The 224324-nt window shown below is 71.5% G+C and carries 207 protein-coding genes, 2 tRNA genes, 7 pseudogenes and 1 riboswitch (2 of these 217 cut by a window edge); of the genes and pseudogenes, 98 read left to right on the top strand and 118 right to left on the bottom strand.

The window, feature by feature from the left end:
- Positions 1-425 carry the final stretch of a UDP-glucose 4-epimerase GalE gene (galE, locus tag ACH4G3_RS05800; RefSeq protein ID WP_397623252.1) on the top strand. The gene continues 676 nt to the left of window position 1, outside the view, so only the last 425 of its 1101 coding nucleotides appear in the window; its start codon lies off the left edge, out of view; its stop codon occupies positions 423-425.
- On the opposite strand, the gene ACH4G3_RS05795 is transcribed toward galE (ACH4G3_RS05800), so the two are convergent.
- Complete coding sequence (locus ACH4G3_RS05795) at positions 373-2238, bottom strand: glycoside hydrolase family 15 protein (protein WP_397623251.1); 1866 nt, start codon at positions 2236-2238, stop codon at positions 373-375. The genes galE (ACH4G3_RS05800) and ACH4G3_RS05795 overlap by 53 nt on opposite strands.
- A gap of 188 nt (positions 2239-2426) precedes the next feature.
- On the opposite strand from ACH4G3_RS05795, the gene ACH4G3_RS05790 reads away from it, so the two are divergent.
- The 6 genes from ACH4G3_RS05790 to ACH4G3_RS05765 are packed head-to-tail and all read left to right on the top strand — an operon-like array spanning position 2427 to position 8539.
- Positions 2427-3221 carry a glycosyltransferase family 2 protein gene (locus tag ACH4G3_RS05790; protein ID WP_397623250.1) on the top strand — a complete coding sequence of 265 codons (795 nt, stop codon included), beginning with the start codon at positions 2427-2429 and terminating at the stop codon, positions 3219-3221.
- Entirely contained in the window at positions 3218-4471 is a 1254-nt protein-coding gene (locus ACH4G3_RS05785; protein ID WP_397623249.1) for a glycosyltransferase family 2 protein, read from the top strand. Before ACH4G3_RS05790 ends, ACH4G3_RS05785 begins: the two co-directional genes overlap by 4 nt.
- Positions 4455-5840: a lipopolysaccharide biosynthesis protein gene (locus ACH4G3_RS05780; protein WP_397623248.1), complete on the top strand. Its 1386-nt coding sequence runs from the start codon at positions 4455-4457 to the stop codon at positions 5838-5840. The genes ACH4G3_RS05785 and ACH4G3_RS05780 overlap by 17 nt, the downstream gene beginning before the upstream one ends.
- A 32-nt stretch (positions 5841-5872) precedes the next feature.
- Positions 5873-6916 (top strand): glycosyltransferase family 2 protein, encoded by a 1044-nt coding sequence (locus tag ACH4G3_RS05775; protein WP_397623392.1) that lies wholly within the window; start codon positions 5873-5875, stop codon positions 6914-6916.
- Entirely contained in the window at positions 6894-7688 is a 795-nt protein-coding gene (locus ACH4G3_RS05770) for a polysaccharide deacetylase family protein (RefSeq protein ID WP_397623247.1), read from the top strand. Before ACH4G3_RS05775 ends, ACH4G3_RS05770 begins: the two co-directional genes overlap by 23 nt.
- Positions 7685-8539, top strand: coding sequence for a glycoside hydrolase family 16 protein (locus tag ACH4G3_RS05765; RefSeq protein ID WP_397623246.1), 855 nt, complete (start codon positions 7685-7687; stop codon positions 8537-8539). The genes ACH4G3_RS05770 and ACH4G3_RS05765 overlap by 4 nt, the downstream gene beginning before the upstream one ends.
- Here ACH4G3_RS05765 and ACH4G3_RS05760 read toward each other — a convergent pair whose 3' ends face one another.
- The 4 genes from ACH4G3_RS05760 to ACH4G3_RS05745 form a co-directional block, all read right to left on the bottom strand.
- Entirely contained in the window at positions 8540-8821 is a 282-nt protein-coding gene (locus tag ACH4G3_RS05760) for a hypothetical protein (RefSeq protein ID WP_397623245.1), read from the bottom strand.
- A gap of 98 nt (positions 8822-8919) precedes the next feature.
- Complete coding sequence (locus tag ACH4G3_RS05755) at positions 8920-10740, bottom strand: glycosyltransferase (RefSeq protein ID WP_397623244.1); 1821 nt, start codon at positions 10738-10740, stop codon at positions 8920-8922.
- Positions 10741-10809: 69 nt separating this feature from the next.
- Entirely contained in the window at positions 10810-11907 is a 1098-nt protein-coding gene (locus ACH4G3_RS05750) for a GNAT family N-acetyltransferase (protein ID WP_397623243.1), read from the bottom strand.
- Positions 11904-12752, bottom strand: a complete 849-nt coding sequence (locus ACH4G3_RS05745; protein ID WP_397623242.1) for a polysaccharide deacetylase family protein — start codon at positions 12750-12752, stop codon at positions 11904-11906. The genes ACH4G3_RS05750 and ACH4G3_RS05745 overlap by 4 nt, the downstream gene beginning before the upstream one ends.
- A 205-nt stretch (positions 12753-12957) precedes the next feature.
- On the opposite strand from ACH4G3_RS05745, the gene ACH4G3_RS05740 reads away from it, so the two are divergent.
- Positions 12958-13698: a TetR/AcrR family transcriptional regulator gene (locus ACH4G3_RS05740; RefSeq protein WP_397623241.1), complete on the top strand. Its 741-nt coding sequence runs from the start codon at positions 12958-12960 to the stop codon at positions 13696-13698.
- Here the strand turns inward: ACH4G3_RS05740 and ACH4G3_RS05735 are convergent.
- From ACH4G3_RS05735 to ACH4G3_RS05725, 3 genes are all read right to left on the bottom strand, one after another.
- Positions 13664-14488, bottom strand: a complete 825-nt coding sequence (locus tag ACH4G3_RS05735) for a DUF427 domain-containing protein (RefSeq protein WP_397623240.1) — start codon at positions 14486-14488, stop codon at positions 13664-13666. The two genes, ACH4G3_RS05740 and ACH4G3_RS05735, sit on opposite strands and share 35 nt — an antisense overlap.
- A 56-nt stretch (positions 14489-14544) precedes the next feature.
- Complete coding sequence (locus ACH4G3_RS05730) at positions 14545-15528, bottom strand: aldo/keto reductase (protein WP_397623239.1); 984 nt, start codon at positions 15526-15528, stop codon at positions 14545-14547.
- A 154-nt stretch (positions 15529-15682) separates the two neighbouring features.
- A tRNA-Pro gene (locus ACH4G3_RS05725) sits at positions 15683-15756 on the bottom strand.
- Between the two features lie 103 nt (positions 15757-15859).
- Here ACH4G3_RS05725 and ACH4G3_RS05720 point away from each other — a divergent pair.
- From ACH4G3_RS05720 to ACH4G3_RS05705, 4 genes are all read left to right on the top strand, one after another.
- Entirely contained in the window at positions 15860-16426 is a 567-nt protein-coding gene (locus ACH4G3_RS05720) for a DUF309 domain-containing protein (RefSeq protein WP_397623238.1), read from the top strand.
- Between the two features lie 368 nt (positions 16427-16794).
- Positions 16795-17568: a precorrin-6A synthase (deacetylating) gene (cobF, locus tag ACH4G3_RS05715; protein ID WP_397623237.1), complete on the top strand. Its 774-nt coding sequence runs from the start codon at positions 16795-16797 to the stop codon at positions 17566-17568.
- Between the two features lie 81 nt (positions 17569-17649).
- On the top strand, positions 17650-19725 hold the full coding sequence (locus ACH4G3_RS05710; protein WP_397623236.1) for an MDR family MFS transporter: 2076 nt from the start codon (positions 17650-17652) through the stop codon (positions 19723-19725).
- A gap of 66 nt (positions 19726-19791) precedes the next feature.
- On the top strand, positions 19792-20592 hold the full coding sequence (locus ACH4G3_RS05705; RefSeq protein ID WP_397623235.1) for an HAD-IIA family hydrolase: 801 nt from the start codon (positions 19792-19794) through the stop codon (positions 20590-20592).
- A gap of 9 nt (positions 20593-20601) precedes the next feature.
- Here ACH4G3_RS05705 and ACH4G3_RS05700 read toward each other — a convergent pair whose 3' ends face one another.
- Complete coding sequence (locus tag ACH4G3_RS05700) at positions 20602-21375, bottom strand: sulfite exporter TauE/SafE family protein (RefSeq protein WP_397623234.1); 774 nt, start codon at positions 21373-21375, stop codon at positions 20602-20604.
- 73 nt (positions 21376-21448) lie between these two features.
- Here ACH4G3_RS05700 and ACH4G3_RS05695 point away from each other — a divergent pair, with 73 nt between their 5' ends.
- Complete coding sequence (locus ACH4G3_RS05695) at positions 21449-22189, top strand: DUF6193 family natural product biosynthesis protein (protein ID WP_397623233.1); 741 nt, start codon at positions 21449-21451, stop codon at positions 22187-22189.
- Between the two features lie 13 nt (positions 22190-22202).
- Here ACH4G3_RS05695 and ACH4G3_RS05690 read toward each other — a convergent pair whose 3' ends face one another.
- The gene (locus tag ACH4G3_RS05690; protein WP_397623232.1) at positions 22203-23390 is read right to left on the bottom strand and encodes a thiolase family protein; all 1188 of its coding nucleotides are present in this window, start codon (positions 23388-23390) and stop codon (positions 22203-22205) included.
- Positions 23391-23600: 210 nt separating this feature from the next.
- Between ACH4G3_RS05690 and ACH4G3_RS05685 the strand changes: the two genes are divergently transcribed.
- The 4 genes from ACH4G3_RS05685 to ACH4G3_RS05670 are packed head-to-tail and all read left to right on the top strand — an operon-like array spanning position 23601 to position 25339.
- Positions 23601-23831 carry a WhiB family transcriptional regulator gene (locus ACH4G3_RS05685; protein WP_397623231.1) on the top strand — a complete coding sequence of 77 codons (231 nt, stop codon included), beginning with the start codon at positions 23601-23603 and terminating at the stop codon, positions 23829-23831.
- Complete coding sequence (locus tag ACH4G3_RS05680) at positions 23828-24310, top strand: Dps family protein (RefSeq protein WP_037666874.1); 483 nt, start codon at positions 23828-23830, stop codon at positions 24308-24310. Before ACH4G3_RS05685 ends, ACH4G3_RS05680 begins: the two co-directional genes overlap by 4 nt.
- A 34-nt stretch (positions 24311-24344) precedes the next feature.
- Entirely contained in the window at positions 24345-24689 is a 345-nt protein-coding gene (locus ACH4G3_RS05675) for a DUF3140 domain-containing protein (RefSeq protein WP_010044727.1), read from the top strand.
- Between the two features lie 2 nt (positions 24690-24691).
- Positions 24692-25339 (top strand): endonuclease, encoded by a 648-nt coding sequence (locus ACH4G3_RS05670; protein WP_397623230.1) that lies wholly within the window; start codon positions 24692-24694, stop codon positions 25337-25339.
- 55 nt (positions 25340-25394) lie between these two features.
- Here the strand turns inward: ACH4G3_RS05670 and ACH4G3_RS05665 are convergent, their stop codons facing one another.
- The 9 genes from ACH4G3_RS05665 to ACH4G3_RS05625 form a co-directional block, all read right to left on the bottom strand.
- On the bottom strand, positions 25395-26084 hold the full coding sequence (locus tag ACH4G3_RS05665; RefSeq protein WP_397623229.1) for an SDR family oxidoreductase: 690 nt from the start codon (positions 26082-26084) through the stop codon (positions 25395-25397).
- Positions 26081-26962, bottom strand: coding sequence for a cupin domain-containing protein (locus ACH4G3_RS05660; RefSeq protein WP_397623228.1), 882 nt, complete (start codon positions 26960-26962; stop codon positions 26081-26083). The genes ACH4G3_RS05665 and ACH4G3_RS05660 overlap by 4 nt, the downstream gene beginning before the upstream one ends.
- Complete coding sequence (locus tag ACH4G3_RS05655) at positions 26959-28338, bottom strand: amidohydrolase family protein (RefSeq protein WP_397623227.1); 1380 nt, start codon at positions 28336-28338, stop codon at positions 26959-26961. Before ACH4G3_RS05655 ends, ACH4G3_RS05660 begins: the two co-directional genes overlap by 4 nt.
- A gap of 54 nt (positions 28339-28392) precedes the next feature.
- Positions 28393-29373, bottom strand: coding sequence for an alpha-ketoacid dehydrogenase subunit beta (locus ACH4G3_RS05650; RefSeq protein ID WP_397623226.1), 981 nt, complete (start codon positions 29371-29373; stop codon positions 28393-28395).
- A complete protein-coding gene (locus ACH4G3_RS05645; protein WP_397623225.1) occupies positions 29361-30338 on the bottom strand; it encodes a thiamine pyrophosphate-dependent dehydrogenase E1 component subunit alpha in 978 nt (325 codons plus the stop codon). Before ACH4G3_RS05645 ends, ACH4G3_RS05650 begins: the two co-directional genes overlap by 13 nt.
- Positions 30338-31675 (bottom strand): M24 family metallopeptidase, encoded by a 1338-nt coding sequence (locus ACH4G3_RS05640; protein WP_397623224.1) that lies wholly within the window; start codon positions 31673-31675, stop codon positions 30338-30340. Before ACH4G3_RS05640 ends, ACH4G3_RS05645 begins: the two co-directional genes overlap by 1 nt.
- Positions 31676-31727: 52 nt before the next feature.
- On the bottom strand, positions 31728-32366 hold the full coding sequence (locus tag ACH4G3_RS05635) for a helix-turn-helix domain-containing protein (RefSeq protein ID WP_397623223.1): 639 nt from the start codon (positions 32364-32366) through the stop codon (positions 31728-31730).
- 177 nt (positions 32367-32543) lie between these two features.
- Positions 32544-32711, bottom strand: coding sequence for an ATP-binding protein (locus ACH4G3_RS05630; RefSeq protein ID WP_397623222.1), 168 nt, complete (start codon positions 32709-32711; stop codon positions 32544-32546).
- Entirely contained in the window at positions 32699-33175 is a 477-nt protein-coding gene (locus tag ACH4G3_RS05625; protein ID WP_397623221.1) for a hypothetical protein, read from the bottom strand. Before ACH4G3_RS05625 ends, ACH4G3_RS05630 begins: the two co-directional genes overlap by 13 nt.
- Before the next feature lie 34 nt (positions 33176-33209).
- Here ACH4G3_RS05625 and ACH4G3_RS05620 point away from each other — a divergent pair, with 34 nt between their 5' ends.
- The 7 genes from ACH4G3_RS05620 (at position 33210) to ACH4G3_RS05590 (ending at position 40038) form a co-directional block, all read left to right on the top strand.
- Positions 33210-33950 (top strand): response regulator transcription factor, encoded by a 741-nt coding sequence (locus ACH4G3_RS05620; RefSeq protein WP_397623220.1) that lies wholly within the window; start codon positions 33210-33212, stop codon positions 33948-33950.
- A 107-nt stretch (positions 33951-34057) separates the two neighbouring features.
- Positions 34058-34885: a hypothetical protein gene (locus ACH4G3_RS05615; RefSeq protein WP_397623219.1), complete on the top strand. Its 828-nt coding sequence runs from the start codon at positions 34058-34060 to the stop codon at positions 34883-34885.
- A gap of 140 nt (positions 34886-35025) precedes the next feature.
- Positions 35026-35838 carry an SAM-dependent methyltransferase gene (locus ACH4G3_RS05610; protein WP_397623218.1) on the top strand — a complete coding sequence of 271 codons (813 nt, stop codon included), beginning with the start codon at positions 35026-35028 and terminating at the stop codon, positions 35836-35838.
- A gap of 10 nt (positions 35839-35848) precedes the next feature.
- Positions 35849-37252: a type I glutamate--ammonia ligase gene (locus ACH4G3_RS05605; RefSeq protein WP_397623217.1), complete on the top strand. Its 1404-nt coding sequence runs from the start codon at positions 35849-35851 to the stop codon at positions 37250-37252.
- Position 37253: 1 nt separating this feature from the next.
- Complete coding sequence (locus ACH4G3_RS05600) at positions 37254-38393, top strand: amidohydrolase family protein (protein ID WP_397623216.1); 1140 nt, start codon at positions 37254-37256, stop codon at positions 38391-38393.
- 84 nt (positions 38394-38477) lie between these two features.
- Positions 38478-39005 (top strand): NUDIX hydrolase family protein, encoded by a 528-nt coding sequence (locus tag ACH4G3_RS05595; RefSeq protein WP_167409651.1) that lies wholly within the window; start codon positions 38478-38480, stop codon positions 39003-39005.
- A 31-nt stretch (positions 39006-39036) separates the two neighbouring features.
- Positions 39037-40038: a glycoside hydrolase family 43 protein gene (locus tag ACH4G3_RS05590; RefSeq protein ID WP_397623215.1), complete on the top strand. Its 1002-nt coding sequence runs from the start codon at positions 39037-39039 to the stop codon at positions 40036-40038.
- Between the two features lie 71 nt (positions 40039-40109).
- Here the strand turns inward: ACH4G3_RS05590 and ACH4G3_RS05585 are convergent.
- Positions 40110-40183, bottom strand: a tRNA-Pro gene (locus ACH4G3_RS05585).
- 136 nt (positions 40184-40319) lie between these two features.
- Here ACH4G3_RS05585 and ACH4G3_RS05580 point away from each other — a divergent pair.
- Together ACH4G3_RS05580 and ACH4G3_RS05575 are read left to right on the top strand one after the other, a co-directional pair.
- Positions 40320-41021, top strand: coding sequence for a transketolase (locus ACH4G3_RS05580; RefSeq protein WP_397623214.1), 702 nt, complete (start codon positions 40320-40322; stop codon positions 41019-41021).
- 30 nt (positions 41022-41051) lie between these two features.
- Positions 41052-41963 carry a transketolase family protein gene (locus ACH4G3_RS05575; RefSeq protein ID WP_397623213.1) on the top strand — a complete coding sequence of 304 codons (912 nt, stop codon included), beginning with the start codon at positions 41052-41054 and terminating at the stop codon, positions 41961-41963.
- A 10-nt stretch (positions 41964-41973) separates the two neighbouring features.
- On the opposite strand, the gene ACH4G3_RS05570 is transcribed toward ACH4G3_RS05575, so the two are convergent.
- The 12 genes from ACH4G3_RS05570 to ACH4G3_RS05515 all read right to left on the bottom strand — a co-directional run bounded on the left by ACH4G3_RS05570 (position 41974) and on the right by ACH4G3_RS05515 (position 52948).
- Positions 41974-42333 carry an MmcQ/YjbR family DNA-binding protein gene (locus ACH4G3_RS05570; protein WP_354747091.1) on the bottom strand — a complete coding sequence of 120 codons (360 nt, stop codon included), beginning with the start codon at positions 42331-42333 and terminating at the stop codon, positions 41974-41976.
- 30 nt (positions 42334-42363) lie between these two features.
- Complete coding sequence (locus tag ACH4G3_RS05565; protein ID WP_397623212.1) at positions 42364-42897, bottom strand: GNAT family N-acetyltransferase; 534 nt, start codon at positions 42895-42897, stop codon at positions 42364-42366.
- Positions 42894-43466, bottom strand: a complete 573-nt coding sequence (locus tag ACH4G3_RS05560; RefSeq protein WP_397623211.1) for a helix-turn-helix domain-containing protein — start codon at positions 43464-43466, stop codon at positions 42894-42896. Before ACH4G3_RS05560 ends, ACH4G3_RS05565 begins: the two co-directional genes overlap by 4 nt.
- A gap of 46 nt (positions 43467-43512) precedes the next feature.
- Positions 43513-44415 (bottom strand): LysR family transcriptional regulator, encoded by a 903-nt coding sequence (locus ACH4G3_RS05555; protein WP_397623210.1) that lies wholly within the window; start codon positions 44413-44415, stop codon positions 43513-43515.
- 31 nt (positions 44416-44446) lie between these two features.
- Positions 44447-45640: a glycine C-acetyltransferase gene (locus ACH4G3_RS05550; protein ID WP_397623209.1), complete on the bottom strand. Its 1194-nt coding sequence runs from the start codon at positions 45638-45640 to the stop codon at positions 44447-44449.
- Positions 45641-45674: 34 nt separating this feature from the next.
- Positions 45675-46703 carry an L-threonine 3-dehydrogenase gene (tdh, locus tag ACH4G3_RS05545; protein ID WP_397623208.1) on the bottom strand — a complete coding sequence of 343 codons (1029 nt, stop codon included), beginning with the start codon at positions 46701-46703 and terminating at the stop codon, positions 45675-45677.
- A gap of 185 nt (positions 46704-46888) precedes the next feature.
- The gene (locus tag ACH4G3_RS05540; RefSeq protein WP_397623207.1) at positions 46889-47461 is read right to left on the bottom strand and encodes a GAF domain-containing protein; all 573 of its coding nucleotides are present in this window, start codon (positions 47459-47461) and stop codon (positions 46889-46891) included.
- Positions 47462-47547: 86 nt separating this feature from the next.
- Complete coding sequence (locus tag ACH4G3_RS05535) at positions 47548-48177, bottom strand: GTP-binding protein (protein ID WP_020270913.1); 630 nt, start codon at positions 48175-48177, stop codon at positions 47548-47550.
- A complete protein-coding gene (locus ACH4G3_RS05530) occupies positions 48155-48526 on the bottom strand; it encodes a DUF742 domain-containing protein (RefSeq protein WP_010044672.1) in 372 nt (123 codons plus the stop codon). Before ACH4G3_RS05530 ends, ACH4G3_RS05535 begins: the two co-directional genes overlap by 23 nt.
- A gap of 2 nt (positions 48527-48528) precedes the next feature.
- On the bottom strand, positions 48529-48963 hold the full coding sequence (locus ACH4G3_RS05525; protein ID WP_082319778.1) for a roadblock/LC7 domain-containing protein: 435 nt from the start codon (positions 48961-48963) through the stop codon (positions 48529-48531).
- Between the two features lie 68 nt (positions 48964-49031).
- Complete coding sequence (locus ACH4G3_RS05520; RefSeq protein ID WP_397623206.1) at positions 49032-51146, bottom strand: ATP-binding protein; 2115 nt, start codon at positions 51144-51146, stop codon at positions 49032-49034.
- 536 nt (positions 51147-51682) lie between these two features.
- Positions 51683-52948, bottom strand: coding sequence for an MBL fold metallo-hydrolase (locus tag ACH4G3_RS05515; protein ID WP_397623205.1), 1266 nt, complete (start codon positions 52946-52948; stop codon positions 51683-51685).
- Positions 52949-53074: 126 nt separating this feature from the next.
- Here ACH4G3_RS05515 and ACH4G3_RS05510 point away from each other — a divergent pair, with 126 nt between their 5' ends.
- Both ACH4G3_RS05510 and ACH4G3_RS05505 read left to right on the top strand, forming a co-directional pair.
- Positions 53075-54253: a glutamate dehydrogenase gene (locus ACH4G3_RS05510; protein ID WP_397623204.1), complete on the top strand. Its 1179-nt coding sequence runs from the start codon at positions 53075-53077 to the stop codon at positions 54251-54253.
- An 86-nt stretch (positions 54254-54339) separates the two neighbouring features.
- Positions 54340-54993, top strand: coding sequence for a TetR/AcrR family transcriptional regulator (locus tag ACH4G3_RS05505; RefSeq protein WP_397623203.1), 654 nt, complete (start codon positions 54340-54342; stop codon positions 54991-54993).
- On the opposite strand, the gene ACH4G3_RS05500 is transcribed toward ACH4G3_RS05505, so the two are convergent.
- A complete protein-coding gene (locus tag ACH4G3_RS05500) occupies positions 54967-55704 on the bottom strand; it encodes a helix-turn-helix domain-containing protein (RefSeq protein ID WP_397623202.1) in 738 nt (245 codons plus the stop codon). The two genes, ACH4G3_RS05505 and ACH4G3_RS05500, sit on opposite strands and share 27 nt — an antisense overlap.
- 221 nt (positions 55705-55925) lie before the next feature.
- Here ACH4G3_RS05500 and ACH4G3_RS05495 point away from each other — a divergent pair, with 221 nt between their 5' ends.
- A complete protein-coding gene (locus tag ACH4G3_RS05495) occupies positions 55926-57017 on the top strand; it encodes a serine hydrolase domain-containing protein (protein ID WP_397623201.1) in 1092 nt (363 codons plus the stop codon).
- 238 nt (positions 57018-57255) lie between these two features.
- Here ACH4G3_RS05495 and ACH4G3_RS05490 read toward each other — a convergent pair whose 3' ends face one another.
- The 4 genes from ACH4G3_RS05490 to ACH4G3_RS05475 form a co-directional block, all read right to left on the bottom strand.
- Positions 57256-58041, bottom strand: coding sequence for a GDSL-type esterase/lipase family protein (locus ACH4G3_RS05490; protein ID WP_086853658.1), 786 nt, complete (start codon positions 58039-58041; stop codon positions 57256-57258).
- 145 nt (positions 58042-58186) lie between these two features.
- The gene (locus ACH4G3_RS05485; RefSeq protein ID WP_397623200.1) at positions 58187-58915 is read right to left on the bottom strand and encodes a DUF6250 domain-containing protein; all 729 of its coding nucleotides are present in this window, start codon (positions 58913-58915) and stop codon (positions 58187-58189) included.
- 190 nt (positions 58916-59105) lie between these two features.
- On the bottom strand, positions 59106-60020 hold the full coding sequence (locus tag ACH4G3_RS05480) for a M23 family metallopeptidase (protein ID WP_397623199.1): 915 nt from the start codon (positions 60018-60020) through the stop codon (positions 59106-59108).
- A 2-nt stretch (positions 60021-60022) separates the two neighbouring features.
- A riboswitch (cyclic di-AMP (ydaO/yuaA leader) is annotated at positions 60023-60186 on the bottom strand.
- A gap of 311 nt (positions 60187-60497) precedes the next feature.
- Positions 60498-62573 carry an alpha-galactosidase gene (locus ACH4G3_RS05475; RefSeq protein ID WP_397623198.1) on the bottom strand — a complete coding sequence of 692 codons (2076 nt, stop codon included), beginning with the start codon at positions 62571-62573 and terminating at the stop codon, positions 60498-60500.
- A gap of 179 nt (positions 62574-62752) precedes the next feature.
- Between ACH4G3_RS05475 and ACH4G3_RS05470 the strand changes: the two genes are divergently transcribed.
- Positions 62753-63550: a tyrosine-protein phosphatase gene (locus tag ACH4G3_RS05470; protein ID WP_397623197.1), complete on the top strand. Its 798-nt coding sequence runs from the start codon at positions 62753-62755 to the stop codon at positions 63548-63550.
- 21 nt (positions 63551-63571) lie between these two features.
- Here the strand turns inward: ACH4G3_RS05470 and ACH4G3_RS05465 are convergent, their stop codons facing one another.
- The 20 genes from ACH4G3_RS05465 to ACH4G3_RS05370 form a co-directional block, all read right to left on the bottom strand.
- Complete coding sequence (locus ACH4G3_RS05465; RefSeq protein WP_040903800.1) at positions 63572-63691, bottom strand: DUF6126 family protein; 120 nt, start codon at positions 63689-63691, stop codon at positions 63572-63574.
- Entirely contained in the window at positions 63688-64332 is a 645-nt protein-coding gene (locus ACH4G3_RS05460) for a helix-turn-helix domain-containing protein (protein WP_397623196.1), read from the bottom strand. Before ACH4G3_RS05460 ends, ACH4G3_RS05465 begins: the two co-directional genes overlap by 4 nt.
- A gap of 61 nt (positions 64333-64393) precedes the next feature.
- On the bottom strand, positions 64394-65809 hold the full coding sequence (locus tag ACH4G3_RS05455) for an aspartate aminotransferase family protein (RefSeq protein ID WP_397623195.1): 1416 nt from the start codon (positions 65807-65809) through the stop codon (positions 64394-64396).
- Complete coding sequence (gene dxs, locus ACH4G3_RS05450) at positions 65806-67701, bottom strand: 1-deoxy-D-xylulose-5-phosphate synthase (protein ID WP_397623194.1); 1896 nt, start codon at positions 67699-67701, stop codon at positions 65806-65808. Before dxs ends, ACH4G3_RS05455 begins: the two co-directional genes overlap by 4 nt.
- A 29-nt stretch (positions 67702-67730) precedes the next feature.
- Entirely contained in the window at positions 67731-68888 is a 1158-nt protein-coding gene (ispG, locus tag ACH4G3_RS05445) for a flavodoxin-dependent (E)-4-hydroxy-3-methylbut-2-enyl-diphosphate synthase (RefSeq protein WP_397623193.1), read from the bottom strand.
- Positions 68889-68892: 4 nt separating this feature from the next.
- The gene (gene hpnH, locus ACH4G3_RS05440) at positions 68893-69915 is read right to left on the bottom strand and encodes an adenosyl-hopene transferase HpnH (RefSeq protein WP_397615953.1); all 1023 of its coding nucleotides are present in this window, start codon (positions 69913-69915) and stop codon (positions 68893-68895) included.
- Between the two features lie 5 nt (positions 69916-69920).
- A complete protein-coding gene (locus ACH4G3_RS05435; RefSeq protein WP_354747045.1) occupies positions 69921-70562 on the bottom strand; it encodes a phosphorylase family protein in 642 nt (213 codons plus the stop codon).
- Positions 70562-72640 carry a squalene--hopene cyclase gene (gene shc / locus ACH4G3_RS05430; RefSeq protein ID WP_397623192.1) on the bottom strand — a complete coding sequence of 693 codons (2079 nt, stop codon included), beginning with the start codon at positions 72638-72640 and terminating at the stop codon, positions 70562-70564. Before shc ends, ACH4G3_RS05435 begins: the two co-directional genes overlap by 1 nt.
- A gap of 122 nt (positions 72641-72762) precedes the next feature.
- The gene (locus ACH4G3_RS05425) at positions 72763-73896 is read right to left on the bottom strand and encodes a polyprenyl synthetase family protein (RefSeq protein ID WP_397623391.1); all 1134 of its coding nucleotides are present in this window, start codon (positions 73894-73896) and stop codon (positions 72763-72765) included.
- A complete protein-coding gene (gene hpnE, locus ACH4G3_RS05420; protein ID WP_397623191.1) occupies positions 73896-75308 on the bottom strand; it encodes a hydroxysqualene dehydroxylase HpnE in 1413 nt (470 codons plus the stop codon). Before hpnE ends, ACH4G3_RS05425 begins: the two co-directional genes overlap by 1 nt.
- A complete protein-coding gene (locus ACH4G3_RS05415; RefSeq protein ID WP_397623390.1) occupies positions 75305-75472 on the bottom strand; it encodes a DUF6380 family protein in 168 nt (55 codons plus the stop codon). Before ACH4G3_RS05415 ends, hpnE begins: the two co-directional genes overlap by 4 nt.
- A 161-nt stretch (positions 75473-75633) precedes the next feature.
- Complete coding sequence (hpnD, locus tag ACH4G3_RS05410) at positions 75634-76584, bottom strand: presqualene diphosphate synthase HpnD (protein WP_397623190.1); 951 nt, start codon at positions 76582-76584, stop codon at positions 75634-75636.
- Positions 76581-77483, bottom strand: a complete 903-nt coding sequence (gene hpnC / locus ACH4G3_RS05405) for a squalene synthase HpnC (RefSeq protein WP_397623189.1) — start codon at positions 77481-77483, stop codon at positions 76581-76583. Before hpnC ends, hpnD begins: the two co-directional genes overlap by 4 nt.
- 359 nt (positions 77484-77842) lie before the next feature.
- The gene (locus ACH4G3_RS05400) at positions 77843-78622 is read right to left on the bottom strand and encodes an ABC transporter ATP-binding protein (protein ID WP_355847640.1); all 780 of its coding nucleotides are present in this window, start codon (positions 78620-78622) and stop codon (positions 77843-77845) included.
- Positions 78615-79544, bottom strand: a complete 930-nt coding sequence (locus ACH4G3_RS05395; RefSeq protein WP_397623188.1) for an ABC transporter permease — start codon at positions 79542-79544, stop codon at positions 78615-78617. Before ACH4G3_RS05395 ends, ACH4G3_RS05400 begins: the two co-directional genes overlap by 8 nt.
- 105 nt (positions 79545-79649) lie before the next feature.
- Complete coding sequence (locus ACH4G3_RS05390; protein WP_397623389.1) at positions 79650-80522, bottom strand: glycosyltransferase family 2 protein; 873 nt, start codon at positions 80520-80522, stop codon at positions 79650-79652.
- A 5-nt stretch (positions 80523-80527) separates the two neighbouring features.
- Entirely contained in the window at positions 80528-81307 is a 780-nt protein-coding gene (locus tag ACH4G3_RS05385) for a CDP-alcohol phosphatidyltransferase family protein (RefSeq protein ID WP_397623187.1), read from the bottom strand.
- Entirely contained in the window at positions 81285-82346 is a 1062-nt protein-coding gene (locus ACH4G3_RS05380) for an iron-containing alcohol dehydrogenase family protein (protein WP_397623186.1), read from the bottom strand. Before ACH4G3_RS05380 ends, ACH4G3_RS05385 begins: the two co-directional genes overlap by 23 nt.
- Positions 82334-83086: a phosphocholine cytidylyltransferase family protein gene (locus ACH4G3_RS05375; protein WP_397623185.1), complete on the bottom strand. Its 753-nt coding sequence runs from the start codon at positions 83084-83086 to the stop codon at positions 82334-82336. The genes ACH4G3_RS05380 and ACH4G3_RS05375 overlap by 13 nt, the downstream gene beginning before the upstream one ends.
- The gene (locus tag ACH4G3_RS05370) at positions 83083-84888 is read right to left on the bottom strand and encodes a DUF5941 domain-containing protein (RefSeq protein ID WP_397623184.1); all 1806 of its coding nucleotides are present in this window, start codon (positions 84886-84888) and stop codon (positions 83083-83085) included. The genes ACH4G3_RS05375 and ACH4G3_RS05370 overlap by 4 nt, the downstream gene beginning before the upstream one ends.
- 280 nt (positions 84889-85168) lie before the next feature.
- Between ACH4G3_RS05370 and galE (ACH4G3_RS05365) the strand changes: the two genes are divergently transcribed.
- The 3 genes from galE (ACH4G3_RS05365) (at position 85169) to idi (ending at position 88131) form a co-directional block, all read left to right on the top strand.
- A complete protein-coding gene (gene galE / locus ACH4G3_RS05365) occupies positions 85169-86140 on the top strand; it encodes a UDP-glucose 4-epimerase GalE (RefSeq protein WP_397623183.1) in 972 nt (323 codons plus the stop codon).
- A gap of 158 nt (positions 86141-86298) precedes the next feature.
- Positions 86299-87237 (top strand): cation diffusion facilitator family transporter, encoded by a 939-nt coding sequence (locus tag ACH4G3_RS05360; RefSeq protein WP_397623182.1) that lies wholly within the window; start codon positions 86299-86301, stop codon positions 87235-87237.
- A 300-nt stretch (positions 87238-87537) separates the two neighbouring features.
- A complete protein-coding gene (gene idi, locus ACH4G3_RS05355; protein ID WP_397623181.1) occupies positions 87538-88131 on the top strand; it encodes an isopentenyl-diphosphate Delta-isomerase in 594 nt (197 codons plus the stop codon).
- 22 nt (positions 88132-88153) lie between these two features.
- Here the strand turns inward: idi and ACH4G3_RS05350 are convergent, their stop codons facing one another.
- The gene (locus ACH4G3_RS05350; RefSeq protein ID WP_020272200.1) at positions 88154-88660 is read right to left on the bottom strand and encodes an ATP-binding protein; all 507 of its coding nucleotides are present in this window, start codon (positions 88658-88660) and stop codon (positions 88154-88156) included.
- 218 nt (positions 88661-88878) lie between these two features.
- Here ACH4G3_RS05350 and ACH4G3_RS05345 point away from each other — a divergent pair, with 218 nt between their 5' ends.
- The gene (locus ACH4G3_RS05345) at positions 88879-89634 is read left to right on the top strand and encodes an enoyl-CoA hydratase/isomerase family protein (protein WP_397623180.1); all 756 of its coding nucleotides are present in this window, start codon (positions 88879-88881) and stop codon (positions 89632-89634) included.
- Here ACH4G3_RS05345 and ACH4G3_RS05340 read toward each other — a convergent pair.
- Positions 89621-90256: a DJ-1/PfpI family protein gene (locus ACH4G3_RS05340; protein WP_397623179.1), complete on the bottom strand. Its 636-nt coding sequence runs from the start codon at positions 90254-90256 to the stop codon at positions 89621-89623. The two genes, ACH4G3_RS05345 and ACH4G3_RS05340, sit on opposite strands and share 14 nt — an antisense overlap.
- Positions 90257-90283: 27 nt before the next feature.
- Positions 90284-91243 carry a GlxA family transcriptional regulator gene (locus ACH4G3_RS05335; RefSeq protein WP_397623178.1) on the bottom strand — a complete coding sequence of 320 codons (960 nt, stop codon included), beginning with the start codon at positions 91241-91243 and terminating at the stop codon, positions 90284-90286.
- Positions 91244-91424: 181 nt separating this feature from the next.
- Here ACH4G3_RS05335 and ACH4G3_RS05330 point away from each other — a divergent pair, with 181 nt between their 5' ends.
- Positions 91425-91766 carry a hypothetical protein gene (locus ACH4G3_RS05330; protein WP_397623177.1) on the top strand — a complete coding sequence of 114 codons (342 nt, stop codon included), beginning with the start codon at positions 91425-91427 and terminating at the stop codon, positions 91764-91766.
- A 37-nt stretch (positions 91767-91803) separates the two neighbouring features.
- Here ACH4G3_RS05330 and ACH4G3_RS05325 read toward each other — a convergent pair whose 3' ends face one another.
- The 8 genes from ACH4G3_RS05325 to ACH4G3_RS05290 all read right to left on the bottom strand — a co-directional run bounded on the left by ACH4G3_RS05325 (position 91804) and on the right by ACH4G3_RS05290 (position 100003).
- Complete coding sequence (locus tag ACH4G3_RS05325) at positions 91804-92811, bottom strand: NmrA family NAD(P)-binding protein (protein WP_397623176.1); 1008 nt, start codon at positions 92809-92811, stop codon at positions 91804-91806.
- Between the two features lie 187 nt (positions 92812-92998).
- Positions 92999-94015 carry an NAD(P)/FAD-dependent oxidoreductase gene (locus tag ACH4G3_RS05320; RefSeq protein WP_397623175.1) on the bottom strand — a complete coding sequence of 339 codons (1017 nt, stop codon included), beginning with the start codon at positions 94013-94015 and terminating at the stop codon, positions 92999-93001.
- Positions 94016-94248: 233 nt separating this feature from the next.
- Positions 94249-94725, bottom strand: a complete 477-nt coding sequence (locus tag ACH4G3_RS05315; protein WP_397623174.1) for a hypothetical protein — start codon at positions 94723-94725, stop codon at positions 94249-94251.
- A 73-nt stretch (positions 94726-94798) separates the two neighbouring features.
- Entirely contained in the window at positions 94799-96268 is a 1470-nt protein-coding gene (locus ACH4G3_RS05310) for an ATP-binding protein (RefSeq protein ID WP_397623388.1), read from the bottom strand.
- A gap of 11 nt (positions 96269-96279) precedes the next feature.
- Complete coding sequence (locus tag ACH4G3_RS05305) at positions 96280-97956, bottom strand: NAD(P)/FAD-dependent oxidoreductase (RefSeq protein WP_397623173.1); 1677 nt, start codon at positions 97954-97956, stop codon at positions 96280-96282.
- 99 nt (positions 97957-98055) lie between these two features.
- Positions 98056-98241, bottom strand: coding sequence for a VOC family protein (locus ACH4G3_RS05300; protein ID WP_397623387.1), 186 nt, complete (start codon positions 98239-98241; stop codon positions 98056-98058).
- Between the two features lie 3 nt (positions 98242-98244).
- Complete coding sequence (locus ACH4G3_RS05295; RefSeq protein ID WP_397623172.1) at positions 98245-99153, bottom strand: alpha/beta fold hydrolase; 909 nt, start codon at positions 99151-99153, stop codon at positions 98245-98247.
- 34 nt (positions 99154-99187) lie between these two features.
- Positions 99188-100003, bottom strand: a complete 816-nt coding sequence (locus tag ACH4G3_RS05290; protein WP_397623171.1) for an oxidoreductase — start codon at positions 100001-100003, stop codon at positions 99188-99190.
- 203 nt (positions 100004-100206) lie between these two features.
- On the opposite strand from ACH4G3_RS05290, the gene ACH4G3_RS05285 reads away from it, so the two are divergent.
- Entirely contained in the window at positions 100207-100830 is a 624-nt protein-coding gene (locus ACH4G3_RS05285; protein WP_397623170.1) for a TetR/AcrR family transcriptional regulator, read from the top strand.
- Positions 100831-101248: 418 nt separating this feature from the next.
- On the opposite strand, the gene ACH4G3_RS05280 is transcribed toward ACH4G3_RS05285, so the two are convergent.
- Both ACH4G3_RS05280 and ACH4G3_RS05275 read right to left on the bottom strand, forming a co-directional pair.
- The gene (locus ACH4G3_RS05280) at positions 101249-101422 is read right to left on the bottom strand and encodes a hypothetical protein (RefSeq protein WP_397623169.1); all 174 of its coding nucleotides are present in this window, start codon (positions 101420-101422) and stop codon (positions 101249-101251) included.
- Between the two features lie 677 nt (positions 101423-102099).
- Positions 102100-103731: an MFS transporter gene (locus tag ACH4G3_RS05275; protein WP_397623168.1), complete on the bottom strand. Its 1632-nt coding sequence runs from the start codon at positions 103729-103731 to the stop codon at positions 102100-102102.
- Positions 103732-104031: 300 nt separating this feature from the next.
- On the opposite strand from ACH4G3_RS05275, the gene ACH4G3_RS05270 reads away from it, so the two are divergent.
- Complete coding sequence (locus ACH4G3_RS05270) at positions 104032-104640, top strand: TetR/AcrR family transcriptional regulator (RefSeq protein ID WP_397623386.1); 609 nt, start codon at positions 104032-104034, stop codon at positions 104638-104640.
- A gap of 202 nt (positions 104641-104842) precedes the next feature.
- Here ACH4G3_RS05270 and ACH4G3_RS05265 read toward each other — a convergent pair whose 3' ends face one another.
- The gene (locus ACH4G3_RS05265; protein ID WP_397623167.1) at positions 104843-105493 is read right to left on the bottom strand and encodes a TetR/AcrR family transcriptional regulator; all 651 of its coding nucleotides are present in this window, start codon (positions 105491-105493) and stop codon (positions 104843-104845) included.
- Positions 105494-105588: 95 nt separating this feature from the next.
- On the opposite strand from ACH4G3_RS05265, the pseudogene ACH4G3_RS42370 reads away from it, so the two are divergent.
- From ACH4G3_RS42370 to ACH4G3_RS05245, 4 genes and pseudogenes are all read left to right on the top strand, one after another.
- A pseudogene (locus ACH4G3_RS42370) lies at positions 105589-105776 on the top strand (hypothetical protein); the annotation flags it as partial.
- A gap of 129 nt (positions 105777-105905) precedes the next feature.
- Positions 105906-106037, top strand: a complete 132-nt coding sequence (locus ACH4G3_RS05255) for an LPFR motif small protein (RefSeq protein WP_010042827.1) — start codon at positions 105906-105908, stop codon at positions 106035-106037.
- A 100-nt stretch (positions 106038-106137) separates the two neighbouring features.
- Complete coding sequence (locus ACH4G3_RS05250; protein ID WP_397623165.1) at positions 106138-108522, top strand: Tex family protein; 2385 nt, start codon at positions 106138-106140, stop codon at positions 108520-108522.
- 130 nt (positions 108523-108652) lie between these two features.
- Positions 108653-109210 (top strand): putative glycolipid-binding domain-containing protein, encoded by a 558-nt coding sequence (locus ACH4G3_RS05245; protein WP_397623164.1) that lies wholly within the window; start codon positions 108653-108655, stop codon positions 109208-109210.
- On the opposite strand, the gene ACH4G3_RS05240 is transcribed toward ACH4G3_RS05245, so the two are convergent.
- Both ACH4G3_RS05240 and ACH4G3_RS05235 read right to left on the bottom strand, forming a co-directional pair.
- Positions 109207-110847 carry an ABC-F family ATP-binding cassette domain-containing protein gene (locus ACH4G3_RS05240; RefSeq protein WP_397623163.1) on the bottom strand — a complete coding sequence of 547 codons (1641 nt, stop codon included), beginning with the start codon at positions 110845-110847 and terminating at the stop codon, positions 109207-109209. The two genes, ACH4G3_RS05245 and ACH4G3_RS05240, sit on opposite strands and share 4 nt — an antisense overlap.
- A gap of 25 nt (positions 110848-110872) precedes the next feature.
- Positions 110873-111895 (bottom strand): oxidoreductase, encoded by a 1023-nt coding sequence (locus ACH4G3_RS05235; RefSeq protein ID WP_397623162.1) that lies wholly within the window; start codon positions 111893-111895, stop codon positions 110873-110875.
- Positions 111896-111961: 66 nt separating this feature from the next.
- Between ACH4G3_RS05235 and ACH4G3_RS05230 the strand changes: the two genes are divergently transcribed.
- Positions 111962-112909, top strand: a complete 948-nt coding sequence (locus ACH4G3_RS05230) for an NAD(P)/FAD-dependent oxidoreductase (protein ID WP_397623161.1) — start codon at positions 111962-111964, stop codon at positions 112907-112909.
- A gap of 85 nt (positions 112910-112994) precedes the next feature.
- Here ACH4G3_RS05230 and ACH4G3_RS05225 read toward each other — a convergent pair whose 3' ends face one another.
- The 3 genes from ACH4G3_RS05225 to ACH4G3_RS05215 all read right to left on the bottom strand — a co-directional run bounded on the left by ACH4G3_RS05225 (position 112995) and on the right by ACH4G3_RS05215 (position 118052).
- Positions 112995-114719, bottom strand: coding sequence for a BCCT family transporter (locus ACH4G3_RS05225; protein ID WP_397623160.1), 1725 nt, complete (start codon positions 114717-114719; stop codon positions 112995-112997).
- Positions 114720-114801: 82 nt separating this feature from the next.
- On the bottom strand, positions 114802-116088 hold the full coding sequence (locus ACH4G3_RS05220; protein ID WP_397623159.1) for a M14 family metallopeptidase: 1287 nt from the start codon (positions 116086-116088) through the stop codon (positions 114802-114804).
- Positions 116085-118052, bottom strand: coding sequence for a Xaa-Pro dipeptidyl-peptidase (locus ACH4G3_RS05215; protein WP_397623158.1), 1968 nt, complete (start codon positions 118050-118052; stop codon positions 116085-116087). Before ACH4G3_RS05215 ends, ACH4G3_RS05220 begins: the two co-directional genes overlap by 4 nt.
- 57 nt (positions 118053-118109) lie before the next feature.
- On the opposite strand from ACH4G3_RS05215, the pseudogene ACH4G3_RS05210 reads away from it, so the two are divergent.
- The 5 genes and pseudogenes from ACH4G3_RS05210 to ACH4G3_RS05190 form a co-directional block, all read left to right on the top strand.
- Positions 118110-118265 (top strand): annotated as a pseudogene (locus tag ACH4G3_RS05210) (M1 family peptidase); the annotation flags it as partial.
- 223 nt (positions 118266-118488) lie between these two features.
- Positions 118489-119379, top strand: a complete 891-nt coding sequence (locus ACH4G3_RS05205) for an arginase family protein (RefSeq protein WP_397623157.1) — start codon at positions 118489-118491, stop codon at positions 119377-119379.
- Between the two features lie 98 nt (positions 119380-119477).
- Entirely contained in the window at positions 119478-120152 is a 675-nt protein-coding gene (locus ACH4G3_RS05200) for a DUF6338 family protein (protein ID WP_397623156.1), read from the top strand.
- Positions 120119-120325, top strand: a complete 207-nt coding sequence (locus ACH4G3_RS05195; protein WP_397623155.1) for a hypothetical protein — start codon at positions 120119-120121, stop codon at positions 120323-120325. Before ACH4G3_RS05200 ends, ACH4G3_RS05195 begins: the two co-directional genes overlap by 34 nt.
- 112 nt (positions 120326-120437) lie before the next feature.
- Positions 120438-123599, top strand: a complete 3162-nt coding sequence (locus ACH4G3_RS05190; protein ID WP_397623154.1) for a CHAT domain-containing protein — start codon at positions 120438-120440, stop codon at positions 123597-123599.
- 28 nt (positions 123600-123627) lie between these two features.
- On the opposite strand, the gene ACH4G3_RS05185 is transcribed toward ACH4G3_RS05190, so the two are convergent.
- Complete coding sequence (locus ACH4G3_RS05185) at positions 123628-125094, bottom strand: amino acid permease (protein ID WP_397623153.1); 1467 nt, start codon at positions 125092-125094, stop codon at positions 123628-123630.
- Positions 125095-125321: 227 nt separating this feature from the next.
- Here ACH4G3_RS05185 and ACH4G3_RS05180 point away from each other — a divergent pair, with 227 nt between their 5' ends.
- On the top strand, positions 125322-126032 hold the full coding sequence (locus ACH4G3_RS05180; RefSeq protein WP_397623152.1) for a MerR family transcriptional regulator: 711 nt from the start codon (positions 125322-125324) through the stop codon (positions 126030-126032).
- Here the strand turns inward: ACH4G3_RS05180 and ACH4G3_RS05175 are convergent.
- From ACH4G3_RS05175 to ACH4G3_RS05160, 4 genes are all read right to left on the bottom strand, one after another.
- Positions 126024-128204, bottom strand: coding sequence for a 3-hydroxyacyl-CoA dehydrogenase NAD-binding domain-containing protein (locus ACH4G3_RS05175; RefSeq protein WP_397623151.1), 2181 nt, complete (start codon positions 128202-128204; stop codon positions 126024-126026). The two genes, ACH4G3_RS05180 and ACH4G3_RS05175, sit on opposite strands and share 9 nt — an antisense overlap.
- 34 nt (positions 128205-128238) lie before the next feature.
- Positions 128239-129456 carry an acetyl-CoA C-acetyltransferase gene (locus ACH4G3_RS05170; protein WP_397623150.1) on the bottom strand — a complete coding sequence of 406 codons (1218 nt, stop codon included), beginning with the start codon at positions 129454-129456 and terminating at the stop codon, positions 128239-128241.
- Positions 129453-130613 carry a CaiB/BaiF CoA transferase family protein gene (locus ACH4G3_RS05165; RefSeq protein WP_397623149.1) on the bottom strand — a complete coding sequence of 387 codons (1161 nt, stop codon included), beginning with the start codon at positions 130611-130613 and terminating at the stop codon, positions 129453-129455. Before ACH4G3_RS05165 ends, ACH4G3_RS05170 begins: the two co-directional genes overlap by 4 nt.
- 108 nt (positions 130614-130721) lie before the next feature.
- A complete protein-coding gene (locus ACH4G3_RS05160) occupies positions 130722-131102 on the bottom strand; it encodes an MmcQ/YjbR family DNA-binding protein (RefSeq protein WP_397623148.1) in 381 nt (126 codons plus the stop codon).
- A gap of 91 nt (positions 131103-131193) precedes the next feature.
- Here ACH4G3_RS05160 and ACH4G3_RS05155 point away from each other — a divergent pair, with 91 nt between their 5' ends.
- Positions 131194-132372 carry a saccharopine dehydrogenase family protein gene (locus ACH4G3_RS05155; protein WP_397623147.1) on the top strand — a complete coding sequence of 393 codons (1179 nt, stop codon included), beginning with the start codon at positions 131194-131196 and terminating at the stop codon, positions 132370-132372.
- 5 nt (positions 132373-132377) lie between these two features.
- On the opposite strand, the gene mmpA is transcribed toward ACH4G3_RS05155, so the two are convergent.
- On the bottom strand, positions 132378-132524 hold the full coding sequence (mmpA, locus tag ACH4G3_RS05150; protein WP_010042861.1) for a morphogenic membrane protein MmpA: 147 nt from the start codon (positions 132522-132524) through the stop codon (positions 132378-132380).
- A 180-nt stretch (positions 132525-132704) separates the two neighbouring features.
- Between mmpA and ACH4G3_RS05145 the strand changes: the two genes are divergently transcribed.
- Positions 132705-132899: a hypothetical protein gene (locus ACH4G3_RS05145; RefSeq protein WP_397623146.1), complete on the top strand. Its 195-nt coding sequence runs from the start codon at positions 132705-132707 to the stop codon at positions 132897-132899.
- Here ACH4G3_RS05145 and ACH4G3_RS05140 read toward each other — a convergent pair.
- From ACH4G3_RS05140 to ACH4G3_RS05130, 3 genes are all read right to left on the bottom strand, one after another.
- Positions 132887-133579, bottom strand: a complete 693-nt coding sequence (locus tag ACH4G3_RS05140; protein ID WP_397623145.1) for an endonuclease V — start codon at positions 133577-133579, stop codon at positions 132887-132889. The two genes, ACH4G3_RS05145 and ACH4G3_RS05140, sit on opposite strands and share 13 nt — an antisense overlap.
- Before the next feature lie 101 nt (positions 133580-133680).
- Positions 133681-134004, bottom strand: a complete 324-nt coding sequence (locus ACH4G3_RS05135; protein ID WP_279541052.1) for a plasmid stabilization protein — start codon at positions 134002-134004, stop codon at positions 133681-133683.
- A gap of 70 nt (positions 134005-134074) precedes the next feature.
- Positions 134075-135187, bottom strand: coding sequence for a WD40/YVTN/BNR-like repeat-containing protein (locus ACH4G3_RS05130; RefSeq protein ID WP_449657595.1), 1113 nt, complete (start codon positions 135185-135187; stop codon positions 134075-134077).
- Positions 135188-135424: 237 nt separating this feature from the next.
- Between ACH4G3_RS05130 and ACH4G3_RS05125 the strand changes: the two genes are divergently transcribed.
- A complete protein-coding gene (locus ACH4G3_RS05125) occupies positions 135425-135841 on the top strand; it encodes a spore wall synthesis regulator SsgD (RefSeq protein ID WP_020271762.1) in 417 nt (138 codons plus the stop codon).
- Positions 135842-135857: 16 nt separating this feature from the next.
- Here the strand turns inward: ACH4G3_RS05125 and ACH4G3_RS05120 are convergent, their stop codons facing one another.
- Together ACH4G3_RS05120 and ACH4G3_RS05115 are read right to left on the bottom strand one after the other, a co-directional pair.
- A complete protein-coding gene (locus tag ACH4G3_RS05120) occupies positions 135858-136688 on the bottom strand; it encodes an isocitrate lyase/PEP mutase family protein (RefSeq protein ID WP_397623143.1) in 831 nt (276 codons plus the stop codon).
- A 61-nt stretch (positions 136689-136749) separates the two neighbouring features.
- The gene (locus ACH4G3_RS05115; protein WP_397623142.1) at positions 136750-137397 is read right to left on the bottom strand and encodes a GOLPH3/VPS74 family protein; all 648 of its coding nucleotides are present in this window, start codon (positions 137395-137397) and stop codon (positions 136750-136752) included.
- 297 nt (positions 137398-137694) lie between these two features.
- Here ACH4G3_RS05115 and ACH4G3_RS42365 point away from each other — a divergent pair.
- From ACH4G3_RS42365 to ACH4G3_RS05105, 3 genes and pseudogenes are all read left to right on the top strand, one after another.
- Positions 137695-138192: pseudogene (locus tag ACH4G3_RS42365) on the top strand (ATP-binding cassette domain-containing protein); the annotation flags it as partial.
- A gap of 588 nt (positions 138193-138780) precedes the next feature.
- Positions 138781-139320 (top strand): annotated as a pseudogene (locus ACH4G3_RS42360) (ATP-binding cassette domain-containing protein); the annotation flags it as partial.
- A gap of 10 nt (positions 139321-139330) precedes the next feature.
- On the top strand, positions 139331-141622 hold the full coding sequence (locus tag ACH4G3_RS05105) for an ATP-binding cassette domain-containing protein (protein ID WP_397623140.1): 2292 nt from the start codon (positions 139331-139333) through the stop codon (positions 141620-141622).
- Here the strand turns inward: ACH4G3_RS05105 and ACH4G3_RS05100 are convergent.
- Together ACH4G3_RS05100 and ACH4G3_RS05095 are read right to left on the bottom strand one after the other, a co-directional pair.
- A complete protein-coding gene (locus ACH4G3_RS05100; RefSeq protein WP_397623139.1) occupies positions 141606-142802 on the bottom strand; it encodes an ABC transporter substrate-binding protein in 1197 nt (398 codons plus the stop codon). The two genes, ACH4G3_RS05105 and ACH4G3_RS05100, sit on opposite strands and share 17 nt — an antisense overlap.
- A 32-nt stretch (positions 142803-142834) precedes the next feature.
- Entirely contained in the window at positions 142835-143212 is a 378-nt protein-coding gene (locus ACH4G3_RS05095) for a hypothetical protein (protein WP_397623138.1), read from the bottom strand.
- A gap of 283 nt (positions 143213-143495) precedes the next feature.
- Between ACH4G3_RS05095 and ACH4G3_RS05090 the strand changes: the two genes are divergently transcribed.
- The 3 genes from ACH4G3_RS05090 (at position 143496) to ACH4G3_RS05080 (ending at position 148257) form a co-directional block, all read left to right on the top strand.
- On the top strand, positions 143496-145880 hold the full coding sequence (locus ACH4G3_RS05090) for an Orn/Lys/Arg family decarboxylase (protein ID WP_397623137.1): 2385 nt from the start codon (positions 143496-143498) through the stop codon (positions 145878-145880).
- Positions 145881-146303: 423 nt separating this feature from the next.
- Entirely contained in the window at positions 146304-147080 is a 777-nt protein-coding gene (gene ddaH / locus ACH4G3_RS05085) for a dimethylargininase (RefSeq protein WP_397623136.1), read from the top strand.
- Between the two features lie 190 nt (positions 147081-147270).
- Entirely contained in the window at positions 147271-148257 is a 987-nt protein-coding gene (locus tag ACH4G3_RS05080; protein WP_397623135.1) for an acyl-ACP desaturase, read from the top strand.
- A gap of 115 nt (positions 148258-148372) precedes the next feature.
- On the opposite strand, the gene ACH4G3_RS05075 is transcribed toward ACH4G3_RS05080, so the two are convergent.
- The gene (locus tag ACH4G3_RS05075) at positions 148373-148618 is read right to left on the bottom strand and encodes a WhiB family transcriptional regulator (protein WP_397623134.1); all 246 of its coding nucleotides are present in this window, start codon (positions 148616-148618) and stop codon (positions 148373-148375) included.
- Positions 148619-148839: 221 nt separating this feature from the next.
- On the opposite strand from ACH4G3_RS05075, the gene ACH4G3_RS05070 reads away from it, so the two are divergent.
- Positions 148840-149622 carry a VOC family protein gene (locus ACH4G3_RS05070; RefSeq protein WP_397623133.1) on the top strand — a complete coding sequence of 261 codons (783 nt, stop codon included), beginning with the start codon at positions 148840-148842 and terminating at the stop codon, positions 149620-149622.
- A gap of 16 nt (positions 149623-149638) precedes the next feature.
- Here ACH4G3_RS05070 and ACH4G3_RS05065 read toward each other — a convergent pair whose 3' ends face one another.
- Together ACH4G3_RS05065 and ACH4G3_RS05060 are read right to left on the bottom strand one after the other, a co-directional pair.
- On the bottom strand, positions 149639-150676 hold the full coding sequence (locus ACH4G3_RS05065; protein ID WP_397623132.1) for a LacI family DNA-binding transcriptional regulator: 1038 nt from the start codon (positions 150674-150676) through the stop codon (positions 149639-149641).
- Between the two features lie 105 nt (positions 150677-150781).
- On the bottom strand, positions 150782-151759 hold the full coding sequence (locus tag ACH4G3_RS05060) for a multicopper oxidase domain-containing protein (protein WP_397623131.1): 978 nt from the start codon (positions 151757-151759) through the stop codon (positions 150782-150784).
- A 189-nt stretch (positions 151760-151948) separates the two neighbouring features.
- Here ACH4G3_RS05060 and ACH4G3_RS05055 point away from each other — a divergent pair, with 189 nt between their 5' ends.
- Positions 151949-154423, top strand: coding sequence for a ThuA domain-containing protein (locus tag ACH4G3_RS05055; RefSeq protein WP_397623130.1), 2475 nt, complete (start codon positions 151949-151951; stop codon positions 154421-154423).
- Positions 154424-154470: 47 nt separating this feature from the next.
- Positions 154471-156612, top strand: coding sequence for an OmpL47-type beta-barrel domain-containing protein (locus tag ACH4G3_RS05050; protein WP_397623385.1), 2142 nt, complete (start codon positions 154471-154473; stop codon positions 156610-156612).
- Here ACH4G3_RS05050 and ligD read toward each other — a convergent pair.
- On the bottom strand, positions 156599-157630 hold the full coding sequence (gene ligD, locus ACH4G3_RS05045) for a non-homologous end-joining DNA ligase (protein ID WP_397623129.1): 1032 nt from the start codon (positions 157628-157630) through the stop codon (positions 156599-156601). The genes ACH4G3_RS05050 and ligD overlap by 14 nt on opposite strands.
- A 74-nt stretch (positions 157631-157704) precedes the next feature.
- Between ligD and ACH4G3_RS05040 the strand changes: the two genes are divergently transcribed.
- A complete protein-coding gene (locus ACH4G3_RS05040) occupies positions 157705-158769 on the top strand; it encodes an ATP-dependent DNA ligase (protein ID WP_397623128.1) in 1065 nt (354 codons plus the stop codon).
- 6 nt (positions 158770-158775) lie between these two features.
- Here the strand turns inward: ACH4G3_RS05040 and ACH4G3_RS05035 are convergent, their stop codons facing one another.
- Complete coding sequence (locus tag ACH4G3_RS05035; RefSeq protein WP_397623127.1) at positions 158776-159966, bottom strand: zinc-dependent alcohol dehydrogenase; 1191 nt, start codon at positions 159964-159966, stop codon at positions 158776-158778.
- A 184-nt stretch (positions 159967-160150) separates the two neighbouring features.
- Between ACH4G3_RS05035 and ACH4G3_RS05030 the strand changes: the two genes are divergently transcribed.
- Entirely contained in the window at positions 160151-161158 is a 1008-nt protein-coding gene (locus ACH4G3_RS05030) for a DUF3048 domain-containing protein (protein ID WP_397623126.1), read from the top strand.
- A 17-nt stretch (positions 161159-161175) separates the two neighbouring features.
- On the opposite strand, the gene ACH4G3_RS05025 is transcribed toward ACH4G3_RS05030, so the two are convergent.
- Positions 161176-161640: a MarR family winged helix-turn-helix transcriptional regulator gene (locus tag ACH4G3_RS05025; RefSeq protein ID WP_397623125.1), complete on the bottom strand. Its 465-nt coding sequence runs from the start codon at positions 161638-161640 to the stop codon at positions 161176-161178.
- Between the two features lie 207 nt (positions 161641-161847).
- On the opposite strand from ACH4G3_RS05025, the gene ACH4G3_RS05020 reads away from it, so the two are divergent.
- The 8 genes from ACH4G3_RS05020 to ACH4G3_RS04985 all read left to right on the top strand — a co-directional run bounded on the left by ACH4G3_RS05020 (position 161848) and on the right by ACH4G3_RS04985 (position 169115).
- On the top strand, positions 161848-162603 hold the full coding sequence (locus ACH4G3_RS05020) for a CoA transferase subunit A (protein ID WP_397623124.1): 756 nt from the start codon (positions 161848-161850) through the stop codon (positions 162601-162603).
- On the top strand, positions 162603-163247 hold the full coding sequence (locus tag ACH4G3_RS05015; RefSeq protein WP_354744833.1) for a CoA transferase subunit B: 645 nt from the start codon (positions 162603-162605) through the stop codon (positions 163245-163247). Before ACH4G3_RS05020 ends, ACH4G3_RS05015 begins: the two co-directional genes overlap by 1 nt.
- Positions 163244-164446 carry a thiolase family protein gene (locus ACH4G3_RS05010; protein ID WP_397623123.1) on the top strand — a complete coding sequence of 401 codons (1203 nt, stop codon included), beginning with the start codon at positions 163244-163246 and terminating at the stop codon, positions 164444-164446. The genes ACH4G3_RS05015 and ACH4G3_RS05010 overlap by 4 nt, the downstream gene beginning before the upstream one ends.
- Before the next feature lie 17 nt (positions 164447-164463).
- Positions 164464-165237 (top strand): protocatechuate 3,4-dioxygenase subunit beta, encoded by a 774-nt coding sequence (pcaH, locus tag ACH4G3_RS05005; protein WP_397623122.1) that lies wholly within the window; start codon positions 164464-164466, stop codon positions 165235-165237.
- A gap of 6 nt (positions 165238-165243) precedes the next feature.
- Positions 165244-165849 carry a protocatechuate 3,4-dioxygenase subunit alpha gene (gene pcaG, locus ACH4G3_RS05000; RefSeq protein WP_397623121.1) on the top strand — a complete coding sequence of 202 codons (606 nt, stop codon included), beginning with the start codon at positions 165244-165246 and terminating at the stop codon, positions 165847-165849.
- Positions 165846-167141: a 3-carboxy-cis,cis-muconate cycloisomerase gene (pcaB, locus tag ACH4G3_RS04995; RefSeq protein WP_397623120.1), complete on the top strand. Its 1296-nt coding sequence runs from the start codon at positions 165846-165848 to the stop codon at positions 167139-167141. The genes pcaG and pcaB overlap by 4 nt, the downstream gene beginning before the upstream one ends.
- Entirely contained in the window at positions 167138-168259 is a 1122-nt protein-coding gene (pcaDC, locus tag ACH4G3_RS04990) for a bifunctional 3-oxoadipate enol-lactonase/4-carboxymuconolactone decarboxylase PcaDC (RefSeq protein WP_397623119.1), read from the top strand. The genes pcaB and pcaDC overlap by 4 nt, the downstream gene beginning before the upstream one ends.
- A gap of 64 nt (positions 168260-168323) precedes the next feature.
- Positions 168324-169115: an SDR family NAD(P)-dependent oxidoreductase gene (locus tag ACH4G3_RS04985; RefSeq protein WP_397623118.1), complete on the top strand. Its 792-nt coding sequence runs from the start codon at positions 168324-168326 to the stop codon at positions 169113-169115.
- Between the two features lies 1 nt (position 169116).
- Here the strand turns inward: ACH4G3_RS04985 and ACH4G3_RS04980 are convergent, their stop codons facing one another.
- Positions 169117-171801: an ATP-binding protein gene (locus ACH4G3_RS04980; RefSeq protein ID WP_397623117.1), complete on the bottom strand. Its 2685-nt coding sequence runs from the start codon at positions 171799-171801 to the stop codon at positions 169117-169119.
- Positions 171802-171981: 180 nt separating this feature from the next.
- Here ACH4G3_RS04980 and ACH4G3_RS04975 point away from each other — a divergent pair, with 180 nt between their 5' ends.
- The 3 genes and pseudogenes from ACH4G3_RS04975 to ACH4G3_RS04965 form a co-directional block, all read left to right on the top strand.
- Entirely contained in the window at positions 171982-173298 is a 1317-nt protein-coding gene (locus tag ACH4G3_RS04975; RefSeq protein ID WP_397623116.1) for an MFS transporter, read from the top strand.
- Between the two features lie 32 nt (positions 173299-173330).
- Positions 173331-174485 carry an anhydro-N-acetylmuramic acid kinase gene (locus ACH4G3_RS04970; RefSeq protein WP_397623115.1) on the top strand — a complete coding sequence of 385 codons (1155 nt, stop codon included), beginning with the start codon at positions 173331-173333 and terminating at the stop codon, positions 174483-174485.
- A 57-nt stretch (positions 174486-174542) separates the two neighbouring features.
- Positions 174543-174656: pseudogene (locus tag ACH4G3_RS04965) on the top strand (DUF2510 domain-containing protein); the annotation flags it as partial.
- A gap of 75 nt (positions 174657-174731) precedes the next feature.
- On the opposite strand, the gene ACH4G3_RS04960 reads toward ACH4G3_RS04965, so the two are convergent.
- Positions 174732-174956, bottom strand: a complete 225-nt coding sequence (locus ACH4G3_RS04960; protein ID WP_397623397.1) for a hypothetical protein — start codon at positions 174954-174956, stop codon at positions 174732-174734.
- A 279-nt stretch (positions 174957-175235) separates the two neighbouring features.
- Between ACH4G3_RS04960 and ACH4G3_RS04955 the strand changes: the two are divergent.
- Positions 175236-176171: pseudogene (locus ACH4G3_RS04955) on the top strand (hypothetical protein); the annotation flags it as partial.
- Positions 176172-176355: 184 nt separating this feature from the next.
- On the opposite strand, the gene ACH4G3_RS04950 reads toward ACH4G3_RS04955, so the two are convergent.
- Complete coding sequence (locus ACH4G3_RS04950; RefSeq protein ID WP_397623114.1) at positions 176356-176964, bottom strand: TetR/AcrR family transcriptional regulator; 609 nt, start codon at positions 176962-176964, stop codon at positions 176356-176358.
- Positions 176965-177131: 167 nt separating this feature from the next.
- On the opposite strand from ACH4G3_RS04950, the gene ACH4G3_RS04945 reads away from it, so the two are divergent.
- Complete coding sequence (locus tag ACH4G3_RS04945; protein ID WP_397623113.1) at positions 177132-177947, top strand: phosphatase PAP2 family protein; 816 nt, start codon at positions 177132-177134, stop codon at positions 177945-177947.
- Positions 177944-178891: a DMT family protein gene (locus tag ACH4G3_RS04940; RefSeq protein WP_397623112.1), complete on the top strand. Its 948-nt coding sequence runs from the start codon at positions 177944-177946 to the stop codon at positions 178889-178891. The genes ACH4G3_RS04945 and ACH4G3_RS04940 overlap by 4 nt, the downstream gene beginning before the upstream one ends.
- On the opposite strand, the gene ACH4G3_RS04935 is transcribed toward ACH4G3_RS04940, so the two are convergent.
- The gene (locus ACH4G3_RS04935; RefSeq protein ID WP_397623111.1) at positions 178881-180932 is read right to left on the bottom strand and encodes a phosphocholine-specific phospholipase C; all 2052 of its coding nucleotides are present in this window, start codon (positions 180930-180932) and stop codon (positions 178881-178883) included. The two genes, ACH4G3_RS04940 and ACH4G3_RS04935, sit on opposite strands and share 11 nt — an antisense overlap.
- A 163-nt stretch (positions 180933-181095) precedes the next feature.
- Here ACH4G3_RS04935 and ACH4G3_RS04930 point away from each other — a divergent pair, with 163 nt between their 5' ends.
- On the top strand, positions 181096-182385 hold the full coding sequence (locus ACH4G3_RS04930) for an MFS transporter (protein ID WP_397623110.1): 1290 nt from the start codon (positions 181096-181098) through the stop codon (positions 182383-182385).
- 25 nt (positions 182386-182410) lie between these two features.
- Here ACH4G3_RS04930 and ACH4G3_RS04925 read toward each other — a convergent pair whose 3' ends face one another.
- The 4 genes from ACH4G3_RS04925 to ACH4G3_RS04910 all read right to left on the bottom strand — a co-directional run bounded on the left by ACH4G3_RS04925 (position 182411) and on the right by ACH4G3_RS04910 (position 186066).
- Positions 182411-183496: a hypothetical protein gene (locus tag ACH4G3_RS04925; RefSeq protein WP_356041454.1), complete on the bottom strand. Its 1086-nt coding sequence runs from the start codon at positions 183494-183496 to the stop codon at positions 182411-182413.
- 119 nt (positions 183497-183615) lie between these two features.
- On the bottom strand, positions 183616-184044 hold the full coding sequence (locus ACH4G3_RS04920) for a peptidoglycan-binding protein (protein ID WP_397623109.1): 429 nt from the start codon (positions 184042-184044) through the stop codon (positions 183616-183618).
- Positions 184045-184139: 95 nt separating this feature from the next.
- Positions 184140-185378, bottom strand: a complete 1239-nt coding sequence (locus ACH4G3_RS04915; protein WP_397623108.1) for a PP2C family protein-serine/threonine phosphatase — start codon at positions 185376-185378, stop codon at positions 184140-184142.
- Between the two features lie 481 nt (positions 185379-185859).
- Positions 185860-186066 carry a LysM peptidoglycan-binding domain-containing protein gene (locus ACH4G3_RS04910; RefSeq protein WP_397623107.1) on the bottom strand — a complete coding sequence of 69 codons (207 nt, stop codon included), beginning with the start codon at positions 186064-186066 and terminating at the stop codon, positions 185860-185862.
- A 178-nt stretch (positions 186067-186244) separates the two neighbouring features.
- On the opposite strand from ACH4G3_RS04910, the gene ACH4G3_RS04905 reads away from it, so the two are divergent.
- The 3 genes from ACH4G3_RS04905 to ACH4G3_RS04895 are packed head-to-tail and all read left to right on the top strand — an operon-like array spanning position 186245 to position 188423.
- Entirely contained in the window at positions 186245-187315 is a 1071-nt protein-coding gene (locus ACH4G3_RS04905) for an aromatic ring-hydroxylating dioxygenase subunit alpha (RefSeq protein WP_346137646.1), read from the top strand.
- The gene (locus tag ACH4G3_RS04900) at positions 187312-187491 is read left to right on the top strand and encodes a hypothetical protein (protein WP_020273480.1); all 180 of its coding nucleotides are present in this window, start codon (positions 187312-187314) and stop codon (positions 187489-187491) included. Before ACH4G3_RS04905 ends, ACH4G3_RS04900 begins: the two co-directional genes overlap by 4 nt.
- Positions 187488-188423 carry a PDR/VanB family oxidoreductase gene (locus ACH4G3_RS04895; protein ID WP_397623106.1) on the top strand — a complete coding sequence of 312 codons (936 nt, stop codon included), beginning with the start codon at positions 187488-187490 and terminating at the stop codon, positions 188421-188423. The genes ACH4G3_RS04900 and ACH4G3_RS04895 overlap by 4 nt, the downstream gene beginning before the upstream one ends.
- On the opposite strand, the gene ACH4G3_RS04890 is transcribed toward ACH4G3_RS04895, so the two are convergent.
- A complete protein-coding gene (locus ACH4G3_RS04890) occupies positions 188338-189189 on the bottom strand; it encodes an IclR family transcriptional regulator domain-containing protein (RefSeq protein WP_397623105.1) in 852 nt (283 codons plus the stop codon). The two genes, ACH4G3_RS04895 and ACH4G3_RS04890, sit on opposite strands and share 86 nt — an antisense overlap.
- Before the next feature lie 192 nt (positions 189190-189381).
- On the opposite strand from ACH4G3_RS04890, the gene ACH4G3_RS04885 reads away from it, so the two are divergent.
- The 4 genes from ACH4G3_RS04885 to ACH4G3_RS04870 are packed head-to-tail and all read left to right on the top strand — an operon-like array spanning position 189382 to position 192719.
- Positions 189382-190356 (top strand): ABC transporter substrate-binding protein, encoded by a 975-nt coding sequence (locus ACH4G3_RS04885; protein ID WP_397623104.1) that lies wholly within the window; start codon positions 189382-189384, stop codon positions 190354-190356.
- Between the two features lie 13 nt (positions 190357-190369).
- Complete coding sequence (locus ACH4G3_RS04880) at positions 190370-191143, top strand: ABC transporter permease (RefSeq protein ID WP_397623103.1); 774 nt, start codon at positions 190370-190372, stop codon at positions 191141-191143.
- Positions 191140-191919 carry an ABC transporter permease gene (locus ACH4G3_RS04875; protein ID WP_397623102.1) on the top strand — a complete coding sequence of 260 codons (780 nt, stop codon included), beginning with the start codon at positions 191140-191142 and terminating at the stop codon, positions 191917-191919. The genes ACH4G3_RS04880 and ACH4G3_RS04875 overlap by 4 nt, the downstream gene beginning before the upstream one ends.
- A gap of 20 nt (positions 191920-191939) precedes the next feature.
- On the top strand, positions 191940-192719 hold the full coding sequence (locus ACH4G3_RS04870; RefSeq protein WP_397623101.1) for an ABC transporter ATP-binding protein: 780 nt from the start codon (positions 191940-191942) through the stop codon (positions 192717-192719).
- Here the strand turns inward: ACH4G3_RS04870 and ACH4G3_RS04865 are convergent.
- The 7 genes and pseudogenes from ACH4G3_RS04865 to ACH4G3_RS04835 form a co-directional block, all read right to left on the bottom strand.
- A complete protein-coding gene (locus ACH4G3_RS04865) occupies positions 192716-193456 on the bottom strand; it encodes a GntR family transcriptional regulator (protein WP_397623100.1) in 741 nt (246 codons plus the stop codon). The genes ACH4G3_RS04870 and ACH4G3_RS04865 overlap by 4 nt on opposite strands.
- The gene (locus tag ACH4G3_RS04860) at positions 193453-194454 is read right to left on the bottom strand and encodes a proline racemase family protein (RefSeq protein ID WP_397623099.1); all 1002 of its coding nucleotides are present in this window, start codon (positions 194452-194454) and stop codon (positions 193453-193455) included. The genes ACH4G3_RS04865 and ACH4G3_RS04860 overlap by 4 nt, the downstream gene beginning before the upstream one ends.
- Positions 194455-194468: 14 nt before the next feature.
- Positions 194469-195359, bottom strand: coding sequence for a dihydrodipicolinate synthase family protein (locus ACH4G3_RS04855; RefSeq protein ID WP_397623098.1), 891 nt, complete (start codon positions 195357-195359; stop codon positions 194469-194471).
- Positions 195356-196720 (bottom strand): FAD-dependent oxidoreductase, encoded by a 1365-nt coding sequence (locus ACH4G3_RS04850; RefSeq protein WP_397623097.1) that lies wholly within the window; start codon positions 196718-196720, stop codon positions 195356-195358. The genes ACH4G3_RS04855 and ACH4G3_RS04850 overlap by 4 nt, the downstream gene beginning before the upstream one ends.
- 163 nt (positions 196721-196883) lie before the next feature.
- Positions 196884-197174, bottom strand: a pseudogene (locus ACH4G3_RS04845) ((2Fe-2S)-binding protein); the annotation flags it as partial.
- Entirely contained in the window at positions 197171-198325 is a 1155-nt protein-coding gene (locus tag ACH4G3_RS04840) for an NAD(P)/FAD-dependent oxidoreductase (RefSeq protein WP_397623096.1), read from the bottom strand. The pseudogene ACH4G3_RS04845 and the gene ACH4G3_RS04840, both read right to left, overlap by 4 nt.
- Before the next feature lie 86 nt (positions 198326-198411).
- Positions 198412-199071: an MmyB family transcriptional regulator gene (locus tag ACH4G3_RS04835; RefSeq protein ID WP_397623095.1), complete on the bottom strand. Its 660-nt coding sequence runs from the start codon at positions 199069-199071 to the stop codon at positions 198412-198414.
- Between the two features lie 238 nt (positions 199072-199309).
- Between ACH4G3_RS04835 and ACH4G3_RS04830 the strand changes: the two genes are divergently transcribed.
- From ACH4G3_RS04830 to ACH4G3_RS04820, 3 genes are all read left to right on the top strand, one after another.
- The gene (locus ACH4G3_RS04830; protein ID WP_397623094.1) at positions 199310-199969 is read left to right on the top strand and encodes a helix-turn-helix domain-containing protein; all 660 of its coding nucleotides are present in this window, start codon (positions 199310-199312) and stop codon (positions 199967-199969) included.
- Between the two features lie 32 nt (positions 199970-200001).
- Positions 200002-200532, top strand: coding sequence for a toxin-antitoxin system, toxin component (locus ACH4G3_RS04825; RefSeq protein WP_397623384.1), 531 nt, complete (start codon positions 200002-200004; stop codon positions 200530-200532).
- Between the two features lie 175 nt (positions 200533-200707).
- Positions 200708-200950 carry a hypothetical protein gene (locus ACH4G3_RS04820; protein ID WP_397623093.1) on the top strand — a complete coding sequence of 81 codons (243 nt, stop codon included), beginning with the start codon at positions 200708-200710 and terminating at the stop codon, positions 200948-200950.
- Between the two features lie 47 nt (positions 200951-200997).
- On the opposite strand, the gene ACH4G3_RS04815 is transcribed toward ACH4G3_RS04820, so the two are convergent.
- A complete protein-coding gene (locus ACH4G3_RS04815) occupies positions 200998-201675 on the bottom strand; it encodes a 4'-phosphopantetheinyl transferase family protein (RefSeq protein WP_397623092.1) in 678 nt (225 codons plus the stop codon).
- Entirely contained in the window at positions 201672-202532 is an 861-nt protein-coding gene (locus tag ACH4G3_RS04810; RefSeq protein WP_397623091.1) for a metallophosphoesterase family protein, read from the bottom strand. The genes ACH4G3_RS04815 and ACH4G3_RS04810 overlap by 4 nt, the downstream gene beginning before the upstream one ends.
- 260 nt (positions 202533-202792) lie before the next feature.
- On the opposite strand from ACH4G3_RS04810, the gene ACH4G3_RS04805 reads away from it, so the two are divergent.
- Entirely contained in the window at positions 202793-203929 is a 1137-nt protein-coding gene (locus ACH4G3_RS04805) for an ATP-grasp domain-containing protein (RefSeq protein ID WP_397623090.1), read from the top strand.
- A 12-nt stretch (positions 203930-203941) separates the two neighbouring features.
- Here ACH4G3_RS04805 and ACH4G3_RS04800 read toward each other — a convergent pair whose 3' ends face one another.
- From ACH4G3_RS04800 to ACH4G3_RS04780, 5 genes are all read right to left on the bottom strand, one after another.
- A complete protein-coding gene (locus ACH4G3_RS04800; protein WP_397623383.1) occupies positions 203942-204796 on the bottom strand; it encodes a sulfotransferase family protein in 855 nt (284 codons plus the stop codon).
- A gap of 158 nt (positions 204797-204954) precedes the next feature.
- Complete coding sequence (locus tag ACH4G3_RS04795; RefSeq protein WP_397623089.1) at positions 204955-206205, bottom strand: alpha-L-fucosidase; 1251 nt, start codon at positions 206203-206205, stop codon at positions 204955-204957.
- Between the two features lie 3 nt (positions 206206-206208).
- Positions 206209-209253: an alpha-mannosidase gene (locus ACH4G3_RS04790; RefSeq protein WP_397623088.1), complete on the bottom strand. Its 3045-nt coding sequence runs from the start codon at positions 209251-209253 to the stop codon at positions 206209-206211.
- Between the two features lie 71 nt (positions 209254-209324).
- Positions 209325-210662 (bottom strand): 6-phospho-beta-glucosidase, encoded by a 1338-nt coding sequence (locus tag ACH4G3_RS04785; RefSeq protein ID WP_397623087.1) that lies wholly within the window; start codon positions 210660-210662, stop codon positions 209325-209327.
- Entirely contained in the window at positions 210659-211423 is a 765-nt protein-coding gene (locus ACH4G3_RS04780) for a DeoR/GlpR family DNA-binding transcription regulator (RefSeq protein WP_020272704.1), read from the bottom strand. The genes ACH4G3_RS04785 and ACH4G3_RS04780 overlap by 4 nt, the downstream gene beginning before the upstream one ends.
- Positions 211424-211585: 162 nt before the next feature.
- On the opposite strand from ACH4G3_RS04780, the gene ACH4G3_RS04775 reads away from it, so the two are divergent.
- The 10 genes from ACH4G3_RS04775 to ACH4G3_RS04730 all read left to right on the top strand — a co-directional run.
- Positions 211586-212605, top strand: coding sequence for a carbohydrate kinase family protein (locus ACH4G3_RS04775; protein ID WP_397623086.1), 1020 nt, complete (start codon positions 211586-211588; stop codon positions 212603-212605).
- Between the two features lie 48 nt (positions 212606-212653).
- Positions 212654-213931, top strand: a complete 1278-nt coding sequence (locus tag ACH4G3_RS04770; protein WP_397623085.1) for an extracellular solute-binding protein — start codon at positions 212654-212656, stop codon at positions 213929-213931.
- Positions 213932-214055: 124 nt separating this feature from the next.
- Positions 214056-214940 carry a carbohydrate ABC transporter permease gene (locus tag ACH4G3_RS04765; protein WP_397623382.1) on the top strand — a complete coding sequence of 295 codons (885 nt, stop codon included), beginning with the start codon at positions 214056-214058 and terminating at the stop codon, positions 214938-214940.
- Positions 214937-215806, top strand: coding sequence for a carbohydrate ABC transporter permease (locus ACH4G3_RS04760; protein WP_397623084.1), 870 nt, complete (start codon positions 214937-214939; stop codon positions 215804-215806). Before ACH4G3_RS04765 ends, ACH4G3_RS04760 begins: the two co-directional genes overlap by 4 nt.
- Before the next feature lie 87 nt (positions 215807-215893).
- Complete coding sequence (locus ACH4G3_RS04755) at positions 215894-216814, top strand: alkaline phosphatase family protein (RefSeq protein ID WP_397623083.1); 921 nt, start codon at positions 215894-215896, stop codon at positions 216812-216814.
- Positions 216811-219744, top strand: coding sequence for a glycoside hydrolase family 2 TIM barrel-domain containing protein (locus ACH4G3_RS04750; protein ID WP_397623082.1), 2934 nt, complete (start codon positions 216811-216813; stop codon positions 219742-219744). The genes ACH4G3_RS04755 and ACH4G3_RS04750 overlap by 4 nt, the downstream gene beginning before the upstream one ends.
- 70 nt (positions 219745-219814) lie before the next feature.
- Positions 219815-221650, top strand: a complete 1836-nt coding sequence (locus ACH4G3_RS04745) for a LamG-like jellyroll fold domain-containing protein (protein ID WP_397623081.1) — start codon at positions 219815-219817, stop codon at positions 221648-221650.
- Positions 221651-221667: 17 nt separating this feature from the next.
- Positions 221668-223344, top strand: coding sequence for a PHP domain-containing protein (locus tag ACH4G3_RS04740; protein WP_397623080.1), 1677 nt, complete (start codon positions 221668-221670; stop codon positions 223342-223344).
- Positions 223345-223348: 4 nt separating this feature from the next.
- Positions 223349-224197, top strand: a complete 849-nt coding sequence (locus ACH4G3_RS04735) for a hypothetical protein (protein WP_397623079.1) — start codon at positions 223349-223351, stop codon at positions 224195-224197.
- A gap of 24 nt (positions 224198-224221) precedes the next feature.
- Positions 224222-224324 carry the 5' portion of a PaaX family transcriptional regulator gene (locus ACH4G3_RS04730; protein ID WP_397623078.1) on the top strand. 725 nt of this gene lie beyond the right edge of the window, so the window shows 103 of its 828 coding nt (coding positions 1-103); the start codon lies at positions 224222-224224; its stop codon lies beyond the right edge, outside the window.

Raw genomic sequence — 224324 nt, 5'->3', positions numbered from 1 at the left:
TGGCCGTCGGCCGGCGCGAGCGGCTCTCCGTGTTCGGCGACGACTACCCGACCCGCGACGGGACCGGGGTCCGGGACTACCTGCACGTCATGGACGCCGTCGAGGCGCACCGCGTGGCACTCGACCACCTGGGCGGCGCACCGGGCATGCACGTGTACAACCTGGGAGGGGGCTCGGGGAGTTCGGTCCTCGACGTCGTCGACGCGTTCTCCAGGGCGTGCGGCAGACCCCTGCCGTACGACATCGCGCCCCGCCGCCCCGGGGACGTCGCCGAGCTGGTCGCCGACACCACGGCGGTGACGCGGGCCTGGGGCTGGCACCCCACGAGGGACCTGTCCGACGTGTGCCGGGACGCCTGGCGCTTCCAGCGGCTCAACCCGGACGGCTACGTGGACTCCGCACGGCGCCCGGAGACGACGGACTAGGCGCGGTCCCCCGGGTCGGCGACGGCGGCGGTGGCCGTGACAGGCCGAACGCCGTCTCCACCAGCGCGATGTGGCTGAACGCCTTGGGCGCGTTGCCCAGTTGACGGCCCGTGTCCGGGTCCCACTGCTCGGCCAGCAGACCGACGTCGTTACGGATGGCGAGCACCCGTTCGAAGGCCTCGCGGGCCTCCCGGCGACGCCCCGTCGCAGCGAGGGCGTCGGCGTACCAGAGGGAGCAGGAGACGAAAGCGCCCTCGGCGTCTTCGATCCCGTCCGCCTCCCCGGGTCCGGCGCCGCCCTGCGCGTATCGGCGTACGAACCCCCCGTGCCCGAGCCGGCCCAGGGCCCGCACGGTGCCGCGTACCCGCTCGTCGCCGGCGGGCAGGAAACCGACCCGGGGTATGAGCAGGGCCGAGGCGTCCAGGCGGGGCTCGCCGTAGGACTGCACGAAGGACCGCTGGGCGGTGTCCCAGCCCTCCCTGCAGACCTGCCGGTGCACCTCCTCGCGCATGGCCCGCCACTCGCCGGCCGAACCGTTGCGCCCGAGCAGTTCGCCCATGCGCACGGCTCGGTCCGCGGCCACCCACGTCATGACCTTGGAGTGCGTGAACTGCCGCCGCGGGCCGCCCGTCTGCCACAGCCCCTGGTCCGGTTCGCGCCAGTGCCGGAGCAGGAATCCCATGAGCGCCTCGACCAGGTCCCACACATGGGCCGGCATGGGAATGCCGGCGCGCAGCGACAGCCACAGCGTGTCCATGACCTCGCCGTACACGTCCAGTTGGAAGGTGTCCACCGCCGAGGTGCCGAACCGCACGGGCCGGGAGCCCTCGTAGCCGGACAGCCAGGGCGCCTCGGTCTCGGGCAGCAGCCGCTGGCCCTTGACGCCGTAGACGGACTGGAGGTCGGCGGGGTCGCCGGCGAGGGCACGCACCAGCCAGCCCAGCCAGGCGGTGGCCTCGTCCCGGTATCCGCTGCGCAGCAGGCAGGACAGGGCGCTGGTGGAGTCCCGCAGCCAGCAGAACCGGTAATCCCAGTTGCGCTCGCCCCCGAGGCGTCCGGGCAGCGAGGTGGTGGGGGCGGCGACGATGCCGCCCGTGGGTGCGTAGGTGAGCGCTTTGAGGGTGATGAGGGAACGCAGCACGGCCTCGCGCCACGGCCCCTGGTAGCGGCATTGCGCTGCCCAGCGTCGCCAGAAGTCGACGGTCTCCTTCAGGGCGGTCTCCGCCGGGACGGACAGGGGCGCGGGCGGCGCGGGCCGGCAGGACGGGGTCCATGCCAGGGTCAGGGCCAGGCGGCGCCCCGCGGTGACGGTGAAGTCCCAGACCGTGGCGTCCGGGTCAGCCATGCCCCGCACGTGGCCGTCGCCGCCGAGCCAGACGGCGTCCGGCCCGGCGACCGCGACGGTGCAGTGGCCGACCTCCCGTACCCACGGCACGACGCGGCCCTGGTGGAACCGGAGCCGCAGTTCGCTGCGCATGTCGATCGTGCCGGACAGTCCCTCGACGAGGCGGACGATGGACGGCACTCCGGTACGCGGACGCATCAGATCCGTGACCCGCACCGTGCCTGTCGGGGTCTCCCACACGGAGTCCAGGACCAGCGTGTCGGTCCGGTAGGAGCGGCGCGTGCAGGACCCGCCGGACAGCGGGGCGACGCGCCAGCGTCCGTTCTCCTCGGTGCCCAGCAGGGCCGCCAGGCAGGCCGGGGAGTCGAAGCGGGGCAGGCAGAGCCAGTCGACCGACCCGTCCCGGCCGACCATGGCGGCCGTCTCCAGATCGCTGATGAGGGCGTAATCCTCAATGGGTGCGTTCATGATCCGGATTACGCCGTCGTGCGCTTCGCCGCTTTCCACCCTACGCCGGACACGGTGCCGCGCCCAGGACTCCTGACCACGAGAAACGCCCCTCTCTTGACCTCGGTGACAAAAGGGGCAAGATGTATGTATACGCCGTAAATGTATGGCGTTCGACCGAGGATCTTTCGCTCGGAGGCGACGGCACCATGAACCACACGCCTCACCTGACCGGGCAGCCCGTCTTCTTCCCGGACCACCCCGCGCACCCCTTGCGCCGGGCCGGGGACCGCCCCCCGCCCCGGGCCACCGTCACCCTGGTCGTGCCCGCCCGGAACGAGGCTCGCAACATCCCCTGGGTCTTCGAGCAGATCCCGGACTGCGTCGACGAGGTCATCCTGGTCGACGGAGACTCCGCGGACGCCACGGTGCACATGGCGACCCGGTGCCTGCCGACCGTCCGCCCCGTCGCACAGCGCGGCCCCGGCAAGGGGAACGCCCTGCGCACCGGCTTCCTCTCCGCGACCGGCGATTACATCGTGATGATGGACGCGGACGGCAGCATGCTGCCCGGGGAGATCCCGCACTACCTGCACTTCCTCGACAACGGCTTCGACTTCGTCAAGGGCTCGCGGTTCATCGCGGGCGGCGGATCGCTCGACATCACGCGCTTCCGCCGGTTCGGCAACCGCGTGCTGCTGACCGCCGTGAACCACCTGTACGACGCCCAGCTGACGGACCTGTGCTACGGGTTCTGCGCCTTCCGCCGGGACTTCCTGGACGACCTCGACCTGCACTCCTCCGGATTCGAGATCGAGACCGAGATGATCGCGCACGCCCTGCGTTCGGGGCTGCGCATCGCCGAGGTCCCGAGCCTCGAACTGCCCCGGCGCAGCGGGCGTTCCAACCTGCACGCGATATCCGACGGCCGGCGGGTGCTGCGCACGCTGCTCTCGGAGCGGCCCGGGTCACGGTCGACGCCGACCGGACGGAACGGCCCATGACCGCGGCCGGCCGGCGCCTGCTCGCCCCCCGTGACGCCCCGATCAGGATCGTCGACATCGACCTGGCCGAACCGGGCAGGTTCAGCCCTCCGGGAAGTCGCGCGCGCATCCATCCGCAGGGCCGTGTCCTGGCCCTCGTGCGCCGGCGGGGCCATCCTCTGGGAATGGTCGTGAGCAACGGCGCCGGCCCCGCGGAACTGTGGCAGTCGCTGGCCGAATCGACCCGGCGGGAACTCGATGTGCACGTGGCCCCGCCCGCAGCGGGACGGACCGGCGGCACGCCCGACATCAGCGTGGTGGTCCCCACCCACAACCGCTGCGAGCTGCTGCGTCAGTGCCTGGACTCCTTGCTGAGAATGGACTACCCGAGGTCACGTTTCGAGATCACGGTGGTGGACAACGCCCCCGCGAACGCGGCGGCCGAGCAACTGGTCCACGAGGCATACAGCCACCAGGTCCGCTATGTGAGGGAACCCGTCGCAGGCGGCGCCAGAGCACGGAATCGGGGACTGGCAGCTTCTCACGGCACCCTCGTGGCGTACTCGGACGACGACACCCTCGTCGACGCCCGGTGGCTGTCCGCACTCGCCGAAGCGTTCTCGGGGGACCGGCAGATCGGCTGCGTGACAGGGCTCATCGTCCCGGCCGAACTCCAGACCGAAGCTCAGGCCGCGCTGGAACGGCACGGTGCGTTCGGCAAGGGGTACAGTCCCCGCGCCTGGTCCCTGCACGATCCCCCTGAAGATCCGCTCTTTCCCTTCACCGCCGGACACTTCGGCTCCGGGGCCAACATGGCCTTCCGCACGGATCTGCTGAGAGCCCTCGGCGGCTTCGACCCGGCCACCGGCCCGGGCACGCCCGCGCGCGGCGGGGAAGACCTGCTCGCCTTCTTCCAGGTGGTCGTCAGCGGCCACACCCTCGTGTACCAGCCCGACGCGATCGTCTGGCATCGCCACCGGCGCACAGCAGACGCCCTGTCGGCACAGGCGTTCGGATACGGCGCAGGCTTCGGGGCCTACCTGACCGGAGCGCTCGCCCACCACCCCGGCATGCTGCCCGCCCTGCTGCGCAGGCTGCCCGGCGGCATCCGGTACGCGACTGCCAGGGCACACGTGCGGACCAGCGGCCAGGACACCGAATGGTCCCGGCGGCTCGCCCTGCTGGAGCTTCAGGGCCTGCTGTACGGACCAGTGGGTTACCTCCGCAGTCGCAGCCACTGCCTCAGGAGCGGCCGTGCGAACCAGACCTGACCCGGGTATCGCCGGCAGCGCTACGGAAGCAACCAGTACGCCCGGAGCGGCGACCGGTCCCCCCACGCGTGCTGCGGGGCGCCCCTGGGCCGCGACGATGCGAGCCGGGATCACCGCCGTCCTGCCACGCGATCCACTGCTGCGCAACGGACATCTCCTGGCCGTCAGCTCCCTCGCCAACGCCGCGCTGGGGGCTGTCTTCTGGATATGCGCCTCACGCTGGTACGACGACAGGGTGGTGGGCCTCAGTTACTCGGCTCTCTCCGCCGTCACGCTGCTCGCCAGCATCGGTCAGCTGAACCTGTCCGATTTCCTTGTCCGGTTCGTGCCGTCCGCGGGGCGGCACACCCGCGGACTGATACTCACCTGCTACGCGGCAGGCACCGCCTGCAGTGTGGCGGCCGCCGTCGTCTTCCTGCTGCTGGTGCCCCACATCACGCCCGACCTCGACTTCCTGCTGACTCCGGCGAACGGAATCTGCTTCGTGGCGGCCACGGTCGGCTACGCCATGTTCATCCTGCAGGACGGCGCCCTGACCGGAGTGCGGCGCCCGAGGTGGGTCATGGCGGAGAACCTGATCTTCGCCGTGGTACGGAACGTGCTGCTGGCCATCGGCGCGGCCCTGTCCCTGTTCACGGGCATCCTGATCTCCTGGGGCGGGGCCTTCGTCGCCTCCTTCCTCCTGATCAACCTCTACCTGCTCCGGCGTGCGGTGCCCCAGCACGAGCGGACGGCCCCGGAGGCCGTGCGCCCGACCCGCATGGTCGGATACGCGGCCGCGGATTACGCAGGCTCGCTGTTCCGCATGGCCGCGTACACCTTCGCTCCACTGCTGGTGCTGAACAGCCTGGGCGCGGAGCAGAGCGCCTACTTCTCGCTGGCGTGGGTCGTCGGGTTCATGCTCTACCTCGTGACGACGAACATGGGCAGTTCACTGATCGTGGAGGCCGTACGCAGCCCCGGTCAACTGTCCACGCACACGGGCAGGATGCTTCGCCATTCGGCTCTGCTGCTGGCCCTGGCAGCGGGCGGGACGATCGTGTTGGCCCCGCAGTTGCTGTCGTTCTTCGGTCCGGACTACGCCGAACACGGTGCGACCCTGCTGCGGCTCGTGGCGCTCTCCGCGCTGCCGAATCTCGTGGTCAGCCTGGCCGTGGATGTGGCGCGCGCACGCAGGAAGATGCGCATGGTGGTGGGGCTCCAACTCGCCCTGTGCGTCCTCGTCGTCGGCCTCGCCGCGATGCTTCTCCCCTTGCTCGGTCTGAGCGGTGCAGGCGTCGCCTGGCTCATGGCCCAGTGTCTGCTGGCGCTGTACCTGCTGATCTGGCGGTCACACTGGCTGCCCAGGGGCTCGGAGCCCACCCCATGAACACCACACCCGACCACACCGCGAGAGGCGTCCTGAGCCGTACGGACATCTCCGTGGTGATCTGCGTGTACACCGAGGAACGGTGGGAGGACATCCTGGCGGCGGTGTCATCGGTGCGGCGGCAGTCGCACCCGGCGCTGGAGACACTGCTGGTGGTCGACCACAACGCGATGCTGCTCGACCGGTTGGACAAGCAGTACCAGCAGGCCGGGTCAGCGGTGCGGGTGATGGCGAATGCCGGTCCCCCGGGCCTCTCCGCCGGTCGCAACACCGGCATCGCCGCCGCCCGGGGGTCGGTCGTCGCGTTCCTCGACGACGACGCGGTAGCGGAGCGGGACTGGCTGCGGCACTTCGCCGCGCGGTACACGGACCCGCGGGTGATGGCGGTCGGCGGGCGCACCGTACCGGCGTGGGCCTCCGGACGGCGTCCGTCCTGGTTCCCGGCCGAGTTCGACTGGGTGGTGGGCTGCACCTACAAGGGGTGTCCGCAAGGCACGGTCCGGGTGCGCAACGTGTTCGGGGGCAACGCCTCCTTCCGCCGCACGGCCTTCGATGTCGCAGGCGGCTTCGCCACCGGGATCGGCAGGGACGGCGACAGACACCCGCTGGGATGCGAGGAGACAGAGCTGTGCATCCGGCTGACCCGCGCGGATCCCGACGCGGTGCTCCTGATCGACGACCGGGCGGTGATCCACCACAAGGTCCCCGCGCCCCGGGAGCGCTTCGCCTATTTCCGGGCCCGCGCCTACGCCGAGGGCCTGTCCAAGGCACGGGTGGCCCGCAGCGTCGGTACGGACAAGGGCCTGGAGTCCGAACGCCGCTACACCACCCGGGTACTGCCCGCGGGTGCCGCGGCCGGCCTGCGCGATGCGCTGTTCGGGCACCTGGGCGGCGTGGGCAGGGCGTGCGCCATCGTGGCCGGCCTGGTCGCGGCGGCGAGCGGATATCTGGTCGGCACGGTGGCCGCCCTGCGCCACGGCCCGGTGTCCATGGAAGCGGAACTACCCGCCCTCGCCGAGGGAGGTCCCGGTGACTCAGCCCGTCCCCATCCTGATGTACCACGCGGTGACTCGTGATCCCAGGCCGACGACCCATGCCCTGTCCGTCTCACCAAGGGCATTCACCGACCAGATGCGGTTGCTCGCCGACCGCGGCTTCACCCCCGTGACCACGGCTCGGCTGGCAGCGGCCTGGCGGGGTGGCTCACCGCTGCCCCTTCACCCCGTGCTGATCACGTTCGACGACGGCTACGAGGGCGTACACCGCCACGCCCTCCCCGTCCTGGCCGAGCACGGCTTCCCGGCAACGCTCTTCGTCTCGACCGGGTGGCTGCTGGGCCCGTACGAGACGGGTGGCGCCCCGGACACCATGCTCGACTGGCGACAGGTACGAGAACTCGCGGAGTCCGGCATGGAGATCGGCGGCCATAGCCATACCCATCCGCAACTGGATCAGCTCACCGACGAGCAGCTCTGGTTCGAGGTGCTGTGCTGCCGGGAGATCATCGGCGAACAGCTCGGCCGGGCGCCGGTCTCGTTCGCCTACCCGTACGGCTATTCCAGCCGTCGGGTCCGCCGGACGGTCCACCAGGCAGGATTCGCGCAGTCACTCGCCGTGGGCAACGCACTGGCCCGGCCGGCGCAAGGGCCTTACGCTCTGGAAAGAGTCACAGTGCGGCGCAGCACAGGTCTCCGGGAATTCGAGCGGCTTGTGGACGGACGGGAAGTCGCCTGGAATTTCGCCAGGGACCATGTGCTCACGAAAGGATATGCGCTGCTCCGCAGATCTCGCCGGCTGGTACGGATGGTGAAGCAGGATCTCCTCCCCTCCGCCGCCTCGGTTCCTTGAACAACCCGCTGGAGAACGATGCCGCCATGCCCCACTCCCTCTCCGAGAGCCGCATGAGGCCACACCGGGGCCTCGCAGCGTTCCTGGTCGGTGTCACCGCGGCCTTCGCCACCGCCGACTGCGCGGGTTCAGAGGGGGCGGCGTCACCGAGCCCGAAAGGCATTTCGGGCGACTGGCACCCGGTTTTCAGTGACGAGTTCGACGGGACCGAGCTCGACAAGAACAAGTGGACGGCCGGGAGCCCCTACGGCACCGGCGATTCGCACATCACGGAGCCTGTCAACACGGATGAGCTGCAATGCTACGACGCCGGTCTCGTCACGGTGTCCGACGGAGTCCTGAACATTGAGGCCGTCAGAAAGCGCGTGACCTGCGGGGGGAAGACCATGGACTACGCCTCCGGAATGGTCAATACGAAGGATCACTTCCAGCAGACGTACGGAGCCGTGGAGGCGCGCATCCACCTGCCGGCCGCCGCTCCCGGAGTGATCGCGAACTGGCCGGCGTTCTGGCAGGTGGGCGCGGGCTGGCCGGAGGACGGGGAGAACGATGTGATGGAGGGACTCCTGGGGCGTGCCTGCTTCCATTTCCGCTCGGCGGCGGGCGAGAGGGGCGAGCGGGGCGGGTGCGCCGACGGCGATTACACGGGCTGGCACACCTTCGGGGCGAACTGGCAGCCCGGGCGGGTGGAGTACTACTACGACGGACAGCTTGTCGGCACCGTCACAGAAGGGGTTACCGGCGCCCCGCAGTGGTTCATGCTGAATTACTCGGTCCAGGGCAAAGTCGGCGGGCCGACAAGGCTTCCAGCAGACATGCGGGTGGATTACGTTCGCGCCTGGCAGCGCTGATCACCTGGCCTCTGCGCCGGCCCGACCGGTCCAGCGTCCGGCCGGAGCCAGAATCGCCAACGTCGACACCACGGCCAGGCTCACGAGAGCCCGTTCAGCCGTGAGGGCTCCGGCCAGCATCAGCGCCAGCGTCACCAGAATCGCGCTGGACAGACTCACAGCACCCGCCGGCACGGCGACGCGCTGCACCGTCCTGAGTGAGAAGCCTTCGAGTGCGTATCGTCCGGGCGACAATCGAAGGACCAGCGGAAGGCCCGGGAAAACAAGCAGATCCACGATCACGACAGCGATACGCAAGGCGTTCCCGGCAGGCAGCAGCGTTGCGGCCGGTGCGCACCACGCGGCCAGAACGAAAATCCAAGAATACACACCGAATCTCATCAGTCGGCCCGGCTTTTCATCGGCGTGAAGAGGTAGACCTTGGCATCCTTGTTCTGAAACACGACACGGAAGTCGGGATGACCGGCGAGAACGTTGTCGATCTTCTTCAGACTCGTGGAGATCAACCCCGTCGCACGGATTCTGCCCTCTTGCGCCCTGTTGAGCATCAGATACACGGGGCCTTTCCGGCCGGCGACAAGTGAGCCGAGCGTGCCCGCCGGGTCGGCCGCGAACCGCTTCTTGACGGGCTCTTCCTGGAGTTCGATCCACACGCTCGGATGCCGGTCGTAATCGGTGTAACCGGCAGGAACGTCTTCTGTGACGGCAGTCACAACGGCCCCCCGGGGCGCGTGGTCGAACAACCAGCGGCTCGCCGCCACCTCCGAGCGCGTGAAATAGAGGGCAGTCGCCCCGTCGGGATTGCAGAAGTAACAGATCGTGAAGCCCGCGAACAGTGCGGGCAGCACCAGCGGCAGCACCAACTTGCGCGCCCAGTTGCGGGGCCGTGGCGCCACCAGCAGTGCGGTGGCACCGAAAGCCATGGCGGGCAGGGAGAACATGTAAGCGCGGAAGAGCATCTCCCCGTCGTAGCTGTTGAGTGCGAGCAGGACCAGCGGAGCGCCGGCGAGCAGCGGGAGCGGCGTGCGCCGCAAGGACGGCCGGAACAGCAGGGCGAGAGCCGCGAGCAACCACACGCCGGCCGACAGCGCGCGGTCGGTCCAGGCGACCAGTACGTGGGCGTCGGTCGCGCTGGCGAGGTCCAGCAGACCAGCACTGGCATTCGATTCCGGCTGTGTGAGCCCTTGGACCATCTCCCTCGCGTTCGCCGAGAAGAAGGGCCGGGCCACCGTGAGGTCCCATGCCAGGTTCAGAACGACGGTGCCCAGCAGGATCGGCAGCACCGTTCGCCGGTTCCGCCTCGGCACGACGAGTGCGGCCAGGGTGATGATCAGCATCACCGGCGTCAGGGGATGCGAGCACGTGATCGCCGCAACGACGGACAACACCAGCAGCGTCCAGCCGATCGGCGGATATCGAGCGGCTTTCCCACGAGCCGCACCCGGCGTTCCCCGAGCCCGGGGAAGGAGTCGTACGACGACGGCCAGGACCGTCACATACAGCAGGAAGGTCAGCGTCTGCGGGGCGAAGTAGTCCTGAGTCACCCACAAACACGTGTAGAACACCCACGCGGCAGCCCAGGACAATCTTCTGCTGCGGGAAAACGAACGGTAGATAATGATGAGGGGCCCGAGCAACAGGGCATCGGCCACAGCGGGTCCCCACGCGGCATAAGAGAGCGCGGAATCGATTCCTGTCGCCTCGATGACCGCAGCGTTCAGCGTGAAGAAACCGGGCCACTGGTTATACAGGTCCAGCCCTCGATCGTGGACGATCGGCAATTCTCCGACGCGCAGCAGCACGTCGATCATGGACACATGCTTCCATGCCCAGTTGTCACTCAGGTGGCCGTAAACGATCGGGGCCGTGGCGTGCAGCATCGCGATCAGCGCCAGGACATACCCCATGTAAAGCCGGTCCCGAGTACGCCGGTCAAGGAGTGCCGCGCAGAAACCGAACGTCAGCAAGGCCGCTGCCGCCCAGAAGGCGACAGGCAGGACCTCGACCAGGCCGAATACGCCCATGCCGAGCACATTCACATCGCGAAGGGAAAGCAGCCACACGATCAGTGCGACAGGAAGGGCGGCACGAGCGAACAGACGGACGAGACGGATCGGGTGCGACACGTCCAGCACGGTCGGGGAGGAAAACGCCTTCCCTCTGTCGGAGGGCAGCAGCCGCTGGTCGTCCTGGGGTTCCATATGCGGTCTATCTATCACGGCATGCCGCATACTCACCGCATTTGGCGCTTTACAGGCGATGCCCTGCGATCAGTGCGCCGGAGACTCGGTCCAGCGCGTCCGTACGGCCCCGAGGCCGTTCAGCGTCTGCCGGGCCGCCTGTCGGAGGTACGGCCTCTTGAGCACGGCGTCGTAGGCGAGCCCGACGGGCACCCGACGCAGCCAGTGGGTCACGGCGCCGGCGGACGGCAGTGCGGCCCACCCCTCCGCAACGGTCAGATCCCGCGTCTTCAGCGTTTCCTTGTATTGCCCCGCGCCACGCGCGAGGTCCAGGTACGCCACGCCTGCCTCAGCGGCCGCCTCCGCCATCCGCAGGTAGAGCATCATCCCCGGCGAATATCTGGCGAAGCGGGTGTCATAGGCAGGGAACCAGGTCGCGAAAACCCGTTCGGACCACAGTCCGAAATGGGTGGCCACGGGTTGATCGCCGGCATACAGCACAGACAGCAGGCCGACCGGTGATCCGGCGCCGGCTGTGTGCAGTCGCCTCAGCAACTCGGTGATCCAGGGTTGGGCGAAGCGGTCCCGACGACCTGTCCTCCGGTATTGCGCGGATTTCCACCGCATCAGAGTGCGCAACTGCTTCGGATCCCTCTCGTCGAAGACGAAGCGGATATCACCGAAATCCCGTGCGAGCTTTCGATTGAACCTCCGCATGTCCCCCAGAAAACGTCGCGAATTCTCCGACACCCGTGCTTTGTAGTGTTCATAGCCGTCGCTCACGTCCATCACTGCCGAGGCGTGGAGCCTGCGCGCGAAGGGAGAGAAGGGCGGTGTGTCACCCACCAGGTTGTCGAATTCCCACACTGTGAGTCCGCAGGCCTGCAGGAGCGGCTCCGCTTCGCTCACGGCCCCAGGACGCTGCACCACGGCCTGACAGTCGCAGACGCCCATTCCCACCGCATGACCAATCCCCAGAGGCCCACGTTCGAAGGGGAAGAACGCCACGGGGTCCCCGGCCTCCATCGCGACCGCGACGCAGACCCGCGGTCGCACGGCGGAGACGGCTTGAGTGAAATCGGGCCCCAGGAACGGGTTGGCGTACTCCGGAGAGTCTGCCTGGATGGCGCGCCAGGCAGCCACTTCACCGGGGCGCAGATCAGCCGGGGACACCACCTTGAACCTCATGACGGCCCTCCTGGTTCCTGATGCCTCCGCCCAGGCGCGGACGGCGGGCCCCCGACCGGGCTGCCCAGCCGGGACCGCGCACGGCGATAGAGGCGCCATGCCGTGGTCCGGGGACGCTCATGGAAGGGTGCGATCCGGGCGCCCCGGCCGCCGACCCAGTCCTGGAAGACGCCGATCGGTGTGTCGGCCCGGACCGTCAGCCGGGAGATCCGGAACGGGTCGTCTTCCGGCGAACTGAACGCATTGCCGACCGCGCAGGCGGAGCTCCAGCCGGTCCGGCGTACGGTGCGCCGGACTCGGCTGTCCGAGTATCCGTGCGGATAGGCGTACGTACGGACCTCGTGGCCGAGCTCGTCCTCCAGCATGCGTCTGCAGCCGTCGATCTCGTTGCTCAGCCTGCGCCGCGGAAGCGTGTCGAGCTGCGGATGCGTGCGGGAATGGCCCCCGATTTCCACTCCGGAGTCATCCAGTGTTCTGATCTGCCCCCAGGTCAGCATGTCGGCCGGCGGAAGCAGACTTTCCCCGCTCCCCGTGCCGGACGTGAGCACCGCTCCCGTCGTGATGTACAGGGTCGCCTGAAGACCTCGTTCGGTGAGTTCAGGGGCCACCGCACGGCAGAAGTCGGCGAAGCCGTCATCGAAAGTGAGAACCGCGGGACGAGGTGGCAGTGCCCCGCCGCCCTGCTGAGCTTCGACGAGCCGCGCCAGAGGGATCACAGTGCGTCCCCCGGCCTCGAGCCGGTCGAGCTGTTCGGCGAACACCGCCGGTCCCACGGTGAACGGCGCTATCCAGGCCGGTGGATCGTCCGCGACCGCGTGGTACAGAAAGACGGGCACGGGAGTCATGGGTTCTCCCCAGTCACGCCACAGAGTCCCGGGGCTCTATCGCGTATATTTACGGCGTATACCTACTACTTCCAGGCTGCTACGAGAGGTCTGTGCCGTCAAGGCAAGACGCAGCGAGGAAATCATCACCCAACGAGTGTTTTACAACGTATACATATACTGTCACCCATGGGATCCGCGCGATCGCACTGCGAGGAGACACGGAATGGCGAACGGCTCCAGGAACGGCCCGGCGCGCCGTGCCAGTGACCGGGGGCGCTACGGGCGGCTGAGTCGCGAACTGGTGCTGGCCTCGGCGCTGGAACTGGTCGACCAGGAGGGGTTGTCGGCACTGAGCATGCGGCGGCTGGGGGCCGAACTCGGTGTCGAGGCCATGGCGCTGTACCGGTACGCGGAGAGCAAGGACGCCCTCCTGGACGGCCTGGTCGAGGCCCTGTATCTCGAACTTGAGGCGCGCCTGGACGCGGAGGACGAGCCCGTGCCCGTGGCCGGGTCCACGTGGCGGGCCGGACTCCACCGCGTCGCGCGGGCGACCTACGACGTGTGTCTCGCACACCCGCAGGCGGTGCCGCTGCTCGCCACGCGACTGCTGGCGGTCCCGCTGGCCCGGCGGCCCGCCGCGGTGCTGCGGGATCACGAGCGGGTGCTCGCGCTGCTGCGGCAGAGCGGGTTCGACGAGGCCACCTCCTCCGCGGTGTTCCGGGCCTTCACGGCCTGGCTGCTCGGCTATGTGTCCGTGGAGCTGCGCCCCGTGGTGGACAACCCGGACGAGACCGATCCCGCTTTCCGGCTCGGCCTGCACCGCCTGTCCGCCAAGGAGCTGCCGACGCTGCGGGAGACGGCGACGGCGCTAGCGGAGCGGGGCGGCCCCGAGGGGCTCGCGGCCGGGCTCGACGCCCTGCTCGACGGCTTCACGAGCGGCTCCCCTTCCGCAGCATCCGGCTGAACGGCGTGTCCGGGCGTTCCAGGCGCTCGCCGTCCAGGGTGATGTCCACGGCCTCGTTGAAGAAGGCGACGCGCCCCTGGACCGCCGCCACGGCGGGCAGCGGGTCGGGGTAGCTCCAGAGGATGTTGGGCGGCACATCGCCCCCGCCGCGCCAGGACCAGTACTCGGCGGTGCCCTTGTAAGGGCATCCGGTGCTGTGGTCCGTGGCGTCGAACAGGTCCAGGCTGACGTCCTCGCGGGGGAAGTAGTACCGGGTCGGCAGGGCGGTCTCGAAGAGCAGCACGGGCGCATGGGTGTCCGCGACCGGCTGCCCGTCGATCTCGACCCGGACATGGCGGCTGCTCGGCAGCGCGTCGACGCGTTTGTGCGGGTCACGGGGGTGGATGAAGATCTCTTCCTCTTCCTCGTACCAGTGGTCCAGTCCCGTGTCGGTGCGCAGGAACCACTCGAAGGCGATGTGGCCGGCCAGATCGTCGGCGGGGAACGTCCAGGCCGCGTTCGCGCGCACCTCGCCGTCGGCGTCGAGGTCGTAGAAGACCCGGGAGCCGGTGTGCTTTCCGGCGGGCGGGTTCTGCGCCGGCCGGAGGAGGTCGGTGCGGACGTCGTCGTGCGGGAAGGCGTACTGCGGCACGGGCAGGTGCGGTTCCCAGACGAGGACCGGGTGCCGGCTGTCGACGACGGTGATGTCGCCCTTGCGGCCGCGCACCCAGCGCTCGCTGGGCTCCCACATGAGTCCTTCGGGGGTGGTCCTGATCGACCGGGCGGCGGGGTGGGCCGGGTGGGTGGTCATGGCCGGTGCTCCTTCCGGAGGTCCGGATGTCCGGTTCCCTCCACGGTCCCACGAACTCAATGCGCCGCGTCGAGCCTGGTCCGCTGCTCGGCGGTCAGTTCCAGGTCCACCGCGGCGAGGTTCTCCTCCAGCTGGGCCACCGAGGAGACGCCGGCCAGCGGGACGATCGGCAGTTCGCCGCCGATCTGCCAGGCCAGCACCACCTGGTTGACGGTCGCCCCGGTCTCGCGGGCCACGTCCCGCAGCACCGCCAGCCTGGCCGGGGTGCCGGGGTGGTCGAAGTCGGCGGGCAGCCGGTCCGGGTTTGTGTAGGCGCCCTTCAGCAGGGGCGAGTAGGCGACGAGGGTCAGGCCGGGCTCGGCCCTCAGGTAGCCGAGCAGGTCGGGGCCTGCGTGGCCGAGGCTGCCGTCCGGGAAGAGGGCCTCGGGTACGTCCGTACGGGGGCGCAGGTGGCTGTGCGCGTATTGGAGCACTTCGTAGCCGGGCAGTCCGGCCGCGGCGGCGAGGGCGCGGGCCCGCTCGACCCGCCAGGTCGCGTGGTTGCTGACGCCGAGGAGTCCTGCGGTGCCTTCGGCGACCAGTTCGGCGAAGCCCTCGACGGTCTCCCGGAGGGGGACGGTGTGGTCCTCGATGTGGGCGTACAGCAGGTCCAGCTTCGCCACGCCGAGCCGCTCGCGGCTCCGCTCCGCGGACTCCCGGATCACCTTCGCCGACAGGCCCTCGGCGTTGTCGACGTAGCTGGTGCCGGGGGCCAGGGGGCGGGCGCCGAGCTTGGTCGCGATGACGATCTCGTCGCCGATGCCGCGGCTGCGCCGCCAGCGGCCGAGGAGTTCCTCGCTCTGGCCGCCCTGGCCGCCGTCGGCCCAGAAGGCGTAGTTGTCGGACGTGTCGATGAAGTTCCCGCCGGCTTCGACGTAGCGGTCGAGGACGGCGAAGGACGTCTTCTCGTCCGTCACCGAGCCGAACAGCATCGCACCGAGCGCGAGCACGCTCACCTCGCGGCGGGTGCGCGGGTCCGTGCCGATCGTGCGGTAGCGCATGGCTGTTGCTCCCTCCCTTGCCGCCCCGGATCTCGGGGCACGAAGGGGAGTCTTCAGCTTGGAGCGCACTTGAGGTCAAGGCCTGCGGCGGGGCAAGAAGGCCACACAACGAAAAGGGTCCCGCAGGCATCGGCCTGCGGGACCCTTCGCACCGTCGGGACGACAGGATTTGAACCTGCGACCCCTTGACCCCCAGTCAAGTGCGCTACCAAGCTGCGCCACGTCCCGGTGTGCGCCCACCGCGGTGAACCGCGTGATCGCGCGAACAGCACTTTACCCCACACCCCGGGCCCCGCCGAAAGTCGGCCCCCGGGCGCGGGACAATCGCCGTATGGGCAGCACAGACAGCAGGGGAAGCTCGGAGAACACCGGAAACACGTCCGCGGGTCGGCCGGGTGACGCCCGGGACCGCGACAGCGAGGGGCGGGCGCGCAACGCCCGGCCGCGGGACGGGCTCGGCCGGCCCCTGCCGTACGACGCGCCGGGTGTGCCACGGCAGCCCGAGGGCGTCGTCCGCACCCCGGAGGAGACCGTCACCGAGGCGCAGCGGCTGCTGGACGAGGGGAAACCGTTCCACGCGCACGAGGTCTTCGAGGACGCCTGGAAGTCCGGCCCCGACAGGGAACGGGAACTGTGGCGCGGCCTCGCCCAGCTCGCGGTCGGCCTGACACACACCGCCCGCGGCAACCTCACGGGCGGGGCGCGCCTGCTGCGGCGCGGCGCGGGGGCGGCCGAGGAGTGGGCATCCGCCTACGGGGAGGCGACGCCGCACGGGATCGACATCGGCAGCGTCGCCACCTGGGCACGGGAGCTGGCCGAGGAGGTGGAACGGGAGGGCAGCCCGGTGGACGCGGGGGCTCGGGCGCCCCGCTTGCGGGGTGCGGACGTGGGGCGCTGACGGGGCAGGCGGGGGGCGCGCACCTCGCACGGGAACGAGCGCGAGCAACCCGGTCCCGAATACGGACGCGGCGCGCCGGGCACCAGCCCGCAAGCCCTGCTCCAGGACGCCGGCGCGGAGCGCAGTCACTGTCCGGGGCGCTGAGCACGAGCCCCCGTCACGAGCGAGCACGGTCACGGTGCACCGCCCGACCCCCGCGGCACAGCTCTCGGGGAGGCGGCCACTGACCGCCTTGCCCCGGCCCACGACACCGCGCTCCGGCGCGAAGCGACGCCCGAGGCGCTGGGCAGCAGGGGCCGACCGGTGCGAGGCGGGGCTGGAGTGGGGCCCGCCGGGCGTTGTCAGTCGGGTGCGGGAGACTCGTCGGTGTGCGGAAGATTCATGTCATCGGTATCGGCGCGGGCGACCCCGAGCAGCTCACCCTCCAGGCGGTCCGGGCGCTGCGGAGCACGGACGTGTTCTTCGTCCTGGACAAGGGTGAGGTGAAGTCCGACCTCACCCGGCTGCGGCGGGACATGCTCGACGCACACATACCGGACGCGGCGTCGTACCGGGTCGTCGAGGCCCGTGACCCGGAGCGGGACCGGGCCGCCGGCGGCGCGGGCTACTCCCCCGCCGTCGGGGACTGGCGCAGCGCCCGCGCCGGGATCTACGAGCGGCTGATCGGCGAGGAGCTCGGAGCGGAGGAGACCGGCGCGTTCCTGGTGTGGGGTGACCCCGCGCTGTACGACAGCACCCTGGGGATCCTGGAGGAGGTGCTGGAGCGGGGCGCGGTGGAGTTCGAGTACGACGTCGTGCCGGGCGTATCCAGCGTCTGCGCGCTCGCCGCCCGGCATCGGACGGGGCTCAACCGGGTCGCCCGGCCCGTGCAGATCACCACCGGCCGGCGGCTCGCGGAGGGCTTCCCGGAGGGCGTGGACGACGTGGTCGTGATGCTCGACGCGCACCAGGCCTTCCGGCGGTACGCGGACGACGACATCGACATCTACTGGGGCGCCTATATCGGCACGCCGGACGAGATCCTCGTCTCCGGCCCGATCGCCGAGGCCGCGCCCCGGATCGAGCGGCTGCGCGCCGAGGCTCGCGAGCGCAAGGGCTGGATCATGGACACGTATCTGCTGCGCCGGCATCCCCGCGACTGACACGACTGGGGCGCGCATCACCGGGCACCCGTGCGGACGTTCTGGCATGCGCACGTAGCTCGCAGGTGTGAAGGTGACGTCGTGACCGTCGTGGAGGAAACCGCACTGCCCGCCTCCCAGCCCCCGGTGCTGGACACCCGTCGACGCAACGTCGTCTTCGTGACGATCATGCTGGGGATGCTGCTCGCGGCCCTCGACCAGACCATCGTCGGCACCGCTCTGCCGACCATCGTCTCGGACCTGGGCGGGGCGGACCACATGTCGTGGGTGGTCACCTCCTACCTGCTCGCGGAGACCGTCGCGACCGTGCTGGTCGGCAAGTTCGGCGACCTGTTCGGCCGCAAGGTGGTCTTCCAGGTCTCGGCGATCGTGTTCATCACGGGCTCGTTCCTGTGCGGTCTGGCCACCAACATGTCGCTGCTGATCGCCTGGCGGGCGATGCAGGGCATCGGCGCGGGCGGGCTGATGGTCACGTCGATGGCGCTGATCGCCGACGTCATCCCGCTGCGCGAGCGTGGCAAGTACCAGGGCGCGATCGGCGCGGTCTTCGGTGTGTCCACCGTCATCGGGCCGCTGCTCGGCGGGCTGTTCACCGACCATCTGACGTGGCGGTGGGCTTTCTACGTCAACGTGCCCATCGCGGTTGTCGTCGTCCTGGCGGCGGCCCGGACCATCCCGGTGGTGAAGTCGGTCTCCCGGCCGGTCATCGACTACCTCGGCATCGCGCTCGTCGCGGTCGGCGCCAGCGCCCTGATCCTGGCGACGAGTTGGGGCGGCAACGAGTACGCGTGGGGCTCGGGCCTGATCATCGCCCTGTTCGTCGGCGGGGTGATCGCACTCGGCCTGTTCTGCTGGGTGGAGACCCGGGCACGGGAACCGATGCTGCCCATGCGGCTGTTCGCCAACCCGGTGTTCACCGTCTGCTCGGTACTGAGCTTCATCGTCGGCTTCGCGATGCTCGGCGCGCTGACGTACCTGCCGACGTATCTCCAGTACGTCGACGGCGACTCGGCCACGGTGTCCGGCGTGCGGACGCTGCCGATGGTGGCGGGGCTGCTCATCGCGTCGGTCTTCAGCGGCAGCGTCGTCAGCCGGACCGGGCGGTACCGGATCTTCCCGATCGTCGGCGCACTGGTGATGGGCGCCGGTCTGTTCCTGATGTCGCTGATGGGGCCGGACACCGGCGCGGGGCTGGAGTCGCTGTACATGTTCGTCATGGGCAGCGGCATCGGCCTGTGCATGCAGGTGCTGACGATCGCGGTGCAGAACACCGTCGACTACGCCGACCTGGGCACGGCGACCTCCGGGGTGACCTTCTTCCGTACGCTGGGCAGTTCGTTCGGCACGGCCGTGTTCGGGACGATCTACACCAACGCGCTGGCGCCCAACCTCCGTGAGGGCGTGGCGCAGGCGGCGCGGACCGGTGGCGTGGAGCCGGGCATGGTCGCCAGGGCGGCTACCAGCCCGGACGGCGTGCACGAACTGCCGCCGGCCACGGCCGGCCCGATCATCGACGCCTACGCCGACACCCTCCAGACCGTGTTCCTGTGGACGGTGCCGGTCGCCGCACTGGGCTTTGTCGTCGCCCTGTTCCTCAAGCAGGTCCGGCTGCGCGACACCGCCCGGACGGTGTCGACCGACATGGGCGAGGGTTTCGCCTCACCGAGCGGCGCGGACTCGCAGCGGGTGCTGGAGGCCGCCGTGGGGAAGATCATCGGCAGTACGGACCTGGACACCGCGCGCCGGATCATCCTGGAGTCGGACACCCGGCTCGACGTGGCGGGTGCCTGGGCGGTGATGCAGGTCGAGCTGTTCACGCGGATGGTGGGTCATGCCAGCCTCGGGCTGATCGCCGCGCGGCGCCGGATGCCGCCCGAGGTACTGTTGCCGGTCTTCGAGCGGATGGTCGACGAGGGATTCCTGACCCGCGACGGCTCCCTCCTCTCCCACACGGAGGCCGGCGCCCGCGAGGCCGCGGTCATCAGCAGGGCATGGGCCTCCTGGCTGGAGGACCGGCTGGGGCAGGACATCGACCGCCCCTCGGACGGCGACCTGCGGATCGCGGTCGACGCGATCGCGAAACGGCTGCTGGTGGAGGACCTGAGCCACGGACTGCCGGGCGGGCCGGCGAAGGCCATGGCGACCAGCGCGGCGTGACGGGCGCTGCCGTCCTGCCCCGGTCGCCGACCGGCGGGCCCGGCTCACGGTGGTTATCGTCCAGGCATGGAGTCCGTGCGTGCCGTGCTCGTCGACATCGACGGGGTGCTGACCGTCTCGTGGCGGCCCCTGCCGGGGGCCGTGGAGGCGTTGCGGGAGATCCGGGCAGCCGGGCTCGCGGTGCTGCTGGTCACGAACACGACGTCACGGACGCGGGGGTCGATCGCCGGGACGCTCGCGGACGCGGGGTTCCCGGTGTCGGCCGAGGACATCCTGACCGCGCCCGCCGCCACCGCCGCCCACCTCGCCGAGCACTCTCCGGGCGCCCGGTGCGCCCTGCTGAACAGCGGCGACATCGCGGAGGACCTCGACGGTGTGACCGTCGTCGACGCGGCGGACTCCTCCGCCGTGCCCGATGTGGTGCTGATCGGCGGGGCCGGTCCGGAGTTCGGCTACGCCGCGCTGGACCGGGCCTTCGGGCATCTCCAGCGCGGGGCCCGGCTGGTGGCGATGCACCGCAACCTGTACTGGCGTACGGCCGAGCGGCTGCGGCTGGACTCGGGGGCGTTCCTGGCCGGGCTGGAGCAGGCCGCCCGGGTGGAGGCCGAGATCACCGGCAAACCGGCCCGGGCGTTCTTCGAGGCGGCGCTCGCCCGGCTGGGCGCCGGCGCGGGCGAGGCCCTGATGGTCGGGGACGACATCGAATCCGACGTGCTCGCGGCGCAGCGGGCCGGGATCACCGGAGTCCTCGTGCGGACCGGCAAGTTCCAGCCGGAGGACCTCCGGGCCGCCGACGGCACGCCCGACCACGTGATCGACTCCTTCGCGGAGCTTCCGGCGCTGCTGCGGGGTTCGGCGCAGCGGTAGTCTGCCGGGTCAGCGCAGCAGGAGTTGCAGGCCGCCCACGACCGTCGCCGCGATGACCAGCTGTTCGAACAGCCGCTGGTTGATCTTGTTGACCGCCCACTTGCCGAAGAGCGCGCCGGGCACGACGAACACCACGAGAGCCAGGTCGAGGAGCAGGGAGCGGCCGTCGATCAGGCCGAGACCTGCGCTGAAGGGCAGTTTGGAGACGTTGACGATCAGGAAGAAGAAGGCCGACGTGCCGAGGAAGCCGAGCTTGCGGAAGCCCGCGGACAGCAGGTACATCGACATCACCGGGCCGCCCGCGTTGGCCACCATGGTGGTGAAGCCGCCGAGGACGCCGTAGGAGCGGGCCTTCACCCGGCCCGCCCGGCCGGTGACCGACTCCGGCTCCTGTTCCGCGTCGGCCGTACGCCTGCGCCAGACCGTCACCCCGGCCATCAGCAGCAGGATCGCGCCGATCGAGGTGCGCACGATCCCGTCGTCCGCCCACATCAGGAACACCGTGCCGACGACGACGCCCGCGGCGACCGCCGGGAACAGCCGCCACAGTGTGGGCCAGTGGGCGTGCCGCCGGTAGGTCGCGACGGCGAGCAGGTCACCGGCGATCAGAACCGGCAGCAGCACGCCGGTGGAGGCACGGGCGGGCAGCACCGCGGCGAAGATGGCGAGGCTGACCGTGTTGGCCCCGCTCACGGCGGTCTTCGAGAAACCGACGAGCAGGGCCGCGAAGGCGAGCGCGGCGAACTCCCAGCCGGTGATGTGCCAGAGTGTCATCGTGTTCATGCGAGCACTGATGCTATGTGCAACGAACCGGGGCTCGCAGGGCCGTCTCGCCCGTCGGGCACAATCAGACGCCGTGGCCACCCCTCCTGATCCCGCCGTGCTGTACCCCGATGTCGCCGCCCGCGGCAGCCTCGCCGCAGCGCTCCGGGCCGAAGCGGGAGGCTGCCCGGGCGCCGTCCCCGTCACCTCTGCGGATTCCGCTCCGCTGCTCCACGCGACGGTGGCCGGCACTCTCCCGTACCGCGAGCCGCTGCGGATCAGCGCGTGGACGCACGAACGGCGGTGGTCGGTCCGGGGCGCGGATCGGTTCCAGGGCCTGCCGCTCGTCGACGGCAGGACGGACGACCTGGCGGAGGTGGCCAGGGCAGCCCGGGCGTGGCACGCCGGCGCGGCCCTGGAAGACATCCGCCGGGCGGCGCCTTTCGTGCACCTGAGCGGCCGGTTCGAGGTGCCGGACAACGATCCGGTGCGCCTGACGGAATCCGAGTGGCAGGGCATGCTCCAGGAGGCGAGCGAACTGGAGTACGCCTGGCAGGAGGCATACCAGGCCCTGATCGAGGCGGCGTACGCCGAGCCGGCGCTGCGCGCGCTGTACCCGTTCACGAGTCACTGGGCACTGCGCTTCTCGACCACCACCCGGCCGGGCCTGACCTTCACGGGGCCGTGCCTGACCGCGGGCAGCGACGGCATGTACGGAGTGGGCCGGGGCTTCGTCACTCCGGACCTCGGCCTCTTCACCACGGCGCGCGAGGCCGTGGCGCTGGCCGTGCGCCGGCTGCCCACCGGCCTCGGCCCGGTCGCGCTCGGCGGCTGACCCGCCCGGGCGGCTACGCCCGCTCGACCAGCACCGCACTCCCCTGCCCCACCCCGACACACATCGTCGCCAGGCCCCGCCCCGCCCCGGTCCGCCGCATCCGGTGGAGCAGCGTGGTCAGGATGCGGGCGCCCGAGCAGCCCAGCGGGTGGCCGAGGGCGATGGCCCCGCCGCTCGGGTTGACCAGCTCGGGGTCGACACCGAGCTGGTCCACGCAGGCCAGGGCCTGGGCGGCGAAGGCCTCGTTGAACTCGGCCTCCTCCAGGTCGCCGATGTTCCAGCCGGCTCGGGTCAGTACCTTGCGGGTGGCGGGGACCGGGCCGATGCCCATGACGTCGGGGTGTACGCCCGCGGAGGCTCCGGCGACATAGCGGCCCAGGGACTCCAGGCCCAGTTCGCGCAGGGCGTCCTCGCTGACCAGGAGGAGGCCCGCGGCGCCGTCGTTCATCGGGGAGGCGTTGCCCGCGGTGACCGTACCGCCGTTCCGGAAGACCGGCTTCAGCCGGGACAGCTTCTCGTACGAGGTGTCCTCGCGGACGCACTCGTCGGTGTCGACGACGACCCCGTCGGGGCGTTCCACGGGCAGGAGTTCGTCGTCGAAGTGGCCGTTCTTGCGGGCCAGGGCGGCGCGCTGGTGGCTGCGCAGGGCGAACTCGTCCTGGCGTTCGCGCGGGATGCCGTACCGCGCGGCGACCTCCTCGGCCGTCTCGCCCATGGGGAGCAGGCCGTGCAGGTCCCGCATCGCGGGGTTGACCAGGCGCCAACCGAGGCGGGTGTCGGCGGTCTCGATACGGTGCGGCAGGGCCTCGTCGGGACGGGGCAGGACGAAGGGGGCGCGGCTCATCGACTCGGAGCCGCCCGCGATCACGATGTCGGCCTCGCCGGCGGCGATGGTGCGGGCCGCCGTGGTCACGGCCTCCAGGCCGGACGCGCAGAGGCGGTTGACGGTGGCGCCGGGTACGGACTCGGGGAGGCCGGCGAGCAGCGCGGCCATGCGGGCGACGTTGCGGTTGTCTTCACCGGCCTGGTTGGCGGCGCCCCAGTAGACGTCGTCGATCCGGGCCGGGTCGAGTGCCGGCAGATTGGCGACCAGGGCGCGGACGACGGTCGCGGCGAGGTCGTCGGGCCGTACCGAGGAGAGGGATCCCCGCAGCTTGCCGATGGGGGTGCGGCGGGCGGCCGCGAAGTGGACGGGACGCACGAGAGGACTCCTCACACCACTTAATTAGCACTGCTAGTTTCGGACTATAGACCCTCGGTCCGCCCCCTGTGAAGATTCCGGGGCAGAGCTGCTCTCGGAGGGCGTTATCGCAGGCCGGAACAACCGGCCTGTGTGCTTCCGCATCGGGGTTTGCCCCAGGGGGGCCGGGGCACCCGCGCGTTCATGGAGTGGTTGCGGAGCGCCGCCTGTGTGGATGAGGACCCCGAGTTGTTCTTCCCCGTGGGCACGACAGGCCCGGCCCTGCGGGACGTCGACGCCGCGAAGCGGATCTGTGCGCGCTGCCCGGTGACCGACCAGTGCCTGAGCTTCGCGCTGAGCAGCGGCCAGGCCGCGGGCGTGTGGGGCGGGACCTGCGAGGAGGAGCGCGACGCACTGCTCCGGACCACGAGGAACGACGCGAGGAGGAGAAGCGCCCTATGACGGCTGTGCGGAGCACACTGCCCGACGAGGCCCGCCGGGTCTCGTGCGAGGCACTCCAGGACACTCTGGTGGATCTGCTGGGACTCTCGCTGATCGGGAAGCAGGCGCACTGGAACATCGTCGGACCTCGGTTCCGGTCGATCCACCTCCAGCTCGATGAAGTGGTCTCGGCCGCGCGGAGCTTCGCCGACACGGTGGCGGAGCGGTCCGCGGCGCTCGGCGTCCCGCCGGACGGCCGGCCCGAGACCATCGCCAAGGCCTTCACACTGCCCGCCCCCAAGGAGGGCTGGGTGCGCGACTCGGACGCCGTGCAGGTCATGGTGGAGTCCCTCCAGGACGCCATCGGCCGGCTGCGCGAGCGCATCGACGCGACCGAGAAGGCCGACCTGGTCACCCAGGACCTGCTGATCAGCATCACCGCCGAGCTGGAGAAGCAGCGGTGGATGTTCGACGCCGAGAACGTCCCCCGCGAGGGCTGACCGGCGCGCACGTACGCACGGAAAGGGGCATGTGATGACCGACGCCCTTGAACTCGACGCGCTGTGGGAGGACTTCCACCGCGTGGTGAACATGACCTCGCAGGAGCTCGCGGCCTGGTTGCGGATGCGGGACGCCGACGAGGACGCCGAGCCGCTTCCCGACCAGGCGGGTACGCAGACCGGGCAGCACGTCCTGGCGATCCTGCAGAAGCGGCGCACCGACCTCACCGAGGACGACCTGCGGGTGATGCGGAAGGTCGTGGACACGGTCACGTCGCAGGTGGACGTGGAGAACGAGCCGGAGCCCGAGGTGACGGCCGAGGACACGCGCCGCCGGCGCCGGCTGATGACGGTCGGCCACGATCCCCTCAAGGGGTAGTCGTGGACCGGCAGGAGCGCGTCGTGCGCGAACTGCTCGACGCGCACGGCCGGACGTACGCGGACGAGGCGGGAATCCGGCTGAAGGACACCCCGCAGCCGCTGTACCGGCTGCTGGTGCTGGCCCATCTGCTCAGCGCCCGCATCCGCGGCTCGATCGCGCTGGCCACCGCCCGTGCCCTGCACGAGGCGGGGCTGCGCGACCCGCGCCGCATGGCCGAGGCCGACTGGCAGGAGCGGGTGGACGCGCTCGGCCGGGGCGGCTACCGGCGCTACGACGAGCGTACGGCCACCCAACTCGGTGACGGAGCCGAGCTGTTGAACGAGCGGTGGGGCGGGGATCTGCGGCGCCTGCGCCGGGAGGCGGACGGCAAGGTGTCCGCACTGCGCCATCTGCTGCAGGAGTTCCCCGGGATGGGGCCGGCCGGTGCCGACATCTTCCTGCGCGAGGTACAGGGTGTGTGGCCGGAGGCCGCCCCGTACCTCGACGCCAAGGCGCTTCAGGGCGCCGAGCGGCTGAAGCTGCCGAAGGACCCGGGCCGCCTCGTCGAACTGGCCGGGCGGACCGACCCGGCCGTCCTCGCCGCGGCGCTGGTCCGGGCGGCGGTGGACAAGGACGTCGCCGAGGACACGCTGCGGCGGGCCGCCTGACCGACCGGGCCGCCGCCCGGGCCGGCTCACCCCGGGCGGACTCGGGCCCGGCCACTCACCCCAGCAACCAGCCCCCGTCCACGGGCAGTTCCACCGCGTTGACCGACCGGTTGCGCAGCAGGAAGTCGACCGCGTCCACCACGTCCGCCATGGAGGCCAGCCGCCCGGTGGGCGTCTCGGTACGCAGCACGTCGAGAACCTTCTCCGGTTTGGCCTGCCAGTACGGGCTGTCGCCCACGACGCCGGGGTGCACCGCGTTGACCCGGACGGGAGCGAGTTCGACGGCCAGGGAGTTCATCAGGCCCCGGACGCCCGCGTTGACCGTCGCCACCGTCGTCGCCCCCGGGTAGGGGCGTTCCTTGGCCTGTCCGCCGAAGAGCACGATGGCGCTGTCGTCGTGCAGCCGGGCCCGCAGCGTGTGCACGACCTCCGTGTAGCCGACGAGCTTGAGGGTGACCAGCCGCAGCGCGGCGTCGATGTCGTACTCGTTCACCTTGTTGTCGTCCCGGGAGACACCCGCGACCACCAGATGGTCGACGCGTCCCACGTCGGCCAGCGCCGCCGCGATCTCCAGCGGCCGCGCCAGGTCGAGGGCGATGCCCCGGGCGCCGAACTCCTTGGCGATCAGGTCGGATCGGTGGGCGTCACGGCTGGTCAGGACGACTTCGTCGCCGCGCTCGGCTCGGGCCCGGGCGAACGCGAGGCCGATGCCCGACGTGCCGCCGACGACAAGGACATTGCTCATGACCCCTCCTCAAGCACGTGGCGCAGATAGTCCCAGTCCCTGGTGAACCGGTACGAGTGCCGCGACGGTGGCTGCGGCGCCTGGGTCTCCAGCCACCGCAGGGGCCCCTGCCCGGCATTGACGAACCCATGCACGCAGCCGGCGCCCGCCCACGCGAGGTCCCCGGGCTCCAGCCGGTACCGCTCGCCGTCGAGGGTGGTCTCGGCGACGCCCTCCAGGATCAGATACGTCTCCTCGAAGGGGTGGTCGTGGGTGCCGATGACGCCGTCGGACGCGTACTGCACCATGAACATCGTCGAGCCGACCGCGCCCAGGTCGCTGTCGACCATCATCTTCACGGTGATGCCGCTGTAGACCAGCAGCGCGGTGCGCATGCTCGCCGTGACGGCCAGCAGGTCCTGGGACTGCTTGCCGGGGTCCATCTGGGCGGGCTCGAAGTGACCGAAGGAGCGGGTGCGCGGGTCGCGGACGTCGACCCGGACGGGGTCGCGAACGGGCAGGTCGGGCACCGTCTGGGTGTCGTGGCCGTAGCGGGCCCGCGGCACGGGGGCGAGCATGTCCGCCCAGCGGCCGCCGGTGTCGCCTGCGCCGCGCCAGGCGTGCGGGACGCCGATCGGCAGCAGGCCGTAGTCACCCTCCTCCAGCAGGTACGAGCCCTCGGGCAGGTCGAGGACCACGGCCCCGTCGAGGATGTGGAAGCTCTCCTCGTACGAGTGCACGTGGGCGGGCACACGGCCGTCCGGCCGTAGTTCGCACAGGCCGAAGCCGGTGTGCACACTGCCGTCGCCCTCGCCGACCAGTGTCCGCCGCCGGTGGCCGAGGGCGTCGTACGGCGGCTCGGGCAGTTCGGCCGCCCGGCGCACCAGATGGTTCGTCATGCCGGGGCCCTCTCGCCCGTCCCGTCCTTCGCCTCCTTCGTCTCCTTCGCCGCGAGGAGCCGGTCCCGGGCCTCCGCGACGAGCCGCAGCGCGCGCCCGGTGTCGGCGACCAGCCTGCCGTCGCGCTTGTGGATCACGCCGTCTACGAGGACGGTGTCCACGTTGGACACGTCCGCGCACAGGGTCACCGCGGCCGCCGCGTCGTGCACGGGCGCGACGTTCAGCGCGGTGGCGTCGATCGCGACGATGTCGGCGCGCTTTCCGGGGGTGAGGGAGCCGGTACGGTCCTCCAGTCCTGCGACATGGGCGCCGTTGACGGTGGCGATCTCCAGCATCTGACGCGCTGTCAGCATGGTGCTCGGGACGGGCATGTTGGCCTGCCAGCAGTCGGCGTTGACGCGGGCGCGCTCGGCACCGAAGGCCGCGCGGATCTGGGTGAACATGTCGCCGGGCACGGTGGTGACGACGTCGATGCTGAGCGACGGCCGCAGCCCGTGCTCGATCGCCTGCATCACCGGCGGCCAGCCGTGCCCCATCTGGAGCTCCACCTGCGGTGCGACGGACACCGTGCCCCCGCTGTCGGCGACCATCCGCCACTCCTCCTCGCTGAAGTAGCAGCAGTGGACGTAGGTGGTGTCCGGGCCGAGGAGCCCCATGCCGTGGAGCTGCCTGACCATGCCGAAGCGGCCGGCCAGCCGCCCCATGGCCACGTGCACGGTGATCGGGATGCCCAGTTCGCGGGCGAGCGCCCACTCGGCGGCGACGACCTCGTTGACGCAGAAGCCGGGTCCGCGGGTGGCGAGCCCCATGGTCAGCAGGCCGTCGTCCGACGCGAAGTGCGTCGACCGGATCCGCCGGACGTCGTCGGCCGGTATCGCGATCTTGCTCTCGAACCAGTAGTCGGCGAGGGAGGTGTTGGCGCTGCCGTACGCGTACTGCGCCCGGATGCCTGACTCCGCCAGGCCCTGGATCGCGGCGTCCGGGTGGTCCGGGGTGTTGTTGATGTGCGACCAGTCGACGAGCGTGGTGATGCCGGCGTTGAGGCATTCCAGCGCGCCCGCGAGGTTGGCCGCGTAGACGTCCTCCGGGGTGTACAGGGGTGCGAAGGTGTCGAGGATGTCGACGAAGTAGTCGTCGAGGGTGGCGTCGGGTGCGACGCCCCGGATCGGCGCCTCCCAGGTGTGGCGGTGGGTGTCGACGAAGCCGGGGATCACGATGTGGCCGCTCATGTCCAGGACTTCGGCGTCGGCGCTGATCTCGGGCTCGACGGCCACGATCCTGCCGTCCTCGACGAGGACGTCCCCCTGGGGCAGATCACCGACGGCGGGGTCCATCGAGATCACATGACCGGAGCGCAGCAGTGTTCTTGTGGTCATCGCGCTTCCTCCAGGATGTCGGTGCGGGGTCGGTGGGCAGCGTCGACGGGCAGCTCAGTAGGCGGCGAGTCCGCGGACCGCCGTGACGACCTTGTCGGCGGTGGGGATGACCTGTTCCTCCAGCGCGTCGGCGAACGGCAGCGGGACGCACTCCCCCGCCACCCGCCGCACGGGCGCGTCCAGCAGGCCGAAACCCTCGTCGGCGACGATCGAGACGACGGTGCCGCCCCAGCCGCCCTGGTACGGGTTCTCCTCCACGGTGACGAGCCGCGAGGTCTTGTTCAGCGAGGCGAGGACGGTCGCGGCGTCCAGCGGGACCAGGCAGCGCAGGTCGATCACCTCCGCCTCGATCCCCTCCCCCGACAGCACGTCGGCGGCCTTCAGCGCCAGGGGCACCGTCGAGGCGAGCGCGACGAGCGTGACGTCGGCGCCTTCGCGGACGACGGCGGCCCGGCCCAGCTCGACGACATGATCAGGCGGTGGCGGCGGCCCCTTGGTGGCCAGCAGGGCCTTGTGCTCGAAGAAGACCACGGGGTCGTCGCTGCGGATCGCCGCCGCCATCATGCCGATGACGTCGGCGGGGGTGGCCGGTGCCGCGATCTTCAGGCCGGGGACGGCCAGGGCCCAGTTCTCGGTGGCCTGGGAGTGCTGGGCGCCGAATCCGAGCCCGCCGCCGTTGGCGGTGCGCACGACCAGCGGCACCGTCACCTGGCCGCCGGTCATGTAGCGGACCTTGGGGATCTCGTTGGCGAGGTAGTCCCAGCAGCAGGCCAGGAAGTCGGAGAACATGATCTCCGCGACGGGCCGCATCCCGGTCATCGCGGCGCCCATCGCCGCACCCACGATGGCCTGTTCGGATATGGGCGTGTCCCATACCCGCTCGGGCCCGAACTCCTTCAACAGGCCCATGGTCGTCTTGAACACGCCGCCGGCCGCGGCGATGTCCTCCCCGAGGCACACGACCGACGTGTCCCGGCGCATCTCGCGCGCGATGCCCTCGGCGACGGCTTCCCGGTAGGTGATCACGTCCGCCATGCGGCACCTCCGTCCGCCCACACGTCGGTCAGCGCCTCCCGCGGATCGGGCGGGGGCCCGGCCTTCGCCGCCTCGACGGCCCGCTCGACAAGGGCCCGGGCCCGCTCGTCGGCCTCCGCGACCGTCTCCGTCCCGACCCCCGACTCGGCGAGCCGCCCCCGGGCGAGATCCAACGGGTCGTGCTTGAGCCACCGTTCGACCTCCTCGGCCGGACGGTAGGCAGCCGGGTCGGAGCGGCTGTGCCCGAAGTGCCGGTAGGTCTCGGCCTCCAGTACGGCGGGCCCGTCCCCTGCCCGGGCCCGCCGCGCGAGCCGCGCCACCGCCTCCTCGACGGCCACGACGTCGTTGCCGTCCACGACCTCGCCCGGGATGCCGTGGGCGGGCGCCCGGTCGGCGGCGGGCCGGGCCACCGCCGTGACGTCGGCGATCGGCGTGTACTCCATGTACAGGTTGTTCTCGCACACGAACAGCACCGGCAGCTTCCACACGGCGGCCAGGTTGAGCGACTCGTGGAAGGCGCCGATGTTGGTCGCGCCGTCACCGAAGAAGGCGACCGCGAGCTGGTCCGTGCCGCGCAGCCGGGCCGACCAGGCCGCGCCGACCGCCATCGGGAGATGGGAACCGACGATGGCGTACGAGCCGAGCATGCCGGTGGCCGCCTTGGTCAGGTGCATGGAGCCGCCCTTTGCCTTGCACAGCCCGGTCGCCCGGCTCATCAGCTCGGCGAGGCACTCCTCGGGCGTGGCGCCCCGGGCGAGGGCATGGTGGTGGCCCCTATAGGTGGCGAACACATAGTCGTCCGGGCGCAGGGCGGCGCTCGCCCCCACGGCGATCGCCTCCTGCCCGGCGGCCAGATGCGTGGTGCCCTTCACCAGGCCCTGGAGGAACAGGTCGTGGGCGGCCTTCTCCGTACGGCGGATGACGGCCATCCGCTCGTAGCAGGCGAGGAGTCCGGCGGCGTCCATCAGTCCGCTCCGTCGCCACGAGGGGTGTTGAGATGGGACTGCGACTCCCGGCGGGTGTTCAGCTCACCGCCCACCGTCCAGTACTTGCGCCCGGCCACCAGCAGTTCCTCGGCGGGGAACTTGGTGATCACCTCGCAGCCGTCGGCGGTGACGACGAGCTCCTCCTCGATCCGGGCGGCGGACCAGCCGTCGGCGGCCGGCCAGTACGTCTCCAGGGCGAACACCATGCCCTCTTCGAGGACTTCGGGGTGGTCGAGGGAGACCAGGCGGCTGAAGATCGGCTTCTCCCAGATCGACAGGCCGACGCCATGGCCGTACTGGAGGGCGAACGCGGCGGTCTCGTCGGCGAAGCCGAACTCCTCCGCGCGCGGCCAGACCCGCACGATGTCGGCGGTGGTCGCACCGGGCCGGACGAGCGCGATCGCCTGGTCCATGTACGCGCGGCAGCGCACATAGGCGTCCCGCTGCGCACGGGAGGCGCTGCCCACGGCGAAGGTGCGGTAGTAGCAGGTGCGGTAGCCGAGGTGGCTGTGCAGGATGTCGAAGAAGGCCGGGTCACCGGGGCGGATCAGGCGGTCGCTGTAGACGTGCGGATGCGGCGAACACCGCTCGCCCGAGATGGCGTTGACGCCCTCGACGTACTCGCTGCCGAGGTCGTACAGGACCTTGGCCACGACCCCGACGCACTCGTTCTCGCGCACGCCCGGGCGCAGATACCCGTAGAGCTCCTCGTAGGCCGCGTCGACCATCGCACAGGCCTGGGTGAGCAGGGCGATCTCGTCACCGGTCTTGATCCGGCGGGCCTCCAGGAAGACCTGCTGTCCGTCGACGACGTCGATGCCTTCGGCGCGCAGGGCGGCGAGCACGGGCATCTCGGCCACATCGACGCCGAGCGGTTCGTTCGCCAGCCCGTGGTCGCGCAGCTCGGCGGCGATCTTGGCGGCCACGTCCTCAGCGATACCCGCGTCCGGGTGGAAGGCGCCGCGCAGGGTGGAGATGCCGGCCCGGGCGCCGGTGGGCGGACCGCCCTTGCCGTCGCTGTAGTCGAGCCACGGGTTGTACAGCTGGTGGTGGCGGGCGGCGGAGCCGAAGTCCCAGACGACGGGTTCGCCGTCGCGCACCAGCAGGGCGAAGCGGATCAGCTTGTCCATCGCCCAGGTGCCGATGTGTGTGGCGGTCATGTAGCGGATGTTGGCGAAGTCGAAGCTGAGCACCGCGCCGAGTTCGGAGCGGTTCAGAGATTCGTGCAGCCGGGCCAGGCGCTGTCCGCGCAGCCGGTCCAGGTCGATGCGCTCTTCCCAGTCGACGGCGTTGGGGCCGTATGTGCGGATCGCCATGGCGACCACCCCCACTTCGGAGTGAACGCCCGGGTCCTGCGGGTGTCAAGTGTCACTGAACATCGCCGGAGACGAACCAGACACCGACAGCCGGTACCTCTCCATCGTTGCGGTAGCGGTGGGGGGTCGTCGACTCGAAGGAGACGGCGTCGCCCGGGCGCACGGTGTACTCGTCGAAACCGAGGGTGAGGATCAGTTCGCCGGAGATCAGATAGCCGTACTCGGTGCCGGAGTGCCGCATCAGGGCGCCGGAGCCGGAGGAGGCGCCGCCGGGCCGGTAGGTCACCAGCAGGAAGTCGACATCCGCGCCCGGCACCCGGCCCAGGCGCTCCCACACGACGCCCGAGTCCAGCTCCAGCGTCTCGCGCTCACCCGCACCGACCAGGGGGCCGATCCGCCGCCCCGGATCGGCGGCGAAGGCGGCCAGGGCGTGCAGGACAGCGCCGGGCGGGTTCACGCCGGCCATCGGCGAGGAGGCCCGGGCGTCGAAGAGGGACTCGACGGATATTCCCAGGACGGTCGTGATCGCATAGAGGGTGCTGACGGACGGCTGGCTCTTCCCGGTCTCGATCTGCGACACGAGACTCGCCGACACACCGACTTCTCGTGCGAGCGCACGCAGGCTCGTCCCACGCTCCAGACGCGCCTGCCGGATACGCGCCCCGACGGGCGGCACGACGGCGGCTGACACGGGCGGCTCCTCTCGGGTCCCAGGCCGTGTGTGCAGTCTCATTGAACAGCGCGCGGGAGCCCCGGCGCCACTACTTCCCTGCCGGGAACACCGCCGTCACCTGCCGGCCCGCTCCCCCGTCCACACAGCCGCGAGGTCCCGCGTGCAGCTCGCCGCCCAGCGCCGTCACACGTTCGGTCAGGCCGACCAGGCCGAAGCCGCCGCCGTGGGCGGCCTCCGGGAGCTGGGTGCCGCCGTGCCGTCGTCCGTCACCGTGACCTCCAGCCGGTCGCCGGGGCAGGCCGGCCGGACGGCGACCTCTGTGGCGTCGCCCCCGTGGCGCCGTTCGTTGGTCAGCGTTTGCACGACCCGGAAGGCAGCCGCCTGCACCTCGTGCGGCAGGTCGTCGGACACGGCCGGGTCGCGGTGCAGGACGGTTCTCCGAACCGGGCCCGCAAAGCCTTCGACAGGTCCGCGACGGCGGCCAGGTCGCCGACGGGCCGGCGGTCGGCGAACGCCGGGCCGGAGTCGCGCAGCACGCCCACCGTGCGCCGCATGGACGCCGGCACCTCGCCCTGCAACGACCGGTAGTGCCGCATCGGCAGCAGGAGCACGGCGACCGCGTCGAGCACCCCGCACACCAGGGCCCACGGCCACGGGCAGTGGCGTACGGCGACGAACAGCAGGCTCAGCAGGACCGCCACCTCGCCCGGCCCGGAGGGCGCCTCCGCACGGTCCGCCGACAGCACGCCCGCCGTGTGGAGCGCGGAGACCACGGCGGGCGCTGCGGTGCGCAGCTCCTCCGCAGCCCTGCCCCGGACCCTGTCCAAAGCCCGGTCCCAAGCCCTGAGGCATGATCGACCCATGACGACTCCCGGCCAACCCGGCCCGCCCGGCGGCCCCGGTCGCCGCGGCGCTCCCATCCGGGTGCTCATCGCGGACGACCAGGACATGATCCGTACCGGATTCCGGTTCTTCCTCGACGCCCAGCCGGACATCACCGTGGTCGCCGAGGCCCGCGACGGCGAGGAGGCCGTGGCGCTGGCCCGGCGCGAACGGCCGGACGTGTGCCTGCTGGACATCCGGATGCCGAAGCTGGACGGGCTGGAGGCGACGCGCCTGCTGGCCGGGCCGGACGTCGCCGACCCCGTGCGGGTGGTCGTGGTCACCACCTTCGACCTCGACGAGTACGTGTACGGCGCGCTGCGCGGCGGCGCCTGCGGATTCCTGCTCAAGGACTCCGGGCCGACCCTCCTCGCGGAGGCCGTCCGGGCCGCCGCCGCGGGCGACTCGCTGGTCTCCCCCTCGGTCACGGTCCGGCTGCTCAAGCACGTCACCGCGCCGGCGGCCGCCGACATCGCGCCACGGCCGGCGCCTGCGGCCCCCTCCGCTCCGCTCCGGGAGCCGCTGACCGAGCGCGAGCTGGACGTGGTCCGCCTGGTCGCCCTCGGCCGTACCAACGCCGAGATCGCGGCCGAACTGTACGTCTCCCTCTCCACGGTCAAGACGCACCTGTCCAGCGTCCAGCTCAAGCTGGCCGCCCGGAACCGCGTCGAGATCGCGGCCTGGGCCTGGCAGAACGGCTGGGTCCGGGCCGGAGCGTGAGGCGTCCGTGCCGCGGGCGGCGCTCACCCGAACAGTCCGGTGCCGGTGGTGGGCCGTCGGTACCGGTGGTGCGCTGAGGACATCCACGTTCTCAGGAGGCGCTCCCGATGACCCGTCGTCCGTACCGGCTCGTCCGCGTTCTCTCCTGCGCCCTGGCGGCAGGCACGCTGCTGGGCACCGCCGCGTGCTCGGACGGCGACGGCGGCGACGACGGTTCACGCGTCCCGGGCGTCACCGCGTCACAGGTCGCAGGCAAGCGGCAGACCCCCTCTCCCACCGCCACCCTCACCACGGACGGCGCACGGACCGCGCTGATCACCGAGGCGGACATCGAGGACGACTGGACCCAGGTCAAGGACACGGAGGCCGACAACTGGCACGACAGCCTGCTCATCGGCACGGTCGACGTCTCCGACTTCCTCACCGCCAAGGCCCAGGCCGCCGACTGCCAGCGGCTCCTCGACTCCCTCTTCGACGACGATCTGCTGGGCAGGCCGTCCGGGGCGTCCGAGCTGCGCGGCTTCGAGCAGGGCGACTCACGCCTGCTGTACCAGGTCGCCTCCTACGAACGGACCGACCCGCAGGACTCGTTGAACTGGATGGCGAACCTGCCGGAGAAGTGCGACCAGTTCACCGTCACCGACGACGGCGAACAGCGCACCGTCCAGGTCGTCGAGACCTCGCTGCCCGGCGTGGGCGACGCCCGTGAGGGCCTGCGCGTGACGGTGCGGGGCCGGACCGGGGGCGCGCAGGCCACGCTGACCCTGGACGTCGCCGCCGTACGCGTCGGTGACGACGCGATCACCGTCACGGCGGGCGGGCTCGACGGGGACGAGAGCGACTCCGTCCAGCAGGCGGTGCGGCTCGGTACCCAGCGCTTGAAGGATGTACTGGCCGGCAAGACGCCCTCCCCGAACCCCGGCGAGGTCGACTGACCCGGTCCGCGGCTCTCCCCCGCAGCGCGCACCGCCGACGGCCCGGCCGGCTCTGCCGATTCCCGGGACAGGTGATCATCAAAGCGGCACAATGGCGGCGATGACCGGTACCGGTCGCTCGTGCGAGGAGAGGAAGAGACGTGAGTGAGAGCCACACCCCGCCGAGCGGCTCGGCGAGGCTGAACACCGGTGTGGCGCACAACGCGCGCGTGTGGAACTACTGGATCGGCGGCAAGGACAACTACGAGGTCGACCAGCAGGTCGGCGAGCAGGTGGCCGGCATGTTCCCGATCATCCGGGACATCGCCCGGGCGGACCGGGACTTCCTGGGCCGGGCCGTGTCGTTCCTGGCCGGCGAGCGCGGGGTGCGGCAGTTCCTCGACATCGGCACGGGCCTGCCGACGGCGGCCAACACCCACGAGATCGCCCAGCGGCTCGCGCCCGACTCACGGATCGTCTACGTCGACAACGACCCGATCGTGCTGGTGCACGCCCGCACCCTGCTGACCGGCACCCCCGACGGCGTGACCGCCTACATCGACGCCGACGTGCACGACCCGGACGCCATCCTCGAAAGGGCCGGGCACACCCTCGACCTCACCCGGCCCGTCGCCGTCATGATGCTGGGCATCCTCAACTTCGTCCTGGACACGGAGCAGGCCCGGGACATCGTGCGCCGTGTGATGGCCGCCGTCCCCGCCGGCAGCTACCTGGTGCTCACCCACCCCACGTTCGACGACGAGCTCGGGGGCGCGGGGCAGATCCCGGCCATGAAGTTCTGGAACGAGAACGCCACTCCCCCGATCACCGCCCGCAGCGGCGCGGACATCGCCGCGTTCTTCGAAGGTCTGGAGCTGCTCGAGCCGGGCATGGTGTCGTGCGGGCGGTGGCGTGCCGACGCCGGCTCGGCCGTGCTGGTACCGCAGTACGGCGCGGTGGCCGTCAAGGCCTGACGGAGGACGTATGACGACCCTGGCCGATCCGGTGCCCGGCGGCCGTCCCGGCGATGTGGAGCGGGCCACCGCGCTGAGCGGCGAGCTGTCCGGGCGGGGTGTGCACGGCGTCGTGCTGTCCTACGTCGACACCGCGGGCATCGGCAGGGTGAAGACGATCCCGACGGCCCGGCTCGCCTCCGCCGCGGCCTGGGGCGTCGGCATGTCCCCGGTGTTCGACACGTTCCTGGCGAACGACTCCATCGTCACCACCGACGTCCTCGGCTCCCCCGACGGCGATCTGCGCCTCTACCCGGACCTCGACCAGCTCGTGGTGCTGGCCGGGCAGCCCGGCTGGGCGTGGGCGCCGGTCGACCGGGTCACACAGGACGGGGATCGGCATCCCGGCTGCGGTCGTACGTTCCTGCGCCGGGTCGTCGCCGAGGCGGCCGAGCGGCACGGCCTGACGTTCAAGGCGGCCGTGGAGGTCGAGTGGACCCTGGCCCGCGGGGACGCGCCCGGCGACGCGTTCGTGCCCGCGACGACGGGCCCGGCGTACGGGGCGGCGCGGCAGGTCGAACTCGGTGACTGCACCGCCGACCTGCTGGCGGCGTGCGCGGCCCAGGGCCTCGACGTGGAACAGGTCCATCCCGAGTACGCGGCCGGGCAGTTCGAGATCTCGGTGGGTGCCGTCGACCCGGTGGCGGCGGCGGACCGCAGCGTGCTGGTGCGCCAGACGGTTCGCGCGGTGGCCCAGCGGCACGGGCTGCGCGTCTCGTTCGCTCCGGCCGTCGTGGGGCAGGGCGTCGGCAACGGCGGGCACATCCATCTGTCGGCCTGGCGCGGCGGGGTGAATCTGCACTCCGGGGGCGAGGGCCGCTACGGCATGACGGCCGAGGCGGAGTCGTTCACGGCCGGCCTCCTCGCCCACCTGCCCGGTCTCACGGCCGTGACCGCGCCGAGCCCCGCCAGCTATCTGCGGCTTCGGCCCTCCCAGTGGGCCGGGGTGTTCACCGCGTGGGGCCACGAGACCCGGGAGACCGCCCTGCGCGTCGTCACGGGCACCGCGGGCCTGCGCGACCAGGCGGCGAACCTCGAGATCAAGCCCGTCGACCTGGCCGCCAACCCCTACCTCGCGATCGGCTCCCTGATCGCCGCCGGGCTGGACGGCCTCACGTCGTCCGCCGTCCTGCCCGAGGAGACCACCGGTGACCCGGCACGGCTGGCCGAGGCCGACGCGGCGGCCCGGGGCGTGCGGCGGCTGCCGGTCTCGCTGGAGCGGGCCGTCAAGGAGTTCCGCGAGGACGATGTGCTGCGGGCGGCCCTCGGCCCGGTCCTGGCCGACGCGGTGATCGCCGTACGGCGCGGAGAGCTGGCGTCCGTCGCCGGTCTCGACGACGACCAGGTGGCGGCGGCGTACCGGTGGAAGTACTGACGTGGGCGCGGTCCGCGAGGCGCTCGACGCCCTGAGCCTGGTCGACCACCACTGCCACGGCACGGTGGCCGCCGATCTCGGCCGGGAGGCCTTCGAGCCGCTCCTCACGGAGGGCGACGCGTGGCCGGGCGTCTCGCCCTTCGACAGTCCCGCGGGCGTGGCCGTGCGCCGCCACTGCGCTCCCGTGCTGGACCTGCCGCGGCACGCTCCCGTCGAGCAGTACCTGGCGCGGCGCTCGGAGCTCGGCTGGCGCGAGGTGCAGCGGCGCTTCCTGACCGCCTCGGGCACGGACGTCTTCTGCGTCGACACCGGTTTCGCCCCCGACCGGCTCACCACCCCACGCCAGGTCGCCGAGGCCGCGGGCGGGTCGGCGTACGAGGTCGTGCGGCTGGAGAGCGTCGCCGAGTCGGTGCGGGCCGCGGGGGTCGAGCCGGACGCCTACGCCGACGCCTTCCGCGCGGCGGCGCTGGCCGCCGTACAGCGGCCGGGCGTGGTGGCCGTGAAGTCGGTGGCGGCCTACCGCACCGGCTTCGGCCTGGACCCGGCCCGCCCCTCGGACGCGGAGGTCACCGGCGCCGCCCGGCACTGGTCGGCCCGCGGCGGTCGCCTGGACGACCCGGTCCTGGTCCGGCACCTGCTGTGGACCGCCGTCGACCTCGGCCTGCCGCTCCAGCTGCACACCGGGTTCGGCGACAGCGACATCCGGCTGCACCGGGCCGACCCGGCCCGTCTCACGGACTGGCTGCACCTGACCGCCGGGACCGTCCCGGTCCTGCTGCTGCACTGCTGGCCCTACCAACGGCAGGCCGCGTACCTCGCGGCGGTCTTCGAGCAGGTGCATCTCGATGTCGGCCTCACGCTCCACCACGTCGGCCCGGCCCGGGCCGGTGCGGTCCTCGCGGAGGCCCTGGAGATCACACCGTTCCGCAAACTGCTGTACAGCTCCGACGCGTACGGTGTGCCGGAGTTCTTCCACCTGGGGGCCCTCGCCTTCCGGCAGGGCCTGGCGGAACTGCTCCAGGAGCGGGTGGACGCCGACGAGCTGTCCCTGCCGGACGCGCTGCGGATCGCCCGGTGGGCCGGGCGGGACAACGCCCGCCGGGTCTACGGGCTCCCGAACGGCTTCCGGGAAGGCGGTTGAACGGCGTGTGGCCGGTCACAGTTCCTCCCGAGCGGCTACCCAGGAAGTCCGAACGGCTGAAAGTATGATCAAGCGATGTCTGACATGACCGAAACCACGCCCGGCTGGCTGTCCTCCGACGAACTGGAGATGACGCGCGCCCGCATGCCGATCCTGTACGTCGATGCCGTCCCGGTCCGCGTCGACGACAGCGGCGAAGTCACGAGTGTCGGTGTGCTGCTGCGCATGGGACCCGACGGAACGGTCAGCCGGACGCTGGTGTCCGGCCGCGTGCTGCACCACGAACGCGTCCGGGACGCCCTCCTGCGCCACCTGGAGAAGGACCTCGGCCCGGTCGCGCTGCCCCGGGTCCCGACGTCGCTCCAGCCGTTCACGGTCGCGGAGTACTTCCCGACGCAGGGCATCACGCCGTACCACGACCCCCGCCAGCACGCGGTCTCCCTCGCCTACATCGTGCCGGTGACGGGTGACTGCCGGCCCCGGCAGGACGCCCTCGACCTGGTGTGGTTCAGCCCGCAGGAGGCCGTCTCGGAGGCGGTGCAGAGCGAGATGCCGGGCGGTCACGGGGTGCTGCTCAAGCAGGCGCTGGCCCATGCGGGCTGCGTGATCTGACGGGTGCGGGCCATCACCGAGGGGTGAGCTGATGCGGCTTCCCGACATGCCGCTGCACGACCCGTTCGTCGTCGCCGACGAACCGACGGGCACCTACCATCTCTACACGTCCAACGACCCCTCCGTGTCGGGCGTGGACGGCACCGGCACGATGGTGTACCGCAGCCGCGACCTGCGCGACTGGACGCGCCCCGTCGTGGTGTTCCTGACCGCCGAGCAGGAGGGCATCTGGGCGACCGACGGCGCCTGGGCCCCGGAGGTGCACGCCTGGGACGGCAGGTACTTCCTCTTCACCACGCTGCACGACGCGGACAAGCCGCTCCCGGTCCCGCCGCCCAACCAGTGGGGTGTCCCGTTCCGGACCCCGACCCATATGCGCGGCACGATCACGGCCGTCTCCGACTCGCTGCTCGGACCGTTCACCGTGATCGACCCGGCACGACCCGTCCCGCCCGAGCACCTCATGACCCTCGACGGCACCCTGTACGTCGACCCGTCCGGGCAGCCCTGGATGGTGTACGCGCACGAGTGGCTCCAGACGATCGACGGCACGATGGAGGCGATCCGGCTGGCTCCCGACCTGTCCCGGACGGTCGGCGACCCGGTGTACCTCTTCAAGGCCTCGGACGCGCCCTGGACCGCCGAGCAGATCCCCGCGGGCGTACCCCACCAGCTGCCGCCGTACATCACCGACGGCCCCCAGCTGTACCGCACCCCTGACGGGTCCCTGCTGATGCTGTGGTCGACGTACGAGAAGAACACGGCGGGCCGGGACGGCACGATCAGCGGCGGCTACGTGCAGACGTACGCCGTGTCGAGATCCGGGGACGTCCGGGGCCCGTGGCAGCAGCACCGGCCCCTGGTCCGTGACGACAGCGGCCACGGCATGCTGTTCCACACCTTCGACGGCCACCTGATGATGATCCTCCACCGGCCCTTCGAGAACGCGCGCGGGAAGCTCTACGAGATGGAGCTCCGCGGTCACGAGCTGAGGGTGCTGCGCCGCCGCGACGACCTCGACGGGGGCGGCTGACCCAGCCCGGCGGCTGCCCCGAACGCAATCAGCGGATCTGCCGATATCGGCAGACCCGCTGGTCGACTCTGTCGGGACGACAGGATTTGAACCTGCGACCCCTTGACCCCCAGTCAAGTGCGCTACCAAGCTGCGCCACGTCCCGTTGCCCATCTGACCTGGGGATTCCCCCGGCCGAACGCGCAGGGAAACAATACCGCACTCGCGCCGGTGATCGCGCATCCGTTTCCGGACGCCCGCCGCTTGACCTCAACGTTGGTTGAGGTTGCACGCTCGTCCGCATGACGAATGCGACGGACATGACACACAGCTACGCCGATCTGCCGGGGCTCATGGGCCTGATGACCGGCGACGAGAAGCACGGCCCGGCCGCGACGTCCACGCTGGACGTGCTGTGGGTGCTGTACGACCGGGTGCTGCGGGTGAGCCCGGAGGGGATGGCCGACCCGGAGCGGGACCGGTTCCTGCTGTCGAAGGGGCACGGGCCGATGGCGTACTACGCCGTGCTGGCCGCCAAGGGCTTCATCCCGGTGGAGTGGCTGCCCGGCTTCGGCGCGTACGACTCCCCCCTCGGTCACCATCCCGACCGCACACTCGTGCCGGGGGCCGAGATCGGCAGCGGATCGCTCGGGCACGGGCTGCCGATCGCCGTCGGTACGGCACTGGGGCTGCGCGCCCAGGGGCTCGACGAGCCGCGGGTGTGGGCGCTGATCGGGGACGCCGAGCTGGACGAGGGCAGCAACCACGAGGCGATCGCCTTCGCCGGGCCCGCCGGGCTCGACCCGCTGCACACCGTCGTCGTCGACAACTCCTCCGCGTCGTACGCGCGGCCCGGCGGGATCGCCGCCCGCTTCGAGGCGGCGGGCTGGTCCACGCTGACCGTCGACGGCCGTGACCACGAGGCGCTGTACGCCGCCTTCACCGCCCCGCACCCGGGCCGCCCGCACGCGGTCGTGGCCCGGGTCGAGCCCAAGTCCGCCTGACCTCCCCCTCCGGAAAGGAACCAGAACTCCATGGACACCATGCGCGACCGTTTCGCCCCTGTCGTCTCCCGGCTGCTCGACGAGGATCCCCGGGTCGCCGTCGTCCTCGCCGAGATCGGCAGGGACGGCTTCACCGAGGCCGCCCGGCGCCATCCCGACCGGGTCGTCAACGTGGGCATCCGCGAGCAGCTCCTGGTCGGGGCGGCCGCGGGGCTCGCGCTGACCGGGCTGCGGCCCGTCGTGCACACCTTCGCCAGCTTCCTCGTCGAGCGGCCCTTCGAGCAGGTCAAGCTGGATCTCGGGCACCAGGACCTGGGCGCGGTGCTGGTGAGCGCCGCCGCCTCCTTCGACTGGCCGGCGGGCGGCTACACCCACATGGCGCCGGGCGATGTGGCGCTGCTCGACACCCTGGACGGCTGGACCGTCCATGTGCCGGGACACCCGGACGAGGCCGAGACGCTGCTGCGGCACGCGGTCGCCGCGGGCGACGACAAGGTCTACGTGCGGCTGTCCGTGCAGTCCAACGGGCGGGCGCTGCCCGTCGACGGGCAGCATGTCCGCACGGTCCGCGAGGGGCGCTCCGGGGTCGTGGTCGCCGTCGGGCCGATGCTCGACACGGTGCTCGCCGCCACCGAGGGCCTCGACGTCACGGTCCTGTACGCGACCACCGTCCGCCCCTTCGACGGGGCCGCCCTGCGCCGGGCCACCCGGGCGGCCGGGACGGACGTCGTCCTCGTCGAGCCCTACCTGGCGGGCACCTCGACGGCCGCCGCGAACGACGCGCTGTCCGAGGTGCCGCACCGGGTGCTGGGGCTGGGCGTGGACCGTCGCGAACTACGGCGGTACGGGCAGGTGGCGGAGCATGTCGCCGCCCATGGCCTCGACGCCCGGTCGCTGCGGGAGCGCATCGGGGGGTTCGTCGGGGCGACGGCACCCGTGTGAGACCCGGAGGTCACTCCCCCGCCGCCAGACCCAGCCGTGGGTGTGCCTCAAGGAGCCGGGTCGGGGCCGCCTGACGCCAGGAGTCGGCCAGGATGTCCCGCAGCTCGTCCTCGTCCTCCAGCGCGTCGAGCCGGGCCCGCACCCAGGCGAACTGCGCCTCGTGGTCGGCGATCCAGAACTTCTCCGGCTCGGCGAGCACCAGTTCGTCCCGCTCCTCCTTGGGGCAGCGCACGGCGATGGACGTCTCGTCCTCCGGCAGCGTGGCGAACATCTTTCCCGCGACCCGGAACGTGGGCATGCTCCAGGCGATCTTCTCCGTCGTGTCCGGCAGGGACAGAGCGATACGTCGTACGTCTTCGGCATCCGGCATGGCAGGCACCGTACCGGCTGCCACTGACAATCACCTGGTGAGAGCGGTTGCGGCTACGTGCTTGTAGTAGATCGTCGTCGGCCGCAGCTCCCCGTCGGGGCTCGCCGCGTAGTCGGGGATCGCGCCGATCGCGGTCCAGCCTGCGGAGCGGTACAGGTGCTCGGCGGGGCTGCCGGTCTCGGTGTCCAGATGCAGGAGGGTGACGCCGGCCTCGGCGGCGGCGCCCTCCGCCGTGGTCAGGAGCCCGCGTCCGAGGCCACGGCCGCGGGCGTCCGGGTGCACCATGAGTTTGACGAGTTCGGCGCGGTGACGGCTGTTCGCCTTGGCGGGGAAGGCCAGGCTCACGCTGCCCAGCACCCGGTCCCCGTCGTGCGCCGCCCAGACGGTGAGCCGTCCCGCTGCCACGTCGCCCGCCCGCTCCTCCCACCAGGCGAGCGCCTCCGCACGGTCGAGCGGGGCGAGGAAGCCGACCGAGGCACCGCCGTTCACGGTGTCGGCCAGCAGATCCGCCAACCCGGCCTGGTGGCCGGCGAGCCGGGCTGCGTCCAGACGCTCGACGATCACGGCCGCACCACCGCCAGCAGATACCGGACGCCCTCGGGAGCGGCGCACCGGAACCGGGTCGGGCCCCACACGCGCATGCGCAGGCAGTCCCCGGTGCCGAGGTGGTGCTCGGTGTCCTGCGCGGTCACGTCGAGGGCCCCTTCCAGGATCCAGATGTGCTGTTCCAGGCCGGTGACGGGCGGACGGTCGTAGGCGATGTCGGCTCCGGCGGTGAGGTGTCCTTCGACGAGTTCGCCGCGCAGCGCGGCGTGTGGTGGTGACACGGATCGCCGTACGAAGCCGGAGGCCTGGTCCTTCCAGACGGGCTGGTCGGCGGCCCGCAGCACGGGTGCAGGCTCGGCCTCGACCTCGCTGAGCAGTTGGGACATGGTCCGCCCGTAGACGGCACACAGGCGGTTCAGGAGGGAGGCCGTGGGGCTGATCTCCGCCCGTTCGGCCCGGGACAGGGTGGAGCGGCTCGCTCCGCTGCGGTCCGCCAACTCGCCGAGAGAGTAGCCATGTTCGGTCCGCAGCTCGGCCAGGCGGGCGCCCAGCCGGGTGTCGACCGCGTCGGCGTCATCACTTCTCATATCCGGGACGCTATCCCGGATATGAGACGGCCGCGTTAACGAGTCCTCACACCCCGGCCGCCGCGCCGAGCGCGTCCAGCACCGGGCGGATCAGCGGATGCTCCTCGGCTCCCCGGCGCACGGCGGCGAAGACCCGCCGGGTGGGCGCCGTGCCGTCGACGGGGCGGACGATCACCCCGGCGAGGTCCATGCCGCGCAGCGCCGAGCGCGGCACGAGGGCGACGCCCGCGCCGGCGGAGGCGAGGGCGACGACCGCGCGGAAGTCGTCCGAGGAGTGCTCCATGCTCGGCTGGAAGCCGGCTTTCTCGCAGGCCAGGACCACCACGTCGTGGCAGGGGTTGCCAGGGTACGGGCCGATCCACGCGTCCTTGGCCAGTTCGGCCAGCGGGACCTCCGCCGCGTCGGCCAGACGGTGCGTGACCGGCACGACCGCGTCGAAGGGCTCGGCGTACAGCGGCACATGGGTCAGCCGGGGGTCGTCGGCGGCGGGGGCGCCCCGGTACTCGACGGCGACGGCGACATCGACCTGCCGGTCCAGCACCATCGGCAGACTGGCGTCGCCCTCGGCGTCCTGGACACGGATGCGGATCCCGGGCGCCGACTCGGCGAGGCGGGCCACCGCGGGCGCGACGACCAGCGCGATGCCGGTCGCGAAGGAGGCGACCGTGACGGTGCCGGCCGAGCCCGAGCTGTAGGCGGCCAACTCGGCCTCGGCCCGCTCCAGTTGGGCGAGGACCACGTTGGTGTGGCCGAGCAGGATCTCGCCGGCGGGGGTGAGGCGTACACCCTTGGCGCCGCGCTCGACGAGCCGGTGCCCGGTCTCCTGCTCCAGGGCGGCGAGCTGCTGGGACACCGCCGACGGGGTCAGATACAGCGCGGCGGCAGCCGCCGTCACCGTACGGTGGTCGGCCACCGCACGGAGGATGTGGAGCCGCCGCGCTTCGATCATGCGATCGATTCTCTCAGGTCGCCGGTGTTTTTCAGCCGGCCAGCTCCGCCCGTGCCGCCACGAAGGCCTCGACCGCGCGACGGACGTCCTCGGTCGAGTGCGCGGCCGACAGCTGGACGCGGATGCGGGCCTGGCCCTGCGGCACCACCGGGTAGGAGAAGCCGATCACGTACACGCCGCGCTCCAGCAGCAGCTCCGCCATGCGCCCGGCGACCGTCGCGTCACCGATCATCACCGGGGCGATGGGGTGGTCACCGGGCAGGACGTCGAAGCCCTCCTCGGTCATCCTGCCGCGGAAGAGAGCCGTGTTCTCGGAGAGGCGGACGCGCAGGTCGTCCGCCGACTCCAGCAGGTCGAGCACCTTCAGGGAGGCCGCCGCGATCACCGGGGCGAGCGTGTTCGAGAAGAGGTACGGCCGGGAGCGCTGGCGCAGCAGCGCGACGATCTCCGCGCGGGCGGCGACATAGCCGCCCGAGGCGCCGCCGAGCGCCTTGCCGAGCGTGCCGGTGATGATGTCGACGCGGTCCATGACGCCGTGCAGCTCGGGCGTGCCACGGCCGCCGGGGCCGACGAAGCCGACGGCGTGCGAGTCGTCGACCATGACCATCGCGTCGTAGCGGTCGGCGAGGTCGCAGATCTCGCGCAGCGGGGCCACGTAACCGTCCATGGAGAAGACGCCGTCGGTGACGATCAGGCGGCGGCGCGCGTCGGAGGCCTCCTTCAGGCGGGCCTCCAGCTCGGCCAGATCACGGTTGGCGTACCGCAGGCGGCGGGCCTTGGACAGCCGGATGCCGTCGATGATCGACGCGTGGTTGAGCGCGTCGGAGATGACCGCGTCCTGCGGACCGAGCAGCGTCTCGAACACGCCGCCGTTGGCGTCGAAGCAGGAGGAGTACAGGATCGTGTCCTCCTGGCCGAGGAACGCCGACAGCCGCGCCTCCAGCTCCTTGTGCACCTCCTGCGTGCCGCAGATGAAGCGGACGGAAGCCATGCCGTAGCCCCAGCGGTCCAGGGCCTCGTGCGCGGCGGCGACGACCTCGGGGTGGTCGGCGAGTCCGAGGTAGTTGTTGGCGCAGAAGTTGAGGACCTCGCCGGGGCGGCCACCGGCCGTGACGTTCACGGTGGCGGACTGCGGGCTGCCGATCACGCGCTCGGGCTTGTGCAGTCCGGCGGCGCGGATCTCGTCGAGGGTGGCGCGCAGGTCGTCGCGCACGGAGTCGAACATGAGGGCTCCTGAAATGCTTGGCGGTGAGGGGGAGTTACGCGGTCCAGTCGAGGATGACCTTGCCGCCGCGGCCGCTCGCCGCGTCGGCGAACGCCGCCTCGAAGTCGCGGAAGCCGTACCGGCCGGTGATCACGGGCGCGAGGTCGAGGCCGCCTTCCAGCAGCACGGACATCGCGTACCAGGTCTCGAACATCTCGCGGCCGTAGATGCCCTTGACGGTGATCATCGAGGTGACGATCCGGGCCCAGTCGACGGGGAACTCCTGAGCGGGCAGGCCAAGCATCGCGATCCGGCCGCCGTGCGTCATGTTGGCGATCATGTCCCGCATGGCCTCGGGGCGGCCGGACATCTCCAGGCCGATGTCGAAGCCCTCGCGCAGGCCGAGCGTGCGCTGCCCGTCGGCGATGGTGGCGCCCGCGACATTGAGCGCGAGGCTGACCCCGACCTTGCGGGCCAGTTCCAGCCGCTCCTCGCTGACATCGGTGATCATGACGTTGCGGGCTCCGGCGTGCCGGGCCACGGCGGCGGCCATCAGCCCGATCGGGCCCGCACCGGTGATCAGCACGTCCTCACCGACGAGCGGGAACGACAGCGCGGTGTGCACGGCGTTGCCGAACGGGTCGAAGATCGCGGCCACTTCGAGGTCGACGGGCACCCGGTGCACCCAGACGTTGGCGGCGGGCAGGACGACGTACTCGGCGAAGGCCCCGTCCCGGCCCACACCCAGCCCGATGGTGGCCCGGCACAGGTGGCGGCGCCCGGCCTGGCAGTTGCGGCACTTGCCGCACACCAGGTGGCCCTCGCCGCTCACCCGGTCGCCGACGGCGATGTCGGTGACGTCCCGCCCGGTCTCCACGACCTCGCCGACGAACTCGTGCCCGACCACGAGCGGGGTGCGGATCGCCTGCCGCGCCCAGCCGTCCCAGGCCCTGATGTGCAGGTCGGTGCCGCAGATACCGGTGCGCAGCACCTTGATCAGTACGTCGCCGGGCCCGACGGCGGGCTCCGGGACGTCCGCGAGCCACAGCCCGGGCTCCGCCTTCTGTTTGACCAGCGCCTTCACCGCTACGGCTCCAGGGGGTGAGTCCCGGGTCCGGGCACGCCGAAGGTGCCCCCGGGCCGGGAGAGGAGTGGGATCGCACAGCAATCTGCCGTACGGCGGCCGCACCGGTCCATCGAGGTTTTCTTAAGCGGCGCCTCAGCTTTCCTTCACGCCCGCCCGGGTGCGCCGTGGAAACCCGGGGCGTGTCAGTAGGGCAGCCTGCCGTCCCAGCCCTCCAGCTGTACGACCAGCTGCGCGGCGTGTTCCTTGATCGCCGTCAGGCCCGGCTTCCCCCACGGCCGGGGCCCGACGTCGGCGACGCTGACCGTGCCCAACACCAGGCCCGTGCCGTCGATGAGCGGTGCTCCCAGATAGGAGCGGATACCGAACTCGTCGACCACCGGATTGCCCGCGAACCGCGGATAGTCGTGGACGTCCTCCAGGACCAGGGCCTTGCGTCGCGCCACCACATGGGGGCAGAAGCCATAGTCGCGGGGCAGGGTACGGCCCACCCGGGGGCTGGTGCCGTCGCTGCGCACCACCGGCGCGACGGCCGGGACGTACAGGCCGGCGTAGAACTGGCCCCGCTCGTCCGGGAAGTTGACCATGGCGTACGGCGCCCCGGTGAGCTCGGCGAGGCCGTGCGCGAAGGCGTCGAGTGCGGGTTCGGGGCGCTCCCCCAGACCCAGCAGGCGCAGTCGGCCGGCGCGGGCGGGGGCCTCCTTGTCCTCGGGTGTGAGCAGCAGACGACCGGCCGGGCGCGGCGGGTCGTAGCTCATGGGCGTCCTCCCGGACTGTGGGCATGTGTCATATACGGGCTCCCTGGCGGGTGTTGGGGAATCACATGTGGGATCACTTGTGGCGTTCACATGTGGGCGCCATACCCCGTGGTGGTGGCGGGCGCATGGGCGATGAGGTGACGCACGAGGGTCAGCAGGGTCTGGACCCCGGAGCTGGAGATCCTGGCGTCGCAGCACACGACGGGGATCTCCTCGGAGAGATCGAGGGCCGCGCGCACCTCCTCGGGGTCGTAGCGGTAGGCGCCGTCGAACTCGTTCACGGCGACGATGAAGCCGAGGCCGCGCTGCTCGAAGAAGTCGACGGCCGCGAAACACTCCTCGAGCCGGCGGGTGTCGGCGAGGATGACCGCGCCGAGCGCGCCCTCGCACAACTCGTCCCACATGAACCAGAACCGCTCCTGTCCGGGGGTGCCGAACAGGTACAGCACGTGTTTCGGGTCGAGCGTGATGCGGCCGAAGTCCATGGCCACGGTCGTCTCGACCTTGTTCTCGATGCCGTCGAGGTTGTCGGTCGCGGCACTGACGGTGGTGAGCAGCTCCTCCGTGCTGAGCGGCGCGATCTCGCTGACCGCGCCGACGAAGGTCGTCTTGCCCACGCCGAACCCGCCCGCCACCAGGATCTTGAGGGCGGTGGGGAACGGATCGCCGCCGTGGCCGGAAGCGTCGGCGTAGTCAGAGCTGTCGTCGTAGTCCATCGAGCACTGCCTCCAGAAGGGCCCGGTCCGTCGGGTTGTGGTGGAACGCGGGGGGCTTGGTGGTCAGCGCCCCGCAGTCGACGAGGTCCGCCAGCAGCACCTTGGTGACGGCCACCGGCAGCTTCAGATGGGCGGCGACCTCCGCGACGGCGACGGGCACACTGCACCGTTCGAGTGCTTGCGCGTGCTCGGGGCCGAGGTAGCCGAGGGGGGTCGCCCCGGTGGCCATCACCTGCGACATCAGGTCGAGCGCGACGGTGGGACGGGTGCGGCCGTTGCTGACCGTGAACGGGCGCACCAGCCGCCCGGCCGCGTCGTCGAGCCAGGGCCCGTCACCGGCCGCCGCCACGCTCAAGGCCTCATCGCCGGGGATTCGACGGACTGCTGGCGGGGAGCGGTGACCAGGTACGGGCGGACGCTCTTGACCAGCATCGCCATCTCGTAGCCGAGGACGGCCGCGTCGGCCTCGCGGCCGGCGAGCACGGCCAGGCAGGTGCCGGAGCCGGCGGTGGTGACGAACAGCAGGCTCGAGTCGAGTTCGACCACGACCTGCCGGACGTCACCGCCGTCGCCGAAGCGGACGCCGGCGCTGCGGCCGAGGGAGTACAGGCCGGAGGCCAGGGCGGCCATGTGGTCGGCGCTGTCCGGGTCGAGGCCGTGCACGGATTTCACGAGCCCGTCGCAGGACAGGAGCACCGCGGCGCTGGTGTGCGGTACGCGCTGCACGAGGCCGCTCATCAGCCAGTCGAGATCGGATACATGGGCGGTCGGCGCATCGCTCGCCATGGTGGATCGACTCCTTGGGGTACGAAGGTCTGCGGGAGCGCTGGGGGTGGGGGTGGAAACGGGGGTGGTCATCCGGCGGGTGCGCTCCCGTCGTGCCGGGTGGTGGTGTGGTCGGGGCGGGACGCGGTCGCACCGTCCCGTGCGCCGCGCGCCTCGGTTATGCGGGCCGCGTCCACGGTGGAGCGGGACTCGGTGTGCACCGGCTCCATGGGGATCGGGTCCCGGTGTGTGGAGTCCCGGTGTGTGGAGTCCCGGTGTGTGGGCTCCCCGTGTGCGGGCTCCCTGTGGAGCGGCGTCACGTGTGCCGACTCCGTGTGCGTCGACGACTCCGTGTCGCCCCACTCCATGTTTCCGGCCTCTATGTGCTGTTGGGCCTCGGCGAGGCTGATGCCGCGCTGGAAGGCCGCCATCAGGCCGGGATCGTGGCCGACGAGGAACTCGGGGTCCTGGCGCGGCGTGGGACCGTCGCGGAGCTGGGGTGCGATGTGTTCCTGGGCACGGCGGCGGGGCAGTTGGGGCTTGCCCATGGTGCCGCGCACCGTGCCGTTGCGCGGGGTGGGCGGGGCGGTCACGTTCTCCGCGAGGATGCGCCGGTCGTCGGGGCTGATCCCGGGCCTCGCCTCGGCCGGGTTGGGCCGCTCCCGATGGGCTCCGCGCACGGGCAGGGGCGCGGGTCGGCCGCTCTGCGGGCTTCCGCCCGAGGGCCGTTCGGGCTCCTGCTGATGCGCCCGGGACGCGGCGCCCGCAGACTGCGGGACGGACGGCAGCGCTTCGGACGCGGTACCCGGCCCTGAGGGGAACCGGTACACGACCGAGGTCCCTGACGCGGCCTCCTCGGCTCGGGACGACCCCCTCCCGGACGCCGCTCCGGCTCCGGACTCGGGCCCGCCCCCGGCTGAATCTCCGGCCCCGACCGCAGGCTGACCGTGCTGGCCCTGCTGGCCGGTGCCCCCGGGTGCGCCCGCCTCCGCCCCCAGCAGCGCCTGCGGCACGACGAGCACCGCCTGCACTCCGCCGTAGATGTTGCTCTGGAGGCGGACGGTGATGCCGTGCCGCCGGGCCAGCTGCGAGACGACGAACAACCCGATGCGGCCGTCCGCGAGAAGCCGGGCGACGTTCACCTGGTCCGGGTCGGCGAGCAGGGCGTTCATCCGCGCCTGCTCCTCCAGGGGCATGCCCAGTCCACGGTCCTCGACCTCGACGGCGAGCCCGGAGGTGACGAGGTTGGCGCGCAGCAGCACCTGGGTGTGCGGGGCGGAGAACACCGTGGCGTTCTCGACGAGTTCGGCCAGCAGGTGGATGACGTCGGCCACGGCGTGTCCGCGCAGGGTGCCGTCGATCGGCGGCACGAGCTTGACCCGCGAGTACTGCTCGACCTCGGCGATGGCCGAGCGCAGCACCTCGGTCATGGAGACCGGGTTGCTCCACTGGCGGCGCGAGACGGCCCCGCCGAGCACGGCGAGGTTCTCGGCGTGGCGGCGGATGCGGGTGGCGAGGTGATCGACGTGGAAGAGCCCCTTGAGCAGGTCGGGGTCCTCCATCTCGTTCTCGAGCTCGTCGAGGATGGAGATCTCGCGGTGCACGAGCGACTGCAGGCGCCGGGCGAGGTTGACGAACACCTCGAGCTTCTGTTCGCTGCCCGCCTGGCTGGAGAGCTGGGAGGCCTGGACGACGGCGGTGACGGCGCCGTCGTGCGCACGGTTCAGGTCGGCGGCGAGGAGTTCGAAGTCGTCGGCGCCCTCGGCGGGGCCGCCGCGTGGACTGCTCTGCGGGCCGGGCTGCGGCGGTCCGTCGCCGCGGCGCAGCGTCTCGACCAGGGCGCGCAGGTCGGCCTCGCGCCGCGTGGTGGTGCGGCGCAGGACGCCGATGCGGTCGTGCACGGACCGGGCGACCCGGTTGGCGGCCACCGCGGCGACGACGATGCCGACGAGGGTCACCGAGACCGCCCCGGCGAGCACGGCCCACAGCATCAGCCCCGGCCGCGCGCCGGTGGACCGGACGGTGAAGAGGACGGCGGCACAGCCGCTGAGGGCGACGGCGATGGGCGGCAGCACGGCGATACGCAGCAGCTGGGGCCGTATGTGGGTCTCGGGCAGCGCGGGTGCGGTGCGGGCGGCCGGCCGCCCGTGCCGCCCGCCCTCACGGCGGTCTGCGCGTGCGGCCGGGGCGCGGAGGTGAGACATCGGTGTCCTCGTACTGGTCCGTCGGTCCTGGGTGCCAGGTGGGCTTGCGGCGGCACGACCGGGCTCACGCGGCCGCTTCCGCGCGCCGCGAGCCGCCCGCCCGGCCTCGGCCGGCACCCGCCCGGCGCCGCCGCGTCCGGAGTCCGTGTGCTGCCCGGAACCGGAGGAGGCCACCACGGCGGCCCCCGTCCCGGCGTCGGTCGTGCGCGGGCAGCGGGAATCCCCCTCGCGTCGACTCCCTCGTCCGCCATGCGCCTGCACGTGCCGGTCCCCACTCCCTGGTCCGCCTGCTTTCCGACGGACACTGACAGTAGTCGTCAGCGCATCATGTGCGGTGGGCAGTTGACAAACTCATACGGAAAGCGTCCCGCTCTGGTATGAGGTCTCGCACGACAGAGCGATAACCCCCTGACACCTCCGGAAGCGAACGACAACAGTCCGATCCGACCTGGTCAGAAGCGGTCACGCAGATACGGCGAGGGCCGGGGAGCCTCTCGCTCCCCGGCCCTCGCCGTCGACCCTCCGCTCACTCCGGCTCAGCCCGCCGGAAGCGTTTCGGGGTCCTCCGTGTCCTTGTCCGCCTTGCCACCATCGTCACTCAACGTATCGGCCTGGGCCACGGCTGCCGCGCCCGACGTGGTCTTGATCGCGGCGTCGGCGAGGGCTTCGCCGACCGGGAAACCACCCGCCGGGGCGAGCGCCACCCCGCGCCACCACGGCTCGGACGGGACGTCCTCGGCCGTGGGCTCGAAGGGCTCACCGGGATGGGGCAATGCGACCCGCGCGCCCACGGCACGGGCTGCCGCGACCGTCCCCTCGCCGGGATCCGCCCACGGGTGTGTCGCCAGGTTGAACGTGGCCCAGTGGATCGGCAGCATCGGGCCGTGCTCCGGTCCGCCCTGGAGGTCGAGGTGAGCGCGCATGCCCTCGTCGGGGGTCATGTGGATGTCGGGCCAGAAGTCGGAGTACGCGCCGATCTGGATCATCGTGGCGTCGAACGGTCCGTGCTCGGCGCCGATCTCCTTGAAGCCGTCGAAGTAGCCGGTGTCTCCGCTGTGGTAGATCCGGTGCGCCTCGCCGGCGACGACCCAGGAGGCCCACAGGGTGTGCTGGGTGTTGCGCAGCCCTCGGCCGCAGAAGTGCCGGGCCGGAGTGGCGGTCAGGGTGAGGCCGCCGATCTTCGTCGACTCGTGCCAGTCCAGTTCGTGCAGCCGGCCGGCGGACACACCCCAGTGCTCCAGGTGCGCCCCGACGCCGAGCGGCACGGCGAACAGCGTGTCCGTGCCGGCCAGGGCCTTGATGGTGGGCATGTCCAGATGGTCGTAGTGGTCGTGCGAGATGACCACGACGTCGACCGGGCCGAGCGCGGCCAGCGGCACGGGCACCGGGTGCAGCCGCTTCGGCCCGGCGAACGGGAACGGGGAGCAGCGCTCGCCCCACACCGGGTCGAACAGCACACGCCGGCCGTCGATCTCGGCGAGCACGCTGGAGTGCCCCATCCAGGTCAGCCGCAGCCCGGTGGCCGGGGGCCGGGCGATGTCGGCGAGGGTGGTGGCGTGCACCGGCACGGCGCCCTTCGGGGCACGGCGGGGCCGGGTCTCCTTGTCGAAGAAGACCTTGGCGAAGTCGAGGGTGGAGCCCGAGGGCCGGGTTCGCGCGGGACCTCCGGGGTTCTGGAAGACCCCGTCCTTGAAGTGGGGCGATCTGCGGATGCGCGCCATGCGCTCACCGCTCGGGTCCGCGCCGAACGCCCCGGGCCGGAGCGCGCGGAGCCCGGGGCTCAGGGAACGGAAACCGGCCACGCTACCTCCAAGTGGAGTCGGTCAGGCTTTCCATTATGGTCGGCCCCTCCGACAACACCGGGGCCCAGGGGTCCCGACGACGGTGATACTGAACGCAGATTCAGTAATCACGGCGAAGGAGTCCGCATGGCCGGCCCCCTGCTGTCCCTCACCTGGACCGACCACATCACCGGTCGCCAGGGCTTCCTGGTCGTCGACCGGCTGGTGCGCGGTGTCGCCAGCGGCGGTCTGCGGATGCGCGCGGGCTGCACCCTGGACGAGGTCACCGGCCTGGCCCGCGGCATGACCATGAAGGAGGCCCTCCACTACGACCCCGCGAGCCGCTACGTCCCGCTCGGTGGCGCCAAGGGCGGCATCGACTGCGACCCGCACGACCCGGAGGCCTACCCGCTGCTGGTGCGGTACCTGCGCGCCATGCGGCCGCACATCGAGAGCTTCTGGACGACCGGCGAGGACCTCGGACTCACCCAGGACCTGGTGGACCGGGCCGCGGCCGAGGCGGGCCTGGTCTCCTCCATCCAGGCCGTGTACCCGTTGCTGGACGACGAGGCCGAGGCCCGGCGGCGGCTGAGTGCCGCGTTCGCGGTCGAGGTGGACGGCATCGGCCTGGACGAGCTGGTCGGCGGCTGCGGTGTCGCCGAGGCGGCCCTCACGGCGCTGGACCGCGCCGGGGTGCCCCACGCGGGGACACGGGTCGCACTCCAGGGGCTGGGCACCATGGGCGGGGCCACCGCGCGCTTCCTCACGCGCGCGGGACTCACGGTCGTGGCCGTCGCCGACATCAAGGGCACGATCGCCAACCCGGCGGGGCTCGACGTCGAGGCGCTGCTCGCCGCGCGGGATGCCCACGGCACCGTGGACCGATCCGCGCTGCGCCCCGGCGACCGCGAACTGCCGGGCGACGCCTGGCTGTCGGCCGACACGGACGTCCTGGTGCCGGCGGCAGTCTCGTACGCGATCGATGCCGGGAACCAGGAGCGGATCACCGCCCGCTGGGTCGTCGAGGCGGCCAACATGCCCGTACGACCGGAGGCGGAGCTGCTGCTCGCCGCGCGCGGGGTGACCGTGCTGCCGGACGTCGTGGTCAACTCCGGGACGAACGCCTGGTGGTGGTGGACGCTGTTCGGGGACATCGGCGCCGACGCCGAGGAGGCGTTCGCGCACACGCGCCGCTCGATGCGGTCCCTGGTCGAGCGGATGCTGGCCCGCGCACGGGCCGACGGCACCACACCGCGGGCCGCCGCCCACGCGCTCGTGGCGGACCGGCTGCCGGTCATAGCGGAACGGTTCGGCTGGTACCGCTGACGGACCGCGGGACGGGCCCCGGACCCCTTTCCGGACGGCCGAATACACCGGTCAAGAGGGTGCAGGCGCGTGTGTAGGGTGACGGCGTGACGAGAGTCCGGTTGAGCGTGGCGGAACGGCGCGGGGAGCTGCTGCGGGCCGCCATCGAGCAGATCGAGGCCCGGGGTGTGGCGGCGGTCAGGATCGCCGACGTGGCCTCGGCGCTCGGTGTGAGCAACGCGCTGGTGCTCTACCACTTCTCCACGAAGGAGAAGCTGGTCGCGGCCGCGTTCCGGCACGCGGCCGAGGCCGACCTCGCCCATCTGCGCAGGCTGCTCGGCCGCCGTACGTCGGCGCTGCGCCGGCTGCGGTCGGCCGTACGGTGGTACGCCCCGACCGGCCAGGCCAAGGGCTGGCGGTTGTGGATCGAGGGCTGGGCGGCGGCGCTGCGCGAGCCCGCGCTGCGGGAGGTCACCCAGGACCTCGACCGGCAGTGGAAGGCGGCCCTCGCCGAGGTCATCACGGAGGGCATGGCGGCCGGCGAGTTCCACTGCCCCGACCCGCACGGCACGGCCCTGCGCCTCACCGCCCTCCTCGACGGCCTCGCCGTCCAGCTGACGTCCTACCCGGGCGCGGTGCCGCGGGCACGGGCCCAGGAGTGGGCCGAGGAAGCACTGGCCCGCGAACTGGGCCTGGAGCCGACGGCCTTGACCCGCCCCGCCCGAAACGGCCGCCTATCCGCGACCGACGGTGCCGCCTGAGCTCGCTTTGCTGTGGAGGACCTCGCGGGCCTGCTCCGCGGCACGGATGAGGCTCTCCGCTACGAAGTCGACGAAGCGGGCGATGTTCTCGAGGCGGGTGGCGGCCGGGGTTTCGGGACCGAGAACGCCGACGCCCTGCCGTGCGGCCGCGGCCAGTTGAGCGCTGGACCGGGCGCTGGCGATCATCGACTGGTAGAAGACGTCGTCGTCGACGGCGTAGCGCTCGCGGCGGCCCTCGCCGCGCTCCCGGCGGATGAGGCCCTGACTTTCCAGGAACGCGACCGCTTTCGACACGGACGCCGGGCTGACCTGAAGGTGCCGGACGAGTTCGGACGCGGTGAGGCTGCCCGCGTCGGTGGTGTAGAGGCAGGTCAGCACACGGGACATCATCTTGGGCAGGCCCTGCTGCATGAGGAGGGTGGTGAACATCTCCTCGTACTCGCGCACGGCCTCGACGTCACGCCCATGAGCCGGCGCAGGTACCCGTGCCCCCCGGGGAGCGGCCTGCCTGCGCCGATGGGTCCGGCGTTCGGTGGCGCGGTGGGCCAGGTCGGCGCGGTAGGCGGTCGGGCCGCCGTTACGCATCACCTCACGCGTGATCGTCGAGGTCGGACGACCAAGACGCCTGGCGATCTCCGCGTAGGCGAGGCCATCACCCACCCCCTGCGCGATCTGCTGACGTTCCTGCTGGGTGAGCCTGCCGCCCGGCATAGTGAACTCCTTCGTGCTCCTCGATGCCGGCAGCATAGCGTTAATTCTTCATCCATTGCAACGATCACCACCCCTCCGTTGCATTGATTCCACTCCCCATTGCAACGATCTCCAAGTCTCTACCTGCCCAAACACCACGTACACGCAACGACGATATTGCCGCATCCGCGAAGGCAACGTAGCTTTCTTTCTGCCGAAACAACGAGCGGAAGGACAGCACGATGGCGGATCGCCCGGAGTTGCAGAAGGCCATTCAGGAGATCGTCGATTCCGGTTTCACCGGGGTGCAGTTACGCGTGAACGACGAGCGGGGCGAGTGGGTCGGCAGCGCCGGCGTGCGCGAGCTGGGCGAGAGCGCCGAGCCGCCGGCCGACGGACACTGCCGGATCGGCAGCAACACCAAGACCTTCATCGCGACCCTGGTGCTGCAACTGGTGGCCGATGGCAGGATCGGGCTGGACACACCGGCGGGCGACTACCTGCCCGAGTTCGGGCTGGACCGGCGGATCACGGTCCGGATGCTGCTCCAGCACACCAGCGGGGTGTTCAACTTCACCGGCGAGTTCTACGACGACGGGACGTTCGCGCCGGGCATCCCCGTCTCGGGCAAGGAGTGGGTGGACAACCGGTTCAAGACCTACCGGCCGGAAGAACTGGTACGGCTGGCGTTGTCCAAGCCTGCGCGCTTCGAGCCGGGGACGGACTGGAGTTACTCCAACACCAACTACGTGCTGGCCAAGCTGTTGGTCGAGAAGGTCGCGGGCTGCGCGCTGGCCGATGAGATGCAGCGGCGGATCCTGGGGCCGCTCGGACTGTCGGGCACCGTGGCGCCGTACACGCAGCAGGAGGTTCCCGCGCCGCACGCCCACGCCTACTACCGGTACGAGGAGGACGGCCGGCAGAAGACGGTGGACGTCACCCGCCAGAACCCCTCCTGGATCTCCGGCGGCGGCGACATGATCTCGACCACCGAGGACCTGCACACGTTCATCTCCGCCCTCCTGGGCAGCAAGCTCCTGCCGGCTCCACTGCTCGCCGAGATGTGCACGCCGCACCCCAAGGCGGGTTACGGCCTGGGGGTGTTCGTCCAGGACACGGACGACGGTGGCACGATCATCACCCACAACGGCGGCATCACGGGCCACGCGGCGCTGATGTACAGCACGCCCGACGGCGGCAGGACCCTGACCGCCGCGCTGAACTACGTGGACGACGCGGCGATGTCCCTGGCCGAGCCGTTCCAGAAGGCGACACAGAGGCTCGTCAAGGAGGTGTTCGGCGGTCGGACCGAGCGGATCGCGTCGACGGACTGATCCAGAACGCGGTGGGCCGAGGAGCAGCCGAGACGCGCCCGCACCCGCCGACGGCGAGAAGGGGCCGTGTCGGGGGGTGTCCGCCCGCAACGGTTGGCGCGTCAACGGACGGTGAGTCGGTACGCAACCCCATCGCGCCGTTCCGAGGACGGACACCCCCCGGCGCGGCCCCGACCCACACCACCGCGAAGGCGCCGGCACGCACCCCACGCAGCCGCAGGTACCGCGCCCGCTGCCCTCACGCCACCGAAGCGATCCGCATCCTGATGTCCTCCGGCGACAGCGCCCCCTTCGCCGTCACATGATCCCCCGACGACTCCCCACGCAGCCGCCGCCCGATCCACGGCACCAGAAACTCCCGCGCCCAGTGCACATCGTCGCGCCGAACCTCGAGCGGCCCCCGCGCCGGCAGCGGCGGCCAAGGCTGCTCGGGGTCCGCCGGAACCTCCAGTCCGAGCACCTGCCCCGCACGGAGCGCCACCCGCGTGTGCCCCTCGGGCGACAGGTGCAGCCGGTCGGCGTCCCAGGCCCTGCGGTCCTGGACACTGCGCAGGGACCACAGGTCGAGCACCGGGCAGCCGTACCGGTCGGCGATGGCCCGGACATGCCCGTTGTACGTCGCGATCTTGCCCCGCAGGTGCTTGAGCACGGGCATCCCCCGGGTGTCGAACCCGGTCGTCACCATCACCGTGCCGGCCACGGCGGTGAGCCGCACGAGGGCCCGCTCGAAGCGCTCGGCCACCTCGTCCGGGTCGGTACCCGGCCGGAGGATGTCGTTGCCCCCGGCGCAGAACGAGACCAGGTCCGGGGCCATTTCGACAGCCCGCGGAACCTGGTCCGCCACGATCTGGTCGAGGAGCTTCCCTCGCACGGCGAGGTTCGTGTACTGGAAGTCGCCTTCGGGCCGGCGGTCGGCGAGCAGGACGGCGAACCGGTCGGCCCAGCCGACGAACGCCCCGTCGGGGCCGGGATCACCGACGCCCTCGGTGAAGCTGTCCCCCACCGCCACGTACGACCCGATCACTGCTCTGCTGTCACTCTTCGAATCGTCTGCCACAGCAGCTCATGATTCACCTTCGAATGTGACTTACGCGACCGTAGGAAAGGGTTGACGGGCGGTGAGATAAGCCACTCCTAAAGTGTTCGCCAACTCCGGAATAGGCCACCCGTCAGCGATGTTGCGGGGTCAGTCGCCACACCCGGAACCCTGTGATCCGGAAGTGACTCCACACGGTCCGGAAGCCGAAGTGCCCACTTGTGTACGGCTCGGGGTCGCTGTAGTCGAACACGAGCCTCCCGTTGTTCCACCACCGCACCGTCGAACCGTCGGAGACGACCCGCACCTTGTTCGGCTCACCCGGCACCAGCAGCGGCTCGGTGTAGTCGTAGATCAGGGGCCGGACACCGGGCTCACCGACGTACCGACGCAACCGGGTCGTGGTGTTGTAGTTGGCACCGAAACCGGCGTAGTACGTCGTCAGGTGGTCGTACTCCTCCAGCGCCCCGCCACGCGGCGTGGCGAAGAGATCGCCCGGGGAGCGGACGTCGGTCGCGTTCCAGAAGTTGTTGAGGTCCGAGACCCGGTCGTTGACCCCGCCCTCGGACACGGGCGTGGCGGTGTACTCGAGGACGTACGGGCCTTCGAGCCGCCGCCTGAACCAGACGGTCGCGCCGCTCGGTACGTCGATCTCGAGGACACCGCGAGAGGCGGTGACGGTGCCGCCGCCCTGGAGTTCGGTCGCCCACTGGCCGAGGCCGTGGCGGAAGTCGTCGCGGGCGATGAGGCGGCGCTGACGGGACGCGGCGTTCGCGCTCGCCGTCGCTGTCGCCGTCGGGGCGAGCGCCGCCAGGGCGGCTCCGGCGGCCAGGGCCCCCAGCGCTCTGCGGGTGGTCGGCATGGGACACAGCTCCTCGGGGATCCGTCTGGAAGGCTCCAGAAAGCGCTTGCACTCCGGTCGGGATCACTCTGTCCCAACTGCCGCCCCCTGTCGATCCCTTGGCCTGTCGGCCCCGGCACACACCGAAGGCCGGACCCGGGGATCGGGTCCGGCCTTCGGTCGCGTGTCAGGCAGGTGGTCGTGCGGTCGGTCAGCCGACGGAGACGCCGTGCGAGCGCAGGAAGGCGACCGGGTCCACGTCCGAGCCGTAGTCAGGCGTGGTGCGGATCTCGAAGTGCAGGTGCGGTCCGGTCACGTTGCCGGTGGCGCCCGACAGTCCGACCTGCTGGCCCGCCGTCACGGTCTGGCCGGCCGAGACGGAGAGCTGGGACAGGTGGGCGTACTGGGCGTAGTAGCCGTCGGCGAGCTTGATGACGACCTGGTTGCCGTAGGCGCCGCCCCAGCCGGCGGAGACGACCGTGCCCGCGCCGACGGCCTTGAGCGAGGTGCCGGTCGGAACGACGAAGTCGACACCGGTGTGGTAACCGCTGGACCACATGCTGCCGGACATGTGGTACGGGGTGCCGACAGTGGCGCCGGCCACCGGGAGGGTGAAACCACTGGAGTTGCTCTCGGCGGCGGGCTTGGCGGCGGCCGGCTTGGCGGCGGTCTCCGCCTTCGGGGCCGACTCGGCGGCGGACGGCTTCGGGGCCGAGGCCTTCGGCGCGGACGGGGCGGAGGCCTTCGGGGCGCTCGCCGCCTTCTTGCCGATCGACAGCTTCAGGCCGGGGTGGATCAGCGACGGGTCGTCGCCGACGGCGTCGCGGTTGTCCGAGTAGAGCTTCTTCCAGCCGCCGTCGACGTGGTGCTCGTCGGCGATCTTCGCGAGATAGTCACCGGCCCGCACGGTGTACGAGCGAGCGCCCGTGGCCTTTTCGGCGGCCTTCTTCTCGGCGGCCGGAGCCGACTGGACGGCCTTTTCCGGAGCCGACTGCGGGGTGGCGGCGTGGGCGCCGGCGGCCCCCATGAGCGGAAGGGCGAGAGCGGCCCCGCCGGTTCCGGCGACGGCGATGGAACGGGTGAAACGCTGGGTCTTCGGGCGGCGGTGCTTACCCTTCGCGGGCATGGCGAATTCCTCTCCGTCGCCTGCGAGGTGAGCTGTCGGGTTCGGACTGGAGATGCCCGGCCACGCCGAGGCGCGGCTTAACCCCAAGCCGTTCCGGGAACCGGAACAGGCGTCTTACCTGTGGGTCCCCCGCTCCTGCCGTACGTCGGGTCAGTGTGTGCGGGATCCGGGCGGCGGCAGGATTAGGCGTCCGTCCGGATGGGTGTGGAACGTAAGCGACCAGGACGCAAACGGACAAGCTTGCGGTTGCCCGTGACGGCGTTTTTCTTGACGCGCCGACAATTTTTCCGTCACGGAGCGTGGATTACCGATCTCCCGCATTCCGCAATACCCCTGATTGACGCCAGAATTACGTGCACATGGCAACAACACATCGTCACGAATATGACGATGCTCACGCACCCCGACCTCATCTCCTTTACAGTCGGGGCACGTTATGCCTAAACAACCGAAGCACTCCCTATTCGGACAGAACGGCTACTTGCGCCGAAGCCGGACGACGGTGGCGTCCAGGTCCCCGCGCAGACCGACCCGCAGTCCGTGGTGGAGCAGCACGGCACCTCGGTGAACTTCGCCCGTTTCGAGGCATTCGTACGATGCTGAGGGGTCAAGACCCCTCAGCCGGAGCGCCGGAACGGGCTCGCCGTACCGCTGCGCCTGGAGCCAGGCGAGGACGACGGTCTCGTCGCCGAGGGCGTACTGCACGGCACTCAGACCGCCCTCCGGCGGGCGCAGCCGGTACAGGTCGCCGTGCTGCACCACGGGCCGGATCTCCTTGTAGAGCTCCACCCAGTCCCGCGCCTCGGCGAGTTCCCGCTCCGTCCACTTCGTGAGGTCGCCGCCGACCCCGAGCACCCCGGCCATGGCGCTGACGAACCGGAACCGCAGGGAGCTGGCCCGCTGGTTGAGCATGGCGTTCGGGCTGTCGGTGACCCAGGCGGCCATGACGCGGGCCGGATGGATCTGGCTGAAGCCGTGCTGGATGGCGAGCCGGTCGAGCGGGTCGGTGTTGTCCGAGGTCCACACCTGGTCCGTGCGGCCGAGCACACCGAGGTCGATCCGGCCGCCGCCGCCCGAGCAGGACTCGAAGGCCACTCCGGGATGGGCGGCCCGCAGCCGGTCCAGCAGGCCGTACAGGGCGTGTACGTGGTCGACCCACAGCCGCTGCGGGTAGGGGTCGTCCGGCCAGCCGGCGTCGGTGAAGCAGCGGTTGAAGTCCCACTTGACGTAGTCGACCGGCGCGCTGGAGAGGAGCCCGTCGAGCCGCTCCCAGAGGTACTCCTGGACGTCCTCACGAGCCAGGTTCAGTACGAGCTGATTACGGAACTCCGTCCGCTTTCGTCCCGGTTGGTACTGCACCCAGTCCGGATGCGCGCGGTACAGATCGCTGTCCGGGTTGACCATCTCCGGCTCGACCCAGATCCCGAACTGCATACCGAGGCCGTGCACGTGCTCGGCGAGCGGCTTGAGCCCGCCCGGGAAGCGGTCGGGGTTGGGGGTCCAGTCACCGAGCCCGGCCCGGTCACTGGTACGCGCCCCGAACCAGCCGTCGTCGACCACGAACAGCTCGACGCCCATGGCGGCGGCCCGCTCGGCGAGCGCCCGCTGCTGCTCCTCGGAGATGTCGAACTCCGTGGCCTCCCAGGAGTTGAACAGCACCGGCCGGTCCTGGTCGGCGTCCGGGATCACGTACGTCCGCTGGTAGGCGTGCCAGGCGCGGCTGGCCCCGCCGTGGCCGCCGTCGCTGAAGAGCCCGGCGAAGACGGGGGTCGTGTACGACTCCCCCGTGCCCAGCATCAGCAGGCCCGAGTCGTCGTACCCGGCCCCGCCGGTGATCTGCACGCGCGCGTCCGGGAGCTGGGCCACGGCGATCCGCCAGGACCCGGACCAGCCCAGGGCGCATCCGTAGACCTCGCCGTGCTCCTCGGTCGCGTCGGTGTCGAGCGCGACCCACGGCAGGTGCTGGTGACCGGTGTGGCCGCGGCGGCTGCCGATGACCTTCTCGCCGTGGGTGAGGGCGGAGCGCTCCAGCCGGGACTCGGCGCCCCAGCGGCCGTGCAGCTGGGACAGCCGCCAGGCGTCGCGGTCGGGCAGGGTCCAGGTGGCGGAGTCGGCGCGCAGCACCTCGACGGCGGGTCCGTGGTTGTCGAGGGTCACCCAGCGCTCGACGACGTCCGTCGCGGAGCGCATCCGGTAGTGCAGCGTGATGGCCAGGTCGCCGTCGCGGAAGCGCAGCCGCAGCTCACCGTCCTCGGTGTCGTGCCCCTCGTAGGTCCACTCCGTGCCGCGCCGCTCGCCGGTGCGTACGGACAGGGCGGGCCGGGTGAAACGGGGGCCGCCCTCGACCGGATACTCCTCGCGTCCGTCGAGCGGTGACTCGAAGGGCCAGTAGTCCGGCAGGGGCCGGACGGCGAGGGCCTCGGCGTCGGCCAGGCCGATCCGGGCCCCCCAGTGCAGGTGCAGCAGCTCGTCCCGGTCGGTGACATGGACGGCGTAGCTGCTGGCCGGCCCGGAGAGCACCCATGTACGACCGTCTTCGGAGATGTCCAGCATCAAGGCCTCACAGATTCGAACAAGCCCGACCAGGTGCGACCAGGCCCCAACATCATCAAGTGCCGCTGGGGCTTCCGGCAACGCCTGTGGACAACTCATTGCCCCAGGCAGGCATGTCGTATCGTCGAGTGGTGCCCGTCGACGAGCCGCGCCGACGGCGCCGAAGGGGAGGAGCCCTCGTGACACAGCAGGTCCCGTCGACCGAGCCGGAGCTGGCCGGAGTGCGCAACTTCCGCGACGTGGGCGGACTGCCGACGGTGGACGGACGGCGGGTGCGGCAGGGCGTGCTGTTCCGAAGCGGCCACCTCGCGCACGCGACCGGGGAGGACGCCGCCTTCCTGAGCTCCCTGGGCCTGCACACGATCTTCGACTTCCGCAACGCGGCCGACCAGAAGCTCGAAGGGCCGGACGTCGAGCTGCCGGGCGTGCGCAATGTGAACCTGCCGCTGAGCGACCCCGCCGACGGCGCCGAGTTCTGGAAGATGGTGCGCGACGGCGACCTGGACCAGCTGCGCGCGATCCTCTCGGACGGCAAGGGCGTGGACCGCATGATCGCCTCGTACCGCATGATCATCGGGACCCGCACGACCGAGCACTCCCAGGTGCTGCACGCGCTCGCCGAGGACAGCGTCCCCGCCCTGATGCACTGCGCGGCGGGCAAGGACCGGGCGGGTCTGTCCATCGCGGTGACGCTCCTCGCGCTGGGTGTCGAGCGCGAGGCGATCGTCGACGACTACCTGAAGTCCAACGCCAAGCACCGCCGCTACAAGGTGCACCGCAGCAGCTCCGCCGCCTCGGCCTACTCTCCCGAGGTCATGGAGCTGCTCAGCCCCCTGTTCGACGCGCGCGCCGAGTATCTGTCGGCGGCCTTCGACACCATCGAGGAGACCTGGGGCGGCGTCGACCCCTATCTGGAGAAGGGGCTGGGGCTCACCCCCCGGACCCGTGAGCGGCTGCGCGAGCGGTTGCTCGACTGACGTACGGCGCCCGCCCCGCGGCTACTTGGCCCCCACCTCGAACAGCAAGTACACGAAGGCCGCGAAGACATGGCCCACGACGAGGTAGATGAACAGCCGCACCCACAGGGCGCGGGGGAACTTCTCCTCCATGTCCTTCACGGCGTGTCTCCCGGGGTCGGGCCCAGGCACAGGGCGGCCGTGGGGCTCTGCAAGAGGGTGTGGACGAAGAGCAGTTCGACGCCGTCCGGGTCCTGGGCGGCGATCCGGTGCGGGGTCAGCGAGTCGAAGTGGGCGCTGTCGCCGGGCGCGAGCTGGTGCGTGGTGTCGCCGAGGCGCAGTCGCAGCCGTCCCCGCAGCACGTGCAGCCACTCCTCACCGGGATGGACGCGCACGATGTCGCCCTGGGAGCCGTACGGGACGTGGACGCGCAGGGCCTGCATCCCGCGCGCCGGCGCGCCGGCCTGCCAGTACGTCCAGCCACCCGCCGCGGTCGGCTCCATGTCGGCGGCGCGGATGACGGCGTCCCGGGCGGCGGCCGTCTCGCCGAGCAGCTCGGCGACCGTCGTACCGTAGATGCGGGCGAGCGCGAGCAGCATCGGCAGGGAGGGCTGGCGCTGCCCGGTCTCCAGGCGGGAGAGGTGGGCGGGCGACAGCCCGGCGGCGCGGGCCGCGGCCTCCAGGGTCAGGGAGGCCTGGCGCCGCAGCGACCGCAGCTGCGGCGCGACGGCGGGCAGCGCATCCGCTGCCTGGTCGGGCGACGGGGCGGCCCCGGAGGACCGCTCGGGCTCGGAGGAGCTCATGCCTCCATTCAGCCGGAGCCTTGCCCGTGTGGCAAATTTCTTGTCTCAGAGGCAAAAGGCCTCACCGGTTCGCCACCGCCTGTTTGACGAGCGTCTTGCCGAAGTCCCACATCAAGCCGCCGTCGTGCGCGTCGTCCATCACGGCCGTGAAGGCATCGACGAACCGGTCCACCTCCCGCTCGCCGATGATCAGCGGCGGGATCAGCTTGATCACCTCCATGTGGTCGCCGGAGACCTGGGTGAGGATCCGGTGCTTGCGGAGCAGCGGTACGACGACCATCTGCGCGAACAGTCCCTTGCGCGCGGCCTGGAGCATGGCCCAGCGGCTGCGCAGCTTCAGCGACTTCGGCCGGCCGAACTCGATGCCGATCATCAGGCCCCGGCCGCGGACGTCGGCGAGCATCTCGTACTTGTCCGTCAGCGCCTCGAGCCGGGATCTGAGCAGTTCCCCGGTGGCGCGGACGCCGGCGACGATCTGCTCGTTCTCCATCACCGACAGCACCGCCAGGCCGGCCGCCATGGCCTGCGCGTTGGACCCGAAGCTCGCCGAGTGGACCAGCACCCGGTCCATCGACGAGTAGACCTTCTTGAAGATCCAGTCCTTGCCGAGCGTGGCGCCCACCGGCACATAGCCGCCGGAGAGCGCCTTGGCCACGCACACCAGGTCGGGTTCCACCCCCTCCTCGTGCTGGTAGGCGTAGAAGTCGCCGGTGCGGCCGAGGCCCGTCTGCACCTCGTCGGCGATGAGCAGCGCCTTGTGCCGGTGCAGCAGTTCCTGGGCGGCCCGGAGATAGCCGGGCGGGGCTTCCAGCACGCCCTTGCCCTGGATCGGCTCGACGATCAGGGCGGCGACGTCGCCCTTCCTCAACTCCCTTTCCAGCGCGTCGAGATCGCCGAGCGGTACGGCCGTGTCGGGCAGCAGCGGGGCGAAGCCGTCCCGGAAGCCGGACTCGCCGTTGACGGAGAGGGAGCCGGTGGTCAGGCCGTGGAAGGCGTGCGCGCAATACAGGACCCTGGGCCTGCCGGTGACGAAGCGGGCGAACTTCAGCGCTCCCTCAACCGCTTCCGTGCCGCTGTTGCCGAAGAACACCCGGTCCAGGTGCGGACTGTGCGCGAGCAGCTTCTCGGCCAGCAGGCCGGGCAGCGGCTGGCAGTCGAACCGGGTGAGGTCGGCGAGCCGGGCGTCCAGGACGTCGTGCAGCGCCTTGCGCACCACGGGGTGGTGGCGGCCCAGGCCCATCACCCCGAACCCGGCGAGCATGTCCAGGTAGTCGTTGCCGTCCGCGTCGTAGAAGTAGGCGCCCTCGGCGCGCTCGTAGACCTTGTCGAAGCCGATGGTGTGCAGCATGCGCGGGAGCTGGTGGTTGAGGTACCGGGTGTGCAGCTCGTAGCGCTCGGCTCCGCGTTCGGCCAGCAATGCGCCGAGGTCGAACTCCCCGGCCTGTGACGGCTCCGACGCGGATTCGGCGGTGGTCATTCCTGTGGCTCCTCGGACAGCTCTTTCTTCACGGTCAGGCTCGCGCTGATCCGTCCGGCGACCTCGACGGGTGTCAGGCCGATGTCGGCGAGCACCTCGCCGCGCTTGGCGTGCGCGAGGAACTGCTCCGGGATCCCGAAGCGCCGTACGGGCACGTCGACGTCGGCGTCTCCCAGGGCCAGCGCCACGGCCGAGCCGACTCCGGCCGCCCGGCTGTTGTCCTCGACGACGGCGACCAGGCGATGCTCGGCGGCGAGAGGGGGCAGCGCCGGGTCGACGGGCTTGACCCAGCGGGGGTCGACGACGGTGCAGCCGATGCCGCGGGCTTCGAGCAGCTCGGCGGCCTGGAGGCACACCGGCGCCATGACACCGACGGCGACCAGAAGCACCTCCGCCCGGTCGGCGCGGTGCAGCACGTCGAGTCCGCCCACCCGGTCGACCGCCGGGATCGACGGGCCGACGGACTCCTTCGGGAAACGCAGCAGCGTCGGCGCGTCGTCGACGGCGACCGCCTCGCGCAGCTGGGCGCGCAGCTGGTCGGCGTCGCGGGGCGCGGCGATCCTGAGGCCGGGGACGACCTGGAGGACGGACATGTCCCACATGCCGTTGTGGGAGGGCCCGTCGACGCCGGTGACACCTGCCCGGTCCAGCACGAAGGTCACCCCGCACCGGTGCAGGGCCACGTCCATCAGCACCTGGTCGAAGGCACGGTTGAGGAAGGTGGCGTAGACGGCGACGACCGGGTGCAGGCCGCCCGTGGCCAGGCCCGCGGCGGACACGGCCGCGTGCTGCTCGGCGATGCCGACGTCCCACACCCGGTCCGGGAACCGCTCGGCGAACCTGCCCAGGCCGACCGGATGCAGCATGGCGGCGGTCATCGCGACGACGTCGTCCCGTTCCTCGCCGATCCGGACGATCTCGTCGCCGAACACCGAGGTCCACGAGGGGCCGCCGGCTGGGGAGAGCGGCGCGCAGGTCAGCGGGTCCATGACGCCGACGGTGTGGAAGTGGTCCTCCTCGTGGGCGAGGGCGGGTTCGTAGCCGCGGCCCTTCTCCGTGAGGCAGTGGACGAGGACCGGTCCGTGGAAGCGTTTCGCGCGGCGCAGGGCGGACTCCACGGCCCCGATGTCGTGCCCGTCGATCGGGCCGACGTACTTCAGGCCCAGGTCCTCGAACAGGCCCTGCGGGGCGAACGCGTCCTTGAAGCCCTTCTTCGCGCCGTGCAGGGCCTCGTAGAGGGTGTTGCCGACCAGGGGCGTCGCCTGGAGCATGTCCTTGCCCCAGGCGAGGACCCGCTCGTAGCCGTCGGTCGTGCGCAGCGTCGCGAGGTGGTTGGCGAGGCCGCCGATGGTCGGGGCGTAGGAGCGTTCGTTGTCGTTGACGACGATGATCAGCGGGCGGTTCTTGGCGGCCGCGATGTTGTTCAGCGCCTCCCAGGCCATGCCGCCGGTGAGCGCCCCGTCGCCGATCACCGCGACGACATGGCCCTTCTCCCCCTGCACCTGGCGGGCCTTGGCGAGCCCGTCGGCCCAGCCGAGCGCCGTGGAGGCGTGGCTGTTCTCGATGACGTCGTGCTCGGACTCCTCGCGCGAGGGATAGCCGGACAGGCCGCCCTTGCCGCGCAGCTTGGAGAAGTCCTGGCGTCCGGTCAGCAGTTTGTGGACGTAGCTCTGGTGGCCGGTGTCCCACAGGATGCGGTCGACCGGCGACTCGAAGACCCGGTGCAGGGCGACGGTGAGCTCCACCACCCCCAGGTTGGGTCCCAGATGCCCCCCGGTCCTGGCGACCGCGTGCACCAGGAACTCCCTGATCTCGTCGGACAGTTCGCCGAGTTCCGGCTCGGACAGCGCCTTCAGGTCGCGTGGTCCCCGGATGCTCTCCAGAATCGTCACGCTCGGGCCCCCTTCGAATTCCGTGCTGTTCAGCTCACGGTGACGGCCGGCTCCCCCGACCCCACGCCGTCCTGCTCCATCTGCTCGGCGAGCTTCATCGCCTCTTCGATCAGCGTCTCGACGATCTTCGACTCGGGGACGGTCTTGATGACCTCGCCCTTGACGAAGATCTGTCCCTTGCCGTTGCCGGAGGCCACCCCCAGGTCGGCCTCCCGTGCCTCGCCGGGTCCGTTGACCACACACCCCATGACGGCGACCCGCAACGGCACTTCCATGCCCTCGAGTCCGGCCGTGACCTCGTCGGCGAGCTTGTAGACGTCGACCTGGGCGCGGCCGCAGGACGGGCAGGAGACGGTCTCCAGCCTGCGCTGCCGCAGCCCCAGTGACTCCAGGATCTGGATGCCGACCTTGACCTCCTCGGCCGGCGGCGCGGACAGCGACACCCGGATCGTGTCGCCGATGCCCCGCGACAGCAGCGCGCCGAAGGCCACCGCCGACTTGATCGTGCCCTGGAACGCCGGGCCTGCCTCCGTCACGCCCAGGTGCAGCGGGTAGTCGCAACTCCCGGCGAGCTGCCGGTACGCCTCGATCATCACGACCGGGTCGTTGTGCTTGACGGAGATCTTGATGTCCCGGAAGTCGTGCTCCTCGAACAGGGACGCCTCCCACAGCGCGCTCTCCACGAGCGCCTCCGGAGTCGCCTTGCCGTACTTCTGGAGCAGCCGCCGGTCCAGCGATCCCGCGTTGACGCCGATCCGGACCGGGGTGCCGTGGTCCTTCGCTGCCTGCGCGATCTCCTTGACCCGGTCGTCGAACTGCTTGATGTTGCCGGGGTTGACGCGGACCGCCGCGCAGCCCGCCTCGATCGCGGCGAAGACGTACTTCGGCTGGAAGTGGATGTCGGCGATCACCGGGATCTGCGACTTCCGGGCGATGGTCGCGAGCGCGTCCGCGTCGTCCTGCGTGGGGCAGGCGACCCGGACGATCTGGCAGCCGGACGCGGTGAGTTCGGCGATCTGCTGCAAGGTGGCGCCGATGTCGGACGTACGGGTCGTCGTCATCGACTGCACCGACACCGGGGCCCCGCCCCCGACCGCCACCGGACCGACCTGGATCCGGCGCGAGACGCGCCGCTCGGCGATCGGCCGGACCGGTACCTCGGGAACGCCCAGCGGGATGGCGGTCATGGCATCACTCCCGGTTTCCGGAGACCGTCTCGCGCATGGCGCGCAGGGACTCCTTCAGCGATCCCATGGTGGCGAGGACGGCGGTGGGCTCGTAGCCGCAGTGCGCCATGCAGTTGGCGCAGCGCGGGTCCTTGCCGCGGCCGTACTTGTCCCAGTCGGTGTCCTCGACCAGCTCCCGGTACGTCGGCACATAGCCGTCGGCCATCAGGTAGCAGGGGCGCTGCCAGCCGAACAGCGAGTAGTTCGGGATCGCCCAGGCCGTGCACGGGAAGTCGACCTTGCCCTCCAGGAAGTCCAGGAAGAGCGGGGAGTGGTTGAGCCGCCAGCGCCGCCGGTTGCCGCCCGCGAAGGCCTTCTTGAACAGCTCGCGGGTCTGCTCCACGCCGAGGAAGTGCTCCTGGTCGGGGGCCTTCTCGTAGGCATAGGCGGGCGAGATCATCATCTCGTCGACCTTGAGGTCGTCGTTGAGGAAGTTCAGCACCTCGATGATGGTCTGCGGGGTGTCGGTGTTGAAGAAGGTCGAGTTGGTGGTCACCCGGAAGCCGCGCCGCTTGGCCTCCTTGATGGCCTCCACCGCCTCGTCGAACACGCCCTCCTTCGCCACCGACTCGTCGTGCCGCTCACGCAGCCCGTCGATGTGCACCGCGAAGGCGAAGTAGGGGGAGGGCTTGAACTTGTCCATCTTCTTGCGCAGCAGCATCGCGTTGGTGCACAGGAAAACGTACTTCCGCCTGGCCACCAGCTGACGCACGATCTCGTCGATCTGCGGGTGCATCAGCGGCTCGCCGCCGGCGATGGACACCATGGGAGCACCGGACTCCAGTACGGCCCCCACGGCCTGGGCGACCGGCATCCGCTGCTTCAGCACCCCGGCCGGGTGCTGGATCTTGCCGCAGCCCTCGCATTTGAGGTTGCAGGCGTACAGCGGCTCCAGCTCGACGATGAGCGGGAACTTGTCCCGCCGGCGCAGCTTCTGTTCAGCCAAGTATGTAGCGACCTTGATGGACTGTCGGAGCGGCATGGCCATCTGGCTCACCTCCTGGGGAGCAGCAAGGAACGGTGCCATTCGAAGAAAGCGGGAAGGACGGAACGAAGGACACGGAAAGCCGATATTCCACCGCGCACCGTGCCGATCCGGACGAGTTCATGTTCAGGAGCGTCCACGACCACCCGGACGGCCGCAACCGGGCGCTCGCCCGCACGGACCGCGCTCAGGAGCGTGGCCGCCGACTCCATGTCGACCGCGATCGCGCCGGTCGCACGCAGATCCGACCGTTCGTGACCTCGGACGACGTGGTCGGAGCCGGTGAGCGGCCCGGTGTGCACGGTCCGCCCGGGCACCGCGCGGCCCAGCTCCTTGACCAGCAGTTCGGTCCCGACGCAGGCGGTCGTACCGCGCGGGTCGCGGGTCTCCTCGGCGACGACCAGGTCACCGGGGTGCATGCCGGGCGCGAGCCCCGCGCAGAAACCGGTGGCCAGAACGGCGGCGTCGCGCAGGGCCGGGTCGGCGAGCATCCGGGTGACGGACCGCTCGGCCGCCGCCGGCCCCATCCCGGTCCGCAGCACGGTGACCGGCCCGCCCGCGCCGCCACGGTCCCCCGCGCGCAGGGCGAACTGCTCGATGCCGAGCGCGCAGGCGATCAGCAGCGGGGCCGGAGCGGGCTGGGTGCTCATCAGCTCCCCTCGGCCTCGACGAGCGGCTTCCCGGTCTCTGCGCTCCCCTTGGCCTCGGTGAGCGGCTTCCCGGCCGCCCCGCCGCCCTGGTGCCGGCCGGCGAAGGGCTCCCCGTGCAGGTACCGGCCGAGCGCGGTGAGCGGGAACACCTGCCGGTAGAGGTGGTAGTTGATCGAGAAGTCCCAGGGGAAGCCCGTCCCCGTGAAGTACGGCTCGTCCCAGGACCCGTCCTCCCGCTGGGTGGCGGCGAGCCACTCGATGCCGCGTTCGACGGCCTTGGAGTCCCGCTCCCCCGCCGCGAGCAGGGCCATCAGGGCCCACGCCGTCTGGGAGGCGGTCGAGGCGCCCCTGCCGCTCCACTCCCTGACGTACTTGTAGGAGCGCAGGTCCTCGCCCCAGCCGCCGTCGTCGTTCTGGACCGACTCCAGCCAGGTCACGGCCCGGCGGATCGCCGGGTGCGCCGCGGGGATGCCCGCGGCCACCAGCGCGGGTACGACGGACCCGGTGCCGTAGACGTAGTTGACGCCCCAGCGCCCGAACCACGAGCCGTCGGGCTCCTGTTCGGCCAGCAGCCACTCGATGCCGCGCCGGGTGCGCGGGTCGTGGGCGAGGCCCTCCACCGCGAGCATCTCGACGACGTGCGCCGTGACGTCGGCGGAGGGCGGGTCGATGACCTCGCCGAAGTCGCAGAACGGCAGCCGGTTCGGGAACGGGCTGGTGTTGTCGACGTCGAAGGCGGCCCACGCGCCGTTCTTCGACTGCATGCCGAGCGTCCAGCGCACGCCGCGCCCGACGGCCTTGTCGACCCGCACCGGGTCGTGATGGGCGATCCGGCGCAGCGCGAGGACCACCTCGGCGGTGTCGTCGATGTCGGGGTAGTTGTCGTTGTGGAACTCGAACGCCCAGCCCCCGGGCGGCAGTCCGGGCCGCTGCACCGACCAGTCACCGGGCCGGACGATCTCCTCGCCCAGCATCCAGTCCGCGGCCTTCACCAACTGCGGGTGGTCGGCGGGCAGTCCGGCGTCGACGAGCGCGATCGCGGCCAGGCAGGTGTCCCACACCGGCGACTGGCAGGCCTCGATCATCCGGGCCCCGTCCTCGCGCCACACGGCGAACCGGTCCAGGGACGCCAGCCCCTCCCGCATCACCGGGTGCTCCAGGTCGTAGCCGAGCAGGTGCAGGGCGATGACCGAGTACACGGCCGGGGGCTGGATGCCGCCCCAGCAGCCGTCGTTCTCCTGCCGCTCGATGATCCAGCGGGCGGCGCTGTTCATCGCGGCTCTGCGCAGCCGGCGCGGCGCGACCTTCCGCAGGGCGTGCAGCCCCTTGTCCATCCGCTGGAAGGCGCCGTCCCAACTGAACGCCGGGGCGAGCGGCTTGGCCGGGTTCGGGTGGGCCGGGTCGGTGTGCAGCTCGTCCAGCGGGAAGGGCGCCGGGCGTACCGGCCGCTTCGCGGAGACGATCGTCAGCGGGACGATGGTCTGCCGCGCCCAGCAGCCGAAGTCGTAGATGTTGAGCGGCACCCACTTCGGGAAGAAGATGAGCTCCGGAGGCAGTTCGGGCAGGTCCTCCCACTTCCACCAGCCGAACAGGGCCAGCCAGATCCGGGTGAAGACCCGGGCGGCGGCGATGCCGCCCTGCTCGCGGATCCAGGCGGAGGCCTTCGCCATGTGCGGTGCGCCGGGCTCGTCGCCGGCCAGGCGGAGGGCGACGTAGGCCTCGATCGTGGCGGAGAGTTCGCCGGGGCCGCCGTAGAAGGTGGCCCAGGTGCCGTCCTCGCGCTGCTCGCCGCGGATGAAGAGCGCGGCGGCCCGCGTGGTCTTCTCGTCGAGGATACCGAGGAACTGCCGGAGCATCAGGTCCTCGGCGTCCATCGTGACGTTGGTCTCGAGGTCGCCCTTCCACCAGCCCTGGGCGTCCTGGAGGGAGAGCAGGAAGTCGGTGGCGCGTTGTGCGGCGCGGGCGGCGGCTTGCGGTACCCCGGCCGCCGCGGGGGTGGTGTTGTCGATGGCGGTGTCGCTGGCCGCGGCAGCGCGGGGTGGCAGGGCCCCGGTGCTTCCGTCGGTCGTCGCTGTCATGGCTTCCCCTTCGTGCAGTGGTGCAAGGTGTGCAGCTGCTGTGGGTCCGCCGTCGGCCGGTGCTCCGTGGTGTCTCGCGGCACCGGCCGGCGACTACGCGAGGGCTATTCGACCGATAGTGATCATCTCTTTCGTACGACGACGAAGTCCGCGAGGGCCGTGAACTGCTCCCGCACCCGGTCGGGCATGTCGACGGCGTCGAGGGCCTCGATGGCGATGGTGTGCTGACGGCGTGCCTCGTCGGCGGTCCACTCGCGGCCGCCCGCCTCCTCGATGAGGGCGGCGCGGGCCGCGAACTCCTCCTCGGAGAAGTTCTCGAAGTCGCTGATCTTGGCGTCGGCGGCGAGGATCTCGCCGAGCCGCTCGGAGGCGGGTCCGCCGGCCGCGAGGGCGGCCACGACGGGCAGTGACTTCTTGCGCTGGCGCAGGTCGCTCCAGGTCTGCTTGCCGGTGGAGACCGGGTCGCCCCAGATGCCGAGGAGGTCGTCGACGGCCTGGAAGGCGAGGCCCAGGTGGTAGCCGTACTTCTCCAGCGTGTCGGCGGTGCGGTCGTCGGCGCCGCCGAGGACGGCACCGATGGAGCTGGCGCAGGCGAGCAGGGCGCCGGTCTTGTTGCCCTCCATCTCCAGGCACTCCTCGACGGTGACACGGTCGCGGTGCTCGTAGGAGATGTCCTGGGCCTGACCGTCGATCAGGGCACGGGTGGCGGTGGTCAGGCGGCGGGTGGCGCGGCCGGCCTCGACGGTGCCGAGTTCGAGGAGCACCTCGTTGGCGAGGGCGAACAGGGCGTCACCGACCAGGATGGCCTGGGCGGGACCGTGCACCTTCCAGACCGTGTCGCGGTGGCGGCGCTGTTCGTCGCCGTCCATCAGGTCGTCGTGGAGGAGGGAGAAGTTGTGGACGAGTTCCACGGCGACGGCGCCGGGGATGCCGGTCTCGGGGGCGGCTGACATGACCTCGGCGGACAGCACCGCGAGGGCGGGGCGTACGGCCTTGCCTCCGTCACCCGCCGCGGGCCGGCCCTGGGCGTCGATCCAGCCGAAGTGGTAGGCGGCAACAGTGTCCATGGGAGGTGCCAGGCGGTCGATGGCCGCCCGCAGTACCGGAGTGGCCAGGGTCCGGCCGCGCTCCAGGAGCGCGGTCACGTCCACCGCCTCGGCAGTCTTCGAGGCCGGGGGCACAGTGGGCACAGTCTCTCCTCTTGTTGCGGTACCGGGGGTGCGGGGGCCGTCTGCCGCGCTGTCCTGAGCGAGCATCACGCCGCCTCCTCGAACTCGAAGAGGTGCTGCGGGCGGGGCCGGCCCAGGGCGCCCAGCACGGCGTCCGCCGCGCCGACTCCACTGCGGACCGCACTCTCCATGGTCGCGGGCCACCCGGTGGCGGTCCACGCTCCGGCCAGGTACAGGCCGGATGCCTTGGTGCGGGCGCCGGGCCTGAGGCGGCCGACGCCGGGGGTGGGAGCGAACGTCGCGGTGCGCTCCCGGGTGACGAAGAAGTCCTTGACCGCGGCGCCGCGGGCCGGCGGAAGCAGCCGCTCCAGCTCGGGCAGGTACCGCTCGCGCAGCACGGCCACGGGTTCGTCGATCTCGTCCTGGGCCACCGACTGCGACAGCGCGAGGTACTGTCCCTCGCGCAGCCCGGACGCCTCGGTCCGGTCGAACACCCACTGCACCGGGGTGCCGAGGGCGGCGAAGAACGGCCGGGCGAGCACCTTGCGGTCGTAGACGACATGGACGTTGAGGATCGGTGCGGTGCCGATCTCCAGGAGCCGCTCCGGCGCGTCGAGGGCACCCGCGGGCAGCAGGTCGTGCGCCTCGCGCTGCGGCACGGCGAGCACGACGGCGTCGGCCTGGAGCGTCTCGCCGGGAACCTGGACGCTCCACCCTCCGTTCACGTCCTCACAGACGGAGGTGACGCGGGTACGGACCTCGGTGCGGACGCCCGCTGAGTCGAGCGCCTTGCGGGCCAGCCGGTCGTGCAGGTCGCCGAGCGGGACCCGCGCCCAGCCGATGTCGGCGGCGCCCGGGTCGGACAGCAGACCCGTCTTGAACACCATCGCCGCGAGCCCCAGGGAGGCGTCACCCGCGACGGCGTTGAGGGTGGCGACCCCGACCAGGTCCCACAGGGCCTCGATGGCCCGCTCCGACTGGCCGTGCGCGGCCAGCCAGCTGCCGAAGTCCTGCGTGTCCAGGGCCGGATCGGCGAGGTCGAGCCCCTTGAGCGCGAGTGCGGCCCGGCCCACCTTGGCGCGGTCGGCGAGCGACAGGTGCGGATAGGTGGCGAGGCTGCGGCCCAGGTGCAGGGGCACGGGCAGCGCGTCGCGCCGCAGCCTGCCGAGCCGCCGCCCCGCGGGCCGGGCGGCGTCCAGGACGGGCACGTCGAGCCGGTCCTGGAGCGGAGCCAGCGCCGCGCCCTCGATGCGGTCGAGGAACCAGCGGTAGGCGGTGCAGCAGCGCAGGTACACGTGCTGTCCGTTGTCGACCGTCAGCTCGCCGCGCTGGAAGGAGAAGGCCAGGCCCCCGAGTCTCGGCCTGCCCTCCAGCAGGGTGACGCGCACGCCGGCGTCGGCGAGCGCGAGCGCGGTGGTGATGCCGGCGAGCCCGCCGCCCACCACGACGGTGTGCCGCCCGTCGGCGACCGGTCCCTGGGACCCCGTGCCGTGGGTCATCGTGCACCCTCCCCTGCGCGCCGGCCGCACTGCTCGAACGGCGCGCGACCGACCGTCTCCGTCAGGGACGCGGCCCCACGCCGGAGGGTTGCCCGCCGCTTGTCTCCGACGGTGTGGCCGGGAGGGTGGTCGTGCCGCAGGACGTCGTACCCACGCTCGCCCACCGGGGCCACACGGGCAGGACAGCCCCGCCCGGCACCCGCGCTCCCCCGCCGAAGGGCCAGGAAGGGCACCGGCTCGGCCCCTGCCCGGATGCGCAGGGCCGTAGCCGCGCGGCGGGTGTGAGGCCGGTCGCCGGTGGCGTCCGCATGGACCGGTTCGTTCGTCACGCACGCCTCCTGACGGCCCGTCGGGTCACGTGGCGGGCGTCGAGGCCGGACAGGCCGCGCACGGCGACATAGGCCTTCTCCCGGCCGGGCAGGGAGACGCGGCCGCGCAGCACGGCCTCCGGGTCGCGTTCGATGCGGTCGAGGAGGCGGCGGTAGATGCCGGCCATGGCGGCGACACACGCGCCGCTGCGCCGGTCGAGCATGGGGAGCAGCCGGTAGCCCTCGGCGAAAAGAGCGCGGGCCCGTCGCACTTCGAAGTGCACGAGGCCCGCGAAGTCGGAGCCCTCCGGTGGCCGTGGCCCGGTGAAGCCGGCCGAGCAGCCGAATTTGGCGAGGTCGTCGGCGGGCAGATAGGTACGCCCGCCCACGGCGTCCTCGCGGACGTCCCGCAGGATGTTGGTGAGCTGGAGCGCGAGGCCGAGCGTGTCGGCATACTCCGGCGCGCGCTCGACACCGCGCGCCCCCGGTTCCGTGCCGAACACGCCGAGCGAGAGCCGCCCGATGGCGCCCGCCACACAGCGGCAGTAGACCTTCAGGTCGTCCCAGGTCTCGTACGTCTCGCCGCGTACGTCCATCTGGACGCCGTCGATGAGTTCGTCCAGGCCGCCGAGCGGGATCGGGAAGTGCCCGGCGGCGTGCGTGAGGGCGACGGCGACCGGGTCGGTGTCGTCCTCCGCCACCTCGCCCTCCCGGATCCGGGTGAGCAGCGACCGGGTCTCCTCCAGCCTGGCCACCTTGACGTCGTCGGCGAGCGCACCGTCACCGATGTCGTCGACCCGCCGCGAGAACGCGTACAGCGCCGACATCGCACGGCGCTGGGGCGTCGGCAGCAGCCGGATGCCGTAGGCGAAGTTGCGCGCCTGCCGCCCGGTGACGGCCTCGCAGTAGCTGTAGGCGGCGAGTACCGGCGGGGATGCGTGTGGTTCCGACTCCACGGTCCGGATCACCCCTCTCCTCGCAGAGTCACGCCCACCTCACGCAGCAGCCGGACCTTGCCGGGCTTGGGCGGGCCGGGAAGTACGTCGTAATCGGCGGCGGCGATCGCGTGCAGAGCCGCCCTTCCTCCCGCCACGAACCCTGCGAGCAGCAGCTTCAACCTGCCGTGGACGCTACCCACCAGGGGGGCGCCTTCATTCAGGAGATCCCGGGCCCTTTGCGCTTCGTACGCAATCAACGCACGGACCGACGCTCCGGCGGATTTCGTGGCGAGGTCCGCCTCCTCGACGTGAAAGCGCTTCATGTCGGCGGCGGGCAGGTAGATACGGTCGCGGCCGAGGTCCTCGGCCACGTCCTGGAGGTGCTCGACGATCTGGAGAGCCGTGCAGATCATGTCGGAGCGGCGGATCCGCTCGGGCGTCGAGGTGCCGGTGACGGCGAGGACCAGACGGCCGACGGGGTTGGCGGAGAGCTCGCAGTAGGCGAGGAGGTCGTCGTAGGTCTCGTACCGGCCGACCAGCTGGTCCTGGCGGTTGGCGGCGATCAGGCCGAGGAACGGCTCGGGGGTCAGACTGCGGCGGCGCACGGTCGGCTGCAGGCGGCGCAGCAGGGGGTGACGCGGGGTCGAGTCGAACACCCTGCGCAGGTCGGCCTCGAAGGCGTCCAGCAGGACCAGCCGGTCCTCGGCCTCCTGCGGGGAGACACCGAGCAGGCGGGCGTCGGCGCCGCCGGGGGCCAGGTCGCCGTCGCCGATGTCGTCGACCAGGCGGGCGAATCCGTAGACGGCCATGAGGTCCGTGCGCCAGTTCCGGGGCAGGAAGAACGGGGCCACCGGGAAGTTCTCGCCCGTGGCCTTGGCGAGGGTGCCCCGCTCCGGATCGAGGGCGCGTGCCGTGCCGGTTCCCGTCACCGCCGGCTGCCCGGCGCGAGGACGGCGCGTGCTGCGTGGAGCTGGGGAGTTTCCGTAGCCATTGCCGTCACATCTCCCGTTCTACACTGCCGACCCAATACACACTATTTCGGACACGCCGCCCAGCCGTCCGCACGACCGTCCGACGAGCGATGTCGCGCATTATCGCCCTGATTGCCGTGTTTCGGGACCGGTACAGCTTACGTTGTACAACGCATCGAGGTTCGCCAGGGTGTCCCGCACATCACGAGAACACACCGATTGGCCCCAAGATTCCTAAGAAGGGCCGGAGTTGACCTTTCTTTTGCAGACGCAGGGCCCCGCCGGAACAGTTCCGGCGGGGCCCTGACCGGGCCGGGCTACTTGCCGGTGAACTTCTCGTACTCCTTGAGCACCTCGTCGGTCGGGCCGTCCATGCGCAGCTCGCCGCGCTCCAGCCACAGGACGCGGTTGCAGGTGTCGCGGATGGATTTGTTGTTGTGGCTCACCAGAAACACGGTGCCGGCTTCCTTGCGCAGCTCCCGGATGCGGTCCTCGGAGCGCTTCTGGAACTTGCGGTCACCGGTGGCCAGGGCCTCGTCGATCATCAGGACGTCGTGGTCCTTGGCCGCGGCGATGGAGAACCGGAGGCGGGCCGCCATGCCGGAGGAGTAGGTGCGCATGGGCAGGGTGATGAAGTCGCCCTTCTCGTTGATGCCGGAGAAGTCGACGATGTCCTGGTAGCGCTCCTTGATCTCCTCCCGGGACATGCCCATGGCGAGCCCGCCCAATATGACGTTGCGTTCGCCGGTGAGGTCGTTCATCAGGGCCGCGTTGACGCCGAGCAGCGAGGGCTGGCCGTCGGTGTAGACCTTGCCCTGCTCGGCGGGGAGCAGCCCGGCGATGGCGCGCAGCAGGGTCGACTTGCCGGAGCCGTTGGAGCCGATCAGGCCGATGGCCTCGCCGCGGTAGGCGACGAAGGAGACGCCGCGCACCGCGTGCACCTTGCGCACCCCGCGCTCCTCGCCGCGCTTGAGGATGCGGCTGAGGGCGGCGGTGGCGCTGCCCTTGCCGCTCTTGGCGCCGTTGACGCGGTAGACGATGTGCAGATCGTCCGCGATGACCGTGGGGATCCGCGCGTCCTGCTTCTGCTCAGCCACGGCCGTACCTCTCCTCCGCCTTCCAGAAGTACACGAAGCCGCCCAGGGCGAACAGCACGGCCCAGCCGCCCGCGGCAGCCCACACGTGGTCGGGGAGGTACTTCGAGTCGTATGCGTCGATGAGGGCGAAGCGCATCAGGTCCATGTAGATCGCGGCCGGGTTCCACTGGAGGACGTTCGCGATCCAGGCCGGCTTGTCCGCCAGGAAGATCGGAATGGAGAACATCACACCGGACGCGTACATCCAGGTCCGCATCACGAACGGCATCAGCTGCGCGAGGTCCGGGGTCTTGGAGCCCGCCCGGGCCATGATCAGCGCGAGGCCGGTGTTGAAGCAGAACTGCAGCACGAGCACCGGCACGATCAGCAGCCAGGACAGGTCCGGGTAATGACCGAAGCCGACCGCGACGGCGAACAGCACGATCATCGAGAACAGCAGCTGCTGGAGCTGCTGGAGCGCGAAGGAGACCGGCAGCGAGGCGCGCGGGAAGTGCAGGGCGCGGACCAGGCCGAGGTTGCCGGAGATGGCGCGCACGCCCGCCATGACCGAACTCTGCGTGAACGTGAACACGAACACGCCCGTGACCAGGAACGGGATGTACACCTCGCGGGGCAGGCCCCGGTCGGCCTCCAGGAGCAGGCCGAAGATGAAGAAGTACACGGCCGCGTTCAGCAGCGGTGTGGCCACCTGCCACAGCTGGCCGAGCTTGGCCTGGCTGTACTGGGCGGTCAGCTTCGCGCGGGAGAAGGCGAGGATGAAGTGCCGCCGGTCCCAGAGCTGACGGACGTACTCGATGAGGGACGGCCGGGCGCCGCTCACGCTCAGCCCGTACTTGGCGGCGAGCTCCCTCGCCGTGAGTCCCTCGTCGGGCGCCGCGGGCGCGCTCACCGCGACCGAGGCGTCGTGCGTTGTCTCACTCACTAGTGGAAACTTTCGTCTTCGAGATGCGCGGCCTGTCCGGGCCCGCATGAGCCGGGGGCCAGGGTACGGCCCGGGTGCTCCCGGATGCTCACGGGTACGAGCTTGTCAGATGACGGGGGGCCGGCCCAGCCGGGTCAGCCGCCACACCGTACGCCACTTCATGGGACGGCGGGGCCCGCACGGGGTGGTCCAGCCCTCGCGGAATCCGCCGAACCAGGCCCGCAGGGCGGAGCCGGAGGGACGGCGTACGAGGGTGAGCAGCAGCCACACCCCGAGGTAGACCGGGACGAGCGGCGCGGGGAGGTTGCGGCGGGCGAGCCAGACGCGGTTGCGGGCGACCATGCGGTGGTAGACCGCGTGCCGCGAGGGAGCGGTCGTCGGGTGGTACAGCACCATGTCGGACCGGTAGTCGATCATCCAGCCCGCGTCGAGGGCCCGCCATGCCAGGTCGGTTTCCTCGTGGGCGTAGAAGAATTCGTCGGGGAGTCCGCCGACGTCGGCGAAGACCCGGGTGCGCACGGCGTTGGCGCCGCCGAGGAAGGTGGTGACCCGGGAGGAACGCATCGGGTCGGCGGCGCGCAGCCGGGGCACGTGGCGGCGCTGGGTGACGCCGGTGTCCGGGTCGGCTATGCGGAAGCTGATGATGCCGAGCTTCGGGTCGGCCTCGAAGGCCTTGCGGCAGAGCTGGGCCGTGTCGTGGCCGGCCAGCAGTCCGTCGTCGTCGAGGAAGAGCAGGATGTCGACGTCCCGGCCGGCCGGGCCGAAGGCCTCGATGCCGACGTTGCGGCCGCCGGGGATGCCGAGGTTCTCGGGCAGCTCGATGGTGCGGACGCCCTCGGGGACGTCCGGGACGGGCGAGCCGTTGCCGACGACGACCACCTCGACCGGGTCGCCGTCCTGCTTGGCGACCGAGTCGAGCAGGGCGCGCAGCTCGTCGGGGCGGTTGCCCATGGTGATGATGACGGCGCCGACCTTCATACCGCTCACTTCAGCCTGCTCGAAGCGAGGATGGACACGAGGTGCAGCAGGGTCTGGACCAGCGCGATACCGGCCAGCACGGCGACACCGAGCCGGGAGAAGAACAGGTCGCCGCGGGCCTGGTCGGCGATGGCCAGGACCAGGATCAGCAGGGACGCCTCGATGCCGAGGATCAGGCGGTGGAACTTGAGCGCGGCGGCGGCCTTGCGGGCCAGCGCCATGCCGGAGGAGCGCATCTCCGCGGCGGTCTCCTGGACCGGCGGCTTTCCGGCCTGGTGCCGGGCGACGCCGACGAGGTCGGTCTCGGCCTTGATCAGGATGGCGCCGAGGGCGGCCAGGGTGCCGAGGAAGGCCCACAGCCAGTCGATGCGGCCGGTGCCCCACAGGTCGGCGGCGCGCAGGCCGAAGCCGGTGAGGACGGCGGCGTCGGTGAGGTAGGCGCCGACGCGGTCCAGGTAGACGCCGTTGAGGGAGTACTGCTTCTTCCAGCGCGCGATCTCGCCGTCGACGCAGTCCAGCAGCAGGTACATCTGGACGCACACCACGCCGAGGACGGCGCCCGGGATCCCCGGCACGAGCAGTGCCGGGGCCGCGAGCACACCGAAGACGGTCATCAGGTAGGTGAGCTGGTTGGGCGTGACCCGGGTGTTGACCAGGTAACGGTCGACCCGCAGGGACACCTCACGCATGTAGAGGCGTCCCATCCAGTGCTCACCGCTGCGCCGGTCCTTCACCCCCGCGGGGTGAACGACGGGACGTAGTTCAGCTACCGATGGCCTTGACATAGTCGGTGTAGGTGTCCTTGATCTGTTCGGTGTTCAGGTCGAGGTGTTCGAGGATGGTGTAGCGGCCGGGCCGGGTCTCCGGGGCGAACTCGACGGCCTTGACGAACTCGTCCGTCGTGAAGCCGATCTCGTCCGGCAGCACGGGCAGCCCGTGCCGGCGCAGCACCTCGGCCATGTAGGCCGACTGCTCGTGCGCCCCGCGCAGCCACATCGCGAAGGCCGCGCCGAGACCGCACTGCTCGCCGTGGGCGGCGGCCCGCTTGGGGTAGAGCAGGTCGAAGGCGTGGTTGATCTCGTGGCACGCCCCGGAGGACGGCCGCGAGTCGCCCGACACCGACATGGCGATGCCGCTGAGGACCAGCGCCTCGGCGAGCACCTGGAGGAAGTCGTTGTCCCCGATGCCGCCCGGGTGCCGCAGTACGGCCTCGCCGGCCTGGCGGGCCATGGCCGCGGCGAGGCCGTCGATCCGCTCGCCCTTGACGCGGTTGGCCAGTTCCCAGTCGGCGATCGCCGAGATGTTGGAGACGGCGTCGCCGATGCCGGCGCGGACGAAACGGACCGGGGCCTCGCGGATGACGTCCAGGTCGATGACGACCGCGATCGGGTTCGGCACGCCGTAGGAGCCGCGTCCCGCGTCGTTGTCGAGGGTGGCGACCGGCGAGCACAGGCCGTCGTGCGCCAGGTTCGTGGGCACGGCGACCAGGGGCAGGCCGACGCGTGCCGCGGCGAACTTGGCGCAGTCGATGATCTTGCCGCCGCCGAGGCCGACGACCGCGTCGTAGTGGCCGGCCTTTATGTCGCTCGCCAGCCGCACCGCGTCGTCGAGGGTGCCGCCGCCCACCTCGTACCAGGTGGCGCCGGGCATGCTCGGCGCGATGCGCTCGCGCAGCTTGGCGCCGGAGCCGCCGCTGACGGCGACGGCGAGGCGGCCGGAGTGCGAGATGCGCTCGTCTGCGAGGACGCACGCCAGGTCGTCGAGGGCACCCGGGCGGATGTCCACGACCAGCGGCGAGGGGATGAGCCGGGTCAGTACTGGCATGCGATCTCCCGTCCACGGGCGAGATCGTCGTGGTTGTCGATCTCCACCCACTTGACGTCGCCGATCGGCGCCACGTCGATACGGAAGCCGCGGTTCACCAGCTCCTGGTAGCCGTGCTCGTAGAACTGCTGCGGGTCGGTCTCCCACACGGTCTTGAGCGCGTCGGCCAGTTCGGGGGCCGCGTCGCCCTCGATGAGGGTGACGCCGATGTACTCGCCGGTGGCCTCGGCGGGGTCCATCAGCTTGGTGATCTTCGTCATGCCCTTCTCGGGGTCGACGACGACCTTCATCTCCTCGTCGGCGAGCTGCTTGACCGTGTCCAGGGCGAGAATGATCTTCTTGCCGTCGCCGCGGGCGGCGAGCAGCGTCTTCTCGACGGAGACGGGGTGGACGGTGTCGCCGTTGGCGAGGATCACACCGTCCTTGAGGGCGTCACGACCGCACCACAGGGAGTAGGCGTTGTTCCACTCCTCGGCCTTGTCGTTGTCGATGAGGGTGAGCTTGAGGCCGTACTTCTGCTCCAGCGCTTCCTTGCGCTCGTACACGGCTTCCTTGCGGTAACCCACGATGATCGCGACCTCGGTGAGACCGATCTCGGCGAAGTTGCCGAGTGTCAGGTCGAGAACCGTGGGTTCGCCCTCTATGCCCGCGGGCCCCACCGGCACCAGCGCCTTGGGAAGGCTGTCGGTGTAGGGGCGCAGACGCCGTCCGGCGCCGGCCGCCAGCACGAGGCCGATCATGCGGGTTCTCCTTCATCGTGTACGGCGGGCGCCCCAGCGGACACCCAGAAGCGGATGCTCTCGACGAGCACCACCAGGGCCACGGCCACGGCGAGCACCGTGAGCGCGACCTTGAACTGCGAGGCGGTGAGCAGCGCGGCGAGGACGGTGACGAGCAGCGTCCGGCCTTCGTGCCCCCCGATGGAACGCACCAGCCAGGCCGGGGGCGCTCCGGCGTTGCCGCGGATGCGGTACACCGTGTCGTAGTGATGGTAGGCGACCGCGGCCACCAGCCCGAAAGCCGCAGGAAGGGCTCCGTTCACGTCCGCTCGGGCCGCCAGGACCAGGACGGTGCCGTACTCGGCGGCGCGCAGGAACGGGGGGACCAGCCAGTCGAGGGCGCCCTTGAGGGGGCGGGCGACGGCCAGGCCCGAGGTCAGGGCGTACGCGAGGGCGGCGACGACCGGCCAGGGTCCGCCGAAGCCGGTCAGCGCGGCCACGGCGACGACGGCGGCACCGCCGAGGAGGGCGAGGGCGGGGGCCGTGAAGCCCGGCAGCCTGCGGGCAGGGCTCTTGAGCGCCTCCGCGAAGCCCTGGGCGAGCGGACCGCTGTCCGCGAGGTCGGCGAGCGCCCCGGCCGCCCGGTCGGTCCGCTTGGCCCTGCGGGTCAGGGAGCGCAGCACGCGGCCCGCCGTGGTGTACGTCGCCGCGAAGGCGCAGCCGATGAGCAGCGCGTAGAAGGTGATGCGGGGCGTGGTGACCGCCGTGAGCACCGCGATCATCGCCCAGCGCTCCCCGATGGGCAGGACGATCATGCGGCGCACCCAGACCGTCCAGCCGACGCTGTCGAGCTTGTCGGAGAGCGCGGCGGTGGGGCTGGTGTTGGCGGTGGCGTCGTGGTTGGCCTCGTTGAAGGAGAAGTCCACGACGTGCCGGCAGGTCTGCAGGACCATGGCGCCGAGGGCGAGGGCCCAGACGTCGTCTCCGCCGCGGGCGGCTCCCAGGGCGAGACCGGCGTAGTAGGCGTACTCCTTGGCCCGGTCGAAGGTGGCGTCCAGCCAGGCGCCGAGCGTGGAGTACTGAAGGGAGTAGCGGGCGAGCTGGCCGTCGGTGCAGTCCAGCACGAAGGACGCGATCAGCAGGACGCCTGCCGCGACGAAGCCGCCGCGGGTGCCGGTGGCCGCGCAGGCCGCCGCTATGAGGGCGGTGAGCAGCGAGGCGGTGGTGACCTGGTTCGGCGTCAGGCCGCGGCGGGCGCACCAGCGGGCGATGTAGCGGGAGTACGGGCTGATGCAGTAGGTGGTGAAGAAGCCGTCGCGGGACTTCACGGCCGACTTCAGGCGTACGGCCTCGTCGTCGACGTCCGTCACGGCCTGCCGCGCCTCGTTGCGGGCCTGCGGGTCGGCGGGGACGGCGGCGACGAGGCTGCCCAGCTCGGGGCGGTGCACGTCGGCGCCGTCGGCGTCCAGGGCGGTGAGGACGCGGTCGGCGAGGCTGTCGACCAGGGTGGTGCCGCCGCCGGCGGAGTTCTCGCGGGCCATCGCCCGGGTCAGGGCCTGGCGGCCGGCGGGCTGGGCCGTCACGGCGCCGGGGATCGCGGCGAGCGGGAAGCGGGGGTCGGTGAGGCCGAGGCGCAGCGCGTGCACGTGCCCCACGAACCGGGCGTCGACCAGGGCCACTCGCTCGTCGCCCGGCACCCCGGCGAGCAGGGTCTCGGCCTCGGCTGCGTCGGCCGCGACCCGCACGTCGAAGCCGAGGGACCGCAGATCGCCCTCGATCGACGATCCGGGGACCGGATGACCGGTGAGGATGGCGGTCGACAACCGAATTCACTCCCTGGGTACCGACGCGTCCGCGCCAGTGCTGTACATGGTGGGGGCGCCCGCGCCGGAAAGCTCCCGGGCGGCGTGTCGGCAGAGGCTATCGGATGCCGGGAGGGCCGCGTTCACCGCCTGTTTGGCAGATCGATCAACGTGGTTCGCACAGGCCTTTGCCGCGATCATCATCGTGGATCCGGGGCCCGCCCCACAAACCGCGCCCCCCAGAGGCGGACATCGAGGACATCGGGCCGGGTCCGGCCGGGTCCGCATAGGGTGGGCGACCATGACTTGGCTGATCACCGGCGGGGCCGGCTACATCGGGGCCCACGTGGCCAGGGCCATGAACGAGGCCGGCGAGCGCGTCCTCGCCCTGGACGACCTCTCGGCCGGGGTGCCCGCGCGGCTCCCGGCGGACGTACCGCTCGTCGAGGGCTCGTCGCTCGACGGTGGCCTGCTGAAACGGGTGTTCGCCGAGCACGGCGTGACGGGTGTGGTGCATCTCGCGGCGCGCAAGCAGGTCGCCGAGTCCGTCGCGCAGCCGACGCGGTACTACCGGGAGAACGTCGGCGGCCTGGTGACTCTCCTGGACGCGGTCGCCGGGGCCGGGATCGAGCGCTTCGTGTTCTCGTCGTCGGCGGCGGTGTACGGCGACCCGGGTGTGGACCTCATCACGGAGGACACGCCCTGCGCTCCGGTGAACCCGTACGGCGAGACCAAGCTCGCCGGGGAGTGGCTGGTGCGGGCGGCGGGCCGGGCGCACGGGATCTCCACCGTATGTCTGCGCTATTTCAACGTGGCGGGCGCTGCCGCGCCGGAGCTGGCCGACACCGGTGTCTTCAACATCGTCCCGATGGTCTTCGACCGGCTGACGCGCGACGAGGCGCCCAGGATCTTCGGTGACGACTACCCGACCCCGGACGGCACCTGCATCCGTGACTACATTCACGTCGCCGATCTGGCCGAGGCGCATCTCGCGGCGGCCCGGCGGCTCGCCGACGGGGGCGTCACGGGTGATCTGACGGTCAACATCGGCCGGGGCGAGGGCGTCTCCGTGCGCGAACTCATCACGGTCATCGGCGAGGTCACCGGGGACCGCCGGCCACCGCTCGTCGAGGGCCGCCGCCCCGGGGACGCGCCGAGGGCGGTCGCCTCGGCGGCGCGGGCGGCCGGGGAACTCGGGTGGACCGCGCGGCGCGGGGTGCGCGAGATGGCCGAGTCGGCCTGGCGGGGCTGGCTTCTGCACCACGGCTCCTGACCCGCCCTGCATGCCCTGACCTGCATATCGTTTCCGCAGGTCAGGGCACATGACAACGGTGTTCAGTGCCGCGTTGCGCATACCCCCTCCCCGTAGTTCACTGGGGTGCCCGAACACGATCAGACGGATACTCGAACGGACACCGGAGGGCGGCTTTCATGGGGGCTGGGCACGATCACGGGCACGCGCACGGCGCGGCGGGTGGCGGTACGGCGACCTCGGCGTACCGCGGCAGGCTGCGGGTCGCGCTGGCGATCACGCTCGGCATCGTGGTCGTCCAGGTCGTCGGCGGGCTGCTCGCCGACTCGCTCGCGCTGGTCGCGGACTCGGCGCACATGGCGACGGACGCGCTGGGCCTGGGCATGGCGCTGCTCGCGATCCACTTCGCGAACCGCCCGCCCAGCGACCGGGCCACCTTCGGCTACGCCCGCGCCGAGATACTCGCCGCCCTGGCCAACTGTCTGCTGCTGCTCGGGGTCGGCGGGTACGTCCTGTACGAGTCGGTCCAGCGCTTCGTCACTCCGGCGGACACCGAGGGCCACCTCGCTGTCGTGTTCGGTGTCATCGGCCTGGTCGCCAACATGGTGTCGCTGGCGCTGCTGATGCGCGGCCAGAAGGAGAGCCTGAACGTGCGCGGCGCGTTCCTGGAGGTGGCGGCGGACGCCCTGGGTTCGGTCACGGTGATCATCTCGTCCCTGGTGATCATGTTCACCGGCTGGCAGGCCGCCGACCCGATCGCCTCGCTCGTCATCGCGCTGATGATCGTGCCCCGCACGGTGAAGCTCCTGCGCGACACTCTGAACGTCCTGCTGGAGGCAGCGCCCAAGGGCGTCGACATGGCGGAGGTGCGGGCCCACATCCTGGCGACCGACGGGGTGGAGGACGTCCACGACCTGCACGCCTGGACGATCACCTCCGGCATGCCGGTGCTGTCGGCGCACGTGGTCGTCAGCTCGGACGTGCTGAGCGCGATCGGCCACGAGAAGATGCTCCACGAGCTCCAGGACTGCCTCGGCGGCCACTTCGACGTGGAGCACTGCACCTTCCAGCTGGAGCCGGGCGGGCACGCGGAGCACGAGGCGCGCCTCTGTCACTGAGGCGCCCGCCTCTGAGACGTCTGGGACTGATGGCGCTGGTGGGGCGCGTTGTGCCCTGAGTGCGCCGGGGTACGCAGCCCTCCGGCGCGCGCCCGCGCCCTGGCTCTCACCGCACCCGCGGGGACGATTTTCGGCCCACCGCGCCGGGCACGATCCCCTACTGGGTCCCTCTCCCGGTTCCGAGCGGCGCCGTCCGCGCTCCGCGCCACCGCGCGGGACATGCGGGCGCGTCGCGAAGTGCCGGGAGTGCCGGATTCGTACGGCAGACTTGGGGCGCGAAGACCGATGTGAAGGATGGGTATGCCGATCACACCTGCCACCGCGACGCACAACCCGTCGAACGGCACCGCAGACGCGATTTTGCTGGAACTGGTCGACGAGGACGGCGTGACGATCGGCACCGCGGAGAAGCTCGCCGCCCATCAGCCACCCGGGCAACTGCACCGAGCGTTCTCCGTTTTCCTCTTCGACGAGTACGGCCGGCTGCTGCTCCAGCAGCGGGCGCTGGGCAAGTACCACTCCCCCGGTGTCTGGTCGAACACCTGCTGCGGCCATCCCTACCCCGGTGAGGCGCCCTTCGCGGCGGCGGCCCGGCGGACCTTCGAGGAGCTCGGCGCCTCCCCGTCCCTGCTGGCCGAGGCGGGCACGGTCCGCTACAACCACCCTGACCCGGAGTCCGGTCTGGTGGAGCAGGAGTACAACCATCTGTTCGTCGGGATGGTGCAGGCCGTGCTGCGGCCGGATCCTCAGGAGGTGGCGTCGACGGCGTTCGTGACCCCGCCCGAGCTGGCGGAGCGGCACGCCAAGGACGCCTTCTCGTCCTGGTTCATGACCGTCCTGGACGCGGCCCGGCCGGCGATCAGGGAGCTGACCGGCACGTCGGCCGGCTGGTGACGTCGGCCCTCGCGGGCACCCCCTAGGGGTAGCGCGCGGGTTTGAGCGGCAGGGTGGCCCAGATCACCTTGCCGCCGCTCGCGGTGTGGTCGACCTCGCACACACCGCCCGCCTCCCGTGTGATCTCGCGCACCAGCAGCAGTCCGCGGCCGCCGGTCCGGCCGTGGTCGGTCTCCAGTGCGGTCGGCCGGTACGGGTGGTTGTCCTCCACGGACACGCGCAGCCACTCGGCACCGACGGCCAGCTCGACGGCGATGGTCGGTGAGAGCACCGCCGCGTGCTTCACGGCGTTCGTCACCAGCTCCGAGACGATCAGCAACAGCCCTTGGGCCAGGTCGTCCGAGGCCGGCACCCCCTGACGCAGCAGCAGGTCCCGTACGGCGTGCCGCGCCTGCGGCACCGAGGCGTCGACCGCAGGAGCGGTGAACCGCCAGACCCCTTCGTACGGCAGCGGATCCGCGGGCCCGGGGCCGAGGGGCGCCGCGCCGCTCTCTGGACGTGGGCCGAACCCACGCCCGTCGTTGTCCATCGTCCGGTCGCCACCCTCGCGCTCGATTGTCGCCACACCCCGAGTGTTGGTAACGATGCGCTCCCCACCCCAGGGCTGAACAGAAGTCAGCAACTATCGAGCACTTATGACCGTTGGCGTATGACACGGTCAGTTGTTGGACTGGTCCTGTCCATGTTGTGCCGTCTCGGCGAACTATTCGGGTTGTACGGGTTTGGCATCCGGATAACATCCGGCGCATGGAGCCGCAGCTGCTGTACAGCGTGACCGACTCGGTCGCGACGGTCGTCATCCGCCACCCCGAGAAGCGCAACGCCATGACGGCCGCGATGTGGCGCTCCCTGCCGCCGCTGCTGGAGGGGCTCGCGGGCGATCCGGCCGTGCGGGCGCTGGTGCTCACCGGCGAGGGCGGGACGTTCTGCGCCGGGGCCGACATCTCGACGCTGCGGGGCTCGCCGGAGGAGGCGCAGCGGCTGGCCGTGGCGGCCGAGGAGGCACTCGCCGCGTTCCCCAAGCCGACGCTGGCGGCGGTGCGCGGGCACTGTGTGGGCGGCGGGGCGCAGTTGGCGGCGGCCTGCGATCTGCGGTTCGCCGAGGAGGGGTCGCTGTTCGGCGTGACGCCGTCGAAGCTCGGCATCGTGTACCCGGCGTCCTCGACCAGGCGGCTGGTGTCCCTGGTCGGTCCCGCCACCGCCAAGTACCTGCTGTTCTCCGGCGAACTGATCGACGCGGAGCGGGCGCTGCGCACCGGGCTGGCCGACGAGGTGCTTCCCGAGGGCGAACTGGGCAAGCGGGTCGTCGAGTTCACCCGGGTGCTGGCGTCCCGTTCGCAGTTGACGCAGGCCGCGGCCAAGGAGTTCGCGAACGGGCGCACGGACCGCGACGCCCACTGGGCCGCGCGGGCACGCGAGAGCGGCGACACCGCGGAGGGTGTCGCCGCGTTCCTGGAGCGCAGGCAGCCGCGGTTCGGCTGGAGCGTGCCTACGTCAGGGTGAGGCCGGCGTGTGACCGGAGCAGTTCGACCACGTGCGCGGGGGCCTTCCCCGGTGATCCGGCGTCGTAGGGCGGCTGCGGGTCGTACTCGGTGGCGAGTTGGACGATCTGCGCGTGGGTGTCGCCCGCGATCCGGCCGAGCAGGGCCAGTCCCATGTCGATGCCGGCGGAGACGCCGGCCGCGGTGACGTACTTGCCGTCGGTGACTACCCGCTCCCCCGTCGGCTCGGCGCCGTGGCGCTTCAGCTCCTCCAGGGCCAGCCAGTGGGAGGTCGCGCGGCGGCCCCGGAGGAGTCCGGCGGCGGCGAGCAGCAGGGAGCCGGTGCACACGGACGTCGTCCAGGTGCTGGTCTCGTCGGCGGCGCGCAGCCAGGTGAGCAGGGGGCCGTCCGCCGCGAGCGGGAGCGGGCCCGGGCCGCCGGGGATCACGATGATGTCGGGGTGCGGCACGTCGGCCAGGGTCCGGTCGGCGACGAGGGCGAGGTTGCCGGAGTCGTTCCGTACGGGGCCGGGCTCCTCGGCGACGAAGACGGTCTCCGCGTCCGGGAGCCGGCCGAGGGTCTCGTAGGGGCCCACGGCGTCGAGGGCGGTGAAGCGGTCGTAGAGGACGATGGCGATCTGCATGTGACCCTTCCGGTCGGTGTGCAGGAGTCAGGACGTCGTCGCGGTGCGGAAGCGGCGGCGGTACTCCGCCGGGGGCGTGCCCAGAGCCTTGACGAAGGCGCGGCGCATGGCCTCGGGGGTGCCGTAGCCGCTGGTGCGGGAGATCTCCTCGATGCCGTCGGCGGTGTCCTCCAGCAGGCGGCGGGCGTGTTCCAGGCGGACCCGGTCGACGTACCGGCCCGGCGTCATACCGGTCTCGGACCGGAAGGCGCGGGCGAAGTGGCGGGGCGACAGACGGGCGCGGGCGGCGAGGGCTTCGACGGAGAGGTCGGCGTCGGGGCGTTCGGTGATGAAGCGCTGGACTTCTTTCAGGGGTTCGCGGTGTGCGGTCTGGGCCGCGAGCTGGGCGCTGAACTGGGCCTGGTTCCCGGGCCGGCGCAGGAACACGACCAGGTGGCGGGCGATGGTGAGCGCGGCGTCCCGGCCCAGGTCCTCCTCCACCAGGGCGAGGGCGAGGTCGATGCCGGCGGTGACGCCGGCCGAGGTGGCGATGTGTCCGTCGCGTACGTAGACGGGGTCGGGGTCGATCTCGACGGCCGGGTGGTCGCGGGCGAGCCGGTCGCAGTACGCCCAGTGGGTCGTGGCCCGGCGGCCATCCAGCAGGCCGGCCGCGGCGAGCACGGACGCACCGGTGCACACGGAGACCAGTCGGGCGGCGCGCGGCCCGTGCTCGCGCACCCAGTCGACCAGGCGCGGGTCGGGGCGCAGGCTGCCCGTGCCGCCGGGGACGAGGAGGATGTCCGGGTCGGGCGCGGTGGCCAGGGACACGTCGGGCACGAGGGTCAGACCGCTGGTGGTCCGCACGGGCGCGCCGTCCAGGGACGCCGTGCGGATCCGGTACGCGCCCGGCGAGAGCAGGTCCGCGCCCGCGAAGACCTCCACGGGCCCGGTGACGTCGAGGCTCTGCACGCCTTCGAAGAGGACGGCGAGAACGGTGCGCTGGGCCATGCGGTCGATTCTTCGCGGGCCCGGAGTGTGGCCGCAATGACGAGTTCCCCACCTTTTCTGCCATGAGGGCCGCGGCCGTAGAGGGCATACCAAGCGGTTGGTGACGTGCCGGGCATGACGACTGCCGCCCTTGAGCCGCGCGCCGGCCGACGCCGCCACAGGGGCAGGAGGCGTCCGTTCGGTGGAGGCCGGCCACCACCCGGTGGACCCAGGCTCAGTGGGCCATCACGGGCTCCTGCGCATCACCCGCAAGACCCTCCTCACCCTCCCGCTGCCCTCACCCGCCACCGGCCCGGACCGCCCCGATATCCCGGACCACCCCGCCTACCAGCAGATCCTCACCGCCCTGGCAGACGCAGGCCGACCGATGCGCGCCCGCGACCTCTGCCAGGCCCTCGGCCTGCCGATCCTCCCGAAGCACACCGAAGGCATCCGCTCCAAACTGAAACGCCTGCTCAGCCGGGGCATCCTCATCGAAGCCGAACGCGGCTTGTTCGCCCGCTGTTCCGCACTCTCAGGCTGAGGACTCCGGTGTGGCGTCATGTTCTGCTCCGGAGCGCTCAGTGGCTCGGGGCAACCGCCAGTTCGCCCAGGCGCGTATTGTTCTGCAGCGCCCACCGCATGGTCCGCGGCGGGCGCCCGAGCAGGGTTTCCAGTTGGTCGGAGAGGACGTCGTACCGCCCGCTGGCGATCAGACTGGTCTGGATCCTCAGGTGCGCCGCCACGTGCCGGGCCGTAGCCGGATCGCCCAGGGTCTCCTGCAGGACGGTCTCGTCAAGGAAGGCCTCGTGCCAGGCCTCCAATTCCTCAGGGATGTAGGTGACCTGGCGTCCCAGCACGGCTGCGTAATCCTCAGCGAACCCGTACATGTCCTTCAGCTCCGGGCCGGTGAGCGCGTAGGACTTCGAGATGTGCGGTGCGGGGTCGACCAGCACCTTCACGCACACCTCTGCCAGGTCGTGAACGGCGATGGGCGCGAGCCGCTGGTTGCCGAAGGGCAGGCGCAGTTCACCGTTGCTCAGCGGGCCCGCCAGCATCCAGGTCAGATGGGGGTTCTCGGCGAACAGGGTCGCACGCACGTTGACGGTCGGGAGGCCGGACCAGTCCAGCACCCGCTCGCAGACCCAGTGCGCCCGCTGCTGCGGTGACCAGTCCGTGACCAGTCCGCCGAGCCAAGAAAGCCGCTCCTCATCCGGTGTGGTCATCTTCTCGAGCGTCATGTACGACTGCTCGTAGTTGGACAGGTGCACGAAGGCCTCGATGTCGCCCTGGGCTCGCGCCGCCGCGGCCATCAAGGTGAGGGCGTCGGCGTAGTACGGCTGCGGGGTCATGCTGAAGTAGATGCGCTTGACACCCTTCAGCGCGGCGGCCACGTCCGCGAGTCTGAACAGGTCGCCGACGAAGACCTCGGCCCCGGCCTCGCGCAGCGACTGCGCGCGTTCGTCGTCCCGTCGCACGAACGCGCGCACCGGATGGCCCTGTTCGAGCAGCATGTCGACCATCACCCTGCTCACGCCACCGACTTGGCCGCCGGCACCGGTGATCAGAATGGGATTGCGCTCCGACATTGTTGTGCCCTCCATCTGGTTGGGGTGGGTCGGCCGTTCAGGAAGCCGAGGATGTGAAGTCGTCGAGGCGGGCATGGCCGAAAACCGTCTGGAAACTGATCAGTTTCCAGACGGGAATACAGGTCGGTTTTCTCACCGATGAAGGTGAGGCGAGCGGGTGACGGGCTGAGATCTCAGGGCTTCGAGATCATCGTGTGGCCGCTTGTGGGCTTGCCTCGGCGATCCTCTGGAGGGCCGCGTCGGTGTCCGCGGTGGCCAGCGTGCTGTTGATGTCGGCGCCGGCCAGTGCACCGGCCGCAGCGGAGGCCCCGACCTGGGCGACCAGATCGGTGACGTTGCCGGCCACCCACACACCCGCCACCTCGGTGCTGCCGGCCGTGCCGGAGGCGAAACCGCGGCCTTTCGGCAGGTCCTGCACCGGCAGGCCCAGACCTTCCAGGCCCTGGGTGCGCGCCTGCATCGGCGCGGCGACCGCGAGGACGCGGCGGGCCACGACCTGGCCGTCGGCCAGGCGCACCCCGGCGAGGGCACCGTCCTCGTCGTCGACGACCTCGGTGACCGGGGTGTCGATGACGCGGATGCCGCGGGCGGCGAAGCGGGCGCGGCTGTCCTCGTCCAGGTCAGTGCCGTGGGTGAAGTAGGTCAGGTCCTCGGTCAGCTGACGGAACAGATACGCGTGGCCGATGGAGGCGGGGCCGGTGGCGAGGATGCCGATGGGCTCATCGCGCACCTCCCAGCCGTGGCAGTACGGGCAGTGCACCACACTGTGCCCCCAGTGCTCGGCGAGCCCGGGCACCTGTGGCAGCACATCCGTGAGGCCGGTGGCCACCAGGATGCGGCGGGCGGTGATGCTGCGGCCGTCGGCCAGGGTGACGGTGAACCGCAGGTCCCCGTCCGCCGACGGGGCGGCGGACTCGGCCGAGACCACCTCGCCGAACACGACGCGTCCGCCGTACTGGCGCACCTGCTCCCGGCCCCGTCGAAGGATCTCGGACGGCGGGGTGCCGTCCAGGACGATGAAGCCGTGCACGGCCTCCGCGGGCGCATTGCGCGGGGAGCCACTGTCGATCACGACGACCGAGCGGCGGGAGCGGGCGAGGATCAGTGCACCGTTCAGCCCCGCGGCGCCCCCGCCGATCACCACCGCGTCGACGGTCCCGTCGGCCAGTGCGTCGCTCGCGTACGGAGGAGTCGTCACAGCCATGGCCTCCTGCCTTTCCTTATCAGTCATGGTTCGGTCAACCCTTCGAGTTCTGGGTGATTGGAGGGGGTCAGCTGTTCAGAAAGCTGGAAGGCGTCGCAACGCCGGGCGGCGCGGAGGAGTTCAGAGGCATGGGTTGCTCTCAATCGCACCAGGCGTGCACGCGGCCTGTCCGGTGAGCTCAGGACCATTGTGTACTGAACAGTCAGAAACCTAAGCGGTTCTGTACCGAGTTGTCAAGTACGGCAGGTCGGCCCTCGCTCACTCGCAGCCGCACGGGTGGTCTGGGTGCGGGTGCCGTAAGAAGACGACGTGCGTGCCTTGGACTCGGTCCATATACGCGGCGGCGTCTCGATGGTGTGTGGCCACCGGTGGTGGCCGAGGACGAGGAACCTGTCCGGGCAAAGGGCGTCGTCGTTCGGAGCGCCGATGCCGAAGACGTACAGCCCGCTCAGGCGATGAATCCGTTGTCGGCCGCATCCTCGCTGCTCCAGCAGGGTGTTGAGGCGTTCCACGTCGTGGGAGGCGAGCCAGGTCTGGGTGTACGCGCCCATGCGGAGCAGGATGCGGCCGGAGTTGTCCGTCCGGCGGGCTTCGACGTGGACGGCGTAGTGCGCGGGTTTCATGCCGACGTCGTTCGCCGCGGCGTGGGTGAGCGGCGTGAGGGCCGGGTTCCGCACTCCGAGGGCGGCGGCCTGGGCGACGTTGGACACACCGGCGAGACGGGTCAGCTCGTCGTCCCGGCACCGCTGGGCGGGACGCTGGGGTCGATGCCGGTGCCCTTGGTCATGAGGGCTCCTGGGCCGGGTCGGGGACAGTATCGGGCTCGGTGTCGGGGTCGCTGGCGGTGAGGGGGAGCAGCACCTGGAAGCGGGTGTCGCCGGGTACGGACTCGACTTTCAGGTCACCGTGGTGCTTGTTGACGACGATCCGCCAGGAGATGTCGAGCCCCAGCCCCGTGCCCTCGCCCACCGGTTTGGTGGTGAAGAACGGGTCGAAGATCCGGCCGCGGATCTCGGCCGGCACTCCCGGGCCCGTGTCGCGGAACTCCACCAGCAGCCGGTCGTGCACCAGAGCGGTGCGTACGGTCAACGTCCCTTCGCCGTCCGCGCCCTTGATGGCGGAGACGGCGTTGTCGATCAGGTTGGTCCACACCTGGTTCAGTTCGGCCGGGTAGGCCGGAATCCTCGGCACCGAACGGTCGTACTCCTTCACGACCTTGACCTGTGGACCGATCTTGCCCGACAGCATCAGCAACGTGCTGTCGAGGAGTTCGTGCACATCGGCGACCTGGTGGGGGGCGCGGTCCAGCTGCGAGTACTGCTTGGCGGCGTCGACGAGGTGCGAGATACGGGTGGTGGAGTCCTCGATCTCGGACATCAACAGCTCTGCCTCGACCGTGTAGTTGAGGCACTCGATGGCACTCTGCAGGATTTCCTGCTCGTCGACGGCCGCCGCGATCTGCTCCAGCCAGTCGACGTCGAGACCGCCCTGCACGAAGGTCGGCGCGATCTGCCAGCCGTTCTGGACACCGTGGTCGTCCAGCCAGTCGGCGAGTTCGTCCTCCCGGTCGGACGCTTCGAGCGGGCTCAGTGCCGGCGCCTTGGAGACCCGCTCGGCCGTACGCTCCTGGAGGTCGACCAGGGCCTTCAGGGCGTCGCCGTGGTGAGGGCCCGAGGCGATGACGCCGAGCTTGTTGCGCATGTGCGCGACCCGGTCCCTGAGCGACGAGGTGGCCCGTACGGCCGCCGCGGCCGGGTTGTTGAGCTCATGGGTGAGACCGGCGGACAACGAGCCCAGCGCCAGCAGCCGTTCGCGCTGCCCGACGGCCCGCTGAAAGGTCTGCGAACCGAGGAAGAGCCCCTCCAGTAGATGGACCGCCATCGGAAACCACTCGTGCATGAAGTTCGCGAACGATTCGGCGGGCAGGACGAAGAACCGCGTCGGCTCCGGCACCCGCACCGAGTTCATGTACCGCTGCGGTTTCCCGTCCCCGACGAACGCCATCACGGCCCCCGCGTACACCCCTGGCTGGGACGTGCGGCTCACCTCGATGTCGTCGCCGCCCACCCGGCGCGACATGACGACCGTGCCCTCGATCATCACGTAGAAGCAAGTCGCCGGGTCACCTTCGGCGAACACCGGCCCGGGGTCGAACAGTTCGACCCGACCCTCGCTGCACAGCCTGTCGATCTGCTCGGAGTTCAGCTTCTCGAACAGGAAGAGGGAACTGATCTCCGCCGCGTCGCACGGCATCGGCCGCCCGCTCACGACTGCTCCAGATACCGGTGGACGAGCATCACGGCCATGGCTCCCTCTCCGACGGCGGACGCGACCCGCTTGGCGGACTCCGCGCGCGCGTCCCCGGCGACGAACACGCCGGGGATGTTGGTCTCCAGGTGGTACGGCGGCCGGTCCAGCTCCCAGTTGGCCGGTGGCCGCCCGTCGGCGGTCAGATCGGGCCCGGCGAGGATGAACCCGCGCTCGTCGCGCAGCACGGTACCGTCCAGCCAGTCGGTCAGCGGGGCCGCGCCGATGAACACGAACAGCCACTGCGCGTCGACCCGTTCGGTCTGCCCGCTCGTCGTGTCGCGCAACGTCAGCTGTTCCAGATGGTTGTCGCCGTGCGCGGCCTCGACGACCGTGTGGGCCCGTACAAAGATGTTCGGCGACTCGGCGATCTGCTGGATCAGATAGTGCGACATCGACGCGGTGAGGTCCGCTCCGCGCACCAGCAGGGTGACCGACTTGGCGCCCCTGGACAGGTACATCGCCGCCTGCCCCGCCGAGTTGGCGCCGCCGACGATGTACACGTCGTGGCCCTGGCAGCCGGCGGCCTCGGTGAGCGCGGACCCGTAGAACACCCCGCGGCCCGACAACTCGTCGGCACCCGGCGCCTCCAGCCGCCGGTACGACACACCGGTCGCCAGGATCACGCTGTGCGCCGCGATCTGCGACCCGTCCGAGAAGCGCACGGTCCGGGCCGCGCCGTTGACCTCCAGGCCCGCCACCTCACGGGCAGTGAGGATCTCGGCGCCGAACTTCGCCGCCTGCCGACGGGCCCGGTCGGTGAGCTGGGCGCCGGACACGCCGTCGGGGAAGCCCAGGTAGTTCTCGATCCGTGAGCTCTGTCCGGCCTGTCCGCCGGTCGCCGAGCGCTCCACGAGCACGGTCCGCAGCCCCTCCGAGGCCCCGTAGACCGCTGCGCCGAGCCCGGCCGGGCCGCCGCCGATGACGACGAGGTCGTAGAAGTCGGTGGTCGGGGTGGTGGCGAGGCCCACGTGGGCGGCCAGGTCGGGCACCTCCGGCTCGACCAGGGGAGTGCCGTCCGGGGTGATCACCACCGGCAGCCGCTGCCCGTCCTGGCCTGCGGCGGCCAGCAGCCGCTGCCCCTCGGGCTCGTCCGTGGAGTACCAGCGGTACGGCACCTGGTTGCGGGCCAGGAACTCCCGCACGTCCGACGAGCGCGCCGACCACCGGTGACCGATCACCTTGGTGCTCGGCACCGGTCGGTAGTCGCTGCAGCGCCACGCCTCCAGGAGGTCGTCGAGCACCGGGTAGAGCTTCTCCTCGGGCGGGTCCCAGGGCTTGAGGAGGTAGTGGTCGAGGTCGACGACGTTGATCGCGTCGATCGCCGCGTTGGTGTCCGCGTACGCGGTCAGCAGCACGCGGCGGGCGCCCGGATAGACGTCCAGGGCCTGTTCGAGGAACTCGATGCCGTTCATCTGGGGCATGCGGTAGTCGGCAAGGATCACCGCGACCAGATCACCGCGCAGCTTCAGCTCCCGCAGCGCGTCCAGCGCGGACTCACCGGACTCCGCGCGCACGATCCGGTACGACTTGCCGTAGCGCCGTCGCAGGTCACGGGCGACGGCCCGGGACACCCCGGGATCGTCGTCCACGGTCATGATGACGGTCCGCGCAGCGTCCGCGGCCTGTGCCATACGTCCCCCACCCCGAGTGATCGGATCACCGGCCGGTGCCGACCCGGTGCCGCGCCGTCTTTCAGCCATCGTATGTTCGACCGCCCTGCTTCGCTCCGGTCAGCCCCGCCGCGAGCCGAGAACCCAGAACTCGTTGCCCTCCGGGTCCACCAGTGTGGTCCAGGACTGCTCTCCCTGGCCGATGTCCGCGTGCCGCGCCCCGAGGGCCGGCAGCCGGTCGACCTCGGCCTGCCGGTCGGCCCCGCGCCGCCCATCCCGGTGGTCTCGCCGCGAGGGTCGAGTGATCCGCTACTCGGCCCATGCCGCGATCCGTTCCGCGATCGCCTCGGGGGCCTCGATGTGCAGGAAGTGACCGACGTCGGGGACGACCTCCAGCGCGTGCGGGGCGGCGAACCGATGTCGGTCGTCGACCTGCGGGGGGAGGAAGCAGCCGTCGTCGGCACCGTAAAGCTGCAGCAGGGGCACCGCGATCGGCTGAGACAGGCGGCGCGTCGCCCCAAGCATGCCGGGCCGCAGCATCGCCCGGTAGTACTTCAGAGGCGCGGGCATGCTCGCCCGCAGGTGCTCGTGCAGCTCCGCCTGCAGAGCTGGATCGAGCGAGAAGCCGGGCGACCACTGACGCCAGAGGCGGTCGATGAAGGCGAGATCGCGGGCGGTGGCCATCCAGCCGCTTCCCGGCAGTTGAAAGAGCCCCATGTACCAGATCCGGCGTAGCTGAGCGAGGCGCGGCCGGCTCAGGAACGTCGTGAGTGGGTGGGGGACTGCGAGCGCGACCGCGCGTTCGATCCGCTCCGGCGCGGTGACGCAGGCATCGTATGTGATCAGGGCGCCCCAGTCGTGGCCGACCAACTCCACGGCTCGCCCCGGAGACCAGCGGTCGATCAGCGCGAGCACGTCGCTGGTGAGGGCTGCGAAGTCGAACGGCCCCGCGGTCGGGGACGGCGCGTAACCGCGAAGCCAGGGTGCGACGACGTGACGTCCGCGGCGGCCGAGCTCGGCAAGGAAGGGCTTCGCGGTCGGCGGATGGTCCGGGAAGCCGTGCAGGACGAGCGTCGGTTGACCATCGGGATCACCACCCTGCAGCGCGTGAAAGGTGCCGTGTGGCAGGTCGAAGGTGACGTGTTCGAACTCCGTGTGTGCCAGCTCTTTTCCAAGAGCGTTCGGACGGCTGGCTTCGGTGTCTCTGGTCTTGGACATGTGCGTCTCCTCAGGCGCCGGGTGTACTGCGGGGTCAGCCGGCCAGTCGGTTGAGCTTGCGGATTTGTCTGTCGAAGGCGCGCGAGGGCACGATCCGGCGCAGGAGGCTGACGCGTGCGGCCATCGAGCCGGCGGTGTACCGGAGCTTGGGCTTGGAATCGGTGGCGGCCGCGACGATCACCTTCGCGACAACGTCCGGTTCGTCGGCGTTGCGCACGGCCGTGGCCAGCACGTCTCGGGAGACCTCCCGCTGCGCGGCGTAGATCGGCAGGGGCGAGTCGGGTGCCAGGCTGCTCGCCTCGAAACTCGTGCTTGTGTAGGCCGGCTCGACCAGCAGCATCCGGACGCCGTGCTCGCGAAGCTCGTGATCGACGGACTCGGAGTAGCCCTCGACCGCATGCTTGGTGGCGGCGTAGACGGCCATGAAGGGGGCTGGGATCAGACCGAGTACCGAGGCGACGTTGACCACGCGGCCACTGCCCTGGGCGCGCATGTGGGGCAGCACTGCGTTCGTCATCCGCATCAGGCCGAAGACGTTGACGTCGAAGACCTCCTTGGCCTGCTTGATCGAGCTCTCCTCGCCGGCGCCGACCGCGCCCACGCCTGCGTTGTTGACCAGGACGTCGATCCGGCCGAACCGCTCGATCACCTCCTCGACCAGGGAGCGGACCGACTCGTCGCTGGCCACGTCGAGATCGAGGAACGTCACCCCGGCGAGCGGCTCGGCGTTCGCCGCGTTGCGGCTCGTGCCGACCACCGCGAAGCCGGCGCCCACGAGGGCGAGCGCCGCCGCCCGCCCGATCCCGGAGGAGGCGCCCGTCACGAGGGCCACTCGGGGAGCTGTCTGCATGTTGGTTCCTTCGGTTGTGGCATGACTTCGCCGTGCGCTGTGCGGGGTCGCCCGCGCTGAGGCCGACACGGTCCGCGCCGGTCCTGCAAGCCCAGACCAAGCCTGTCCGGTGAGCTCAGGACGGTTGTGTACTGAACAGTCGGAAACCTAGGCGGTTCTGTACTGACTTGTCAATAAGGGCGGGTCGGCTTTACCTTCTGTGTATGGCGAGACCACGAAGCTTCGACCCCGACCACGTCCTCCATGCCGCCGAGCGGCAGTTCCGCACCTCGGGCTACAACGGCACGAGCGTCGACGACATCAGCGCCGCCACCGGCCTGGGCCGCGGCAGCCTCTACGCCGCGTTCGACGGCAAGCACGGCGTGCTGCTGCAGGCGATGGCCGGGTACTTCGCCCGGCTGGGGCAGGGTGCGCCGAAGGCCCTCGCCGGACCGGACGAGGGCGCCCTGGAACGACTGCACGCGTACTTGCTCCGCGCCGTCCACGGGGTCCCACTCGCCGCCGACGTACCCCCCGCCCCTGACCGGGCGGCGGCGGCCTGCTTCGCCGCCAAGATGGCCCTGGAGATCGGCGCCTCCGACCCCGAGGTGAAACGCCTGGCCAACGACTGCTTCTCCGTGCTCGCGACGGCGGTGGCCGAGTGTGTGCGAGCGGCGCAGCGCAACGGCGACATCGACCCCGACGCGGATCCCGACGACCTTGCATACCTTCTGCTGACCATCATCCGCGGGACCGATGTCGTAGGCGCGTACGGCCACAGCCCCGACCGCCTGACCTCGATCGCGGAGAGCGCGTTCGCCTTGCTGCCTCGCCCGCGCCACCCCTGAGAAGGGCACGGCCGGCTTCGTTGCACAGGCATCTGATGCGGTCGGCCCACTTCGACGCCGCGGAGGCACGGCCCGCAGGTTTACGCGCCGCCGTGACCTCGTGTGTTGGCGCGTGCTGTGGTGTTCCGGGGGTATGCGGGGTGGGCACTGCTCGGCGCTTCGGACGTGAGGCGGTTCCATGGATGCTGCTGCCCAAAATGAGGGCCAGGGTCCGCTTGCCGACCGTCTGATCAGGGCCGGTGCGGCGTTGGAGGGCAGCGCGGAGATCGCCGAGGCCCGTGCCACGGCCCGCGGCTTCCTCACCACGAGCGGATCACCGCGGCCATCGAGCTGGCCGACGACCCCGGTGGAGACCCGGCCGGACGGGACACCTGGCGCATGGTCCGGGCACCCGACAGCGAGCCCGGCGCCATCCCGATCACCGCCATGCGACACCCCGCCGCCCGGATTCCCAACCCTGACGAAGGCGCGCCTGCGGCCTGGGCAGTTCACGGCGGGCCTCCGCCTGGTCGTCGAGTGCGACGTCGACGATCCCGATCCGCGCGAGCAGTTGCGCGACCTGGCGTCCGCGCCGGTCGCCAACGACGAGCACCGTGTGGTCACCCCGGCCGACTGGTCACCGTCGCCCCACTCGGTCAGGGACCTCGCCGACCGCCCCCTGGGTGATCGCCCCGCCCGGCACGGCGTGCGGCCGTGCCCTCGCGCGCATCTCCGAGCAGTACGCCTACACCCCGAGCCGCGCCCACACCGCTCGGGAGCTCCCCACCGCACTGTCCCTGGTCCGAGCGGGCCTCATGACCAGCTTCCCCGTCCGGCCCACAACCCCGAACCGCGGCCGTGGTCGAGGCCCTCCGCCAGTCGGCCGAGAACCTGGGGCTCACGCCTGCGCCTTGAGGGGGACGGGGTGACGTGCGTGGCTCCGTCGCGTGGGTGCGAGCAGCGGCGGGTGCGGCATAGCGGAGTGCGGCGTAGCAGTGGGTGCGGCGTAGCGGAGGAGAACGGCGGTCGCCTGTCGTCGCAGGGCGGCGTCTGCGGCGACCGCCGCTGTCACCTCACGGCCCTCGGCCTCCGGGCCGCCCCGGAGAAGAGCCCCGGGGCGGCCCGGAGGCCGAGGACGGTGAGGTGTTCCGGCAGGAGACCCGCTGGCCGTGGACCGAGGACCACGCCCGCGCCCTGCACGTCTCGCGCCGCCGGGCTCCTGAACGACGCACCCGGCGGGCGATCCGGCGGACGCGTCCCCGGCGATCCAGTGGACGCCCCGCCGGCGATCTAGCGGGTGGACCCGGCGTGCTCCCGCACGGTCGCCGCCTCGCTCGCCGCCGTCCCGGCCCCCGGCTCGGCGCTCTTCCTCGCGAACCCGCGCCGGCCCGGCAGGACCGCGAGGACGATCAGTGTTCCGGCGGCCATGATGATCCCGCCGATGAGGCTGGTCTGGGCGACTCCGTGGGCGAAGGCCTGGTGGACGGCGTCCACGGCGGCCTGGGCCTGCTGGGGCCCGGCGGAGGGATCCTGCGCGACCCGCTCCGCGACGGCCAGGCCGGCGCCGACCGAGTCCTTGGCGGTCTCCATCGCCTCCGCCGGGAGCCGGTTGCCCACCAGGTCGGTCAGCTCGTCCCGGTAGGCCGTGCCCAGCAGCGAGCCCAGCACCGCGATGCCCAGCGCCCCGCCCAGCTCCAGCGCGGTGTCGTTGACACCGCCGCCGACGCCCAGCTCGGACTCGGGGAAGGAGCCCATGATCGTGTCGGTCGCCGGGGAGATGGCCAGTCCGAGCGCGAGGCCCAGCATCATCATCGGCGCCACGAAGTCCCCGTACGTCGACCCCTTGTCGATCTGGGTGAGCAGGAACATGCCCGCCGTGCCGATGGCCAGGCCGGTCACGACCATCGGCTTCACCCCCAGCTTCGGGGTGAGCATCCCGGTCAGCGCGGACCCGAGGAACACCGCACCGGCCAGCGGCAGCAGCCGTACACCCGTGTCCAGGGCGCCGTAGCCGAGGACGAACTGCAGGAACTGCGTCGCGTAGTAGATCACGGCGAACATACCGAAGAAGAAGAACAGCACCGCGAGCATCGAGCCGCTGAAGGGCCGCAGCGCGAACTTGCGGACGTCCAGCATCGGGTGCGGGTGCCGCAGCTCCCAGGCGACGAAGGCGACCAGACCGACACCGGCGACCACGGCGGCGGTGACGGGGCCGACGCCCCAGCCGGAGTGCGGGCCCTCGATGGCGGCGTAGATCAGGGAGCCGACGGTGACGATCGACAGCAGACCACCGACGTAGTCGATCCGGCCCATGCCCTCCGCCTTGGACGGCGGTACCAGGGCGAGCGCGCCGAACACGCCGAGGAGGGCGATCGGTACGTTGATCAGGAAGGTCGAGCCCCAGGCGTGGTCCTCGAGCAGCCAGCCGGAGACCAGCGGGCCGACGGCTACCGCCAGCCCGGAGGTCGCGGCCCAGGCGGTGATGGCCTTGGTCCGCTCGCTCCGGGGGAAGGTCGCGACCACCAGGGACAGCGTGGCCGGCATCACGACCGCGGCACCGACACCCATGATCGCGCGGGCCACGATGACCAGCGAGGTCTCATCGACCATGCTCCCCATCACCGAACCGCCGGCGAAGATCAGCAGACCCAGCACCAGCGCGCCGCGCCGGCTGTACTTGTCGCCGATCGCGCCCAGCACCAGCATCAGCGCCGCGTACGGAACGGTGTAGCTGTCGACGACCCACTGCAGATCACTGCTGCTCAGGCCCAGGTCGGTGGTCATGTCGGGGGCGGCGACGATCAGCGACGTGTTCGCCATCACCGTGATCAGCAGGCTCAGACACAGCACGAGCAGCGCCCACCAGCGCCGCGCGTACGGCCCGGTCATCTTCTCCACGGGGGTGTTTGCAAGGAAGGGCATCAGTAGCTCCTGAGAGGGACGGGGCGGACGGGCGGGAGCACTTAATTGCCCATCGATGTGCAGACTAGTTTCTTGCCCCTTGATGTGCAACTATCGCGATCGCTCCCTTCTTCCACCCGCCCTCGAGGTACCGACGTGACCAGCCGACCAGCACGAACACCGACGACGAGGCCGAGACGGTCTCCGGCCCGGCCCCACGAGACGCCGCCCCCTCCTGCTCCGACTTCGACTTCGTCCCCCTCGCCGACTTCGACCTCGGCTTCGGCGCAGCGTCGGGACGCGCGGGCCACCCGTGCCCGGATCCTCGACGCGGCTCGGCGGGAACTGACCCGCGACCCCGACAGCAGCCTGGAGGACATCGCCGGTGCCGCCGGTGTGGCCCGGCGCACCGTGTACGTCCACTTCGCCTGCCGGGCCGCGCTCGTCGAGGGCCTGGCCGCCGAGGCCGCGGAGGCGATCCGGCGCGCCGTCGCGGGTGCCCCGGCCCCGACCCCCGACGCCGTCGCGGACCTGGCGCGATTCGTCCTCATGGTGTGGCCCGTCGGCGACCGCTACCGCGCCCTCATCCGGCTGGCCCGCGGCCATGACCTCGCACGCGCACGCGTCGACGAACTGCTGACCCCCGCCCGCGACATGGCCGCGAGGGTCTTCGCTCGCGGCCGCCGACAGGGCGTCTTCCAGACCACCGTCCCGCCCGACCCGCTCGGCCGAGCCATCGAGGCCCAACTGCTGGCCCTGCTCGACTGCGCCGACTGCGGCCTGTGGTCCGACGACGGCACCGGCGCCGCCACCGCCACCCTCATCGCCGCCGGAGTCGCCCCGGACACCGCCGCCGCGAAGGTCGATCAGGTACGGAAGTCCGGGTCGCCCACGAACGCGCCGACGGCTCCGACCGCCCGCTGCCGGTGACCGAACTCGCCCTGCGGATGGGCGGGTTGACGAAGTGGGACGAGGACAGCGAGGCCCGGGCCCGCTCGGCGGAGACGACCGTCTTCCTGACCCGGGGCTACGGTTCCGACCGGATCCGCGCCCGCGTCCTGACCACCCTCGGCATCGAGGTCACCGCGACGACGTCCGGGACACCTCGTCGAACGGGTCGGCCGGAGAGAAATCAGGTGCCGTCGGCCGGAGGAGCCGTAGGCATCGCCGACGCAACCTCCTCGACCACCGCGCTCGCCCGATCCTCCGGCACGCCGGCCGCGATGAGGGTGGCCGTGGCGATCCGGTGCCCGTCGTCCTCCAGCGCGCCGGTGTTGACGGACTCCACCAGAGCCACGATCAACGCCATCAGGCCTGCGCTCTGCACGGCCGGCGGCAGATGGGAGTGGAAGACGCCGTCCCGCTGCCCGCGCTCCAGGATCCCGATGGCGGCCTCCCGGGCCGGCGCGAGCACCTCGGCGAAGCGATCGGCGCCGAGGTCCCGCCGGGTGAGCGCCACCAGCATGCGGTAGCGGTCGCCCACGCGCCACAGCCGAAGTACGAACCACGCCAACGCCCGCTCGGCCGATTCCCCCGGCTCCGGCCCGGCCTCCATCACGTTCCGAAACGTCTCGGCGGCTTCCTCGGCAAGCGCCTCCAGCAGCGCCGCCCGCCCCGGGAAGTGCCCGAAGAGCGTGCGCCGGACAACCCCGGCGGCCCGCGCCAGCTCCTCCAGCGTGACATCGGGGTTCCGCCCCAGCTCCTCACGGGCCGTGGCCAGGATGCGCGCCCGGTTGGACCGCGCATTACGGCGCAGCGGCTCGCGGCCCACGGGCTTGCTCACGGAGGACCTCGCAGCATCAAAGGACGGACGAACGGCCCCCTATTTTGTCACGCCGAGCCGAAGCCCCGTAGCACGCCCCAGCGGCCGCTGCCTACGGGCTGGAGACCCTGGTGCCCCACATGGCGACGGGCCGGGGCATGACGCCGAAGTGGGTCTTCAGCACCCGGGGCTGGAGCCAGGAGGACCGGACGGGGTGGCCCGGCTGAGCGAACCGGGGGCGGCGTTCGCGCAGGCGGCGCTCACGGCCGGGCGTATCCGGGCGGATCCGATCGGCCAGCGCTGACCGGGCGCTGTCCACCGTCGCGGGCAGGTGCGTGGCCACGTGTATGGGGCCGTGACGCATGGTGAGGCTTTGGCGAGGTACCCGGTCTCTCCCGGCCACTGCGGCCGGGAGAGGAGAAAGGGGAATTACGTGTTCCGTGCCATTGCAGACGTGCTGCGCCAGATAGGCGGCGCCATCGCCACCGTCGTGACGCTGCCCTTCCGGGCCCTGGCCCGGCTCTTCGGCGGCGCTTCCTCCTCCACCCGCAGCCGCAGGGTCTGACAAGAACCGTCCCGACCTGCCGGGTGCCGCCCTGACCCCGAGTGTCGGTGTCACCTGCCACAATTGCCGCGCAACCTCAGTGGAGAAGGCGGTACGGGACGTGACGACACCCGGGTCCCTCGAAGTAGGGTCCATCGAAGGCAGGATCGCCGAGGAGCTCGGCGTACGGGAGCGGCAGGTCAGGGCTGCCGTGGAGCTGCTCGACAGCGGTTCTACGGTGCCCTTCATCGCCCGCTACCGCAAGGAAGCGACCGAGATGCTCGACGATGCGCAGCTGCGCACCGTCGAGGAGCGGCTGCGCTATCTGCGGGAGCTGGAGGAGCGGCGGACGGCGATCCTGGAGTCGGTGCGCGAGCAGGGCAAGCTCACCGAGGAACTTCAGGCGCGGATCCGGGGCGCGGAGACCAAGGCGCGCCTGGAGGACATCTACCTCCCGTACAAGCCCAAGCGGCGCACCAAGGCGCAGATCGCGCGCGAGGCCGGTCTCGAGCCGCTGGCGGAGGGGCTGCTCGGCGATCCGTCCGTCGCGCCCCTCGCCGCGGCCGCCGCGTTCGTCGACGCCGACAAGGGCGTGGCCGATCCGCAGGCCGCCCTCGACGGCGCCCGGGCGATCCTCACCGAGCGGTTCTCGGAGGACGCCGACCTGATCGGCGAGCTGCGTGAGCGCATGTGGGTGCGGGGGCGGCTGGCCGCCAAGGTGCGGGACGGCAAGGAGGAGGCGGGCGCGAAGTTCGCCGACTACTTCGACTTCGCCGAGCCGTTCACCGAGCTGCCCTCGCACCGCATCCTGGCGATGCTGCGCGGTGAGAAGGAGGAGGTCCTCGACCTCGTCCTGGAGCCCGAGGAGGCGACGGACGGACCGTCGTCCTACGAGGGGATGGTCGCGCACCGGTTCGGGATCGCCGACCGGGGCCGCCCCGGCGACAAGTGGCTGCTGGACACGGTCCGCTGGGCCTGGCGCACCCGCATCCTCGTCCACCTCGGCATCGACCTGCGGCTGCGGCTGCGCACGGCCGCCGAGGACGAGGCCGTGCGGGTCTTCGCGGCCAACCTGCGCGACCTGCTGCTCGCCGCCCCGGCGGGCACGCGTGCGACGCTCGGCCTCGACCCCGGTTTCCGTACGGGTGTGAAGGTCGCCGTCGTCGACGCCACGGGCAAGGTCGTCGCCACGGACGTCATCCACCCGCACGTCCCGGCCAACCGGTGGGACGAGGCCATCGCCAAGCTGGCCCGGCTCGCGAAGGAGCACGCGGTCGAGCTGATCGCCATCGGCAACGGCACGGCGTCCCGCGAGACCGACAAGCTCGCCGGGGAGCTGATCACCAAGCACCCGGAGCTGAAGCTCACGAAGGTGATGGTGTCCGAGGCCGGCGCGTCCGTGTACTCGGCGTCCGCCTTCGCTTCGCAGGAGCTGCCCGACATGGACGTGTCGCTGCGCGGTGCCGTGTCGATCGCCCGGCGGCTCCAGGACCCGCTGGCCGAGCTGGTGAAGATCGACCCGAAGTCGATCGGTGTCGGCCAGTACCAGCACGACCTGTCCGAGGTGAAGCTGTCGCGTTCGCTGGAAGCGGTGGTGGAGGACTGTGTGAACGGCGTGGGCGTGGACGTCAACACGGCGTCGGCCCCGCTGCTCGCCCGGGTCTCCGGCATCACCTCCGGGCTCGCCGAGAACATCGTGGCGCACCGGGACGCCAACGGGCCGTTCAAGTCCCGTGGCCAGCTGAAGAAGGTGGCGCGGCTGGGCCCGAAGGCGTACGAGCAGTGCGCGGGCTTCCTGCGGATCCGCGGCGGCGACGACCCGCTGGACGCGTCCAGCGTGCACCCGGAGGCGTACCCGGTCGTCCGGCGCATGGTGCAGAACGCCGGGCAGGAGGTCGCGGGGCTCATCGGCAACACCGCGGTGCTGCGCTCGCTGAAGCCGCAGGACTTCGTCGACGAGACGTTCGGTCTGCCGACGGTCACCGACATCCTCAAGGAGCTGGAGAAGCCGGGCCGCGACCCGCGTCCGGCCTTCAAGACGGCCGCCTTCAAGGAGGGCGTGGAGAAGATCTCCGACCTGGCGGCCGGGATGGTCCTGGAGGGCGTCGTGACGAACGTGGCCGCGTTCGGCGCGTTCGTGGACATCGGGGTCCACCAGGACGGTCTGGTGCACGTCTCCGCGATGTCGAAGACGTTCGTCAAGGATCCGCGGGACGTGGTGAAGCCCGGGGACATCGTCAAGGTGAAGGTCCTCGACGTCGACATCCCGCGCAAGCGGATCTCGCTGACGCTGCGCCTGGACGACGAGGCGGCCCCGAAGGGGCAGGACGGCTCCGGCGAGCGCAGGCAGCGGGGTGGGCGTCCGCCGCAGCAGCGGCAGGGCGGCACCGGCGGGCGCCGTGGTGGCGGTGGCGGTTCGCGTCAGGCGCCTCCGCCTGCCAACGGCGCGATGGCCGACGCGTTGCGCCGGGCGGGGCTGGTCGATCCCAAGAACGGCAAGCGCTGACGGTTCGGCTGTGGGGAGCTGCCGGTCCGCTGTGGCTGGTCGCGCCCAGGGGGCGGTAGCCGCATATCGAACGCAGCCCCGCGCCCCTGATGGTGACGCTTTGCTGCCTGTCGGACATAGAGTGAGTGGTATGTCCGCTGTACGCGCTATCACCTGGTCCGTGTCCGCGAGCCGGGGGTTCGAGACCGCCTGGGTCCAGGTGAGTGATGGCGCGCTGCGGGCGCGCGGGCGGGCCGTCGGGACCGAGCCGGAGCCGTACTGGATCACGTACGACCTCGACACGGCCGACGGGTTCGTCACCCGTCGGCTGCGGGTGACGGCCGAGTCCGCCGACGGCAGCCGCACGCTCGATCTGCGGCACGACGGCGGAGGCGCATGGACCGTCGACGGCGAGCGGCTCCCGGATGCCGACGGCGCCCTCGACTGCGATCTCGGGCTGTGCCCGCTCACCAACACCCTGCCGGTGCTCCGGCACGGGCTCCATCAGGCGCCGGGCGAGATGGAGTTCCTGATGGCCTGGGTGTCGGTGCCGGACCTGACGGTGCGGCCGTCCCGGCAGACGTACACGCACCTCGGTCCCGGGCGGGTCCGGTACGCCTCCGGCGACTTCCGCAGCGACCTGGAGTTCGACGAGGACGGGTACGTCGTGGAGTATCCCTCGCTGGCCACCCGCCTGACGGTTCGTTAGCGCTCGGTCACCTTGCCGTCCGCCACCTCCAGGCGGCGGGTGACATGTACGGCGTCGAGCATCCGGCGGTCGTGGGTGACCAGCAGGAGGGTGCCCTCGTAGGAGTCGAGCGCGGACTCCAACTGCTCGATGGCGGGCAGGTCGAGGTGGTTGGTCGGCTCGTCGAGGACCAAGAGGTTGACGCCGCGGCCCTGGAGCAGTGCCAGGGCGGCTCTGGTGCGCTCACCCGGGGAGAGAGTCGCCGCGGGGCGCAGGACGTGGTGCGACTTGAGGCCGAACTTGGCCAGGAGGGTGCGGACCTCGGCCGGTTCGGTGTCCGGAACGGCCGCGCGGAAGGCGTCCATCAAGGGCTCCTGGCCGTGGAACAGCTTCCGGGCCTGGTCGACCTCGCCGAGCAGGACGCCCGAGCCGAGAGCGGCGTGCCCGGCGTCGAGCGGGACACGGCCCAGCAGGGCGGCGAGCAGGGTGGACTTGCCCGCGCCGTTCGCGCCCGTCACCGCCACCCGGTCCGCCCAGTCGATCTGGAGGGACACCGGGCCGAGGACGAAGCCGCCGCGGCGCACCTCGGCGTCCCGCAGGGTCGCGACGACGGCGCCCGAGCGCGGGGCCGACGCGATCTCCATACGCAGTTCCCACTCCTTGCGGGGCTCCTCGACGACGTCCAGCCGCTCGATCATGCGCTGGGTCTGCCGCGCCTTCGCGGCCTGCTTCTCGCTGGCCTCGCTGCGGAACTTGCGGCCGATCTTGTCGTTGTCGTTGCCCGCCTTGCGGCGCGCGTTCTTCACGCCCTTGTCCATCCAGGAGCGCTGCATCTGTGCGCGGTCCTGGAGGGCCGCCTTCTTGTCGGCGTACTCCTCGAACTCGTCGCGGGCGTGCCTGCGGGCGACCTCCCGCTCCTCCAGGTAGGCCTCGTAGCCACCGCCGTAGAGGTTGATCTGCCGCTGGGCGAGGTCGAGTTCGAGGACCTTGGTGACGGTGCGGGTGAGGAACTCGCGGTCGTGGCTGACGACCACCGTCCCGGCGCGCAGACCGCTCACGAAGCGTTCGAGGCGCTCCAGGCCGTCCAGGTCGAGGTCGTTGGTGGGTTCGTCGAGGAGGAAGACGTCGTAGCGGGACAGGAGCAGGGAGGCGAGCCCGGCGCGGGCCGCCTGGCCGCCGGACAGCGACGTCATCAGCTGGTCCAGGCCGACCGCGAGGCCCAGGGAGTCGGCGACCTCCTCGGCGCGTTCGTCGAGGTCGGCGCCGCCGAGTCCGAGCCAGCGCTCCAGGCTCGTGGCGTAGGCGTCGTCGGCGCCGGGCGCCCCGTCGACCAGGGCCTGGGTCGCCTCGTCCATGAGCCGCTGGGCCTCGGCGACGCCGGTGCGGCGGGCCAGGAACGCCCGCACGGTCTCGCCGGGGCGGCGGTCCGGCTCCTGCGGCAGGTGGCCGACGGTGGCAGTCGGCGGGGACAGGCGCAGCTCGCCCTGCTCGGGGGTGGTGAGTCCGGCGAGCATCCTGAGCAGGGTGGACTTGCCGGCGCCGTTGGCTCCGACCAGGCCGATGACGTCGCCGGGCGCGACGACGAGGTCGAGTCCGGTGAACAGGGAGCGGTCGCCGTGGCCGGCGGCGAGGTTCTTGGCGACGAGGGTGGCAGTCATCAGAGTGCCGATCCTAATGGGCCTCTCAGTGGGTGACGGCCGTGACCAGGACGCCTCCGGACGTGCGCGCCACGATGAAGGACTGTCCCTTGACCGCCTTGGCGTCGAGAGCGATGCGGTGGCGACCGGGCTGGAGGACGCCGTCGAAGATCTCGTGGGTGTGGGTGCGGGAGAGCCGGTCGAGGCGGTACGCGGTGAGGGTGACCCGGCAGGGGGAGGTGACCTCGATGCCGGCCTCGCCGTCGGTGGCGGTCAGGCCGGTGAGGCGGCGCTGCTCCAGCGGGCTGCGGTCCAGGGCGTGTTCGATCTGGGCGACGAGGAGGGGGACGATCGGGGCGAGGCCGTCGACGCAGGCGACGGGGACCTCGGCGCGTTCGAAGGCGCGGCGGACGGCGGCACGTTCCCGCTCGCCGGTTCCGTGGCCGAAGGCGACGGCGCCGTAGCCGCGCAGCTCGTCGGCCGGCACGTGGTCGGCGTCGTGGGCGATGTCGGCGCCGACGCCGATCGTCCGCAACGCCGCGGCGAGCTTGGCCAGGACGGCGACGCGGGCGCCGATCAGCAGGACGCGGCGACGGGTGTCGGGGGCGGAGCCGTTCAGCAGGGCGCCGAGCGCCGCGCGGTACTCGGCGCCGCGGAAGCGGAACGGGCCGATGCCGTGGTAGCCGTTGAGCTCCAGGTCGGCGTGTTCGTCGGTCTGCCAGGCGAAGTCCCGCCAGATGAAGTCCTCACCGTCCCGCTGGATGACGGCGGTGACGGCGCCGCACGCCAGGTCCTCGCACTCGGGGCAGCCGTAGACGACGTAGCGGCCGCCGGGCAGCGGTGCCGGGCTCTCCAGGAGCAGGCTGCGGACCTGCGCGGTGAAGATCGCGGGGGGTACGTCGGAGGCGAGCGGGGAGACCGCGTCGAGGTCGGAGAGCCGGAACAGCAGCGGGCGTCCGTCGACGATGAAGTCCACGAAGTCCCGGTGGACCTGGTAACCACCGTCTGTGCGGACTCCGCCGGCCCGCATCGCGGGTGCCAGGCCGAAGGTCGTGTACTCGGCACACATACGGTGAGTATTCCCACACCGCGCGTGATGTGAGCACGGCATGGCACATTCCGCTACGGTCCGGGCATGGCTGGTGAGCGCGGTGACGAGATCGTGGTGGTCGGTGGCGGGGTCGTCGGGCTGACGACCGGGGTGGTTCTCGCCGAGCGGGGGCGGCCGGTCCGGGTGTGGACGCGGGACCCCGCGGAGGCGACCACATCAGCGGTCGCGGGGGCGCTGTGGTGGCCGTACCGGATCGAGCCGGTGGCGCTGGCGCGGGTGTGGGCGCTGCGGTCGTTCGAGGTGTACGAGGAGCTGGCCGCGCGGTCCGGGGCGAGCGGCGTACGCCTGGTCGAAGGAGTTCTGGGCGAGACGCGTCTCGACGAGGTCGACGAGTGGCTGGCGGAGCGCGTGCCGGAGCGGCGAGCGACCACGGGCGGGGAATACGCGGGGTACGGCGTCCGCATCCGGTTGCCGCTCATCGACATGCCGGCTCATCTGGCGTGGCTGCGTGAGCGGTTCGAGGCGGCGGGCGGTGTGGTCGAGGCTCGTACGGTGTCCGGGTTCGCGGAGGCCGACGCGCCGGTCGTGATCAACTGCACGGGGCTCGCCGCCCGGGAGCTGGTGCCGGATCCGTCCGTGCGGCCCGTGCGCGGGCAGTTGGTCGTCGTGGAGAATCCGGGGATCGACACCTGGCTGGTCTCCACCGACGCGGCCGGCGAGTACGCGTACATGTTCCCGCAGCCGGGCGGGCTCGTCCTCGGCGGTACGGCGGAGGAGGACGTGTGGTCGCTGGAACCCGACCCCGCGACGGCCGAGGCGATCATGCGCCGCTGCGCGGCGCTGCGGCCGGAGATCGCCGGGGCGCGCGTGCTGGAGCACCGGGTAGGACTGCGCCCCACCCGCCCCGCCGTCCGCCTGGAGCGCGACACCCTGCCGGACGGCCGACTCCTGATCCACAACTACGGCCACGGCGGTGCGGGGGTGACGGTGGCCTGGGGGTGCGCCGAGGAGGCGGCCCGGCTGGTCGGCTAGAACCGCCGGGCCGGAGCTGCTCGACTGCGACGCCCCCGGCCGATGCGGCCGGGGGCGTCGAGATCAACCGGCTGGGGCTGTCGGGTCAGTGTTTGCCGATGGGGTCTCCCTCGACGTCCGGACCGCGGCCCGGGCCGACGCGGAACTCGAACTCGCCGTCGTACTTCTTGTGGCCTTCGATGACGGCCTGTTCCACCGCCTCGGAGCCCATCTGTTCGCGCACCATCACCGGGTCGCGGCGCAGGTCGCGCATGAGGGCCACGCACATGAAGGTCATCACGACGACGAACGGGGCCGCCGCGAGGATCGTGAGGTTCTGCAGGCCCGTCAGCGCGTCGCCCTGGCCGCTGCCGACCAGGAGCATGATCGCGGCCACCGCGCCGGTGACGACACCCCAGAACACCACGACCAGACGGCCCGGTTCGAGCGCGCCCTTCTGCGACAGCGTGCCCATGACGATCGACGCCGCGTCGGCGCCCGACACGAAGAAGATGCCGACGAGGATCATCACGAGCAGGCTCGTGGCGGTCGCGATGGGGAACTGCTGGAGCACGTCGAAGAGCTGCCCCTCCGGGGTCGCCTCCTTGCCGAGCCTGCCCTGCTCCTGCATCTTCATCGCCGAGCCGCCGAAGACCGCGAACCAGATCAGGCTGACCGTGCTGGGCACGAGGATGACACCGCCGACGAACTGCCGGATCGTGCGGCCCCGGCTGATGCGGGCGATGAACATGCCCACGAACGGCGTCCAGGAGATCCACCACGCCCAGTAGAAGACGGTCCAGCTGCCCAGCCAGTCCGCGACACCCTTCCCGCCGCTGGCCTCCGTACGGCCGGCCAGCTGGGGCAGGTCACCGAGGTAGGCGAACACGGACGTGGGCAGCAGGTCGAGGACGATGATGGTCGGACCCGCCACGAACACGAACACGGCGAGCACCAGCGCCAGCACCATGTTCGTGTTGGACAGCCACTGGATCCCGCGCTCCACGCCCGAGACCGCGGACGCGACGAAGGCCAGGGTCAGCACCGCGATGATCGTGACGAGCAGCCCGGTACTCACCTTGTCCATCCAGTTCAGCTCCTGCACACCGGAGCCGATCTGAAGCGCGCCGAGCCCCAGGGAGGCGGCGGAGCCGAAGACGGTCGCGACGATCGCGAGGATGTCGATGACCCGGCCGATCGCACCGTTGGCGTGCTTCTTGCCGATCAACGGCGTGAACACGGCGCTGATGGTCTGGCGGCGGCGCCTGCGGAAGGTGCTGTAGGCGATGGCGAGGCCCACCACGGCGTAGATCGCCCACGGGTGGAGCGTCCAGTGGAACAGGGTGGTGGCCATGGCCGTCTCCATGCGATCGCCGGAGTCGGCCGGGTTGCTGCCCGGCGGGGGCGTGCCGTAGTGCGACAGCGGCTCGCTCACGCCGTAGAACATCAGGCCGATGCCCATGCCGGCGCTGAACATCATCGCGACCCAGGACACCGTGCGGAACTCGGGCTCCTCGCCCTCCGCCCCGAGGTGGATACGGCCGTAGCGGCTGGCCGCGAGCCACAGGGCGAACACGACGAAGGCGGAGGCCGCGAGCATGAACGCCCAGCCGCCGTTGTGCATCAGCCCGCTGAGCATGCTCGTGGAGACGTCTTCGAGCGAGTCGGTCGCCGCCGCTCCCCAGACCACGAAGGCGAGGGTGAGCACGGCCGTGACCCCGAAGACAATTCGGTCGGTTCTAGGACGTTCCTGACCAGGGAGGCCCGCTTCCGAACCCGGAAGCGCGGCCCCTTCTTGGTGATCGCTCTCACTTGGTCGGTCGTGCGTCACAGGCGGCACCTTTCATCGGGACGTAGGAGGAACGTAAGTCCTCCGTACCGCCCCTACCACGTGTGGCGCAATTTCACCCCCCTCAACATCGCGTTTCCGGATTCGCCGCCGTCAGGTGGTACGTTCCGCGCTCATCGAGCAGCAGCGGCACGAGCGCCCGCAGCGGCTGACGCAGGGGCACGAGCACACCCTCCGCGTCCCGGCTCACGCGCACGCCGTGCAGTGCGAGTTCGTCTCCCACCTCGGTGTACTGCGCGGCCGTGAGCCGGTAGCCGCAGGGCGGGTTCTGGATCACCTCGGCCGGTTCGGGCGCATCGTTGTCGGCGCCGCCGACGTAGACGGGGCCCGCGGTGGCGTAGCCCGCGAGCCGGGCCCTGCCCGTCGCCGCCTCGACCGCACCGCGACGCTGGTCGGCATACCCGAACAGGCCCGTGAGCGCGTCCAGTTGCGAGGTGACTCGGCGGCGGTTGTTCAGTGCCTCGTCCGCCTTCTCGGCCTCGGTGAGCGGATCCACTCGGCTCTCGATGAGCAGTCCGATGCCGTGCTTTATGCCGGACATATTGCGCAAAATGCGCTCCTGGCCGTCCCCCGCGACCTGCTTGACCGGCTCGCCGGTCTCGGGGTCGGTCCAGATGCCGTAGGTGCCGGTCGAGTGGCCGGCCCGCTGCGCCGCGGGGCGGACGTACTTCTCGGACAGGGTCTTCGCCTCGTCGTGGACCGCCTCGTGGGTGTTGAGGTTGCGCGGCCACAGATCGAAGAGGTCCTTGTCGTAGTACGGGGGTGTGGCGCCGTACTCGTGCAGGTCGTAGACGAGGTCCGGGCGCTGGTCGCGGATGAGCGCGGCCAGCGCCCGGCCTTCGGCGGTCCGGAGCGCGAGGTGGTCGCGGTTGATGTCGACGCCGTCGCTGTTGCCCCGCGTGTCGGCGGCCCGGCCGTCGGGGTTGGCGGTGGGCACGACGAGGACCGTGGTGCGGTCCAGGAAGCGCCGGGTGCGGCTGTCGCGCGCGTAGGCGAGATCGCGGACGGTGGTCAGACAGGCCTCGCGGCCGGAGGGTTCGTCGCCGTGCTGGCTGCACACGAGCAGCACCCTGTTGGGGGTCGGGCGGGTGCCGATCCGTACGAGCTGGAGCGGGCGGCCCTGCTTCGTCGTGCCGAAGCGGGCCATGGAGACGCGGCCGCTCGACCGGTCGACGGCTTCGAGGAAGTCCTGTTCCTCGGGCTGGGTGGTCCAGCGGGCACCGTTGGTCTGCTCGAAGCCCGTGCGGGGCGGGGAGTCGCCGGCGGCCTGGGCCGGGGCGGCGACGAGGGTTGCGGCGACGGCCGCGGCCGTCAGGGTCAGGGCGCCGACCCGGGTCGTGTGGCGGATCACTGACTTCCCTCCGGGACGCGGTGAGCGGTGCGCGGATCCCGTACGCCGTCCAGCAGGGTGGCGTCGGGCGTGGCGGACGCGGCTCCCGTGGTGGCGCGGGCGAAGGCGGTGGCTCCGCCGACGAACGGGACGCGCGCCGAGGTGCGGGACAGGTCGACAGCGAGCCGGGGCGTGTCCGCGGGAGGGTCGATGAGGTCCTTGTCGGTGCCCGCGACGATGAGCGCCAGGCGGTGGCCCTCGGGGACGACGTGGTCGGTCGCCGCCAGGTCGAGGGTGATCGTGTACCGCTTGCCCGGGGTGAGCGGTACACCCGTGAGGTCGGAGGCGTGGTTGCCGAGGTCGGCCCAGCCGCGGCTGACGATCGTGTAGTCGACGTCGGCGGTCTTCGCCTTCGTCTCCTTGAAGCAGGAGCTGTCGGCCGCGGTGCTCGCGCCCCAGCAGGTGCGGTCGGTGAGGGTGGTGATGCCCTCGCCCGTGTCGGCGTAGTCACGGATGGTGGCGGGGCCGATGTCCACGAGGACGGCGGAGAGGTGGGCCGTCGGGGTGGAGGGCGTCGCGGTGACGGTGACCTCGGAGGAGCCGGACAGGCGCAGGTCGCGGGTGAGCGGCCGGGTGACGAAACCGGCCTTCTCCGGTGTCGACTTGTCGATGTGTGCGGCCCAGTCGGTCTCGCTCAGACTCGGGTCGTCCGTGAAGGTCTCGGTGCCGTGGCCGCGGCGCAGGCCGAGGGTGCCGACGCCCGCCTGGGTTCCTCGGTCGGGACGCAGGGTGGCGGCGCGGGTGCCGCTCGGCGGCCAGGTCTTCGAGGTGGTCCACTGGTCCGGTGCGCGTTCGATGTCGGCCATGGGCTCGCGGTCGATGCCGTTGTCGTAGCCCATGAGTTCGTGGTCGAACCAGCGGTGCAGCGTCTCGACCCAGGCGCCGCGCCGGAAGTCGAAGGGGTCGACATGGCCGGTCTGGGAGAGCCAGATCTTGCGCTCGACGCCGTTCTTCGCGAGGGCGTCCCACCACTGCCCGACGTGCTTCATCCGCACGTTGAGGTCCTGCATGCCGTGCACGAGGAAGACGCTGGCCCTGACCTTCCGCGCGGCCCTGACGTAGTCGCGCTCGGTCCACAGCGGGGTCCAGTCGCCGGTGCGCGGTGCCCCGTCGACGAGTTTCTGCTGCACGGCGGCGCACTTGGCGCGGGCGTCGGGGCTGTTGACGTAGTCGGACAGCCATTCGGGGCCGGAGTCGTAGAGCGGGGCGCCCTGCTGGAAGTAGTAGTCGTACCAGGAGGAGATGGCGCTGATCGGGACGATGGTCTTCAGGCCCTCGACGCCGGTCGCGGCGACGCCGTTGGCGATGGTGCCGTCCCAGCTCTTGCCGATCATGCCGGTCCTGCCGTTGGTCCAGGACGCTTTGGCGCGGGTGGTGCCGGTGCGGGTCGTGTAGGCCCTGGCGCGGCCGTTGAGCCAGTCGACGACGGCCTTCGCGGACTGGATGTCGGAGCGGCCGCCGACGTCGACACAACCGTCGGAGCGATTGGTTCCGGCCAGGTCGACGCCGACGAAGGCGTAGCCGCGGGGCACGAAGTAGTTGTCGTAATACAGCGGCATCTGCTTGACGTCGCCGTTCGCGTCGTACGTCTTCTTCTGGCTCTCGTTGCCGCGCCCGCAGCAGGAGTAGTACGGGCTGGCGTCCATGATGACGGGCACCTTGCGGCCCTGTCGGGCGGGTTCGCGGGGGCGGACGATGTCCACGGCCACTCGGTCGGCCTTGCCGTCGCGGTCGCCGTCGAGTCCGGTGTCCACCCAGACGGCCTCGCGGATGGCGTTCTCGTACGAGTGGACGGGGCGGCTCTCGCGGGGGGCGGGCTGCCGGGCGGCGTCCGCCGCTGCCGGGGTGAGCAGTGTGGCCATCAGGGCGGCCGTGGCCGCCGTCGCGAGCGGTCTCCAGGTCGTGAAGCGCGTGCGTTTCGGCATGCGCCGGACGCTACATCGGTGAACTCCTGTTCAGAAGAGGGCAGCTGACGGACCGGCGTGTCCGGGACGGGCTTCCAGTCGACGAGTTCACGCCTCGGCTGGACCCGCTGGAACTGCCGCTCCGACAAGCCGCAGGCCACGTACCTCGCCAGGCTCGCGGTCGGGAAGTTCGACACGGCAACGCGTCGGTCGCCGACTTCCAGCGGTACGCCGAGGAGGTGTCGGGCAAGCCCCTGGCCGCCCTGTTTGGCTGTGCCGCAGCCGAGGTCGTGGAAGAAGATCGCGGCGACGAACGGGGTGCACGAGCGCGCGGAGCACGGAAGCGCGGGGCACACGCACTGACGTGCCGCTTCCCGCGGGGCGGTCTACGGTGGGCCCAGGTGCGTCGGCGTGTAGGGCCGGCCGGCGCGATGGCTGGCTGACGAAGGAGCCGGACGTGCTGAAGCCGGTGATCATCGAGGCACCGTCCGTACTCGGGCTGCGCCCGACCGGCGTCGAGGAACTGCCGGACGCGCTGCTCGACGCCGGTCTGGCTGAAGGGCTGGGCGCGGTGCGTGCGGGCCGCGTCGAACCACCCTCTTACGACCCGGAGCGGGACCCGGACACCGGCGTCCTGAACCCCGGCGGTATCGCCACGTACTCCACGGAGCTGGCCGACACCGTCGGCGGTGTCCTCGACGACGGCCGGTTCCCCGTCGTGCTCGGCGGCGACTGCAGCGTGCTGCTCGGCAATCTGCTCGCGCTGCGCCGCCGTGGCCGGCACGGTCTGCTGTTCCTCGACGGGCACACCGACTTCTACCAGCCGTCGGCGGAACCGGCCGGTGAGGTGGCCTCCATGGAACTCGCCCTCGCCACCGGGCGCGGCCCGCGCGTGCTGGCCGACCTGGAGGGCCTGGGCCCGCTGGTGCGGGACGAGGACGTCGTCGCGCTGGGGTTCCGGGACGCGGAGGAGTCGGCAGCGTACGGAATGCAGCCGCTGCCGTCGGCGTTGCACGCGCTGGAGCTGGACACCGTGCGGGCCCTGGGGGCGGGCGAGGCGGCCCGGCGTGCCGTCGGGCTGCTGACCGGCGACGGCGCGGGCGCCGGGTACTGGATCCACCTCGACGTCGACGTACTGGACGATGCCGTGATGCCCGCCGTCGACTACCGGCTCCCGGACGGGCTGACCTGGCAAGAGCTGGAGACCGTCCTGCGCACGGCCCTGTCCGGGGGCGGTGCCGTCGGCCTCACCGTCGCGATCTTCAACCCCCGTCTGGATCCCGACGGGGCGATCGCTCGGCGCCTCGGCGACTGTCTGGTGCGGGCGTTCGACAGGGACATCGCCTGACATCCGGACATACCTCGCGGGGAGCCGCGTATGCATCCTCGGCTGATGTCGCCCGACCCTATGATGTCCGCCAGATGGGTCGCACGGGGAGGTGACGGATGGGGCAGGCTCCCTCGACGGTGGTCCAACTGGCGTTGCTCGTCCTGGTCGTTCTGCCCGGGAGCATCTACCAGTTCCTGCGGGAGCGCTTCCGCGGCCCGGTACCGGGCGAGCGCGACCTGGGCGAGCGGGTGCTGCGCGCGCTCGCCGCGTCCGTCGTACTGGACTCCCTGTACTTGCTGTTGGCCGGGCCCCAGCTGGTGGCTCTCTTCCGTGGCTCGGGGTGGGACGCCCTGACGGAGCGGCCGCGCCTGACCGGGCTCCTGGCACTGGGGTTGTTCGTCGCCGTCCCGGCCGTGGCGGCGGGCTGCGTCTCGCAGTGGCAGCGCCGTCGGCTGCGGGCGAAGTACCAGAGCACGCCCACCGCCTGGGACCACATGTTCCGCTCCCGCGGCTCCTGTTTCGTGCGGCTGCGGCTGAAGGACGGGACGTGGGTCGGTGGGTGGTACGGAAGTGACTCCTACGCGACGTCCTATCCGCAGCCCGCCGAGCTCTTCCTCGAATCCGCCTGGCGGATGAACCCTGACGGCAGCTTCAGCCACCGCATCGGCCCGAGCGACGGCCTGTACGTCCGGGCGGGCGACGCCGACGTACTGGAGCTCCTCCACCCACCCCGACAGGAAGCGACACCGGAGACAGCATGTCCGACACCCCACCGCAGCGTCCCGCACTGACCCCGCTGGAGCTGGCGCTGCTCGCGGATCCGGACGGGGTCAGGGGTTACGCTCCGCGCGACCGGGTGGCCGAGCCGCAGCAGGCGCCGACGGAACCGGCCGGTGCATCGGAACGGCCCGCCGCCTCCGACGTACCGGACGGGACGCCCCCGGAGACCTCGGCCGACGCGTGAGCAGGACGCGTCGGTGTCCTCCCGGCGAGCAGCCGAGCGGCCCAGGCGCCTCCGCACGCCCCTCCCCCCTCCCCGCGCCTCTCGACGCGCCACTCACTCGCACTGGGACCTCATGGATCGCAACCAGCTCGTCGCCGACCTGACGAGCAGACTGGAACGGCTGGAAAGAGACGGAGACCTGGACGCGGTCCTCGGCGACGACGCGCTGATGGCCGTGTACCGGTTGCTGCCGCTGGCCACACGGCGCGCGGCGAACGGTGCCCTGCGCGTCTCCGATCCCGCGGCCGTCATCGAGATCGGCTTCCTCCACTGGTACCGCTATCTCGTCTCGCCCGAGCCGGACGGCGTGGGGGACTTCCGGAACGCGGTGGAGCTCTTCTCGTCCTTCTACCTCGTCACCCCCGACGTCCTGCCGAGGCCGCTGCGTTCCTACCTTGACGCTGTCGGTGGACTGGACTGGATACGGGCCAAGGGCCCCGACTGGCCGGGCCCCGCGTCGACCCTGGTGCAGTGGCTCACTCTCGAGAACGATCCGGCGTCGTACCGGGGCGCGTTCGAGGCGGTGGAGGTCCTCCGGTGCCGGCTGATACCCGGTGTCGAGCGTCTTCCGGACTACCCGTTGCGGCTGGCCCAGGTGGGAAAGGCCTACATGACGGCCTTCGCGCGGGGCAACCCCCAGTTCCTGGAGGCGGCGACCCGGCATCTGCGGCAGGCGGCCGAACGGATGGACGCGAGGCAGCCGGACTGGGCGACGGCCCAGGGTGACGCGGGGACCGCGTTACTCGTCCAGTACGGTCAGAGCCGGGACCGTGCCGACCTGGAAGCCGCCGTCGCACATCTCACCAAGGCGGTCGAACAGGGCGCCACGGAGCCGGCGGCATCGCTCACCAGCTGGCTGACCAACCTCGGTCTGGCCGAACGAGATCTGTACGACCTGTCGGAGGACCGCGCTCTGCTGGACAGGGCGATCGACCACCTGACGCGATCGGTCGACCGTCTGAGCGGGGAGGGACGAGCAGACGCGTCCCATCAGGAGCAGTCGTTCTCGGCTCGTCTCAACCTCGGGATCGTCCTGGCCCGTCGCTACCAGCAGCTGGGGGACGCCGAGGCCCTCGACTCAGCGATCGGACACCTCCGGCTGGTGGTGGACCAGACCTCCCCGGAACACCCGGAGTTCTCGACGGCTCTCGCCGGCCTCGCGGAGGCGCTTCAGTTCCGGTTCCGGCGGAAGCGGAACCGTGCCGACGTGGACGAGGTGATCGGCAGGCTCGGGGACATGGACTTCGAGAAGCCGTCCTCCTTCAACATACTCGGCCTCGCCTTCCTGGCGCGTCATCAGGAGTTCGGTCAGAAGCACGACCTGGACATGGCCATCGCCCACACCGAAGCGGCTCTCCATCTGACGAACGCGGACGATCACAGGCACCTCGGCTACACCATCAATCTGGCCAACGCCCTCCGCGCCCGTCACCAGACGGAGCAAGGGATCGACGATCTCGACAAAGCCATCTCGCGGTTGGGACAAGCGCTGGCGCAGGCCCGGCGCAACGATCCGAACGTGGGGCTGGCGCAGCTCCATCTCGGCCACCTCCTCAACGAGCGGGCCGGACTTCCCGCGGGTGAATCTCATCGAGCCGACGCTCAGGAAGCCTTCACCAAAGCGGCTGCCGCGCCGAGCCTCGGGGCGGCGTTCCGGCTCAACGCACAGTTCAGCCTGGCCAGGTCACTGGACGGCCAGGGCCGCCACCGGGAGGCCTGTGACGCCTACGAAGCAGCGATCGACCAGGTCCCCCGCCTGTTGCCCCGCGATCTCGGCAGAGTCGACGCCGAACAGCAGCTGGAGCACCTGCAGTTCCTTTCCGTGGACGCGGCCGCCTGCGCGCTGAAGACCGACGACCCGGCGCGGGCCCTGCGCTTCCTCGAACAGGGCCGCGGCATCCTCCTGTCACAGCTTCTCGAACTACGTCCCGATCTACGGGAGTTGCGCCTCCACGCCCCTGAACTCGCCGACCGCTTCGACGCGGCACGCCAACGCCTCGGCGCGGCATCACCGACGGCCGACAGACCACAGAACTGGGAGCACCGGCGGGCGGCGGCCCGGGACTGGGACGCGCTGCTCACCCGGATCCGCGCGCTGCCGGGGTTCACGGACTTCCTGGCAGCCCCCACGCTTCCGGACCTGCTGGAGGCCGCCGCCGACGGCCCAGTCGTCGTCGTCAACGTGGGCGAGCACCGAGCGGACGCTCTCCTCATACGCACGGACGGGATCCGCTGCGTTCCCCTGCCCGGCCTCAGCCGCGAAACCCTGCACCCGTTGGTCATCGAGTTCCTGCGTGCCCTGATGAACGTGGCGAATTCCGCGCTGTCCAGTGACCAGCGGCTCGCACTGCAGGACAACCTGACCGATGTACTCGGATGGCTGTGGGACGTCGTCTGCCACCCGGTCCTCACCACCCTGGGCATCACCGGCCGCCCCGCCCCGGGAACGCCACCGCCACGCGTCTGGTGGGTGCCCACCGGGCTGTTGACCCTTCTCCCCCTGCACGCCGCCGGACACCACCACACGAGGACGGCAGACGTCCCCGACACCGTGCTGGACCGAGTGACCTCGTCGTACGCGACGACCGTACGCGCCCTGTCCCATGCCCGCAGCAGGCCGGAGGCGCCGCCGTCCGGTGCCGCCTCCGACGCGACGCTCGCGGTCGCCATGACCGACACGCCGGGCCTGTCTCCGCTCCCTGGTGCGGACGCGGAGGTCGCGTCCATTCGGCGTCTGCTGCCCGGGACCCGGGTCCTCGCCGACAGCCGCGCCACACGCGACGGCGTGCTCGCCGCACTGGCACTGCACCGCAGGGTGCACTTCGCCTGCCATGCCGGCGGAGATCTGTCCGCCCCGTCCGACGCCCATCTCCGGTTGCACGACGGGCCGCTGTCGGTCGGTGACCTGCTGGGCCTGGACACCGGCGGTGGCGAGCTCGCGTTCCTGTCGGGCTGCGAGACCGCACGCGGTAGTGCCCGCCTGGCCGATGAGGTCATCCACGTCGGCTCCGCCTTCCAGCTCGCCGGTTTCCGGCACGTGGTGGCCACGCTCTGGCCCGCCCACGACCGGATCGGGCCGGAGCTGGTAAGGGACTTCTACGACGAGCTCGCGACCGCCGGGAAGCTGACCGGCCCGGCGGTATCGACCGCGCTCCACCGCGCCACACTCCAGCTCCGCGACCAGCTGCCCAACATGCCCTCCCTGTGGGCCCCGTTCATCCATCTCGGCCCCTGACTCCCGCGGAGACAGTGGCCCTGGCCTGCTACTTCGTGAGCTGCGACAGCTCCTGGTCGGCCGACTGCGACACCCGGCGGCGGATGCCGAACCAGCCCGCGACCAGCATGGCCGCGATCAGCGGGATGAGCAGGAGCGTCTTGCGGCCGACCTCGGTGTCGTTCCACATCATGCCGAGGCAGGCCAGCAGGAAGGCGATCGTGGTGATCTCCGTGACAGGGCTGCCGGGAAGGCGGAAGGAGGGCCGGTCGACCAGGCCCGCCCTGGCCCGGCGGACGAAGACCAGGTGGCAGATCATGATGATCACCCAGGTGCTGATGATGCCGAGCGAGGCGACGTTCAGCACGATCTCGAAGGCCTGGGCCGGCACGAGGAAGTTCAGGCCGACGCCGAGGACGCACACCGCGCAGGTCAGCAGGATGCCGCCGTAGGGAACCTGGCTGCGGTTCATGCGGGCGGTGAACTTCGGAGCGGAGCCGGCCATCGCCATCGAGCGCAGGATGCGGCCCGTGGAGTACAGGCCCGAGTTCAGCGAGGACATCGCCGCCGTCAGGACCACCAGGTTCATCACGTCGCCCGCCGCCGGGACGCCGATCTTCGACAGGACCGTGACGAAGGGGCTCTGGTCGGCCGAGTAGACCGAGCCGGGGAGCAGGAGCGCGAGGAGGACGACCGAGCCGACGTAGAAGAGGCCGACCCGCCACATGATCGAGTTCACCGCGCGCGGGACGACCTTCTCCGGCTCGGCGGTCTCGCCCGCGGCTACACCGACCAGCTCCAGCGCCGCGTACGCGAAGATCACGCCCTGCATGACGAGGACGACGGGCATCATGCCGTGCGGGAAGACGCCGCCGTTGTCGGTGATGACGCTCAGGCCGGGCGTCTGGCCGCCCACCTCCTGCTGGGTGGCGAGCAGGAAGATGCCGATGAGCATGAAGCCGACCAGCGTCGCGACCTTGATGATCGCGAACCAGAACTCCATCTCACCGAAGATCTTCACCGAGATCAGGTTCACGGCCAGCACGACCGCGAGGGCGGCCAGCGCGAGCACCCACTGCGGGATGTCGGTGAACAGGCTCCAGTAGTGCGTGTACAGCGCGATGGCGGTGATGTCGGCGATGCCGGTGGTCGACCAGTTCAGGAAGTACATCCAGCCGGCGACGTAGGCGCCCTTCTCGCCGAGGAACTCGCGCGCGTACGACACGAACGAGCCCGAGGAGGGGCGGTAGAGGACGAGCTCGCCGAGGGCCCTGACCACGAAGAAGGCGAAGATTCCGCAGACCAGGTAGGCGATCGCCAGGGCCGGGCCCGCGTTGTGGAGGCGACCGCCGGCGCCGAGGAAGAGGCCGGTGCCGATGGCCCCGCCGATGGCGATCATGTTGACGTGGCGGGCCTTGAGGTCCTTGCTGTAGCCGGCGTCGCCCGCGTCCGCCGGCACCTGGGCCGCATCGGTACGCGGCGTGGCCGCAGCCGTGTTCACGGCGTCCTTGCTCACGGGGGTACCACTCTCTGGTGCGCCCGAGCGGGTCTCGCTCAGGTGTCCGTACGTACGTGTGGTCCGCGCCCTCGATCAAGACGCAGACCAAGGGCACCTTCCCCCAGGGATCGCGGCTCACGCGGTGGTCTACGTCACAGAGCGTTACTTCTCACAGGGCACTCGCGCACCGTCCCGCCGACCACCGGAGGTTTCACAGCACTGGTGAGACAGCGATACTGCTGCACATGACGACCGACACCGGGGAACCGACCCTCACGATCGACGAACTGGCGGCCCGGGCCGGTGTCACGGTGCGCACGGTCCGTTTCTACGGGACGAAGGGGCTGCTGCCGCCGCCGGTGCTCGGCCCCCGGCGCGTGGGGCACTACGGGCGGGAGCACCTGGCCCGGCTGGCGCTGATCGAGGAGTTGCAGCACCAGGGCATGACGCTGGCGGGCATCGAGCGCTATCTGCGCCGGCTGCCGCCGGACCTGAGCGCGCACGACCTCGCCGTGCACCGGGCGGTGGTGGCCTCCTGGGCGCCGGACACGGTGGAGACGGTCACGCGGGAGGAGCTGCAGCGGCGGGCCGGGCGGCCGCTCGGCGACGAGGACGTCGAGCGGCTGGTCGCGATGGGTGTGCTCCAGCCCGCGGACGGCGGGTACGAGGCCGATCTCGGTCTGCTCCGGCTGGGCGTCGGGCTGCTGGACGTGCCGCTCTCCCCTGAGGCGATCTTCGCGGCGCGCACGGTTCTCGTCGAGCACGCGCGCGCCGCGGCCCGTGAACTCTCCCAGCTCTTTCGCAGCGAGGTGGCCGAGCGTGACGCGCGGGACGTGCGGTCCCTGTCGGCGCACATGCACCCCTTGGTGGTGCAGGCGCTCCTCACCGCGTTTCAGCGGTCGCTGAAGGAAGAGCTGGGCGAGTGGCTCACCGAGCCCTCGGAAGAGTCACGCTGAGTCGCTGAACCGCTCCCCCTTCTCCGCCTTCTCCACCAGCAGCGCGGGCGGCGTGAACCGGTCGCCGTAGCGCTCGGCGAGTTCACGCGCGCGTGCCACGAACCCGGGCAGGCCGCCCTCGTAGCCGTTGATGTACTGGAGCACGCCGCCGGTCCAGCCCGGGAAGCCGATGCCGAAGATGGAGCCGATGTTGGCGTCGGCGACGGAGGTCAGCACGCCTTCCTCCAGTAGCCGGACGGTGTCCAGCGCCTCGGAGAACAGCATGCGCTCCTGCATGTCCTCGAACGGGATCCGGTACCCCGGCTTGGTGAAGTGCTCACGCAGGCCCGGCCAGAGTGCGGTGCGCTTGCCGTCCTCCGCGTAGTCGTAGAAGCCGGCGCCGCCGCTGCGGCCCGTGCGGCCGAACTCGTCGACCATGCGGTCGATGACGGCCTCGGCGGGGTGGGCCGTCCAGGTGCCGCCCGCCTCCTCGACCGCCCGCTTCGTCTCGGCCCGGATCTTGCGGGGCAGGGTCAGCGTCAGCTCGTCCATCAGGGACAGCACCTTGGCCGGGTAGCCGGCCTGCGCGGCGGCCTGTTCGACCGAGGCGGGCTCCACGCCCTCGCCGACCATGGCGACGCCCTCGTTGATGAAGTGCCCGATGACGCGGGAGGTGAAGAAGCCGCGCGAGTCGTTGACGACGATCGGCGTCTTGTTGATCTGCCGGACCAGGTCGAAGGCTCGGGCCAGGGCCTCCTGCCCCGTGCGCTCGCCCTTGATGATCTCGACGAGCGGCATCTTGTCGACGGGCGAGAAGAAGTGCAGCCCGATGAAGTCGGCCTGGCGCTCGACGCCCTCGGCGAGCGCGGTGATGGGCAGCGTGGAGGTGTTGGAGCACAGCAGCGCGTCGGGCGCCACGACGTGCTGGATCTCCTGGAAGACCTTGTGCTTGAGGGACGTGTCCTCGAAGACGGCCTCGATGACGGCGTCGCAGCCGGCCAGGTCCCGTGCCTCGGCGGTGGGGATGATGCGGGCGAGCAGCGCATCCGCCTTCTCCTGCGTCGTACGGCCCTTGGCGACGGCCTTGGCGCACAGCTTCTCGGAGTAGCCCTTGCCCTTGAGGGCCGCCTCCAGGGAGACGTCCTTCAGGACGACGTCGATGCCGGCGCGGGCACAGGAGTAGGCGATGCCGGCGCCCATCATCCCGGCGCCGAGGACGGCGACCTTGCGGACCTGGCGGGGCTCGACGTCCTTGGGGCGGTTGGCGCCGGAGTTGACCGCCTGGAGGTCGAAGAAGAAGGCCTGGATCATGTTCTTCGACGTCTGCCCGGCCGCGAGTTCCACGAAGTAGCGGGCCTCGATGACCTGGGCGGTCTCGAAGTCGACCTGGGAGCCCTCGACGGCCGCGGCGAGGATGTTACGCGGGGCCGGGTAGGGGGCGCCGTTGGTCTGCTTGCGCAGCGTGGCCGGGAAGGCGGGCAGGTTCGCCGCGAATTTGGGGTTGGCCGGGGTGCCGCCGGGGATCTTGTACCCCGGCCTGTCCCAGGGCTGCTGCGACTCGGGGTTGGCGTCGATGAAGGCGCGGGCCTTGGCCAGCATGTCCTCCCGGGTGTCGGCCACCTCGTCGACGAGGCCGTTCTCCAGGGCGCGGCGCGGGTTGTACTGGGTGCCCTGGAGGAGGACCTTCAGCAGCGCGTCGGCGATACCGAGCAGGCGCACGGTGCGGACGACGCCGCCGCCTCCGGGCAGCAGGCCGAGGGTGACCTCGGGGCAGCCGATCTTGGAGCCGGGCGCGTCGAGGGCGATGCGGTGGTGGCAGGCCAGGGCGATCTCGTAACCGCCGCCGAGGGCCGCGCCGTTGAGCGCGGCGACGACCGGCTTGCCGAGGGTCTCGATGCGGCGCAGGTTCCGCTTGATCGCCATGCCGCCGTCGAACAGCTCCTGGGCCGTCTCGGGCGTGACGCGGATGAGGTCGCGCAGGTCGCCGCCGGCGAAGAAGGTCTTCTTCGCGGAGGTGATGATGACGCCCCGGATGGAGTCCTTCTCGGCCTCCAGGCGGTCGGTGACGGCGGCGAGGGAGTCGCGGAACGCCTGGTTCATGGTGTTCGCGGACTGGTTCGGGTCGTCGATGACGAGGGTGACGAGGCCGGTGCGGTCCTGTTCCCAGCGGATGGTGGTGGATTCAGTGCTCATGTGGAGGTGCTCCGTGTGATCCGTCGGGAGGGGGTCAGATGCGCTCGACGATGGTGGCGACGCCCATGCCGCCGCCGACGCACAGCGTGGCGAGGCCGTAGCGCTTGTCCTGGCGCTCCAGTTCGTCGACGAGGGTGCCGAGGATCATCGCGCCGGTCGCGCCGAGGGGGTGGCCGAGCGCGATCGCGCCGCCGTTGACGTTGACCTTGTCCAGGGACAGGCCCATGTCCTTCACGAAGCGCAGCACGACCGCCGCGAACGCCTCGTTGATCTCGACGAGGTCGATGTCGTCGATGGTGAGTCCGGCCTTGGCGAGGGCCTTGCGGGTGGCGGGGGCGGGGCCGGTGAGCATGATGGTCGGCTCGGAGCCCGAGACGGCGGCGGAGACGATCCGCGCGCGGGGCGTCAGGCCGCAGCGCTCGCCGACCTCCTTCGAGCCGATCGCGACGAGCGAGGCGCCGTCGACGATGCCCGAGGAGTTGCCCGCGTGGTGGACGTGGTCGATCTTCTCCACCCAGTGGTACTGCTGGAGCGCGACCGCGTCGAAGCCGCCGAGTTCGCCGATGTCCGCGAAGGACGGCTTCAGCTTGGCGAGGGAGTCGGCGGTGGTGCCGGGGCGCATGTGCTCGTCGTGGTCGAGGACGACGAGGCCGCTGCGGCGGTCCTTGACCGGGACGACGGACTTGTCGAAGCGGCCCTCCTTCCAGGCGGTGGCCGCCCGCTCCTGGGAGAGGGCCGCGTACTCGTCGACGTCCCGCCGGGAGAAGCCCTCGATGGTGGCGATCAGGTCGGCGCCGATGCCCTGCGGCACGAAGTTGACCTGGAGGTTGGTCATCGGGTCGTTGAACCAGGCGCCGCCGTCGGAGGCCATCGGCACCCGCGACATCGACTCGACACCGCCCGCGAGGACGAGGTCCTCCCAGCCCGAACGGACCTTGGCGGCGGCCAGGTTGACGGCCTCCAGGCCCGAGGCGCAGAAGCGGTTCTCCTGCACACCGGCCACCGTGTCGGGCAGCCCCGCGGCGATGGCGGCGATCCGGGCGATGTCGGAGCCCTGGTCGCCGACCGGGCCGACGACGCCGAGCACGATGTCGTCGACGGCGGCCGGGTCCAGGTCCGGGAACCGGGCGCGGATCTCGTGGATGAGCCCGACGACCAGGTCGATGGGCTTGGTGCCGTGCAGGGCGCCGCCTGCCTTGCCGCGCCCGCGCGGGGTGCGGATCGCGTCGTACACGTACGCTTCGGTGCTCACGAGGAGGCCTTTCGCTGAGGGTTGCGGGACGACGGAAGGAGCCCGGGGACGTCCCAGTCCCGGGCGACGTCCGCCGTGTCGGCGCCCGGCCGGGCCGGGCCGGTGCGGACGGAGGTCGGGGTCGCTGAGAAGCGGGGGGCCGGGGCGGGCTGGGTGATGCCGCCGTGGTCGGTGAAGGTGCCGCGGGCGGCCAGGTGCGGGTGGCGCGGTGCCTCGCGCAGCGACAGCACGGGCGCCACGCACGCGTCGGTGCCGTCGAAGACGGCCGTCCACTCGTCCCTGGTCCGGCTCTTGAAGCGGGCGGCGACCTGTTCGCGCAGTTCACCCCAGCGGGTGACGTCCTTGCGGGCGGCGGCCTGCTCCTCGATGCCGAGGAGGGCGAGGAACTCCTCGTAGAACTGCGGCTCCAGGGCGCCGACGGCCATGTACCGGCCGTCGGCCGTCTCGTACGTCCCGTAGTACGGGCAGCCGCCGTCCAGGAGGTTGGCGCCGCGGCGGTCCTGCCAGCCGCCGGCGGCGAGCATGCCGTGGATCATCGTGGCGAGGTGGGCGGTGCCGTCGACGATGGCGGCGTCGACGACCTGGCCGGTGCCGGTCGCGCGCGCGTGGTGCAGGGCGGCGAGGACGCCGACGACGAGGTAGAGGGAGCCGCCCGCGTAGTCGCCGAGCAGGTTGGCGGGGACCGCCGGCGGCTCGTCCGGGCGGCCGATCATGCCGAGCGTGCCGGTCGGGGCGATGTACGCGATGTCGTGCCCGGCGCGGTGGGCCAGCGGGCCGTCCTGGCCCCAGCCGGTCATCCGGCCGTAGACGAGGGCCGGGTTGCGGGCGTGGCAGGCCTCGGGGCCGACGCCGAGGCGCTCGGCGACGCCGGGGCGGTAGCCCTCGACCAGGACATCGGCGCGAGCGGCCAGGCCGAGCACCTGGTCCGGACCGTCCGGGGCCTTCAGGTCGACGAGCACCGAGCGCTTGTTGCGGTTGGTGACGTCGTACGCCGGGTCGATCGCGAGGCCGGGGCCGCCGGGGCGGTCCACGCGCACGACGTCGGCGCCGAGGTCGGCCAGGAGCATGGCCGCGAACGGGCCGGGCCCGATACCGGCCAGCTCGACGACGCGCACGCCGGTGAGCGGGCCCTGTTCTGGCGTCCTTGCCGTGGCCATCCAGCCCCCAGTGCTTGACACAAGTGATGTAACACCAGTGATGCTAAGAACACGTTCCACTCTTCACAAGAGCCGAACGAGCAAGCGCTTAGCAATCTGCCCGACGGGTCAGCTCCCGTCCAGCTCCGCTATCAGCCGCTTCGGCGCGATCACCCGGTAGCTGTCCTCCACCCAGTCGCAGAGCACCTCCGCGGCCGGGGCGCCCTGCCCCTCCAGGGGGATGCTCACCCAGCCCGCCTTGCCCAGGCCGTATCCGGCGGGCTCGACTCCGGGGCATGCCAGCGCGTGCGCGTGGGCCGTCTCGTCCTTGAGCTTCACCGTCACACCCAGGGGGTAACTGCCGTCCTCGACGCCGAGGAAGACGAACACCTTCTTGTTGACCTTGGCGACGGACTCACCCCAGGGGAACTCCTCGACGGCACCCGGCAGCCCCAGCGCGAACGCGCGCACTTTCTCCCACTTCTTCAGGGCATTCCTGGGCACGGCCATCGTCGTCCTCCGGGCTCGTCGTCGGGCTCCGCACTCCTCACGCTAGCCTCGGCCACCGACAGCGGCACGGGCTGCACGACCGAGGGGTGTCATGAGCAGGCTGAAAAGGACGGACCGTCCGTACGACATCGTGCTCTTCGGAGCCACGAGTTTCGCCGGAGCGCTCACCGCGGAGTACCTCGCGGCCCACGCGCCCGAGGGGCTGCGGTGGGCGATCGCGGGCCGCAGCGCGCAGAAGCTGGAGCGGCTGCGGGAGCGGCTGCCCGGCGGCGCGGAGGTCGGGGTGCTGCGGGCGGACGTCTCCGACCCGGCCTCGGTGCGCGCCCTCGCCGAGCAGGCGCGCGTGGTGGCCACGACCGTCGGCCCGTACGTCACGTACGGCGAGGAGCTCGTCGCCGCCTGCGCGGACACCGGGACCGACTACCTCGACCTCTGCGGCGAGCCCGAGTTCGTGGACCTGATGTACGTGAAGCACGACGCCCGCGCGCGGGAGACCGGGGCACGGCTGGTGCACGCCGCCGGGTTCGACTCGATCCCGCACGACCTGGGCGTGTACTTCACCGTGCAGCAGCTCCCGGAGGGCGTGCCGCTGACCGTGGAGGGCTTCGTCACCGCGGACGCGGCGTTCTCGGGCGGGACCTTCGCCTCCGCCCTCAACCAGTTCGCGCGGCAGCGGGAGATGGCGGCGGCCGCGCGGGACCGGCGGCGGCACGAGCCGCGGCTGGTGGGCCGGCGGGCGTCGGCGCCGGCGGGTGCGCCGCGGTTCGCCAGGGAGGTCGGCGCGTGGGCACTGCCGATGCCGACGATCGACCCGCAGATCGTGCGGCGGTCGGCCTCGGCCCTCGACCGGTACGGACCCGACTTCCGCTACCGGCAGTACGCGGCCGTCCGGCACCTGCCCGTCGCGGTGGGCGGGGTCGCGGCCGTCGGCGCCCTGGTGGCGGCGGCGCAGGTGCCGCCGGCGCGGCGCTGGTTGTCCGGCCGGCTCAGGCCCGGGGACGGGCCGAGCCCCGAGAAGCGGGCGAAGAGCTGGTTCTCCCTGCGCTTCGTGGGCGAGGGCGGCGGCCGGCGGGTGTACACGGAGGTCTCGGGCGGCGATCCCGGCTACGACGAGACGGCGAAGATGCTCGCCGAGTCGGCGCTGTGCCTGGCCTTCGACGGCCTTCCGAAAACGGCGGGGCAGGTCACCACGGCGGTGGCGATGGGCGACGCGCTGATCGGCCGGCTGCGCGCGGCGGGCATCCGCTTCCGCGTCGCGTCGACCCGCTGAAGGTCCTACAGCGGCCACTCGGCGATGGTGTAGATCATCCCGGCGATCCAGCCGAGCCCCGCCAGCACGGCGAGGATCAGCCCGATGGTGACGGCCCGCTCGACGGTCTGGGTCGGGCCGGCAACAGGCTTGGGGGCGCGGTGCGTTGTCATGCGCCCCAGCCTGCCGACGGGGGTGGGGGCCGGGCATCCGTACAGGTACTCAGAGCCGGTACTCAGATCTGCCGGCCCCGCCCGGGCAGGCCCGCTCCCCCGATTTGAGACTTTCCGCCTTCAGCTCCTGGCGACAGCTCGAAAAGTGCCAATGAGGAGTTCAATGAAACCCTTGAAGGTATGAAGTTTCTTCTCGAAGTCACCATGGACGACACGGCGTTGGCCGAGGACCCGGCGGGCGAACTGGGCAGGATCCTCAGGTACTGGGGCGGCAACCTGCGCCACTACGCGCTCCGGCCCGGGGACGGGGCGGTCATCTACGACTCGGAGTACCGCGAGGTGGGTCGCTGGAGTGTGGCCGATCAGGCCGAATAGGTCTCCCGCAGCGCCTTCCGGCACAGCGCGTCCGCCCTGCGCGTGGTCTCCGGGAGGCGGTACTCGGGGGTCAGCGCGAGGGTGTGGGCGCAGGCGTTCGCCAGGGTCACGCGGTGGCCGACGGAGACGAAGACCGGCTTGACGCCCTCGCGCGTGCGCAGGGCGCGGCCGACCTCCTCGGAGCCGGCGAGCAGCGCGGACGTACTGCCGCGCGGGGTGTCCGGGTCGCCGTGGGTGAAGGTGAACGGGTTCTTGGCGACGCCGATCGTGGGCAGTCCGGTCAGGACGCCGAGGTGGCTGGCGAGGCCGAAGCGGCGGGGGTGGGCGAGGCCGTAGCCGTCGCAGACCACCAGGCCGGGCGGACACGGGAGGGCGTCGAGGGCGGCGAGGACCGTGGGGATCTCGCGGAAGGCGAGCAGTCCGGGCACGTAGGGGAAGGAGACCCGGCCCACCGCCGTGGCCTCGGCGACGACGTCGAGGCTCGACGCGTCCAGGACGACCGCGGCCGCCGCGACGACATCGCGCTCGTCGTCGTAGGCGACGTCGACCCCCGTCACATGGCCCGTTCCGGGCGGCGGCCCCGGTTCGTCGAGGATCACGCGCTCGCGCAGCCGGTCCTGGACGGCGCGGGCCTGTTCCTCGGTGGCGGGCCAGTCCTCGGGGATGCGTACGGTCGTCATGGTGCCCCGAGCCTATGGGCTGATCCTTCCGGCTGCCGAGCCGGTGGGCAGCGCGAGGCCGGCGGGACCCTTGCGTCCCGCCGGCCTCGGGGGCGTGCTGCTCACTTGCCCAGCGCGCGCTGGAGCTGGCTCTTGTTCATGCTGGAACGGCCCTCGACGCCGCGGCGCTTGGCCTCCTGGTACAGCTGGTCGTAGGTGGGGCCCTGGGAACCCTGGCCCGACCGCTGGCCGCCGCGCTTGCCGGACGACATGTCCTTCGTCGAGGTGCGGCTGGCCGTCTTCGACTCGCCGGAGCGGGCGCGTTCCTTGTTCACCGTCCGCGAGGCGATCTCCTTGGCGCGGCCGGTGCTCTCGCCCCGGTCCTGCGCGCTCTTCTTGATGTGCTCGTACTGGCGCTCCCGCTTGGAGCTCGAACCGCGTGGCATGACCGCTCACTTCCTTTCGCCTTCAGTGAACGAGTACCCACACTGCCAACAATCAGGGCATACCGCGCGCTCAATGCTCCAGGCGGGCAACCCGCCCCTTCTCGCCGGCGGCCCAGCACCCTTGGTCCGGGGTGCAGTCGACGGTGTCGTAGGAACCGGTGTCGACCGTGCGCCAGGTGCGGCCGCCGTCCGTGGTGAGGTCGGTGCCGGTGGGGCCGACGGCGAGGGCGGCGGTACGGCTGTGCGGGAGCCAGGCGACGCCGGAACGGTAGGCGGGCGGGGGCGTGGCGGCGGGACGCCAGGTGCGGCCGCGGTCGCCGGTGTGCGCGGCGGCGTCCGGCGAGGGCCGGCCGGGGGTGAAGTCGCCGCCGACGGCCAGACCGTGGGTGCGGTCGCGGAAGGCCAGTGCGAAGACGCCGCGGGCCGGGTCGCCCGCCGGGAGGGGCGTGGTGGTGGCCGTCCAGGTGAGTCCCCGGTCGGCGGAGTGCAGCACGCGCGCGTGGGCGGCCCCGCCGGTGGCGAGCCAGACGTCCTTCGGCCCGGAGGCGACCAGGCACTGGCCGCTCGCGGCGAATCCGGCCTCGCCCTCCTGCGCGGCCGGCATGCCCTCGTTCGGCAGCACCTTCCACGACCGGCCGCCGTCGCGGGTCGACAGGATGCGGAACTTTCCGTCCACCGGGTCGCTCATCGCGAGGCCGTGACGGTGGTCGAAGAAGGTCAGGCAGTCGTAGAAGGCCTTCGGGTCGGTGTTGCGGAAGGACTCCGTCCAGGTCGCCCCGCCGTCGTCGGTGCGGTACACGCGGGACGCCTCGCCCTCGCCGATGGCCAGCACGACGGCCCGGCGCGCGTCGAACGCCTCGACGTCCCGGAACTGCACCTCCGCCGCGCCCGGGGGCGAGACGTTCCGCCAGGTGGCGCCGCCGTCGGTGGTGCGCAGGACGGTGCCGCCGGTCCCGGCGAGCCAGGCGGTGTTCCGGCTGACGGCGGCCAGACCGCGGAACCGTACGTCCGGGGTGCCGGTGTCCTTGAGTTCCCAGTGCGGCACCCGGCGCTGAGGCTCGTGCGCCTGCGCCGGTACGGCGGTCAGGGCCGCGAGTGCGACCAGTGCCGCCGCGCCCGCCGCCACTGCTGTCGCCCTGCTCCGTATCCGTCCCGTCGGTCGCGTGCTCCCCAAGCGCCTCATGGCCGGCGAAGCTAGCCCACCCCGAGGGTGCCGTCCAGAGGGCCTCGCCCGAGCCCCGGTGGTGCCACAAGTGCCCTGCGAGGCACAGCAGGAGAGCCACGTCACTCTCGTGCATGAACGCGGTGACAGAGGTCACTCGCACATCGTGTGCACGGATTGGCTGATTCCGTCGTCTCTTCCAGTGCCCGGCCTCATCGCCCGGAAGTGTCCCGTCCAGCCGTCAAAGGGAGCAAGGCGTTGTCCATCGTCATCGAGCAGCCCGTGGAGGCCCGCCTCGTCGCCGCCGCGCCGCGTATGCCGAGCATTCCCGCGACGCTCCACTACGACCGGCGTGATCCGTTCGCCGTCCGTATGACCTTCCCCGCCCCGGCCACGCTGGAGGGCGTCGAGGTCTGCTGGACCTTCTCCCGCGAGCTGCTCGCCGCGGGCCTGAAGAACGCCGAGGGCCACGGCGACGTGCGGGTGCGGCCGTACGGGTACGACCGCACGGTGCTGGAGTTCCACGCCCCCGAGGGCACCGCTGTGGTGCACGTCCGCTCCGGCGAGGTGCGCCGGTTCCTGGAGGCCACCAGCGAACTGGTGCCGGTCGGCCTGGAGCACCTCCAGCTCGACCTGGACCACGACCTGGCCGAGCTGATGCGGGACGCGTGCTGAGCTGAGGCGTGCTCGGCTAACGTGCCCGCTCCAGCAGGGCGTTGACCTCCCCGTAGTCGAGACCGTCGGCCAGTGACCGGTACGTCCCGGTGTCCAGCAGCTCCCGCGCGGCCCGGCGGACCAGGGCGTGGGCGGCCTGGGCGACGCCCGAGCCCACGCTGACCCGGGCGACGCCCAGGGCGGCCAGTTCGGCGACCATCGGTGCGCCGGGTCCCGCCATGACGTTCAGCGGCCCGTCGACGCCGTTCACCAGCTCCTTGACGGTCCCCGGGTCGACGGCCCCGGGGACGAAGATGCCGTCGGCTCCGGCGGCGCGGAAGGCCGCGGCCCGTTCCAGAGTGAGGTCCACTCCCCCGGCACCGCTGAGGAAGGTGTCGGTCCGGGCGTTGACGAACAGCGGCACGCCCGCCGCGTCGGCCGCCTCACGGACGGCAAAGATCCGCTCCGCCTGCTCGCCGGCGTCCCGCAGCGGACCGCCCGCTCCGGCGCCGTACAGCGCGTCCTCGATGTTCACCCCCACCACCCCCGCGGCAAGCACCGCGCGAACGGTATCGGCGAGACCCTCGGCGTCCTCGGCGTAGCCGCTCTCGATGTCCGCCGTCACAGGGACGGTCACGGCCTCCGCGATCCGGGCGACGGCGGCGAGGGCCGTGGCGCGGTCCACCCGCTCGCCGTCCGGCGCGCCGAGCGCCCAGACGAGCCCGGCGCTGGTCGTCGCCACCGCTGCGGCACCCGCGTCCTCGACGAGACGGGCACTCACCGCGTCCCACGCGTTGGGCAGGACGAGCGGAGTTCCGGGGATGTGCAGGGCGCGGAAGGCCAGGGCTCGATCGGTCTGGTTCGTCATGCGGGCAACTCAACCAGCGGCTGATGGGCCGTGGCCGGCAGGAATCCGACGTGGACGCGGGTCAGGGCGGCGCCGTGGCCGTCGCGGCCAGGGCCGTGCGGATCTCGTCGACGATCTCCCCGAGCCCGGGCGCCGACGCCACGGCACGCTCCGCCAGCTCCCGTACGCGCTGCTCGTGGGCGCCGACGTCCTTCGCGGGGAGCAGTTCCGCAGAGGCGGCCAGCGTCGCGACCGCCGCGTCCCGCTCGAAGACCCCGGCGACCGGCAGCGGGCCCCGGAGGATCTGACGCGTCTCCTCCCGCAGCGCCTGTACGGCGGCGCGGCGCTCCAGCTCGTACTCCACGGACGGGAACACCCCGAGTACCCGCTTCTTCTCCGCCCGCAGATACCCCTCGGCCACCAGTTGCTCCCGCACCGCGTCGAGGGTCACCCGCGACCGCAGCGTCACCCAGGTCCGCCAGGGGCGCGGGCACGACTCGCGGACGAGTTCCAGCAGCCCGTCGAGGACCGCGTCACCGGTACGGGAGTCCAGGTCGGCCGGCGTGGCGATGCCGTCCTCGTCGAGGAGCAGGCCGAGCCGGGCCAGCTCGGTGAGGGCACCGGCCCGTACCGGGCCGGACAGGTGGGCGGTACCGGTGCCCGCCGGCCGCGCGGGGTCCCAGGCCAGCAGGCAGAGCCGGGCCGGCAGCGAGAGCGGGCCGTCGGGCACGGGGTCCTCCTCGGGGCGGGAGATCGGGTCTCACGTTAATTCGTTGACAGGCCCGACGCCCGCTCGTACGTTGTACAGCGTCCTGTTGCCGCCGATTGGAGAAGGACGTTGCTCGTCTGAGGTCCTGAGACACCGCGTCACCCACAGCTGGTGTGTGCGCTGCGTGCGACCTCGGCGTTCGAGCCGTCCTCCGGTACAGGGCTTTATCTCTGCCCCCTGGAGCCCTCCTCCCTGGTCGCAGGTGTCTCGATACGCGTTTGCCCCTGACCGCATCAAGCAACCGCGAAAGAGGCCCGCATGCCTACTTCCATCACCGTCACCTCCCTCGCCTTCACCTGGCCCGACGGCACCCCCGTCTTCGAGGGCCTCGACGTCGCCTTCGGCCCGGGCCGGACCGGCCTGGTCGGCGTCAACGGGTCCGGGAAATCGACCCTGCTGAAGCTGATCGCCGGTGAACTCACCCCGGCCGACGGCACCGTCCGCGTGGCCGGCGAGGTCGGGTACCTCCCGCAGAACGTCACGCTCGACACCACCCTGCGCGTCGACGAGGCGCTCGGCATCGCCGACAAGCGGGCCGCCCTGCACGCCATCGAGGCGGGCGACGTCTGCGAGGCGCACTTCGAAACGGTCGGCGACGACTGGGACGTGGAGGAGCGCGCCGTGGCCACCCTCGGTGAACTCGGCCTCGGGCACGTCGAGTTGGACCGCACGATCGGCGAGGTGTCGGGCGGCGAGTCGGTGCTGCTGCGGCTGGCGTCGCTGCTGCTGCGCCGGCCCGACGTACTGCTGCTGGACGAGCCGACCAACAACCTCGACCTGTACGCCCGCAGGCGCCTGTACGCGGCCGTCGAGTCCTGGCCGGGCGTGATGGTCGTCGTCAGCCACGACCGGGAACTGCTGGACCTGGTCGACCAGATCGCGGACCTGCGCTCCGGCGAGATCACGTGGTACGGCGGCAACTACTCCGACTACGAGGAGGCCCTCGCCATCGAACAGGAGGCCGCCGAACGCATGGTGCGCGTCGCGGAGTCCGACTTCCGCAAGCAGAAGCGCGAACTGGCCGACGCCCAGATGAAGCTGGCCCGCCGCAAGCGGTACGGGCAGAAGATGTGGGACCAGAAGCGCGAGCCGAAGATCGTCATGGGAGCGCGCAAGCGCGCGGCGCAGGAATCCGCGGGCAAGCACCGGATCATGCACGAGGAGAAGCTCGCCGAGGCCAGGGAGCGGCTGGACGAGGCGGTGGACGCCGTACGGGACGACGACGAGATCCGTGTCGACCTGCCGTACACGGCCGTGCCACCGGGCCGCAACGTCCTGACCCTCCTGGATCTCCGGCTCCGGTACGGCGCCCGGGTGGACGGTGGTTTCGACCTGCGCGGACCCGAGCGGGTCGCGCTGATCGGGCGCAACGGCTCGGGCAAGACGACGCTGCTGCGCACGATCAGCGGGGAGCTCGCTCCGGAGTCGGGCGAGGTGACGGCGCACGTCCCGCTGCGGTTCCTGCCGCAGCGGCTCGACGTCCTCGACGGGGAGCTGACCGTCGCCGAGAACGTGGCCCGGTTCGCGCCGGGCGCCACCAACAACCGGGTCCGGGCGCGGCTGGCCCGCTTCCTGTTCCGGGGTGCCCGGGCCGACCAGAAGGCGGCGACCCTGTCCGGTGGCGAACGTTTCCGGGCGGCGCTGGCCGCGCTGATGCTGGCCGAGCCCGCACCACAGCTGCTCATGCTGGACGAGCCGACCAACAACCTCGACATGGCCAGTGTGCGGCAGCTGACCACGGCCCTGGAGTCGTACGAGGGGGCGCTGATCGTGGCCAGTCACGACGTGCCGTTCCTGGAGTCGATCGGCATCACGCGCTGGCTGCTGCTGGAGGACGGGGAACTGAAGGAAATCACGCCAGAGGCTGTCGGGTTTCCCGCCTAGCGTCGGTGGCATGACCGACTTCACGCACGATGTCATCACCCTGACCGGAGCCCGCGGGAACAACCTCCAGGACGTCACCCTCCGCATCCCGAAAGGCCGGCTGACCGTGTTCACCGGCGTTTCGGGGTCGGGGAAGTCGTCCGTCGTCTTCGACACGATCGCGGTGGAGTCGCAGCGCCAGCTGAACGAGACGTACCCGTGGTTCGTCCGCAACCGGCTGCCCAAGTACGAGCGGCCGCACGCGGACGGCCTGGAGGACCTCTCCCCCGCGATCGTCGTCGACCAGCGGCCGGTCGGCGGCCACTCCCGGTCGACCGTCGGCACCATGACGGACATCTACTCGGTGATCCGGGTGCTGTTCTCCCGGCACGGCACCCCGAGCGCCGGGCCGGCGACCGCGTACTCGTTCAACGACCCGTCGGGCATGTGCCCCGAGTGCGACGGCCTCGGCCGGACGGTACGGCCCGACTGGGACCGCATCCTGGACCCGGACCGCTCCCTCGCGGACGGGGCGGTCCGCTTCCCGCCGTTCGCCGCGGGCACCTGGCAGGGCCAGACGTACACGAACAGCGCCGATCTGGACCCCGACAAGCCGGTGGGGCGGTTCACCGCCGCCGAGCGCGCGTTCCTGATGCGCGGGCGGCCCGGCAGCAAGGTCACCGTCAAGGGCAGCGGCGGCACGTGGACCACCGACTACGAGGGGCTGGCCGACCGTTTCGAGCGGCTGTACCTGAAGCGGGACCTGTCGGCCATGAGCCAGAAGACCCGCGACCTGGTCCGGGAGTTCCTGGTGGAGGGCACCTGTCCGGGCTGCCGGGGAGCCCGGCTCAACGCGGCGGCGCTCGCCACCCGGATCGGCGGCCGGAACATCGCCGACTGCGCACGGATGCAGATCACGGACCTGATCGCCGTACTGAGGGAGATCGACGACCCGGTGGCCGGGCCGATCGCGGGGGCGGCCGTGGCCGCGCTGGAGCGCGTCGAGGCGATCGGCCTCGGCTATCTCAGCCTCGACCGGGAGACGTCGACCCTCAGCGGCGGGGAGGGACAGCGGCTGAAGACGGTGCGGCACCTCGGCTCCAGCCTGACCGGGATGACGTACATCTTCGACGAGCCGAGTGTCGGCCTGCACCCGCGCGACGTGGGCCGCCTCGGCGATCTGCTGCTGCGCCTGCGCGACAAGGGCAACACCGTGCTGGTCGTCGAGCACGACCCGGACGTCATCGCGCTGGCCGACCATGTCGTCGACATGGGGCCGGGCGCCGGCGCCGGGGGCGGCCGCGTGGTCTTCGAGGGCACACCGGCCTCACTGGCCGCCTCGGACACGCTCACCGGGCGCTGTCTGCGCCGCCGTACGGCGGTCAAGGAACAGGTCCGGCAGGCCGACGGCGAGCTGTGGGTCAAGGGCGCCGCCCGGCACAACCTGCGCGACGTGACCGTGCGCTTCCCGGCCGGAGTGCTCACGGCCGTGACCGGGGTGGCGGGGTCGGGGAAGAGCACCCTGGCCGGGGAGTTCACCGCCGCGCACCCCGGCGCCGTGGTCGTCGACCAGTCGTCGATCGGGATCTCGGGCCGGTCCACTCCGGCGACCTATCTGGGGATCATGGACACGGTACGGAAGATCTTCGCCCGCGAGACGGGGGCCGAAGCCGGCCTCTTCAGCTTCAACTCCAGCGGCGCCTGCGGCACCTGTGAGGGCCGGGGCATCATCTACACGGACCTCGCCTTCATGGACCCGGTGACGACGACCTGCCACGACTGCGAGGGGCGGCGCTTCAAGGAGGAGGTGCTGCGGCTGACCGTTCGGGGCAGCTCCATCGCCGACGTCCTCCGGATGACGGCCGAGCAGGCGCTCGGCTTCTTCGACGACGCGGGCGTACGGCGCCGGCTGCGCGCCCTGCGGGACGTCGGACTGACGTACCTGACGCTGGGCCAGCCGCTCTCCACGCTCTCCGGCGGTGAGCGGCAGCGCATCAAGCTGGCCACGCGGCTGCACAGGACGGGCGCGGTCTACGTGCTCGACGAGCCGACGACCGGGCTGCACATGGCGGACGTGGAGGGTCTCGTCGCCCTGCTGGACCGGTTGGTCGACACGGGCAACACGGTCGTCGTCGTGGAGCACAACCTGGACGTGGTCGCCCGGGCCGACTGGGTGATCGACCTCGGCCCGGACGGCGGCCGGGACGGCGGCGAGATCGTCTTCGAGGGGACGCCGCGTCAGCTCCTTCACGCGCGGGGATCGTTCACCGGGGAGCACCTGCGGCGGGCCGTCGCGGCGTCGGCCGTCACCGTGCCGGTGTGAGCTCCCCGGTGAGCGGGACGTCCGGGAGGGCCGTGTTGCTGACGACGGCGAGGCGCGGGCCGCCCGGGCCGTGCTGCCACTGCCCGCCGACCAGCGGCAGCAGGGCGATGTTGGGGGCCGGCCCGCGGGTCCAGTCGAGGGTGCCGGCGACGGTGTCGAGGGTCGCGCCGGCGAGGGCCTGCGCGACGGACGCCCGGTCGGTGGGGTCGGCCGCGACGGTGAGGGCGTGGTGCGCGGTCTCCACCAGGGCGTGGGCGAGGCCGAGGGGCTGGAGCCAGCCGGCGCCGGTGTCCTGCCGGTAGGCGTGGGCGAGTTCGGCGCAGGTGGTGCCGTCCAGGCTGGAGCGGTGGGGGTGGCCGGGGCTCCAGTAGACGAGCGTGGCCACGCGCGCGTCGGCGAGCTCGCCGTGGACGTCGGGGGCGGGGGTGGTGTGCGTGTGCGGGTACGTCAGCCAGCGCGAGCAGGTGATCAGCCGCGGACGCAGTCCCGCCTCCCGGGCCTGGCGGTGGAAGAGGGCGAGGTCGGTGGCGGTGGCGGCGCTGGTGACGAGGCCGGCACCGTGCTCCCGTAGCCGGCGGACCTGTGCGGGAAAGCCGTCGGCCGGTTCCCGGTAGGCGCCGAGGTCGGCCAGGGTGTGCCCGCGCGGGGACGTCACCGGGGCGAAGCCGTACCGGTCGTGGCGCAGCAGTCGCCCTTGTACGTCGTCGTTCCACAGGCAGCCGACGGCGCCCGGGTCGTCGACGCGCTCCCACAGGTCGGCGAAGACGGCGGCGATGTCGTCCAGTCCCCACGCGAAGTGGTACGTCCACCGGAAGCGGTGCCCCGGCTCGGCACCGCGCGCGTCGACGTACGCCTGCCACGGGAACGTGGTCGACACACAGGGGACCCGGGCCTGTTCACAGGCGTCGGTGACGGCGGGCAGGACACGGGTCCCGGCCATGGTGAGCACGACGTGCGCGCCGCCGGCGCCGGCCAGGTCCCGTACGGCCTGCCGGGCCACGTCGGGATCCGAGCGGCTGTCGCGCACCGCGACGGTCACGTCGTAGCGGCGGCCGCCGTTGCGGATGTGCGCGAGGAGGGGCGCCAGCCTGCGCAGCACATACGACAGCGGTGCCCCGAGAGGGGCCAGTCGACCCGTCAGTGGCGCCACCACACCCACACACAAGGAATTCGACGACATCGAGGCCCCTCTGCGCTGAATCGGTGCGGACGTCAGCGGCCGGAGCGGTCCTTGGTCACGCAGGTGGTCTTGCTGAACACCGCCACCGTCTCGTTGCCGCAGTTGTTGCTGTGGCCCGAGGCGTTGCGGGCGAAGAGCAGGTTGGACAGGACGCCGCCACTCGGGCCCGCCTGGTCGCCGCCGCCCTTGCCGTCGTCCTCGGCCACACAGGTGCGCTCCTTGAACAGCGCCACCTTGCCCGTGCCGCAGAGGTTGGCGTGGCCGGAGGAGTTCCGGCCGGAGAGGTTGGACAGCACACCGCCCGCCCCCGCGTCGCCGTCCCCGGCATGGGCCGTGGCCATGCCGGCGGGAACGGCCATCAGCATCCCCACGATCGAGGCCACTACCGCGATACGCCGCGTGCCGTACATCTCTGTCGGTTTCCTTCCGCTGGACCGGTCCTGGCCGGTTCGGCCGGGATCACTTCGCCTAACGACGCCTCGGAAGATCGGCATGGCCCAGGACCAGGTGAATCATCTGCAAGACGGTTGATCAGCCACCCCGACGGGATGCCGGGCGCGCGGACGTTGACGCGTCAAGGCGCGGTACGCGTTGTGAACCATTGGGGTGGTTTGGCACTCCGCCGGCCGATCAGGCGTGCGGGCCCGCGAAGACTGGGTGCGGGGGTGGCGCGGGGCCACCGGAGGGGGCGAGATGACCGGCAGCACGGTTCTGGTGGCGGTGACGGAGGGTCCGGAGAACGGGGGCGCGGCGGCCGGGCAGCTGGCGATGATCGCCGAGGCGATCCGGGGGCGCGGCTTACAGGTCCGGTGGGTGGTGAGCGTCACCGATGCCGAGGCGGCGCTCAGGACCGAGGCCGGGCTCGCCGCCGCCGTGGTCGCCTGGGATCTTCCGCCGGCGCCGGGGGGCGACGGTGAACCGGGGGGTGCGGCAGTACTGCGCCGGATCGGGCGCCGCTTCCAGAACCTGCCGGTGTTCCTGGTCATGGCGGACGAGGGGCTGCGCGACCTGCCGTTGTGGGTGTCGCAGTCGGTGGTGGGCTACGTGTGGCCGCTGGAGGACACGCCGGCGTTCATCGCGGGGCGGATCACCACCGCCGCGCGCGGCTACCAGGACGCCCTGCTGCCGCCGTTCTTCAAGGCGCTGCGCCGCTTCGACGACGCGCACGAGTACTCGTGGCACACCCCCGCGCACTCCGGCGGTGTCGCCTTCCTGAAGTCGCCCGTGGGCCGCGCGTTCCACGACTACTTCGGGGAGCGGCTGCTGCGCAGCGACCTTTCGATCTCGGTCGAGGAACTCGGCTCGCTGTTCGAACACACCGGGCCGATCGGCGAGTCCGAGCGCAACGCCGCGCGGGTCTTCGGCTCCGCGCACACGTACTTCGTGCTGCACGGGGACTCCACCTGCAACCGGCTGGTCGGCCACTTCAGCGTGACCCGCGACGAGATCGCCCTGGTGGACCGCAACTGCCACAAGTCGGTCCTGCACGGTCTGGTCGTCTCCGGCGCCCGGCCGGTGTACCTGGTCCCGACCCGCAACGGCTACGGCCTCGCCGGACCGCTGCCGCCGGCCGAGATCGCGGCGGACTCGGTGGCGGCGCGGATCGCCGCGAGTCCGCTGACGAGGGACGCCGTGTCATCGCGCGCGCAGTACGCCGTGTTCACCAACTCCACGTACGACGGGCTGTGTTACGACGCGGTGGCGGCGGCCCGGGCCCTCTCCGCCGGCACGCCCCGGGTGCACTTCGACGAGGCGTGGTTCGCCTACGCCCGCTTCCACCCGCTGTACGCCGGGCGCTACGGCATGTCGGTGGACGAGGAGAGCTTCCCCGGGCCCGACCGGCCGACGGTCTTCGCGACCCAGTCCACGCACAAGCTGCTGGCTGCGCTGTCGCAGAGCGCCATGGTGCACGTCAGGCCCGCGCCCCGGGCGCCCGTGGAGCACGAGCGGTTCAACGAGGCGCTGATGATGCACGGCACCACGTCGCCGCTCTACCCGATGATCGCCTCACTGGACGTGGCCACGGCGATGATGGACGGCCCGCAGGGGCAGTGGCTGGTCGACGAGGCGGTGACCGAGGCGGTGCGGTTCCGCCAGGAGATGGTGCGCATCGGGCGGCGGATCGAGGCCGCCGGGGACCGGCCGCCCTGGTTCTTCGGCGTGTGGCAGCCGGCTGAGGTGACCGACCCGGAGAGCGGGGCGCGCCTGCCCTTCGAGGAGGCCCCGGCGGATCTGCTGCGGACGGAACCGTCCTGCTGGCACCTCGAAGCCGGAGCGGACTGGCACGGCTTCCCGGGGCTGACCGAGGGCTACTGCATGCTCGACCCGATCAAGGTCACCCTGACCTGCCCGGGGATCAGCGCCACGGGTGAGGTGTCCGACTGGGGCATTCCCGCGCGCGTGCTCACCGCGTACTTGGGGACGCGGGGCATCGTCGTGGAGAAGACCGACAGCTACACCACGCTGGTGCTGTTCTCCATGGGCATCACCAAGGGCAAGTGGGGCACCCTGCTGGACGCCCTGATGGACTTCAAGGACCTCTACGACGGTGACACGCCGCTCGACCGTGTCCTGCCGGCGCTGGTCGCCGAGCACCCGCGGCGCTACTCCGGGCTGACTCTGCGCGGACTGTGCCAGGAGATGCACGACCATCTGCGCGAGCTCCGCCTGGTCGAGCTCCTCGACACCGCCTTCCGGCAGTTGCCGGAGCCCGTCGTCCCGCCCCAGCTGTGCTACCAGCGCCTGATCCGCGGCGGCACGGAGCGGATCCGTCTGACCGACGCGCCCGGCCGCGTCGCCGCGGCCATGGTCACGGTCACGCCGCCCGGCATCCCCGTCCTCATGCCGGGCGAGAGCGTCGGCTCCGCGAACGGCCCGCTCCTGCGGTACCTGACCGCGCTGGAGTCCTTCGACCGCCGCTTCCCCGGCTTCGGCAGCGAGACCCACGGAGTGGTCCGCGACCCCGACACCGGCGACTACCAGATCGAATGCCTCCGCCCGGACACGCCCGACCGCGCGGACACCACGACGACGCCGTCCCAGCGAAGCGCCCCGGAGGATGCCGAGCCGGTGGGGTGAGTCGGGGCAGGGATGACTCGACGTTCGCACACCGGTCGAGTCCCGGCGGCCTCGGGCCCGGAGGCCCCACACTCGGCCGGGGCTGCCGACCTGCGGCGCCTCTCCCGGGCAGGCCCAAGGCACTGAGTGCGGAGCGGGCGGGAGCAGGGCCGGGCCGGGCACACCCCCGAGCTGAGAGCAGGCCCGAGCCGAGTACGAAGCCGAGCCGGGTGAAGGCCTGAGGCGGAAGCCGGCCGCACGGGTTGGGCAGCCGACCGGCCCGGGGTGGTGCTGCCCGGTTGATCCGCACGCGTCGGACCCAGGGGTGTCGTCTTCCGGGATCGCCCTGCATGATGGTCGGCCGACGCCCGATGGGTTCCGGCCGACCCCGGAGGCTCCGTCGGCGCCGTCCAGACACGTCCCATCCGATACGGAGTCACGCTCGTGCCCAGCAAGAAGGCCCTCGTCCGCCGCCCCAGCCCGCGTCTTGCCGAAGGGCTGGTGACCCACATCGAGCGGGAGAGGGTCGACGCCGACCTCGCGGTCGAGCAGTGGGAGGGGTACGTGGCGGCCCTGCGCACGCACGGCTGGGAGACCGTCGAGGTGGACCCGGCCGACGACTGCCCGGACTCGGTGTTCGTCGAGGACACCGTCGTGATGTACAAGAACGTGGCCCTGATCGCCCGCCCGGGCGCCGAGTCCCGGCGTGACGAGACCGCCGGGGTCGAGGAGGCCGTGGCCGGTCTGGGCTGCTCGGTGAACTGGATCTGGGAGCCGGGCACACTGGAGGGCGGCGACGTCCTGAAGATCGGCGACACCGTGTACGTGGGCCGGGGCGGGCGCACCAACGCCGCCGGCGTCCAGCAACTGCGCGCCGCGTTCGAACCGCTGGGCGCGCGGGTCGTCGCCGTACCGGTGACCAAGGTGCTGCATCTGAAGTCGGCCGTCACCGCGCTGCCGGACGGGACGGTCATCGGGCACATCCCGAAGATGGACACGCCGTCGCTGCTCGGGCGCTTCCTGCCGGTGCCGGAGGAGGCCGGTTCGCACGTCGTGCTGCTCGGCGGTGACAAACTGCTGATGGCGGCCAGCGCGCCGAAGACCGCGGAGCTGTTCTCGGACCTGGGGTACGAACCGGTCGTCGTGGACATCAGCGAGTTCGAGAAGCTCGAGGGATGTGTGACGTGCCTCTCGGTACGGCTGCGGGAGCTGTACGCCTGAGGGGGCGGCACGCCCCGGGTCCAGCCCCTGGACCTGCGGCTCCTGGGGCGGTGGGTGCGCGCACGAGCGACACCGCTGATCAGCGGCCTTTACAGGGCTCTTAACCTACGGCATCGTAACCTACGGGAACGTAGCCTACGATGCCGTAGGTTACCGCTCACCGCTCGTACGTATGTCCCCTGGAGAGTCCATGACGATCACCACTCCCCACCTCGGCAGCCCCGCCGGCGCCTGGACCGACGCTCAGCTGCTGTACGCACTGGAGGAAGTGGTCGAGCAGGAACTCAACCGGCATCTGAACGTCGCCAAGGACTGGATGCCGCACGAGTACGTGCCGTGGAGCGACGCGCGCAACTTCCCCGGCCTCTTCGAAGACGGCGAGGCCTGGGAAAAGGAGCAGTCGAAGGTCACCGAGATCGGCCGCATCGCGCTCGTCGTGAACCTGCTGACCGAGGACAACCTGCCCAGCTACCACCACGAGATCGCCTCGCTCTTCGGCCGCGACGGCGCCTGGGGCACCTGGGTGCACCGCTGGACGGCCGAGGAGGGCCGGCACGGCATCGTGATGCGGGACTACCTGCTCGCCTCGCGCGCGGTGGACCCGGACAAGCTGGAGCAGTTCCGCATGTCGCACATGAGTGAGGGCTTCGAGTCGGACAACCGGCACTCGATGCTCCACTCGATCGCCTACGTCGCCTTCCAGGAGCTGGCGACCCGTATCTCGCACCGCAACACCGGCCACCAGTCCGGGGACCCGGTCTGTGACCGCATGCTGGCCCGCATCGCGACCGACGAGAACCTGCACATGGTCTTCTACCGCAACCTCCTGAAGTCGGCGTTCGAGCTCGCCCCCGACCTGACCATGCAGGCCGTGCGGGACGTGGTCGTGAACTTCCGGATGCCCGGCCACGGCATCCCCGGCTTCGAGCGCGCCGCCGCGCAGATGGCGATCGGCGAGGTCTACAACCTGCGCATCCACCACGACGACGTGCTCCAGCCCGTGCTGCGCTTCCTGAAGGTCATGGAGATCGACGGCCTGGGCCCCGAGGGCCGCAAGGCGCAGGAGGAACTCGGTCTGTACATGGGCGGCCTGGACAGCGAGGCGACGAAGTTCGACGAGAAGCTGGCCGCGCGCAAGGCCCGCATGGCGGCCCGGGCCGGTGCCACCGGCGCCTGACGGCCGCCCCGGGCCATCCGGCCCACGTCCGCGAGGCCCCGGCCGCCACGAGCGGCCGGGGCCTCGGCGTTGCGCACGCCCGGCCGCCCCCACCCCGGCGGGAACGCGCACACGGCTACCGGGCCGTACGCCGCAGTTCCAGCCGCTCCTTCTCCGACAGACCGCCCCAGACACCGAACCGTTCGTCGTTGTCCATCGCGTACTCGAGGCAGGCGTCACGGATCGGGCACAGGCCGCAGATCCGCTTCGCCTCCCGTACCGAGCTGCCGGGCTCGGGGAAGAAGAAGTCCGCCCCGGTCTGCGCACACAACGCCTCCTGCTGCCAGGCGAGTTCGGGCGAGATCATGGTGTCGATGTGCATGGCCAGAAGCGTTCCGGACAGCGAAAAACGTTCGATCAACGCGGGATCAACACCGCGTTGACGGGCCTGAGGCCACCTCGATGGTCGCCCGTCGGACGGGCCGACGCACGGCGGCGCGCGGGAACCCGGCAGCACGCCCCGGCGGCGCTCGGGCGGCGCTTGTCAGCGGCCGGTGCGAGACTCGGCAGAGCAGACGACGGACCTGTGCGAGGAGACCGACGATGCTCACCACCCGTTATGTGACCGGCGCTCCGAACTGGATCGATCTCGGCACCCCCGACATCGACGGCGCCGCCGCCTTCTACGGCGGCCTGTTCGGCTGGCGGTTCCAGCCGGGTGGGCCGGAGGTCGGCGGGTACGGGGTCTTCCTGCTCGACGGCAGGGCCACCGCCGGTGGCATGCAGACCACCCCGGAGCAGGGCCCGCCCTCCTGGACGGTGTACTTCCAGGCCCCGGACGCGGACGCCACGGCGCGGGCGGCCGGGCAGGCGCGCGGCTCGGTGCTGATGCAGCCCATGGACGTGCAGGACCTGGGCCGCATGGCGATCCTCGCCGACCGGGCGGGAGTGCCCTTCGGCCTGTGGCAGCCGGGCCGCAACAAGGGCCTGGACGTCGTCCGGGAGCCCGGCTCGCTGTGCTGGCTGGAGCTGTACACGGCGGACGTCCCGGCCGCTGCCGCCTTCTACCACTCCGTGCTCGGCCTGGAGACCGTCGGCGTCGACTTCCCCGGCGGCGCCTACACCACCCTCACCCCGGCCGGAGAGAGCGAGGACGCCATGTTCGGCGGCCTCGTCCCCCTGGCCGACGCGGCCGAGGAAGAGGCCCACTGGCTGCCGTACTTCGAGGTCACCGACCCGGACGCCACCGTCGCCCGGGCCCGGGAACTGGGCGGCACTGTCCGCATGCCCGCCACGGACCTGCCGGAGGTCGGGCGCCTCGCCAAGCTCACGGACCCGTACGGGGCACGCTTCGCGGTGATCCGCAGCGAGCCGCAGCCGGCCTGAGGCGCGTCCGCTGGGACTACGCGGACGCCCGCCGGACCAGCGTCGTCGGCAGGACGACGCCGGAGGGCGGGTCGCCGGCGCCCTCCCGAGGAGTGCCGCGCTCGAGCCCCCGCAGCAGCAGGCGGGCCATCAGGCGGCCCATCTCCTCGATGTCCTGACGGACCGTCGTGAGGGGCGGATCGGTCTGTTCCGCGAGGGGCAGCATGTCGTCGAAGCCGATCACGGCGACGTCGTCGGGGGCGCGGCGACCCGCCTCGCGCAGGACGCGCAGCGCCCCCGAGGCGGTGAGGTCGTTGGCGGCGAACACGGCGTCCACGTCCGGGCAGCGGCCGAGGAGTTCGCGCATCGCCCGCTCGCCCCCGGCCGGGGTGAAGTCGGCCTCGGCGATGAGCCGCGGGTCGGCGTCCACCATGACGTCCCGGTAGCCGTCGAGCCGGTCCACGGCGGACGTCTGGTCGAGGGCGCCGGTGATGTGCGCGATACGGGTGCGGCCGAGGCCGGCCAGGTGGCGGACGGCGTCGCGGGCGCCGCCGCGGTTGTCGCTGTCGACGTACACCACGTCGCGCCGGTCTCCGCTCCAGCCGGGCCGCCCGCCGAAGACGGTGGGGACGCCGGCCCGCTGGATCAGTTCCGGCAGCGGGTCGTCGAGGTGCAGGGAGAAGACGAGCGCCCCGTCGACATGCCCGCCGGCGAGGTACCGGCCGACCCTGGCGTGGTCGTCCCGACCCTCCGTGAGCAGCAGCACGAGCTGGTTGTCGTGGGCCGTGAGCTCCTTGCTGATGCCGCGCAACTGGAGGGCGAAGAACGGGTCGGCGAACACGCGGGTCTCCGGTTCGGCGACGACGACCGCGATCGCGTCGTGCCGCCGGGTCACCAGGCTGCGGGCCGCCTGGTTGGGCACGTACCCGAGTTCCTCCACCGCCTTGCGGACCCGCTCGACGAGGATGTCCCTGACTCCGTCACCGCCGTTGACCACGCGTGAGACGGTGGCCCGTGAGACACCGGCCCGGGCGGCCACGGCCTCCAGAGTGGGACGCGGCGCTGTGTCGGTCACTTCGGGGCTCCTCACCTGCGGCTGCGGATCAGGATAGCCGCGGTGGCGGAGTGTGGTGAGAGCGCTCTCCCGCCCGGCCGGAGAGCGCCCGGGCTCACGCGCCCGTCAGTGTTCGTGGCCGCCCTCCGGCAGCTCCTCCCCGTGCTCGTGGGGGTCGTAGCCGGGAATCGTGCCGTCCGGCTTCTTCACCAGGAACAGGCCCACCATCCCCATGTCGGAGTGGCTCTGCACATGGCAGTGGTACATCCAGGCGCCGGCGCCGACCCCCTCCCCCGCGATCACCTGGAAGCCGAACGAGTCGGCCGGGCCCGTGATCTTGTTGTCGATGACCTGGCTGGGGTCGTCGGGGCCGGTCAGCATGCCGGTGCGGTTGTCCGCCCAGCGGTGACCGTGCATGTGGAACGTGTGGTAGAACTCGCCGTGCGTGATCACGATGAACTCGACCCGGTCCCCCACCGTGGCCTCGAAGTCCGGCCCCGAGTGCGGCGGCTTGTTGTTGATCCGCATGTCGTTGAAGACGACCGTGTGCGTTCGGTCGGGCAGGACGTCGCCCTTGCGGCGGACGATGACCGGCCCGAACAGGCCCTTTTGCAGCCCCTGGGTGCCGTGGTCCGTGCCGACGACGTGGTCGTGGTAGTGCCAGTAGCCCGCGCTGCCCGCCCGCCAGGTGCCGTCCTTGCGGCGGCCGGGGGCGTGGGTGCGCCAGGTGTAGGTGCGGGTGCCGCCCGGCTCGACGTGACTGCGGTTCAGCTTCGTGCCGTCGCTGGTGATCTCGTAGTCCAGGCCGTGGACGTGCAGGCTCACCGGCACGTCCATGGTGTTCTCGAACTCGACGTGCAGGGTGTCGCCCTCGTTGAGCTCGATCAGCGGGCCGGGGACGGTGGCCTTGCCCTTCTCCAGGCCGTAGCCCATCTGACCGTCCGCCAGCTTCTCGGCGTACATCTTGATGCGTTTCACCTCGCCCCCGGCGGGTGCCGTCTTCGCCGGTCCGTCGGCGCTGATGGCCTCAGGAGCCACGGACAACGATGTCGCCACGGCCGCGCTCCCCAGCAGGACCCGCCGGTTGAAGCTTCGTCTGTCCATGCGGAACTCCCCACCCTGGTAAGGCCTTTACGGAGACGTACCTGTGATGAACCTGTGAGACGGTACCGGCCGCGCTCCCGTTTATCCACACTCAAGACAAAGTTGGGGCCATCACGGTCATAGGTATTGGCGAGACATGCAAAGGGGTTTAGCTTCCTTGGCGGTGTTGCTGTGACCGAGGAGGTGCCCATGCACTTACGAGGGTTGAGCAAGGGAAGACGTGTCCGGGCGGCCTCCGTGGCCGCCGGAGTCGTGACCGCCGGACTGCTGTCGGGGCCCGCCCATGCGGGACCGTACCCGGAACCCACACTGACAACGATGTCGATCAAGTCGCCACCGGGCGGCACGAATGTACGGGTGCTGATCTTCCACGGTTCCGCGGCGGCCGGGGAGGAGTCGCCGGTCGTGAACGCCGGGATCGAGGCCATCGAGGACATCGGGGTGTCGGGACCGGCGAACCGCCGCTTCACGGTGCAAGCCACCGACGACGCCGCTGTGTTCACCGACGAGAAGAAACTCGGCCGCTTCAACGCGATCGTGTTCCTGACCGGCGGGGGCGACGTCCTCGACGCCGAGCAGGAGGCGGGCCTGGAGGCCTACATGGAGGCCGGCGGCGGGTTCGTCGGCATCCATGACGCGGCGCGCGCGGAGCCGTACTCGGACTGGTTCACCGGACTGGTCGGTGCCCGCCCGGCCGCGTCGAGCCCCGCGGCCGTCCAGCGTGCGACCGTCGAGGCGGGCGACCGCCGGCACCCGGCCACCAAGGACGTGCCGGTGCAGTGGAAGCGTCCCGACAAGTGGCTGAACTGGGTGAAGAACCCCTCGGGCGACGTCCACACGGTGGCCCGGGTCCGGGAGTCGAGCTACCAGCCGGGAACCAGTGCCAACGGCTGGGACCACCCGGTGAGTTGGTGCCGTGACTACGACGGCGGCCGCTCCTTCTACACCGGTATGGGCGGCACCGTTTCGTCGTACGACGAGACCGACTTCCGGGCCCATCTGCGCGGCGCGCTGATGTGGACGACGCGCCTGGAGCAGGCCGACTGCAAGGCGACCGTCAACGCCAACTACGCGGCGGAGCGGCTGACCAAGCCCAACCAGCCGGGGCAGAACGACCAGATCGGCGAGCCGCACGGGCTGGTCACCGCTCCCGACGGCCGGGTGTTCTACATCGGCCGGGGCGGTGCCGACTCCTCGCAGCCCGTGGTCACCGACTGGAACAACCCCGACATCGGCAAGGGCAAGGGCGAGATCCACGTCTACGACCCGAAGACCAAGCAGGTCACGCTCGCGGGTGCGCTCACCGTCTTCGGCAACAAGGGCGGCGGCGACGAGCTGGTCAAGGTCGAGGAGGGGCTGCTCGGGATCGAGCTCGACCCGAAGTTCGATCAGAACGGCTGGGTGTACCTGCACTACACACCCCACTCGCAGATCAACCGTGACACGCGGATGGCCGAGCGGCGGGTCTCCCGTTTCACGCTCGACCGGGCGACGAACAAGCTGGACCTGGGCAGCGAGAAGGTGCTGCTGAAGTGGCCGGTGCAGATCCACAGTTGCTGCCACTCGGGCGGCGGGATGGCCTGGGACTCCGAGGGCAACCTGTACATCGCCACCGGCGACAACAACTCCAGTGGGTTCAGCGGCGGTTACTCGGGCAACAACCCGCAGCCGAACTACAAGGGCGTCTCCTTCGCGGACGCGCGTCGCACGGCCGGCAACACCAACAACCTCAACGGCAAGATCCTGCGCATCCACCCGGAACCGGACGGGACGTACACGCTCCCCGAGGGCAACCTCTTCACCGGGAAGGAGACCGACGAGGGCGGCGGCAAGACGCGCGGCGAGATCTATGTGATGGGCGTCCGGAACCCCGCCCGTATCTTCGTCGACAAGTCGACCGACGTGCTGTACGCGGGCTGGGTCGGCCCGGACGCGAGCGCGCCCTCGACGACCTGGGGCCCGGCCAAGTACGACACGTTCGCCGCCATCACCAAGGCGAGCAACCGTGGCTGGCCGTACTGCATGGGCAACAAGCAGCCCTACCGGGACCGCAATCTGCCGGATCCGTCCCAGCCGCTCGGCTGGTACGACTGCGACCACCCGAAGAACGAGTCGCCGAACAACGACGGTCTGGTCAACCTGCCGCCGGTCACCGGGAACAACATCTGGTACTCGCCCCAGGGCGGCGCGCCGGACTACCCGCGGGACGCGAACGGCGTCCCGTCGTACAAGCCGGAGGAGGCCACGTACCGGCTGCCCTGGCTGAAGGGCGGCGGGCAGGCCGCGATGAACGGGCCGGTCTACCGCTACGACAGTGGCAGCACGAGCACCACCAAGTGGCCTGCCTACTGGGACGGCAAGTGGTTCGTCGGTGACTTCTACGACGCCGACCAGCCGCGCAACGCGGTGCTCATGGACCCGAAGACGCAAGGGGACGGCGGTCTGCCGGTGCACTCGGAGTCGCTGAAGAAGATCGTGCCGGTCGGCAACGACGGCATCAGGAACCTCATGGACTGGAAGTTCGGTCCGGACGGCGCGCTGTACGTGCTCGACTACGGGCGCGGCTTCTTCACCTCTGACTCCAAGTCGGCCCTGTGGCGGGTCACCTACAAGGGCGGCGGGCCGACCCCGGCCGCCGGTCAGCTGGCGAGGGGGACCGAGTGATCCGGCAACGAAGAATCTGGGCCGCCCTGCTGGCCGCCCTGCTCGTGATGCTCGGCGTGCAGGCGATGCCCGCGGCCGGTGGGGCTCAGGCGCCGGCCGCCGAACAGGTCCTCACCTGGACGGCCGGCAACGACATCGACAAGTACCTCTCGGCGCCGAAGACGGCGGTCGCCGGCAGCGCGACGATCGTGTTCGAGAACAGCGTGGCCACCGGCAACACCACGGGCATGCCGCACACGCTGACGTTCGTGACCAGCGATCCCGAGTTCAACAACGACGTGCAGCTCAACATCCTGGCCAATCCGAACGACGCGCAGGGCGGCAAGCACACCGCCCAGGTCACGCTCACACCCGGCCGGTACTTCTACCACTGCACGATCCCCGGCCACGGCCAGATGCAGGGCATCCTGGTGGTGACCGAGGGCACCGGCGAGGACACGACCGCGCCCGAGGCGTCGGCGCACGTGAGCGGGACGCAGAACACGCAGGGCGAGTACGTCGGTTCGGCGAGCGTGGCGGTCCACGCCACCGACGAGGGCGGCTCCGGCGTGGACAAGATCGAGTACGCGCTCGGCGACGCGGGTGCCTGGCAGCCGTACACGGCTCCGGTCGTCGTCGACCAGGTGGGCGCTCATAAGGTCCGCTACCGCGCCTTCGACAAGGCGGGCAACGTCTCCGCGGAGAAGAGCACCGAGTTCACGGTGGTGGCGCCGCAGTCGGACGACACCACCGCGCCGGAGACCTCGGCGACGGTGAGCGGTGAGCGCAGCCCGGACGGGGCGTACATCGACATGGCAACGGTCACCGTCTCCGCGTCCGACACGGGTTCCGGGGTCAACACGATCGAGTACGCGGTCGGCTCCGGCGCCTGGCAGCCGTACACCGCGCCCGTGATGGTGCACCAAGTGGGCACTCACACCGTCCGCTACCGCGCCACCGACAAGGCGGGCAACGTGGCGGCCGAGAAGAGCGTGCGGTTCACCGTCGTCGCGGCGCCGCCGCAGGACACCACCCCGCCGGTGACGGGCGTGACCGTGGAGGGCACGAAGAACTCCGACGGGGCGTACGTCAACAGCGCCCGGGTGACCGTCACGGCGACCGACGAGCACGGCTCGGGGGTCGAGAGGATCGAGTACTCGCTGGACGGCGGGCCGTACCTGGCGTACACCGCTCCGGTGGTGGTCGACCGGGCGGGCGCGCACACCGTGGCGTACCGGGCGACCGACAAGGCCGGCAACACCTCGGCGGCGCGTACGGTGACCTTCACGGTCGTCTCCGGGCAGGTCCCGGCGCCGAACTGCCCGGAGTACGACGAGCGGCTTACGGTGATCGTCGGCGAGGTCGACTCCGGCGTGCGCAACCGGGTCACCGACAACCGCTGCCGGATCGGCGAGCTGATCGAGGACGAGAAGGAGTGGACGTCCCACGCGCTGTTCCTCAAGCACGTGACCTCCGTCCTCGACGCGCTGCTGAAGGAGGGCGTGATCGACCAGCGCGAGTACAACGCCGTCCGCAAGGCCGCCCGCCAGTCGGGCATCGGCAAGCCGGGACAGACCGAGGGCTACCGGGCGATCTTCGACGGCAGCGCCGAGTCGTTCGCCAAGTGGCAGCAGGTGGGCGGTGGTTCGTTCGCGCTGAACCCCGACAGGACGATCACCTCCAGCACCACCACGCCCGGCATGGGCATGCTGTGGTTCCCGCAGCGCAAGTACGGCGACTTCTCGCTGCGGCTCCAGTGGCGGGACGACGCTCCCGGCACGGGCAACGCCAACTCGGGTGTCTTCGTACGCTTCCCGTGGGTCCACGACCACCCGGAGGAGTCCCGGCCGGAGTGGGTCGCCATCAAGTACGGGCACGAGGTGCAGGTGCTCGACCGGCCCGACGGCGACATGTACAAGACCGGCTCGGTCTACGGCTTCGACCGCGTGGGCCTCGCCGGTGCCGGTGTGACGCAGAAGGGCACCTGGAACGACTACGAGATCCGCGTGGAGGGCCAGCACTACTCGGTGTTCCGCAACGGTGTGCTGATCAACGAGTTCGACAACACCGGCGGCCAGGAGTTCAGCCCGCCCCGCTCGGACGACCCGGGCACGGACGGGCGGCGGTTCGCCTCCGGCTACATCGGGCTCCAGGTGCACGGCACGACGGATGTCGTCTCCTACCGGGACATCCGGATCAGGGAGCTGTAGGCCCCTCGGGCGTCTTCCTGGCCCTGCTCGGCTGTACCCGCCTCGGTTCCCCCGGCATCTTCGGATACTCAGGCGGGTACGGCAGGTCTCCCAGACCGTGGTCGTGTTCGTCGCGGCGGGCGAGGTCGAGCAGGGCCTCCAGGGAGTAGCGGTGGTCGTCCATGTCCGCGTGCACGTCGCCGAGTTCGGCGAAGCGCGCGGGCATGGTCGCGAGGTCGAAGTCCTGGGGGTGCGCGACACCCACCTCGTCCCAGCGCAGGGGCGCGGAGACGGGGGCGTGCGGGCGGGGGCGTACGGAGTAGGCGGAGGCGATCGTGCGGTCGCGTGCCGTCTGGTTGTAGTCGATGAAGATGCGCTTGCCCCGCTCCTCCTTCCACCACTTGATGGTGACCTGCTCGGGCATCCGCCGCTCCATCTCCCGGCCGACGGCGATGGCGGCGCGCCGGACCTGGGTGAAGGTCCAGCGGGGTTCGATGGGTACGAAGACGTGCAGGCCCCGGCCGCCGGAGGTCTTGGGGAAGCCGCGCAGTCCGCCGAACTCGTCGAGTACGGCCCGAAGTTCGTGGGCGGCGCGGACGGCGTCCTCGTAGTCGGTGCCGGGCTGCGGGTCGAGGTCGATGCGCAGCTCGTCCGGGCGGTCGACGTCGTCGCGGCGTACCGGCCAGGGGTGGAAGGTGAGCGTGCCGAACTGGGCGGCCCATACCACGGCACCGACCTCGGTGGGGCACATCTCGTCGGCGCTGCGGCCGCTGGGGAAGGTGATGTGCGCGGTCGGGATCCAGTCGGGCATGTTCTTCGGCGCCCGCTTCTGGAAGAAGTTCTCGCCGTTGACGCCCTCGGGGTAGCGCTCCAGGGTGGTGGGGCGGTCGCGCAGGGCGCGCAGGATGCCGGGGCCGACGGCCAGGTAGTAGCGGGCGAGGTCCAGCTTGGTGAAGCCGCGCTCGGGGAAGAAGACCTTGTCCGGGCTGGACAGCCGTACGGTCCGGCCGCCCGCCTCCAGCTCCACCACGTCACCCATGCGAGCCACGGTAGGCGCACCCCGCACACCTCGCACATCGGGCGTGCTCCGGCATATGGGCGCAGAATCGGACCATGGATCTGCCGGTGATGCCCCCTGTCCTGCCGATGCTCGCCAAGTCGGTGGCGACGATCCCCGCGGGCATGCAGTACGAGGCGAAGTGGGACGGGTTCCGGGCGATCGTCTTCCGCGATGGGGCCGAGGTCGAGCTCGGCAGCCGTACGGGAAAGCCTCTGACCAGGTATTTCCCCGAGCTGGTGACGGCCGTGCGGGAGCGGTTGCCGGAGCGGTCGGTGGTCGACGGGGAGATCGTGATCGCGCGGGAGGGGCATCTGGACTTCGATGCGCTGACGGAGCGGATCCACCCGGCGGACTCGCGGGTGCGGATGCTGGCCGAGCGGACACCCGCGTCGTTCGTCGCCTTCGATCTGCTGGCGCTGGGGGACGAGTCACTGATGGACGCCCCGCTGACCGACCGGCGGGAGCTGCTGGACCGGGAGCTGTCCGGGGTGACCGCGCCGGTGCACCTGGCTCCGGCGACCACCGACATCGAGGTGGCGCGCGGCTGGTTCGAGCAGTACGAGGGTGCGGGTCTGGACGGGGTCATCGCCAAGCCTCTGACCGTGCGCTACCGCCCGGACGAGCGCGCCATGTTCAAGATCAAGCACGAGCGGACGGCGGACGTGGTCGTCGCCGGGTACCGCCTGCACAAGAGCGGCCCCGTGGTGGGCTCGCTGCTGCTCGGCCTGTACGACGACCGGGGCACGCTCCAGCACGTGGGTGTGTCCGCCGCGTTCCCGATGAAGCGGCGCGCCGAGCTGGTGGAGGAGCTGGAGCCGCTGCGTATGGACGATGTCCAGGGGCATCCGTGGGCGGCCTGGTCGGAGGAGGCGGCGCACGAGACGGCACGGCTGCCCGGCGCGCCCAGCCGCTGGTCGGCCAAGAAGGACCTGTCGTGGGTGCCGCTGCGGCCGGAGCGGGTGGCGGAGGTGGCGTACGACCACATGGAGAACGGGCAGCGCTTCCGGCACACCGCCCGTTTCCGCCGCTGGCGCCCGGACCGGACCCCGGAGAGCTGCACCTACGCGCAGCTTCAGGAGCCGGTCCGCTACGACCTGGCGGAGATCCTCGGTTCCTAGGGCCGGTCAGGGCTGCATCAGCACCTTGACCGCGCCGTCCTGCTTGCGCTGGAACATCTCGTACGCGTGCGGGGCCTCCGACAGCGGCACCCGGTGGGTGGCGAAGTCCTCGACGCCGAGCGGGTCCTCGTCGGTCAGGTACGGGATGATGTCGTCGCTCCAGCGGCGGACGTTGGCCTGGCCCATGCGCATCTGGATCTGCTTGTCGAACAGGGTGAGCATCGGCATCGGGTCGGCCATGCCGCCGTAGACACCGGACAGCGAGATGGTGCCGCCGCGCCGCACCAGGTCTATGGCGGTGTAGAGGGCGGCGAGGCGGTCGATGCTGAAGCGTTCGGCGAGCGGGCCGCTCAGCTTGCGGGGCATGACCGCCGTGGCCTGCTGGGCGAGCTTGGCGGCCGCGCTGCCGTGGGCCTCGGTGCCGACCGCGTCGATCACGGCGTCGGGGCCGCGGCCGTCGGTCTCGTCGCGGATCGCCGCGACGAGTTCCTTCTCGTCGTCGAAGGACCTGAGGTCGTACGTCTCCACCCCGCGCGAGCGCGCCCGGCGCAGCCGCTCCGGGACCAGGTCCACGCCGAACACCCGCCCCGCGCCCGTGACCTGGGCGACGCGGCAGGCCATGTCGCCGATGGGTCCGAGGCCGAGCACGGCGATGCTGCCGCCCTGCGGGACCTCGGCGTAGGCGACCGCCTGCCAGGCGGTGGGCAGGACGTCGGAGAGGTAGACGAAACGGTCGTCGGGCGGGCCTTCCGGCACCTTGATCGGCCCGTACTGTGCCTGCGGGACGCGCAGGTACTCGGCCTGGGCGCCCGGCACCGAGCCGTACAGGCGGGTGTAGCCGAACAGGGCGGCGCCCATGCCCTCACCGTGCACCTGCGTGGTCTCGCACTGCGTGGGCAGGCCGGTGAGGCACATCCAGCAGTTGCCGCAAGCGATCTGGAACGGCACGACGACCCGGTCCCCGGCCTGGAGGTCCGGAACGCCGGCGCCGACCTCCTCGACGATGCCGATGGGTTCGTGGCCGAGGATGTCCCCGGGTGTCATGAACGGGGTGAGCACTTCGTACAGGTGCAGATCGGACCCGCACAGCCCGGTGGAGGTGACGCGGATGACCGCGTCCGTCGGTTCCTGGATCTCCGGATCGGGCACCCTGTCCACCCGGACGTCCCGCTTGCCCTGCCAGGTCACAGCCCTCATCGCCTCGCGCTCCCTCCGTCAGCGTGCGCGTCGGTCGGCCGGTCGGTCAGTCGGCGACGCCCGGGTACCCGGGCGGATCCGCGCTGAACCTTGGGCCGATCGACGGACGAAGCGAAGACCCTCCGTCAAAATTGATCGGGTATGGCCATCGGTGGACATATAAGTGCACAATCAAGACAAATCGATGACATGGAGCCCGGTGGCGACGGTGGGCAGGGAACGAGGGGCGCGCGGACGGCGCGCAGCGACGACGGCGCTGCTGGCCGCCACGGTGACGGCCGCCCTGACGGCGGGCTGCACCGGCGGGAGCGCTCCTGGTGACGACGGACGGGGCGCCTCCAGGCAGTCGGAGCCGGGCGCATCCCCCTCGGCGACCGGCTCCTCCGTGCTCGCCGTCAAGGTCGACAACGCCGCCGCGGCCCGGCCGCACACCGGCGTCGACGCCGCGGACGTGGTGTACGCGGAGCAGGTCGAGGGCGGGCTGAGCCGGCTGATGGCGGTGTACGCGACGCGGTTGCCGAAGGCGATCGGCCCGGTACGCAGCGCACGCGAGTCGGATCTGGAGCTGCTGCGCCAGTTCGACCAGCCCATACTCGCCTTCTCCGGCGCGCAGAAGAAGCTCCTGCCGCTGATCGACAGGGCGCCGCTGCGGGCGGAGACGCCGGGCAGCGCCCCCGACGCCTACTTCCGCGGCGGCGGCAAGCCCGCCCCGTACAACCTCTATCTGCGGCCCGAGCGGCTCGTGCCCGAAGCACCGGGACAGGCCGCCCTGACCACCGGCTTCCGCTACGGCTCCGCTCCCGCCGGCGGCACGGCGACGACCTCGCAGACGGTGCGCTACCCGGCGGCCCGCTTCACCTTCACCTGGTCGGACTCCCGGGACCGCTGGCTGGTCGGCATGGACGGCGCCCCCGCCACGACGGCCGACGGGTCGCGGATGGCGGCCGCGACGGTCGTCGTGCAGTACGTGAAGGTGCGCGAGTCCGCGTTCCGCGACTTCCTCGGCAACAACACGCCGTACACCGAGACAGTGGGCTCCGGGAAGGCCAGGGTGCTGCGCGACGGGCGGGCCTACGACGTGAACTGGAAGCGCGAGGACGCCTCGGACGGCACGGCGTTCACCACCGGCGACGGTACGCCGGTGAACTTCGCGAAGGGCCAGGTGTGGGTGGTGTACGCCAAGGCGTCCTGACGCGCGGGCCGCGCCCGTCAGCGGGGTGCCACCAGGGACTCCCCCGGATTGCGCAGCCCCTCGGCCGCGTCCGCGACGCGCCGGATGAGGTCGAAGAACACCGTCCGCTCCTCGGCGGTCAGCGGGGCGAGGAACACCTGGTTCATCCGGGCGGTGCGCACGGTCAGCTTGCGGTGGGTACGCACGCCCTCCTCCGTGAGACGCAGCAGGGAACGGCGGCCGTCCTCCGGGTCGCGGACCTTGTCGAGGAGTCCGCGCCGGCTGAGCCGGCTGATCACCTCGGCGATGGTCGACCGGTCCAGGCCCACCCGCTCCCCCACCGTGCGCTGGTCCAGCCCGGGCTCGTCGACGAGCGTGTTGAGGACCGCGTACTGGGGCGAGGTGATCTCCTCGGAGACCATCGTGTTCCACAGCAGGTAGTGCGCCTGCTGGAGTCGCCGGGCCAGGTGCCCGGGGTGGGTGGTGAGATCCGCCGCCGGCATGTGCACCCCTCTCTCGCATTCGTCGGTGCACTGAACAATACCCGGCTACTCCTGGACTGTCTGCCGTCCGCAGCAGGGATCAGCGGCATATACATCGAGGCCTTGACGCCCTTCCGTCCCGATGGCAGCGTGAGAGCAGCTTCGCAGAAATACTCAGTGCCCTGACTAAAACGGGTCGGGTCGCTCGGAAGAGATGGGGCTTCTCGGATGGACAAGGTGGTCGCCACAGCCCTGGAGGCGGTGGCCGACGTCCCGGACGGGGCGTCGCTCGCGGTGGGCGGTTTCGGGCTGAGCGGTGTGCCGAACGTGCTGATCGGGGCGCTGTACGAGCGCGGGGTGGCCGGGCTGTCGGTGGTCTCCAACAACTGCGGGGCGATGGAGTCGGGCCTGGCGGTGCTGCTGGCGGCCGGCCGGATCGCCCGGGTGACGGGGTCCTACATCGGCGCCAACAAGGAGTTCGCCCGGCAGTACCTGGCCGGTGAGCTGGAGGTCGAGCTGATCCCCCAGGGCACGCTGGCCGAGCGGCTGCGGGCCGGCGGCGCCGGCATCCCCGCCTTCTACACCCCGGCCGGGGTGGGCACACAGGTCGCCCAGGGCGGGCTGCCGTGGCGCTACGACGGGCAGGGCGGGGTCGCGATCGCCTCCCCGGCGAAGGAAGTGCGGGAGTTCGACGGCACGGAGTACGTGCTGGAGCACGGCATCCGCACCGACTTCGCCCTGGTCCGGGCAGCGAAGGGCGACCGGCACGGCAATCTGGTCTTCGGCAAGTCCGCCCGGAACTTCAACCCGCTGGCCGCGATGGCCGGGCGGGTCACGGTCGCCGAGGTGGAGGAGCTGGTGGAGCCCGGCGAGATCGATCCGGACGCGGTGCATCTGCCCGGCATCTTCGTGCAGCGGGTGCTCGCGCTCACCCCTGAGCAGGCGGCGGACAAGAAGATCGAGCAGCGGACGGTGAGGTCCTGATGGCCTGGAGTCGCGAGGAGATGGCCGCACGGGCGGCACGGGAGCTGAGGGACGGCCAGTACGTCAACCTCGGCATCGGCCTGCCGACCCTCATCCCCAACTACCTGCCCGAGGGCGTCGAGGTCGTCCTCGAATCCGAGAACGGCATCCTGGGCACCGGTCCGTACCCCACCGAGGACGCCGTGGACCCGGACCTGATCAACGCCGGGAAGGAGACGGTCACCGTCCTGCCGGGCGCGTCCTTCTTCGACTCGGCGCTGTCGTTCTCGATGATCCGGGGCGGGCACATCGACGTGGCCGTGCTCGGTGCCATGCAGGTGTCCGAGCGGGGCGACCTGGCCAACTGGGCGATCCCCGGCAAGCTGATCACCGGGATCGGCGGGGCGATGGACCTGGTGCACGGGGCCCGTACGGTCGTCGTCCTCATGACGCACACCGCCAAGGACGGCTCGCCGAAGATCCTCACCGAGTGCGCCCTGCCGCTGACCGGCAAGGGGTGCGTGAACCGGATCATCACCGACCTCGGCGTCCTGGACGTCACCGACGACGGACTCGTCCTGGTCGAGACCGCGCCGGGTGTGACCGCCGCCGAGATCGTCGCCAGGACCGACGCCGAACTGACCGTGCCGGAGGGCGTGAAGTGAAGGACGTCTACATCGTCGACGCGGTCCGTACGCCGATCGGCCGCTACAACGGCGCACTGGCCGGCGTGCGCCCGGACGACCTGGCCGCGCACGCCGTCCGCGAGCTCCTCGCCCGCACGCCGGAGTTGGACCCGGCGCGGATCGAGGACGTGTACTTCGGCAACGCCAACGGCGCCGGTGAGGAGAACCGCAACGTCGGCCGGATGGCCGCCCTGCTCGCGGGCCTGCCCACCTCCGTGCCGGGTGTCACGGTCAACCGACTGTGCGCGTCCGGCCTGGAAGCCGTGATCCAGGCGGCCCGGGCCATCGCGCTCGGCGACGCCTCGATCGCGCTGGCCGGCGGGGTCGAGTCGATGACCCGGGCGCCGTACGTCCTGCCGAAGAGCGACAAGCCCTTCCCCGCCGGGCACACCGAGCTGTACTCCACCACCCTCGGCTGGCGCATGGTCAACCCGCGCATGGAGCCGCAGTGGACCATCCCGCTGGGCGAGTCGGCCGAACTCATCGCCGACAAGCACAAGATCGGCCGGGAGCAGCAGGACGAGTTCGCGCTGCGCAGTCACGAGAAGGCCGCGCAGGCTCAGCGGGCCGGGTTGCTCGATGCCGAGTTGGCGCCGGTGGAGATTCCGCAGCGCAAGGGTGACCCGGTGGTCTTCGCCGCCGACGAGTGTGTCCGTCCGGACGCGTCCCTGGCGGCGATGGCGAGGCTGAAGCCGTCGTTCCGTGCGGAGGGCGGCACGGTGACGGCGGGCAACGCGTCGCCGCTCAACGACGGTGCGGCGGCGCTGCTGCTGGTGGATGAGGAGGGGTTGAGGGCGACGGGGCGTGAGCCGCTGGCCCGGGTGTCCGCCACCGGTGTCTCCGCGATCGACCCGCACTACTTCGGGCTGGCGCCCGTGGAGGCGGTCAACCGGGCTCTGGCCAAGGCCGGCAAGGGCTTCGACGACCTGTCCGTGCTGGAGCTGAACGAGGCGTTCGCCGCGCAGGTGCTGGGGTGTGTGGCGGAGTGGCCCGAGTTCGATCCCGCGATCCTCAATCCGCAGGGTGGGGCGATCGCCCTCGGGCATCCGCTGGGGGCGTCCGGGGCCCGGCTCGCCGGGACCGTTGCCCATCAGCTGGCCCGGCGTGGCAGCGGTGTCGGTGTCGCCACCCTCTGCATCGGGGTGGGCCAAGGCCTTGCCCTCGTCCTCGAACGTTAACGAAACGCGGGATCCCCATGACTCTCACTCAGCACGACATCGACCAGGAGATCGCGGCCGAGCGCGCCGCGTACGAGAAGCGGCTCGCCGACGGTGCGCCCGTCGAGCATCAGCCGCGCCGCGACTACGCGCCGTACCGGTCCTCGGTGCTCCGCCACCCGAAGCAGCCGCCGGTCACGATCGACGTCAGCAAGGACCCGGAGCTGGTGGAGCTGGCCTCCCCGGCCTTCGGGGAGCGGGACATCACCGAGATCGACAACGACCTCACCCGGCAGCACGAGGGCGAGCCGATCGGCGAGCGCATCACCGTCTCCGGGCGGCTGCTGGACCGGGACGGCCGCCCGGTGCGCGGCCAGCTCGTGGAGATCTGGCAGGCCAACTCGGCGGGCCGGTACGCCCATCAGCGCGAGCAGCACGACGCCCCGCTGGACCCGAACTTCACCGGCGTGGGCCGCACCCTGACCGACGACGAGGGCCGCTACCACTTCACCACCGTCCAGCCGGGCCCGTACCCGTGGCGCCAGCACCTCAACGCATGGCGGCCTGCGCACATCCACTTCTCGCTCTTCGGCACCGCGTTCACCCAGCGGCTCGTGACCCAGATGTACTTCCCGAGCGACCCGCTGTTCCCCTATGACCCGATCATCCAGTCCGTGACGGACGACGCGGCCCGGCAGCGGCTGGTCGCGACATACGACCACGGCCTGTCGGTGCCGGAGTTCTCGATGGGCTACCACTGGGACATCGTGCTGGACGGCCCGAACGCCACCTGGATCGAAGAAGGGCGCTGACCTGCCATGACGAAGATCGACACCAGCAGGCCGGAGAGCGTGCTGCCCACCCCGTCACACACGGTCGGCCCGTTCTACGGCCACGCCCTGCCGTTCCGGGGCGGCGAGGACATCGCGCCCCTCGGACATCCGGACACCGTCACCCTGCACGGGTACGTCACCGACGGCGCGGGCGATCCGCTGCCGGACGCCCTGATCGAGCTGTGGGGAGCGGACCCGGACGGCAACGTTCCGACGGCGGACGGTTCGATGCGCCGCGACCCGGCGTCGGGCGGCTTCCTGGGGCGCAACGGCGTGGAGTTCACGGGCTGGGGACGTATCCAGACCGATGCGAACGGCCACTGGTACGCGCGCACGCTGCGGCCCGGAGCGCGCGGGCGAAGCGCCCCGTACATCAGCGTGTGCGTCTTCGCGCGCGGGCTTCTCGTGCACCTGTACACCCGCATCTACCTGCCGGGCGACGATGCGGTGCTCGCCGCCGATCCGCTGCTGTCCGGGCTGGAGGAGGGGCGCCGCGACACGCTGATCGCCGTGGCGGAGGCGGCCGGGACGTACCGTTTCGACATCCGTCTTCAGGGCGAAGGCGAGACGGTCTTCCTGGAGTTCCGGTGACAACTGCCCAAGGTGACACCGGTCTGCTCGCCCCGGGCTGGGCGGACTCGGCGGCCGCGGCCGCCACGAGCGACCACGCGTATCTGCGGGCGCTGCTCGACGCGGAGGCCGCGCTGACCCGGGCCCAGGCAGCCCTGGGGCTGGCCCCCGCCGAGGCGGCGACGGCGGTGGCCGGGGCGGCCGGCGCCGGTGCCCTCGACGTACGGGCCCTCGCCGAGCGGGCCCGCGCGGGCGGCAACCCGGTCATTCCCCTGGTCACGGAGCTGACGAAGGCCGTCGGTGAGGAGTACGGCCCCTATGTCCACCGGGGGGCGACCAGCCAGGACATCATGGACACCGCGACGATGCTGGTCGCCGTGCGCACCCTGGACCTGGTTCTCGCCGACCTCGGCCGCATCGAGCAGGCACTCGCCCGGCTGGCCGCCGAGCACCGTGACACCGCGATGCCGGGGCGGACGCTCACCCAGCACGCCGTACCGACGACGTTCGGGCTGAAGGCCGCCGGCTGGCGGGCGCTGGTCCTCGACGCGCGCGACCGGGTGAGGGCCGTGAGGGAGTCGCTGCCCGCCCAACTCGGTGGCGCGGCGGGCACGTTGGCGGCCTTCGGGGCGTACGGCGCGAGCGATCCGACGGCGCTGCCGGCGGCCTACGCCCGTGAACTCGGCCTCCGCGCACCCGATCTGCCCTGGCACACCCTGCGGACGCCCGTCGCCGACCTCGCCGGCTGTCTCGCCTTCACGGCGGGCGCGCTCGGCAAGCTCGCCGTGGACGTGCTGACCCTGTCGCGCACCGAGATCGCCGAGGTCGCGGAGGGCAGCGGCGGGGGTTCCTCGGCCATGCCGCACAAGTCCAATCCCGTGCGGTCCACCCTCATCGCCTCCGCCGCGCGGCGGGCACCGCAGCTCGCGGCCACGCTCTACGGGTCGATGGCGGCGGAGGACGAGCGGCCGGCCGGGGCCTGGCACGCGGAGTGGGAGCCGCTGCGGGACCTGCTGCGGCTGGCCGGCGGGGCCGCCCGGGACGCCGTCGAACTGGCGGAGGGACTGCGGGTCCGGCCTGAGGCCATGCGCCAACACCTGGATCTCACCGGCGGGTTGATCGTCTCCGAGCGGCTGTCCGCCGAGCTGGCCCCGGTGCTGGGCCGCGCCCGCGCCAAGGAGCTCCTGACCCGGCTGGCCGCCGAGGGGCGTCCGCCGGCCGAGGCGCCGGAGCTCGCGGACGTCGACCTCGACCCCACCCACTACACCGGCTCCGCCGGAGCCCTCACCGACCGTGCTCTGGAGCGACGTTGACTCTTCTCGCCCACCGTGCCGAAGGGCCCCCTTCCGCACCCCCGCTGCTGCTCGGCCCCTCCCTCGGCACGTCGAACGCCCTGTGGGACAAGGTGGCGCCCGAGCTGTCGATCTCGCATCGGGTCGTCCGCTGGGACCTGCCGGGACACGGCGGCTCGGCGGCCGGTCTCATCAGGGCGGGCGCGACGGTCGGTGACCTCGCCGATCTGGTGCTGGCGCTCGCCGACTCGCTCGGCATCCAGCAGTTCGCGTACGCGGGTGTGTCGCTGGGCGGGGCCGTGGGGCTGCACCTGGCCGTCCACCGTCCGCAGCGGCTGTCGTCCCTCGCCGTGATCTGTTCCTCCGCGCACTTCAACGGGGCGAAGCCCTGGCAGGAGCGGGCCGCGCTGGTGCGGCGCGAAGGGCTGGCCGGGCTGGCGGAGAGTGCGGACGCGCGCTGGTTCACCTCCGGTTTCACCGTGCCGGAGCTGGTGGACGACCACCGGCGCGCCGACCCGGACGCGTACGCCGCCTGCTGTGACGCGCTCGCCGCGTTCGATCTGCGGGACCGGCTGCCCGAGATCGCCGTGCCGACGCTGCTCGTGGCCGGACGGGACGATCCGGCGACGCCGCCCGCGCATCTGCGGGAGATCGCGGACGCCGTGCCGGGCGCGGCGCTCGTGGAGCTCCCGGGTGCCTCGCACCTGGCGCCCGCGCAGTGCCCGGAGGCGGTGCTGACCGCGCTGCGGGCGCACCTCGGCGGGCCCGCCGGACGCGGTATGGAGGTGCGGCGCGCGGTGCTCGGCGACGCGCACGTCGACCGGGCGCAGGCCCGGCAGACCCCCTTCACGGCGCGCTTCCAGGACTTCATCTCGCGCTACGCCTGGGGCGAGATCTGGACCGACCCGACGCTGTCGCGCCGCGAGCGCAGCATGATCACCCTCACCGCGCTGGTCGCGCACGGCCACTACGACGAACTGGCCATGCACGTCCGGGCGGCCCGCCGCAACGGGCTCACGCCGGAGGAGATCGGCGCGGTGCTGCTCCAGAGCGCGGTGTACTGCGGGGTGCCGGCGGCGAACTCGGCGTTCGCGACGGCCCAGCGGGTGCTGGCGGAGGAGGACGGCACGGCAGGGTGATCCTGCTGGTCGTAGGCTCGACGGCAGCTCGCTCGGGCCCGCCCGGCGTGCCTACGGTGGGGGCATGTCCACCATCCTGATCACCGGCGCCACCTCGGGGCTCGGCCGGTACGTCGCCTTCGAACTCGTCCGCTCCGGACATGTCGTCCTCGTCCACGGCCGGGACGCGGGCCGCACCGAGCGGCTGGCCGGGGAACTGCGCGACGAGGGGGACGCCGAGGCGTTCGTCGCCGACCTGGCCTCGCTGGCGCAGGTGCGCGAGCTGGCCGGGCACGTCGCTGACGCGCATCCCGAGCTCGACGTGCTGGTCAACAACGCGGGCGTGGGGTTCGGGACGCCCGGCGGGGGCCGTGAGCTGAGCGCCGACGGGCACGAGTTGCGGCTGGCGGTGAACTATCTGGCGCCGGTCGTGCTGACCCGGGCCCTGCTGCCGGTGCTGCGGGCGAACGCGCCGGCGCGGATCGTCAACGTCGGTTCGGCCGGTCAGGAACCCCTCGTCGCCGAGGACCCCGAGTTCACCCGCGGCTACGACGGCGTGTCGGCGTACTGCCGCAGCAAGTTCGCGCTCGCCACGCACACCTTCGCGCTCGCCGGGGAACTGGACGGCACCGGCGTCTCGGTGAACGTGCTGCACCCGGCGACGTACATGGACACGGCGATGGTCCGCGAGGCGGACGTCACGCCCTGGAACACGGTCGCCGACGGGGCGGCCGGTGTGCTGGCCCTGGCCACGCGCGACCTGGGCAGCGGCCGGTACTACGACGGGACGAGCCCGGCACGGGCCCATGAGGCGGCGTACGATCCCCGGGTGCGCAGGCGGCTCGCAGCGGTGACCGAGCAGCTGCTCGGCGCCTGAGCTACCCGGCTCCGGCACCCGCCTTCAGCGCCGCCCGGGCCCGTGCCGCCAGTCCGTCCGCGCCGCAGGAGACCGCCAGGCCGAGGCCGCGCTCGAGGTCGGTGGCCGAGCGGGCGGCGATGCCGTACTCGATGCGGGCCGCCGCGTGCTCGTACTGGCAGGGCGAGGACTCCAGGTAGGTGACGGCCTGGGCGGCGAGGCGGACCGCACGCTGGCCGGTCTCCAGGGCGGCGGCGCAGCGCAGGGCCTCCCCTATGGCGGTGTCCGTGCCGAAACGCTCGGCCCGGCGGCGGACGTCGACGGCGAGCCGGGCGGCACGGGCCGGGTCCTCGGTGGCCAGGGCCCGGGCGAGGTCGCCCGCCCAGGGGACGAGCACGGGGTTGTGGTGGCCACGCGCTGCCGCCGCCTTCTCGGCGGCCTCCAGTTCGTTGACGCCGTCCTTGGTGCGGCCGACGGCCAGCAGCAGCCGGCCGCGCACCGAGCGCGGGTCCGGCAGCACGATGGTGGACGGGTAGGGCGGGGCGAAGCCGTACCGTTCGGCGACCTCCCAGGCCTCCTCGACATGGCCGCGGGCGAGCAGCGTGTCGACGAGGTTGCAGGTCGCGGACCAGTAAAGGGGCAGGCGACGGCCGACGCGCTCGGCGAGGCGCAGCGACTCGCGCAGGGACGCCTCCGCCTCCTTCAGCCGGCCCCGCCTGCGGTGGCCGAGCCCGACGTAGGCGTGGGCCAGGGCGAGGTGGCCGCCGCTCCAGCCGGCGGTCTCGTAGGCGCGCAGGGCCTCGTTGTAGAGGGTCTCGGCGCGGTCGAGGCGGTCGGTGAAGGCGTACGCGTTGGCCAGCATCAGGAGCAGTTCGATGCCCCACTCGGTGTCGGTCCAGCCGAGCCCGGGGGCCAGGCGGCCGTTGACGAGGGCGCGGTCGCACAGTTCGACGACCTCCTCGGCGTTCTCGCCGTGCATCAGGGCGTCGAAGCCGCGCAGGATGAGCAGGGCGCGTTCGGAGTTGTCCCGGCCGGTGCAGGTGCTCGCGAGGTCGGCGAGCCGCCGGGAGCGGTCGGGTGACGTGGCCTCGCCGGCGTGGATGCCCTCCCACATGAAGTGCACGGCCTGGAGCCGCATCCGGGCGGGGCCGGGCCGGAGCCGGGCGGCCTCCGCCTCGACCGTGCGGACCGCCTCCTCCAGCTGGTCGTTGTGGAGCAGCGCCTGGGAGAGCCGGAAAACGGCGTCCACCCGTTTGTCGCCGTCGAGGCCGGGCATGCCGAGCGCGGCCCGCAACTGGCTGATGGTGCGGGCGGGCGCGGTGAGGAAGGTGGCCTCGGCCAGTTCGTACAGCACGTGCGGGTGCGTCTCGGGCCGGGGCGGCTCCTTCAGGGCGCGCTCCAGGCAGCGGCGGGCCGCGTCGGGTGCGCCGACGGCGAGGTGCTCGCGGGCGGCCTCGCGCAGTTGCCCGACGAGTTCCTCGTCGTCGTCCGGGTGGACTTCGAGGAGATGGCGGGCGGCGGCAGCGGCGCCGTGTCCCTCGTCGGCGACGATGCGGGCGGCGATGCCGTGCATGGCGGTGCGCAGGGCGTCGGGGATCGAGTTGTAGACGGCGGTGGCGATCAGCGGGTGGACGAACTCCAGATCGCCTTCGGCGGTGCGGCCGGTCGCGGGGTCGGGGGCGGTGAGGATGCGGGCGGTACGCAGCAGTTCGGCGCAGCGGCGGGCTTCGCCGGGCTTGAGGGTGGCGAGCTTGGCGACCAGGTCGATGGAGATGCCGGTGCCGAGGATGGCGGCGGCCCAGGCGAACCTGGTGGCGTCGATGCCGAGTTCCTCCAGGCGGGCGACGAGGCCGCCGCCGCGGGCCGAGCGGTTCAGTTCGCGCAGTTCGCCGGCGCGGGCCTCGACCGGTTCGAGTTCGCTGTCCTGCACCTTGGCGAGGAGTTCGACGGTGTCGTAGGGGTTGCCGGCGGTGACGGCCCAGACCTCGCGGCAGAACGCGGCGTCGGCGTGCTCGCCCAGGGTGGCGCGGGTGAGTCCGGCCGTGGCGTCCGGGGTGAGGGCGCTCAGGGTCGTGGCGGGGCCGTCCGCGGCGGCGGCGACGGTGTCGAGGAGCCGGGCGCTCGTTCCGGAGACCTCGCCCGGGCGGCGGGTGACCACGACCAGGACGGACATCTCGTCGCGGCGTTCGGCCAGCGCGGCGAGCCAGTGCAGGGTCTCCTGGTCGGCCCAGTGGGCGTCGTCGATGAGCAGCACCAGTGGCCAGTCCCGGCGGGAGAGCCGGCGCACGGCGGCGACCAGGCCGTCGCACACGCCCTGCGGGTCGGCCTGCCGGCCGCCGGGGTCCGCGATGCCGAGGGCGGGCCCGGCGATGTCGTACCAGTCGCCGAGGTACTCGCGGGCCTCCTCCGGCAGCATCGACAGCAGCGCCGGTTGCAGTAACTGCCGTACGACGTTGAAGGGGACCGACCTGAGGATCTCGCCGCCGCGTGCCGACCAGACCTGGCAGCCGCGTGCCTCGGCGATGCGGCGGGTTTCGGCCAGCAGCGCGGTCTTGCCGAGTCCGGCCTCGCCGCGGAAGACCAGCAGCCCGCCGGACGAGGAGCGGTCCGCGCACAGGCTGTCGACCGCCCGCGCGACGGCGGCGACTTCCTCGTCGCGCTCCCACAGGGAAGCCGAGGCGGCGGCCGTGGGCCGTACCTCCGTCATCCCGCTACCTCCCCAAGTCGCCCGAACGACGTACAGACGTCGAGCGTAGCCGTCCGATTGCCTGAGTGGAGGATGGTCGGGGCACCTGTTGCCGTGACGGGTGACACCGGGTGCGATCGGACGACGCACCCGGGCCGTCACCAGCCGTCTTCGCGTCAACGGCGTGCAATTGCAAGGGAGGTGACGTTCATTCACCACACCGGGGAGACACGTCGGAGCCGGCGGGCGCTGGTCGCCGGATCGGTGGGCAATCTGATCGAGTGGTACGAGTTCGGCGTCTACGGCTACTTCGCGACGATCATCGCGGCACGGTTCTTCACACCGGAGGGCGGCAGCGAGGCCGAGGCGTTGGTGAAGACGTACGCGTCGTTCGCGCTCGCGTTCTTCTTCCGGCCCGTCGGGGCGGCGCTTTTCGGCCGCCTGGGCGACCGGGTAGGCCGTCGTCCCGTGCTGGTCCTGGTGATCACGCTGATGACGGTCGCGACGACGCTGATCGGCGCGTTGCCGACGTACTCGCAGGCGGGAGCCCTGGCGCCCTGGCTGCTCACCTTTCTACGGGTGCTCCAAGGCTTGTCCGCCGGTGGGGAGTTCGGCGGCGCGGTGTCGGTGATGACGGAGTTCGCGCCGCCGGGCAGGCGAGGACTGTACGGGTCGTTGCAGTCGTTCACGGTGGCGCTGGGGCTGCTGGCCGGTGCGGGCGCGGCGGCGCTGCTCGCCACGGTGCTGACCGAGGAGCAGTTGGGATCGTGGGGCTGGCGGCTGCCGTTCCTGCTGACGCTGCCGCTCGGGCTGGGGGCGTTGTGGCTGAGGCTGCGGCTGGACGAGACGCCGGCGTTCGTGGCGGAGGCCGCCAGTCAGACGCCTCCCCCGCGCGAGGTCGCCAGGGCCGTCGTGCTGGGCGCGGGGCGGATCATGGGCTGGGCCGCCGCCGGTTACACGTTCCTCGTCGTGCTGCCGTCGTATCTGCAGAGTTCGCTGGGCGCGAGCTTCCAGCAGGCGCTGGTCGCCACCGTGCTGGCCAACCTGGGCTTCGCGGTGACGATCGTGCCGGCGGGGCTGCTCAGCGACCGGCTCGGGCGGCGGGCCGTGATGCTGGCGGGCGCGGTGCTGGTCGTGGTCCTCGCGGTGCCGCTGCTCAACCTTCTTCAGGAGCCCGGCGTTTCGAACACCGTGAAGGGTGTGGCGGTGTTCGGCGCGGGTGCGGTGGTGGGGCTGCTGGCCGGGCCGGGTCCGGCGATGCTGTCGGAGATGTTCCCGACCCGGGTGCGCTGCACGGCCCTGGGACTCGCCTACGCGCTGTCCAATGCGGTGTTCTCCGGGTGCGCCGGGCTCATCATCACGGAGACGATCGAGCGGACGGGGAGCGTGGACATCCCCGCGTACTACGCAGCGGTGACGTGCGCGGTGAGCGTGCCGGCGCTGCTCACGCTGTCCGGGCGGCGGGTGGGCGTGGCCGAGGGGGCGGAAGAGAAGGCTGGTCGAACGGAATGCGGGTGAACGGATGATGGTGATCGGATGCGGGTGAACGGATGCGGGTGATCGGACTCATGTCCGGGACGTCGTACGACGCCATCGACGCGGCGGCGGCCGACCTGGACCTCGTCGGCGACAGTCTGGTGCTGAAGCCGCTCGGCATGGTCAGCGAGCCGTACGACGGTGAACTGCGCGAGGCCCTGGCCGCCGCCCTGCCCCCGGGCACCACCACGCTGGGCGAGGTGTGCCGGCTGGACACCCTCATCGGGCAGGCCTTCGCGGCGGCCGCGGTCCGGGCCGACCGGGAACTGTGCGAGGGGCGGGCCGGGTTGGTGGCCTCGCACGGACAGACCGTCTACCACTGGGTCGCCGAGAAGGAGGTGCACGGCACGCTCCAGCTCGGGCAGCCGGCCTGGATCGCCGAGGCGACCGGGCTGCCCGTGGTCGCCGACTTCCGGCCGCGGGACATCGCCGCCGGCGGGCAGGGCGCCCCGCTGGTCAGCATGTTCGACCTGCTGTGGTTGCGGGGCCGGCCGGGCAGGCCCGTCGCGCTGAACATCGGCGGTATCGCCAACCTCACCGCGCCCGACGGGACCGCCTTCGACACCGGGCCGGGCTGCGCACTGATCGACGCGGCGGCCCAGGGGTTCAGCGGCGGCGCCTTGGCCTACGACACGGACGGGACCCTGGCCGGACGCGGGCGCGTGCACGGGCCGCTGCTGGACCGGCTGCTGGAGGAGCCGTACTACGCGCTGCCCGCGCCCAAGACGACGGGCAAGGAGCTGTTCCACCTCGGTCGTCTGCGGGACGCGCTGGCCGGCTGCGGGACGTTGCCCGCCGAGGACGTCGTCGCCACCCTGACCATGCTCACGGCCCGGACGGTGGCGGACGCCGTGCGGTCGGTGGGCGCGACGGAGGTCGTCGCCTCGGGCGGCGGGACCCGCAACCCGGTGCTGATGGGGATGCTCGGGGAGCTGCTGCCGGGGGTGGCGGTGCGCACCTCGGACGAACTGGGGCTGCCGTCCGGCGCGAAGGAGGCGTACGCCTTCGCGGTCCTGGGGTTCCTGACCCTGCACGGCCTGCCCGGCACCGAGCCCGCGAGCACGGGGGCGCGGCATCCGAGCGTGCTCGGTTCGGTGACTCCGGGCCGGGACGGGCTGCGGCTTCCTCCGCGGGCCGGCCGTGGGCCGACGCGCCTGCTGCTGGACTGACGCGATCTGTTCGGCTCCTCTCATCCCACTTTCACCGACGCCTCATACGGTGGGGGCATGACGCAGGAGACTCCTCCCGGGTGGTACCCCGACCCCGGACAGAAAAGTGACGGGCCCGCCACCGAGCGCTGGTGGGACGGCAAGGCCTGGACGGACCGCATCCGCCCGGCACAGCCGACCGCGACCTGGGGTCCCCCTACGCCCGAACCGGCCCCTGGCGAGGCTCCGTCGGGAGATCCGGCACCCTCAGGTGACACGCCGGCCGCGGGGCAGCAGGGTGGTGCAGCCGGCCAGCAGAACGACGCCGGACAGCGGGGAGCGGGGCAGGCCGCCGATGCCGGGGCACCGGGAGCCGCGGGGAGTCCAGGCGGTGCCGGGGATCCAGACGGTGCCGGGGATCCAGGCGATGCCGGACAACCGGCCGGCGTCGGACAACCGGCCGGCGTCGGACAACCGGCCGGCGTCGGACAACCGGCCGGCGTCGGACAGCCGGAAGCGGGGCAGGCCGCCGATGCCGGGGCGCCGGGAGCAGCCGGGAGTCCGGCCGGTGCCGGCGGGACGACCGGCCCGGGAACCCCGGGAGCCCCGGAGTATCCGGCGAGTGCCGCACAGCCGGGAACCCCCGGGAATCCGCCCGGTGCCGGCGCCTCAGGCGCCTGGGCGTATCCGGGAAGTGCCGGACAGCCGGGAGCCGCCGGGCACCCGGTCGGCGCCGGAGCCCCGGGAGCCTCCGCGTACCCGGGTGGCACCGGACAACCAGGAGCCCCCGCGTATCCAGGCGGCACTGGGTATCCGCCCGGCGCCGGGTATCCCGCGGCCCCCGGGTATCCCGCCTACCCCGCCCCGCCTCCGGCCGCCGGCCGAGGGCGAGGGCTGCGGATCGGGATAGCCGTGGCGGCGGCTGTCGTCGTCCTCGCCAGCATCGGTGTCGGCGTGTACGCGCTGACCGACAACGGCGGCTCGGGCGGCGGTTCCGCCACCTCGCAGGGACCGGGCGGCCCGGGCGGCGTCGGGGGCCAGGGCGGGCCGTTCGGCGGACCGGGCGGATCCGGAGGTTCCGGCGGCGACGGCGGATCCGGTGGCTCCGGAGGATCCGGCGGGGACGGCGGATCCGGTGGGCAGGGTCCCTCGCCCGAGCAGTCCGAGCCGCCGAAGATCAGGAGCGGGTCGGTGACCGACTCGGTCAGCGGGATCAGCCTGCCCATCCCCAAGGGCTGGTACGGCCAGCAAGCCAGGGCCGGCGCGCAGGTGACGTCCGACGACTCCTACAAGTGCCCCGGCGACACCACCTCGACCTGCACGAAGGGCGGAGCCTACTCGGCCCCGGCCCTGGCCCTCGGCACCAAGGGCAGCACCGCCGAGGAGATCGCCAAGGCGGACATCGCGGCGAACGCCGAGGAGTCCTACGGCGGCAAGTCCTACGGCGGGATCACCTCCCACGACGTGCTGGCCGCCGAGTCCGTGACCGTGGCCGGGCAGAAGGGCTATCTGGTCCGCTGGAAGGCCGTCACGAGCAAGGGCGCCGACGGCATCGTGGAGTCGCTCGCGTTCCCCTCCCCCGCGAACCAGAAGCTGATGGTCGTCGTCCGCTTCGGCGTCGACGCCGACCAGAAGGAGTCCGTCCTGGACGAGATCACCAAGGGCATCAAGGTGTCGACGGGCGGTGGCAACGGCCAGACCGTCTGACCGGCCCCGGCCCGGCCGGACGGCAACCGGACGACAAGGGGACCCGGACACCGACGGCCGGGTGGGGCGCCCCCGCCGCTCACAGGGGCACCCCGCCCGGCCGGGGGGTGCGCGCCGCCCCCGTCCCCACGGGTCGGCGCGGTCGGGTCGCCGTCGGGTCATCCCGTGGACGGCGGCCCGGGTCTCAGGTGAGGCCGAGTGCCGGCAGCACGGCCGCCTCCACGAACCGGACCAGGTAGTCCGGGTCCGCGTCCTCGCCCTCCAGGACGGGCCGGATGCGCAGGACGCCGAACATCTGCGCCGGGATGTACTCCAGCGCCGGATGATCGGCGGGCACCTCGCCCCGTTCCACCCCGCGCCGGATGATCTCCTTCAGCGCGGCGATCTCCGGTTCGACCAGTGCCTCGCGCAACGCGCACTTCAGTTCGGGGTCCTGGGGCGCGGCATGGGCGAGCGCCTGGAGGAGCTTGGTGTCCCGGCCCGACAGCTCACCCGCCGCCCGGGCGGCCTCGCGCAGATCGTCCGCGAGCGAACCGGTGTCGATGCAGCGCGTCCGCCGGTGGGAGCGCAGCGCCGCCGCCACGAACTGGGGCTTGGTCTTCCACTGCCGGTAGAGCGTGGACTTGCTGCACCGGGTGCTGGCCGCGATCCCCTCCATGGTGACGGAGTCGTATCCGCACTCGCGGAGCTGCTCCAGCACGGCGTCGTAGAACTCCTGCTCACGCTCGGGCGTGATCTTGGAGCGGCGCGTGACACCGACCGGCTCGGGCCGGTCCGCAGCCTGCGACGTCATGGGCGGTGCTCCTGGCTTTCCTCGGGCGGCCGGAAAATTCCCGGCCGGCGATGTGTCGTTCGTCTATCGATACGCCAGTGTACCGGTACGCGGCCGTATCGGTACACTGGCGTATCGGTACGCACTCGTACCGATAACAGCAGCACCGTCACCGAAGGGGCCGGGGGATGAATGCCCGCACCGAGCCTGCGCCGGCGGGGTCCGACGCGATAGCGCGACCGCCGCTCGTCCGGGAGCTCCTGCTCGTCGCAGGGCTCTTCCTCGTCTACAAGCTCGGCCGGCAGTTGGCCACGGGCCACACAGGTGAGGCCTTCCGCAACGCGCACCGCGTGTGGGACCTCGAACGAGCGGTCCACCTGCCCGGCGAGGGGGCGGTGCAGTCCCTGCTGCTGCACGGCGACGGCCTGGTGCACCTCGCGAACACCTACTACGCGGCCGTCCACTTCCCGGCCACCGCCGCCTTCCTGATCTGGCTCTACCTGCGCCGCCCGGCCCACTACGTGTGGGCCCGCCGGGTACTGGCCGCCGTCACCGCGGCCGCCCTGGTGCTGCACCTGCTGTTCCCGCTCGCCCCGCCGCGCATGCTGGCCGCGACCGGCCTGCTGGACACGGCGCGGGCGTACGGCCCGTCGGTGTACGGCAGTCCCGCGACCGATTCCCTGTCGAACCAGTTCGCGGCTATGCCGTCGCTGCACTTCGGCTGGGCGCTGATGGTGGCGGTCGGCCTGATCGTGGCGACCCGCTCGCGGTGGCGCTGGTTGTGGCTGCTGCATCCCCTGCTGACACTGCTGGTGATCGTCGGCACCGCCAACCACTACTGGCTCGACGCCGTCGTGGCGACGGCGCTGCTGGGTCTCGCACTCGCGGCAATCCACCTGCCGCACCGCACCGAGACGACGGCGGGCCGCCCGCAGGGCAGGCTCGTCCCGGTCCAGACCCAGGCCCGGGCCGACGAGCAGGTGCTGGCGGGGGCGGGCCGATGAGCGCCGTCCTCGTCGCCGTGGTCCTGTCCCTCGTCTCCGCCGTCGCCTACGCGGCCGCCGCGGTCGCCCAGGAGCGGCTCGCCTCCCGCTCGCCCGGCTCGGGCACGCTGCGGCTGCTCGCCCGTGGTGCCTGGTGGTGTTCGGTCGGGCTGAACGCGGGTGCCGCGCTGCTGCACGTGGTGGCGCTGAAGTACGGTCCGCTGACCGTGGTCCAGCCGCTCGGCGCGCTCACCCTGGTCGCGGCGGTGCCGATGGGGGCGCGGCTCGCGGGGCGGCGGGTGAGCGCCGTCGAGTGGCGGGGCACCGCGCTGACGCTGCTCGGCCTGGCCGCGATCCTGGTCACGGCGTCCGGGCCGGCGCCCGACGACGTGCTGAGCGTGCCCGAGGCGCTGACGGTCGCGGGCGCGACCGCGGTCCTCATCGGGGTGCTGTCCCGGCCGGGCGCCCGCCCCGGGCTGCGGCACGCGAGCGCGTCCGGCGTGGCCTCCGGGGTGGCCTCGGCGCTCACGCAGACGGTGACGGTGGCCGCGACGGACCGGTCCGGTCCGCTGCTGAGCGTCCAGGTGGTCGGGGTGGCGCTGCTCGTGGCGGCGTTCGCGGCCGGCGGGCTGCTGCTGTCGCAGACGGCCTACCGGGGCGGTCTCGGCGGCCCGCTCGCGATGGTGACCCTGGCCAACCCGCTGGCCGCCGCGGTGATCGGCCTGGCGCTGCTGGGCGAACGCCTCCAGGGCGGCCCGGCGGGCGTGCTGCTCGCGCTCGCCGGGGCCGGCCTGGCGTCCTGGGGCGTGGTGCTGCTCAGCCGGGCGGCGCCCGCGGCCGTCCCGGCGGACGACGACCATCCCGTGGCCGCCGTGCTGGCGCTGGAACCCGGTTCGGCCACGGCCGAACCGGCGTTGGTGCCCCGGGCGCACGATCCGGGGCACCTCACCACGGCTACGCGGTGATGATCGCCGGGTCGCTCACGCCCGGCTGCCCGTTCTCGACGTGTCCCGCGAACCGCCGCAGGAACGCCTTGTCGCCCTCGGCGGTGACGGTCAGGTCGTACCAGCGGCGGCCGGCGGCGAGTTCCACGGTCCGGCACACCTTCGCGCCCGGGCGGACGGTGACGGTCGAGGGCCGGCCGCCGTACCCGTCGGAGACCTTCAGCCGTGCCGTGCCGGAGCCCTTGTTGGTGAAGGTCAGCTCGATGTCGTCACCGGTGTGGCGCGCGGTGACCTCGCAGCCGGTTGTGGTGTTCGAGCCCTTGAAGACCCGCACGAAGCCGTTCGGGCCGTGCACGGTCAGGTCGTACGAGCCCGCGGAGTAAGCGGAGTTCCAGGTGTCGGAGAGCGTCTTGCCGGCCTCGGTGGTGTACATCCAGGGCCCGTCGGCGCGGTTGCCGGAGGTGACGTGGAAGGCGGCGCCGGCCTTCGGCCCGGAGGCGAAGGCGAGGGTGAGCTTCCCGGCCGCCGCGTCGACCGAGGCGTCCACCCACGGGGCGTACTTCAGCGGCCGGGTCCGGCGCAGACCGCGTTCCTGCCGGGGCATTCGCGGGTCCGCGGGCGGGGCGGGCTTGTAGTCGGGGTGGCGTTCGCGGTCCTGCGGCTCGTACGCGTCGGTGCCGGGCAGCGGGACGGGGCGAGCGTCCTTGCGGGAGAAGTCGAACGCGGAGGTCAGGTCACCGCAGATGGCCCGGCGCCAGGGCGAGATGTTGGTCTCGCGCACGCCGAAGCGGCGTTCCATGAACCGCAGGATGGAGGTGTGGTCGAGGGTCTCGGAGCAGACGTAGCCGCCCTTGCTCCAGGGCGAGACGACCAGCATCGGCACCCGGGGGCCGAGACCGTAGGGCCCGGCCGTCTTCTTGCTGTCGCCCGGGAAGAGGTCGAGGGAGACGTCGACGGTGGACTTGCCGCGGGAGGCGTCCTTCGGCGGCAGCGGCGGCACAACGTGGTCGAAGAAGCCGTCGTTCTCGTCGTAGGTGATGAACAGGGCCGTCTTCGACCAGACCTCGGGGTTGGCGGTGAGGGCGTCCAGGACCTGGGCGATGTACCAGGCGCCGTAGTTCGACGGCCAGTTGGAGTGCTCGGAGAAGGCCTCGGGGGCGGCGATCCAGGAGATCTGCGGCAGCTTGCCGGCCTTGACGTCGGCCTTCAGCAGGTCGAAGTAGCCGTCGCCGGCCTTGGCGTTCGTGCCGGTACGGGCCTTGTCGTACCAGGGGTCGCCGGGCTTGGCATCCCGGTACTTGTTGAAGTACAGCAGCGAGTTGTCGCCGTAGTTGCCGCGGTAGGCGTCCTCGATCCAGCCCCAGGAACCCTTCGCGTCGAGGCCGTCGCCGATGTCCTGGTAGATCTTCCAGGAGATGCCGGCCTGCTCCAGGCGCTCGGGGTAGGTCGTCCAGCCGTAGCCGAGCTCGGCGTTGTCCAGGACCGGGCCGCCGCCGGTGCCGTCGTTGCCGGTGTACCCGGACCACATGTAGTAGCGGTTCGGGTCGGTGGAGCCGATGAACGAGCAGTGGTAGGCGTCGCAGACGGTGAAGGCGTCGGCGAGGGCGTAGTGGAAGGGGATGTCCTCGCGGGTCAGGTACGCCATGGTCGTGGTGCCCTTGGCGGGCACCCACCGGTCGTACTTCCCGCCGTTGTAGGCCTGCTGGCCGTCGGGCCAGGAGTGCGGCAGGCCCTCCAGGAACTGCATGCCGAGGTCGTCGGCGTCCGGGTGGAACGGCAGGAGCTCCTTGCCGTCCTTCTCCTGGTGCCAGACCGGTTTGCCGTTGTCGAGGGTGACCGGACGCGGGTCGCCGAAGCCGCGCACGCCTCTCAGGGTGCCGAAGTAGTGGTCGAAGGAACGGTTCTCCTGCATCAGGACGACGATGTGCTCGACGTCCTCGATCGACCCGGTGCGGTGGTTGGCCGGGAGTGCGGCGGCGCGCTGGATGCTGGCGGACAGCGCGCTGAAGGCCGTGGTGGCGCCCGCGAGTTGAAGAAAGCGGCGCCGGTTGACTTCGGACATGAAGGACAGACCTCTCATCCTGAGGTACGGGATGGCCGGAACATGACGGAATCTGCGCGGAAGGAGTGTTTCAGGGACACCAAACGCCAAGGAAGGGGCTGGTGACACTGGTGTGAAAGTCGCCGGTACGTGAGGTGTGCCGGGGCATCGGGAGGGGAGGGTCATGGACGTGACAGAGACGCAGACGGTTTCCCCGCCGACGAAACGGCCCGTTCGCCAGCTCCTCGCCGCCTCCGTGGGCAACGCGGTGGAGTGGTACGACTGGTACGCCTACACGTTTCTCGCCACGTACATCGCCGCCCAGGTCTTCCCGAAGAGCGCGGACAACTCGCTGGTGCCGCTGCTGTCCACGTTCGCGGTCTTCGCGGTGGGCTTCTTCATGCGGCCGGTCGGCGGGCTGCTGATGGGCGCGGTCGCGGACCGGCACGGGCGGCGGGCCGCGCTGACGGTCACCATCCTGCTGATGGGCGGCAGCAGTCTGCTGGTCGGGCTGACCCCGACGTACGCGGCGGTGGGCGTGCTGGCGCCGGTGATCCTCGTCCTCGCGCGGCTGTTGCAGGGCCTGTCCGTGGGCGGCGAGTTCGCGGCCTCGACGACCTTCCTGGTCGAGTCGGCGGGCCCCGGCCGGCGCGGGCTGTTCTCCAGCTTCCAGTACGTGTCGACGACCGTGGGTCAACTGGTCGCCTCCGGCATCGCCACGCTGCTCGTGGACACGCTGAGCGACGGGCAGATGAACGGCTGGGGCTGGCGAGTGCCGTTCGTGCTCGGGGCCGTGCTGAGCCTGGTCGGCTTCTGGATCCGGCAGGGCGCGCAGGAGACCCGCAGCGCCGAGCAGCAGAAGGCGCCACGCCCGGGGTTGTTCGAGGCGCTGCGGCGGCACCCGCGCGAGTCGCTCCTCATCGGCGGCATCACGGCGGGCGGCACCATCGCCTACTACACGTGGACGTCGTACCTGCCGACGTACGCCGAACTCAACGCGGGTCTTGAGAAGTCGGACGCGCTGCTCGCGGGCACGATCTCACTGGCCTTCTTCGCCCTGCTGCAACCGCTCGGCGGCATCCTGTCGGACCGCTTCGGGCGCCGCCCGTTGCTCCTCTTCTTCGGTCTGGGCTTCGCCCTGCTCACGGTGCCCCTGCTGCACGCCCTGCGGGACTCGTTCGCGGTACTGCTGCTCGTACAGTGCGCCGGCATGGTGCTGCTGACCGGGTTCACCTCGATCAGCGCGGCCGTGAACGCGGAGATCTTCCCGCCCCGGGTCCGCGCGGCCGGTATCGGCTTCCCCTATTCGCTGACGGTCGCCCTCTTCGGCGGCACGGCTCCGTACGTGGGCACGCTGTTCAAGGAGGTGGGCCACGCCGGGCTGTTCCCCTGGTACGTCGCGGTGCTCTGTCTGCTGTCGTCGCTGGTGTACCTGCGGCTGCCGGAGACGGCTCACACACCTCTCCGGCGGTGAGCGGGCGCGCCCGGGCAGCGGACGGTCAGGGCCCGGCTCGCGGGCGAGACCCGTCCGCCCCTTCGTCCGCCCGCTCTCCGTCGCGGGTTCCCTCCTGTGGCCCTTCGTGCGGTCCCGCGCCGTCCTGGAAGGCGGCCGACGGTCCAGGCGCGCCGGCCTCTCCCAGCACGTTGTGCTCCCGGACGGCGGCTCTCTCGGGGTCGACCACGGCGTCGGTCGTCCTGCCCACCTCCGACAGCGTCATCTGGGCGCGGTCGTCGACCAGTCGGGTCACGAGGTGCTGGGCGGCGCCGAAGGCCGCGGCCCAGCCGAGGACCTGCGCCCTGCTGTCGAGGTCGCTGAGCCCGGGGACGAAGGCGCCCCGGATCAGCAGCAGCCCGAGGAAGGCGGACAGGGCGCCGGTGGGGAACTTCAGCACCGCCGACGCGAGGGGCAGCATGTAGGGAGCGTCGGTGCCCCGGATGTGGCGCAGTGAGGCGATGACGGTGAGTGCCGCGCCGGCGAGTCCGGCGATCTCGACGGTGAGGATGTCCCTTGCCTGGGCCAGTTCGCTGGCAGGGGTCCCCGCCGGCACATTGGGATGCTCCGCGGTAGGGCACACGACATCGATCCTGCCCGCGTTCCCGGGGTCGACCTTGGGCGTGAAGCACATGCTCAGCGACTGAGGGAAGAACCAGCCGTAGACGGCGAGGCCCGCCACGCCGAGCAGGACGAGGAAGGTCGCGGTCCACAGGATGTTGCGCAGGCTGCGCACCCGGGCCAGCTCGTCGTCCAGCGCGTTGTAGGCGGCGTCGAGCGCCCGGACCATGAGGTCACGGTCGCTCGGTGAGATCTCGCCGGAGATGATGGAACGGAGCCGCCGGGCGAGGCGGACCCGTCGTGGGTCGTCCTTGTCAAGGTGATCTTTGACCAGCGCCATGACCTCGCTGGCACGGCCGGCGGCTTCCTCGTCGGAGACCAGTTGCAGGAGCGTCACCTCCGCGCTGCGTATGTTCGACCAGACGCCCTCACGCGCGGCCGACCCCGACCACATGCGCCGCCATCCGAAATCCTCGTCGGCAGCCGATCCGGCCTTTTCCAGATGGCTCCGCATACCGTCGACGAGCGTCATACGGTCTTCGGGGCAGGGCCGGACACTCTCGCGTTCCAGCTGGGCTTCGAGATAGGCGATCCGGGTTTTCGCCCGTGCGCGCCAAGCGGTCCGCGGTGGCCGTCCCGGAGCGGTTCCGGTCACTCGTAGACGGCGGGTACGTGCAGCCTGTTCCACGACCTCTTGCCCGGTATGCCGTCAGCGTCCTGGCCCCTGAATCCGCATTTCCACTGCCAATTCGCGTACGACTTCCGGTCCGCTTCGCTCCACCGCTGGTCGGGCCCGTCGTGGTACACCCCGCAGCCCTCGTCGATGAGGCGGTAGCCCATGGCCTCGATGATCGGGCTACTCACGGAGGGCTGGAAGAAGTCGGCCCCCGGAAAGGGCTCGAACTCTCCATGCGTTTCCGGTGGTGCCACACGGATCCGCTCTGTGGGGCGAATGTAATCCGGATCTGTGATCTGGGGGTTCCACTCCAGAATCTGGTCCAGTGTCAAGCGGTGCATGACCGCGATCTTACTGAGCGTGTCGCCACGTTTCACTGTGTAGAACTCTACTGTTCTTTTCATACGCCCACAGTAAATGAATCCCCTGTCACGGGAAAGTCGAGAATTCCGTTTCGATTTCACTTTTTGATACTGAAACGGATTCCGTGGAAATCTGCTCACAGGCGGACGACGACCAGGGCGATGTCGTCGTCCTGACCACCGCCGGGGACGCCCATCCGGGCCAGCAGCCTGTCGGCGATCTCCTCCCCCGGGAGCGTGCCGTACTGGGCCAGAGCGTCGATCAGCCGGGCCAGGCCGACGTCGATGTCCTCGTCGCGGCGTTCGATGAGGCCGTCGGTGTAGAGCACGAGGGTGTCCCCGCGGACGTAGGACAGGCCGGCCTGGGGGCGGGGGACGTGTTCCGGCCGGGCGCCCAGCGGCGGGTCGGTGGCCTGGTCCAGCAGTTGGCAGCTGCCGTCCGGGCTGAGCAGTATCGGCGGTGGGTGGCCGGCGTTGCTGTAGATGATCAGCCGGCTGCGCGGGTCGATGAGCACCTTGGCCACGGTGGTGGCCAGCGCGCCGTCGACCGCCCTGGCGTACAGGCCCAGCACCTCCAGGGCCTGCGCGGGGCTGGGAACGGCGCGGATGGCGGCGCTCAGGGCGCTGCGCAGCATGCCCATGACGGCGGCGGCCTCCAGGCCGTGGCCGACGACGTCGCCGATGGCGATGGAGTAGCGGTCGGGCGGCAGATCGACCACGTCGTACCAGTCGCCGCACACGTTGAGCGTTCCGTAGGCCGGCAGGTAGCGCACGGCGATTTCCCGGTGCCTGTCCAGGTCGGGCGAGCGGAGCATGACCTCCTGGAGGGTGACGGCGATCTCGCGTTCACGGGCATGCGCCTGGCGCAGCCGCTCGTTCAGCTGTTCCAGATCGTGCGACCGGGCGTACACCTGGGCTGCGACCCCTGTCGCCTGGTTGCTCAGCGGCGGGGTGATCTCCCGGATGACCGGGGAGTGCATCAACTCGGTGACGTCGTCGGCCCGCGCGATGATCCATTTCACGGCGCCGTCCGTCCCCAGGACGGGGCTGGACATCCCGCACCACCAGCGCTCCTCCACCTCGCCCGGCTTGCCGTCGACGGGAATGTCGAATCGCCGCGGTGCCACCACGTCGGGCGAGTGGGAGTCCAGCACGCGCTGGAGCGAGGCGCCGAAGTCACGTGCCGCCTCCGGCGCGCCAGGAGTGTCGGGAAACGCCTCCAGGATGTGCCGCCCGGCCAGCTCTTCGCGGCTCCTGCCGGTGGCCTGGAGGTAGGCGCGGTTGGCGTGGCGGACCACCAGGTCGGCGTCCAGCACCAGGTACGGGTTCGGTGCGGCGTCGAACAGCTCCTCGAAATCGATCTCCGCTGACGTCACGCGTGACCTGCCGATCTTTACAGGCGCGACCGCTGCAACTCCAACCTACGAGCAGGTCGCCGGGCACGCCCGCCGGACGACGCGTCGCGCTCTGCGGTCCGGCCCCGTCGTGGCGCTCGACTCCTCGCACTCGATGCCAGGAGGATACGCGCCACCCGCACGGGTGCGCCCGGCCGACCGGTCACCCGCCGCCGAGGCCGGGGCGGCTGGTGACGAGCACCGCGACCCGGGTGGCGCCGGGCAGCAGCGGCCGGACCGCTCGGCACTGGCGGCGTCGTCGGCGGAGACGCGGGCCGCCCGGGCGACGGCGAGGAGACCGAGGCCCGAATTTCTCGTCGGCGGACTGACGCTTTCGTACTCGAATTGCGCTTCGAGATAGGCAACCCGCGTTTTCGCACGCGTGCGAAAACGCGACCGCGGCGGCCCGTTACGCAGGGCTGTCATTCGACTGCGCGTACGGGCCGCCGGCTTTTGGTTCCGGTCATTCGCTCTGGTACTCACCGTCCTCTTCGGCCGCTGCCCGGGGCGGGGCCACGCGAATCCGCTGGCCGGGGTGGATGAGGTCCGGATTCTCGATCTGCGGGTTCCACTCCAGAATCTGATCCAGACTCACGTGGTGCATCCGCGCGATCTTGGTGAGATTGTCACCGCGTTTCACTACGTAGAACTGCGTCTTTGTCTTTTCCATGCATCCACCCTAAGGCAATTCTCCGCGAGGACAAAGTGCAGAATTCTGTTTCGATTTCACTTTTTGATTCGGAAACCGCTTCTGCCGAAGGCGGCTTCCGCCTGGCGGAAGGGCCGTTGCGGTGCCCGGAGGGCCGCCCCGACGATGACGGCACGACCAGAGACGGGAGCCAGTGCCCATGCCTCACATGACCGCCTTCGCCAGGAACCAGTGGTACGTCGCCGCCTACAGTCACGAGGTCGGGCGGGAGTTGCTCGGCCGGACGATCCTCGGTGAGACGCTCGTGCTCTACCGGACCGAGGAGGAGGGCACGCCCGTCGTGCTGCACGACCGGTGTGTGCACCGCCGGTACCCGCTGTCCGAGGCCCCGACGCGCCTCGACGGCGACCGAATCGTGTGCGGGTACCACGGGTTCACGTACGACACGACCGGTACGTGCGTGTACGTGCCGGGGCAGAAACGCGTGCCGCGCACGGCCCGGGTCGCCTCCTACCCGGTCGTCGAGCAGGACTCGCTGATCTGGGTGTGGATCGGCGACCCGGCGCTCGCCGATCCGCAGAGCATCCCGCGGGCCAGGCACCTCGACTCCCCCGGCTGGGTCACCGTGCGCGGCATGGAGCCCATCGACTGCGACTACGGCCTCCTGGTCGACAACCTCCTCGACCTGTCCCACGAGACCTATCTGCACGGCGGGTACATCGGCACCCCCGAGGTGGCCGAGACGCCGATCACGACGGAGGTCGACGAGGGCGCCGGGATCGTCCGGGTGAGCCGGCACATGGACGATGCCGCGTGCCCGCCGTTCTACGCCAAGTCCACCGGAATCGAAGGCCGGATCACCCGCTGGCAGGACATCGAGTACCACGCGCCCTGCCTGTATCTGCTGCACAGCCGCATCGCCCCGGTCGGTGTGCTGCCCGAGGCGGACGGCAGCGACCCGAACGGCTTCCACACCGAGATCACGTACGCGATCACCCCGTCCGGCGACGGAAAGGTGTACGACTTCTGGGCCGTCTCCCGCGACTGGGCCACCGACGACGCCGAGGTCACCGAGTTCCTGCGCGGCAACAACCACACGGTCGTGATGCAGGACGTCACCGCCCTCAACCTGCTGCAGAAGACCCTCGGCACCGAGCGCACCGGCTACCAGGAGCTGAGCATCAACATCGACACCGGTGGTCTGGCCGCCCGCCGCATCCTCGCCCGGCTGGTCGAGGAGGGCGAGAAGCCCGTGGAGAAGGTCCAGTGACGAGCCCGACCGGAGAGGTCTACCGTATCGACTGGCTGCCCGGCACCGACGTCCTGCACGGCACCTGCCACTGCGGCCGGGAGCACACCGCGCAGGACCCGGTGGAGATGTGGGAGTGGATGCTCGCCCACCCCCAGGGGCATGACGTCGACGAGCCGCGAGGGAACAGTTCATGAGCGTGTACGAAGACGAACTCGTCGTCGAGCGGCGTGAGCCGGCCGCCGACGGCGTGCTCGCCCTCACCCTGCGCCACCCGCTCGGCGAGCCGCTCCCGGTGTGGGAGCCGGGCGCCCACATCGACGTCGTGCTCGGCCCCGGGCTGGAGCGGCAGTACTCGCTGTGCGGCGATCCGGCGGACCGGTCGGCCTGGCGGATCGCGGTGCTGCGCGAGCCGGACGGCCGGGGTGGTTCGGCCCATGTGCACGAGCAGGTGAGGCAGGGCGACAAGGTCCGGGTGCGCGGGCCCCGGAACAACTTCGCCCTGGAGCCCGCCCCCCGCTACCGCTTCGTCGCGGGCGGCATCGGCATCACCCCGATCCTGCCGATGCTGGCGGCGGCCGAGGCGGCGGGCGCCGAGTGGACGCTGCTGTACGGCGGGCGCACCCGCCGGTCGATGGCGTTCGGCGAGGAACTGGCCCGGTACGGCGACCGGGTGACGATCGCACCCGAGGACGAGACCGGGCTGCTGGACCTGCCCTCGGTGCTGGACGACGTACCCGAGGGCACGCTCGTCTACTGCTGCGGCCCCGGCCCGCTGCTGGACGCGGTCGAGGAGCGCTGCCCGTCCGGAGTGCTGCACGTCGAGCGGTTCCGGCCGAAGGAGCAGGAGACGGGCGGCGACACCGAGTTCGAGGTGGAGCTGGCGCGGAGCGGCAGGACACTCACCGTGGCACCGGACGTGTCCGTGCTGGACGCCGTGCGCGACGCCGGGGTCGAGGTGCTCTTCTCCTGCACCGAGGGCACCTGCGGCACCTGTGAGACCGACGTCCTCGACGGCACCCCGGAACACCGGGACTCCGTGCTCACCCCTCAGGAGCGGGAGAGCGGCGAGACGATGATGATCTGCGTGTCCCGGTGCCGGGGGCGGCGGCTGGTGCTGGACTTGTGATCCGCAGGTCGGCCTCGATCCCGGCGACGGTCGCCAGCAGGTGCGGCAACAGGTCGCGGCGTACGGAATCGACGGAGTTGCGCCCGGCGTGCACGGCGATGTTGACGGCCGCGACCACCTCGCCGTCCCGGTCCCGCACCGGGGCGGCGACCGACCTCAGTCCCTCCTCCAGTTCCTGGTCGACGACGGCGTAGCCCTGCCGGCGGACGCGGCGAAGCTCCGCCCGCAGGGCCTGAGGCGTGGCGATCGTGCGCGGGGTGAGGGGCTTCAACTCCGCCCGGGCGAGCCTGGCTTCGACGTCCTCGTCGGCCAGATGGGCGAGGATCACCCTGCCCACCGACGTCACGTACGCCGGGAAGCGGGTACCGACCGTGATGGACACGGTCATGATGCGGCGGGTCGGGACCCGGGCGACGTACACGATGTCGTCGCCGTCGAGGACGCAGAGCGAGGACGATTCCCTCACCCGCGCGACGAGTTGCTCCAGATGAGGCTCGGCGATCTGGGGCAGCGTGAAGCCGGCGAGGTAGGAGTAGCCGAGTTCCAGCACCCGGGGGGTGAGACGGAAGCGGCGGCCGTCGGTGTGCACATAGCCGAGGTCGGCGAGGGTGAGCAAGAAGCGCCGCGCCGCCGCGCGCGTCAGCTCGCAGGCCCGCGCGACCTCGCTCAGGGTCAGCGCCGGATGCTCGGCGTCGAAGGCGCGGATCACGGCGAGGCCGCGCTCGAAGGACCGGACGAAATGCGGTGCGCGGGCTTCAGCGGACATCCTGGGCCTCCGGCGGGACGTACGACCGTGCGCTGTGCGCACGCTAGGAGTGCGGATCTCGTGATGTCAACGAGCGGTGCCGGCACGGGCATTGACCATGGAGCGGACACGGCCATACGTTCTCGCTGAGAACGAGCGTGCTGTCTGCGCACAACCTGTCGGAGAACCACAGCCGGTCCCACAGGAGGAGTCTTGCGTCGTCGTCTCTTCACCCGTTTCGCGGCCGTGTCCGTCCTGCTCACCGCGGCGGCCTGTGGCTCGTCCGACGGTGGTGGCGCCTCGGACGCGGGCGCCTCGTCCGGCGGGGTGACCACCGTCGAGGTCGGGCTCATTCCCATCGTCGACGTGGCACCGCTCTATCTGGGCCAGAAGAAGGGCTTCTTCGAGAAGCAGGGCCTGAAACTGCGGTTCACCACCGCGCAGGGCGGCGCGGCGATCGTGCCGGGTGTGGCCAGCGGTCAGTTCCAGTTCGGGTTCTCCAACGTGACGTCACTGATGGTCGCCCAGTCCAACAACGTGCCGGTCAAGGCCGTCGCGAACGCGATCGCCTCGACCGGCGTCGAGGGCGAGGACTTCAGCGCGATCACCGTGGGCAAGGACAGTCCGATCAGATCGCCGAAGGACCTGGAGGGCAAGCGGGTCGCCATCAACACCCTGAAGAACATCAACGAGACGTCCGTGCGCGCGTCGGTGCGCAAGGCGGGCGGCGATCCGGACAAGGTCGAGTTCGTCGAGCTGGCCTTCGACCAGATGCCGGCCGCCCTCGACAGCGGGCAGATCGACGCCGCCCAGGTGGTCGAGCCCGCCCTCGCCACCGTCAAGAGCCAGGGCGGTCGTGAGATCGCCTCGAACCTGGTGGACGTGGCACCCGATCTCACCGTCGCGCTGTACTTCACCTCGACCCGGTACGCCCAGCAGAACCCGGACGTGGTCGAGAAGTTCCAGAAGGCCACCGCCGAGTCCCTCGCCTACGCCGACGCCCACCCGGACGAGGCCCGGCAGATCGTCACCACGTACACGAAGATCCCGGCGGCGGTGCTGGACAAGGTGACCCTGCCGAAGTGGCCGGCGGAGCCGAACCGCGCCTCGATCGAGGCACTGATGAAGCTCGGCGAGGACGACGGCCTGTTCAAGTCGACGCCGGATCTGGACAAGCTGCTGCCGTGAGGGGCACGGACGCATGAGGGGCGTGAACGCCGCACTCGGTGCGGCCGGGCTCGCCGCCTTTCTCGCCCTGGGTGAGGCGGTACCACGGCTCGGCCTGGTCGAGGAGACCTACTTCCCGCCCACCAGCCGTATCGCCGGAGCGCTCGCGGACGAGGCGGCCGACTCGGCCTTCTGGACGGCGCTCGGCGACACGCTCACCGGCTGGGCGCTGGGGCTGGCGATCGCGTCCTGTGCGGGCATCGTGGTGGGCGTGCTGATCTCGGTCGTGCCGTATCTGCGCGAGGTGACGGCCTCCACGATCGAGTTCCTGCGCCCGATCCCCTCGGTCGCGCTGATCCCGTTGGCAGTGCTGCTGTACGGCACCGAACTGCGCTCGGTGCTCCTCCTCGTCGTCTACGCGTCGTTCTGGCAGGTCCTGATCCAGGTCCTGTACGGCGTCCAGGACGTCGACCCCGTCGCCGACGAGACGGCGCGGTCGTACGGCCTCGGTACCTGGGCACGGATCCGGCATGTGCTGTGGCCGACCGCGCTGCCGTACGTCATGACGGGCATCCGGCTGGCGGCGGCGGTCGCGCTGATCCTCGCCATCACCTCGGAACTCGTCATCGGGGCACCGGGGCTGGGCAAGCGCATCGGGGTGGCCCAGGCCTCGCAGGCGGTGCCCGAGATGTACGCGCTGATCGTGGTGACCGGGCTGCTCGGTCTGCTGATCAACGTCGGCGCGCGCACGGTGGAGCGGCGGGCGCTGGCCTGGCACCAGTCGGTGCGCGGGGAGGTGGCGGTGTGAGGCGTCTGCTGCTGCGGCTGGTGTTCGCCGTCGCCCTCCCGGCCCTGCTGGTGACGGTCTGGTGGGTGGCGTCCGCCGGCAGTACGGACGTGTACTGGCCGCCCCTGCGGACGATCCTGGAGGCCTTCCCGGACGTGTGGACGGCGGAGCGCCTGCGGGGTGACGTACTGCCGAGCGTGCTGCGGCTGGCGGGCGGTTACGTGCTGGCGGCGGTCGTGGGGGTGGCGCTCGGTACGGTCATCGGGTCGTACCGGCGGGTGCGGGCGGTGTGCGAGCCGGTGCTGGAGTTCCTGCGGGCGGTACCGCCGCCGGTGCTGGTGCCGGTCATCATGCTCTTCGCGGGGATCGGCGACACGATGAAGGTCACGGTGATCGCGGCCGGCTGCGTGTGGCCCGTCCTGCTCAACACCGTCGAGGGTGTGCGGGCGGTGGACCCGGTGATGGCCGAGACGGCGCGCTCGTACGGCATCACGGGTGCGGCGCGGCTCAGGAAGCTGGTGCTGCGGTCGGCGAGTCCGCAGATCTTCGCGGGCCTGCGCCAGGCCCTGTCCATCGGCATCATCCTCATGGTGATCAGCGAGATGTTCGCCGCGAGCAACGGGCTCGGCTTCACCATCGTCCAGTTCCAGCGCGGCTTCGCGATCCCGGACATGTGGACCGGCATCCTCGTGCTCGGTCTGCTCGGATTCCTGCTGTCGGTCGTCTTCCAGTGGGTCGAGCGGCGGGTGCTCGGCTGGTACCACGGTCTGCGCGCCTCGGCCCGGCGGTCGCCGTGAACCTCTCGAAAGGGCGGACCATGCTCGACGTACGGGGTCTGAGGAAGGTCTACGAGGGATCGGGGCGGCGTGTGGAGGCGGTCCGCGACCTCACCTTCGCCGTCGACGCCGGAGAACTCGTCTGTCTCGTCGGGCCGTCGGGCTGTGGCAAGACGACGCTACTGAAGTGCGTGGGAGGGCTGCTCGCACCGACCGCCGGCGAAGTGCTCCTGGAGGGGCGGAAGGTGAGCGGTCCGCCGCCCGGGATGGCGTTCGTCTTCCAGGAGTACGGGCGCAGCCTCTTCCCCTGGATGCGGGTCGGCGAGAACGTCGGCCTCCCGCTGCGGCAGAAGGACTTGAGCAAGGCCCGGCGCCGGGAACTGGTCCGCGACGCGCTGGAGTCGGTGGGGCTGGCGGACGCCGTGGGGGCGTATCCCTGGCAGCTGTCCGGCGGAATGCAGCAACGGGTCGCCATCGCCCGGGCGCTGGCGTACGAGCCCCGTGTGCTGCTGATGGACGAGCCCTTCGCGGCGGTGGACGCACAGACCCGGGCCGAGCTGGAGGACCTGGTCAGGGGGCTGTGGCGGGAGCGCGGCATCACGATCCTGTTCGTCACCCACGACATCGACGAGGCCGTCTACCTCGGGGAGCGGGTGATCGTGCTGTCCGCCTCTCCCACTGTTGTCCGGGAGCAGCTGAAGGTCGATCTGCCGGTCGAGCGGGATCAGTTGCACACGAGGGTGGATCCGCGCTTCGCCGAGCTGCGTACGCATGTGTACGAGCAGATCCAGGCCGCGAAGAAGGGAGCCGGCGCGTCCTAAGAGCTCGGTCCTGCCTGTCCTTTGGAGGCTGCGGACCGTGGGGGCTGGTCGCGCAGTTCCACGCGCCCCTGAAGGGCGCTTGCCCACAGGCCCCTGACGTGGCTGAGGTGACGGGTCATCACCGCCCGGACCGCCTCCTCGTCCCGGGCGAGCAGCGCGTCCAGGATCTCCAGGTGCTCCTCCGCCGACGCCTCCAGCCGGCCCTGCTCGACTAGCGCGGTCAGTCCGTACAGCCGGGAGCGGCGTCTGAGGTCCCGGACGACGTCGACGAGGTGGTCGTTGCCCGCGAGGGCCAGCAGGCCGAGGTGGAAGCGCAGGTCGGCCTCGACGTAGGCGATGAGGTCGCCGGCCGCGGCGGAGGTGACTATCTCCTGGGCGACCGGGCGGAGCGTCTCCAGCGCCACCGGGTCGGCCGTGGCCGCGAGACCCGCCGTCGTGGGGATCTCGATCAGCGCCCGGATGTGGGTGTACTCGTCCAGTTGCTTCTCGGATACGGCCGTGACCCGGAAGCCCTTGTTGGGCACGGTGTCGACGAGGCCTTCCTTGGCGAGGTCGAGCATGGCCTCGCGCACGGGGGTGGCCGAGACGCCGAAGCGGGCGGCGAGACCGGGGGCCGAGTAGACCTCGCCGGGGAGCAGCTCGCCGGCGATGAGGGCGGCCCGCAGCGCGTCCGCGACCCGCTCCCGGTGACTGGGCTTCCTGCTGCCCAGCACGGGCAGCGCAGGGGTGCGGCTCACAGGACGAACCCCGCCGGGAACGGGTCCTCGGGGTCCAGCAGGTACTGGGCGGTGCCGGTGATCCAGGCGCGTCCGGAGAAGCTCGGCAGCACGGCCGGGCGGCCGGCCACCTCGGTGGTGCCGAGCAGTCTGCCGGTGAACCGGGTGCCGATGAAGGACTCGTTCACGAAGTCGGTGTGCAGCGGGAGTTCGCCGCGCGCGTGCAACTGTGCCATGCGGGCGCTGGTGCCCGTGCCGCAGGGCGAGCGGTCGAACCAGCCGGGGTGGATGGCCATGGCGTGCCGGGAGTGGCGGGCGGTCGAGCCGGGGGCGGCCAGGTAGACGTGGTGGAGGCCGTGGATGGACGGGTCCTCCGGGTGGACGGGCGGGTCCTCGGCGTTGACGGCGGCCATGAGGGACAGGCCGGCCCGGAGGATGTCGTCCTTGCGGGACCGGTCGAAGGGCAGGCCGAGGCGCTCCAGCGGCAGGATGGCGTAGAAGTTGCCGCCGAAGGCGAGGTCGTACGTCACCGTCCGGCCGTCGGTGAGGGTGGCCTTGCGGTCGAGGCCGACGGCGAAGGAGGGCACGTTCCGCAGGGTGACCCCCTTGGCGGCGCCGTCCGTCACGGCCACCTCGGCGACGACAGGACCCGCCGGGGTGTCGAGCCGGATGGTGGTGACCGGTTCGACGACCTCGACCATGCCGGTCTCGACGAGCACGGTCGCCACGCCGATCGTGCCGTGCCCGCACATCGGCAGATAGCCGGATACCTCGATGTAGACGACGCCCCAGTCGCAGTCGGGCCGGGTCGGCGGCTGGAGGATCGCGCCGCTCATGGCGGAGTGACCGCGCGGCTCGTTCATCAGCAACTGCTTGATGTCGTCGCGGTGTTCGCGGAAGTACAGCCGCCGCTCGTTCATCGTGGCGCCGGGGATGGTGCCGAGGCCGCCGGTGATGACGCGGGTCGGCATGCCCTCGGTGTGCGAGTCGACGGCGTGCAGGACGAGTCTGCTGCGCATGATCCCGTCTTCCCTTACGCCAGTCCGGCCGCGACGGCCTTCTCGGTGGCGGCCCGGACGGCGGCCTCCTGCTCGGGCAGCAGCGGCATGCGCGGCGGCCGGCAGGGTCCGCCGTGGCGGCCGACCAGGTCCATGGACAGTTTGATGGCCTGGACGAACTCCACCCGCGAGTCCCACCGCAGCAGCGGATGCAGCTGCCGGTACAGGTTCCGCGCGGTGTCGAGGTCGCCGTCGACGGCCGCGTGGTACAGCTCGACGGACGCCTGCGGCAGCGCGTTCGGGTAGCCGGCCACCCAGCCCTTGGCGCCCGCGACGGCCAGCTCCAGCAGGACGTCGTCCGCGCCGATCAGCAGGTCGAGTTCGGGGGCGAGTTCGGCGATGCGGTAGGCCCGGCGGACGTCTCCGGAGAACTCCTTCACGGCCCGGATGTGCCCCTCGCCGTGCAGCCGGGCGAGCAGCTCCGGCACGAGGTCGACCTTGGTGTCGACGGGGTTGTTGTACGCGACGACCGGCAGGCCCGCCTTGGCGACCTCGGCGTAGTGGGCGAGGACGGAGCGCTCGTCGGCGCGGTAGGCGTTCGGCGGCAGCAGCATCACCGCCCGGCAGCCCGCCTCGCCCGCCTGCTCGGCCCAGCGCCGGGACTCGGCGGACCCGTAGGCGGCGACGCCGGGCATGACGCGCTGCCCGCCGATCGCGGCGACGGCCGTCTCCACGACCCGGGCGCGCTCCTCGGGGGTGAGCACCTGGTACTCGCCGAGGGAGCCGTTCGGCACGACGCCGTCGCAGCCGTTCTCGACCAGCCAGGCGCAGTGCTCGGCGTACTGGTCGTAGTTCACCGAGAGGTCGTCGTTCAACGGGAGCGCGGTGGCGACGAGGACGCCGCGCCAGGGGCGGTGGTCGGTCATGACAGTTCCTCCTGGGTGTGGTGCCGTGCGAGGACGCCGAGCGGTACGGGACGGGCGAACGGCCTTCTGGCCGGAGCGGGCGGACAGCCGGCGAGACCCGCGACGGCGACGGCACACATCCGGCCCTGGCACCAGCCCATTCCGGCCCGGGTCAGCAGCTTCACAGTCCGCTCGTCGCCCGCCCCGAGGTCCAGGGCGTCGCGCACGGCACCGGCGGTGACCTCCTCGCAGCGGCAGACCACGGTGTCGTCGGTGACCTGCTCGGGCCAGTGCGCGGGCGGCGCGTACGCGGCGTGGAGGGCGGCCGCGGAACTCGTCAGCTTCGTACGGGCCTTGAGTGCGGCGGGCGCCGGGTCTGGGGTGGTGCCGCGCAGGTACGCGGCGGCGGAGCACCCGGCGATGTGCCCCTCGGCGAGGGCGAGGGGCGCGCCGCCGATGCCGGTGGACTCCCCGGCCGCCCACACGCCGGGCACGTCCGTGCGCTGCTCGGCGTCGACGGCCACGGCGAGTCCGTCCAGTCCGCAGCCGAGGCCCTCCGCCAGGTCGGTGTGCGCAAGCATGCCGTGGCCGACGGCCAGGGTGTCGCAGGGCAGTTGCCGCTCGGTGCCGGGCCGGACGCGTCCGTCGGTGTCGAGGGCGGCGACCGTGACGCCGGTCAGCCGGTCGTCGCCGTGGGCGCGGACGAGGGTGTGGCGGGCCAGTACCGGCACGCGGTGGCGCAGCAGCCGGGCGGCGTGTCCGGCGCCCTCCGGGAGCTTGCCGGCCAGGGCGAGGCCGTGGCGGGCCAGGCGCCCGGGGCCGGTGGACTCGACGAGCGCGGCGACCTCGACGCCGGCTGCCGCGAGCCCGGTGGCCACGGGCAGCAGCAGCGGCCCGGTCCCGGCCACGACGGCTCGGCGCCCCGGCACCACGAGGCCGCCCTTGAGCATGGCCTGGGCGCCCCCGGCGGTGACGACGCCCGGGAGGGTCCAGCCGGGGAAGGGCAGCACGTGTTCGTATCCCCCGGTGGCCAGGAGCACGGCACGGGCGTGCACCTCGGCCGGCTCCTCCTGCTCCGGGCCGAGCAGCGCGTGCACGGTGAAGCCGCTGGACTTCCGCTCCACGCACCAGACGTGATGATCCGTCAGCACACGTACGGAACTGGCGGCGAGACCGTCCCGCAGTCGCTCCCAGGTCCGCCACCGGTGGTGCAGCGCCTCGGGCCGCCCGGCCGCGAGCCCGGCGGCGGGCTGCCGGTAGAACTGCCCGCCGGTCTCCGACGCCGCGTCGACGAGGGCGACCCGCGTGCCGCGCGCGGCGGCCGCCAGGGACGCGGCCAGGCCGGCCGGTCCGGCGCCGATCACGGCGAGGTCAGTGTGCATGGCCGGCTCCCTCGTCGCCCGCGCCCGCATGGCCGGGCCGGAGGCCACCCGACCCGTCGGGGTCGCCCTGGTCATCGCCCGGCCGGCCGTGGCGGGCGCCCGCGCCGCCCGCGCCGCCGCAGACCGGCCCCTCATGGCCCGCCCCCGCGTGGCCCGTCTCCGCATGGCCCGTCCCCTCCTGCGTGTCGATCACGTCACCCGGCCGCGCCGGGAGCAGGCAAGCGCGTTGGTTGGGGCGGCCGTTGACGGTCACCAGGCAGTCGAAGCAGACGCCGATCCCGCAGAACACCCCGCGCGGACGGCCTCCGTCCCGGGTGCTGCGCCAGGAGGTGACGCCCGCTGCCCACAGCACGGCCGCGACCGTCTGGCCGGGCAGCGCCTCGACCGGCCGCCCGTCGAACGTGACCGTGAAGGCGGGGCCGGGCCCGGCCTCCGCAAGCTCCAGTGGATTCACTCGGCCTCCTCGGGAAAGCGGTCGGGCCGGAACGGGCCGAGATCCAGGTCGGGCGTGCGCCCCGTCAGCGCCTGGGCGATCAGGTGCCCGGTGCCGGTGGCCAGACCGATGCCCGCGCCCTCGTGCCCGCAGGCATGCAGGAGTCCGGGCGCGCGGGGGTCGGGGCCGATGGCCGGCAGGTGGTCCGGCAGATACGGCCGGAAGCCGGCGTACGTCCGCATGGCCCGGACTCCGGCGAGGAACGGGAAGAGCCGCGTCGCGCCCGCCGCCAGCGCACGCAGCGCCGGGAGCGACAACGACCGGTCGAAGCCCACCCGTTCGCGGCTGGCGCCGATGAGGACCGGCCCGGCGGGTGTGCCCTCGACCACCGGGGACGTCTGGAGGGCCGCCGAGTCGCTGGCGACGTCGGCCACGTAGTCGGCGGCGTACACCTTGTGCCGGATCCGGGGCGGCAGCGGCTCGGTGACCAGGACGAAACCGCGTCGGGGCAACACCGGCAGGGACACCCCGGCGCGGGCCGCCACCTCGCCGCCCCAGGTGCCGCACGCGTTGACGACCGCCGGGGCGTGGATGTCGCCCCGGTCGGTACGCACCCCGCGCACCGCGCCGTCGGGGCCGCGCAGCACCCCGGTCATCTCACGGCCGGTGAACAGCCGGGCGTTCGAGGCGCGCAGCAGGTGCGCCGCCGCCAGGGCGGGCATCACCTGGGCGTCCTGCGGGTAGTGCACGCCGCCCGCGAGGCCCGGAGCCAGGTACGGCTCCAGGTCGGGGAGCCGGTCGGGCGGCACCGGGACCGCCTCGACGCCGGCCGCGCGCTGCCCGGCGGCGAGTCCCTCCAGCCCGGCCAGCGCTTCGCCGCTGCCGGCGACGACGATCCCGCCCTTGGCCTCGTACTCGACCGCCTTTCCCAGACCCTCCTCGGCCAGTTCGGACCACAGCCGGGCCGACAGCAGGGCCAGGTCGAGCTCGGGTCCGGGTTCCTTGTCGGAGACGAGGAGGTTGCCCTCCCCCGCGCCGGTCGTACCGCCGGCCACCGGGCCCCGGTCCACCACGACGGTGTCCAGGCCCGCACGAGCCGTGTACAGGGCGCAGGCGGCGCCCACCACTCCGGCTCCGACCACCACGACATCGCAGGTCAGCGGCTCGCTCACGGCAGTACTATGTCACACACCACATCGTCTGGGAATGGGGCGAACGACGGCGACGCGCGAGGTGGCGACCGGGGAACCGGCGGGGCTCAGCCGGCCGCCGGGACGACCCTCAGATGGGAGGCGGTACGACGCGTCCGGCGGTCCCGCGACGGGGTGCGGCGGGCCTCGCGCAGCACGAACGTGAGCCTGGTGCAGCCCAGTTCATCGAGCGTCCTGGACGTCTCGACGACGATCCGGCAGTCGGTGGCGCCCCAGCGCGGATCCGGGTGCAGCAGCGGCCGTACGGCACCGTCCTGTTCGACGGCGCTCTCGCCGACCGAGCGGATCCAGTGCGGCAGGCCGTGCCGGTAGGCGGCCTCCATGATCGGGTCCTGCGCGATGTCGCGGCGGATGGCCTGGAGCCCGTGGTCGGGGCCGTGGTTCTCCACGGTCCGCGCGAAGTGCGCGAGCATCGGCAGGCACCAGCTCGCCTCGTGCTCGCCGAGCACCGTGGGGGCGTCGGGGTGGAACAGCACGAACCTGAGGAAGTTGTCGCCCGGCATGGCCGTCGGGTGCGGGGCGACACCACCGAAAAGTGACCGGAAGGCGCTGTTGGCCAGCACCACGTCCCAGCAGTGGTCGACGACGAGCGAGGGGAAGGAGACGGCCTCCAGAAGCCCGGCGTAGTCCTCCAGGTAGGCCTGGACATCGGAAGTCTCGGGGACGGGCCGCGGTGCCGGCCGCTGCCCTCCTGCCTGATATGCCATCGGGAGGTCACCCCTCTTGCCTGTGCGGCCTTGACGCGGCGCCCCGATCCTGGTGCCCGGAGCTGAGGCGTGTCAACTATCGTGGCATTTCATGCTGGTTGACGGCTGAAATTGGCCACAGTTGTGGCGAGACCTGGATGTGAGTTCGAAGCACCGGCTACGCTCCGGGAAGTTCACGCCGGGGTAAGTCACGGCATCCGCTTGTGAGAAGCCTGTGAGAGACGTAGGAGATCTGTCGGTGACGGGTGGCTTCGTCGAAGGTCCGGGCGCCACGCCGACGGCCGTGCTGGCGGCCGTCGTCTCCCGTGTCACCGCGCTCGCCGACCGGCTCGGCGTGCCGCACGCCCAGGTCTTCGACGTCGGCCGGCTGTCCGTCGCCTCCGGCGTCCCGGAGCCCGTGGTCAAGGCCCTGCTCGGCGGCCGGCCGGCGGGCGAGCCCGATGTGCAGGCCCGGTTCCTCCAGCGCCTCGACCTGCTGCGCCGGACCCGGCTCAAGCCCAACGGCCGCAAGTACACCCAGCAGGAGATCGCCGACGGCGCGGGCATGTCCCGGCAGCAGGCCGGCGCCCTCATCAACGGCGACCGGCGGCCGACCATGGAGCACTGCGACGCCCTCCAGCGGTTCTTCCGGGTGCATGCCGGGTTCCTCACGGCTGAGGACCCCGAGGCGCTGGTGAGCGCCCTCCAGTACACCGAGCAGGAACTGCTCCAGAAGCTCGCCGACCGCGAGCGGGAGGCTGCCGCGGCGGCCGACGACCCGCTGGAGCGGCTGTTGCAGGACCACGGCGTGCGCGGCATCGCCTGGCGGGCCGCGCAGCTGCCCACCGACCAGCACCGCGACAAGGTGGCGGAGTGGCTGGACATGCTCCTGGAGAGCGTCAAGCGGCCCGAGTCGTGACCGTGGGGAGAACTGTGGGCATCGGTAAGGAAATGCGCCGCCTGTGCGGCGAACTGGTCGCGGAGCTGACCCTCCCCGCGCCGGCGCGGCCCGACGAGCTGTACGCCGCGCTGTGCGACGCCATGAGCAGACGCCGGGGCCGCCCCGTCCACTTCCGTACGGCCGCCTTCCCGCCCGGGACCGCGAGCGGACTGTGGCTCGACATGGCCGAGCAGGACCTCGTCGTGATCGAGGAACGCACGGCTCCCGACCACCAGTTGGTGATCCTGGGCCACGAGCTGTGGCACATGAAGGCGGGGCACTGCTCCCACCACGTCGAGGGCGCCGCCGTCGCGGCCAGGCTGCTCCACGACGGCGCCGACCTCCAGGCGACGGTGCTGAAGGTCGCCGCCCGCACCCGCTTCGACCTCGACGACGAGAAGGAGGCCGAGAGCTTCGGGCTGCTGCTGGCCAGCAAGTGCCGGGCGTGGCTGGCGGGTTCGTCGTCGCGGGGGCCGGTGCAGCGGGACCATCTGGCGGGGCGGATCGAGGCGTCGCTGGGGTATCCCGGGGCGCAGGGCTGAGAGGCCGAAAGGGCGGGCCGAGGTGGGGTTTCGCCTCCGCCGAGCGGGCGAACCGACGGTCGGCGGGGCCGGATTGTCAGTGGTGGGCGGCAAGCTGGAGGGGCGCCCCTTGTGTGCGGGGCGTGCGCGCCATCGGGCGCGGGACCGACGACGCCGACACGGGGAGAGCCGACCGATGCCCACCGCCGTACTGACCGACCGCGAACGCACCGCCGTCCAGGCCTATCTGCGGCTGCTGCACACCGTCCGGGCCGCCTTCGACCTGGAGACGGGCCCGCCCGGCGCGCACCGGCCCCCGGTCGTCCCGCCCGGCGTCCTCGCCGAGGCGGAAGAGGCCCTCGAACGAGCGGGCCTCACCGGCAACGAGGAGGCGTTCTTCCGCCTGCTCCAGAGCTGGTGCCCGGAGCCGGGGCCCTGAACCGGCGGCCGGCGACACGACCGCGCCGACAGGCCTGAGCGCCGGTCTCAGTCGTGCGGTACGGCGACCGCCGTCGCGACCAGGCCGCGGTCGGCGGTCCAGTGGCCGTCGAAATGGCCGAGGCGGCGGGCGCCGACCCGTGGGCCGGGGACGAGGAGCGTGGCGCGGAAGGTACCGCGTGGTCGTTCGCCGGGGCCGGCGGAGATCTCGATGTCGGCCTCCGTGAAGTCCAGCCACTTGCCGGTCAGGGGGAACCACGCCTTGTAGACGGACTCCTTCGCGCTGAACAGCAGCCGGTCCCAGTGGACGTCGGGGCGCTGTGCCGCCAGCCGCCGCAGGCGCTCGGCCTCGGCCGGCAGGGAGACGGCGGGCAGGACCCCTTCGGGCAGCGGCCCGTGGACCTCGGCGTCGATGCCGAGGGAGGCCAGGTCGGTGGCGCGGACCAGGGCGGCGGCGCAGTAGCCGTCGCAGTGGGTCATGCTGCCGGCCAGCCCGGCCGGCCAGCCCGGGGCGCCGCGCTCGCCGGGCAGGATCGGCTGCGGCGGCACGCCGAGCTTCTCCATGGCCCGGCGGGCGCAGGAGCGGACGACGGCGAACTCCCGGCGCCGCTTGGCGACCGCCCGGGCCACGAGCGCCGCCTCCTCGGGGTACAGCGGGGTGCCCGCGCCCTCGTCGCCGTACGCCTCCACGGTGACGACGGTCTGTGGCAGCAGTTCCTCGATCACCGCTCCTCGCCCTCCCTCGGCAGGATGCGCCGCAGCCGACCCGGCTCCCCGGACCGCTTGCGCCACTCCCGGGGATAGCCCACGGACACCTCCTCGAAGCGCACGCCCTCGTGGACGGTGGTGCGGGGGATGTGCAGATGGCCGTAGACCATCGTGTGGACGCGGAATCTGCGGTGCCAGTCGGCCGTCAGATCCGTGCCGCACCACATGGCGAACTCGGGGTGCCACAGCACGTCCATCGGGTGCCGGTGCAGCGGGTAGTGGTTGACCGGGATCACGGGCAGGCCGTCGGGCAGTTCGGCGAGTCTGCGTTCGGTCTCGGTGACCCGGGCCCGGCACCAGTCCTCCCGGCTCGGGTACGGGTCGGGGTGCAGCAGGTACTCGTCGGTGCACACGATGCCCGTGCCCTGGGCGTACGCCAGACCCTGCTCCTTGGTCGCGCAGCCGGCCGGCAGGAACGAGTAGTCGTACAGCAGGAACAGCGGTGCGACGGCCACGGGGCCGCCCGGGCCGTCCCACACGGGGTAGGGGTCCTCCGGTGTCGTCACTCCGAGGTCCCGGCACAGCTCGACCAGGTAGTCGTATCGGGCGACGCCGCGCAGGGTGACGGGGTCGCTCGGATGGGTCCACAGCTCGTGGTTACCGGGCACCCAGACGACCTTGCGGAAGCGGCCGGCGAGCGTCTTGAGGGTCCAGCGGACGTCGGCCACGGTCTCGGCGACGTCCCCGGCCACGAGCAGCCAGTCGTCGTCCGTCCCGGGCCGCATCCGTTCGACCAGGGCGCGGTTCTCCGGGTAGCCGATGTGCAGGTCGCTGATGGCCAGTAGTTGTGCGGCGCCACCGGCCGTCGACGTCACCCTCGCCCCCTCCGCACGCCCGAACCCGAACGCCATAACGAGATCACATCCACGGGCGGGGGGACAAGGGCGGCCGGACGGTCCTGGTCGCAGATCCGTAACCCGCGCGTTGCACGACACGGCCCGCCGAAGCCGTATGATCTGGCCCAACACCACCGCTGAGAACTTCCCTTTCGCAGGGGCGGTTTGGTGTTCCTCCATTCGTCCTGCCCGGGCACGGGCTGCTGAGCCCTGCCCGCGAACCGTGAAAGGCGGCCTGCATGGTCTCTCGCGTACGCGTCTGGCTCAACCGCACGTACGCGGAGAACGTGTTCTTCATGGATCAGCTGCGGAGAAATCCCAGCGACCGGGCCGTCGAGATCCATGCCACGCACGGCGACCCCGACTCCCCCGTGCTGGCCGCCGCCGACACCGCCGAGCTGGAACCCGAGAACCTCTCCCCCGCCGGGTACGTCGAGTACGCGCTGGACCAGTGCGCGCGGCGCGGTATCGACGTGTTCGTGCCCCGGCTGCACCAGTCGGCGATCGTCGCGCACCGCGCCGAGTTCGAGGCGGCCGGTACGGCGGTGCTGGCGCCGCCGCCCGAGGCGGTGGCCGTCTTCCAGGACAAGGTGATCGCCTACGAGGCGGTCCAGGCGATCGGTGTGCCGGTGCCGCCTTGGTGGCGGGTCCGGTCGAGTGACGAACTCGTCGCGGCCGTCGAGGAGTTGGAGGACGCCGGGCACAAGGCGTGCTTCAAGCCCGCGTCCGGGGCGGGCGGGGTGGGCTTCCGCGTGATCACCCGCTCGCCCTTCTCGCTGATGCACCTGAGCGGTTTCCCGAGCCCGTACGTGCCGCTCGACCTGGTGCTGGAGGCGCTGCGGCGGGCCGAGGAGCCGGTCGACTGGCTGGTGATGCCGCGCCTGGAGCAGCCCGAGGTGTCGGTGGACTGCCTGACCGGTCCGGACAACCGGGTCCGGCTGGCCATCGGCCGCACCAAGAACGGCCGCCGCCGGGGCTTCACGCTGCACGAGCAGTGGCTGGAGCCGGCCCGGCGGATCGCGGAGGGCTTCGGTCTGCACTACCTGTCCAACATCCAGTTCCGGATGTTCGGCGACCGGCCGGTCCTGATGGACGTCAACACCCGCCCGGCCGGTGGCCTGCACCAGCTGTCGCTGTGCGGTGTCAACGCCCCCTGGGCCGCCGTCCAGCTGGCGCTCGGCGAGGACCCGGGCGAGGTGGTCCCGCCGTTCCTGGGCCAGGACTACACGGTGGTGTCGGGGCCGCGTCCGCTGCGGCCGGTGCAGCTTCCGCAGCAGCGGCCGGAGGCCACGGAACAGCAGCCGCTGCCCGCGGCGCCGGCCGGCTCCGTCGAGGCGGCGGCTCCGCAGGCCACGGTCGGGGCGCTGCCTCTCTAGCCCCGCTCTCCTCTAGGCGCCGTACCCCCACGCCAGGGCCAGTTCCCTCAGGCGTGGGGGGAGCTCGACGTCCGGGTCGGCGCCGCGAGCCGACTGGATGCGGCCGGACTTGATGGTGCTGGACCAGTCGCCGAGCTGGGGCCGGAAGGTGCCGTGGTCCTTGCTGCCGTAGTCGAGCATGGCGGGCTCCCAGGGGACGCCGAGGTGGTCGCAGATGCCCCGGGTGACCTTCTCCGGCTCGGCGGTGAGCTCCTCGTAGGTGATCACGTGGGGGTCGAGGTTCAGGCGGGCCTCCTCCAGCTTTTCGCTGTAGTCGAGGACCTCGGCGCGGACGGCCTCGTGATCGGGATCGGTGCGGCGGGCGGTGAGGGACGTCATGACCGCGCCGGGGTGGCGCAGCAGCAGGATGTAGCGGGCGTTCGGCCAGCATCGGCGCAGGCGGGGCCAGATAAGGGTGTTCGGCGGGGTCTTGTCGACGATGACGTCCTTGCCGCTGCGGGTGAGCTCCAGGTGCAGCACCCGGTCCCACAGCACGTGTTCCAGTTCGTCCTTGTCGAGGCGGAGCCCCCGCATGGCGTCCGCGGTGAAGTCGCGGGACAGATTGACGTGCACCGTGCGCAGGTGCATCTCGTGCGGGGCGCGGATACGGCTGTGGCTGTTGAGCAGGACGCGCAGCAGCGTCGAACCGGAGCGCACCGACGACAGTACGAAGACCGGCGAGTCCACCAGCCGGGGGGCGGGCGGGGCGGTGTAGGCGTCGGCCGCCGGGCGGGGGGCGGGGATGGCGTCGAGGTTCCGGCGGGGTGGACTGACCGCCTGCATCACCAGCCTTCCGCGACGCTTCAGGCCCTTGCCGATCGCAGCCATACCCGGGTCTCGCACAGTGACACCTTTCGTTCGCGTTGTGCGTTCCGCATCCCAGGGGGACCGGGCGAACTCAAGGTGTCCGGAAGGCGAACCGGCCTGCTCACGGGCGTCCACATACCGCCCGTGAGCAGGCCGCTTACCCGTTTCTTAAACTTTCGTCAGAACCGGCCGGCGCCGCGGTACAGCTCCAGTTCCCCTTCCAGTTCGACGGCCAGCACCGTGGCGTGCGGGTCGAGGTCCGGCGCGGCGGGCGGCTCGATCCACAGGACGCCCGGTGTCTCGTGGAGGCCGCCGGTGACCCGGTGGGCCAGTTCCGTGCCGCTGCCGAGCACCGAGACCCGGCGGACCTTGCTGAGCAGGCCGCGCACGTTGATCTCGGCGCGCGGGGCGTCGAAGAGGGTCAGATAGAGGGTGCGGCGGTCCTTGGTGAGGGTGCTCGGGCCGTAGTGGTGGCCCGGCGGGAGTCCCCGTTCGGTGCCGTACACCGCCTCCGCGTGCCCGGCGATCCAGTCGCCGAGCCCTTCGAGCCGCTCCGCCTGCTCGGCCGGGATCGTGCCGTCCTCCCGTGGGCCGACGCTGAGCAGCAGGTTGCCTCCGCCGCCGATGGTCTCGGTGAAGTAGCGGATCAGCTGGTCGACCGACTTGTGGTTGTGGTCGTGGTGCTGGTGGCCCCAGGAGTCGTTGATCGTCAGGCACAGCTCCCAGGGGCCCTCGGGCGGGACGACCGGGGCGCCCTGTTCCGGTGTCGCGTAGTCGCCCTCGCTGAGCATGCGGGCGTTGAAGACGACGTCCGGCACTTCGGAGCGGATGAGGGCGGCGAGCTCCGGGATGCGCCACTGCTCCTCGCTGCGGTCCCACTCGCCGTCGAACCACAGCAGGTCGGGCTTGTAGCGGGAGGTCAGTTCGCGGATCTGGCCGTCGCGGTAGGCGAGGAACCTCTCCCAGGCCGCCAGGTCCTCGTCCTCGGCGGCGACCTCCGAGTAGCGGTTGTCCTCCAGCTCCGGCGGTCGGCCCGGCTTGCGGGTGGAGGCGTAGTCGGGGTGGCTCCAGTCCGAGTGCGAGTAGTAGAGCCCGACCTTGAGGCCCTGCTCGCGCAGGGCGTCGGCGTAGCCGCCGATCAGGTCGCGGCCCACGTTCAGGTCGCCGTACGCCGTGTCCCACAGGGCGACGCCGTCGTGGTGGCGGCTGGTCAGCACGGCGTACTTCGCGCCGGCCCGCGCGAAGAGCCCCGCCCAGTCGCGCGGGTCGTAGCGGGACGCCGTGAACCGGTCGAACTGGGACATGTACCGGTCGTAGGGGACGATGTCGTCGTAGAACGACCAGGACTCCTGGACGCCGTCGACGGCGTAGATGCCCCAGTGGACGAAGATCCCCAGCTTGGCGTCGGTGAACCAGGGTTGCATGGCCATGGGTCAGCTCCTGCGCAGACGCAGGGTCAGGATCTGGAAGGGCCGCAGGGCGACGGGGACACCGCCGTCGCCGTCCACGCTCGCCTCCTCCAGCGGTCGCTCCAGCAGGTCGGTGATCTGGGCGCCGGCGAGCGGGAAGCCGGTGCGCAGGACGCCCTGGGCCCGGCCGCCGCGGGACTCGTAGAGCCGTACGACGACATCGCCGGAGGCGTCGTCGGCGAGCTTGACCGCTTCCACGGTCACGCCGTCGCCCTCGGCGGAGACGACCGGTGCGGGGGCGCCCGCCGCGTCGGCCACCCGGAGCGGGAGGTTGAGGGCGTAGCCCTCGGCGACGGCGTCCTCGATGGTCGCGCCGGGCAGCAGCGCGTAGGTGAAGCGGTGGCGGCCCTGGTCGGCCTCGGGGTCCGGGATGCGCGGGGCGCGGACCAGGCTGAGGCGGACGGTGGTCGTGGTGCCGCCGTCCTCGCGGACCGTGCGGGAGACGTCGTGGCCGTACGTCGAGTCGTTGATGACCGCGACGCCGTAGCCGGGTTCGCCGATGTGCACCCAGCGGTGGCCGGAGACCTCGAAGCGGGCCGCCTCCCAGCTGGTGTTGGTGTGGGTGGGCCGCTGGATGTGGCCGAACTGGATCTCGGCGGAGGAGTGCGGGGCGCGGATGTCGACCGGGAAGGCGGCCTTGAGGATCTTCTCGGTCTCGTGCCAGTCGATGTCCGTCTCGATGTCGATCCGGGGGCTGCCGGCGCGGACGGTGATCGTCTGGGTGATCTTCGAGCCCTTGCCGAAGTCCCGCTCGACGCGGATCGCGCCGATCAGCGGGTCCTGCTCGACGACCGTGACGGACGTGGCGTCGAGGAGGTCCGTGTAGCGGTTCTGGTAGTGCTTGTCGATGTCCCAGGCGTCCCAGTAGTTGGGCAGGTCGGTGTGCAGGCGGAGCAGGTTGCCCTGGTCGGCCAGGACCTCGCGGTTCGCGCGCAGGTCGCGGACGGACGACAGGGTGCCGTCCTCGGCCACCTCCACGCGGACCAGCCCGTTGTCGAGCACCCGGCCGCTCACGGTCACCGGCTGCGGGGGCTCGGCGTCGGCGAGGGGCGCGGAGCCGCTCGCGGGCACCTCCACGTACACCGGTGCGCCCTCGGAGGTGCGGACCACCTCGGCACGGTCGTAGGGGCTGGTGTTGAAGACGCGGGTGGTGCCGGAGCCGAGCGCGGCCACCGCCTCGGCGGTCAGGGCCTGGAGCTCGCGGGCCACGCGGGCGTATTCGGCCTCGGCCTCCCGGTGCACCCAGGCGATGGAGGAGCCGGGCAGGATGTCGTGGAACTGGTGCAGCAACACCGTCTTCCAGAGCCGGTCCAGCTTCTCGTACGGGTAGGAGTAGCCCGGCGCGTGCAGCGCGGCCGTGGTCGCCCACAGCTCGGCCTCGCGCAGGAGGTGCTCGGAGCGGCGGTTGCCCTGCTTGGTGCGGGCCTGGGAGGTGTAGGTGGCGCGGTGCAGCTCCAGGTAGAGCTCGCCGACCCAGACGGGCGCGTCCGGGTACTCCTCGCGGGCCTTGGCGAAGAACTCGTCGGGGTGTTCGACGACGACCTTCGCGGAGCCCTCCAGGTCCGCGAGCCGCCGGGCGCGTTCCATGATCTCGCGGGTGGGGCCGCCACCGCCGTCGCCCCAGCCGAACGGGGCCAGGGAGCGGCTGGCGCCGCCCTTCTCCTGGTAGTTGCGGACCGCGCGGGACATCTCCTCGCCGCTGAAGCGGGCGTTGTAGGTGTCGACCGGCGGGAAGTGGGTGAAGATGCGGGTGCCGTCGATGCCCTCCCACCAGAAGGTGTGGTGGGGGAACTTGTTGGTCTGGTTCCAGGAGATCTTCTGGGTGAGGAACCACTCGTTACCGGCGAGCTTGGCGATCTGCGGGTAGGCCGCGTTGTAGCCGAAGGAGTCCGGCAGCCACACGCCCTTGGTCTCGATGCCGAAGTGGTCCATGAAGAACCGCTTGCCGTGGACGAACTGGCGGGCGACGGCCTCTCCGCCGGGCAGGTTGCCGTCGGACTCGACCCACATGCCGCCGACCGGCGCCCACTGGCCGTTCTTGACCGACTCCTGGATGCGGGCCCACACCTTGGGGTAGTTGTCGCGCACCCACTCGTACTGCTGGGCCTGGGAGCAGGCGAAGATGAAGTCGTCGTACTCGTCGGCCAGGGACGTGACGTTCGAGAAGGTGCGGGACGTCTTGCGCTTGGTCTCCCGGATCGGCCAGAGCCAGGCCGAGTCGATGTGGGCGTGGCCGACGCCGGAGACGGTGTGCGCGCTGGCGTGCGCGGGGCGGGAGAGGACGGGCTTCAGTGCCTCGCGGACGGCGGGCGCGGAGCCGGAGACGTCGTCCAGGTCGAGCAGGTCCATCGCCCGGTCGAGCGCGTGCGCGATCTCGTGCCGGCGCGGGTCGTGCTCGCCGAGCTCCAGCATCAGCTCGCGCAGCACCTGGACGTCGAGGTCGAGGTGCCAGACCTCCTCGTCGAGGATGGCGATGTCGGCGCTGCGGAAGGTGTAGAGCGGCTTGTCGCCCGCGGTGAGGATGTCGCCGAGCGGGGTGACCTTCGAGAAGTTGTCGGCGAGGATGTCCGGGTTGGAGGCGGCCTCGACCAGGTACTCCACCGTTTCGCCGCCCGTCGCCGGGTTGGCGATCGCCACGTACTGGTTGAGCGGGTTGACGGCCTTCAGCGGGGTGCCGTCCGTGAGGTGCACCAGGGCCTCGGCCTGGTTGCCGGGCCAGTCGCCCACGAAGCCGAGGTCGATGACGGCCTCGACGCGGCGGCCCGCCCACGCCTCGGGCACCTGTCCGCGCATGCGGAACCAGGTGGTGCCCCAGGGCGGTCCCCAGGGGGTGCCCATCGCGAAGGGCGCGTACGAGGCGGCGGCGGCCTCCTCGAACGGGACCGGCTCTCCCGGCGCCTGCCAGGCCTCGACCTCGAAGGGGACGGTGGCCGCGTAGATCGCGGTCTTGATGCGCTGGTCGTGAAGGCGCTGCACGCGCTCCTCGATCCGGCGGCTTTCGTCATGCATGGGATGTCTCCAGGAAGCGGGAAGAGCGAGCAGGCGGGAAGCGATGGGGGAAAGCGCTTACCGAGCGGCGTTCACCTAAGGTACGCCAGCCCGGGATGGACCTCGGTGTAGCCCTCGACCAGCCTGCGGGCCACGTTGACGGAGTCGACGAGCGGGTGCAGCGCGAAGGCCTTGACGGCGGTAGCGCGGGATCCGGAGTCGGCGGCGGCCAGCACCTCCCGCTCGACCGCCTTGACCGCGCAGACCAGCCCGGTGGCGTGGCCGGGCAGCGGGTCCACGGTGACGGGGTGGGCGCCGTTGGCGTCGACGAGGCAGGGGACCTCGATGACGGCGTCCGTGTCCAGGACCGACAGGGTGCGCTGGTTGCGGACGTTGAGGATCAGGGTCGTGCGCTCGTCCCGGGCGATCGCCCGCATCAGGGCGAGGGCCACCTTCTCGTAGCCGCCGGACAGGTCGTCCTCGTCGCGGTCTCCGGCGCCGGCGGTCTCCCGGTTCTCGGCCATGTAGGTGGCCTCCCGCTCGGCGCGGGTCTGGTTCCAGACCTTCCACGCGGGGGCGTCCGGGTTGCCCATCTCGGCGTAGAAGCGGGCCTGCTGGTCGTGCAGGAAGGCGCCGCGGGTCTTCTCTGCCTGCTGGTAGGCGCGTACGGCTTCCCGGTTGAAGTAGTAGTAGTGCAGGTACTCGTTGGGAATCGCGCCCAGGGACCGGAGCCAGTCGACGCCGAAGAGCTTGCCCTCCTCGAAGGAGCCGAGCAGGTCCGGGTCGGCGAGCAGGCGCGGCAGCTCGTCCCGGCCGGCGACGCGCAGGCCGCGCACCCAGCCGAGGTGGTTGAGGCCGACGTAGTCGATCCAGGCCTCCTTGGGGTTCGCGCCGAGCACCCGGGCGATGCGGCGGCCGAGGCCGACCGGGGAGTCGCAGATGCCGATGACGCGGTCGCCGAGGTGGCGGGACATGGCCTCGGTGACCAGGCCGGCCGGGTTGGTGAAGTTGATGACCCAGGCGTCCGGCGCCAGGCGGGCGACCCGCCGGGCGATGTCGACGGCGACCGGGACGGTGCGCAGGCCGTAGGCGATGCCGCCCGCGCCGACCGTCTCCTGGCCGAGGACGCCCTCGGCCAGGGCCACCCGCTCGTCGTTCGCGCGGCCCTCCAGACCGCCGACGCGGATCGCGGAGAACACGAAGTCGGCGCCGCGCAGGGCCTCGTCCAGATCGGTGGTGGCACTCACCTCGGGCGCGTCGGGGACTCCGGCCGCCTGCTCGGCGAGGACGCGGGTCACCGCGGACAGTCTCCCGGCGTCCAGATCGTGCAGGACGACGTGCGTCACCCGGCCCTCTGCGTGGTCCTGGAGGAGCGCCCCGTACACCAGCGGCACGCGGAATCCTCCGCCGCCCAGAATCGTCAGCTTCACGTCTGCACCCTTCCCGTCACGACGACCTCGACTCCTGCCTCCTGAAGGGAGGACCGCGTCGCCGTGTCGACCGGCTCGTTCGTCACCACCACGTCCAGGTCCTCGGGACCGCAGACCTTCGCCATCCCGTGCCCGGGGAACTTCGCCGCGTCCGCGAGCAGCACGACCTTCTCGCCCGCCTTGATCATGGCGCGCTTGACCGGCACCTCCACCACCGTCGTGTCCATGACCTGCCCGCCGGGCCGCACGCCGCTGGTGCCGAGGAAGAGCCAGTCGGCGTGCAGCTGGCGCAGGTTGTCCTCGGTGAGGAAGCCGACCAGGGAGCGGTACTCGCGGCGGACCATGCCGCCGAGCAGGACCAGCTCGATGCCCTCGTCGTCGGCGAGTTCCTCGTAGACCACCAGGTTGCTGGTGATCACGGTGAGGCGGCGGCCGTGCAGCTGCCGGGCCAGGCGGTAGGCCGTCGTCCCGATGTCCAGCAGCACCGACTGGCCGTCCCTGACCATGGCCGCCGCACGCTCGGCTATGGCGTCCTTCTCGGCCACGCGCACCTCGGCGACCTCGGCGAAGGGCTGGTCGCCCTCCTCGACCACAGCGCCGCCGTGGACGCGCGTGAGCAGCCCGTCTTCTTCCAGTTTGACCAGGTCACGCCTGATTGTGGCGGGACTCACGCCCAGCTGCTCCGAGAGGTCGGTCACGGACGCGGGCCCGCCGGAGCGCAGGGCCCGCAGGATGAGTTGGTGTCGTCGTTCTGCCAGCACGGCGTGAACAGTACTCGTCATCTCCAATCATTTCCATGCTCACTTCTGCTCGGGTATTGACCAATCTCTCCGATCGGCGCACGATTCCGGTCACCGAAATGAAGAGTTTTGACGAGCTCGCGGGGTGGGCTCCTCGAACGCTTCCGAACGAGAGGACCCTCCGTGGACGACGACCGGCCCGATGTGCTGCTGACCGGGCTGCTCTTCTACGACCTCGTCCTCACCGGGCTCGGCAAGCCCCCGACCCCGGGCGAGGAGATCTGGACGACGGGCATGGGCTGCGGCCCGGGCGGCATCGCCAACCTGGCGGTGGCGGCCAGCCGCTTCGGCCTGCGCACCTCGCTGGCCACGGTGTTCGGCGACGACCTCTACGGCGAGTTCTGCCGGGACGTCCTGTGCGACCAGGAGGACGTCGACCTCTCGCTCTCCCGCACGGCCGACGGCTGGCCCACCCCGGTCACCGTGGCCCTGGCGCACGGCACGGACCGCGCCCTGGTCACCCACGGCCAGGAGCCCCCGTACTCACAGGACGCGCTGGTGGGCGACCCGCCCGCGGCGCGTACCGCCCTGGTGCACATCGAGGCGCAGCCCCGCGAGTGGCTCGCGAAGGCCGCCGCGAACGGCACCTACATCTACGCCGACGTCGGCTGGGACCCCAGCCAGGAGTGGTCGACGGCCCTCCTGGACCAGCTCGCCCTGTGCCACGCGTTCCTCCCGAACGAGACGGAGGCCATGGCCTACACCCGCACGGACAGCGCGGTGGCCGCGCTCGGCACGCTGTCCGAGCTGGTGCCGGTCGCGGTCGTCACCCGGGGCGGGGACGGCGCGGTGGCCGTCGACCAGGTGACCGGCGAGTACGCCGACGTGCCCGCCCTCGACGTCGAGGTGCTGGACGCGACGGGTGCCGGGGACGTCTTCGGCGCCGCCTTCGTCACCGCCTCGCTCGGCGGCTGGCCCCTCGCGGAACGGCTGCGGTTCGCGGTGCTCGCCGCCGGGCTGTCCGTCCGGCACCACGGCGGGGCGCTGGCCGCCCCCGGCTGGTACGGCGTGGACCGCTGGTGGCGCTCCCTGACCGACCCCGACCTGAAGCGGACCTACGGCTTCCTGGCGGACCGGCTCCCGGAGAACCCCGGGCCGCCGGTCGCGTACGCCCCCGCCACCCCTCCCGCACGGCAGCACTGACCCTCACCCACCCCTCAGCACCACGAACAGGAAAAACAGGAGTGACCCGTGGACCTTTCTCGTAGAGGCTTCCTCCAGGCCGCCGCGCTCACCGCGGCCGCCTCCGGCCTGACCGTCGCATGCGGCGGCGGCTCGGGATCGGGCGGTACCAAGAACGGCAAGAGCCTCACCATGTGGTACTGGGGTGGCGCACTGAGCGACAAGGTGGTCGCGGAGGCCCGGAAGCACTTCGGCAGCCAGGTCAAGCTGACCGCCGCCTCCATCGGCGGCGACTTCAAGCAGAAGCTCACCACCACGCTCGCGGCGGGCAGCTCCGTGCCCGACATCACCGGCATCAAGGGCGAGGACATCGCGTCCTTCCTGCCCAACGCCGACCGCTTCCTCGACCTGAACGACCTGGGCTTCAAGAAGATCTCGTCCCAGTACCTGGACTGGAAGACCAAGCTCGCCCAGACCGAGGACGGCAAGCAGATCGGGTTCCCGATCGACATCGGTCCCACCGCGCTCTTCTACCGCGCGGACCTGTTCCGCAAGGCCGGACTGCCCACCGACCCCGACAAGGTCGCCGCCGAGGCCGGGACCTGGGACGACTACTTCGCGCTCGGCTCCGAGCTGAAGAAGGCGGTACCCGGCACCTACCTGATCAACAACATGGGCTCCGTGTTCAACATCGCGGTCGGCCAGGGCACCAAGCGGTTCATCGACGAGGACAACCACTTCATCGGCGACCAGGACCACATCCGCAGCGCGTGGACCACGGCGATCCGCCCCTACACGCTCGGCATCGACGCCAGGATCAACGACCAGACCTGGAACGCCGCCATCGGCAAGAACCTCGGCACCGAACTCGGCGCGGCCTGGCACGCGCTGGACATCGAGCAGGCCGCCCCGGGCACCAAGGGCAAGTGGCGGGTCTGTGCCACGCCCGGCGGACCGGCCAACCAGGGCGGCTCCTACCTGGCGCTGCCCAAGCAGTGCCGTAACCCCGAAGAGGCATTCAAGATCATCAGCTGGATCCTCAGCCCGGCCAACAACGCCCGCGGCTTCACCGACGCCGCCATCTTCCCCGCCTCCCCGGCCTCGTACGCCATGCCCGCCATGACGGGCGCCGACGCCTTCTTCGGCGGGCAGAAGATCATCGAGGTCTTCGGCCCGGCCGCCAAGGCCATCCCGGTCAGCTACGAGGCACCCGCCGACGCCGCGGTCATGGCCCCCTACTTCACCGAGCTGACCAACATCGAGGCCAAGGGCAAGAAGCCCGACGCCGCCTGGAAGGACGCGGTCAGCCAGGCCAAGCAGATCGCCCGGCGACAGGGGGTGAACTGAGGTGGCATCACCTCCGGTCACCGGTCCCGCCACGGTGCCCGAGCACCGTGGCGGGCCGGGCCCGGCCCGGTTCCGCCCGCGGCGCACCCCGCCCGCGGGCGCCGTCCGGCCGAGCCGGCGCGGGGTGCTGTCGCACTGGCGGCAGTACCTGGCGATCTCGCCGTTCTACCTGATCTTCATCGCCTTCTCCTTCTTCCCGGTCCTCTACTCGCTGTATCTGGCCTTCCAGCGCTACGACGGCCTGGGCACCAAGCAGTTCGTGGGCCTCCAGCAGTTCGAGTTCCTCTGGAACGACCCGGTCTTCTGGCTGTCGATCCGCAACACCCTGGCGATCTGGGTGCTGTCCACCGTGCCCACGCTCTTCGGCGCCCTGGTCCTGGCGACGCTGCTGCATTCGGTGCGCCGCTTCAAGGGCTTCTACCGCATCGCCCTCTACGTACCGAACGTCACCTCGATCGTCGCCGTGGCGATCTTCTTCGGCGCGGTGTTCAGCAACAACTTCGGTCTGGTCAACGCGATCCTGGGCACGGTCGGCATCTCGCCCGTGCCGTGGCTGAGCAACCCGTGGCTGATCAAGCTGGTGATCGCGCTGCTGATGACCTGGATGTGGACCGGCTACAACATGATCATCTACCTGGCCGGCCTCCAGGCGATCCCGACCTCGGTCTACGAGGCGGCGAAGATGGACGGTGCCGGCCCCGTGCGCACGTTCTTCCAGATCACCATTCCGATCATGCGGCCGATCATCCTGTTCACCGTCGTCATCTCGACCATCAACGGCCTGCAGAGCTTCAGCGAACCCCAGGTCCTCTTCGCCAGCAACGCCGCCAACCAGAACCTCGGCGGCCCGGGCCAGGCGGGCCTGACCACGCTGCTGTACTTCTACCAGTCGGCCTTCCTCAACAACGACTACGGCTACGGCGCGGCCATCGTGTGGGCGTTCTTCGTACTGATCATGGTGCTCGTCGTCATCAACTGGCGCCTCGTGCAGCGCGGGAGGAAGTCATGACGACAGCGGACACGACGCGGCCGGCCACGGGCGCGCGGCGGCTGCGCCGCCCCAAGGGCCTGACCGCGCACATCCTCCTCATCCTGGCCGTCCTCATCTCGGTCTTCCCGTTCGTGTGGACGATCGTCATGGCGACCAACACCACCGAGGACATCTACAAGAGCCCGCCCAAACTGACCTTCGGCTCCCACCTGCTGGAGAACATCCGCCACGTGCTGAACACCATCGACTTCTTCGGGTCGATGCTCAACACGATCGTCGTCGCCTGCGTCACCACCGCCCTGGTGCTGTTCGTCGACTCGCTGGCGGCCTTCGCCTTCGCCAAGTTCGACTTCCCCGGGCGCAAGGTGCTCTTCGGCACGTTGCTGGTGTTCATGATGCTGCCGCTCCAGCTGGCCGTCCTGCCGCAGTTCATCCTCATGTCGGAGATCGGCTGGGTCGGCATGCTCAAGGCGCTCGCCCTGCCGGCCCTCGCCAACGCCTTCGGCATCTTCTGGCTGAACCAGTACATACAGAACGGCGTGCCCGACGAACTGCTCGACGCCGCGCGCATCGACGGCGCCGGGTTCTTCCGCCAGTACTGGAACATCGCGCTGCCGATGATCAAACCCGCGCTGTCCTTCCTCGCCATCTACGCCTTCGTCAACGCCTGGAACGACTACGTCTGGCCGCTCATCGTGCTCACGGACCCCAGCCACGTCACGCTCCAGGTGGAGCTCGCCCAGCTCCATGTCGGCCACACCACCGACTACAGCATGGTCATGGCCGGTGTCCTCATGGCGGCCCTGCCGCTGGTCGTGGTCTTCGCGATCTTCGCTCGCGGCTTCATCGCGGGCGCGACCGAGGGAGCGGTGCAGGGGAGCTGACGCGCCCCCGCAGGGGGCGCCAACCGGCAGGAGGCCCCGAGCTCGTGGTCGTCGGGCCGCGAGCGCGAGCGACGAGGGAGGCAAGCAGTGACGGACGTCGACGCCGAGGGCAGCGCACGCGCCAAGGTGCTCGTCGTCGGCATGGACGGGCTCCGCCACGACCGGTTGATCCGATCCCACGCCACCGCACCCGTGCTGCACGGCCTGATGGCCGCGGGCGCCCACGGCAGCAGCCTGCTGCCCTACGGCGAGGCGGACGGTCAGGCCGAGCACGGACCGTCGACCAGCATGGCCTACACCGACTCCGGCCCCGGCTGGTCGAGCGTGCTGACCGGGGTGTGGCCCGACCTCCACGGGGTGACCGGCAACGACTTCACCGGCGCCGACTACACCCGCTTCCCCGACTTCCTCAGCCGCGCCGTCAGCGCGCGGCCCGCACTGCGCACCGCGGCCGCGGTGTCCTGGCCGGAGCTGGTCCACCGCGGCACCCTCGGCCCGGCCATCGGCCGGCGCGCGGTCCACGACGGCGAGTCCGCCGGCTACGAGACCGCGGACCGCCTCGTCGCCCGCACCGCCGCACAGTGGCTCACCGAGGACGACCTGGACGCCGTGTTCGTGTACTTCGGCGCCACCGACGAGGCCGGCCACGCCACAGGTCCCTTCAGCCCCGCCTACGACCGGGCCCTCCTCGCCCAGGACACCCACCTCGGGCGGCTGCTGGAGGCGATAGACGCGCGGCGCGCCCACGAGCACTGGACCGTGCTGGTCACCACGGACCACGGTCACCTCGACACCGGCGGCCACGGCGGCGACACGCATGCCGAACGGGAGGTCTTCGTCATCCTCGCCGAGCCCGGCATGCCCGGCGGCACCCGGCTGGACGCGCCCCGCCTGATCGACATCGCCCCCACCGTCCTGGACCGTCTCGGCATCCCCGTCGACCCCGCCTGGGGCCTGCGGGGCCGTGCCCTGCCCCGGTCCACCTCACCGACTTCGGATTGGCCATGACCGACGCACTCCCCGATCCCCTGATCGCCCTGCGCCCCTGGGAAGCACCCGAGGTGACCTCCTGGGGGCGCCGGCCCATGAACGCCGTGGACCGGAGGGCCGGGGCCGTCTCCCTGGACGGCGACTGGCGCTTCCAGCTGCTGCCCGCGCCGGACGCCCCGCTCGGGGAGGTCTGGTCGTCGTCGTACGTCCCCGGTGTCTGGACCATGCAGGGCACGGACGACCTTCCGCGGTACCTGAACATCCGCATGCCGTTCCCGGAGTTCCCGCCCGGCGTGCCCGCCGCCAACCCGACGGGCGTGTACGAGCGCACGGTCGACGTCCCCGCCGAGTGGGCCGGGCGCCGGATCGTGCTCCAGGTCGGGGCCGCGGAGAGCGTGCTGCTGGTGCACGTGGACGGGCGGCCCGTCGGCATCTCCAAGGACTCCCATCTGGCGGCCGAGTTCGATCTGACTCCGGTGGTGCGCCCCGGGGAGCGGGCCACTGTGCGCCTGACCGTCGTGAAGTGGTCGGACGCCTCGCACATCGAGGACCAGGACCAGTGGTGGCACGGCGGCATCACGCGTTCGGTGCTGCTGTACGCCACCGACCCGCTGTATCTCGCGGACGTGACGGTGCGGGCCCGCCACGACGGTGACCTGCGCGTCGACTGCCTGGTGCGGGACGCGGGCGGCGCCCTGCCCGAGGGCTGGTACGTCAGCGGGGAGCTGGACGGGGCGCTGCTCACGCAGGACGCGGAGTTCGACCGGGCCAATGCCGAGGACGAGCGCGTCTCCGCCTTCCTCGGCGAGGTCCGGCTGCGGACCGCCGTGCCGGACGTGCGCACCTGGACCGCCGAGACGCCCGAGCTGTACGGCCTGACCGTCCGGCTGCACCGCGCCGACGGCACGGTCGCCGACAGCTCGCACCACCGGATCGGCTTCCGTGACGTCGAGATCACCGGCCGGGACCTGCTGGTCAACGGCGAGCGCGTGTTCATCCGGGGCGTCAACCGGCACGACTTCCACCCGCTGACCGGCCGGACGGTGTCGTACGACGACATGCGCGCGGACCTCGTCCTGCTGAAGCGGTTCGGCTTCAACGCGATTCGCACCGCCCACTACCCGAACGACCCGGCGCTGTACGACCTGGCCGACGAGCTCGGCTTCTACGTCGTCGACGAGGCCGGCATCGAGTCCCACGACCACGCCCACGAGATCGCCGACGACCCGCGCTATCTGGGCGCCTTCGTGGACCGGGTCGCGCGGATGGTGCTACGGGACAAGAACCACCCGTCCGTCATCATCTGGTCGCTGGGCAACGAGTCCGACTACGGCGCGAACCACGACGCGGCCGCGGGCTGGGTACGCCGGCACGACCCGACCCGGCCCCTGCAGTACGAGGGCGCGGCCAAGCGCGGCTGGGCCGATCCGGACCTGGCCTCCGACATCGCCTGCCCGATGTACGCCCCGCTTCAGGAGTGCCTGGCGCACGCCATGTCCGGGACGCAGACCAAACCGCTCATCCAGTGCGAGTACTCGCACGCCATGGGCAACAGCAACGGCACGCTCGCGGACCATTGGGCCGCCATCGAGGCCACCCCGGGTCTTCAGGGCGGGTTCATCTGGGAGTTCTGGGACCACGGCATCCTCCAGCGTGTGAACGACGGCAGACCGGCCGGGCGTGGCGGCGCCGGGCTCTACGACAACGGTGTCGCCGCGCCCGGGCACCGCTGGGCGTACGGCGGCGACTTCGGGGAGACCGACCACGACGGCGCCTTCATCGCCGACGGTGTCGTCTTCCCCGACCGCACCCCCAAGCCCGTGATGTTCGAGCACCGGGAGATCGCCGCGCCGGTGCGCATCGAGTCCTTCCGGCACGAGGGCATCGTCCTGGGCAACCACCAGCATTTCCGGGGCCTGGACTGGCTGTCCGGCGAGTGGCAGCTGGCCCTCGCCGACGGCGGTACCCGGACCGCACCCGCCGAGCTGCCCGATCTGCGGCCGGGCGAGACGGCCGCCGTACCGCTGCCCTTCGAGCTGCCGGAGGACGGCGGCGAGGCGTGGCTGACGCTGCGGGTCACGACGGCCCGGGACGAGCCGTGGGCGCCGCGCGGCACGGTCGTGTGCCTGCCCCAGGTACGGCTGCGGCACGCGCCCCCGACGAAGCACGCCCGCGTCACGCACCGCGTCGTGGAGGTCGACGAGGACGGGCTGCTGGTCCATCCGCTGCTGACGGCCGGCCCCACGCTGTCGCTGTGGCGGGCGCCCACCGACAACGACGAACTGGGCGGCATGGCGGCCCGCTGGCGGGACTGGGGGCTCGACGCGCTCACCCGCAAGGTCGTCGCCGTACGGCGGGACCCGGGGCGGGTCACGGTCGTCTGCGACCACCTCGGCCCGGGCGGGACCGTCCGGCACGAGCAGGTGTTCACGGCGGTCGAGGGCGGGCTCCTCGTGGAGGAGTGCGCCGAGCTGCCCGAGGCGCTGGACGACGTGGCCCGGGTCGGGTCGGTCTTCGAGACGACCGCCGGGCTGAACCTCCTGGAGTGGTTCGGGCAGGGCCCCTGGGAGTCGTATCCGGACCGGGGCGCGGGCGCGCCCGTCGGCCACCACTCGCTGCCGGTGGACGAGCTGTTCACGCCCTATCTGCGGCCCCAGGAGAGCGGCGGGCGGCACGGCGTGCGGCGGTTCACGCTGTCCGCGCCGGACGCGACCGGGCTCGCGGTGCGGCTGGACCGGCCCCGCCAGGTCTGTGTGACCCGCCATCGAGCGGCCGACCTCGCCTCGGCCGCGCATCACGACGAACTCGTGTCGCGGGCGGGGTGCGTGGTGCACATCGACGCGGCGCACCGCGGTCTGGGCACGGCGTCGTGCGGGCCCGACACCTTCGCCTCCTACCTCGTCGCCGCCGGCGTCCATCGCTGGAGCTGGACGCTGCGCGTTCTCTGACTTCTCCCCTCCCCTGTCGCCTTCTCCGACCTCTCCGAGACTCCCTCCCTGTCACCCTCCTGGAGCACCCGTGTGCACTTCGCATGATCACGACCTGGGCGAGGCCCCCCAGGCCGACGCCGGAAGACGCGGCTTCCTGCGCGCCACCGCCCTGCTCGGCGCGACCGCCACGGCGGCGGCCGCGCTGCCGGCCGTCACCGCCCGGGCAGCTCCGGCGAGTTGGCGCCCCGACCCGCGCAGCCGCCGCTTCACGCTCGCCGTGATGCCGGACACGCAGTACCTCTTCGACGGGCCGAGCATCGACAAGGCACCCGTCGAGGCGTCGCTGCGCTATCTGCTGGAGCACGGCAGGGAGGAGAACCTCGTCTTCCTGTCCCACCTGGGGGACCTCACCCAGAACGGCGCGCAGGAGGAGTTCGCGGCGATCGGCGAGGCGTTCTCGCTGCTGGACCGGCGGGGCGTCGGCTACAGCGTGCTGGCCGGCAACCACGACGTGAAGTCGTCGACGACCGACCAGCGCGGTGCGACGCCGTATCTGGACGCCTTCGGCCCCGAGCGGTTCAAGGGGCAGCGGACGTTCGGCGGTGCCTCCCCGGACGGCTACAACACCTTCCACCTGTTCACCGCGGGCGGCCGGGAGTGGCTGGTGCTCGCGCTGGACTGGCGGCTGTCGCCGCAGGGCTACGCGTGGGCGAAGGAGGTCATCGCGCGGCATCCGAAGACGCCCGTGATCCTCACGACGCACGAACTGGTCGTGGAGGACGACTCGTTGTCGGAATACGGCCGGCAGCTGTGGGACCAGCTGGTCGAGGACCACGACCAGGTCTTCCTCACCCTCAACGGGCACTACTGGCCCGCCGCCCGCGCGACGCGCAAGAACGCAGCCGGGCACGACGTCCATCTGCATCTGACGAACTACCAGAACCGCTACTTCGGCGGCGCGGCGATGATCCGCCTCTACCGGTTCGACCTGGACCGGAACGTCATCGACGTGGAGACCGTCTCGCCGTGGATCCTGGGCCGGGCGGGGAAGGGGCTCAACGAGCTGGAGCGGCAGGAGATGGAGCTGAGCGGCGACGCCGACCGGTTCTCCGTGGAGATCGACTTCGAGGAGCGCTTCTCCGGCTTCGCGCCCGTGCCCGCCCGTCCCGCGCGGCCCGCCTCGAAGATGCTGGTCCCGGGCACCGCGGCATACTGGCGCTTCGAGAAGCCCGTCGACGGCACGGCCGGCACGGTCCGGGACCTGTCGGGGCGGGGCAACGACCTCTCGCTGGTCACGGTGGGCGGCGGTGCGCTGGGCTGGTCGGCGGACCACCACCCCGACCAGCCGGGGCACGGCAGCCTGGAGTTCCGGGGCTTCAAGTCCCCGCTGAAGGGCGCCTACCTGCGCACGGTCGACGGGGCCCCGCTCAACTCGGCCACGTTCCAGGACGGCTACACCATCGAGGCGTTCTACCGGCTGCCCGCCGACTGGGACCCGGACCACAACGCCTGGTCCGGCCTGGTCGGCCGCACCGGCACCGGCGGTGCGGCCGGAAAGACCGCCGACGACCCCGACGAGCCGCTGGCCACGCTGTCCCTGTCCAACGACCGTGAGCCGCAGTGGGCGATGCGGCCGCTCAACCAGCAGGGCATCGCCACCAACTGGGGCCAGGAGACTCCGCTGGAGACCTGGTGGCACCTCGCGGTCGTCAACGACGGCAGGCACACCACGCTGTACGTCGAGGGCTGCCCGGTCGTCCGCAACCCCAAGGCGTCGTCCGTCGGCATCACCTCCGTCGGCCTGCCGTGGCTGCTCGGCGGCTACGAGTACGCCGGCAAGATCGACCAGATCTTCCACGGCCGGCTCGGTGACGTCCGGATCGTCGCCCGGGCGCTGCCCGTCACCTCCTTCATGAACCACTGACCTCCCAGGGAACTCTCATGACAGAGCAGCGGCTGCCCGCCTGGGCCGACCCGTCCGTCTCCCCCGCCGCCCTCGACCCCCAGGGTGTCTCCCGCCGCGCACTCCTGCGCCGCGCGGGCCTGTTCGGCGCCGCGTTCGCCCTGGGCCCGGCGGCGACCCCGGCCCTGGCCGCCGACAGCACCAGCGAACGGCCGGGCGGCGAGGATCCCCGGCTCGCCTACCTCGTCGGCGACCACCACATCCACTCCGTCTACAGCCACGACGCCAAGTACACCTTCTCCCAACTGGCCGCCGCGGGCGCGAAGTACGGCCTGGACTGGATGGTGTTCACCGAGCACTCCAACTTCGGGCACGCCGACTTCGGGGCCGCGCTGGAGCACCGGGAGATCCTGGACGCCCGGGCGGAGAACCCGCGTCAGCTGATCTTCCAGGGCCTGGAGTGGTACATCCCGGCGGCCGAGCACTGCACGGTGTTCACCCCGCCCGGCCGGAACGAGGTGGATCTGCTCACCCGGTTCGAGCGCGCCTACGACGGCAAGCTCCTCGGCTACGACAAGGGCGGCCCCGCCGACGCGGACACCGCCCGCAACGAGGCACACGCCGTCAAGGCCCTCAAGTGGCTGGCGGAGCAGCGCCGTTCCGGCTACGTCGACGACGTCCTGGTCCTCGCCAACCATCCCATGCGCCTGGGCATCGATTCCCCGCACGAGATGCGCAACTGGCGGGACGCGGCCCCCGGGATCATGATCGGCATGGAGGGCGCTCCGGGCGCCCAGGGCGCCGCCATCCCCGGCTGGCGTGGAGCCACCTCCATCCGCGGCGAGTACGAGAACAAGCCGTCCGCGCAGTCCTGGCCCGGCTACCCGGCGGACGCCTACCTGACGTACGGCGGTTTCGACTGGGCGACCGCCACCGTCGGCGGCCTGTGGGACTCGATGCTCGCCGAGGGGCGGCTGTTCTCGGTCACCACCAACTCCGACGCCCACCGGATCGTCTTCGACACCTGGAAGAACGGCGACTGGCAGCCCGGCCAGACCTTCGACAGCACCGGGAAGCTGCCCGACCCGGTGAACACGGACACCCCGCAGCCGGGCAGCGACTTCTGGCCCGGCCAGTTCAGCCGTACCCACGTGGGCGTGACCCGCTACGGCTACCGTGCGGTCATGGCAGGCCTGCGCGCGGGCCGGGTCTGGCTCGACCACGGGCATCTGCTCGACGGGCTCGACGTCCGGCTGAAGCGGGACGGCGACCGGGGCCGGGGCGTGACGCTGGGCGGCCGGCTGCGGGTCCGCAAGGGCGAGAAGCTCACCCTGAACGTCACCGTGACGACCGCCTCCCGGCCCAACCCGCAAGGCATCCTGCCCGAGTTGGCGCACGTGGACGTCATCCGGGGCGCGGTGCGCGGCCCGGTCGCCGACCGCGACACCTGGAAGGCCCCCGACACCCGCGTCGTCCGCTCGCAGGACGTCTCCGGCCGCACGGGCACCTACACGCTGCGCATCCCGCTGACCGCGGGCGAGGAGTCCTTCTACGTCCGGCTGCGCGGCAGCGACGGCAACCGCCACGGCACCGGCTACCTCGGCGCCTCGGTCGACCCGCACGGGCCCGTTCCGCACGCGCCCGGAGACGGTGACCCGTGGGCGGATACGTGGTTCTATTCGAACCCGGTATTCGTCGACGTGGAAGGTGCCTGACCTGATGAGACGTCAACTGCTCGCCGCCACAGCGTTATTGGCCGCCTCCACGCTGGGCGCCGGTACGGCCTCGGCCGCCGGTGCCCCGCAGTGGACGCAGACCGGAACGGCGTACACCGACACCCTCGGCGGCGGGCAGGGCCTGGCCAGCCGCGCGGACGGCTCCCTGCTGTACCGCGGGCTGGCCTCCATCCCGCTGGGCCTGCGGGTCAAGGGCTGGAACCACATAGGCGACCCGGACATCGCGCGCGGCCATGTCTTCGACGCCTACCAGGGACCGGACACGGCCACGTCGAAGATGTTCGCGGTCACCACCCCGGCCGGGAAACGCTACGAGTACGTCCACCCGCTGAACCCGGGCGAGAAGCTGAACAACTCCTTCGCCGCCGTCTCGCCCGACGGTCAGTGGCTGGTCTCGGGCGAGTGGGGCACGCAGAACCGGCTCCAGGTGTTCCCGTCACCCCTGCTCAACCCCTCCACACCGCCCACCGGCGGTGAACTGAAGGAGGCCGGGCAGATCACCCTGGACAAACCGGTGCGTGACATCCAGGGCTGTGACTTCGTCACCGACACCCGCCTGCTGTGCGCGTCGAACGACGCCTCGGGCACCCTCTTCCCGGAGATCCGGCCGCTGCTCCGGGTCGACCTGCCCCACAAGCCGGACGGGCGGCCGGTCACCGGCACGGTGACGAGCCTCTTCGCGCTGCCGCAGCGCAGCGCGTGCACGGGCACCTTCGAGACGGAGGGCGTCGACTACGACGCGAACAGCGGCACCCTGCGGGCGCAGGTGATCCCGCCGGGCGTGTGCGCGGTCTCGACGGCCGTCCACGCGTACCAGCAGGTCACGGACTGATCGAGCGGAGGTACGGTGGGCCGCGTGACCGGTGAAGAGTCGCTGCGGCCCCAGTCCCTCATGCTGACGTTCCTGGGCGACCAGGTGCTCGGGCGCGATGTGTGCGTGTACTCGGGCAGCGTCATCG

The sequence above is a fragment of the Streptomyces afghaniensis genome (assembly GCF_044327915.1).
In the GTDB taxonomy this organism is placed as follows: domain Bacteria; phylum Actinomycetota; class Actinomycetes; order Streptomycetales; family Streptomycetaceae; genus Streptomyces; species Streptomyces afghaniensis.
The sequence above is the reverse complement of the archived record's forward strand: the minus strand, read 5'-3'. Positions and strand labels throughout refer to the sequence as shown.

What these genes read in the sequence shown, in the direction of transcription:
- ACH4G3_RS05390 (WP_397623389.1), bottom strand. Translation starts at nt 80,522, where the DNA reads ATGAAGGTCGGCGCCGTCATCATCACCATGGGCAACCGCCCCGACGAG.
- ACH4G3_RS05485 (WP_397623200.1), bottom strand. Translation starts at nt 58,915, where the DNA reads ATGCCGACCACCCGCAGAGCGCTGGGGGCCCTGGCCGCCGGAGCCGCC.
- ACH4G3_RS05135 (WP_279541052.1), bottom strand. Translation starts at nt 134,004, where the DNA reads ATGCCACGCGGTTCGAGCTCCAAGCGGGAGCGCCAGTACGAGCACATC.
- ACH4G3_RS05460 (WP_397623196.1), bottom strand. Translation starts at nt 64,332, where the DNA reads ATGAGCTCCTCCGAGCCCGAGCGGTCCTCCGGGGCCGCCCCGTCGCCC.
- ACH4G3_RS05140 (WP_397623145.1), bottom strand. Translation starts at nt 133,579, where the DNA reads ATGACGACCGTACGCATCCCCGAGGACTGGCCCGCCACCGAGGAACAG.
- ACH4G3_RS05645 (WP_397623225.1), bottom strand. Translation starts at nt 30,338, where the DNA reads ATGGACGCCGCCGGACTCCTCGCCTGCTACGAGCGGATGGCCGTCATC.
- ACH4G3_RS05720 (WP_397623238.1), top strand. Translation starts at nt 15,860, where the DNA reads ATGGGCAGCACAGACAGCAGGGGAAGCTCGGAGAACACCGGAAACACG.
- ACH4G3_RS05240 (WP_397623163.1), bottom strand. Translation starts at nt 110,847, where the DNA reads ATGACTGCCACCCTCGTCGCCAAGAACCTCGCCGCCGGCCACGGCGAC.
- ACH4G3_RS05020 (WP_397623124.1), top strand. Translation starts at nt 161,848, where the DNA reads ATGGACAAGGTGGTCGCCACAGCCCTGGAGGCGGTGGCCGACGTCCCG.
- ACH4G3_RS05540 (WP_397623207.1), bottom strand. Translation starts at nt 47,461, where the DNA reads ATGAGCTACGACCCGCCGCGCCCGGCCGGTCGTCTGCTGCTCACACCC.
- hpnE (WP_397623191.1), bottom strand. Translation starts at nt 75,308, where the DNA reads ATGACCCACGGCACGGGGTCCCAGGGACCGGTCGCCGACGGGCGGCAC.
- ACH4G3_RS05310 (WP_397623388.1), bottom strand. Translation starts at nt 96,268, where the DNA reads ATGCCGTGCGACGCGGCGGAGATCAGTTCCCTCTTCCTGTTCGAGAAG.
- ACH4G3_RS04930 (WP_397623110.1), top strand. Translation starts at nt 181,096, where the DNA reads ATGGACGTGACAGAGACGCAGACGGTTTCCCCGCCGACGAAACGGCCC.
- ACH4G3_RS04970 (WP_397623115.1), top strand. Translation starts at nt 173,331, where the DNA reads ATGCGGGTGATCGGACTCATGTCCGGGACGTCGTACGACGCCATCGAC.
- ACH4G3_RS05480 (WP_397623199.1), bottom strand. Translation starts at nt 60,020, where the DNA reads ATGCCCGCGAAGGGTAAGCACCGCCGCCCGAAGACCCAGCGTTTCACC.
- ACH4G3_RS05335 (WP_397623178.1), bottom strand. Translation starts at nt 91,243, where the DNA reads ATGGCCCAGCGCACCGTTCTCGCCGTCCTCTTCGAAGGCGTGCAGAGC.
- pcaH (WP_397623122.1), top strand. Translation starts at nt 164,464, where the DNA reads ATGACTCTCACTCAGCACGACATCGACCAGGAGATCGCGGCCGAGCGC.
- ACH4G3_RS05475 (WP_397623198.1), bottom strand. Translation starts at nt 62,573, where the DNA reads ATGCTGGACATCTCCGAAGACGGTCGTACATGGGTGCTCTCCGGGCCG.
- ACH4G3_RS05745 (WP_397623242.1), bottom strand. Translation starts at nt 12,752, where the DNA reads ATGACTCCCGTGCCCGTCTTTCTGTACCACGCGGTCGCGGACGATCCA.
- ACH4G3_RS04760 (WP_397623084.1), top strand. Translation starts at nt 214,937, where the DNA reads ATGACGACAGCGGACACGACGCGGCCGGCCACGGGCGCGCGGCGGCTG.
- ACH4G3_RS05215 (WP_397623158.1), bottom strand. Translation starts at nt 118,052, where the DNA reads ATGCCGAAACGCACGCGCTTCACGACCTGGAGACCGCTCGCGACGGCG.
- ACH4G3_RS05145 (WP_397623146.1), top strand. Translation starts at nt 132,705, where the DNA reads ATGAAGTTTCTTCTCGAAGTCACCATGGACGACACGGCGTTGGCCGAG.
- ACH4G3_RS05615 (WP_397623219.1), top strand. Translation starts at nt 34,058, where the DNA reads ATGACCCGTCGTCCGTACCGGCTCGTCCGCGTTCTCTCCTGCGCCCTG.
- ACH4G3_RS05035 (WP_397623127.1), bottom strand. Translation starts at nt 159,966, where the DNA reads ATGAGGGCTGTGACCTGGCAGGGCAAGCGGGACGTCCGGGTGGACAGG.
- ACH4G3_RS05030 (WP_397623126.1), top strand. Translation starts at nt 160,151, where the DNA reads ATGACATGGAGCCCGGTGGCGACGGTGGGCAGGGAACGAGGGGCGCGC.
- ACH4G3_RS04905 (WP_346137646.1), top strand. Translation starts at nt 186,245, where the DNA reads ATGCCTCACATGACCGCCTTCGCCAGGAACCAGTGGTACGTCGCCGCC.
- ACH4G3_RS04800 (WP_397623383.1), bottom strand. Translation starts at nt 204,796, where the DNA reads ATGGCTGCGATCGGCAAGGGCCTGAAGCGTCGCGGAAGGCTGGTGATG.
- ACH4G3_RS04880 (WP_397623103.1), top strand. Translation starts at nt 190,370, where the DNA reads ATGAGGGGCGTGAACGCCGCACTCGGTGCGGCCGGGCTCGCCGCCTTT.
- ACH4G3_RS05160 (WP_397623148.1), bottom strand. Translation starts at nt 131,102, where the DNA reads ATGGCCGTGCCCAGGAATGCCCTGAAGAAGTGGGAGAAAGTGCGCGCG.
- ACH4G3_RS04850 (WP_397623097.1), bottom strand. Translation starts at nt 196,720, where the DNA reads ATGCACACTGACCTCGCCGTGATCGGCGCCGGACCGGCCGGCCTGGCC.
- ACH4G3_RS05735 (WP_397623240.1), bottom strand. Translation starts at nt 14,488, where the DNA reads ATGACCACCCACCCGGCCCACCCCGCCGCCCGGTCGATCAGGACCACC.
- ACH4G3_RS05435 (WP_354747045.1), bottom strand. Translation starts at nt 70,562, where the DNA reads ATGAGCACCCAGCCCGCTCCGGCCCCGCTGCTGATCGCCTGCGCGCTC.
- ACH4G3_RS05305 (WP_397623173.1), bottom strand. Translation starts at nt 97,956, where the DNA reads ATGGCACAGGCCGCGGACGCTGCGCGGACCGTCATCATGACCGTGGAC.
- ACH4G3_RS04925 (WP_356041454.1), bottom strand. Translation starts at nt 183,496, where the DNA reads ATGACGCTCGTCGACGGTATGCGGAGCCATCTGGAAAAGGCCGGATCG.
- ACH4G3_RS05245 (WP_397623164.1), top strand. Translation starts at nt 108,653, where the DNA reads ATGTCCGCTGTACGCGCTATCACCTGGTCCGTGTCCGCGAGCCGGGGG.
- ACH4G3_RS05055 (WP_397623130.1), top strand. Translation starts at nt 151,949, where the DNA reads ATGCACTTACGAGGGTTGAGCAAGGGAAGACGTGTCCGGGCGGCCTCC.
- ACH4G3_RS05200 (WP_397623156.1), top strand. Translation starts at nt 119,478, where the DNA reads ATGGGGCAGGCTCCCTCGACGGTGGTCCAACTGGCGTTGCTCGTCCTG.
- ACH4G3_RS05090 (WP_397623137.1), top strand. Translation starts at nt 143,496, where the DNA reads ATGACCGGCAGCACGGTTCTGGTGGCGGTGACGGAGGGTCCGGAGAAC.
- ACH4G3_RS05510 (WP_397623204.1), top strand. Translation starts at nt 53,075, where the DNA reads ATGGCCGGCCCCCTGCTGTCCCTCACCTGGACCGACCACATCACCGGT.
- ACH4G3_RS05050 (WP_397623385.1), top strand. Translation starts at nt 154,471, where the DNA reads ATGCTCGGCGTGCAGGCGATGCCCGCGGCCGGTGGGGCTCAGGCGCCG.
- ACH4G3_RS04795 (WP_397623089.1), bottom strand. Translation starts at nt 206,205, where the DNA reads ATGGCCATGCAACCCTGGTTCACCGACGCCAAGCTGGGGATCTTCGTC.
- ACH4G3_RS05295 (WP_397623172.1), bottom strand. Translation starts at nt 99,153, where the DNA reads ATGTCCAAGACCAGAGACACCGAAGCCAGCCGTCCGAACGCTCTTGGA.
- ACH4G3_RS05130 (WP_449657595.1), bottom strand. Translation starts at nt 135,187, where the DNA reads ATGAGGCGCTTGGGGAGCACGCGACCGACGGGACGGATACGGAGCAGG.
- ACH4G3_RS04890 (WP_397623105.1), bottom strand. Translation starts at nt 189,189, where the DNA reads ATGTCCGCTGAAGCCCGCGCACCGCATTTCGTCCGGTCCTTCGAGCGC.
- ACH4G3_RS05275 (WP_397623168.1), bottom strand. Translation starts at nt 103,731, where the DNA reads ATGCCCTTCCTTGCAAACACCCCCGTGGAGAAGATGACCGGGCCGTAC.
- ACH4G3_RS04735 (WP_397623079.1), top strand. Translation starts at nt 223,349, where the DNA reads ATGAGACGTCAACTGCTCGCCGCCACAGCGTTATTGGCCGCCTCCACG.
- ACH4G3_RS05650 (WP_397623226.1), bottom strand. Translation starts at nt 29,373, where the DNA reads ATGGCGGACGTGATCACCTACCGGGAAGCCGTCGCCGAGGGCATCGCG.
- ACH4G3_RS04950 (WP_397623114.1), bottom strand. Translation starts at nt 176,964, where the DNA reads ATGACGTCGCAGGCTGCGGACCGGCCCGAGCCGGTCGGTGTCACGCGC.
- ACH4G3_RS04740 (WP_397623080.1), top strand. Translation starts at nt 221,668, where the DNA reads ATGACAGAGCAGCGGCTGCCCGCCTGGGCCGACCCGTCCGTCTCCCCC.
- ACH4G3_RS05555 (WP_397623210.1), bottom strand. Translation starts at nt 44,415, where the DNA reads ATGATCGAAGCGCGGCGGCTCCACATCCTCCGTGCGGTGGCCGACCAC.
- ACH4G3_RS05095 (WP_397623138.1), bottom strand. Translation starts at nt 143,212, where the DNA reads ATGTACGGCACGCGGCGTATCGCGGTAGTGGCCTCGATCGTGGGGATG.
- ACH4G3_RS05500 (WP_397623202.1), bottom strand. Translation starts at nt 55,704, where the DNA reads ATGCCGGGCGGCAGGCTCACCCAGCAGGAACGTCAGCAGATCGCGCAG.
- ligD (WP_397623129.1), bottom strand. Translation starts at nt 157,630, where the DNA reads ATGGGTGACGTGGTGGAGCTGGAGGCGGGCGGCCGGACCGTACGGCTG.
- ACH4G3_RS05155 (WP_397623147.1), top strand. Translation starts at nt 131,194, where the DNA reads ATGAGCAGGCTGAAAAGGACGGACCGTCCGTACGACATCGTGCTCTTC.
- ACH4G3_RS05350 (WP_020272200.1), bottom strand. Translation starts at nt 88,660, where the DNA reads ATGGACAACGACGGGCGTGGGTTCGGCCCACGTCCAGAGAGCGGCGCG.
- ACH4G3_RS05195 (WP_397623155.1), top strand. Translation starts at nt 120,119, where the DNA reads ATGTCCGACACCCCACCGCAGCGTCCCGCACTGACCCCGCTGGAGCTG.
- ACH4G3_RS05100 (WP_397623139.1), bottom strand. Translation starts at nt 142,802, where the DNA reads ATGTCGTCGAATTCCTTGTGTGTGGGTGTGGTGGCGCCACTGACGGGT.
- ACH4G3_RS04935 (WP_397623111.1), bottom strand. Translation starts at nt 180,932, where the DNA reads ATGTCCGAAGTCAACCGGCGCCGCTTTCTTCAACTCGCGGGCGCCACC.
- ACH4G3_RS05580 (WP_397623214.1), top strand. Translation starts at nt 40,320, where the DNA reads ATGACGAATGCGACGGACATGACACACAGCTACGCCGATCTGCCGGGG.
- ACH4G3_RS05525 (WP_082319778.1), bottom strand. Translation starts at nt 48,963, where the DNA reads ATGGCGAGCGATGCGCCGACCGCCCATGTATCCGATCTCGACTGGCTG.
- ACH4G3_RS04910 (WP_397623107.1), bottom strand. Translation starts at nt 186,066, where the DNA reads ATGGAAAAGACAAAGACGCAGTTCTACGTAGTGAAACGCGGTGACAAT.
- ispG (WP_397623193.1), bottom strand. Translation starts at nt 68,888, where the DNA reads ATGACCGCCATCCCGCTGGGCGTTCCCGAGGTACCGGTCCGGCCGATC.
- ACH4G3_RS05190 (WP_397623154.1), top strand. Translation starts at nt 120,438, where the DNA reads ATGGATCGCAACCAGCTCGTCGCCGACCTGACGAGCAGACTGGAACGG.
- ACH4G3_RS05070 (WP_397623133.1), top strand. Translation starts at nt 148,840, where the DNA reads ATGCTCACCACCCGTTATGTGACCGGCGCTCCGAACTGGATCGATCTC.
- ACH4G3_RS04870 (WP_397623101.1), top strand. Translation starts at nt 191,940, where the DNA reads ATGCTCGACGTACGGGGTCTGAGGAAGGTCTACGAGGGATCGGGGCGG.
- ACH4G3_RS05180 (WP_397623152.1), top strand. Translation starts at nt 125,322, where the DNA reads ATGACGACCGACACCGGGGAACCGACCCTCACGATCGACGAACTGGCG.
- ACH4G3_RS05455 (WP_397623195.1), bottom strand. Translation starts at nt 65,809, where the DNA reads ATGACCACCGCCGAATCCGCGTCGGAGCCGTCACAGGCCGGGGAGTTC.
- ACH4G3_RS05520 (WP_397623206.1), bottom strand. Translation starts at nt 51,146, where the DNA reads ATGTCTCACCTCCGCGCCCCGGCCGCACGCGCAGACCGCCGTGAGGGC.
- ACH4G3_RS05655 (WP_397623227.1), bottom strand. Translation starts at nt 28,338, where the DNA reads ATGACCACAAGAACACTGCTGCGCTCCGGTCATGTGATCTCGATGGAC.
- ACH4G3_RS05425 (WP_397623391.1), bottom strand. Translation starts at nt 73,896, where the DNA reads ATGCTCGCTCAGGACAGCGCGGCAGACGGCCCCCGCACCCCCGGTACC.
- ACH4G3_RS05550 (WP_397623209.1), bottom strand. Translation starts at nt 45,640, where the DNA reads ATGTTCGACTCCGTGCGCGACGACCTGCGCGCCACCCTCGACGAGATC.
- idi (WP_397623181.1), top strand. Translation starts at nt 87,538, where the DNA reads ATGCCGATCACACCTGCCACCGCGACGCACAACCCGTCGAACGGCACC.
- ACH4G3_RS05595 (WP_167409651.1), top strand. Translation starts at nt 38,478, where the DNA reads ATGACCGAAACCACGCCCGGCTGGCTGTCCTCCGACGAACTGGAGATG.
- pcaG (WP_397623121.1), top strand. Translation starts at nt 165,244, where the DNA reads ATGACGAAGATCGACACCAGCAGGCCGGAGAGCGTGCTGCCCACCCCG.
- ACH4G3_RS05575 (WP_397623213.1), top strand. Translation starts at nt 41,052, where the DNA reads ATGGACACCATGCGCGACCGTTTCGCCCCTGTCGTCTCCCGGCTGCTC.
- ACH4G3_RS05025 (WP_397623125.1), bottom strand. Translation starts at nt 161,640, where the DNA reads ATGCCGGCGGCGGATCTCACCACCCACCCCGGGCACCTGGCCCGGCGA.
- ACH4G3_RS04855 (WP_397623098.1), bottom strand. Translation starts at nt 195,359, where the DNA reads ATGACCGACCACCGCCCCTGGCGCGGCGTCCTCGTCGCCACCGCGCTC.
- ACH4G3_RS04750 (WP_397623082.1), top strand. Translation starts at nt 216,811, where the DNA reads ATGACCGACGCACTCCCCGATCCCCTGATCGCCCTGCGCCCCTGGGAA.
- ACH4G3_RS05620 (WP_397623220.1), top strand. Translation starts at nt 33,210, where the DNA reads ATGACGACTCCCGGCCAACCCGGCCCGCCCGGCGGCCCCGGTCGCCGC.
- ACH4G3_RS05680 (WP_037666874.1), top strand. Translation starts at nt 23,828, where the DNA reads ATGACGGCTGTGCGGAGCACACTGCCCGACGAGGCCCGCCGGGTCTCG.
- ACH4G3_RS05495 (WP_397623201.1), top strand. Translation starts at nt 55,926, where the DNA reads ATGGCGGATCGCCCGGAGTTGCAGAAGGCCATTCAGGAGATCGTCGAT.
- ACH4G3_RS05230 (WP_397623161.1), top strand. Translation starts at nt 111,962, where the DNA reads ATGGCTGGTGAGCGCGGTGACGAGATCGTGGTGGTCGGTGGCGGGGTC.
- ACH4G3_RS05175 (WP_397623151.1), bottom strand. Translation starts at nt 128,204, where the DNA reads ATGAGCACTGAATCCACCACCATCCGCTGGGAACAGGACCGCACCGGC.
- ACH4G3_RS05285 (WP_397623170.1), top strand. Translation starts at nt 100,207, where the DNA reads ATGGCGAGACCACGAAGCTTCGACCCCGACCACGTCCTCCATGCCGCC.
- ACH4G3_RS05590 (WP_397623215.1), top strand. Translation starts at nt 39,037, where the DNA reads ATGCGGCTTCCCGACATGCCGCTGCACGACCCGTTCGTCGTCGCCGAC.
- ACH4G3_RS05080 (WP_397623135.1), top strand. Translation starts at nt 147,271, where the DNA reads ATGACGATCACCACTCCCCACCTCGGCAGCCCCGCCGGCGCCTGGACC.
- ACH4G3_RS05605 (WP_397623217.1), top strand. Translation starts at nt 35,849, where the DNA reads ATGACGACCCTGGCCGATCCGGTGCCCGGCGGCCGTCCCGGCGATGTG.
- ACH4G3_RS05325 (WP_397623176.1), bottom strand. Translation starts at nt 92,811, where the DNA reads ATGTCGGAGCGCAATCCCATTCTGATCACCGGTGCCGGCGGCCAAGTC.
- ACH4G3_RS05105 (WP_397623140.1), top strand. Translation starts at nt 139,331, where the DNA reads ATGACCGACTTCACGCACGATGTCATCACCCTGACCGGAGCCCGCGGG.
- ACH4G3_RS05380 (WP_397623186.1), bottom strand. Translation starts at nt 82,346, where the DNA reads ATGCCAGTACTGACCCGGCTCATCCCCTCGCCGCTGGTCGTGGACATC.
- ACH4G3_RS05570 (WP_354747091.1), bottom strand. Translation starts at nt 42,333, where the DNA reads ATGCCGGATGCCGAAGACGTACGACGTATCGCTCTGTCCCTGCCGGAC.
- ACH4G3_RS05535 (WP_020270913.1), bottom strand. Translation starts at nt 48,177, where the DNA reads ATGGACTACGACGACAGCTCTGACTACGCCGACGCTTCCGGCCACGGC.
- ACH4G3_RS05360 (WP_397623182.1), top strand. Translation starts at nt 86,299, where the DNA reads ATGGGGGCTGGGCACGATCACGGGCACGCGCACGGCGCGGCGGGTGGC.
- mmpA (WP_010042861.1), bottom strand. Translation starts at nt 132,524, where the DNA reads ATGACAACGCACCGCGCCCCCAAGCCTGTTGCCGGCCCGACCCAGACC.
- ACH4G3_RS05705 (WP_397623235.1), top strand. Translation starts at nt 19,792, where the DNA reads ATGGAGTCCGTGCGTGCCGTGCTCGTCGACATCGACGGGGTGCTGACC.
- ACH4G3_RS05060 (WP_397623131.1), bottom strand. Translation starts at nt 151,759, where the DNA reads ATGGACAGACGAAGCTTCAACCGGCGGGTCCTGCTGGGGAGCGCGGCC.
- ACH4G3_RS04920 (WP_397623109.1), bottom strand. Translation starts at nt 184,044, where the DNA reads ATGAAAAGAACAGTAGAGTTCTACACAGTGAAACGTGGCGACACGCTC.
- shc (WP_397623192.1), bottom strand. Translation starts at nt 72,640, where the DNA reads ATGACAGCGACGACCGACGGAAGCACCGGGGCCCTGCCACCCCGCGCT.
- ACH4G3_RS05665 (WP_397623229.1), bottom strand. Translation starts at nt 26,084, where the DNA reads ATGAGCAATGTCCTTGTCGTCGGCGGCACGTCGGGCATCGGCCTCGCG.
- ACH4G3_RS04805 (WP_397623090.1), top strand. Translation starts at nt 202,793, where the DNA reads ATGGTCTCTCGCGTACGCGTCTGGCTCAACCGCACGTACGCGGAGAAC.
- ACH4G3_RS05770 (WP_397623247.1), top strand. Translation starts at nt 6,894, where the DNA reads ATGTACCACGCGGTGACTCGTGATCCCAGGCCGACGACCCATGCCCTG.
- ACH4G3_RS05385 (WP_397623187.1), bottom strand. Translation starts at nt 81,307, where the DNA reads ATGTCAAGGCCATCGGTAGCTGAACTACGTCCCGTCGTTCACCCCGCG.
- ACH4G3_RS05660 (WP_397623228.1), bottom strand. Translation starts at nt 26,962, where the DNA reads ATGACGAACCATCTGGTGCGCCGGGCGGCCGAACTGCCCGAGCCGCCG.
- ACH4G3_RS05755 (WP_397623244.1), bottom strand. Translation starts at nt 10,740, where the DNA reads ATGGAACCCCAGGACGACCAGCGGCTGCTGCCCTCCGACAGAGGGAAG.
- ACH4G3_RS05675 (WP_010044727.1), top strand. Translation starts at nt 24,345, where the DNA reads ATGACCGACGCCCTTGAACTCGACGCGCTGTGGGAGGACTTCCACCGC.
- ACH4G3_RS05320 (WP_397623175.1), bottom strand. Translation starts at nt 94,015, where the DNA reads ATGGCTGTGACGACTCCTCCGTACGCGAGCGACGCACTGGCCGACGGG.
- ACH4G3_RS04945 (WP_397623113.1), top strand. Translation starts at nt 177,132, where the DNA reads ATGAATGCCCGCACCGAGCCTGCGCCGGCGGGGTCCGACGCGATAGCG.
- ACH4G3_RS05790 (WP_397623250.1), top strand. Translation starts at nt 2,427, where the DNA reads ATGAACCACACGCCTCACCTGACCGGGCAGCCCGTCTTCTTCCCGGAC.
- ACH4G3_RS05015 (WP_354744833.1), top strand. Translation starts at nt 162,603, where the DNA reads ATGGCCTGGAGTCGCGAGGAGATGGCCGCACGGGCGGCACGGGAGCTG.
- ACH4G3_RS05750 (WP_397623243.1), bottom strand. Translation starts at nt 11,907, where the DNA reads ATGAGGTTCAAGGTGGTGTCCCCGGCTGATCTGCGCCCCGGTGAAGTG.
- hpnH (WP_397615953.1), bottom strand. Translation starts at nt 69,915, where the DNA reads ATGGCCATGCCGCTCCGACAGTCCATCAAGGTCGCTACATACTTGGCT.
- ACH4G3_RS05345 (WP_397623180.1), top strand. Translation starts at nt 88,879, where the DNA reads ATGGAGCCGCAGCTGCTGTACAGCGTGACCGACTCGGTCGCGACGGTC.
- ACH4G3_RS05120 (WP_397623143.1), bottom strand. Translation starts at nt 136,688, where the DNA reads ATGACGAACCAGACCGATCGAGCCCTGGCCTTCCGCGCCCTGCACATC.
- ACH4G3_RS04895 (WP_397623106.1), top strand. Translation starts at nt 187,488, where the DNA reads ATGAGCGTGTACGAAGACGAACTCGTCGTCGAGCGGCGTGAGCCGGCC.
- ACH4G3_RS04835 (WP_397623095.1), bottom strand. Translation starts at nt 199,071, where the DNA reads ATGGCATATCAGGCAGGAGGGCAGCGGCCGGCACCGCGGCCCGTCCCC.
- ACH4G3_RS05785 (WP_397623249.1), top strand. Translation starts at nt 3,218, where the DNA reads ATGACCGCGGCCGGCCGGCGCCTGCTCGCCCCCCGTGACGCCCCGATC.
- ACH4G3_RS04985 (WP_397623118.1), top strand. Translation starts at nt 168,324, where the DNA reads ATGTCCACCATCCTGATCACCGGCGCCACCTCGGGGCTCGGCCGGTAC.
- ACH4G3_RS05290 (WP_397623171.1), bottom strand. Translation starts at nt 100,003, where the DNA reads ATGCAGACAGCTCCCCGAGTGGCCCTCGTGACGGGCGCCTCCTCCGGG.
- ACH4G3_RS04790 (WP_397623088.1), bottom strand. Translation starts at nt 209,253, where the DNA reads ATGCATGACGAAAGCCGCCGGATCGAGGAGCGCGTGCAGCGCCTTCAC.
- ACH4G3_RS04940 (WP_397623112.1), top strand. Translation starts at nt 177,944, where the DNA reads ATGAGCGCCGTCCTCGTCGCCGTGGTCCTGTCCCTCGTCTCCGCCGTC.
- ACH4G3_RS04820 (WP_397623093.1), top strand. Translation starts at nt 200,708, where the DNA reads ATGCCCACCGCCGTACTGACCGACCGCGAACGCACCGCCGTCCAGGCC.
- ACH4G3_RS04825 (WP_397623384.1), top strand. Translation starts at nt 200,002, where the DNA reads ATGCGCCGCCTGTGCGGCGAACTGGTCGCGGAGCTGACCCTCCCCGCG.
- ACH4G3_RS05235 (WP_397623162.1), bottom strand. Translation starts at nt 111,895, where the DNA reads ATGTGTGCCGAGTACACGACCTTCGGCCTGGCACCCGCGATGCGGGCC.
- ACH4G3_RS05075 (WP_397623134.1), bottom strand. Translation starts at nt 148,618, where the DNA reads ATGCACATCGACACCATGATCTCGCCCGAACTCGCCTGGCAGCAGGAG.
- ACH4G3_RS05340 (WP_397623179.1), bottom strand. Translation starts at nt 90,256, where the DNA reads ATGCAGATCGCCATCGTCCTCTACGACCGCTTCACCGCCCTCGACGCC.
- ACH4G3_RS05375 (WP_397623185.1), bottom strand. Translation starts at nt 83,086, where the DNA reads ATGATCGGCCTCGTGCTGGCGGCCGGCGCCGGACGGCGTCTGCGCCCC.
- ACH4G3_RS05165 (WP_397623149.1), bottom strand. Translation starts at nt 130,613, where the DNA reads ATGGCCACGGCAAGGACGCCAGAACAGGGCCCGCTCACCGGCGTGCGC.
- ACH4G3_RS05795 (WP_397623251.1), bottom strand. Translation starts at nt 2,238, where the DNA reads ATGAACGCACCCATTGAGGATTACGCCCTCATCAGCGATCTGGAGACG.
- ACH4G3_RS05040 (WP_397623128.1), top strand. Translation starts at nt 157,705, where the DNA reads ATGGATCTGCCGGTGATGCCCCCTGTCCTGCCGATGCTCGCCAAGTCG.
- ACH4G3_RS05730 (WP_397623239.1), bottom strand. Translation starts at nt 15,528, where the DNA reads ATGCGCTACCGCACGATCGGCACGGACCCGCGCACCCGCCGCGAGGTG.
- ACH4G3_RS04980 (WP_397623117.1), bottom strand. Translation starts at nt 171,801, where the DNA reads ATGACGGAGGTACGGCCCACGGCCGCCGCCTCGGCTTCCCTGTGGGAG.
- ACH4G3_RS05740 (WP_397623241.1), top strand. Translation starts at nt 12,958, where the DNA reads ATGGCGAACGGCTCCAGGAACGGCCCGGCGCGCCGTGCCAGTGACCGG.
- ACH4G3_RS04860 (WP_397623099.1), bottom strand. Translation starts at nt 194,454, where the DNA reads ATGCGCAGCAGACTCGTCCTGCACGCCGTCGACTCGCACACCGAGGGC.
- ACH4G3_RS05700 (WP_397623234.1), bottom strand. Translation starts at nt 21,375, where the DNA reads ATGAACACGATGACACTCTGGCACATCACCGGCTGGGAGTTCGCCGCG.
- ACH4G3_RS05560 (WP_397623211.1), bottom strand. Translation starts at nt 43,466, where the DNA reads ATGAGAAGTGATGACGCCGACGCGGTCGACACCCGGCTGGGCGCCCGC.
- ACH4G3_RS05640 (WP_397623224.1), bottom strand. Translation starts at nt 31,675, where the DNA reads ATGGCGATCCGCACATACGGCCCCAACGCCGTCGACTGGGAAGAGCGC.
- galE (WP_397623183.1), top strand. Translation starts at nt 85,169, where the DNA reads ATGACTTGGCTGATCACCGGCGGGGCCGGCTACATCGGGGCCCACGTG.